This is a genomic window from Rugamonas fusca, from assembly GCF_014042365.1.
Lineage (GTDB): Bacteria > Pseudomonadota > Gammaproteobacteria > Burkholderiales > Burkholderiaceae_D > Rugamonas > Rugamonas fusca.
In genome coordinates this window covers 1-229599 of the sequence record NZ_JACEZS010000003.1, presented here as the reverse complement: position 1 = coordinate 229599, position 229599 = coordinate 1, and the positions used below count along the sequence as shown (strand labels likewise).

At 65.3% G+C, this 229599-nt stretch carries 208 protein-coding genes, 2 tRNA genes and 1 pseudogene (1 of these 211 only partly in view); 104 read left to right on the top strand and 107 right to left on the bottom strand.

What is annotated here, in order from left to right; genetic code table 11:
- Positions 1–257, top strand: partial view of a DUF1579 family protein gene (locus tag H3H36_RS05850; protein ID WP_182215119.1) — the 3' portion only. The gene continues 256 nt to the left of window position 1, outside the view; only the last 257 of its 513 coding nucleotides appear in the window; its start codon lies off the left edge, out of view; it ends in the stop codon at positions 255–257.
- A gap of 22 nt (positions 258–279) precedes the next feature.
- A complete protein-coding gene (locus H3H36_RS05845; RefSeq protein WP_182215117.1) occupies positions 280–678 on the top strand; it encodes a TfoX/Sxy family protein in 399 nt (132 codons plus the stop codon).
- A 58-nt stretch (positions 679–736) separates the two neighbouring features.
- On the opposite strand, the gene H3H36_RS05840 is transcribed toward H3H36_RS05845, so the two are convergent.
- The 3 genes from H3H36_RS05840 to H3H36_RS05830 all read right to left on the bottom strand — a co-directional run bounded on the left by H3H36_RS05840 (position 737) and on the right by H3H36_RS05830 (position 2971).
- Positions 737–1690, bottom strand: coding sequence for an NAD(P)H-dependent flavin oxidoreductase (locus tag H3H36_RS05840; RefSeq protein ID WP_182215115.1), 954 nt, complete (start codon positions 1688–1690; stop codon positions 737–739).
- 131 nt (positions 1691–1821) lie between these two features.
- Positions 1822–2730, bottom strand: a complete 909-nt coding sequence (locus H3H36_RS05835) for an MBL fold metallo-hydrolase (protein ID WP_182215113.1) — start codon at positions 2728–2730, stop codon at positions 1822–1824.
- 19 nt (positions 2731–2749) lie between these two features.
- The gene (locus H3H36_RS05830) at positions 2750–2971 is read right to left on the bottom strand and encodes a DUF1289 domain-containing protein (protein WP_182215110.1); all 222 of its coding nucleotides are present in this window, start codon (positions 2969–2971) and stop codon (positions 2750–2752) included.
- Between the two features lie 202 nt (positions 2972–3173).
- On the opposite strand from H3H36_RS05830, the gene H3H36_RS05825 reads away from it, so the two are divergent.
- The 3 genes from H3H36_RS05825 to H3H36_RS05815 all read left to right on the top strand — a co-directional run bounded on the left by H3H36_RS05825 (position 3174) and on the right by H3H36_RS05815 (position 6024).
- Positions 3174–3587 carry a ribbon-helix-helix domain-containing protein gene (locus tag H3H36_RS05825; RefSeq protein ID WP_182215108.1) on the top strand — a complete coding sequence of 138 codons (414 nt, stop codon included), beginning with the start codon at positions 3174–3176 and terminating at the stop codon, positions 3585–3587.
- Positions 3588–3644: 57 nt separating this feature from the next.
- The gene (locus tag H3H36_RS05820; RefSeq protein ID WP_311196585.1) at positions 3645–5114 is read left to right on the top strand and encodes an extracellular catalytic domain type 1 short-chain-length polyhydroxyalkanoate depolymerase; all 1470 of its coding nucleotides are present in this window, start codon (positions 3645–3647) and stop codon (positions 5112–5114) included.
- An 88-nt stretch (positions 5115–5202) separates the two neighbouring features.
- Positions 5203–6024, top strand: coding sequence for an alpha/beta fold hydrolase (locus H3H36_RS05815; RefSeq protein ID WP_182215106.1), 822 nt, complete (start codon positions 5203–5205; stop codon positions 6022–6024).
- Here H3H36_RS05815 and H3H36_RS05810 read toward each other — a convergent pair.
- Genes H3H36_RS05810 through H3H36_RS05785 form a run of 6 tightly spaced genes read right to left on the bottom strand, consistent with a single transcriptional unit; the run spans position 6021 to position 11604 of the window.
- Positions 6021–6305, bottom strand: a complete 285-nt coding sequence (locus H3H36_RS05810) for an SWEET family sugar transporter (protein WP_182160812.1) — start codon at positions 6303–6305, stop codon at positions 6021–6023. The genes H3H36_RS05815 and H3H36_RS05810 overlap by 4 nt on opposite strands.
- Positions 6295–7455: a response regulator gene (locus tag H3H36_RS05805; RefSeq protein WP_229219760.1), complete on the bottom strand. Its 1161-nt coding sequence runs from the start codon at positions 7453–7455 to the stop codon at positions 6295–6297. Before H3H36_RS05805 ends, H3H36_RS05810 begins: the two co-directional genes overlap by 11 nt.
- A 22-nt stretch (positions 7456–7477) precedes the next feature.
- Positions 7478–10525 (bottom strand): hybrid sensor histidine kinase/response regulator, encoded by a 3048-nt coding sequence (locus H3H36_RS05800; protein WP_182215104.1) that lies wholly within the window; start codon positions 10523–10525, stop codon positions 7478–7480.
- A gap of 24 nt (positions 10526–10549) precedes the next feature.
- Positions 10550–10759 (bottom strand): cysteine-rich CWC family protein, encoded by a 210-nt coding sequence (locus H3H36_RS05795; RefSeq protein WP_182215102.1) that lies wholly within the window; start codon positions 10757–10759, stop codon positions 10550–10552.
- Positions 10756–11007 carry a zf-HC2 domain-containing protein gene (locus tag H3H36_RS05790; protein WP_182215100.1) on the bottom strand — a complete coding sequence of 84 codons (252 nt, stop codon included), beginning with the start codon at positions 11005–11007 and terminating at the stop codon, positions 10756–10758. Before H3H36_RS05790 ends, H3H36_RS05795 begins: the two co-directional genes overlap by 4 nt.
- A 21-nt stretch (positions 11008–11028) precedes the next feature.
- Complete coding sequence (locus tag H3H36_RS05785; protein WP_182215098.1) at positions 11029–11604, bottom strand: sigma-70 family RNA polymerase sigma factor; 576 nt, start codon at positions 11602–11604, stop codon at positions 11029–11031.
- Positions 11605–11747: 143 nt separating this feature from the next.
- Between H3H36_RS05785 and argB the strand changes: the two genes are divergently transcribed.
- Complete coding sequence (gene argB / locus H3H36_RS05780; RefSeq protein ID WP_182151946.1) at positions 11748–12641, top strand: acetylglutamate kinase; 894 nt, start codon at positions 11748–11750, stop codon at positions 12639–12641.
- Positions 12642–12694: 53 nt separating this feature from the next.
- Positions 12695–12769 (top strand) — tRNA-Thr (locus H3H36_RS05775).
- A gap of 35 nt (positions 12770–12804) precedes the next feature.
- On the opposite strand, the gene H3H36_RS05770 is transcribed toward H3H36_RS05775, so the two are convergent.
- Positions 12805–13749 carry a TraB/GumN family protein gene (locus H3H36_RS05770; RefSeq protein ID WP_182215096.1) on the bottom strand — a complete coding sequence of 315 codons (945 nt, stop codon included), beginning with the start codon at positions 13747–13749 and terminating at the stop codon, positions 12805–12807.
- 32 nt (positions 13750–13781) lie between these two features.
- Between H3H36_RS05770 and H3H36_RS05765 the strand changes: the two genes are divergently transcribed.
- Genes H3H36_RS05765 through pabB form a run of 3 tightly spaced genes read left to right on the top strand, consistent with a single transcriptional unit; the run spans position 13782 to position 16972 of the window.
- A complete protein-coding gene (locus H3H36_RS05765) occupies positions 13782–14507 on the top strand; it encodes a pyrimidine 5'-nucleotidase (RefSeq protein ID WP_311196584.1) in 726 nt (241 codons plus the stop codon).
- A 51-nt stretch (positions 14508–14558) separates the two neighbouring features.
- Positions 14559–15134: a nucleoid occlusion factor SlmA gene (slmA, locus tag H3H36_RS05760; RefSeq protein ID WP_182215094.1), complete on the top strand. Its 576-nt coding sequence runs from the start codon at positions 14559–14561 to the stop codon at positions 15132–15134.
- A gap of 14 nt (positions 15135–15148) precedes the next feature.
- The gene (gene pabB, locus H3H36_RS05755; RefSeq protein WP_182215092.1) at positions 15149–16972 is read left to right on the top strand and encodes an aminodeoxychorismate synthase component I; all 1824 of its coding nucleotides are present in this window, start codon (positions 15149–15151) and stop codon (positions 16970–16972) included.
- Positions 16973–16991: 19 nt separating this feature from the next.
- Here pabB and H3H36_RS05750 read toward each other — a convergent pair whose 3' ends face one another.
- From H3H36_RS05750 to ftrA, 3 genes and pseudogenes are all read right to left on the bottom strand, one after another.
- Complete coding sequence (locus H3H36_RS05750; protein ID WP_182215090.1) at positions 16992–17759, bottom strand: class II aldolase/adducin family protein; 768 nt, start codon at positions 17757–17759, stop codon at positions 16992–16994.
- 69 nt (positions 17760–17828) lie between these two features.
- Positions 17829–18011, bottom strand: a pseudogene (locus tag H3H36_RS05745) (DUF1428 domain-containing protein); the annotation flags it as partial.
- Positions 18012–18033: 22 nt separating this feature from the next.
- Positions 18034–18990 carry a transcriptional regulator FtrA gene (gene ftrA / locus H3H36_RS05740; RefSeq protein ID WP_182215086.1) on the bottom strand — a complete coding sequence of 319 codons (957 nt, stop codon included), beginning with the start codon at positions 18988–18990 and terminating at the stop codon, positions 18034–18036.
- Between the two features lie 96 nt (positions 18991–19086).
- Here ftrA and H3H36_RS05735 point away from each other — a divergent pair, with 96 nt between their 5' ends.
- Positions 19087–19494, top strand: coding sequence for a rhodanese-like domain-containing protein (locus tag H3H36_RS05735; protein ID WP_182215084.1), 408 nt, complete (start codon positions 19087–19089; stop codon positions 19492–19494).
- A 6-nt stretch (positions 19495–19500) separates the two neighbouring features.
- Here H3H36_RS05735 and H3H36_RS05730 read toward each other — a convergent pair whose 3' ends face one another.
- Positions 19501–20673: an esterase/lipase family protein gene (locus tag H3H36_RS05730; protein ID WP_182215082.1), complete on the bottom strand. Its 1173-nt coding sequence runs from the start codon at positions 20671–20673 to the stop codon at positions 19501–19503.
- Positions 20674–20697: 24 nt separating this feature from the next.
- Positions 20698–21291, bottom strand: a complete 594-nt coding sequence (locus H3H36_RS05725; RefSeq protein ID WP_311196582.1) for a glutathione peroxidase — start codon at positions 21289–21291, stop codon at positions 20698–20700.
- A 196-nt stretch (positions 21292–21487) separates the two neighbouring features.
- Between H3H36_RS05725 and H3H36_RS05720 the strand changes: the two genes are divergently transcribed.
- On the top strand, positions 21488–22708 hold the full coding sequence (locus H3H36_RS05720; protein WP_229219759.1) for an extracellular catalytic domain type 2 short-chain-length polyhydroxyalkanoate depolymerase: 1221 nt from the start codon (positions 21488–21490) through the stop codon (positions 22706–22708).
- Between the two features lie 33 nt (positions 22709–22741).
- Positions 22742–23197 (top strand): hypothetical protein, encoded by a 456-nt coding sequence (locus H3H36_RS05715; RefSeq protein ID WP_375539573.1) that lies wholly within the window; start codon positions 22742–22744, stop codon positions 23195–23197.
- Positions 23198–23225: 28 nt separating this feature from the next.
- On the opposite strand, the gene H3H36_RS05710 is transcribed toward H3H36_RS05715, so the two are convergent.
- The 3 genes from H3H36_RS05710 to H3H36_RS05700 all read right to left on the bottom strand — a co-directional run bounded on the left by H3H36_RS05710 (position 23226) and on the right by H3H36_RS05700 (position 27285).
- Complete coding sequence (locus tag H3H36_RS05710; RefSeq protein WP_182215076.1) at positions 23226–24068, bottom strand: PPK2 family polyphosphate kinase; 843 nt, start codon at positions 24066–24068, stop codon at positions 23226–23228.
- Positions 24069–24157: 89 nt separating this feature from the next.
- Positions 24158–25774: an NAD(P)-binding protein gene (locus tag H3H36_RS05705; protein ID WP_182215074.1), complete on the bottom strand. Its 1617-nt coding sequence runs from the start codon at positions 25772–25774 to the stop codon at positions 24158–24160.
- Positions 25774–27285 (bottom strand): polyamine aminopropyltransferase, encoded by a 1512-nt coding sequence (locus tag H3H36_RS05700; protein ID WP_182215071.1) that lies wholly within the window; start codon positions 27283–27285, stop codon positions 25774–25776. Before H3H36_RS05700 ends, H3H36_RS05705 begins: the two co-directional genes overlap by 1 nt.
- 65 nt (positions 27286–27350) lie before the next feature.
- On the opposite strand from H3H36_RS05700, the gene H3H36_RS05695 reads away from it, so the two are divergent.
- From H3H36_RS05695 to speD, 5 genes are read left to right on the top strand one after another with little or no spacing between them, the layout of a single operon-like run.
- Positions 27351–27737 carry a DUF350 domain-containing protein gene (locus tag H3H36_RS05695; RefSeq protein WP_311196581.1) on the top strand — a complete coding sequence of 129 codons (387 nt, stop codon included), beginning with the start codon at positions 27351–27353 and terminating at the stop codon, positions 27735–27737.
- Between the two features lie 20 nt (positions 27738–27757).
- Positions 27758–28813 (top strand): SPFH domain-containing protein, encoded by a 1056-nt coding sequence (locus tag H3H36_RS05690; RefSeq protein ID WP_182215069.1) that lies wholly within the window; start codon positions 27758–27760, stop codon positions 28811–28813.
- A 9-nt stretch (positions 28814–28822) separates the two neighbouring features.
- The gene (locus tag H3H36_RS05685) at positions 28823–30292 is read left to right on the top strand and encodes a DUF4178 domain-containing protein (protein WP_182215067.1); all 1470 of its coding nucleotides are present in this window, start codon (positions 28823–28825) and stop codon (positions 30290–30292) included.
- 17 nt (positions 30293–30309) lie between these two features.
- Positions 30310–30483, top strand: a complete 174-nt coding sequence (locus H3H36_RS05680) for a hypothetical protein (protein ID WP_182215065.1) — start codon at positions 30310–30312, stop codon at positions 30481–30483.
- Complete coding sequence (gene speD, locus H3H36_RS05675; RefSeq protein ID WP_182215063.1) at positions 30480–30893, top strand: adenosylmethionine decarboxylase; 414 nt, start codon at positions 30480–30482, stop codon at positions 30891–30893. The genes H3H36_RS05680 and speD overlap by 4 nt, the downstream gene beginning before the upstream one ends.
- Before the next feature lie 21 nt (positions 30894–30914).
- Here the strand turns inward: speD and H3H36_RS05670 are convergent, their stop codons facing one another.
- The 15 genes from H3H36_RS05670 to H3H36_RS05600 form a co-directional block, all read right to left on the bottom strand.
- Positions 30915–31553, bottom strand: a complete 639-nt coding sequence (locus tag H3H36_RS05670) for a glutathione S-transferase family protein (RefSeq protein ID WP_311196592.1) — start codon at positions 31551–31553, stop codon at positions 30915–30917.
- Between the two features lie 224 nt (positions 31554–31777).
- Positions 31778–32200: a F0F1 ATP synthase subunit epsilon gene (locus H3H36_RS05665; protein WP_182160834.1), complete on the bottom strand. Its 423-nt coding sequence runs from the start codon at positions 32198–32200 to the stop codon at positions 31778–31780.
- Positions 32201–32260: 60 nt separating this feature from the next.
- A complete protein-coding gene (gene atpD / locus H3H36_RS05660; RefSeq protein ID WP_182215058.1) occupies positions 32261–33661 on the bottom strand; it encodes a F0F1 ATP synthase subunit beta in 1401 nt (466 codons plus the stop codon).
- A gap of 32 nt (positions 33662–33693) precedes the next feature.
- Entirely contained in the window at positions 33694–34569 is an 876-nt protein-coding gene (gene atpG / locus H3H36_RS05655) for a F0F1 ATP synthase subunit gamma (RefSeq protein WP_182215056.1), read from the bottom strand.
- A 61-nt stretch (positions 34570–34630) separates the two neighbouring features.
- Positions 34631–36172 (bottom strand): F0F1 ATP synthase subunit alpha, encoded by a 1542-nt coding sequence (atpA, locus tag H3H36_RS05650; RefSeq protein WP_182215053.1) that lies wholly within the window; start codon positions 36170–36172, stop codon positions 34631–34633.
- Positions 36173–36239: 67 nt separating this feature from the next.
- Complete coding sequence (locus H3H36_RS05645) at positions 36240–36785, bottom strand: F0F1 ATP synthase subunit delta (RefSeq protein ID WP_182215050.1); 546 nt, start codon at positions 36783–36785, stop codon at positions 36240–36242.
- A 2-nt stretch (positions 36786–36787) separates the two neighbouring features.
- Positions 36788–37258 (bottom strand): F0F1 ATP synthase subunit B, encoded by a 471-nt coding sequence (locus H3H36_RS05640; RefSeq protein WP_182160839.1) that lies wholly within the window; start codon positions 37256–37258, stop codon positions 36788–36790.
- Between the two features lie 43 nt (positions 37259–37301).
- On the bottom strand, positions 37302–37583 hold the full coding sequence (gene atpE / locus H3H36_RS05635; RefSeq protein ID WP_182160840.1) for a F0F1 ATP synthase subunit C: 282 nt from the start codon (positions 37581–37583) through the stop codon (positions 37302–37304).
- Between the two features lie 64 nt (positions 37584–37647).
- The gene (gene atpB / locus H3H36_RS05630) at positions 37648–38454 is read right to left on the bottom strand and encodes a F0F1 ATP synthase subunit A (protein WP_182215048.1); all 807 of its coding nucleotides are present in this window, start codon (positions 38452–38454) and stop codon (positions 37648–37650) included.
- 21 nt (positions 38455–38475) lie between these two features.
- Positions 38476–38844, bottom strand: coding sequence for an ATP synthase subunit I (locus tag H3H36_RS05625; protein ID WP_311196580.1), 369 nt, complete (start codon positions 38842–38844; stop codon positions 38476–38478).
- Positions 38845–39235: 391 nt separating this feature from the next.
- Positions 39236–40123, bottom strand: a complete 888-nt coding sequence (locus H3H36_RS05620; RefSeq protein WP_182215046.1) for a ParB/RepB/Spo0J family partition protein — start codon at positions 40121–40123, stop codon at positions 39236–39238.
- Positions 40124–40137: 14 nt separating this feature from the next.
- Positions 40138–40908: a ParA family protein gene (locus H3H36_RS05615; RefSeq protein ID WP_182215044.1), complete on the bottom strand. Its 771-nt coding sequence runs from the start codon at positions 40906–40908 to the stop codon at positions 40138–40140.
- 146 nt (positions 40909–41054) lie between these two features.
- On the bottom strand, positions 41055–41702 hold the full coding sequence (gene rsmG / locus H3H36_RS05610; RefSeq protein WP_182215335.1) for a 16S rRNA (guanine(527)-N(7))-methyltransferase RsmG: 648 nt from the start codon (positions 41700–41702) through the stop codon (positions 41055–41057).
- Positions 41702–43630, bottom strand: coding sequence for a tRNA uridine-5-carboxymethylaminomethyl(34) synthesis enzyme MnmG (gene mnmG / locus H3H36_RS05605; RefSeq protein WP_182215042.1), 1929 nt, complete (start codon positions 43628–43630; stop codon positions 41702–41704). The genes rsmG and mnmG overlap by 1 nt, the downstream gene beginning before the upstream one ends.
- 210 nt (positions 43631–43840) lie before the next feature.
- The gene (locus H3H36_RS05600) at positions 43841–44608 is read right to left on the bottom strand and encodes a TSUP family transporter (protein WP_182215040.1); all 768 of its coding nucleotides are present in this window, start codon (positions 44606–44608) and stop codon (positions 43841–43843) included.
- A 260-nt stretch (positions 44609–44868) separates the two neighbouring features.
- On the opposite strand from H3H36_RS05600, the gene H3H36_RS05595 reads away from it, so the two are divergent.
- Positions 44869–46026, top strand: a complete 1158-nt coding sequence (locus tag H3H36_RS05595; RefSeq protein ID WP_375539576.1) for an iron-containing alcohol dehydrogenase — start codon at positions 44869–44871, stop codon at positions 46024–46026.
- 61 nt (positions 46027–46087) lie between these two features.
- Here the strand turns inward: H3H36_RS05595 and H3H36_RS05590 are convergent, their stop codons facing one another.
- The 8 genes from H3H36_RS05590 to H3H36_RS05555 form a co-directional block, all read right to left on the bottom strand.
- Positions 46088–48148, bottom strand: coding sequence for a 3-hydroxybutyrate oligomer hydrolase family protein (locus H3H36_RS05590; protein WP_182215036.1), 2061 nt, complete (start codon positions 48146–48148; stop codon positions 46088–46090).
- Between the two features lie 156 nt (positions 48149–48304).
- Complete coding sequence (locus H3H36_RS05585; RefSeq protein ID WP_182215034.1) at positions 48305–49288, bottom strand: branched-chain amino acid ABC transporter permease; 984 nt, start codon at positions 49286–49288, stop codon at positions 48305–48307.
- A gap of 11 nt (positions 49289–49299) precedes the next feature.
- A complete protein-coding gene (locus tag H3H36_RS05580) occupies positions 49300–50184 on the bottom strand; it encodes a branched-chain amino acid ABC transporter permease (RefSeq protein WP_182215032.1) in 885 nt (294 codons plus the stop codon).
- 113 nt (positions 50185–50297) lie between these two features.
- Complete coding sequence (locus H3H36_RS05575) at positions 50298–51506, bottom strand: ABC transporter substrate-binding protein (RefSeq protein WP_182215030.1); 1209 nt, start codon at positions 51504–51506, stop codon at positions 50298–50300.
- Positions 51507–51553: 47 nt separating this feature from the next.
- Positions 51554–52261: an ABC transporter ATP-binding protein gene (locus tag H3H36_RS05570; RefSeq protein WP_182215028.1), complete on the bottom strand. Its 708-nt coding sequence runs from the start codon at positions 52259–52261 to the stop codon at positions 51554–51556.
- Positions 52261–53031, bottom strand: a complete 771-nt coding sequence (locus H3H36_RS05565) for an ABC transporter ATP-binding protein (protein ID WP_182215026.1) — start codon at positions 53029–53031, stop codon at positions 52261–52263. The genes H3H36_RS05570 and H3H36_RS05565 overlap by 1 nt, the downstream gene beginning before the upstream one ends.
- Before the next feature lie 149 nt (positions 53032–53180).
- A complete protein-coding gene (locus H3H36_RS05560; RefSeq protein WP_182215023.1) occupies positions 53181–54812 on the bottom strand; it encodes a GMC family oxidoreductase in 1632 nt (543 codons plus the stop codon).
- A 38-nt stretch (positions 54813–54850) separates the two neighbouring features.
- A complete protein-coding gene (locus H3H36_RS05555) occupies positions 54851–55888 on the bottom strand; it encodes an NAD(P)H-dependent flavin oxidoreductase (protein ID WP_182215020.1) in 1038 nt (345 codons plus the stop codon).
- Between H3H36_RS05555 and H3H36_RS05550 the strand changes: the two genes are divergently transcribed.
- Both H3H36_RS05550 and H3H36_RS05545 read left to right on the top strand, forming a co-directional pair.
- On the top strand, positions 55887–56144 hold the full coding sequence (locus tag H3H36_RS05550; protein WP_182215018.1) for a hypothetical protein: 258 nt from the start codon (positions 55887–55889) through the stop codon (positions 56142–56144). The two genes, H3H36_RS05555 and H3H36_RS05550, sit on opposite strands and share 2 nt — an antisense overlap.
- Before the next feature lie 1090 nt (positions 56145–57234).
- Positions 57235–57987 (top strand): 5'-methylthioadenosine/adenosylhomocysteine nucleosidase, encoded by a 753-nt coding sequence (locus H3H36_RS05545; RefSeq protein ID WP_182215015.1) that lies wholly within the window; start codon positions 57235–57237, stop codon positions 57985–57987.
- Positions 57988–58071: 84 nt separating this feature from the next.
- On the opposite strand, the gene putA is transcribed toward H3H36_RS05545, so the two are convergent.
- A complete protein-coding gene (gene putA, locus H3H36_RS05540; RefSeq protein ID WP_182215012.1) occupies positions 58072–61725 on the bottom strand; it encodes a trifunctional transcriptional regulator/proline dehydrogenase/L-glutamate gamma-semialdehyde dehydrogenase in 3654 nt (1217 codons plus the stop codon).
- Positions 61726–61946: 221 nt separating this feature from the next.
- Between putA and H3H36_RS05535 the strand changes: the two genes are divergently transcribed.
- Both H3H36_RS05535 and H3H36_RS05530 read left to right on the top strand, forming a co-directional pair.
- Positions 61947–62402, top strand: a complete 456-nt coding sequence (locus tag H3H36_RS05535) for an Lrp/AsnC ligand binding domain-containing protein (RefSeq protein ID WP_182160856.1) — start codon at positions 61947–61949, stop codon at positions 62400–62402.
- Positions 62403–62560: 158 nt separating this feature from the next.
- Positions 62561–64123 carry a methyl-accepting chemotaxis protein gene (locus H3H36_RS05530; protein WP_182215010.1) on the top strand — a complete coding sequence of 521 codons (1563 nt, stop codon included), beginning with the start codon at positions 62561–62563 and terminating at the stop codon, positions 64121–64123.
- 19 nt (positions 64124–64142) lie between these two features.
- Here H3H36_RS05530 and H3H36_RS05525 read toward each other — a convergent pair whose 3' ends face one another.
- Positions 64143–65111, bottom strand: a complete 969-nt coding sequence (locus H3H36_RS05525) for a LysR family transcriptional regulator (protein WP_182215008.1) — start codon at positions 65109–65111, stop codon at positions 64143–64145.
- A 187-nt stretch (positions 65112–65298) separates the two neighbouring features.
- Between H3H36_RS05525 and H3H36_RS05520 the strand changes: the two genes are divergently transcribed.
- Entirely contained in the window at positions 65299–65592 is a 294-nt protein-coding gene (locus tag H3H36_RS05520) for a hypothetical protein (RefSeq protein WP_229219758.1), read from the top strand.
- 48 nt (positions 65593–65640) lie between these two features.
- On the opposite strand, the gene H3H36_RS05515 is transcribed toward H3H36_RS05520, so the two are convergent.
- The 5 genes from H3H36_RS05515 to H3H36_RS05495 form a co-directional block, all read right to left on the bottom strand.
- Positions 65641–66240, bottom strand: coding sequence for a chalcone isomerase family protein (locus tag H3H36_RS05515; RefSeq protein WP_182215004.1), 600 nt, complete (start codon positions 66238–66240; stop codon positions 65641–65643).
- 188 nt (positions 66241–66428) lie between these two features.
- A complete protein-coding gene (locus H3H36_RS05510; RefSeq protein ID WP_182215001.1) occupies positions 66429–66683 on the bottom strand; it encodes a YfhL family 4Fe-4S dicluster ferredoxin in 255 nt (84 codons plus the stop codon).
- A gap of 32 nt (positions 66684–66715) precedes the next feature.
- Entirely contained in the window at positions 66716–67216 is a 501-nt protein-coding gene (gene coaD / locus H3H36_RS05505; protein WP_182214999.1) for a pantetheine-phosphate adenylyltransferase, read from the bottom strand.
- A 136-nt stretch (positions 67217–67352) separates the two neighbouring features.
- A complete protein-coding gene (gene rsmD / locus H3H36_RS05500) occupies positions 67353–68000 on the bottom strand; it encodes a 16S rRNA (guanine(966)-N(2))-methyltransferase RsmD (protein ID WP_182214997.1) in 648 nt (215 codons plus the stop codon).
- A 58-nt stretch (positions 68001–68058) separates the two neighbouring features.
- Positions 68059–68955 (bottom strand): DUF6279 family lipoprotein, encoded by an 897-nt coding sequence (locus H3H36_RS05495; protein ID WP_182214994.1) that lies wholly within the window; start codon positions 68953–68955, stop codon positions 68059–68061.
- Between the two features lie 29 nt (positions 68956–68984).
- Here H3H36_RS05495 and glmU point away from each other — a divergent pair, with 29 nt between their 5' ends.
- Complete coding sequence (gene glmU / locus H3H36_RS05490; RefSeq protein ID WP_182214992.1) at positions 68985–70349, top strand: bifunctional UDP-N-acetylglucosamine diphosphorylase/glucosamine-1-phosphate N-acetyltransferase GlmU; 1365 nt, start codon at positions 68985–68987, stop codon at positions 70347–70349.
- A gap of 489 nt (positions 70350–70838) precedes the next feature.
- Here the strand turns inward: glmU and H3H36_RS05485 are convergent, their stop codons facing one another.
- A complete protein-coding gene (locus tag H3H36_RS05485) occupies positions 70839–71312 on the bottom strand; it encodes an Lrp/AsnC family transcriptional regulator (RefSeq protein WP_182214990.1) in 474 nt (157 codons plus the stop codon).
- A 163-nt stretch (positions 71313–71475) separates the two neighbouring features.
- Here H3H36_RS05485 and glmS point away from each other — a divergent pair, with 163 nt between their 5' ends.
- Entirely contained in the window at positions 71476–73305 is a 1830-nt protein-coding gene (gene glmS / locus H3H36_RS05480) for a glutamine--fructose-6-phosphate transaminase (isomerizing) (RefSeq protein ID WP_182214987.1), read from the top strand.
- Positions 73306–73685: 380 nt separating this feature from the next.
- Here the strand turns inward: glmS and H3H36_RS05475 are convergent, their stop codons facing one another.
- The 4 genes from H3H36_RS05475 to H3H36_RS05460 all read right to left on the bottom strand — a co-directional run bounded on the left by H3H36_RS05475 (position 73686) and on the right by H3H36_RS05460 (position 77864).
- Entirely contained in the window at positions 73686–75104 is a 1419-nt protein-coding gene (locus H3H36_RS05475; protein WP_311196579.1) for a flavin monoamine oxidase family protein, read from the bottom strand.
- 88 nt (positions 75105–75192) lie between these two features.
- Positions 75193–76449, bottom strand: coding sequence for a sensor histidine kinase (locus tag H3H36_RS05470; RefSeq protein ID WP_182214985.1), 1257 nt, complete (start codon positions 76447–76449; stop codon positions 75193–75195).
- A gap of 3 nt (positions 76450–76452) precedes the next feature.
- Complete coding sequence (locus H3H36_RS05465) at positions 76453–77127, bottom strand: response regulator transcription factor (protein ID WP_182214983.1); 675 nt, start codon at positions 77125–77127, stop codon at positions 76453–76455.
- A 107-nt stretch (positions 77128–77234) separates the two neighbouring features.
- Positions 77235–77864 (bottom strand): DNA-binding protein, encoded by a 630-nt coding sequence (locus H3H36_RS05460; RefSeq protein WP_229219757.1) that lies wholly within the window; start codon positions 77862–77864, stop codon positions 77235–77237.
- 395 nt (positions 77865–78259) lie between these two features.
- On the opposite strand from H3H36_RS05460, the gene H3H36_RS05455 reads away from it, so the two are divergent.
- The gene (locus tag H3H36_RS05455) at positions 78260–79237 is read left to right on the top strand and encodes a porin (protein ID WP_182214982.1); all 978 of its coding nucleotides are present in this window, start codon (positions 78260–78262) and stop codon (positions 79235–79237) included.
- Positions 79238–79249: 12 nt separating this feature from the next.
- Positions 79250–80038 carry a substrate-binding periplasmic protein gene (locus H3H36_RS05450; RefSeq protein ID WP_182214981.1) on the top strand — a complete coding sequence of 263 codons (789 nt, stop codon included), beginning with the start codon at positions 79250–79252 and terminating at the stop codon, positions 80036–80038.
- Between the two features lie 19 nt (positions 80039–80057).
- Here H3H36_RS05450 and H3H36_RS05445 read toward each other — a convergent pair whose 3' ends face one another.
- Complete coding sequence (locus tag H3H36_RS05445) at positions 80058–83558, bottom strand: response regulator (protein WP_182214980.1); 3501 nt, start codon at positions 83556–83558, stop codon at positions 80058–80060.
- Positions 83559–83755: 197 nt separating this feature from the next.
- Here H3H36_RS05445 and fnr point away from each other — a divergent pair, with 197 nt between their 5' ends.
- On the top strand, positions 83756–84514 hold the full coding sequence (fnr, locus tag H3H36_RS05440) for a fumarate/nitrate reduction transcriptional regulator Fnr (protein WP_182214979.1): 759 nt from the start codon (positions 83756–83758) through the stop codon (positions 84512–84514).
- An 85-nt stretch (positions 84515–84599) separates the two neighbouring features.
- Here fnr and H3H36_RS05435 read toward each other — a convergent pair whose 3' ends face one another.
- The 13 genes from H3H36_RS05435 to H3H36_RS05375 form a co-directional block, all read right to left on the bottom strand.
- The gene (locus H3H36_RS05435; RefSeq protein WP_182214978.1) at positions 84600–85145 is read right to left on the bottom strand and encodes a FixH family protein; all 546 of its coding nucleotides are present in this window, start codon (positions 85143–85145) and stop codon (positions 84600–84602) included.
- Positions 85146–85163: 18 nt separating this feature from the next.
- Positions 85164–86552 (bottom strand): cytochrome c oxidase accessory protein CcoG, encoded by a 1389-nt coding sequence (gene ccoG / locus H3H36_RS05430; protein ID WP_182214975.1) that lies wholly within the window; start codon positions 86550–86552, stop codon positions 85164–85166.
- Between the two features lie 12 nt (positions 86553–86564).
- A complete protein-coding gene (gene ccoP, locus H3H36_RS05425; RefSeq protein ID WP_182214973.1) occupies positions 86565–87536 on the bottom strand; it encodes a cytochrome-c oxidase, cbb3-type subunit III in 972 nt (323 codons plus the stop codon).
- Positions 87529–87696 carry a cbb3-type cytochrome oxidase subunit 3 gene (locus H3H36_RS05420; protein WP_182160878.1) on the bottom strand — a complete coding sequence of 56 codons (168 nt, stop codon included), beginning with the start codon at positions 87694–87696 and terminating at the stop codon, positions 87529–87531. Before H3H36_RS05420 ends, ccoP begins: the two co-directional genes overlap by 8 nt.
- A gap of 2 nt (positions 87697–87698) precedes the next feature.
- Positions 87699–88313, bottom strand: a complete 615-nt coding sequence (ccoO, locus tag H3H36_RS05415) for a cytochrome-c oxidase, cbb3-type subunit II (RefSeq protein WP_182214970.1) — start codon at positions 88311–88313, stop codon at positions 87699–87701.
- A 15-nt stretch (positions 88314–88328) separates the two neighbouring features.
- The gene (gene ccoN, locus H3H36_RS05410) at positions 88329–89756 is read right to left on the bottom strand and encodes a cytochrome-c oxidase, cbb3-type subunit I (RefSeq protein WP_182214968.1); all 1428 of its coding nucleotides are present in this window, start codon (positions 89754–89756) and stop codon (positions 88329–88331) included.
- 122 nt (positions 89757–89878) lie between these two features.
- The gene (ccoS, locus tag H3H36_RS05405) at positions 89879–90052 is read right to left on the bottom strand and encodes a cbb3-type cytochrome oxidase assembly protein CcoS (protein WP_182214966.1); all 174 of its coding nucleotides are present in this window, start codon (positions 90050–90052) and stop codon (positions 89879–89881) included.
- Between the two features lie 30 nt (positions 90053–90082).
- Positions 90083–92680 carry a heavy metal translocating P-type ATPase gene (locus H3H36_RS05400; RefSeq protein WP_229219755.1) on the bottom strand — a complete coding sequence of 866 codons (2598 nt, stop codon included), beginning with the start codon at positions 92678–92680 and terminating at the stop codon, positions 90083–90085.
- Between the two features lie 20 nt (positions 92681–92700).
- A complete protein-coding gene (locus tag H3H36_RS05395; RefSeq protein WP_182214965.1) occupies positions 92701–93474 on the bottom strand; it encodes a sulfite exporter TauE/SafE family protein in 774 nt (257 codons plus the stop codon).
- Positions 93475–93484: 10 nt separating this feature from the next.
- Positions 93485–94933 carry an oxygen-independent coproporphyrinogen III oxidase gene (gene hemN / locus H3H36_RS05390; protein WP_182214964.1) on the bottom strand — a complete coding sequence of 483 codons (1449 nt, stop codon included), beginning with the start codon at positions 94931–94933 and terminating at the stop codon, positions 93485–93487.
- A 51-nt stretch (positions 94934–94984) separates the two neighbouring features.
- The gene (locus tag H3H36_RS05385; protein ID WP_182214963.1) at positions 94985–96649 is read right to left on the bottom strand and encodes a methyl-accepting chemotaxis protein; all 1665 of its coding nucleotides are present in this window, start codon (positions 96647–96649) and stop codon (positions 94985–94987) included.
- A gap of 209 nt (positions 96650–96858) precedes the next feature.
- Complete coding sequence (locus tag H3H36_RS05380; protein WP_182214962.1) at positions 96859–98964, bottom strand: EAL domain-containing protein; 2106 nt, start codon at positions 98962–98964, stop codon at positions 96859–96861.
- A 130-nt stretch (positions 98965–99094) separates the two neighbouring features.
- Positions 99095–100030: a DUF808 domain-containing protein gene (locus H3H36_RS05375; protein WP_182214961.1), complete on the bottom strand. Its 936-nt coding sequence runs from the start codon at positions 100028–100030 to the stop codon at positions 99095–99097.
- A 177-nt stretch (positions 100031–100207) separates the two neighbouring features.
- Between H3H36_RS05375 and H3H36_RS05370 the strand changes: the two genes are divergently transcribed.
- Both H3H36_RS05370 and H3H36_RS05365 read left to right on the top strand, forming a co-directional pair.
- Complete coding sequence (locus tag H3H36_RS05370; protein WP_182214960.1) at positions 100208–100858, top strand: LysE family transporter; 651 nt, start codon at positions 100208–100210, stop codon at positions 100856–100858.
- Between the two features lie 130 nt (positions 100859–100988).
- Positions 100989–103010, top strand: a complete 2022-nt coding sequence (locus H3H36_RS05365) for a DUF6600 domain-containing protein (protein WP_182214959.1) — start codon at positions 100989–100991, stop codon at positions 103008–103010.
- Positions 103011–103304: 294 nt separating this feature from the next.
- On the opposite strand, the gene H3H36_RS05360 is transcribed toward H3H36_RS05365, so the two are convergent.
- Complete coding sequence (locus H3H36_RS05360) at positions 103305–104924, bottom strand: alpha-amylase family glycosyl hydrolase (RefSeq protein ID WP_182214958.1); 1620 nt, start codon at positions 104922–104924, stop codon at positions 103305–103307.
- 296 nt (positions 104925–105220) lie between these two features.
- On the opposite strand from H3H36_RS05360, the gene H3H36_RS05355 reads away from it, so the two are divergent.
- Positions 105221–105517, top strand: a complete 297-nt coding sequence (locus H3H36_RS05355) for a DUF493 family protein (protein ID WP_182214957.1) — start codon at positions 105221–105223, stop codon at positions 105515–105517.
- Here the strand turns inward: H3H36_RS05355 and gcvA are convergent, their stop codons facing one another.
- Complete coding sequence (gene gcvA, locus H3H36_RS05350; RefSeq protein ID WP_182214955.1) at positions 105518–106420, bottom strand: transcriptional regulator GcvA; 903 nt, start codon at positions 106418–106420, stop codon at positions 105518–105520.
- A 107-nt stretch (positions 106421–106527) separates the two neighbouring features.
- Here gcvA and yfcF point away from each other — a divergent pair, with 107 nt between their 5' ends.
- The 5 genes from yfcF (at position 106528) to H3H36_RS05325 (ending at position 110989) form a co-directional block, all read left to right on the top strand.
- Positions 106528–107151, top strand: coding sequence for a glutathione transferase (gene yfcF, locus H3H36_RS05345; RefSeq protein WP_182214953.1), 624 nt, complete (start codon positions 106528–106530; stop codon positions 107149–107151).
- 140 nt (positions 107152–107291) lie between these two features.
- Positions 107292–107960 carry a lipoyl(octanoyl) transferase LipB gene (gene lipB, locus H3H36_RS05340; protein WP_182214951.1) on the top strand — a complete coding sequence of 223 codons (669 nt, stop codon included), beginning with the start codon at positions 107292–107294 and terminating at the stop codon, positions 107958–107960.
- A 98-nt stretch (positions 107961–108058) separates the two neighbouring features.
- Positions 108059–109048 (top strand): lipoyl synthase, encoded by a 990-nt coding sequence (lipA, locus tag H3H36_RS05335; RefSeq protein ID WP_182214949.1) that lies wholly within the window; start codon positions 108059–108061, stop codon positions 109046–109048.
- A 204-nt stretch (positions 109049–109252) separates the two neighbouring features.
- The gene (locus H3H36_RS05330; protein WP_182214947.1) at positions 109253–109675 is read left to right on the top strand and encodes a PaaI family thioesterase; all 423 of its coding nucleotides are present in this window, start codon (positions 109253–109255) and stop codon (positions 109673–109675) included.
- A gap of 9 nt (positions 109676–109684) precedes the next feature.
- Positions 109685–110989, top strand: a complete 1305-nt coding sequence (locus tag H3H36_RS05325; RefSeq protein ID WP_375539572.1) for a DUF3034 family protein — start codon at positions 109685–109687, stop codon at positions 110987–110989.
- A gap of 30 nt (positions 110990–111019) precedes the next feature.
- On the opposite strand, the gene H3H36_RS05320 is transcribed toward H3H36_RS05325, so the two are convergent.
- From H3H36_RS05320 to H3H36_RS05300, 5 genes are all read right to left on the bottom strand, one after another.
- The gene (locus tag H3H36_RS05320; protein WP_182214944.1) at positions 111020–111541 is read right to left on the bottom strand and encodes a TlpA disulfide reductase family protein; all 522 of its coding nucleotides are present in this window, start codon (positions 111539–111541) and stop codon (positions 111020–111022) included.
- 83 nt (positions 111542–111624) lie between these two features.
- Positions 111625–112275, bottom strand: a complete 651-nt coding sequence (locus H3H36_RS05315; protein ID WP_229219754.1) for a BON domain-containing protein — start codon at positions 112273–112275, stop codon at positions 111625–111627.
- Positions 112268–112864, bottom strand: a complete 597-nt coding sequence (locus H3H36_RS05310; protein ID WP_182214942.1) for a phosphoheptose isomerase — start codon at positions 112862–112864, stop codon at positions 112268–112270. Before H3H36_RS05310 ends, H3H36_RS05315 begins: the two co-directional genes overlap by 8 nt.
- A 56-nt stretch (positions 112865–112920) precedes the next feature.
- Positions 112921–113271 (bottom strand): YraN family protein, encoded by a 351-nt coding sequence (locus tag H3H36_RS05305; protein ID WP_182214939.1) that lies wholly within the window; start codon positions 113269–113271, stop codon positions 112921–112923.
- A 7-nt stretch (positions 113272–113278) separates the two neighbouring features.
- Positions 113279–114439, bottom strand: coding sequence for a penicillin-binding protein activator (locus H3H36_RS05300; RefSeq protein WP_311196578.1), 1161 nt, complete (start codon positions 114437–114439; stop codon positions 113279–113281).
- A 190-nt stretch (positions 114440–114629) separates the two neighbouring features.
- Between H3H36_RS05300 and rsmI the strand changes: the two genes are divergently transcribed.
- Both rsmI and H3H36_RS05290 read left to right on the top strand, forming a co-directional pair.
- The gene (rsmI, locus tag H3H36_RS05295; protein ID WP_182214936.1) at positions 114630–115544 is read left to right on the top strand and encodes a 16S rRNA (cytidine(1402)-2'-O)-methyltransferase; all 915 of its coding nucleotides are present in this window, start codon (positions 114630–114632) and stop codon (positions 115542–115544) included.
- Positions 115545–115669: 125 nt separating this feature from the next.
- Positions 115670–115746 (top strand) — tRNA-Pro (locus H3H36_RS05290).
- A gap of 125 nt (positions 115747–115871) precedes the next feature.
- Here H3H36_RS05290 and H3H36_RS05285 read toward each other — a convergent pair.
- The 11 genes from H3H36_RS05285 to H3H36_RS05235 form a co-directional block, all read right to left on the bottom strand.
- Complete coding sequence (locus H3H36_RS05285; RefSeq protein ID WP_182214934.1) at positions 115872–116792, bottom strand: hydroxymethylglutaryl-CoA lyase; 921 nt, start codon at positions 116790–116792, stop codon at positions 115872–115874.
- 4 nt (positions 116793–116796) lie between these two features.
- Positions 116797–117729: a 2-hydroxyacid dehydrogenase gene (locus H3H36_RS05280; RefSeq protein ID WP_182214932.1), complete on the bottom strand. Its 933-nt coding sequence runs from the start codon at positions 117727–117729 to the stop codon at positions 116797–116799.
- Between the two features lie 12 nt (positions 117730–117741).
- Positions 117742–119796 carry an acetyl/propionyl/methylcrotonyl-CoA carboxylase subunit alpha gene (locus H3H36_RS05275; protein WP_182214929.1) on the bottom strand — a complete coding sequence of 685 codons (2055 nt, stop codon included), beginning with the start codon at positions 119794–119796 and terminating at the stop codon, positions 117742–117744.
- 99 nt (positions 119797–119895) lie between these two features.
- Positions 119896–120939 carry a biotin synthase BioB gene (gene bioB, locus H3H36_RS05270; protein ID WP_375539571.1) on the bottom strand — a complete coding sequence of 348 codons (1044 nt, stop codon included), beginning with the start codon at positions 120937–120939 and terminating at the stop codon, positions 119896–119898.
- Positions 120940–120965: 26 nt separating this feature from the next.
- Entirely contained in the window at positions 120966–121730 is a 765-nt protein-coding gene (bioD, locus tag H3H36_RS05265) for a dethiobiotin synthase (RefSeq protein WP_182214927.1), read from the bottom strand.
- A 1-nt stretch (position 121731) separates the two neighbouring features.
- Complete coding sequence (bioF, locus tag H3H36_RS05260; protein ID WP_182214925.1) at positions 121732–122916, bottom strand: 8-amino-7-oxononanoate synthase; 1185 nt, start codon at positions 122914–122916, stop codon at positions 121732–121734.
- A 2-nt stretch (positions 122917–122918) separates the two neighbouring features.
- On the bottom strand, positions 122919–124247 hold the full coding sequence (locus H3H36_RS05255) for an adenosylmethionine--8-amino-7-oxononanoate transaminase (RefSeq protein ID WP_182214923.1): 1329 nt from the start codon (positions 124245–124247) through the stop codon (positions 122919–122921).
- Between the two features lie 27 nt (positions 124248–124274).
- Positions 124275–125060 (bottom strand): enoyl-CoA hydratase/isomerase family protein, encoded by a 786-nt coding sequence (locus tag H3H36_RS05250; protein WP_182214920.1) that lies wholly within the window; start codon positions 125058–125060, stop codon positions 124275–124277.
- Between the two features lie 11 nt (positions 125061–125071).
- Complete coding sequence (locus tag H3H36_RS05245) at positions 125072–126694, bottom strand: carboxyl transferase domain-containing protein (RefSeq protein ID WP_182214918.1); 1623 nt, start codon at positions 126692–126694, stop codon at positions 125072–125074.
- A gap of 37 nt (positions 126695–126731) precedes the next feature.
- Positions 126732–127181: a YchJ family protein gene (locus tag H3H36_RS05240; RefSeq protein WP_182214916.1), complete on the bottom strand. Its 450-nt coding sequence runs from the start codon at positions 127179–127181 to the stop codon at positions 126732–126734.
- A 78-nt stretch (positions 127182–127259) separates the two neighbouring features.
- The gene (locus H3H36_RS05235) at positions 127260–128504 is read right to left on the bottom strand and encodes a D-amino acid dehydrogenase (RefSeq protein WP_182214913.1); all 1245 of its coding nucleotides are present in this window, start codon (positions 128502–128504) and stop codon (positions 127260–127262) included.
- A gap of 204 nt (positions 128505–128708) precedes the next feature.
- Here H3H36_RS05235 and H3H36_RS05230 point away from each other — a divergent pair, with 204 nt between their 5' ends.
- The 7 genes from H3H36_RS05230 to H3H36_RS05200 all read left to right on the top strand — a co-directional run bounded on the left by H3H36_RS05230 (position 128709) and on the right by H3H36_RS05200 (position 136057).
- Complete coding sequence (locus H3H36_RS05230) at positions 128709–129449, top strand: GntR family transcriptional regulator (RefSeq protein ID WP_182214911.1); 741 nt, start codon at positions 128709–128711, stop codon at positions 129447–129449.
- A gap of 84 nt (positions 129450–129533) precedes the next feature.
- A complete protein-coding gene (gene murQ, locus H3H36_RS05225) occupies positions 129534–130415 on the top strand; it encodes an N-acetylmuramic acid 6-phosphate etherase (RefSeq protein WP_182214909.1) in 882 nt (293 codons plus the stop codon).
- Positions 130416–130461: 46 nt separating this feature from the next.
- On the top strand, positions 130462–131739 hold the full coding sequence (locus H3H36_RS05220) for an MFS transporter (RefSeq protein WP_182214906.1): 1278 nt from the start codon (positions 130462–130464) through the stop codon (positions 131737–131739).
- Positions 131740–131743: 4 nt separating this feature from the next.
- Positions 131744–133447: a glycoside hydrolase family 10-like protein gene (locus H3H36_RS05215; protein WP_229219753.1), complete on the top strand. Its 1704-nt coding sequence runs from the start codon at positions 131744–131746 to the stop codon at positions 133445–133447.
- A 5-nt stretch (positions 133448–133452) separates the two neighbouring features.
- On the top strand, positions 133453–134403 hold the full coding sequence (locus tag H3H36_RS05210) for an N-acetylglucosamine kinase (RefSeq protein ID WP_182214904.1): 951 nt from the start codon (positions 133453–133455) through the stop codon (positions 134401–134403).
- A complete protein-coding gene (locus H3H36_RS05205; protein WP_182214902.1) occupies positions 134396–135316 on the top strand; it encodes an N-acetylmuramoyl-L-alanine amidase in 921 nt (306 codons plus the stop codon). Before H3H36_RS05210 ends, H3H36_RS05205 begins: the two co-directional genes overlap by 8 nt.
- 129 nt (positions 135317–135445) lie before the next feature.
- Entirely contained in the window at positions 135446–136057 is a 612-nt protein-coding gene (locus tag H3H36_RS05200; protein ID WP_182214900.1) for a M15 family metallopeptidase, read from the top strand.
- 97 nt (positions 136058–136154) lie between these two features.
- Here the strand turns inward: H3H36_RS05200 and H3H36_RS05195 are convergent, their stop codons facing one another.
- Genes H3H36_RS05195 through H3H36_RS05185 form a run of 3 tightly spaced genes read right to left on the bottom strand, consistent with a single transcriptional unit; the run spans position 136155 to position 139913 of the window.
- The gene (locus H3H36_RS05195; RefSeq protein ID WP_182214898.1) at positions 136155–137138 is read right to left on the bottom strand and encodes an aldo/keto reductase; all 984 of its coding nucleotides are present in this window, start codon (positions 137136–137138) and stop codon (positions 136155–136157) included.
- A 52-nt stretch (positions 137139–137190) separates the two neighbouring features.
- Positions 137191–138672 carry a D-alanyl-D-alanine carboxypeptidase/D-alanyl-D-alanine endopeptidase gene (gene dacB, locus H3H36_RS05190; RefSeq protein WP_311196577.1) on the bottom strand — a complete coding sequence of 494 codons (1482 nt, stop codon included), beginning with the start codon at positions 138670–138672 and terminating at the stop codon, positions 137191–137193.
- Between the two features lie 2 nt (positions 138673–138674).
- The gene (locus H3H36_RS05185) at positions 138675–139913 is read right to left on the bottom strand and encodes a spore maturation protein (protein WP_182214896.1); all 1239 of its coding nucleotides are present in this window, start codon (positions 139911–139913) and stop codon (positions 138675–138677) included.
- 90 nt (positions 139914–140003) lie between these two features.
- On the opposite strand from H3H36_RS05185, the gene H3H36_RS05180 reads away from it, so the two are divergent.
- On the top strand, positions 140004–141785 hold the full coding sequence (locus H3H36_RS05180; RefSeq protein ID WP_182214894.1) for an ABC transporter substrate-binding protein: 1782 nt from the start codon (positions 140004–140006) through the stop codon (positions 141783–141785).
- A gap of 401 nt (positions 141786–142186) precedes the next feature.
- On the opposite strand, the gene H3H36_RS05175 is transcribed toward H3H36_RS05180, so the two are convergent.
- From H3H36_RS05175 to H3H36_RS05150, 6 genes are all read right to left on the bottom strand, one after another.
- On the bottom strand, positions 142187–143314 hold the full coding sequence (locus tag H3H36_RS05175; RefSeq protein WP_182214892.1) for an acyl-CoA dehydrogenase family protein: 1128 nt from the start codon (positions 143312–143314) through the stop codon (positions 142187–142189).
- Between the two features lie 54 nt (positions 143315–143368).
- Positions 143369–144037 (bottom strand): SDR family oxidoreductase, encoded by a 669-nt coding sequence (locus H3H36_RS05170; protein ID WP_182214889.1) that lies wholly within the window; start codon positions 144035–144037, stop codon positions 143369–143371.
- A 92-nt stretch (positions 144038–144129) separates the two neighbouring features.
- Positions 144130–145329, bottom strand: coding sequence for an acetyl-CoA C-acyltransferase (locus H3H36_RS05165; protein WP_182214886.1), 1200 nt, complete (start codon positions 145327–145329; stop codon positions 144130–144132).
- Positions 145322–147148, bottom strand: a complete 1827-nt coding sequence (gene aceK / locus H3H36_RS05160; RefSeq protein ID WP_182214883.1) for a bifunctional isocitrate dehydrogenase kinase/phosphatase — start codon at positions 147146–147148, stop codon at positions 145322–145324. The genes H3H36_RS05165 and aceK overlap by 8 nt, the downstream gene beginning before the upstream one ends.
- Before the next feature lie 72 nt (positions 147149–147220).
- A complete protein-coding gene (locus tag H3H36_RS05155; protein ID WP_182214881.1) occupies positions 147221–148405 on the bottom strand; it encodes an isovaleryl-CoA dehydrogenase in 1185 nt (394 codons plus the stop codon).
- A gap of 120 nt (positions 148406–148525) precedes the next feature.
- A complete protein-coding gene (locus tag H3H36_RS05150; protein WP_182214879.1) occupies positions 148526–148936 on the bottom strand; it encodes a MerR family transcriptional regulator in 411 nt (136 codons plus the stop codon).
- Positions 148937–149064: 128 nt separating this feature from the next.
- Between H3H36_RS05150 and H3H36_RS05145 the strand changes: the two genes are divergently transcribed.
- From H3H36_RS05145 to H3H36_RS05135, 3 genes are all read left to right on the top strand, one after another.
- Complete coding sequence (locus tag H3H36_RS05145) at positions 149065–150123, top strand: MBL fold metallo-hydrolase (RefSeq protein WP_182214876.1); 1059 nt, start codon at positions 149065–149067, stop codon at positions 150121–150123.
- 298 nt (positions 150124–150421) lie between these two features.
- Positions 150422–150829 (top strand): hypothetical protein, encoded by a 408-nt coding sequence (locus tag H3H36_RS05140; protein ID WP_182160925.1) that lies wholly within the window; start codon positions 150422–150424, stop codon positions 150827–150829.
- 321 nt (positions 150830–151150) lie between these two features.
- A complete protein-coding gene (locus H3H36_RS05135; protein WP_182215371.1) occupies positions 151151–151333 on the top strand; it encodes a hypothetical protein in 183 nt (60 codons plus the stop codon).
- A 129-nt stretch (positions 151334–151462) separates the two neighbouring features.
- On the opposite strand, the gene H3H36_RS05130 is transcribed toward H3H36_RS05135, so the two are convergent.
- Together H3H36_RS05130 and grxD are read right to left on the bottom strand one after the other, a co-directional pair.
- A complete protein-coding gene (locus H3H36_RS05130; RefSeq protein WP_182214874.1) occupies positions 151463–152056 on the bottom strand; it encodes a UbiX family flavin prenyltransferase in 594 nt (197 codons plus the stop codon).
- A complete protein-coding gene (gene grxD / locus H3H36_RS05125; RefSeq protein WP_182160927.1) occupies positions 152049–152360 on the bottom strand; it encodes a Grx4 family monothiol glutaredoxin in 312 nt (103 codons plus the stop codon). The genes H3H36_RS05130 and grxD overlap by 8 nt, the downstream gene beginning before the upstream one ends.
- A 240-nt stretch (positions 152361–152600) precedes the next feature.
- On the opposite strand from grxD, the gene H3H36_RS05120 reads away from it, so the two are divergent.
- From H3H36_RS05120 to H3H36_RS05115, 3 genes are all read left to right on the top strand, one after another.
- On the top strand, positions 152601–152939 hold the full coding sequence (locus tag H3H36_RS05120; protein ID WP_182214871.1) for a hypothetical protein: 339 nt from the start codon (positions 152601–152603) through the stop codon (positions 152937–152939).
- A gap of 171 nt (positions 152940–153110) precedes the next feature.
- Positions 153111–153233 carry a hypothetical protein gene (locus H3H36_RS27310; protein ID WP_255461791.1) on the top strand — a complete coding sequence of 41 codons (123 nt, stop codon included), beginning with the start codon at positions 153111–153113 and terminating at the stop codon, positions 153231–153233.
- 54 nt (positions 153234–153287) lie between these two features.
- Positions 153288–154112 carry an AraC family transcriptional regulator gene (locus tag H3H36_RS05115; protein WP_182214869.1) on the top strand — a complete coding sequence of 275 codons (825 nt, stop codon included), beginning with the start codon at positions 153288–153290 and terminating at the stop codon, positions 154110–154112.
- Here the strand turns inward: H3H36_RS05115 and H3H36_RS05110 are convergent.
- Both H3H36_RS05110 and H3H36_RS05105 read right to left on the bottom strand, forming a co-directional pair.
- A complete protein-coding gene (locus H3H36_RS05110; protein WP_182214867.1) occupies positions 154069–154692 on the bottom strand; it encodes a LysE family translocator in 624 nt (207 codons plus the stop codon). The two genes, H3H36_RS05115 and H3H36_RS05110, sit on opposite strands and share 44 nt — an antisense overlap.
- Positions 154693–154904: 212 nt before the next feature.
- A complete protein-coding gene (locus tag H3H36_RS05105) occupies positions 154905–157253 on the bottom strand; it encodes a Tex family protein (RefSeq protein ID WP_182214864.1) in 2349 nt (782 codons plus the stop codon).
- Positions 157254–157514: 261 nt separating this feature from the next.
- Between H3H36_RS05105 and H3H36_RS05100 the strand changes: the two genes are divergently transcribed.
- The 32 genes from H3H36_RS05100 (at position 157515) to tatC (ending at position 191732) form a co-directional block, all read left to right on the top strand.
- Positions 157515–159749, top strand: coding sequence for an RCC1 domain-containing protein (locus H3H36_RS05100; RefSeq protein WP_182214862.1), 2235 nt, complete (start codon positions 157515–157517; stop codon positions 159747–159749).
- A gap of 135 nt (positions 159750–159884) precedes the next feature.
- Complete coding sequence (locus H3H36_RS05095; protein ID WP_182214859.1) at positions 159885–163001, top strand: DEAD/DEAH box helicase; 3117 nt, start codon at positions 159885–159887, stop codon at positions 162999–163001.
- A 50-nt stretch (positions 163002–163051) separates the two neighbouring features.
- On the top strand, positions 163052–164206 hold the full coding sequence (locus tag H3H36_RS05090; protein WP_182214857.1) for a PAS domain-containing sensor histidine kinase: 1155 nt from the start codon (positions 163052–163054) through the stop codon (positions 164204–164206).
- Positions 164207–164243: 37 nt separating this feature from the next.
- On the top strand, positions 164244–164924 hold the full coding sequence (locus H3H36_RS05085) for a response regulator transcription factor (protein ID WP_182214856.1): 681 nt from the start codon (positions 164244–164246) through the stop codon (positions 164922–164924).
- Between the two features lie 156 nt (positions 164925–165080).
- The gene (locus H3H36_RS05080; RefSeq protein WP_182214854.1) at positions 165081–166727 is read left to right on the top strand and encodes a methyl-accepting chemotaxis protein; all 1647 of its coding nucleotides are present in this window, start codon (positions 165081–165083) and stop codon (positions 166725–166727) included.
- A gap of 124 nt (positions 166728–166851) precedes the next feature.
- Positions 166852–167583, top strand: coding sequence for an REP-associated tyrosine transposase (locus H3H36_RS05075; RefSeq protein WP_182214851.1), 732 nt, complete (start codon positions 166852–166854; stop codon positions 167581–167583).
- 235 nt (positions 167584–167818) lie between these two features.
- Complete coding sequence (locus H3H36_RS05070; RefSeq protein ID WP_182214849.1) at positions 167819–172543, top strand: glutamate synthase-related protein; 4725 nt, start codon at positions 167819–167821, stop codon at positions 172541–172543.
- Between the two features lie 72 nt (positions 172544–172615).
- The gene (locus tag H3H36_RS05065; RefSeq protein WP_182214847.1) at positions 172616–174079 is read left to right on the top strand and encodes a glutamate synthase subunit beta; all 1464 of its coding nucleotides are present in this window, start codon (positions 172616–172618) and stop codon (positions 174077–174079) included.
- Positions 174080–174321: 242 nt separating this feature from the next.
- A complete protein-coding gene (locus tag H3H36_RS05060; protein ID WP_182214844.1) occupies positions 174322–175125 on the top strand; it encodes an ABC transporter ATP-binding protein in 804 nt (267 codons plus the stop codon).
- Positions 175122–175907 (top strand): lipid asymmetry maintenance ABC transporter permease subunit MlaE, encoded by a 786-nt coding sequence (gene mlaE, locus H3H36_RS05055; protein WP_182214842.1) that lies wholly within the window; start codon positions 175122–175124, stop codon positions 175905–175907. The genes H3H36_RS05060 and mlaE overlap by 4 nt, the downstream gene beginning before the upstream one ends.
- An 80-nt stretch (positions 175908–175987) precedes the next feature.
- On the top strand, positions 175988–176461 hold the full coding sequence (mlaD, locus tag H3H36_RS05050; RefSeq protein ID WP_182214839.1) for an outer membrane lipid asymmetry maintenance protein MlaD: 474 nt from the start codon (positions 175988–175990) through the stop codon (positions 176459–176461).
- Positions 176458–177303: an MlaA family lipoprotein gene (locus tag H3H36_RS05045; RefSeq protein ID WP_182214837.1), complete on the top strand. Its 846-nt coding sequence runs from the start codon at positions 176458–176460 to the stop codon at positions 177301–177303. Before mlaD ends, H3H36_RS05045 begins: the two co-directional genes overlap by 4 nt.
- Before the next feature lie 34 nt (positions 177304–177337).
- Positions 177338–177997, top strand: a complete 660-nt coding sequence (locus H3H36_RS05040) for an MlaC/ttg2D family ABC transporter substrate-binding protein (RefSeq protein WP_182214835.1) — start codon at positions 177338–177340, stop codon at positions 177995–177997.
- A 14-nt stretch (positions 177998–178011) separates the two neighbouring features.
- Positions 178012–178374, top strand: coding sequence for an STAS domain-containing protein (locus tag H3H36_RS05035; protein WP_182214832.1), 363 nt, complete (start codon positions 178012–178014; stop codon positions 178372–178374).
- Positions 178375–178542: 168 nt separating this feature from the next.
- The gene (locus tag H3H36_RS05030; protein ID WP_182214829.1) at positions 178543–179451 is read left to right on the top strand and encodes an ABC transporter ATP-binding protein; all 909 of its coding nucleotides are present in this window, start codon (positions 178543–178545) and stop codon (positions 179449–179451) included.
- A complete protein-coding gene (locus tag H3H36_RS05025) occupies positions 179451–180218 on the top strand; it encodes an ABC transporter permease (RefSeq protein WP_182214827.1) in 768 nt (255 codons plus the stop codon). Before H3H36_RS05030 ends, H3H36_RS05025 begins: the two co-directional genes overlap by 1 nt.
- Before the next feature lie 43 nt (positions 180219–180261).
- Positions 180262–180498: a BolA family protein gene (locus H3H36_RS05020; protein ID WP_182214825.1), complete on the top strand. Its 237-nt coding sequence runs from the start codon at positions 180262–180264 to the stop codon at positions 180496–180498.
- A 2-nt stretch (positions 180499–180500) separates the two neighbouring features.
- Complete coding sequence (murA, locus tag H3H36_RS05015) at positions 180501–181751, top strand: UDP-N-acetylglucosamine 1-carboxyvinyltransferase (protein ID WP_182214823.1); 1251 nt, start codon at positions 180501–180503, stop codon at positions 181749–181751.
- A gap of 11 nt (positions 181752–181762) precedes the next feature.
- Complete coding sequence (hisG, locus tag H3H36_RS05010; RefSeq protein ID WP_182214821.1) at positions 181763–182440, top strand: ATP phosphoribosyltransferase; 678 nt, start codon at positions 181763–181765, stop codon at positions 182438–182440.
- A gap of 34 nt (positions 182441–182474) precedes the next feature.
- Entirely contained in the window at positions 182475–183800 is a 1326-nt protein-coding gene (hisD, locus tag H3H36_RS05005; RefSeq protein WP_182214819.1) for a histidinol dehydrogenase, read from the top strand.
- A gap of 7 nt (positions 183801–183807) precedes the next feature.
- A complete protein-coding gene (locus tag H3H36_RS05000) occupies positions 183808–184791 on the top strand; it encodes a DNA-methyltransferase (protein ID WP_229219752.1) in 984 nt (327 codons plus the stop codon).
- A 28-nt stretch (positions 184792–184819) separates the two neighbouring features.
- Positions 184820–185914, top strand: coding sequence for a histidinol-phosphate transaminase (hisC, locus tag H3H36_RS04995; protein ID WP_182214817.1), 1095 nt, complete (start codon positions 184820–184822; stop codon positions 185912–185914).
- A 19-nt stretch (positions 185915–185933) separates the two neighbouring features.
- Positions 185934–186524, top strand: a complete 591-nt coding sequence (hisB, locus tag H3H36_RS04990; RefSeq protein ID WP_182214814.1) for an imidazoleglycerol-phosphate dehydratase HisB — start codon at positions 185934–185936, stop codon at positions 186522–186524.
- Positions 186525–186573: 49 nt separating this feature from the next.
- The gene (gene hisH, locus H3H36_RS04985; RefSeq protein WP_182214812.1) at positions 186574–187212 is read left to right on the top strand and encodes an imidazole glycerol phosphate synthase subunit HisH; all 639 of its coding nucleotides are present in this window, start codon (positions 186574–186576) and stop codon (positions 187210–187212) included.
- 36 nt (positions 187213–187248) lie between these two features.
- The gene (hisA, locus tag H3H36_RS04980; RefSeq protein WP_182214809.1) at positions 187249–188025 is read left to right on the top strand and encodes a 1-(5-phosphoribosyl)-5-[(5-phosphoribosylamino)methylideneamino]imidazole-4-carboxamide isomerase; all 777 of its coding nucleotides are present in this window, start codon (positions 187249–187251) and stop codon (positions 188023–188025) included.
- A gap of 48 nt (positions 188026–188073) precedes the next feature.
- Positions 188074–188835: an imidazole glycerol phosphate synthase subunit HisF gene (hisF, locus tag H3H36_RS04975; protein ID WP_182214807.1), complete on the top strand. Its 762-nt coding sequence runs from the start codon at positions 188074–188076 to the stop codon at positions 188833–188835.
- 14 nt (positions 188836–188849) lie between these two features.
- Positions 188850–189335 carry a phosphoribosyl-AMP cyclohydrolase gene (gene hisI / locus H3H36_RS04970; RefSeq protein WP_182215313.1) on the top strand — a complete coding sequence of 162 codons (486 nt, stop codon included), beginning with the start codon at positions 188850–188852 and terminating at the stop codon, positions 189333–189335.
- Entirely contained in the window at positions 189332–189688 is a 357-nt protein-coding gene (locus tag H3H36_RS04965; protein WP_182214805.1) for a phosphoribosyl-ATP diphosphatase, read from the top strand. The genes hisI and H3H36_RS04965 overlap by 4 nt, the downstream gene beginning before the upstream one ends.
- Positions 189689–189718: 30 nt before the next feature.
- Positions 189719–190090: a histidine triad nucleotide-binding protein gene (locus H3H36_RS04960; protein WP_182214802.1), complete on the top strand. Its 372-nt coding sequence runs from the start codon at positions 189719–189721 to the stop codon at positions 190088–190090.
- Positions 190091–190232: 142 nt separating this feature from the next.
- The gene (gene tatA / locus H3H36_RS04955; RefSeq protein WP_182160957.1) at positions 190233–190439 is read left to right on the top strand and encodes a Sec-independent protein translocase subunit TatA; all 207 of its coding nucleotides are present in this window, start codon (positions 190233–190235) and stop codon (positions 190437–190439) included.
- A 42-nt stretch (positions 190440–190481) separates the two neighbouring features.
- The gene (gene tatB, locus H3H36_RS04950) at positions 190482–190976 is read left to right on the top strand and encodes a Sec-independent protein translocase protein TatB (protein WP_182214800.1); all 495 of its coding nucleotides are present in this window, start codon (positions 190482–190484) and stop codon (positions 190974–190976) included.
- Complete coding sequence (gene tatC, locus H3H36_RS04945; protein ID WP_182214798.1) at positions 190977–191732, top strand: twin-arginine translocase subunit TatC; 756 nt, start codon at positions 190977–190979, stop codon at positions 191730–191732.
- Between the two features lie 127 nt (positions 191733–191859).
- Here the strand turns inward: tatC and H3H36_RS04940 are convergent, their stop codons facing one another.
- From H3H36_RS04940 to H3H36_RS04930, 3 genes are all read right to left on the bottom strand, one after another.
- The gene (locus tag H3H36_RS04940; RefSeq protein ID WP_182214796.1) at positions 191860–193824 is read right to left on the bottom strand and encodes a DUF885 domain-containing protein; all 1965 of its coding nucleotides are present in this window, start codon (positions 193822–193824) and stop codon (positions 191860–191862) included.
- Between the two features lie 142 nt (positions 193825–193966).
- Positions 193967–198130: a DEAD/DEAH box helicase gene (locus H3H36_RS04935; RefSeq protein ID WP_182214794.1), complete on the bottom strand. Its 4164-nt coding sequence runs from the start codon at positions 198128–198130 to the stop codon at positions 193967–193969.
- Entirely contained in the window at positions 198127–200076 is a 1950-nt protein-coding gene (locus H3H36_RS04930; protein ID WP_182214792.1) for a dipeptidyl-peptidase 5, read from the bottom strand. Before H3H36_RS04930 ends, H3H36_RS04935 begins: the two co-directional genes overlap by 4 nt.
- A 194-nt stretch (positions 200077–200270) precedes the next feature.
- Here H3H36_RS04930 and hemE point away from each other — a divergent pair, with 194 nt between their 5' ends.
- Together hemE and H3H36_RS04920 are read left to right on the top strand one after the other, a co-directional pair.
- Positions 200271–201350: a uroporphyrinogen decarboxylase gene (gene hemE / locus H3H36_RS04925; RefSeq protein WP_182214789.1), complete on the top strand. Its 1080-nt coding sequence runs from the start codon at positions 200271–200273 to the stop codon at positions 201348–201350.
- 796 nt (positions 201351–202146) lie between these two features.
- Positions 202147–204186: a primosomal protein N' gene (locus tag H3H36_RS04920; protein ID WP_182214786.1), complete on the top strand. Its 2040-nt coding sequence runs from the start codon at positions 202147–202149 to the stop codon at positions 204184–204186.
- A gap of 8 nt (positions 204187–204194) precedes the next feature.
- Here the strand turns inward: H3H36_RS04920 and H3H36_RS04915 are convergent, their stop codons facing one another.
- Positions 204195–204980, bottom strand: coding sequence for a glycine betaine ABC transporter substrate-binding protein (locus H3H36_RS04915; protein ID WP_182214784.1), 786 nt, complete (start codon positions 204978–204980; stop codon positions 204195–204197).
- 127 nt (positions 204981–205107) lie between these two features.
- Positions 205108–206004 carry an ArgP/LysG family DNA-binding transcriptional regulator gene (locus H3H36_RS04910; protein ID WP_182214781.1) on the bottom strand — a complete coding sequence of 299 codons (897 nt, stop codon included), beginning with the start codon at positions 206002–206004 and terminating at the stop codon, positions 205108–205110.
- A gap of 188 nt (positions 206005–206192) precedes the next feature.
- Here H3H36_RS04910 and H3H36_RS04905 point away from each other — a divergent pair, with 188 nt between their 5' ends.
- Positions 206193–207635: a dihydrolipoyl dehydrogenase gene (locus H3H36_RS04905; RefSeq protein ID WP_182214778.1), complete on the top strand. Its 1443-nt coding sequence runs from the start codon at positions 206193–206195 to the stop codon at positions 207633–207635.
- Between the two features lie 203 nt (positions 207636–207838).
- Positions 207839–208975 (top strand): HD-GYP domain-containing protein, encoded by a 1137-nt coding sequence (locus tag H3H36_RS04900; protein ID WP_311196576.1) that lies wholly within the window; start codon positions 207839–207841, stop codon positions 208973–208975.
- Positions 208976–209020: 45 nt separating this feature from the next.
- On the opposite strand, the gene H3H36_RS04895 is transcribed toward H3H36_RS04900, so the two are convergent.
- Positions 209021–209503, bottom strand: a complete 483-nt coding sequence (locus tag H3H36_RS04895; protein ID WP_182214776.1) for an SRPBCC family protein — start codon at positions 209501–209503, stop codon at positions 209021–209023.
- A 144-nt stretch (positions 209504–209647) separates the two neighbouring features.
- Here H3H36_RS04895 and H3H36_RS04890 point away from each other — a divergent pair, with 144 nt between their 5' ends.
- From H3H36_RS04890 to H3H36_RS04880, 3 genes are all read left to right on the top strand, one after another.
- Positions 209648–211708: a UvrD-helicase domain-containing protein gene (locus tag H3H36_RS04890; protein ID WP_182214774.1), complete on the top strand. Its 2061-nt coding sequence runs from the start codon at positions 209648–209650 to the stop codon at positions 211706–211708.
- Positions 211709–211843: 135 nt separating this feature from the next.
- Positions 211844–212308, top strand: a complete 465-nt coding sequence (locus H3H36_RS04885; protein WP_229219751.1) for a cache domain-containing protein — start codon at positions 211844–211846, stop codon at positions 212306–212308.
- 44 nt (positions 212309–212352) lie between these two features.
- Entirely contained in the window at positions 212353–212559 is a 207-nt protein-coding gene (locus tag H3H36_RS04880; protein WP_375539570.1) for a SlyX family protein, read from the top strand.
- A gap of 53 nt (positions 212560–212612) precedes the next feature.
- Here H3H36_RS04880 and H3H36_RS04875 read toward each other — a convergent pair whose 3' ends face one another.
- A complete protein-coding gene (locus tag H3H36_RS04875; protein WP_182214768.1) occupies positions 212613–214844 on the bottom strand; it encodes an NADP-dependent isocitrate dehydrogenase in 2232 nt (743 codons plus the stop codon).
- A 252-nt stretch (positions 214845–215096) separates the two neighbouring features.
- Between H3H36_RS04875 and H3H36_RS04870 the strand changes: the two genes are divergently transcribed.
- From H3H36_RS04870 to H3H36_RS04840, 7 genes are all read left to right on the top strand, one after another.
- Complete coding sequence (locus tag H3H36_RS04870) at positions 215097–215477, top strand: VOC family protein (RefSeq protein WP_182214765.1); 381 nt, start codon at positions 215097–215099, stop codon at positions 215475–215477.
- A 93-nt stretch (positions 215478–215570) separates the two neighbouring features.
- Positions 215571–215807 carry a type II toxin-antitoxin system Phd/YefM family antitoxin gene (locus H3H36_RS04865; protein ID WP_182214762.1) on the top strand — a complete coding sequence of 79 codons (237 nt, stop codon included), beginning with the start codon at positions 215571–215573 and terminating at the stop codon, positions 215805–215807.
- On the top strand, positions 215807–216232 hold the full coding sequence (locus H3H36_RS04860; protein WP_182214759.1) for a type II toxin-antitoxin system VapC family toxin: 426 nt from the start codon (positions 215807–215809) through the stop codon (positions 216230–216232). The genes H3H36_RS04865 and H3H36_RS04860 overlap by 1 nt, the downstream gene beginning before the upstream one ends.
- Before the next feature lie 110 nt (positions 216233–216342).
- A complete protein-coding gene (locus H3H36_RS04855) occupies positions 216343–216918 on the top strand; it encodes a TMEM175 family protein (RefSeq protein WP_182215307.1) in 576 nt (191 codons plus the stop codon).
- Between the two features lie 150 nt (positions 216919–217068).
- Positions 217069–219210, top strand: a complete 2142-nt coding sequence (locus H3H36_RS04850) for a M3 family metallopeptidase (protein ID WP_375539575.1) — start codon at positions 217069–217071, stop codon at positions 219208–219210.
- A gap of 128 nt (positions 219211–219338) precedes the next feature.
- Positions 219339–219551 carry a VF530 family protein gene (locus H3H36_RS04845; RefSeq protein ID WP_182160976.1) on the top strand — a complete coding sequence of 71 codons (213 nt, stop codon included), beginning with the start codon at positions 219339–219341 and terminating at the stop codon, positions 219549–219551.
- A 13-nt stretch (positions 219552–219564) separates the two neighbouring features.
- Positions 219565–219846: a DUF4404 family protein gene (locus tag H3H36_RS04840; protein ID WP_182151788.1), complete on the top strand. Its 282-nt coding sequence runs from the start codon at positions 219565–219567 to the stop codon at positions 219844–219846.
- A 94-nt stretch (positions 219847–219940) separates the two neighbouring features.
- Here the strand turns inward: H3H36_RS04840 and H3H36_RS04835 are convergent, their stop codons facing one another.
- Positions 219941–220453, bottom strand: coding sequence for a DUF1269 domain-containing protein (locus H3H36_RS04835; RefSeq protein ID WP_182214754.1), 513 nt, complete (start codon positions 220451–220453; stop codon positions 219941–219943).
- Entirely contained in the window at positions 220422–220646 is a 225-nt protein-coding gene (locus H3H36_RS04830) for a hypothetical protein (protein WP_182214752.1), read from the bottom strand. Before H3H36_RS04830 ends, H3H36_RS04835 begins: the two co-directional genes overlap by 32 nt.
- 27 nt (positions 220647–220673) lie before the next feature.
- Between H3H36_RS04830 and H3H36_RS04825 the strand changes: the two genes are divergently transcribed.
- The 5 genes from H3H36_RS04825 to H3H36_RS27685 form a co-directional block, all read left to right on the top strand.
- The gene (locus H3H36_RS04825) at positions 220674–222998 is read left to right on the top strand and encodes a YgiQ family radical SAM protein (protein WP_182214750.1); all 2325 of its coding nucleotides are present in this window, start codon (positions 220674–220676) and stop codon (positions 222996–222998) included.
- A 258-nt stretch (positions 222999–223256) separates the two neighbouring features.
- Complete coding sequence (locus tag H3H36_RS04820; protein WP_182214747.1) at positions 223257–224684, top strand: RCC1 domain-containing protein; 1428 nt, start codon at positions 223257–223259, stop codon at positions 224682–224684.
- 172 nt (positions 224685–224856) lie between these two features.
- Complete coding sequence (locus tag H3H36_RS04815) at positions 224857–227718, top strand: EAL domain-containing protein (protein WP_311196575.1); 2862 nt, start codon at positions 224857–224859, stop codon at positions 227716–227718.
- An 85-nt stretch (positions 227719–227803) separates the two neighbouring features.
- The gene (locus H3H36_RS04810; protein ID WP_220459657.1) at positions 227804–228982 is read left to right on the top strand and encodes an MFS transporter; all 1179 of its coding nucleotides are present in this window, start codon (positions 227804–227806) and stop codon (positions 228980–228982) included.
- Positions 228983–229325: 343 nt separating this feature from the next.
- Positions 229326–229599, top strand: a 274-nt coding sequence (locus H3H36_RS27685) for an IS110 family transposase (RefSeq protein ID WP_375539569.1), incomplete at its 3' end; no start/stop codon positions are given.

Sequence of the window (229599 nt, the reverse complement as noted above, 5' to 3'; positions counted from 1 at the left end):
TCGGCTACGACCAGGGCAGCCAGGCCGTCATCGCGCACTGGATGGACAGCTTTGGCGCCAAGGGTTCCATCCCCCATGCGACGGGCAAGATCACGGACCACACCATCGAATTCACTTTCCCCTACGCCAGCGCGCCGTTTCGCGATACGCTGAACTACCATGCCGATACGGCATCGTGGACGTTCGAGATCGAAGCGGCCAAGCCGGACGGCACGTGGCAGCACTTCGCGCGCTACGATATCCGTCGCCCGCAATAAGAGCAGGTGAAGGGAGTTGACCATGGTGTCGCCTGATTTCCTGAGCTATCTGGCCGACGTGCTGGCGCCGCTGGGGAGCGTGCGCAGCAAGCGCATGTTCGGCGGCGTGGGGATCTACATCGATGAGCTGTTCTGCGCCATCATCGACGACGACTGCCTGTACTTCAAGGCCGACGCCGACAACGAAGCCCAGTTCCTGGCGGCCCGCTGCGCGCCGTTCACCTACCAGAAGCAGGGCGAAGTGTGCGCGCTGCGCTACTACCGCGTGCCCGACGCGGCGATGGACGACGCCAGCGACATGCTGCGCTGGGCCAGGCTGGGCATGGCGGCCGCCCTGCGCAAGCAGGCGCAGCCCCAGGCGAAAAAGAAGAAATCTGCAACGACGGGGACCACGCGCCGGCCCGCCCGCGCGGACAGCTAAGCCAGGCCAGCCCTGTCGACCTCCTCAGAGTGCGCCTCGCCGACCCGCCCGGCACTGATTACAGCTTAAGCCGCGCGCGCGCCGCGTCGTATTCGCGCTTCAGACGGGCCACCATTTCGGCCGTGGTGGGCACGTCATCCATCAGCCCCACGCCCTGGCCAGCGCCCCAGATGTCGCGCCACGCCTTGGCGCTGCCGGAACCGAAGCTCATGGCGCTCTTGTCGGACTGCGGCAATGCATCCGGGTCCAGCCCGGCGGCGACGATGGACTTCTTCAGGTAGTTACCGTGCACGCCAGTGAACAAATTGGTATAAACGATATCCGCCGCGGACGACTCCACGATCGCATCGCGGTAACTGTCGGCCACGTTGGACTCCTTGGTGGCCAGCCAGCGTGACCCGATGTAGGCGAAATCGGCGCCCATGGCCTGCGCCGCCAGGATCGCGTCGCCGGTGGCGATGGAGCCCGACAGCGCGATCGGCCCCGAGAAGAACTTGCGCACCTCGCCCACCAGCGCGAACGGCGACAGCGTGCCCGCATGGCCGCCGGCACCGCTGGCCACCAGGATCAAGCCATCCACGCCGGCCTCCAACGCCTTCTGCGCATGGCGGATCGAGATCACGTCATGCAGCACGATGCCGCCGTAGCTGTGGATGGCGTCGAGCATCTCCTTGGGCGGCGCGCGCAGCGACGAGATGATGATGGGGATCTGGTGTTTGACGCACACTTCCACGTCATGCGCGAGCCGGTCGTTCGAGTGGTGCACGATCTGGTTGACGGCGATCGGCCCCACGCGCTGGTCCGGATGGGCGCGCTGGAACTGGGCCAGCTCGGCCTGCAAATCCGTCAGCCAGGTGTCGAGCAGCTCGGCCGGGCGCGCGTTCAGGGCCGGGAACGAGCCGACGATGCCGGCCTTGCACTGGGCCGCCACCAGCGCCGGGCCGCTGGCGATGAACATGGGAGAGGCGATCACGGGAAGGGTGAGGTTCTGCAGCACTGCTGGCAAGGCCATATCGAACTCGCTGACGGAAGTGGATGGAAACGGCGGTCGGACGATTATAGACCGCAAACCGAACGGTCGTGCCGGTAGTGGAGCAGGCGCACGCATACGCCCGCCAGGCCGTTGTTGATGTCGTCGTCGATTCAGTCGTTGAGTAAGTATTCACTCTCAACGTGCGCCGCGCCGCCCTTGACCAGCTGGCCAACGGCCCATTGCGCCAGTTGGTCCGGCGTCTGGCGCAGGTAGCGCGTGTTGGCGGTCGCGAACACGGGCATGGACAGCAGCATCTGCGGCACCTCGGCCAGGGCGATGCGCTGGCGTTCCAGCAGCAGGAACTTGAGCAGCACCTTGATGGCATTTTGCGCGTTGCGCACCGGATCAGCCTCCAGGTAATCGACGCGCGAGCGGGCGCGCACCAGCGCGCCTTGCACGTCCGTGAACGGCGCGCCATGGCCGGGGATCACCAGGCGCACGTCCAGGCTTTCGATCAAGTCCAGCGTGGCGCGCTCCTCGGCGAAGCCGGACTCACCGTCCAGCTCCGGGAAGATGACGCCGAAACCGTTCTCCCACAGCGCGTCGGCCGAGGCCAGCACGCGGTGCTCGGGACAGTAGAAAATCAGCGAATGGGGGTCGTGGCCGGGCGCGCCCAGCGCACGCCATTCCATGTCGGCCAGCGTCAGCACATCGCCGCAGGAGACGGTGCTGTCGAAGCTGAAGCGCTCGCATTGCTGGCCCGTGGCCTTGAAGCTGAGCGCCTCCACGTCCCAGTGCCGCACCTTGTCCGCCTCGGCCGCCGGGATCGCCGTGTCGCAGCCATAGTGGGCTTGCAGGATGGCGTTGCCGCCGCAGTGATCCGAATGCAGGTGGGTGTTGATCAGCCGGTCCAGGTGGCGCCCGTGCAGCGCGTGGCGCACCAGCGCCAGCGTTTGCGGCGCGTGGGTCAGGTAGCCGCTGTCGATCAGCGCCGTGTCGTGGCGGCCCAGCAGCAGGATGTTGTTGGACGAGAGCCAGCCGCGCTCGAACACCTGGATCGAATCGGGTAATCCATGCATGCCTGCCACCTCTCCCTTTTTAAAAGTCGACCAGCGCTTCGCGGCGCCGGATTTCCGCCCACACGGCGCGCTTGTATGTGTCATCCGCCTTGGACCAGGCGATGATTTCCTCGATGGTGCGCATGCAGCCGAGGCAATAGCCCGTCTCGGGACTCATCTTGCACAGGCTGACGCACGGCGACGGCACCGGCGTGGCCAGTTCGGGCAAGACGGGTTCGGCGGATGGCGATACTGGATTCATATTGCGGTTTCGGTAACGAAGAATGCGTCCATTATGCCGCGCCCCCGGCGGGGCCGCTCGGTCAATTGCCGCCTCACGATAACGCAATGCGCGAAATCGCGCTTGACCTGAGACGTCATGGGTCTATACTACCATCCATGTAGATGGTGGATGGATGGCTACCAGATGCCACCAGCCCACCCCATGTGCCGGACGGAGACTTATGGCCAAGCAAGAACTGAAGCTCAAGACGAGCGAATCGGAAAAAATCACCATCAATCTGGGACCGATAGACCTGGGACAAATCGATTTGCTGGTGCAGGAAGGGTTTTACTCCAACCGCACCGATTTGATACGCACGGCGATCCGCAACCAACTGAACGCCCACGCGGACGTGGTCAAGCAGACGGTGGCGCGCAAGAGCCTGGTGCTGGGCATGCAGCACTACTCGCGCGCCGACCTGGAAGCCATCCAGGCCGCCGGCCAGCGCCTGCAGATCCAGGTGCTGGGCCTGGCCAGCATCGCCAGCGACGTCTCGGTGGAGCTGGCGCTGGCCACCATCGAATCGATATTCGTGCTCGGCGCGCTGCACGCGAGCACCGTAGTCAAGACCGCCCTGGCCGGGCGAATTCACTAACGCGCCTGTCCACCGGCAGTTCGGTCACGGCGCAGCTTCGTTGAAGGACGATGGCTCATGAAATTCGATTCCACGCTGCTGGCGCAGATGCGCGCCGCCACCCAGAAACTGATCAGCAAGGGACCGGCCGCCGCCACGGCAGCCATCCAGCAGGCGCTCGGCGGCCTGCGCGGCACACCGCGCGCCACCACGCCGCCTATGCGCGACATTAACACCCCGCCTGCCAGGTCGGCGGAGGCTTCCGCCGTCCACCGTCACGGCGCAAACGGGGAGGTGGAGGACACCGTCTGCGTCGATACGCCTGCGGACCACGACACGCCCCGCGCGACGCGCCCGCCGACCGCCCCGGCCACCCCGAAAACGACGCATGCCGCGGAGGCCACGGACATGCGGCCCGCCGGCGCCAAGCCGACGCCAGCGGCGCCGCACGAGGAATCGCCCCGCCCCGCCGGCGTCGCGCCTGATCCAGCCACCCACCCGATCGAATATGCGCAAGACCTGCTCAATCGCATGGGCATCGCCGTCGACATCCAGGCCGGCGTGAACGGCACCCTGCCGTCCGGGCTGAAGCACTTCGAGCTGCCCAAGTTCGACGTCGCCAACCTCAACCTGCCGCCGCTGGACCTGTCCGGCCTCGACCTGCCCGGCTACGACGCGCCGCGCGCGGAACCGGCGCCACTGCCGCCGGGCGCGCAATTCATCACGGGCAGCTACGCCAACCAGGCGGGCGAGCGCCGCTACAAGCTGTACATACCGTCCAGCTACCACGGCCAGCCCATGCCGCTGCTGGTGATGCTGCACGGCTGCACCCAGAACCCGGACGACTTCGCGGCCGGCACCCGCATGAATGAAGTGGCCGAGGAGCGCCAGTGCCTGGTGGCCTATCCCGAACAGACCAAGCAGGCCAACAACGCCAAGTGCTGGAACTGGTTCAACGCCATCGACCAGCAACGGGGCCAGGGCGAACCGTCGCTCATCGCCGGCATCGCCGAACAGGTCAGGCGCGACTACCGCGTGCTGGACAAGCAAGTGTACGTGGCCGGCCTGTCGGCCGGCGGCGCCATGGCCGTCATCGTCGGCACGCTCTACCCGGACGTGTTCGCGGCCGTGGGCGTGCATTCCGGCCTGCCGTATGCGTCGGCGCAGGATTTGCCGTCCGCGCTGAGCGCCATGAAGCGCGGCGCCGGTGCGCACAAGGCGCCCGGCGGCAGCCTGCCCATCATCGTCTTCCACGGCGACCGTGACACCACCGTCCACCCGCGCAATGGCGACGCCGTGACGGCCCAGCGCCTGAACGGCCACGCGGCCGGCAGCACGCCGTCGGTGCAATCGGGCAGCGTGCCCAACGGCCACCGCTACACCCAGACCACGCACCACGGCCACGATGGCAAGCCCGTGGTCGAGCACTGGGTGGTGCACGGCGCAGGCCACGCCTGGTCCGGCGGCAGCGCGCAGGGCAGCTACACGGACGGCAAGGGACCGGATGCGAGCCGGGAGATGATGCGGTTTTTCAGCACCGTCGGTTAAGAGTTCGGCGATGAAACCGCAGGCAGCCTGTTATGATCGGCACTCTCGGAACCGCCATCATTTTGCCCTGCCGGACTAAGCTGCCGATATGAATACCTCCGCCGCGACGACCTCAGATCACTGGATCGCCACGCCAAAAGGGCGTCTGTTCGCCCGCTGCTGGCAGCCGTCGGCGCCAACGGACGACTGCGCGCCGATCGTGCTGCTGCACGACTCGCTGGGCAGCATCCAGCTGTGGCGTTCTTTTCCCGCCGCGCTGGCGGCAGGCACTGGCAGGCAGGTGATCGCTTACGACAGGCTCGGTTTCGGCCAGTCCGATCCGCGTACGGACGATATCGGCACCGGGTTCATCGAGGAGGAAGCGGCGGTATATTTCCCGCTGGTGCTGCGCCATTTCGGCCTGGAGCACTTCGTCGCCATGGGCCACAGCGTGGGCGGCGGCATGGCCGTGCATTGCGCGGCGCGCCATGCGGACGCTTGCCGGGCCTTGATCACCGTGGCGGCGCAGGCGTTCGTGGAAGACCGCACGCGGGCCGGCATCATCGAAGCCAAGGCATCGTTCCAGCAGGAGCCATCGTTCGCGCGGCTGCGCCAGTACCACGGCGACAAGGCCCGCTGGGTGCTCGATGCGTGGACGGAGACATGGCTGTCTCCCGCATTCGCGCCATGGTCACTGGACGAGGTGCTGCCTTTGGTGCGGTGCCCGGCACTCGTCGTCCATGGCGGCGACGATGAATACGGCTCCACCCGGCAGCCCGAGCGCATCGCCAGCCTGCTCGGCGGACCGGCGAAACTGGCGATCCTGCCCGGTGTACGGCATGTGCCGCACCGGGAAAAGGAAAGCACGGTGGTGGACCGCATCGCCACCTTCCTGGCGACCGCCCTGCCACCTCGGCACACGTCAGATTAAACGCTGCGATCCTCGGGCGCCAGCCGCTCGAAGTGCCACTTCATCCCCAGCACGCTGAGCGCCAGCAGCAAGGTGATGGTATTGGCGATGATGATGGGCCAGGCCGTAATCGCCACGCCGTAGCACAGCCACAGGAACACGCCGAAGCTGAAGATGGAATACATGCCGGTGGAGATGCCCGCTGCGGCACGTTCGCGCCACACCAGCCAGACCTGCGGAATGAAGGAACAGGTGGTGCAGCTGGCCGCCGCAAAACCCAGCATGTCTACGTCAATTTGCATCCGCCACTTTCGTAAATAATTCCAGCGTTTCGCGCTTGCGTGCCATGTCCTGGTCGGAGTCGGCATACCGTTTCGCAATCGCGATGAATTCATCCTGCAGGGCCAGGAAGGCGTCCACCATGTCCGGGTCAAAGTGCTGGCCGCGCCCGGCCGTGATGATGGCCACGGCCTGCTCGTGCGACATGCCTTCCTTGTACACGCGCCGGCTGATCAGGGCGTCGTACACGTCGGCCACCGCCATCAGCCGCGCGGAAATGGGAATGGCGTCGCCAGCCAGCCCTTGCGGATAGCCGCTGCCGTCCCACTTCTCCTGGTGGCCGTAGGCGATCTCCTTGGCGTACTTGAGGAAGTCGACCTCGACGCCCAGCTCGCGCTCGGCCGTCATGATGGCGTCGCGCCCCAGCGTGGTGTGGGTCTTCATGATCTCCATCTCGTACGGCTCGAAGCGGCCCGGCTTGAGCAGGATGCGGTCCGGGATGCCAACCTTGCCGATGTCGTGCAGCGGCGCGGACTTGAACAGCAGTTCGATCGTTTCGTCGGTCAGGAAGGCGGCGAAGCGCGGATTGGTGCGCAGCTTCTCGGCCAGGGTCTTGACGTAGTGCGCCGTGCGGCGGATATGGTTGCCCGTCTCGCTGTCGCGCGTTTCGGCCAGCGAGGCCATGGTGTGAATGGTCACGTCCTGCAGCGCCACGATCTCGCGCGTGCGCAATTCCACTTCCGTCACGAGGAACTGGTTCTGATCGCGCAGGAAGTCGTGCACCCGCTTCATGGACAACTGGGTCTTGATCCGCGCCAGCACGATGGGCGCCGACACGGGCTTGGTGATGTAGTCCACCGCGCCCAGGCTCAGGCCCAGCTGCTCGTCGGCCACCTCGCTCATGGCGGTGACGAAGATGACGGGAATATCGCGCGTGGCCGGATCGGCCTTGAGCGCCTTGCATACGTCGTAGCCGCTCATCCCCGGCATCATGATATCGAGCAGGATCAGGTCCGGCTTGGATTCACCCCGGGCGATCTTGAGCGCGCGCTCGCCGTTGACGGCGATCTTGGTGCGGTAATCATGTTCCAGCACGGCGCACAGCAGGTCGATGTTGTCCGGAGTGTCGTCCACCACCAGGATGGTCGGCTTGGCTTGCAATGGGGTCATCATCTTCCTCGGCTAATACCGTATTTTATAGCGATATTTGCAAGGCTGTCGCCACGCCGCGCAATTCGTCCAGCGCCCCCTCGAAGTCATATTGCGCCAGCATGCGGCGCAGCTGGCGCGATGGCTCGCCCTGCCCGGCCGCCGTCAGCATCGGGCACACCCGATCGAGCAGCTTGACGGCCGCCGCGTCGTCCTGCGCCAGCAGGCGTGCCATCTCTCGCACTTCGCCAGCCAGCGCGGCTGGATCGACCGGCGCCGGAGCCGCAAGCGCTGCCTGCGCCGTCGCCGGCGAGGCAGCCCCCGCGCCGCGCAGCGCCATCGATACCCGCGCCACCATCTCGCCCAGTTCCTGCCCCATGGCGGCGATGGCGTCGTCGCGCCCTTCCGCCACGCCCTGGGCCAGCATCTGTTCCACCCTGGCCGCCGCATCGGCCAGCGCCACGGCGCCGATATTGCCCGCCAGTCCCTTGACCGTGTGCGCCGCGCGCGTGGCGGTCGCCAGGTCGTTGTTGTCCATCGCGTCGGCGATACGCTGCATGGCGTCGATCTGCGTTTCGACGAAGCGGCCCAGCAGCTTGCGCATCAGGGCCGCGTTGCCGCCCATACGCTGCAACGCCGCTTCCATTTTCAGGCCGGCGATGGCAGGCAGCGGCTGCGATTCCGGCACCGTCTCTTGCGTGGCCGCTTCCGCCGCCGGCTGGCGCGGCTTGATCCAGCGCGCCAGCGTCGTAAACAGCTGCCCCACGTCGATCGGCTTGGCGATGAAATCGTTCATGCCGGCCGCCAGGCACCTCTCCTTGTCGCCCATCATGGCGTTGGCCGTCATGGCGATCACGGGCAGGTCAGCGAAACGCACGTCCTCGCGCAGCTTGCGGGTGGCCTCGTAACCGTCCATCACTGGCATCTGGCAGTCCATCAGCACGCCGTCATAGCCGTTGACGGCGATTTTGGCCAGCGCCATGGCGCCATTGCTGGCGATATCGACGCGCACCCCGGCATCGCTCAGGATCTGCTGCGCCACTTCCTGGTTCACCTCATTGTCCTCGACCAGCAGCAGGTATGCACCACGTACGGCTTGCCCGGCCTGGCGGTAACTGTCGTCGCGGCGCGCCTTGCGGCAGCGGCGCAGGTCCTGGCCAAACACGGTGGAGATCGAATCGAGCAGGGTCGAGGCGCTCACCGGCTTGCTCAACGTGGCTTCCACGGCCAGCCCGTGCAGCTCGTCGAGCAGCGCGTCGCGGCTGTAGGCGCTCACCATCACCATGGCCGGCGGCGCCACGCCCGCCGCCTCGGCTTCGGCGCGGATCGCCTTAACGGCAGCGATGCCGTTCATGCCCGGCATCTGCCAGTCCATCAGCACCACGCGGAACGGGCGGCCCTGCTCGCGCGCCTGCGCCACCGCCTGCACCGCGTGCGCGCCGCTGTCGGCCGCTGCTGCGTCGAACTTCATCGAGCCCAGCATGCCGAGGAAGATTTCGCGCGCGCTGGCGTTGTCGTCCACCACCAGCACCCGCAGGCCGCTGATGTCGGGCAGCGGCTGCGGCTCGTCCTGCTGGCCCACGCCAAAGCGGGCCGTGAAGTGGAAATTGCTGCCCACGCCAGGCTGGCTGTCCAATCCGATCTGGCCATCCATCATCTCCACCAGCCGCTTGCTGATGGTCAGGCCCAGGCCCGTGCCGCCGTGGTGGCGCGTGGTGGACGTATCGGCCTGGGTGAAGGCCTGGAACAAGCGCGCCTGCTGTTCGGGCGACAAGCCAGGTCCCGTGTCGCGCACGTCCACCCGCAGCGTGACCTGCTCGGCGCTGCGCTCCAGTACGCGGATGGTGACGACGATCTCACCGCGCTCGGTGAACTTGATGGCGTTGTTGGTCAGGTTGATCAGCACCTGGCCGAAGCGCAGCGGATCGCCCACCAGCGCGTGCGGCACGTCCGGCGCCACGTCGAACAGCAGCTCCAGGCCTTTTTCCTGCGCCCGCATCATGGACAGGTCGGCGATGTTGCCCATCACGTCTTCCAGGAAGAAGTCGACCCGTTCGAACGACAACTTGCCGGCCTCGATCTTGGAGAAGTCGAGTATGTCGTTGATGATGCCCAGCAGGTTGCGGGCGGCCGATTCCACCTTTTCCAGGTAGTTGCGCTGCTTGGGCGTGAGGTCCGTCTGCAAGGCCAAATGGGTCATGCCGATGATGCCGTTCATCGGCGTGCGGATCTCGTGCGACATATTGGCCAGGAAGTCGGACTTCATCTTGGTCGCGTCCTCGGCCGCCGTCACCGCGCGCCGCAGTTCCTGTTCGGCCGCCAGGCTGGCCGTCATGTTCTTGAGCGCCTGCAGCAATTCGCCCGTCTCGTCGCGCGAGGTCACTTCGATCACGGAGCTGAGATCGCCCTGGCCGACGCGGGTGGCGATGGCGATGGCCGCGTCCAACGGACGCGTGATGGAGCGGGCCGAGATGGCGAAACCCCCACCCACGGCCAGCGCCGCCACGCCCATCAGCGACATGATCAGCAGCGAACGGTTGATATCGGCCCGCGCGCGGTCGGCGCTGGCCATCACCTGGCGCTGCTGGATGCCGTCCAGCGTCTTGATCTGTTCCAGCAGCTGATTCAGGGCCGGCAGCGCCATCGAATTCATCTTCGCCTCGGCGGCCTCATGCCGCCTTGCCTCCACCAGGTCGGCCACGGCGATGAAAGAATCGTAGTAGTGCGCACGGGCCAGCTTGACCCGCTCGATCTGCAGCCGCGCCTCCGGCGTGGCGTCCAGCACGGCCAGCTTGGCCAGCTGCTCGTCGATGTCGCGCTTGATCTGGTCTATGCGGGCGTAGCTCGCCACCCGCCGCGCCCGGTCCCGCTGGATGATCAGGCTGACCACGTGGGTGGCCGCCTCGCGCGACTGGCTATCGATGGCGTTGATGGCGGAGGCGGCAGCCCAGTCGTGGCTAAGGATATGGTCGGCCTCGGCGCGTATGGCGTAGATGCGGCTCACGCCCACCAGGATCACCCCGATCATCAGGCCAATCAGGATCGCGTAACCGATGCTGACCCGCGCCCGGATACGGATGTCGCTGAAACGCATGCTGCTTTCCTTCGCTGCGGTGGATTATTCTGGTTTGGCGGGAGTGGTGGTGGCGGCGATGTGGCGCCGCAGGCAATCGGGGCACCAGCACGAGGGGTCCGCGGCCGGCGGCAACACCTCTGTCGACGGCACCGGCATCACCAGCGGCAGGCTGGCGCACCAGCAGGGTTCACTGCCATCGCCGTCGGCCATGGCGCAGGTGAAGGTGGCGCCGCAGCGCGCGCAGACGCTCATGGGCGGCCATCCTTGTCGGTAGGGTTGGCGGGACCGGGCGGCGCGTCAACGTCGAGCGGGAAGCCGCGCATGGCCTTGCGCAGCAGCGCCATCTGGCCATTGAAGCGGGTGCAGGCGTCGCACACCATCAGGTGCAACCGCATGCGGGTGCGTTCGACCAGCGACAAGTCGCGGTCCATCCCTTCGGACACCAGCCGGTGCACTTCACGGCAGGTGGGTTTGAGGCCGGTTTTGTGTGAGTCCGTCATCGCTGGCAGTCCATGGCACGGTCAGGTGGTCTGGCGGTTGCCAAACCAGTTCAAATCCAGGCATTCACGCAGGCGCAGGCGGGCCCGATACAGGAGTACCCATGCATTAGACGTGGTGATCGCCAGTTCCTTACAGATTTCGTCCGTCTCCAGCTCCAGCCACTCGCGCATCATGAAAATGCGGGCCGTCTTGGCGGGCAGCTTTTCGAGGCACACCTCCAGCACCTTGAAGAAGTCCTTCTGCTCGAGCGTGCGGTCCGGGTCGCCCCAGGCCAGCGGCTGCTCCCGCGTATGGCCGTCGGCCAGGAACAGGGCGTCGATGGCGTCATCCTCGGACTGGTCCTCGCAGCTGTCGATCTGGCGCTCGCGCGTGCTGGCGCGCAGGTTGTCGATGATCTTGAACTTGAGGATGCCCGTCACATAGGTGCGCAGCGAGGACTGGCCGGCGAAACGCTCGGGTTTTTCCAGCACGGCGATCAGCGCGTCCTGCACGGCGTCTTCGGCCAGCGCCTGGTTGCGCAGCTGCAGATGGGCGAAACGCACCAGCAAGGGCCGCATCGCTTCCAGTTCGCGGTGGAGAGTGGGGTTGGGGGTCATAAGGGGCCAGCCTAGCGGATGATCTCGGAAAATACAACACGTTGGCCCTATAATGCGTACTTGAGCACAGCTGCAGGCTGTAAAATCGCAAAAATCTTAATTCCGGACCCGCCATGACCCACCTGACCAACCTGAACCTAGGCATGAATGACGACCTGACTGCGGTGGCGCCGCAGATCAAGGCCCAGATTCTGGCCGAGGCGCTGCCGTACATCCGCAATTTCCACGGCAAGACCATCGTCATCAAATACGGCGGCAACGCAATGACGGACGAACGCCTGAAGCACGGCTTCGCGCGCGACGTCATCCTGCTCAAGCTGGTGGGCATGAATCCGGTGGTGGTGCACGGCGGCGGTCCCCAGATCGACAACGCCCTGAAAAAGATCGGCAAGCAGGGTACGTTCGTGCAGGGCATGCGCATCACCGACGAGGAAACCATGGAAGTGGTGGAGTGGGTGCTGGGCGGCGAGGTGCAGCAGGACATCGTGATGTTGATTAATCACTACGGCGGCCAGGCCGTGGGCCTGACCGGCAAGGACGGCGGCTTGATCCGCGCCCGCAAGATGGCCATGCCGGACAAGGACAATCCGGGCCAGTTCCTCGACATCGGCTTCGTCGGCGAGATCGACGCCATCAACCCGGCCGTGGTCAAGGCGCTGCAGGACGACGCCTTCATTCCCATCATTTCGCCGATCGGCTTCGGCCAGGATGGCCAGGCTTACAACATCAACGCGGACGTGGTGGCCGGCAAGATCGCCGAGATCCTGAAGGCCGAAAAGCTGATCATGATGACCAACATCGCCGGCGTACAGGACAAGCAGGGCAACCTGGTGACCGACCTGTCGGCCCGCGAGATCGACGAGATGTTCGCCGACGGCACCATCTCGGGCGGCATGCTGCCCAAAATCTCGTCGGCACTGGACGCAGCCAAGTCCGGCGTGAACACGGTGCACATCATCGACGGCCGCATCGAACACTCTTTATTGCTGGAAGTCTTGACCGAACAGGCTTTTGGCACTATGATCCGTTCGCACTGAAAAAACGGCGACGCCTTGCGCACCGTTCTGGCAGCGCGTCGCCACATCAAAATGCCCTTGTAGCTCAGTGGTAGAGCACTCCCTTGGTAAGGGAGAGGCCACGTGTTCAATCCACGTCAAGGGCACCATCCGCAGTACATCCAGTAGCACACTTCCCCAGCAGTCAGTAAATCCGCTCCACCGCCAGGCCGCGCTTGCGCAGCAGTTCCGGCACGCTGTTCGTTCCCACCAGATGCAACACCCCGATCGCCGCCAGGCTGTCCGTCTCGCGCGCCAGCAGCGCCGCGATGCCGTCGGCCAGGGCCGGATTGCGCCCGTCCAGCAGCATGCGCTGCACGAAGCGGCCGGAAAAGGTGTCGTCCTCGGCCGCCTTGCGCGCCAGCGTGTCGAGCGCCGCAGCATCGGCCGCGCGCCAGGCCTCGGCGATTTCGCGCGCCTGGCTGGCCTGCTGGTGGTCCTCGATGGCGTCGATGCCCTCTTGCAGGAAGCGCGACTGCTCCTCGGCCGTCATGCGGTCGAACAGCGCCATCTGGCTCTCTGGCGATTCCAGTTCCAGTACCGGCAGCTTGCGCTGGTGTGCCTGGCGCGCCAGCCACGCGTCCACTGCCAGCGCCGTGTCGTAGCCCTGGGCCGAGAATTCGCTCACCGTCAGCACGCTGGCCAGCAGCCAGGGCTTCATGCTGGCCACCGTGTCGGCATCGAGCGCGTACTGGCGCAGCAGGCGCTCCAGGCGCGGCCGGTACGGTGCGGGCAAGGCCGCCTGCGCAGTGCCCGCGCCGCGCGCATACATGCCGTACTGCTGCACGGCCTGCGCCATGCGGCCCGGGTCGGCCAGCGGATCGATCTCCAGCGCCAGCACGGAAGCGCGTTCCAGCGCGCCCAGCACCCGGCCCTCCAGCGGATAAAAATCGGGCGCGCCGACATGGATGGTGCCGAACAAATACAGCGTGTGGCCATCCTGCACCACCTTGAACAAGGCGCCGCGGTTCGCCGCGCCCGGTGCGCTGGCCTGCTGGCTGGCCTGCTGCTGCGCGCCCTCCTGCGCCCACAGCGCCGGGGGGACGAACCAGAACAAACTGCAGAACAACACTATAATCTGGCGTCGCATGCTTTCCTTTGCCGCTATTGATCGAGACGTCCGTGAATATTAACCGCAACCCGCCCGTGTGGCTGTTCGATCTGGACAATACGCTGCACAACGCCTCGCACGCCATCTTCCCGGCCATCATGGCCAACATGAACGACTACATCGCCCGCGTGCTGGGTGACGGCACCACCCCGGCCAGCCAGGAGGCCGTCAACGCGGCCCGCACCCTGTACTGGCGGCGCTACGGCGCCACCATGCTGGGACTGGTCAAGCACCACGGCGTGCGGGCCGAGCACTTCCTGGCCGAGACCCACCGCATGCCGGAGCTGGCGGCCATGATCCGGGCCGAACGGGGCCTGCGCCACCTGCTGCGCCGCCTGCCCGGCCGCAAGATCCTGCTGACCAACGCGCCGCACGGCTATTCGACCCAGGTGCTGCGCCACCTGGGCCTGCACCGCCAGTTCGACCACCACGTGGCGGTGGAAGCGATGCGCGTGCACGGCCAGTTGCGGCCCAAGCCGTCCAAGCTGCTGCTGCGCCAGCTGATGCGGCGCCACGGCCTCACGCCCAGCCGCTGCGTGCTGGTGGAGGACACGCTGGCCAACCTGCGCAGCGCCCGCGCGCTGGGCATGCGCACGGCGTGGATCACCCAATACCTGCGCGTGGGCGACGCGGTGGGCCTGGCCCATCCGACGAAAACGCTAAACCGCCCCGGCTACGTCGATGTCAAAGTAAAATCTGTCAGGCATTTGCCCGCGCGCCTGCACCGGCTGCGCTGACGCAGGTACGCGCCGTATTGACGTTTTGTTCATCCTTCCTATCGAGATCACATGGCAAGCACACCGCCGGGCCAGCGCCGGATGCAAATTCTCCAGGCCCTGGCCGAGATGCTGGAACAACCCAAGGGCGACAAGATCACCACCGCCGCGCTGGCGCGCAAGCTGGAATTTTCCGAAGCGGCCCTGTACCGCCACTTCGCCAGCAAGGCCCAGATGTTCGAGGGACTGATCGAATTCATCGAAACGTCCGTGTTCAGCCTGATCAACCAGATCACCGAGCGCCAGGACGACGGCCTGGCGCAGGCGCGCGACATGGTGGGCATGCTGCTGCAATTTGCCGCCAACAATCCCGGCATGACGCGCGTGCTGATCGGGGACGCCCTGGTCAACGAGGATGAACGCCTGCAGCAGCGCATGAACCAGTTCTACGACCGCGTGGAACTGGCCCTGAAACAGGCGCTGCGCGTGGCCGCCGCCGAAGGCCAGGCACCGGAAGCTGAAGTGACGGCCCGCGCCGGCATGCTGGCCAGCTTCGTGCTGGGCCGCTGGCACCGCTACGCCAAGAGCGGCTTCAAACAGAATCCGGCACAGGACGCGGCGCTGCAAATCGCCCTGCTGCTGGCGTAACACGAATTAATGAAATGACCCCTGAAGTATTCGCCCTGCTGGACGACGCCAGCCCCGATGGCACCGCCCAGCCCCGCTCGCGCCTGTACACCGGCCACAGCGCCACCCTGCGCTGCCACGACATCGCGCAATGGCCCGCGCTGCTGGAACAGATGCAGCAAGCGCTGGCGCGCGGCCAGCATGCCGTCGCCCTGTGCACCTACGAACTGGGCGAACACCTGCAGGGCCTGGCCGTACCCAACGATCCGCACACGCCGCTGGCGCAAGTGCTGCTGTTCGACCAATGCCAGCTGCTGTCGGCGCCCGAAGTGGGCGAATGGCTGGCGGCCCGCTCCTTCCCCATCGACCGCCCGGCCGGCATCGCCGCCGTGCGCGCCAACGTGGACCAAGCAGCCTTCACGGCCGCGCTAGACCGCATCCACGCCTACATCGAGGCGGGCGACACCTACCAGGTCAACTACACGTTCCGGCTGCGCTTTGACGCCTTCGGCAGCCTGCCCGCCCTGTACGCGCGGCTGCGCGCGCGCCAGCCCGTGCCCTACGGCGCGCTGGTGGCGCTCGACGACGGCACGGCCGTGCTGTCGCTGTCGCCCGAGCTGTTCGTGCGCCACGCAGGCGGCCTGCTGACGGCGCGCCCCATGAAAGGCACGGCCCCCGCCGCACCGGCCGCCGAGCAGGAAGAAAACGCGCGCCGCGCCGCCGCACTGGCGGCCGATCCCAAGAACCGGGCCGAAAACCTGATGATTGTCGACCTGCTGCGCAACGACATCGGCCGCGTGGCCCAAACGGGCACGGTGGACGTGCCGGCCCTGTTCGAAGTGCGCCGCTACAGCGGCGTGCTGCAAATGACCTCCACCGTGCAGGCCCGCCTGCGCGAAGACGCCACGCTGGCCGGCATTTTCGATGCGCTCTACCCCTGCGGCTCGATCACGGGCGCGCCCAAGCGCCGCACCATGGAGATCATCCGCGAACTGGAACCGGACCGGCGCGGCCTGTACACGGGCGCCATCGGCTGGTTCGAGCCAACGCAAGGGCAGGCAGTGGGCGACTTCTGCCTGTCCGTGCCGATCCGCACGCTGGCCCTGCAAGCGGAAGTGGATGGCGTGCGGCGCGGCGAAATGGGCGTGGGCGCCGGCATCGTCTACGACAGCGACGCCAGCGCGGAATACGCCGAATGCGCGCTCAAGGCCCGTTTCCTGACGGGACTGGACAACGACTTCGAGCTGTTCGAAACCCTGTACGCCACCCGCGAAGACGGCATGCGCCACCGCGACCGCCACCTGGCGCGGCTGGCCGCATCGGCCGCCTACTTCGGCTATCCATGGGACGCGGCCGCCGCCTATGCTTACCTGGACATGGCCCGTGCCGCCCTGCCCGCGGGCCAGCCGTGCCGGGTGCGGCTGGCGCTGGCGCCATCGGGCGCGTTCGCCATCCAGCACGCGCCGCTGGCACCGCTGGCCGAGCCGGTGCGGGTGCTGCTGGCGCCAGACACCACCAGCGCCAGCGACCTGTTCCTGCGTCACAAGAGCAGCGTGCGCACCCGCTACGACGCGGCCTGGCGCGAAGCGGAAGCGCAGGGCGCGTTCGACACCCTGTTCTTCAACGAACGGGGCGAACTGACAGAAGGTGGACGCAGCTGCGTGTTCGTCAAACTCGATGGCCGATGGTACACACCGCCCCTGACCAGCGGCGTACTGCCCGGCGTGATGCGCGGCGTGATGCTGGAAGACCCGGCCTGGCAGGCGCAGGAACGCGTGATCACCCGCGCCATGTTCGAGCAGGCGCAGGAGATCGTGCTGTGCAACGCGCTGCGCGGCGCGATTCGCGCCGTGCGCTAAGAAACAGGGTAAGTCAGGGTCAGTCGGCGTAGCCGGGGTTGGCGCGGTCCAGCCGCCGCAACAGGCCTGGCCACGCCAGCTGGCCGGGACGTACGCCACGCGTGGCCACCTTCATCTGCTCGCGCACGCCGTCCAGCACTGCCTGCGGAATGTGCACCAGCGGCCCGCCGCCAGCCTGAGCGCGCAACTGAATCATGCAGGCGCTTTCAAAGAAGTACATGGCCACGAACGCGTCGGCCGGCGTCGCGCCCACGGTCAGCAGGCCGTGGTTACGCAGCATCAGGTAGGTGTGCTTGCCCAGGTCGCGCACCAGCCGTGGCTTCTCGTCCGGGTTGAGGGCGATCCCTTCGTAATCGTGATAGCCGAGCGAGGACAGCACGCCCATCGACACCTGCGAAATGGGCAGCAGCCCGTCGCGCTGGGCCGACACGGCCACCCCATTCACGGAATGCGTGTGCATCACGCAGTGCGCGTTGTCGCGCGCCGCGTGCACGGCGCTGTGGATGACGAAGCCGGCCGGGTTGATGTCATACGGCGAGTCGCTCACCTTGTTGCCCTCGCCGTCGATCTTGACCAGCGAGGATGCCGTGATCTCGTCGAACATCATGCCGTAGGGGTTGATCAGGAAATGGTGCTCCGGCCCCGGCACGCGGGCCGAGATGTGGGTGAACACCAGGTCGTCCCAGCCGAACAAGGCCGTGAGGCGGTAAGCGGCAGCCAGGTCAACCCGGATTTGCCATTCTTCCGCTGATACCGTGACCCGCAAGCTGCTGCCGGCAGTGCTCATGTCGTCCTCCGCAAGGTGATGTGGTCGCTGAGCCGCCAGCATACCCGCATCGCCCCGCGTTGGACAGCCTTACAAGTCCACCAGCATCTGGAAGCCGCCGAAGAACATGCGCTTGCCGTCGAACGGGCAGTTCTTGGGGTCCATGTATTCCTTCATGCGCGGGTCGTTCATGACCTTGTCGTTGCCGGCGTCGCGGCGCGCGCGCGATTCGTAGACGATCCACGAAAACACCACCACCTCGCCCTCCTCCAGCAGCATGCAATCGTGCGCGCCCTCAGACCGTGTTGGCGAACTGGCGGCGATAGGCGCCCGGCGTGGTGGCGGCCAGGCGGCGGAAATGGTGGCGCAGCGATTCCTCGGAACCAAAGCCGGCCCGCTCGGCCACCTGCGCCAGCGCAATCTCGGGCACTTCCAGCAAGTCCTTGGCGATGGCCACCCGTTCATGGATCAGCCATTCGAGCGGTCCCAGCCCGGTCGCTTGCTGGAACTGGCGCTGCAAGGTGCGCGGGCTCATGGCGGCCTGTTCGGCCATGCTCTTGATCGTGTGCGGCTGGGCCGGATGGGCGCGCAGCCAGTCCAGCAGGCGCGACAACCGGCCCCGCTCATCGTGCGCCATGGGGCGGGGCAGGAACTGCGCCTGCCCGCCTTCGCGATGCGGCGCCACCACCAGCCGCTGCGCCACCAGGTTGCCGACGCGCGCGCCGTAATCGCGCCGCACCACGTGCAGCAGCATGTCAAGGCCGGCTGCGGACCCGGCCGCCGTAATGACCTGGCCATTGTCCACGTACAGCTGGTCAGGCTCGACGGTGATGCGCGGGTAGCGCTGCGCCAGCTTGTCGGCATAGCGCCAGTGGGTGGTGGCGCGCTGGCCATCGAGCACGCCGGCGGCGGCCAGCACGAACACGCCCGAGCAGATCGAGCACAGGCGCGCGCCGCGCTGGTGGGCGGCACGGATCATGGCCAGCAGCGCGTCCGGCGGCGTTTCGTCGGCGTCGCGCCAGCCGGGGATGACGATGGTGTCGGCTTGCTCCAGCAGTTCAGGCGCATACGGCGCCTGCACGGTAATGCCGCCGGCGGCCCGGATCGGCCCCGCTTCCATGGCGCAGACGGCGAACGCGTACCAGTCCACGTCCAGCTCGGGGCGCTCGAGCGCGAACAGTTCGACCGTGCAGCCGAATTCGAAAGTGCACAGGCGGTCATAGGCCAGGGCGACGACGAGATGTTTTTTCATGGCGCAATCTTAACGCATATTGTCGTTTGCGCCACTGCCGGCGACGATGGGCGGCGCCGATAATGGCCGCACTGTCCACCCAACAAGGAGTCCAGCATGTCCCACGTGAGCGCAATCGCCGCCGCCCCCTCCGCCGCCGCCCTGGCCCATTTTGAAGCCCAGTTCAGCTTCGAGACCGATTGCTGGGACGTGCACCACGCGCTCGCCAACGGCCAGCAGGATTTCGTGCTGCTGGACGTGCGCGGCACGGAAAAATACGCGGCCGGCCACGTGCCCGGCGCGCTGGACCTGGCGCACGGCAAGATCATCGGCGCGAAGCTGGCGCACTACCCGGCCGACACGCTGTTCGTGGTCTACTGCGCCGGCCCCCATTGCAACGGCGCCGCGCGCGCGGCCGTGCGGCTGGCGCGGCTGGGCCGGCCCGTCAAGTTGATGACGGGTGGCATCACGGGCTGGCTGGACGAGGGATTCATGCTGGAACGTTCGGAACAGGCGGCCGCCTGAACCCCGTTACAGCCATTGGAGCATCAGCCGCGCCACTTCAGGCGAATTGAGCAAGTCTATGTGATTGCTGCGGTACACCTTGGCCTGGTGTTCCGGCGCGAAATCGAGCTGGCGCTTCTTGTGCGAATGCTGGCCCAGCGCGCTGGCCACCGGCACCAGGCCATCGCCGGCCAGCCGCGCGCCCTTCTCGGCGGACGGCTTGCTGATGGTGGCCGCCACCGCGTAACACGCCACCCTGGCCGGCAACGGCACCGTTTGCGGCAAGGCGCTGCCGTGTTCAAAGCGGTCCTTGCCGTTCCAGTCCTCGTCCAGCAGGCTGCCGTGGCGCAAATCCGTGATGCCGGCACTGCGGATCTTGCCCAGCCGCGAGAACGGCGCCGTGTAGCTGCTCATGCCCGTGATCACATGGAACCAGTTGCCGCCGCGCTCCAGCGGCGCGCCGTGGTGGGGTGAGCCGAGGCAGACCAGCTTGCTCAAGCGCTTGAGCCACTTGTGCCCATCCGCCGCACCGTAGTGGCAGGCGCTGCGCGCCACCAGGCCGCCCATGCTGTGGCCGACGATCACCAGTTCCTTGACGGGCACGGGCCATTGCGACAACAAGTTTTCCAGCTGGGTGGCGAACGCGCGCCCGTTCTCGGAAATATGGCGTCCGCTGTTGTAGCGCAGATAGACGGGCGTGTAACCGCGTTCACGCTGCAAGGCTTCGCCATGGTCGAACCCGGCGCGTCGCCATTGCAGGTCGCTCATGCACAAGCCATGCACCAGCACCAGCACGCGGCCCGTGACGGCGCCCGCCTGCGGCACGAACGGCGCACCGTCGCGCCGGAACTGCATGTGGATCTGCAAGGGATTGTCGGTCTCGGCAAGGTAATCGCCCAGCACGCCATTGACGGCCGCCAGCAACGGTTCGCGCCCGCCCCAGCTGCTGCCCTCGCCCAGCAGCGGTTCCAGGCGGCTCAGCAGGCCATCCATGCCGCCGCCCACCAGCCGCGTCACGCCGCGCACGCCGCTGTAGACCAGCGAGGTGGCGCGCGCCAGCGGCCGCGCCACCACGGGCGGCGCCTGCCCGATCAGTTTCAACTGCACTTCCTCGGCCACGTCGGCCACGCCCACGACGGCGCTGATGGTCAGGCGGGACAAGCCGAGCAGATCGGCTGCGTGGGAGACTTTGTTGGACATTATCGGGCGGCCCTTGTTCATACGTTAGTTGGCGAGTGCCTGTTCAACCGCCGTCACCAATTCGCTGTCGGCCGGCGTGACCTTGCTGGGAAAACTGGCGACCACCCGGCCTTTGCGGTCGATCAGGTACTTGTGAAAGTTCCACGCCGGCGCCGTGCCGGTGATCTTGATCAGGTTGACGTACAGCGGGTTCGGATGGTCGCCATGCACGACGGACTTGGCGAACATGGGGAACTTGACGCCATAGGTGTTGTAGCAGAAATCGGCGATCTCCTTGCTGTTGCCCGGTTCCTGCTTGCCGAAATCGTTCGACGGGAAGCCCAGCACCACCAGGCCCTTGGGCGCGTACTTGGCGTACATGGCTTCCAGCCCTTCGTACTGGTAGGTGAAGCCGCAGTAGCTGGCCGTGTTCACCACCAGCACCACCTTGCCGGCGTACTGGCACAAATCCTGCGGCGCGTCGTCCTGCAGGCGGTTGAAGGTCTGCTTGAGGATGGCGGGGCAGCTGCCGGCCGTGGCCGGCGGCGTGGCGGCGGCCGGCGCGGCGGCGGCGTGCGCCGGCATGGCGCCCAGCCAGGCGCAGCACAGAACGGAAATCAGGTGCAATTTAGCGGTCATTTGGGACATGTTGGCGGTGACTTGAAGTGAATTGACGGTTCATTCTATGTCAAACCGACTTGGTGTGGGCGCTCGCGCCGACGTTTGGCTCGCCGCGCACGATTCCCCGCACGGTTGAGCGAGATTAAACCCGGGCCGCGCTCCGCGCCCACAATGACAGTTCCCGCTATCCCGCTGCTATCCTACGGAGCCGCCCATGTTGCTACGCGCATTCTTGTTTGTCTCATGTTGCCTGGGGCTGCTGCCGGTCAGCGCGCAGGTGCTGCCCTTGCCGGCCATGCAAACGGCCAACGTCAGCGTCTCCGGCCTGTCCTCGGGCGGCTACATGGCGGTGCAGTTCGACGTGGCCTATTCCGCCAGCGTGATGGGCGCCGGCGTGGTGGCCGGCGGGCCGTACTACTGCGCCCAGGGCAGCGTGGCCAAGGCCACCACCATCTGCAGTTGCACGGGCACGCCGTATTCCTGCCAGGTGGCCCCCGGCGGCACGGGCGTGAACAGCCTGATCAGGCAGACCGACCAGAACGCGGCCAACGGCACGGTCGATCCCACGGCCGGCCTGGCCAACCACCGCATCTGGATGCTGTCCGGCACAGCCGACACCGTCGTGCCCCAGGCCGTCATGAACGACCTGCAAACCTACTACCGCCACTACATCAGCACGGCCAACATCTTCTATAAGCAAGATTTGCCGGCCCAGCACGCCATGCCCACGGACAGCTACGGCAACAGCTGCGGCAAGCTCGGTTCGCCCTACATCAACAACTGTGGCTACGACGCGGCCGGCGAACTGCTCAAATGGATCTACGGCAGCCTGAACAACCGCGCCAGCGCCGGCCCGGCCGGCCGCTTCATCGAGTTCGACCAGTCCGAATTCCTGCCCGACCCCACTGCGCACGGCATGGCGGCCAGCGGCTACCTGTATGTGCCGCCCGGCTGCGACAGCAACAGCGGCCAGGGTTGCCGCCTGCACGTGGTGTTCCACGGCTGCCTGCAGGACGCGGGCACCATCGGCGACACGTACCTGCGCCACGCCGGCTACAACGCCTGGGCCGACAGCAACCGCATCGTGCTGCTGTATCCGCAGGCGGCGCCGATCTATCCGATGACCAACCCGAACGCCTGCTGGGACTGGTTCAACTACGATGATGCGCACTACGCGCAAAAGGCAGGCCACCAGATGGCCGCCGTCAAGCAGATGGTGGACCGGCTCACGGGCGGCGCCGCCCCACCGCCACCGCCGACCCAATGCTTTACCTCCAGCAACCGCGACCACGTGCTGGCCGGACGCGCGCACGACAGCCTGTTCCGCGCGCTGGCCAACGGTTCCAACCAGAACATGGGGCTGGACAACATCTTCATCCACACCACGCTCAAGCGCACGGGGCCCAATTTCTACGTGGTCGGCAGTTGTCCATGATGCCGGCCCTTCCATCCCGCCACAGGAGGTCATATGTATCCGATGCAATGGTTTTGGGCACCCCAGCTGCACTTTCCGTGGAGCGGCGGGGTGGCCCAGCAGATCGAGCTCGATCGCTTCTTCGACGCCATCCCGCCCGATGCCGGTGACGGCAAGATCGAGCGCAAGGCGTTCGACGTAGCGTCCTACGGCCGCCAGCTGGGCTGGATTTCGGAAGTGCTGCTGGACCTGGCCGAGACGGCCCCGCCCTCCTCCGGCCAGGCCCGCGAGGCGCTGCAAAACCTGGTGGAAGCGAACGACGCAATCCAGCGTATCAAGCGTGCCCAGGATGCCGGCCGGGCGATGACGGCCCAGGCCATCGAGGACGCCATCGTCGCCATGCGCACGCGCGACGGCGAGCAATTCCGCCAGCTCAGCGAACGGCTGCTGCCCCTGCTGCAAGCGCCACCCGCGCTGGAAGCGCCGGCACTGCTGGAGGCAGGCGGCTAATGGTTGCTAATCGGTTGCTAATCGGTTGCTAATCCACCGTGATGGCCGTCAGCGCCGGATCGGGCGCGGGGAAGTTCAGCTTCATGGCCGTCAGCGTTTCGAGCAGGATGGTGGCCACCACCAGGTTGCGGTGGGTCTTGGAATTGGCCGGCACCACGTACCACGGCGCATGTTCGGCGTCCGTGGCGCGGATGGCTTGTTCGTAGGCGCGCTGGTAGTCGTCCCACTTCTCGCGCTGGGCCAGGTCGGTGGGATTGAATTTCCACTGCTTGTTGGGATCGTCCAGCCGCTCCTGCAAGCGTTGCCGCTGCTCCTCGCGCGAAATGTGCAGGAACACCTTGATGATGACGGTGCCGGTTTCCGCCAGCATGCGTTCGAAGTCACGGATTTGCCCATAGCGCCGGCGGCATTCGCGTCCGTCTATCCAGCCCTGCACGCGCGTGATCAGCACGTCCTCGTAATGGCTGCGATTGAAGATGGCGATCTCGCCTTTCACCGGCATTTGCTGGTGCACCCGCCACAGGTAGTCGTGCGCCAGTTCGATGTCGGTCGGCTGGCGGAACGCCACGGCCCGTATGCCCATGGGATTGATCATGCTGAACATGGTACGCACCGTGCCATCCTTGCCGGACGTGTCCATGCCCTGCAACACCAGCAATACCTTCTGCTTGCGCTGCGCGTACAGCATCATCTGCAATTCCGACACGCGCTCGATCATGCTGGCCGTGTGGCGCTGGTCCTGCGCCTTGGCCTTGGCCTTGCTCAATTTGGGATTGGCTGCGCGGCACGACAGCGCGCTGTCGTCCGCATCCTCCTCACTCAATCGGAGTTTGGCATTGGCGCGAAAGCGCTGGCGGGCGGATGCGGGCATGGGGGCGTACTCCTGTCGTTGTGGCGCGCCGGCTGGCGCAGCCTGGTCAAACTAGCGTAACAGATCAGCACGCCACCGTCTGCCCCGGCTTACGCGGGGCGCGCCGCCAGCCGCGCGGCGCGGTCGCCCCACCATGCCGCTTCCTCGAACACGGAAAAGCCGGACAGGTCGGCATGGGCGAACAGGATGGGGCCATCGGCCTCGCGCAGCGCCTTCAGTCCGGCGTTGCTGCGAAATCCCGGCAGCGGCGCCGCCATCGCGTGGCCGCGCAACGTGATATCGACGCGCTCCACGCACAAGGCGAAATTGGCGCCATACGCCGTCTTCAGATCCACGCTGGCCAGCGCCAGCAATTCTTCCGGGCTGGCCGTGTTGAGCCAGCGGCGCGCCTGCTGCGGCGTGCGGTCCGACAGCGCGACGTAGGCGCTGAACACGGTCTTTTCCGGCGGGCGCACGCGGATATCCTGGTGCGTGGAGACGACGAAGCCCAGCCCCGGTTCCTGGTACACCACGTTATCCCACGACAGCGGCTGCACCGGCCGCTCGTCCGGGAAGCGCTTGAGCAGGAAATTGGCCACCATCCAGGGTGCGTATTGCGGCGTGTGGCGCCCCGCATCGAAACCGTAGCTGGCCATATCCCGCACCACGCGCGAGGCCACCATCAGCGGCATGGCGCAGATGGCCTTGCGGGCGCGCACCAGGTAGCTGCGCGGCTGGCCACCTTCGAGCCGGAAGCACAGCGCCTCCACGCCGCTGGCCGTGCGCTCGATGGCGACGGCCGTGCCGGCCACGCGCCGGATCGCGGCCGCCTCGCCCATGGCCCTGGCCAGCGGTTGCAGCCCGCCCGGCCACGTGAGCCATGCACCGTTGCCGGCGTTGGCGGCCTGGCCCCAGCGGCTGCAGTAGTAATGCAGTCCGGCCCAGGCCGACACCTTGTCGTAGCGCGTGCCGTAATCGTCGCGGCAGCAGTAGTTGAGGTACCAGTGCAGCGTGGGGGAACGGTAGCCGTTCCGGTCCAGCCACTGCTTGAGCGTGTAGCCGTCCAGCGCCTGCCATTCCGCATCCTCCGACGACAGCACGGTGGGGAACACGAAAATGCGCCGCCCATCGGCGCCACGGAGCTGGCGCAAGCGGTGCACTTCGGCGAAGAAGCGCGCGTGTTCGTCCAGCTCCCAGCGCGGCACGCCATCCGTCGGAATAAAGCCATCCTGCCAGCGGCCGTTGTACAGCAAGCGTTCCTCCGGCGCGTGCAGGATGTAGCGCTCATCGTAGTACGGCTTTTCCGCCATCGGGTCGCGCTCGATGATACCCAGGTCGGCCAGCAGTTCGCGCACGTGCACCGATTCCGGCGACGGCAGCGGCAGATAGTGCGCGCCGGTGGGGTATTCCAGCTCGCCGAACGCGCCACCGAGCGCGTTGCCATAAGGCTGGGGGCCGTCAATCATCAGCGCATCCTGGCCGCCCAATTTGCGCAGGCGCCAGGCCGCCATCAAGCCGCCGATGCCGGAGCCGAAGATGGCGATGTCCGTCTCCACCACCTCGGACGGCGGCGGCAGCGCGCGCCGGTCACGCAGGAAGTGGCCTTCGTCACGGCCCGGATAGTGGACGGTGGGCGTGATCTCCTGCCAGCGCTGGAAGCCGGCCACGCTGCCCGCCGCGGCCAGCCCGCTGGCGGCGGCCCACAGCAGGAAGGAACGGCGCTCCATCAACGGATCACCCGCCGCCAGTCCTGCTCGAACTCACGCACCAGCGATTGCGTGTTGAGGCGGTTCGGCTCCATCGGCAGGCGCTGCATATCGGGCGGGAAGATGAACATTTCGCGCGTCGTATCCGCGTTCAGGTAGCGCATCGGCAGCCGGTACGACGCGGGCGGCTTGAAATCGAGCTGCGGCGAAGCGAGGATGAAGCCCCATTCGCCGAACGAAGGCACGTAGGCGTGGTAAGGCCAGGTGCGCAAGCCCACCTCGCGCAGCGTGGCATCGACCGTCCAGTAGGCATGGGGCGCGAAGAATGGCGAGGTCGATTGCACCACCATCAAGCCGTTGGCCGACAGGTGGCGCTTGACCATGCCATAGAACGGCACCGAATACAGCTTGCCCAGCGCGAAGCTGGATGGATCGGGGAAGTCGACGATGGCCGCATCGAACAGTTCTTCGTTGTGCTGCAACCAGATGGCCGCGTCGGCGTTGATGACGCGCACCCGCTTGTCGCTGAACGAACCCTGATTGAGCTTGACCAGTTCCGGGCGCGTGGTGAAGGCGCCCGTCATGGCCGGGTCCAGGTCCACCAGCGTGACCTGCTCGATGTTCGGATAACGCAGGATCTCGCGCAGCGCCAGGCCATCGCCGCCGCCCAGCACCAGCACCCGGCGCGCCCAAGGCAAGGCCTGCAGGGCCGGATGCACGAGCGCCTCGTGGTAGCGGTACTCGTCGCGCGAGGAGAACTGCAGGTTGCCGTTGATGTACAGCCGCAGGTCGTCCTTCCAGCGCGTGATCACGAGCCGCTGATATGGCGTGGTGGTGGAGTAGATGATTTCGTCGCCGAACAAGCCATGCTCGCCCCAGTAGGTCATGCGGTCAGCCAGCGCGAAACCGAACACCAGCACACACATCACGGCGCTGGCCCGCAGCAGCCGGCCGCCAAGGTTGGCCAGCTCCTGGCGGAAGGTAACGATGGTCCACAGCGCCACCCCCACGTTCAGCATCCCGAACAGGAAGCCCGTGCGCACCAGTCCCAGATATGGCGCCAGCACCAGCGGGAACAGCAGCGACACGGCCAATGCGCCCAGGTAGTCGAAAGTGAGGACGCGGCTCACCAGTTCATTAAATTCAGTCTGGCGCGCGTTCAGGGCCCGCATCACCAGTGGCACCTCCATGCCCACCAGCGCGCCGACCAGGAACACCAGCACATAGAGCAGCGTGCGGAACGGCGCCGCCATCCACGAGAAGGTGAGGAACAGGGCGGCGGCCGACACGCCGCCGATCAGGCCCACGGCCAGCTCGATGTCCACGAAGCGGGCCAGCACGTCGTCGTCGCGCACGAACTTGGAAAAATGCGCGCCCACGCCCATGGCGAACAGATAACAGCCGATAATGGTGGAGAATTGCAGGATCGAGTCACCCAGCAGGTAACTCGATAGGGCGCCGGCGATCAGTTCGTACGCCAGGCCGCAGGAAGCGACCACAAAAACGGAAAGAATCAGAATTTTTTTGGTCATTGACGCGCTTTTGCACTAAGATTGATTTGGGTTATCAAGTTAACCACTTTAACCGAAGGTACGCCGTGTCCGCCATCCTAAACTATCTGATTCACATGTTGCTGGCCGCCGCGCTGCTGGCGGCGTTCTTCGCGGCCTACACCCGCCTGACGCCGTTCGACGAAGTGCTGCTGATCCGCCAGGGCAACCATGCGGCCGCCCTGTCGCTGGGCGGCGCGCTGCTGGGCTTTTCCGCCACCATCGGCTCGGCCCTGCTGCACACGGCGGACTACCGCGAGTTTTTCGCCTGGGCGTTCGGCGCCATGGTGGTGCAGATGCTGGCCTATGCCGTCACCACCCGGCTGCTGCGCATGTCCAAGGACCACATAGAATCGAACAACTGCGCCTTTGGTGGTTTGCTGGGCGCGATATCGCTGGCTATCGGCGTGATCAACGGCGCGTGCATTTCCTAATTTTTGCGAAGGACTCCATCATGGGCATCGGCAGCTTTATCAAGAAGCAGTTTATCGACGTACTGCAGTGGAACGAGGACGTGGACGGCGTGCTGTCGTGGCGCTACCCGATGCAGGACTTCGAGATCCAGAACGGCGGCGTGCTGATCGTGCGCGAATCGCAGATGGCGGTGTTCGTCAACGAAGGCCAGGTGGCCGACGTGTTCGGCCCCGGCACCTACAAGCTCACCACGCAGACCCTGCCGCTGCTGACCAACCTGAAGAACTGGGACAAGCTGTTCGCCTCCCCGTTCAAGTCGGACGTGTACTTCTTCAGCACCCGCGTGCAGACCGGCCGCAAATGGGGCACGCCGCAGCCGATCACCATCCGCGACAAGGACTTCGACATGATCCGCGTGCGCGCCTTCGGCATGTACTCGTACCGGGTGGCCGATCCGCGCCTGTTCTTCAAGGAGATCAGCGGCACGCGCGACAGCTACACGCGCGACCAGGTCGAAGACCAACTGCGCGGCATCCTGATGGCGACCATGGCCAGCTCGCTGGGCGGCGCCAACCTGCCCTTCCTCGACATGGCGGCCAACCAGGCGCTGATGGCGCAGCAGGTCAAGGGCGACCTGGCCACGGCCTTCGCCCGCTACGGGATCGGGCTCGATGAATTCAACGTCGCCTCCGTCAGCCTGCCCGAGGAACTGCAGGCGGCGCTGGACGAGCGCATCTCGGCCGGCATGAAGGGCGGCATGAGCGCCGACAAGATGGCCGGCTTCACCAAGTACCAGGTGGCCAGCGCCATCCCGCTGGCGGCCCAGAACGAAGGCGGCATGGCCGGCATTGGCGCCGGCCTCGGTGCGGGGCTGACCGTGGGCCAGACCATAGGCGCCGCACTGGGCGCATCGCTGGCGCCGCAGCCAATTCCAGCGGCAGCGCCAGCGCCAGCACCAGCACCAGCACCAGCACCAGCCGAAGACAGCATCGAAGCGCGGCTGGAAAAGCTCAAGGGCCTGCTCGACAAAGGCCTGATCTCGGCCGCCGACTACGACAGCACCAAGGCGGAGCTGCTCAAGAAACTGATAGGCTAAGCCGACTACATGCAAATTGTTTCCTGTCCCAGCTGCGGGGCGGAGGTCAAGTTCCGCTCGCACGCCTCCGTGATGGCCGTGTGCGAGTATTGCGGCACCAGCGTGCTCAAGGACGCCGACGCCGTCAAGGACCTGGGCAAGATGTCGTCCGTGCTGGAGGACTACTCGCCGATCCAGATCGGCACGGCCGGCGTGCTGGGCGGGCGCCACTTCACGGTGGTGGGCCGCATCCAGCTCAAGTACGACGCCGGCCTGTGGAACGAGTGGTATCTGCTGTATGACGACGGCGCCACGGCCTGGCTGGGCGATTCGTCCGGCATGTTCACCGTCACGACGGAACGCCAGGTGGACGGCCCCCTGCCCGCCTTCGAACAGCTGGCGCCGGGGCGCAACGTACCGATTGCCGGCGAGTACTACACGGCGGCCGAAATCCGCACGGCCGACTGCATCGGCGGCCAGGGCGAATTGCCGTTCAAGGTGGGCCAGGGCTGGCAAGCGAAAGTGGCCGACTTCCGGCGCGGCGCCAGCTTCCTCACGCTCGATTATTCGGACGGCCCCCACCCCGTCGTCTACACCGGCCTGGCCGTCACGCTGGAGAGCCTGCAATGCCAGCTGCTGCGCGACGACGACCAGATCCAGCGCAGCGCCGGCCGCTACCGGGGCAAGCTCGACGCGCTCGATTGCCCATCCTGCGGCAGCCCCATCAAATACCTGCCCGGCATGACGGCCCACCTGGTCTGCCCCGCCTGCCAGGCCCAGGTGGATGCGGCCAGCCCCAAGGCCCAGGTGCTGGCGGCCGGCGAGCGGGTGGCCACCGTCGCCACCACGCTGGAACTGGGCGCCCAGGCCAAGCTCAACAACCAGGAATACACGGCCATCGGCGTCATGCGCCGCGCCGACGACGAAGGCACGCAATGGACGGAATACCTGCTGTACGCGCCACGGGCCGGCTTTTCCTGGCTGGTGGAAACGGACGACGGCTGGTGGCGCGCCAGCGTCATGCCGGAATGGCCCCAGTTCGGCGGGTCATCCGGGCAGGATGTGATGGTCGATAAGTCGCCGTTCCGCAAGCTGTACGAATATGGCGCCCGGGTCACCTTCGCGGCCGGCGCCTTCAATTGGCGGGTGCAGGTGGGCGACCAGTGCCATGTGGCCGAGTTCGAGAGCGGCCAGGTGCGACTGGCGGTGGAAACGACGGACGCGGAAATGACGTGGTCCCGTTCCACCCCCGTGCCGGTGGACCAGTTGCGGGCCTGGTTCGGCGACCAGTTCCACGGCCGCGCGCCCACGCCGGGCATGCCGTTCCAGCACCAGCGCTACCAGAGCGTGGCCAAGAAATTCATCATGGTCATGCTGGCCATTAACGCCGTGCCGCTGCTGGCCAACTTTTCCCGCACCTGGGCCTTGAGCGCGCTGGGCGCGCTGGCACTGTACCTGCCGGCCGTTTTCCTCGACTCCTACGACGACAGCAAGAAATAACCAAGCGAAGCAAACGCATGAGCAAATACGTCATCTACGCCCTGGTCGTCACCCTGTTCACCTCGTGTTCGACATGGATGCGCGGCTTTAGCGGCAGCAACTACGGCGGCCGGGGCAGCAACTGGAGTTCCCACACGGGCGGCGGCGGCGGCAGCTTTGGCGGCGGCTCCGGCGGAGGTGGGCACAAATGAACGAGCAGGCAAAGGAACGGCCGAAGGAGCGGCCACAACTGGCGGCGCACGCGCCCCATCAGGCGGCGGGCACCCATCTGCTGGCCGACCTGGGCGGCATCGCGGCGGACCAGCTCAGCGACTGTGGCCGCATCGAACAACTGCTGCGCAGCGCGGCGGACGCGGCCGGCGCGCGCGTGCTGCACAGCCATTTCCACGGCTTTGGCGATGGACTGGGTGTGACAGGCGTGGTGCTGCTGGCCGAGTCCCACATCTCCATCCACACCTGGCCGGAGGCCGGTTTCGCCGCCGCCGACATCTTCATGTGCGGCAAGGCACAACCGGAGTTAGCGCTTGCTATCATCACAGAGGCCATGCAGCCTCAATCACGCACACTCCATACCATAGGGCGCGGGGCACCGGCGGCGTGACGCCGCCACCGCGTCCGTCACTCAGGCGGGCAGGTTCTGGGCCGCCACCAATTCCGCATCCTTGGCGGTGGCGGCGATATAGGCCGGGCGCGCCTGGATACGCTCGATATACGCGGCGATGGCAGGCGTCTTCGGGATCAAGCCGAAGGCCGTGATCCATGTCAGCGCCGTACCCCACAGCACATCGGCCGCCGTGAACTTCTCGCCCAGCAGATAGGGCCCTTTTTCCAGCTGGTCGGTGATGGTCTTGAGCATCGTGTCCCAGTCGCCCCACGGGCACATGGACGGCGGCGTGGGCGCATGCTTCATGGCACGGTCGCACAAGGCCGGCTCGAAGCTGGAGCCATAGAACGCCATCCAGCGCAGGTACGGGCCGCGCAATGGATCGCCGATGGCCGGCGCGAGGCCCGCTTCCGGATAGAGGTCGGCCAGGTACAGGTAGACAGCCACCTGCTCCGTCACCAGCGCGCCATCGTGCAGCACGGCCGGCACCTTGCCCATGGGATTGACGGCCAGGTATTCCGGCTGGCGCTGCTCGCCCGCCTTCATGTTCAATACGTGGAGCGTGTAATCGGCCTTCAGTTCATGTACCAGCACCAGCGTGCCCGTCGAGCGCGACTGGGGGGCGTGAAACAGCGTGAAATGGCGTGACATGGTGATCTCCGTATCGGGTGAGAGGGGATATTTATAATATCAGCAACATTGGCCGATAACCCACCCAAGCGCCATTCGTGCAAGAAAAATCGGGGACGTAACACCATTTTCCCGCATGGAAAAACCGTGTTACGTCCCCGATTTTGGGGTGGGGCAATTTTTGCGTCGACCGGCGCGGACGAAAAAAAAGGCAGCCGAAGCTGCCTTTCTTGTATGCCGCATGACGACGCTTAGTGCTTCGCGCGCAGCTTGGCGATGGCGGCCAGCTGGCCGATCGCGCTTGCCAGTTCGGCTTGCGCCTTGGCATAGTCGATGGCGCCGGTGTTGTTGGCCAGTGCTTCCTCGGCCAGCTTCTTGGCGGCCGTCGCTTTCGCTTCGTCCAGATCGTGACCACGGATCGCGGTGTCGGCCAGCACCGTCACGGCGTTCGGCTGCACTTCCAGCAGGCCGCCAGCGACGAAGACAAATTCTTCCTCAGCTTGACCTGGTACCTGGATGCGCACCGCGCCCGGACGGATGCGGGTGATCAGCGGCGTGTGCTTGGGATAGATACCCAGCTCGCCCTGTTCGCCCGGCAACGCGACGAATTCGGCTTCACCGGAGAAGATCTGCTCTTCGGCGGAAACCACGTCAACGTGAATAGTGTTTGCCATGTGTGTCCTGTCGGGTTGAAGCGGCGCCGCCCGGGGGCGGCGCCGCGCCAGACTCAATGATTAGTTGAGCTTCTTGGCTTTTTCGATGGCTTCTTCGATCGTGCCGACCATGTAGAACGCTTGTTCTGGCAGGTGATCGAGTTCGCCGGAAGCGATCATCTTGAAGCCCTTGATCGTGTCTTTCAGCGAAACGTATTTACCTGGGGAACCGGTAAACACTTCAGCGACGTGGAATGGCTGCGACAGGAAACGCTGCATCTTACGGGCCCGGGCCACCAGCAGCTTGTCTTCCGGTGCCAGTTCGTCCATACCCAGAATCGCGATGATGTCACGCAGTTCCTTGTAGCGCTGCAGCGTGCCTTGCACGGCGCGGGCGGTGTCGTAGTGGTCCTGGCCCACCACCAGCGGGTCCAGCTGGCGCGAGGTCGAATCCAGTGGGTCCACGGCAGGGTAGATACCGAGCGAAGCGATGTCACGCGACAGCACGACGGTCGAATCCAGGTGACCGAAGGTGGTCGCTGGCGACGGGTCGGTCAAGTCATCCGCAGGGACGTACACGGCCTGGATCGAGGTGATCGAACCGGTCTTGGTCGAGGTGATACGCTCTTGCAGGCGGCCCATCTCTTCGGCCAGGGTAGGCTGGTAACCCACGGCCGATGGCATACGGCCCAGCAGTGCCGACACTTCGGTACCGGCCAGCGTGAAGCGGTAGATGTTGTCGACGAAGAACAGCACGTCCTTGCCTTCGTCACGGAACGATTCCGCGATGGTCAGGCCGGTCAGCGCCACGCGCAGACGGTTGCCTGGTGGTTCGTTCATCTGGCCGTACACCATCGCCACTTTCGAGTTGGCGGGGTTTTCCAGGTCCACCACTTTGGCGTCTGCCATTTCGTGGTAGAAGTCGTTACCTTCACGGGTACGCTCACCGACGCCGGCGAACACGGACAGACCCGAGTGCGCTTTCGCGATGTTGTTGATCAGTTCCATCATGTTCACGGTCTTGCCCACACCGGCACCGCCGAACAGACCCACTTTACCGCCCTTGGCGAACGGGCACACCAGGTCGATCACCTTGATGCCGGTTTCCAGCAGGTCCTGCGATGGCGACAGTTCGTCGTAGGCAGGTGGGGTGCGGTGGATCGAAGCGATCTGGTCGTGCGCGACCGGGCCGCATTCGTCGATCGGGTTACCCAGCACGTCCATGATGCGGCCCAGGGTGGCTTTACCCACCGGCACCATGATCGGCTTGCCGGTGTTCTGAATGGTCATGCCGCGACGCAGACCGTCCGACGAACCCAGAGCAATGGTACGGACCACGCCGTCGCCCAGCTGTTGTTGAACTTCCAGGGTCAGCTCGGAGCCTTCCATTTTCAAGGCATCGAATACCTTGGGCATCGCGTTGCGGGGAAACTCAACGTCCACCACAGCGCCGATACACTGAACGATTTTGCCATCAGCCATGTTCGTTCCTTCAAATATAGTTAAATTCGTATTTAAACCGCCGCCGCACCGGCAACGATTTCAGAGAGTTCTTTGGTAATCGCAGCTTGGCGCGTCTTGTTGTAGATCAGCTTCAGTTCGCCGATCACATTGCCGGCGTTGTCGCTGGCCGCCTTCATCGCCACCATACGCGCCGATTGCTCGGACGCCAGGTTTTCCGCCACCGCCTGGTACACCAGCGCTTCCACATAGCGCTCCAGCAGTTCATCGATCACGGTCGCAGCGTCGGGCTCGTAAATGTAATCCCACGAATGGTTACCTTTGTCGCCTTGCTTCTTGCCCGCTGGCAGGGGCAGCAGCTGCTCCACCATCGGTTCCTGCTTCATCGTGTTAATGAACTTGGTGTAGCACAGGTAGACGGCGTCGAGCTGGCCGTTCTGGAACTGCTCGAGCATGACCTTCACAGGTCCGATCAGCTTGTCCAGGTGCGGCGTGTCGCCGATCTGGGTAGCCTGGGCCACCACAGGAACGCCTACGCGATTCAAAAACCCCAAACCCTTGTTACCGATAGCTACCGCGGCAATCTTGTTGCCAGCCGTTTCCAGCTCGCGCGACTTCGACGTCACCAGGCGCAGCACGTTGGTGTTCAAGCCACCGCACAGACCCTTGTCGGTCGTGACGATGATGAAGCCCACCGCTTTTGCTGCCGTGCTCTGCTCCTCAGCGAGGAACGGGTGCGTGTATTCCGGATTGGCGGAAGCCAGATTGGCGGCGATATTACGAATCTTGTCACTGTAGGGACGGGCGGCGCGCATGCGATCCTGCGCCTTGCGCATTTTCGATGCGGCGACCATTTCCATCGCCTTGGTGATCTTCTTCGTATTCTCTACGCTCTTGATCTTGCCACGTATCTCTTTGCCTACTGCCATGAGTCCTTACTCCTTCTGCGCTGGGGGCGGCCCGCCGCCGTAGCGATGGGCCGCGGTATGCTTAAAATGCGCCGGATTTCTTGAAATCAGCAATGGCGGCCGACAGCGCAGCTTCGCCGTCCTTGTCCAGTTGCTTGGTTTCTTCGATCTTGGCCAGCAGCGCAGCTTGCTTGGTCTTCAGGTACGAATGCAGACCGGCTTCGAATGGCAGCACTTTCTTGACTGGGACGTCGTCCAGGTAGCCCTTGTTCACGGCGAACAGCGAGGCGCCCATCAGCGAAATCGACAGCGGCGAGTATTGCGCCTGCTTCAGCAGTTCCGTCACGCGGGCACCGCGGTCCAGCTGCTTGCGGGTCGATTCGTCCAGGTCGGAAGCGAACTGCGCGAACGCAGCCAGTTCACGGTACTGCGCCAGGTCGGTACGGATACCGCCGGACAGGTTTTTGATGACCTTGGTCTGGGCGGCGCCACCGACGCGCGACACGGAAATACCGGCGTTAATCGCAGGACGGATACCGGCGTTGAACAGCGAGGTTTCCAGGAAGATCTGACCGTCGGTAATCGAAATCACGTTGGTCGGCACGAAGGCGGACACGTCACCAGCCTGGGTTTCGATGATCGGCAGTGCCGTCAGCGAACCGGTCTTGCCCTTGACGGCGCCACCGGTGAAGGCTTCCACGTAGTCGGCGTTCACGCGGGCTGCGCGTTCCAGCAGACGGCTGTGCAGGTAGAACACGTCGCCAGGGTAAGCTTCGCGGCCTGGTGGGCGGCGCAGCAGCAGCGAGATCTGACGGTAGGCCACGGCTTGCTTGGACAGGTCATCGTAGACGATCAGCGCATCTTCACCGCGGTCACGGAAGTATTCGCCCATCGCGCAGCCCGAGTAAGCCGAGATGTACTGCATGGCGGCCGATTCGGCGGCCGAGGCGGCCACCACGATCGTGTATTCCATCGCGCCGTGCTGTTCCAGCGAACGCACGATGTTCTTGATGGTCGATGCCTTCTGGCCGATGGCGACGTAGATACACGTCATGCCCTGGCCCTTCTGGTTGATGATGGCGTCCACTGCCACGGCCGACTTACCGGTCTGGCGGTCGCCAATGATCAGCTCACGCTGGCCGCGGCCGATCGGCACCATGGCGTCGATCGACTTCAGGCCGGTCTGCATAGGCTGCGACACGGATTCACGGGCGATCACGCCCGGCGCGATTTTCTCGATCGGCGAGGTCAGCTTGGCATCGACGGCGCCTTTGCCGTCGATCGGCTGGCCCAGCGCGTTGACCACACGGCCGCGCAGTTCAGGACCGACCGGCACTTCCAGAATACGGCCGGTGCACTTGACCGTGTCGCCTTCCGAGATGTGCTCGTAAGCACCCAGAATCACGGCGCCCACGGAGTCGCGCTCCAGGTTCATCGCCAGACCGAAGGTGTTGCCAGGGAATTCCAGCATCTCGCCTTGCATCACGTCGGACAGGCCGTGGATGCGGCAGATACCGTCGGCGACGGAAATAACCGTGCCTTGGTTGCGCACTTCAGCGCCGCCGTCAAGGCCTTGGATCCGGCTCTTGATCAACTCGCTGATTTCAGATGGGTTGAGTTGCATACTAACTCCTAAAAGTGTTTCTCTCAGCTTGCGCGAGGGGAAGAATCTGTTCTAAGCAGGCGGTCCCTTAGGCCACCAGCGCAGCACGCATTTGCTGCAGCTTGGCGCGGACCGAAGTGTCGAGCACTTCATCGCCCACCACCACGCGCACGCCACCGATCAGCGATGGATCAACCGTGACGGCTGGATTGAGCTTGCGGCTGAATTTCTTTTCCAGCGTCGCGACCAGCTCGGCCACTTGCGCCGCGCTCAGCTCGAAGGCGCTGGAAATGGCTGCATCCGCCGCACCTTCCACGCTGTTTTTCAACAGCTGGAATTGCGCGCCGATTTCCGGCAGCAGACTGATGCGGCCATTCTCGACCAGCATCGCCAGGAAGTTCTTGGCTTCCGTATTCAGCGGCGACTTCACCAGGGCGGTGATAGTGGCGATCACATCGCTTTCCGACACTTTCGGATTGCGGGCGAACGCTTGTACCTCGGGGTGGGTACCGATCTGGGCCAGTTCGGACACCAGTTCGGACCACGCCGCGAGGCTGAACGATTCCTTACCTGCTTGGGCTACGCGGAACAGGGCTTCCGCGTAGGGACGGGCGACGGTTGCGTTTTCTGCCATGATTACAGCTCGACAGCCAGGCGCGACAGCAGATCGGCGTGGGCCGCTGCGGAGACTTCGCGCTTCAGGATTTGCTCGGCGCCCTTGACAGCCAGGTCAGCCACCTGAGCGCGCAGTGCTTCGCGAGCCTTGGCCACTTGCTGATCGGCGTCTGCCTTGGCTTGCGCAATGATGCGGTCCGCTTCGGCTTGTGCGTTCGCTTTGATTTCTTCCGCGACCAGTTGGGCACGCTTTTCAGCGTCCGCAACGCGTTGCGAAGCTTCTTCGCGTGCACCGGCCAGTGCTTCGGCCGCACGCTTTTCAGCCACGACCATGGCTTGCTGGCCTTGGTCAGCGGCGGCCAGACCGTCGGCGATACGCTTGGCACGCTCATCCAGCGCCGTGTTCAGCGCTGGAAATACGAACTTCATCGAAACCCAGACCAACACCGCGAAGGTGATCATCTGGCCGATGAGCGACATATTGATGTCCATACCTTTGCTCCTAACTAAAAGTTTCTCCTAGGGTTGGAGCAGATTACTTACCAGCAGCAGCGATGATGGCGCTCAGGAATGGGTTGTTGAAGGTGTACAGCAGAGCAACGCCGACGCCGATCATCGAGATCGCGTCCAGCAGACCGGCGATAACGAACAGTTTGGTTTGCAGTTGTGGCATCAGTTCAGGCTGACGTGCCGACGCTTCCAGGAATTTGCCGCCCAGAATAGCGAAACCCAGTGCGGTGCCGATGGCGCCCAGGCCGATGATGATAGCTGCTGCCAGAACGGTCATGCCTTGTACTTGTGCGATCAGAGCTTGCATTTATTTCTCCTAAGATTTTAAAAAAGACTACAGATACCAAAAAAATGAAAAAACGATTTGTTGCTTAGTGCTTCTCAACCGCGAGGCTCAGGTACACAACAGTCAACGCCATAAACACAAACGCTTGCAGGGTCACCACCAGGATGTGGAAGATTACCCATGGACCACCGAGCAGCCACTGCGCCCACCATGGCAGCAGAGCGATCAGAATGAAGATCAGTTCGCCGGCATACATGTTGCCGAACAATCGCAGCGACAGCGACAGTGGTTTTGCCAGCAGCTCGATCATCTGGAAGATGAAGTTGACGGGCGCCAGCACGATGGCCATGAAGCCATGCGCGTGGAATGGGGCCGTCAGCAGTTCCTTGAACCAGCCGCCCAGGCTCTTGGCCTTGATCGAGAAACCAATAATGCACAGCATGACGCCGAACGACATGCCGAAGGTGTGGTTGACGTCAGCCGTAGGCACCACGCGCAGCTTGTGCACGCCCAGGTAGCTGAACATTTTAGGCAGCAGGTCGACCGGCAGGAAGTCCATGGCGTTGAGCAGCCAGACCCACACGAAAATGGTGATGGCCAGCGGCGCGATAACCTTGCTCTTGGCGTGGAAAGCGGAATTGACGACTTCGTTGACCAGTTCCATCACGGCTTCGACGAAGTTCTGCAGCTTGCCCGGTACGCCGGCCGTGGCGCGGCGCGACGCGAGCCAGAACACGCCCAGGAAGACCAGGCCCAGGAAAGCGGAAATCCAGAACGTGTCCAGATTCCACATGCCATTGGCGTCGTGCAGGTGGCTCAGGTGGTGTTGGATATATTCGGTGGCATTCGCCGGCGCCCCGTGGGCCGCCTCAACAGCGTGTTCTGTGGTCATATAAGTAATAGATTTTGGTGATTAAACTGCGAGCAGTGAAAACCAGTAAGCCAGGGTTGCCACCGCGAAACCTAAGATCAGCCATAACCAAGAGGCCGACTGAAACAGCGCCAGTGCCAGTACGAACAGCACTACCGTGATAAAAATCTTTACGACTTCGGCGCGGATATGCGTCCGAAAAGCTCGGTTGGCGTCATTTGAGCCGCCCGCGACGATCATCGCGTACATCAGGCTCCCGATGACTGCGATTCCTCCGCCGTATGCGGCCGACCAACCTTTCAACGCGCCACTCATGGTTCCCACGAGCAACGCAAATCCAGTGGCGATCACCAGCTGGAGGGCGACAACTCGGTACACGGGTCGCGAAATACTTTGTTTTGTATCACTCACGCGCCGGTTTCCTAGAGATGCCGATATACCAAAGACACGGGATTATAAGTGTCTTTACGTACTAGCGTCAAACATTGCTGCACCGCAGCAGAGCGTTTGCGGCTTGAAAGCGACGCTTTTAGAACCATATAACTAATATTTGCACCTTTTTGGGGCGCTTGACCTGAGGCAGTATTTTATGGGTTTTTGCTTATGTGAAACTGACAGCGGGCCCCATTTGCAACGGATTCCAGTGGAAATGATGGTGACGGTGGGATTTATCCAACAGTAATATTTCACGTGGGCTGTTCCGTCCTCGACTTTTCTCGCAAGAAATAGTTGTCTTGAAGGATATCCAAAAAAGAAAAGGCGCCATGCAGGCGCCTTGTTTTCTTTTTGCAACAATCCTCGGTCAGGCGCGCAAGCGGGCCAGCACGCCATCGAGGATGTCAAGGTCGGCGAAGTCGATGATCATTTGACCACGGCCCTTGGCGCCCATCTTGAACACGACTGGCGTGGCCAGCGCGTCGGACAGTTCTTCTTCCAGGCGCAGGATGTCGCCCGACTTTTCCTTCTGGGCTCTTTCGGCCGGCTGGGCCTTTTGCTCTTCCAGCGTCTTGTTGACCAGTTTTTCGGTTTCCCGCACGGAAAGACGTTTCGCCACCACCAGGTTGGCCAGCGTGATCTGGGTGGCCGCGTCCACGGCCAGCAGCGCACGGGCGTGGCCCATGTCGATATCGCCGGCCATCAGCATGGTCTGCACCGGCGTGGCCAGATTCATCAGACGCAGCAGATTGCTGACGGCGCTGCGCGAACGGCCAACGGCCGTGGCCGCCTGTTCGTGGGTGAAACTGAAATCCGTGATCAGGCGATGGATGCCTTGTGCTTCTTCCAGCGGATTCAAGTCTTCGCGCTGAATGTTCTCGATCAGGGCCATGGCGGCGGCGGCCTGGTCATCCACATCGCGCACCAGCACCGGGAGCTGCTCCAGGCCCGCGATTTGTGCGGCGCGGAAGCGGCGCTCGCCGGCGATGATTTCATACTTGGTCAGGCCGCTGGCCTTGTCCTTGCCGACCGGGCGCACGAGGATGGGCTGCATGATGCCCTGGGTCTTGATCGAGGCGGCCAGTTCCTGCAGGCCGCCCTCGTCCATGCGGGTGCGGGGCTGGTACTTACCCGCTTGCATTTGCGACACGGGCAATTCGGATGGCGTGCCCAGCGCCGGGTTGTTCAGGTCGCCATCGCCGCCGAGCAGCGCGTCCAGGCCGCGACCCAGGCCCTTGAGTTTTTTGGTTGCCATGCTAGAGACTTCCCTTACATTTTCTTGATGCGTTCCACCATCTCGGCGCCGAAGGCGATGTACGCCTGCGCGCCCTTGGACGATGGATCGAAGGTGACGCCCGGCAAGCCGTACGATGGCGCTTCGGCCAGCCGCACGTTGCGCGGGATGATGGTGTTGAAGACCTTGTCGCCGAAGTGCTGCTCGAGCTGGGCCGACACTTGCTGCGACAGCGTCATGCGCGGATCGAACATCACGCGCAGCAGGCCGATGATCTTCAAGTCCTGGTTCAGGTTGGCATGGACCTTCTTGATGGTGTTGACCAGGTCCGACAAGCCTTCCAGCGCATAGTATTCGCACTGCATGGGGATGATCACGCCATGCGCCGCGCACAGGCCGTTCAAGGTCAGCATCGACAAGGCGGGCGGGCAATCGATCAGGATGAACTCGTAGTCCTGGTCCACCAGCGCCAGCGCGTCCTTCAGGCGGCGCTCGCGGTTATCGAGCTCCACCATCTCCACTTCGGCGCCGGCCAGTTCGCGGTTCGATGGCAGCACGTCGAAGCGCCCCGCTTCCGAACGCTGGCGCGCGCTAGCGACATCGGATGTGCCCAGCATCACCTCGTAGGTGGAGGCCGCCAGTCCGGCCTTGTTGATGCCGGCGCCCATGGTGGCATTACCTTGTGGGTCCAGGTCCACCAGCAGCACACGTTGGTCCAGCTTGGCCAGGCCGGCCGCCAGGTTCACGCTGGTGGTGGTCTTGCCCACGCCGCCCTTTTGATTCGCTACGCAAAAAATTTTCGCCATGTATATTCTTATCAGGAGTTGCCGTATCTGCGCGCCAGCTTCCATGAAACCGGCGACGATACGATTAATATTATTTATACTATTACTACGGTATAAACGATTTATACTGTTTATACTGAATAAACCATTTAAACCGTATAAATCGTTTACTCAGTTTTGGCGATAAACACCAGATGACGCTCCGCGCCCAGCCCCGGCACCTCCAAAGGCTGTAATTTGCTCACTTTCCATGGGGCTGGCAGTCGCTCTCGCTCCTCTGCCGGGGCCACTCCTTTCAGGGCGATGAACCGGCCGCCCTCCTGCAGCAGGTGTCCCGACCAGTTGACGAAGTCGGACAGGTCCGCGAACGCCCGCGAGGTGATCACGTCGAATGGCTGCTTCACTTGCAGTTGCTCCACCCGCATCGTGTACACGGTCACGTTGGCCAGGCCCAGCTCCGCCTTCACCTGGTTGAGGAAGGCGGTTTTCTTGTGCACGGTGTCGATCATCGACACTTTCATGTCCGGCCGCGCGATGGCCAGCACGATGCCGGGCAGTCCCCCACCCGCGCCCACGTCCAGCACGTTGCGCGCGCCCGCGAATGCGGGCACGGCGGCCAGTGAATCGAGCAGGTGCAAGGTCACCATCTGCAGCGGGTCGCGCACGGACGTCAGGTTGTACACGCCGTTCCACTTGTTCAGCAGCGCCAGGTAGTCGAGCAGCTGTTCCACTTGCTGCCCGCTCAAGTCCAGGTGCATGGCCTTGATGCCGTCGTTCAGTACCTGCGACAGCGCGTTACGGTCAAACACCTTCATCAAGCTACCTCATCCTTGAGGGTGGCGAAACCGCCATACCCGGCTTTCTTCAAATGCACCAGCAGCAGCGAAATGGCGGCTGGCGTCACGCCGGAAATACGCGAAGCCTGGCCCAGCGTCTCGGGCCGCTGCGCGTGCAGCTTCTGCCGCACTTCCACCGACAAGGCCGTGATGTCCAGGTAGTTGAACGCTTCCGGCAGCTTGAGGTTTTCGTAGTGCTCGTGGCGCTCCACTTCGCGCGTCTGGCGGTCGATATAGCCCGAATACTTGAGCTGGATTTCCACCTGCTCGCGCACGGCGTCATCGGTCACGCCGGGACCGGCCAGCTCGCGGCCATCGACACCGGACAGGCTCATCAGCTTGTCGTAGGCGACGCCGGGACGGCGCAGCAGATCGGCCAGCGAATACTCGCGCTCGATGGCCTGGCCAATCACACGCTCCGATTCCGCCGCCGCCAGGATGCGGGGGTTGACCCACGTGGAACGCAGCCGTTCCAGTTCCTGTGCCACCGCTTCGCGCTTGCGGTCGAACGCTTCCCACTGGGCATCGCCCACGCAGCCGAGCTTGCGGCCGATTTCCGTCAGGCGCATGTCGGCATTGTCTTCACGCAGGCTCAGGCGATACTCGGCGCGGCTGGTGAACATGCGGTACGGTTCCTGCACGCCCTGCGTGACGAGGTCGTCGACCAGCACGCCCAAATAGGCTTCGGAACGGCCCGGCGTCCACGACTCGCGGCCCGACGTTTGCAGGGCCGCGTTGATACCGGCCAGCATGCCTTGCGCGGCCGCTTCCTCGTAGCCGGTGGTGCCATTGATCTGGCCCGCGAAATACAGGCCCGAAATGGCCTTCGTTTCCAGCGAGGCCTTCAGGCCGCGCGGGTCGAAATAATCGTATTCGATGGCATAGCCGGGACGCAGGATGAAGGCGTTCTCCATGCCCTTCATCGAGCGCACCAGGTTCAGCTGCACGTCGAATGGCAGGCTGGTGGAGATGCCGTTCGGGTAGAACTCGTTGGTGGTCAGGCCTTCCGGTTCCAGGAAAATCTGGTGCGATTCCTTGGCCGAGAAGCGGTGGATCTTGTCCTCGATGGACGGGCAGTAGCGCGGGCCGACGCCCTCGATCACGCCCGTGTACATGGGGCTGCGGTCCAGGCCGGCGCGGATGATGTCGTGCGTCTGGCTGTTGGTGTGCGTCACCCAGCACGGCATCTGGCGCGGGTGCATGGCGGCGTTGCCCATCACGGAGAACACCGGCACCGGATCGAGATCGCCGGGTTGTTCCGTCATGGCGGCGAAGTCGATGCTGCGGCCGTCGATGCGCGGCGGCGTACCCGTCTTCAGGCGGCCTTGCGGCAGCTTCAGTTCCTTCAGGCGGGCCGACAAGGAAATGGCGGGCGGATCACCAGCGCGGCCGGCCGAATAGTTTTGCAGGCCGACGTGGATCTTTCCGTCCAGGAAAGTGCCAGCCGTCAGCACCACGGCGCGCGACAGGAACTTCAAACCGATCTGGGTGACGGCGCCGACCACGCGGTCGCCCTCCACCATCAGGTCGTCCACGGCTTGCTGGAACAGCCACAGGTTGGGCTGGTTCTCCAGCCGCGAACGGATGGCTTGCTTGTACAACATGCGATCGGCCTGGGCGCGGGTGGCGCGCACGGCGGGGCCTTTGGAGGAATTGAGGATGCGGAACTGGATGCCCGACTCGTCGGTGGCGATGGCCATCGCGCCGCCCATGGCGTCGACTTCCTTGACCAGGTGGCCTTTGCCGATACCGCCGATGGACGGGTTGCACGACATCTGGCCCAGCGTCTCTATGTTGTGGGTCAACAGCAGAGTCTTCTGCCCCATGCGGGCGGAAGCGAGGGCCGCCTCGGTACCGGCGTGACCACCGCCGACGACGATGACGTCGAATTCAGTAGGAAATAACATGATGGAATTGGTAAATGCGAAGGGATTGAGGTCAGATTATAGAGTCTTTTTCTAGCTGCGAATTTTTTCAGCACAAATTTTCATCAAACCGGACATAAATTGTTCCACGTGGAACAGTGCCGAGGTGGGTCAAAAGTGACGAAAAATGGCAACTCGAAAACAAAAAAGGGCGCCCCTTCCGGTGGCGCCCCATGTTCCACGTGGAACAATCTATGCTAAGCGAATGATGGCATCGTAGCCGGTCTTGCAGATCAACACCGCCACCACGACCAGGAACAGCTTGCGCACGAAGCGGCTGCCATGCTTGAGTGCCATGCGCGAACCGACGATGGAACCGCCAATCTGCGCCACCGCCATCATCGCCCCCAGTTGCCAGACCAGGTGACCGCTGTAGCCGAACCACAGCAACGCCGCGAAGTTGCACGCCACGTTGACGATCTTGGCCACGGCCGACGCACCCAGAAAATCAAACCCGAACACGCGCACGAACAGGAACACCAGGAAGCTGCCCGTGCCGGGGCCGAAGAAGCCGTCATAGAAACCGATGCAGGCGCCGACGCCCAGCGCCAGCGCCTGTTCCTTCACACCGCTGTGCATGGGCGCATGCACGCTGCCGAGGTCCTTGCGGGCGAAGGTGTAGACGGCGACGGCCAGCAGGATGAACGGCAGCAATGCGCGCATGAAATCAGGCGACACCTTGGTCACCGTGTAGGCGCCCGCGAACGCGAACACCAGCGCCGCGATGGCGGCCGGCGCGGCCGTCGACCAGGCGATCTTGACGCGGCGCGCATAGCTGGCCGCCGCCACGCTGGTACCGCAGATGCTGGCCAGCTTGTTGGTCCCGATCAGCGTCGCCGGCGCCATATTGGGAAAGACAGAAAACAGCGCAGGAATCTGGATCAATCCGCCGCCCCCGACCACCGCATCCACCAAGCCCGCGCCGAACGCTGCCACACCCAACACCAGATAATCGACCATCACCTACCCTATCAAGACTGAAAACAAGGGTAACATTGTACGGAAGAAAACCCGAACCAACCGTATCGCCGCGATGCCGATTCTGCATAGTTCCCCCTTCCAAAAACGATGGCCGAATGCGATACCGTCCCTCGGCAACTGTACTGGCGGGGCCAGCCCCCATCCAACCAACAGCGGGCCTCATGCCAATCACGCATAGTTACCGGCTTGGTGTAAGCTTCATGTGAAATCCCTAACCTGCGGAAACCGCCATGCACGATATTCCAGCGTTTGCATTCAGCACCGTCCCACAGATCATTTCCGAACTGGGCGCCACCCGCCAACTGGGCGAACTGCTCAGCCAGCGCTTCCCTGAGGCCCGCCGCGCCCTGCTCGTCACCGACCCTGGCTTCCTCAAGACCGGACTGGTGGATGCCCCCATGGCCAGCCTGCAAGCGGCCGGTCTGCACGTGCGCGTGTATTCGGACGTCGTGTCCGATCCGCCCGAAGAAGTGATCCGGGAAGCCGTGGCCATTGCCCGCGCCGACGAGAGCGACATCATCATCGGCTTCGGCGGCGGCAGTTCCATGGACGTCGCCAAGTTGATCGCGGTGCTGGCCGACGATACCCAACAACTGAACGCCATCTACGGCATCGGCAATGTGCGCGGCACCCGGCTGCCGCTGGTACAGATTCCCACCACGGCCGGCACGGGATCGGAGGTGACCAACATCGCCATCGTCACGACGGGCGCCACCACCAAGACGGGCATCGTAGCACCGCAGCTATACGCCGACCTGGCAATCCTCGACGCGGAACTGACGCTGGGCCTGCCTGCGATGGTGACGGCAGCCACCGGCATCGACGCCATGGTGCACGCGATCGAAGCCTACACCAGCCGCCACAAGAAAAATCCCCTGTCCGACTTGCTGGCCCGCAAGGCGCTCAGCCTGCTGTCGGCCAACCTGATCCATGCCTGTGAAAACGGTGCCAACCTGGCCGCGCGCCAGGCGATGCTGCTGGGCGCCATGCTGGCCGGGCAAGCCTTCTCGAACGCACCCGTGGCCGCCGTGCACGCGCTGGCCTATCCGATCGGGGGCATGTTCCACGTGCCACATGGCCTGTCGAACTCGCTCGTGCTGCCGCACGTGCTGCGCTTCAACGCGCCGGAAGCGGCCGGCCTGTACGCGGAACTGGCCGAGGTCGTCGTGCCACAAGCGAGCGGCAGCGAGGAAGCCCGTGCCGAAGCGCTCGTTATTGCAATGCAACAATTTGCCATCATCGCGGGTATCGAGCGTACCTTGCAGCAGGTCGGCATCCAGGAGAGCGACCTCGACCGCCTGGCCGACGAAGCCATGCTGCAAACCCGCCTGCTCGGCAACAACCCACGTCCCGTCACCCGCACCGACGCCCGCGCCATCTACGCCGCCGCGCTCTAAAAAAGAAATGGGGACGTAACACCTGTTACGTCCCCACTTCCCTGCTGCATTGAAGTCCGACTCAGTTCGGCACGTCCACCACCGTTCCATTGACGTTGATCACATCACCAGCGGCCGGTGTCGCGGCGATCGGCGGCACGTTGGCGATGGTGATCGGCGTGGTGGCGTCGGCCCGCGTCACCGTCCGCACCACTTGCGAAGGCGGCAAGGACGACGTCGAACCGCTCTTCAGGCTGGCATACATGGCATCCAGCGCGCGGAACAGGTAGACGTGCAACGGCACGATACTGGCCGGCAGCGCGTTGGTGAACGAGTCGAAGTGATTGGCATGGGTCACCTCGATGTAGCGCAACTTGCTGGTGGCGCCTTCCACCGCCGCATTCAGGCCCAGGTAGGCGCGCGAAGCATGGTTGACGGGGATCAGCGTGTCGCTGCGTCCCTGCACGATGATGGCCGGCTTGCCGTGCAGATTGCCGGTGGCCGCCACCTCCGCCATGCCAGCCCGCACGCGCGCGCTCTGCGCCTGCAAGCCCACGTCCAGCACGCCGCCGGTCACCGGGTCCATGCCCGTGGACAAAGCGCGCAGGCACAGGAAGCCATCAAGCGACTGGTCGGCCTGGCCATTGCTGGGCGAAATGCCCGCCGTGTACACCTTGGGTATGCCGTCAGCCGAGTTTTCATAGATCACGCTGCCGATGATGCCGTTCTGGGTGGCGAAGCTGGATGCCTTCTGCGCGGCCGTGAACGCCACCGGCAAGCCCGTCGCGTCAACGGGTGCGAACGAGAAGCCGCACACCTTGTCGGTCACGGAGAACTTGCCGTACGCATTTGCGTACGTCACCGCCACCAGGATATTGGTGCCGGCATGGGCCGCCTGCAACACATCCGAATCGGCCAGCCAGCCGTATGCTTTCAGGCGCGCCTTGGCGTCGGCCTGCTGCGTGGGCAGGTCGCCCGCCACCAGCAAGTCCTTGGCCGTCAACGCGGTGCAGCGCCCCGCACTGCCGGCAATGCACGGCTGGTACAACGCGGCAAACGTCGAGTAATCGAACAGCGCCTTGCCCTGGGCCGTGGCCGGTGTACCGCCCTGGCGCACGGTATAGCCCGTGGCCATCTTGGGCTGGATCTGCGGTTCGGTCGCCGCCACGCCGCCGATCAGGCCCTTGGTGTCCTGCTCGGCCGCCAGCAGCGCAGAGCCGGCGCCATTCGAAATGCTCGACGCGATCGTCACCGTGTTGCGCGGCGTGAGGCGCACGATGTGGCTCTTGTTGTCCGATGCCAGCACGCCGTACTTCTCATTGAGGACGTAAAAGGCGAATTCCACGGCCTGCAGTGTGAACTTGCCCCAATCCTTTTCCGGGTTCTGCTGCGAGTGCGCGTGCTTGAAGGCGACCCGGCCCGTCAACTTGGCGAACGCAGTCCGGTCGGCGTCGCTCAACGTGGGCGAGAAGTTAGCGTTCTTGCCGGCGGCCGTGCGCGTGGACCGTATGCCGTTCTGCAAGTTCACGCTATCGTCGTCGAAAGTGTACAGGCCGGTGCCGCTGCCCTTGTCGGCATAGGCGACCGCGCAGTTGTTCTTCAGTCCCCACTCGCCGGCACTGCCGATGGCGCCGTAGACGCCGCGCGAACCGCTGGACGTGCCGGTCACGATGCAGGCATGGTCGGGATCGAAACTGGCCGGCACCTGCACCATCAGCGTGACGTTCTGGTTGCCCGTGCCGTCGTCGGCATAGGCCAGGTACTCGGTGCCAGCCACCTTGCCCTCGCTGGTCGTCACGTTGCCCTTGGCGTCCACATTGGGGCCATACAGCGTGCCGTAGCCGCTGTTGGCGTTGATATCGAGCACGGCCCGGTAATTGGCCCAGATCGCGTTGCGGCGCAGTTCCGCGGCGGTGGGATTGGCGGGATCGGCATAGGCGGGCGCGGCGGCAGCCAGCCCCGTTTTGCCCAGACCGGCGGTCAGTAAATCGTCGCTGCTGCCGTCATAGGTGGTGCTGGTGATGGTGCCCAGGTAGGACGGCGGCGCGTTCAGCTCGTCGGGCATGTGGCTGTTGCTGCCGCAGGAGGCCAGCGCCGCGCCGGCGCCGGCCAGCGCGGCGAATTTGGTCAGTGTGCGTTTCATGTCTTCCTCTCGGTTCCGTTAGAAGTGGATTTCCGGCCCATGCAGGCGCAATCGACAACATCTGGGACGAGTTTGCCCATCCAGGCCAAAGGCTAGATACAAAGACAATATTGCAAGAAAAAACGCCGGACAGGAAGTCCGGCGCCGGTTGCTACATCAGGCGTGCTTGCCGCCGCCGTTGCCGCCGAAACGGGCCACGAATTCCCCGACGATGCCGCGCCGGAACAACAGCACGCAAGCGACGAAGATCAAGCCCGTCACCATGCTGACGGCCTCGCCCAATTGGTTGAACCAGTCGATGCCCGTATGGCCGGCCAGGAAGCCGCCCAGGTCGCCCAGCTTGTTCTCCAGCGCGATGATGATCATGGCACCCAGGATGGGGCCGGCCAGCGTGCCCATGCCCCCTACCAGCGTCATCAGGATCACCAGACCGGACATGCTCCAGTGCACGTCCGTCAGCGTCTCAAAGCCCTGCACCAGCGTGTTGGTGGCGCCGGCCAGCCCGGCCAGCGTGGCCGACAGCACGAAGGCCAGCAGCTTGTACTTGTCCACGTCGTAACCGAGCGAAATGGCGCGCGGTTCGTTTTCCTTGATGGCCTTGAGCACTTGTCCGAACGGCGAATGCACGGTGCGCACGATCAGCGCGAAACCGCCCACGGCGATGGCCAGTACCACGTAGTACAGCACGAAGTCGTTGCCCAGGTCGAGCATGCCCAGCAGCTTTCCACGTGGAACGCCCTGCAAGCCATCCTCGCCCCCCGTCAGTTCACCGGCCCGCAGGCAACCGAAGTAGACCATCTGCGCCAGCGCCAGCGTGATCATCGAGAAATAAATGCCCTGGCGGCGGATGGCCAGCGCGCCCATCACGAGTCCGATCAACGCCGCCGCGCCCGCGCCAGCCAGCAGCCCCAGCTCGACCGGCAAGCCCCATACCTTGAGCGCATTGCCGGCCACATAGCCGGCCGCACCAAAGAACGCGGCATGGCCGAACGACAGCAAGCCCGTGAAACCGATCAGCAGATTGAACGCGCACGCGAACAGCGAGAAGCACAGCAGCTTCATCAGGAACACCGGATAGCCGACGAACGGCGCGGCCAGGGCGATAGCGAAGGCGATTGCGTAGCCTGTATTCTTGTTCATGCGTGACCTCTTTATTTTTCTTTGCCGAACAGGCCGGCGGGACGCAACAACAGCACGATGATCATCACCACGAACACCACCGTGGCCGATCCTTCGGGGTAATACACCCGCGTCAAGCCCTCGATCACGCCCAGCGCCAGCCCGGTGAGGATGGAACCCATGATAGAACCCATGCCGCCGATCACCACGACGGCGAACACGACGATGATGAGGTTGGAGCCCATCAGCGGCGAGACCTGGATGATGGGCGCCGCCAGCACGCCGGCAAAGCCCGCCAGCGCCACGCCAAAGCCATAGGTCATGGTCACCATCAGCGGCACGTTGACGCCGAACGCTTCCACCAGCTTCGGGTTTTCCGTGCCGGCGCGCAGGTAGGAACCGAGCTTGGTTTTCTCGATCACGAACCAGGTGGCCAGGCACACGGCCAGCGAGGCCAGCACCACCCAGGCCCGGTAATTGGGCAGCACCATGAAACCCAGGTCCGTGGCGCCAGCCAGCAGTTCCGGCACCTCGAACGGCTGGCCGGACACGCCGTAGAACGAGCGGAACACGCCTTCCACCATCAGCGTGATGCCGAACGTCAGCAGCAGGCCGTACAGGTGGTCCAGCTTGTACAGCCAGCGCAGCATGGTCTTCTCGATGATGATGCCGAACGCACCTACCAGGATCGGTGCCAGCACCAGCATCACCCAGTAATTGAGGCCCAGGTAGGTCATGCCCATCCAGGCCAGGAAGGCGCCCATCATGTACAGCGCGCCATGGGAAAAGTTAATCACGTTCAGCAAGCCGAAGATGACCGCCAGCCCCAGCGACAGCATGGCGTAGAACGAGCCGTTGACCAGTCCCAGCAGCAACTGGCTCAGCATCGCGGGCAGGGGAACGCCGAATATATCCATGAGATCACAGTCTAGTATCACCGCGCGCGGTGAGGGTGAACAGGGAAACGCCGCCGGCACGGGGCCGGCGGCACACAGCACGATGCAGGTGGGACGCGGCGCGCCCCGTCAGCTTATTTCCACAACGAACACTTGGTCTCGGCCTTGGTCACGTAGGCCTGGGCGCCCGGCACCACGGCCGCCACCTTGTAGTAGTCCCATGGATACTTGGACTCGGATGGCTTCTTCACTTCCATCAGGTACATATCGTGCACCATGCGGCCGTCGGGGCGGATCTCGCCGGCCTTGGTGTACATGTCGCTGATCTTGGTCGATTTCAGGCGCGCCATCACCTTGTCCGAGTCGTCCGTGCCAGCGGCCTTGACGGCCTTCAGGTAGTTGCTCACGGCCGAATAGTCGGCCGCCTGCAGGCTCGACGGCTCCTTCTTCATCTTGTCGAAATAGCGCTTGGACCAGGCGCGGGTTTCAGGATTCATGTCCCAGTACCAGCTGTCGGTCAGGTACATGTTCTGGGTCAGGTTCAGGCCCAGCGAATGGATGTCGTTGATGAACATCAGCAAGCCGGCCAGCTTCATCTTCTTGGTGATGCCGAACTCGTTGGCGGCCTTGATCGAGTTGATGGCGTCGCCGCCGGCGTTGGCCAGGCCCAGGATCTGCGCCCCCGACGATTGCGCCTGCAGCAGGAAGGACGAGAAATCGGACGCCGACAGCGGATGCTTGACACTGCCCAGCACCTTGCCGCCGTTGGCCTTGACCACGTCGGCCGTATCCTTTTCCAGCGACTGGCCGAACGCATAGTCAGCCGTCAGGAAATACCAGCTCTTGCCGCCCTGCTTGACGATGGCGCCGCCCGTGCCGCGCGCCAGCGCCACCGTGTCGTAAGCGTAGTGCACGGTGTAAGGCGTGCATTCCTCGTTCGTCAAACGGGCCGAGCCGGCGCCGATCGAAATGAACACTTTCTTCTTCTCGGCCGCCACCTTGGCCATGGCCAGGTTGGCGCCCGAGTTGGTGCCGCCCACCAGCAGGTCCACGCCCTGCTGGTCGAACCATTCGCGCGCCTTGGAGGCCGCGATGTCGGCCTTGTTCTGGTGGTCCGCGGAAATGAACTCGACCTTCTTGCCGGCGATGACCACGCCCGCATCGGCGATCGCCATCTTGATCGCTTCCGCCCCGCCAGGGCCGTCGATGTCGGAATACAGGCCAGACATGTCGGTGATGAAACCGATCTTGATGGTATCGCCCGATACCTGGGCTTGTGCGGCATAGGACAGCCCCATGGCGCAGACGGTGGTGGCGGCGATGGCGATAGTCTTGAGTTTCATTTTGTCTCCGTTCAGGATTGGTATTGTTAGTCAGCGGTACAACGACACTACACGCCCAGCAGCTCGGTCAACACCGGCATCTTGGCGCTCAATTCAGACGCAACAAAGGTTTCCACGATCTGCCCGTGTTCCATCACATAAAACCGGTCCGCCAGTGGCGCGGCGAAGCGGAAATTCTGTTCCACCATGACGATGGTGTAGCCCTTGGCCTTGAGCGTGGTGATCATGCGGGCCAGGCCCTGCACGATGACGGGCGCCAGGCCTTCGGAAATTTCGTCGAGCAGCAGCAGGCGCGCGCCCGTGCGCAGGATGCGGGCCACGGCCAGCATCTGCTGCTCGCCGCCCGACAGCCGCGTACCCTGGCTGTGCTTGCGCTCCTCCAGGTTGGGGAACATGGTATAAATCTCCGCCACCGACATGCCCGGCTGACCCGTGGCCAGATGGGGCGGCAACATCAGGTTTTCCTCCGTCGACAGCGACGAGAAAATGCCCCGCTCCTCCGGGCAATAACCGACGCCCAGGTGCGCCACCTTGTGGGTCGGCAAACCGATCGCTTCCACGCCATTGATCTTGATCGAGCCCTTGCGCGCACCCGTGAGCCCCATGATGGCGCGCATGGTCGTCGTGCGCCCGGCGCCGTTGCGGCCCAGCAGCGTAACCACTTCGCCCGGCTGCACCACCAGGTTCACGTTATGCAGGATGTGGGATTCGCCGTACCACGCTTGAAGATTGGTGATTTCCAGTGCGGCCGTCATCAGTGCGCTCCTTCCAGCACTGCCGCTTCCGTGCCCATATACGCTTCCATCACTTGCGGGTTGGTCGACACTTCCGCATAGCTGCCCTCGGCCAGCATGGCGCCGCGCTGCAGGACGGAGATCTTGTCGCAGATGCCGGACACCACTTTCATGTTGTGTTCGACCATGAGAATGGTGCGGCCAACCGACACCTTCTTGATCAACTCCGTCACCCGGTGCACGTCTTCATGGCCCATGCCCTGGGTCGGTTCGTCGAGCAGCATCAGTTCCGGCTCCATCGCCAGCGTGGTGGCAATTTCCAGCGCCCGCTTGCGTCCATAAGGCATATCGACCGTGATGGTGTCGGCAAATTCCGTCAAATCCACTTCGGCCAGCAATTCCATGGCGCGCGCGTTGAGCTTGGACAAACTGCGTTCGCTTTGCCAGAAATTGAAGCTGGTGCCGAGCTGGCGTTGCAGGCCGATGCGCACGTTCTGCAGCACGGTCAGGTGGGGGAAAACGGCGGAAATCTGGAAGGAACGAATCACGCCCATGCGGGCGATCTGGGCTGGCTTGTCGGCCGTGATGTCCTTGCCATTGAACAGGATCTGGCCGGAGGTGGGGACCAGGAATTTGGTGAGCAGGTTAAAGCACGTTGTCTTGCCTGCGCCATTGGGACCGATCAGCGCGTGTATGTGGCCGCGCTGGACCTTCAGATTCACGTCATTAACGGCCGTGAACCCCTTGAATTCCTTGGTCAAATTCTTTGTTTCCAAGATAACGCTGGACATCCTGTCTCCTAGTTATTCTTTGCAAACTACAAATTTTATTCAGATCATACACACTAACAATTTGGCTAACAATACAGTATAACTACCATTGATTTTTGATCCATGCCTATCAAATGTGGGGCAAAAATCGCTCAAAATACGACATTCTGTTACCGGTTTTTCCAGCAAGCATGGATCAGTCCGGCTGCTTTCTCCGCGATCATCATAGTGGGAGAGTTGGTATTCCCGGAAGTAATATTCGGCATGATAGCCGCATCTGCCACACGCAAGCCCCGCACCCCGATCACGCGCAAAGCAGGATCGACCACCGCCGCAGGGTCGTCGGCCCGTCCCATTTTGCACGTGCCCACCGGATGGAAAATCGTCGTACCGATGGTACCGGCCGCCTGCGCCAGTTCTTCCTCGGTCTGAAAATGCAGCCCCGGCTTGAATTCCTCCGGCGCGAACGGCTGCAGCGCGGGCGCGGCGACGATGCGGCGCGTCAATGCCAGCGCGGCGGCTGCCGTCTTGCGATCCTCCGCCGTGCTCAGGTAGTGCGGTGCGATGGCCGGCGCCGCAAAAGAATCGGCCGAGACGATGCGCACCTGCCCGCGCGACGTGGGCCGCAAGTGGCACACGCTGGCCGTGAAAGCTGGAAACGCATGCAAGGGCTCGCCAAATTTTTCCAGCGATAAAGGCTGGACATGGTATTCCAGGTCCGGCGTGGCCACGCCGGGATCGGATCTGGCAAAGGCACCCAGCTGCGACGGCGCCATCGACATCGGCCCGCTTTGCCGCAGCGCATATTCAAGCCCGATTTTCATCTTGCCGTACCAGGTGCTGGCCATGGTGTTCAGGGTTTTCGCCCCCTTCACCTTGTACACCATGCGCAGCTGCAAATGATCCTGCAAATTCTCGCCCACGCCGGCCAAATCAGCCACCGGCGTGATGCCATGGGATTGCAGCAGCGCCGCCGGTCCGATGCCCGACAATTGCAGGATGTGCGGCGAACCGATCGCGCCGGCCGTCAGCAAGGTTTCCCGCCTGGCGCGCGCGTTCCAGGCTGTGCCGCCGCCCGTAAACTGCACGCCGCGGCAAACGGGGCCATGCTCGTCCCGCTCGATCACCAACCGTTCCACGTGGCAGCCCGTCATGATGGTCAGGTTGGGTCGCCCCGCAACGGGCCGCAGGAAGGCCTTGGACGCATTCCACCGGATGCCCCGCTTCTGGTTCACGTCGAAATAGCCGCAGCCGGCATTGTCGCCGCCATTGAAATCATCCACCCTGGCGATGCCGGTCTGCTCGGCCGCCTCACGGAATGCATCGAGGATTTTCCACGACAGGCGCTGCTTTTCCACCCGCCACTCGCCGCCCGCGCCATGCACGGCCGAGGCGCCGCCATGGTAATCCTCGCTTTGCTTAAACAATGGCAACACCGCATCCCAGCGCCAGCCTGGATCGCCCGTCAGCTCGGCCCAGCGGTCGTAATCGCCCGCCTGGCCGCGCATATAAATCATGCCGTTGATGGAAGAACTGCCGCCCAGCACTTTGCCGCGCGGATAAATCAGGCTGCGTCCGCCAAGGCCGGCATCGGACTCGGTACGGTAAAGCCAATCCGTGCGCGGGTTGCCGATGCAATGCAAATAGCCAACCGGGATATGAATCCACACATAATCATCCTTGCCACCCGCCTCGATCAGCAACACCTGGGCGTCCTTGTCGCGGCTGAGCCGGTTGGCCAGCACACAACCGGCCGAACCAGCGCCCACGATGACGTAGTCGTACTCTCCCGCTGATTCCAATGCCGTTCCTCCACGATAAAGTTGCGGCTACGCTACGTTCAAGCGGCTTTGATTTCCGCCAACAGGGTCTGCACCAGTTGCGCAACCGGCATCGCGCGCGCCCGCGCCACGCCCATCCCGCACCACAAGGACATGAATTCCGTGTCGCCGCGCTTGGCCGCTTCCGCCCGAATACTGCCAGTGAGTGCATTTTGCACAGGATATGGTGGCACTTGTTGCTCCACGGCCGCCATCATCTGCATGAAGCGATTGTCCAGGCCGCGCGCATAACGGCCGGAAAAACTGCGCGTGAGCCGGGTTGGATGCTCGCCCGCCGTCAACAAACGCTGCTTGTAAGCGGGATGGATGCCTGATTCGTCCGTCACGAGAAACGCCGTGCCCATCTGCACCGCCTGGGCGCCGGCTGCCAGCGCACGCTTGATGTCGGCGCCATCCATGATGCCGCCGGCCGCGATTACAGGAATACGCACGGCGGCCACCACTTGTGGCAACAATTCGAAAGTGGTCAGCTTGGCCTCCGTTTGCGGACCGAGGAAAGTGCCACGATGGCCGCCCGCCTCCACGCCGGACGCGATGACGGCATCGGCGCCCCGTTCCTGCCAGGCCAACGCCTCATCGACAGTGGTGATGGTGCCGATCACGAAGATGCCGGCATCATGCAAACGCGCGATCTGCTGCGCGCTGAGGATGCCGAACGTGAAACTGGCGACAACCGGTTTCAACTCGATCAACGTTTCAAACTGGGCCGCGAAATCCTCGCACCATTTGGCTGGTTTCGGCAGATCCGACCATCCCAGGGCCGACCAGACTGGCTCCAGCATGGCGATGCCGGCTGCGACCTCGGCCGCATCGGGCGACGGCGTCTGTAAAACAAAGAAATTGAGGCAGAAAGGACGGTCTGTCAGGCTGCGGATCTGGGCAACCTGGGTACGCAAGGTGTCGGGCGACAACAACGAGCCGGCCAGCGATCCCAGTGCGCCGGTATCTGACACGGCCGCCACCTGGGCAGGTGTATTGGGGCCGCCAGCCATCGGTCCCTGGATGATGGGATGTGGAAAAAGTGTCCGTAAATCCATGCATTTCCTCCTGAAACAACGTCCCGTGGCGGTTCATGCACAAAAAACCGGCAAATTCGGCCGTTTTTCTTGTGGACAAGTCTCTGGATATCCACAGGCGCGAAATGTGAGTAAACAAACCCAAAATCCGGCGCCGCTTTTTTATCCCAAAACAGTGCGCCGGTCATACAAGGTTTACGCGCCTGCTTATGCATCGCGCAAACGCTTGATTCTAATCCAAATTGCTGACTTATCCACAGAAACGTGTCTGCGTTAACAACTACTACTATTTTTATATACGACTTTACAGTAAACCAAAGCCAACACAACGCGAAGAAAAACCGGACACGGATGCGACTTTGTCAGCGAGCGCGGCTCACGCCGCGCGACACGCGAGATGACCATGCTGAACACCAGACCTGCCGGCCAGCACTACGCTTCGCAACGTTTGCCTCGCTTACCTTGTACGTGATGACGTGCTCACTTTTTCCTGCATTCCATGGCAACGGGATGCTTGCCCCTTCAAAAGATTCGGGACGGTTGGGCCCAGGCGCCTTGAGTAAAGACCTGTCGCCGCAAAACGGTTCTTGATTGGAGGCGTCGAAACTCAGATTTCGCGGTTTTATGGCGGAAAGGCCACCAAGTTGGGTGACTGAAGGCGAAAAAACGTGAGAAAACCACTGGTTTGGTGATTAGCCTGTTGATAACTTACTGGATATCCACAGGACGACTTGTGCGTAAGGACAAATTTGTCCAAAGGCCGCCATTTTATACAGAATTGCTCCTGAACTGATACAGCGATTATGCAAGAGCTTATCTACGTCGTAAACGGATGATTTTTAAGCTGTTAACCTACTTATCCACAGGAATTTACACGTTTACTACTACTACTATTTTGATATAAAACTTTTGTAAACAACTAAAACGCAAAAGCCGCCGGGCGCTCAAAAAAAAACGTTAACCGCTGTACTGCCAAACGTGCTAGAAGCGCCTGCTTCGCATCCAGGAGCGCAAAGCTGGCCAAGAAATGCCTCTAATCGCGTCATTTTTACTTCCGTGTTGTGGATAAGCGCCTGCATATCCACAGGACGAGATGTGGGAAAACACGCTACTTGTGCACACGAAATTTTTTATCCCAAATTCATCCGTCGTAGATACAATGCTTGTGCAGCCGGTTGTCTGTACGCTAAGACCATGATTTTGTTATGGTTTACCAGCTTATCCACAGAAAAGTGCAGGTTTACTATCTACTATCAGGTTTATATATTCATCTTTATATAAAACACTGAGCAACGGTACGCAGTGGAAAAATCGTCCGTTGTCCACCTTGAAAAACCGCCTCCAGGACGATGAATTCACAGAAAAGTATGCGTTTAGGCATCATCAGCGCGTTGGCTGAAGAACAGCACGGGCTGATAGAAGCCATGGAAGGGCCCTACAAGCGCGTGCACGGCATGCGGGAGTACACGGCAGGGAAGTTGTGGGAAATCGACGCTGTGTGCGTTTTATCGCGTATAGGCAAGGTTGCAGCGGCCATGACAGCCGCAATCCTTGTGGAAAAGTTCGAAGTTACGCACATCGTGTTCACCGGCGTCGCTGGCAGTGCCGATCCTGAGGTCAATGTTGGGGATATAGTGGTGGCAGAATCGCTGGTTCAGCACGATTTTGACGCCAGTCCCCTGTTTCCGCGCTATCAGATCCCCTTGACGGGTTTGTCGCACTTCGAAACGGACGTGACATTGAGCGATCGGATGGCTGGCGCTGGCCAGCAATTTATCGAGCATGGCCTGGGTGGCGTGATCAGCCCGGAAACGGCGCACGCATTCCGATTGAACAAACCGCGGCTGCACCGCGGCTTGATCGCCAGTGGCGACCAGTTCATCGGCAAGCGAGGCCAGGTCACGCAGCTGAAAGCGGCCCTGCCCGCCTTGCTGGCGGTGGAAATGGAAGGCGCGGCAGTGGCGCAAGTGTGTTTTGAGCTGGGCATCCCGTTCGCCGTCATCCGCACGATTTCAGACAAAGCCAATGAAGACGCCGCCACTGACTTCATGCATTTTGTCAAAACCGTCGCCTCCCCCTACGCCTTCGACATCCTCCAACGCTTCTGTCTTGCTCAATAGAAAAATCGGGGACGTAACACAGTTTTCCTTTCAGGAAAAACCGTGTTACGTCCCCGATTTTGGGGTGGGGTAAGGTTTTTGGGCTTAGGCTTCCAGCGTCATCAGGCTGGCGTTGCCGCCGGCTGCCGTTGTGTTGACGCACAGGGCGCGCTCGGCGAGCAGGCGCCACAGCGGGATGGCGCCGTCTTCGTTGGTGTCGATCAGGGCCACCAGCGCGCCGTCACGGGCCGCCAGCTGCGGGCGCAGCGTGTTCACCAGCGACGATTCCACCAGAGCGACCTGGAATTCGCCTTCGAGCTGGCCCAGCATTGCGACCGTGCGTACGCCTGCCATCACGGATGCCGGCAAGCCAGCAGGCAGCAGGCAGGCCGTTTCCGTGCTCATCAAGGCGGTATTGCCGGTCGCCAAGGTGGCGGCCAGTTGATTCAGCAGGCAGGCGGCCGTCGATGCCGCGCAGACGATGGCGCCACGGCCCACGAAACTCAAGGTATTGCGTTCTCCCGTCGGGCCAGGCAGGACGGTGGTGCTGCCCAGCATGGTCGTGCGGCTGTATTGCTCGATCATGCTGGCCAGTTGCTCCTTGCCCTGCTGTTTGGCCCACTGCTCCAGGTCATCCAGCGCCGCCGAACCCTGGTGGCCGTGCTGGGCCACAATGGCCGCGCCGCGCTGCAGCCGTTTCAGGTACAGCGGGCCGCCCGCTTTGGGGCCGGTGCCCGATTTGCCTTCGCCGCCAAACGGTTGCACGCCGACCACGGCGCCCACGATGTTGCGGTTCACGTAGATGTTGCCCACATGGGCGCGCGTGCTGATGAACTCAATGGTTTCATCGATGCGGGAATGGATACCCAGCGTCAGGCCGTAGCCGCTGGCGTTGATCTGTTCCACCAGCTTGCCCAGGTCGGCGCGCTTGTAGCGGATCACGTGCAGCACGGGGCCGAACACTTCCTGCTTCAGTTCGCTCAGCGAGCGGATTTCCATCACGGTCGGCGGCACGAAGGTGCCGGCCACGTTGAGCGGCAGTTCCAGCGCGAAATGGCTGACGGCCGTCTGCTTGAGGCGGTTGATGTGGCCCAGCAGGTTTTGCTGCGCTTCCGCGTCGATCACGGGGCCGATGTCGGTCGTCAGCCGGTCCGGATTGCCGACCTTCAGTTCCAGCATGGCGCCCTTGAGCATCTTGATGGTCTTGTCGGCGATATCTTCCTGCAGGAACAGCACGCGCAGGGCCGAGCAGCGCTGGCCGGCGCTGTCGAAGGCCGACGAGATCGCATCCTGCACCACCTGTTCTGGCAGCGCCGACGAATCGACGATCATGGCGTTCTGGCCGCCCGTTTCGGCGATCAGCGGAATGTCCGTGCCCTCCGCCACGGCGCGGCGTGCCAGCGTGCGGTTGATCAGCTGGGCCACTTCCGTCGAGCCCGTGAAAATGACACCCTTGACGCGGGCGTCGTTGCACAGCCCGGCACCCACCACTTCGCCGCGGCCGGGCAGGAATTGCAGCGCGCCGCGCGGAATGCCTGCTGCGTGCAGCAGTTCCACGGCGCGGCAGGCGATCAGCGGCGTTTGCTCGGCCGGCTTGGCCAGCACCACGTTGCCGGCGGCCAGCGCCGCGGCGACCTGGCCCGTGAAGATGGCCAGTGGGAAATTCCACGGGCTGATGCAGGTCACGGGACCGAGCGCCAGCATGTTGGTAGCGCCATGCACCTGGCCCGCGTAGTAGCGCAGGAAGTCGACCGCTTCGCGAATTTCCGCGACAGCGTTCGGCAACGATTTACCCGCTTCGCGCACCGCCAGCGTCATCAGTTCATGCTGGTGGGTTTCGAACAGGTCGGCGGCGCGCGTCAGCGCGGCCGCGCGCAGGGCCGGTTCCGTCGTCTGCCAATCCATGGCGTACTGGCTGGCGCTGGCCAGCGCCGTTTCCACATCGGCCGCGCTCGCTTCAACGAGTTGGCCCACCACATCCGTGCGCTGGGCCGGGTTGGTCACGGCCTGCGAAGGCTGGCCCACACTGACGGGGCCATCCAGCAGCGGCGCGGCGCGCCAGGTGCGCGGGGCGGCCAGCGCATCGGCCAGCGTGCGCAGCACGTCTTCATTGGACAAGTCGACGCCGGCCGAGTTCCGGCGTTCGGCGCCGAACATGGCTTGCGGCAGCGCGATGCCCGGATGGGGCGAGCCGCCCAGCGCGCGCGCCTGTTGCAGCGGGTCCTGGATCAGCGATTCGATGGGCACGCTGGCATCGACGATCTGGTTGACGAACGAGGAATTGGCGCCGTTTTCCAGCAGGCGGCGCACCAGGTAGGCCAGCAGCGTTTCATGCGAGCCGACCGGCGCATAAATACGGCAACCCTTGTCCAGGTTATCCTTGCCCACCACCTGGTCGTACAGGGTTTCGCCCATGCCGTGCAGGCACTGGAATTCATAGTCGGTCACGCCATCGCGCTTGGCCCAGGTGTAGATGGTGGACAAGGTTTGCGCGTTGTGGGTGGCGAACTGCGGGTAGATGACGCTGGTGGCGCCCAGCAACTTCTGCGCGCACACGAGGTAAGACACGTCCGTGTACACCTTGCGCGTATAGACCGGATAGCCGTTCATGCCGTCCACCTGGGCGCGCTTGATTTCAGCATCCCAATATGCGCCCTTGACCAGGCGCACCATGAACTTGCGGCCGCTGCGCTTGGCCAGGTCGATCAGGTAGTCGATCACAAACGGGCAACGTTTCTGGTAAGCCTGCACCACGAAGCCGATGCCGTCGAAGCCGGCCAGTTCGGGATCGAAGGCCATCGCCTCCATCAGGTCCAGCGACAGTTCCAGCCGGTCCGTTTCCTCGGCGTCGATGTTCAGGCCGATGTTGTAGTGCTTGGCCAGCAGCACCAGCTGTTTCACGCGCGGCAGCAGTTCATCCATCACGCGCGCGCGTTGGGCCCGGCTGTAACGGGGATGCAGGGCCGACAGCTTGACGGAAATGCCGGGGCCATCCTTGATGCCGCGGCCGTTCGATGCCTTGCCGATCGCGTGGATGGCCGTTTCGTAGGAAGCGTAATAATTGAGCGCGTCGGCGTCCGTCAGGGCCGCCTCGCCCAGCATGTCGTAGGAATAGCGGTAGCCGCGCGCTTCATTGTCGCGGCCGTTCTTGATGGCTTCGTCGATAGTCTGGCCCGTCACGAACTGATTACCCAACATGCGCATGGCCAGATCCACGCCCTTGCGGATCAGCGGTTCGCCGCCCTTGGCGATCAACTTGGTCATGGCCGAACCAAGGCCCGTTTCGCTGCTGGTCGTGACCAGTTTGCCTGTGATCAGCAAGCCCCAGGTGGCGGCGTTGACGAACAGCGAAGGCGATTCGCCCAGGTGCTTGCGCCAGTCGCCCTTGCTGATCTTGTCTGCGATCAGGCGGTCGGCCGTGGCGCTGTCGGGAATGCGCAGCAGCGCTTCAGCCAGGCACATCAGGGCCACGCCTTCTTCCGATGACAGCGAGAATTCATGCATCAGCGCATCCACGCCGGACGAGCGGGTGCGCTTTTCGCGCACGGCGCTCACCAGCTTGTGTGCCAGTTGCTGGGCTTGCGCGCCGGTGGCGGCGTCGCTGGCGCGCACCTGGCCCAGCAGCCATTGCACGGCCGTCGCCTCGTCGCGGCGGTAGGCGCCGGTGATGGCGGCGCGCAACGGGGTGGGATCACGCAGGATTTCCGCCTGCAGCGCGGCGAAGGGAAGGGTGGAAACCGGGGTAGCGGCTGGGTGCATGGAATACTCTTGTCGGTGAAGTTTTTGATGAGTCCACGTGCAAAAAACGCCCGGCAGGCTCGTGGGCTGGCGGGCGTAATCGGCATCTAAAACGATGAACTGCTGATGATTTGATTGTAATGGGGAATCTTCTGGATTAATTCTGGTATTGCAGGGGACTAGCAATAGATAGTTTTTGGTGCGACAATTTGACCAAATAAAATTGAGGGGGAGCGTGCAGTATGCTGGACAAGATCAGCAAGAAAATTCTGATGGAATTGCAGAGCGACGGCCGCATCAGCAACGTCGAGCTGGCGGCCCGCGTCAACCTGTCGCCGGCCGCTTGCCTGGAGCGGGTGCGCAAGTTGCATGAATCGGGCTATATCATGGGCTACACGGCCCAGCTCAATCCGCAACTGCTGGACGTATCGCTGCTGGTCTTCATCGAGGTCGTGCTCGACCGCACCACGCCGGAAGTGTTCGACGCCTTCAAGCAGAGCGTGCAAGTGATCCCGGAAGTGCTGGAATGCCACATGGTCGCCGGCGGCTTTGACTACCTGGTCAAGGCCCGCGTCAAGGACATGGCTGCCTACCGCGAATTCCTGGGCAAGACGCTGTTGCAAAAAGGCGTGCGCGAAACGCACACCTATGCCGTCATGGAAGAGGTGAAGAATACCACCAAGTTGCCCATCAAATAGCACGGCTTGGCGCCTTCTAGTCACAAATAGCGATTGAGCTAGATTAAGTTCTGTTGTATTTTGGAATCGGTTTGTCGCATGAAAATCGGACGCATTCGTGTCCAGGACAGCGCCTGACAAGGCGCGCTGCTCCGCTGTGACGAACGCACGGAGGGCGAATGAGATTCTTGCAGCACACGATGGTGCGCCAGGCGGCCTGGCTGTTGGGCGCGACGGCCGGTGGTACTGGCCTGGCTTATCTGGGATCGCTGGCGTTTGGCGGCGGCGGATCGCTGCTGCTTGCCGCGCCGGCCGCGCTGGCTGGCGCGCTCATCGTCAGCCTGGGCCGGCGCCATGCCGACGATGACGGCGCGCATCGTTTCGCCCATACCGTGGGCGAGGCAATTGACGCTATCATGATCGGCGCCGCGGAAACCTCCTACTTCGTCGATACCGTCAAAAAGAAAATCGAGCAGGACGTGGAAACGGCCAGTGGCATTGCCGACAGCTCCGGCCGCAATGTCGCCACCATCGAACGCATCGCCGCCAACGCCGAACGGGCCGCCAAGGTGGCGTCCCAGGTGCGGGTGGAAACGGAAGCGGGCCGCAAGGAAGCGGACCAGGGCTTGCAGCGCATCAGCGCGGCCCGCCAGGATGCCCAGACGGCCGCCACCGTGATGACGGAACTGCAAGCCAATTCCCGCCGCATCTACGGTTTCACGGAAGCGATCAGCGAAATTTCCGCCCGCACCAACCTGCTGGCCCTGAACGCGGCCATCGAGGCCGCCCGCGCCGGTGAGCACGGACGCGGCTTTGCCGTCGTGGCCGGCGAAGTGCGCCAGCTGGCCATGCGCACCAAGGAGGCGACGGACGAAATCAGCCACATGGTGCGCGAAATCAACGAACAGGCCGAGCGCGCCACCACCGGCATGCACACGCTGGCCGATGCCGTCAGCCAGGCGGCCGGCAACGTGGAAACCGTGCACGGCTTGCTCGGCAATATCGAGCGTTCGTCGGGCGTGTCCGAGGATGAGATCGGCCAGATCGCGCGCGCCTCGCGCGAGCAGGTGGCCACCATCCACGACATCGCCGACGCCATCCGCAGCATCCACGACAGCATGCTGTCCACCGACGCGGAATTACCCAAGGCGGCCAGTTCGGCCATGGCGCTGGCCGAGCGGGCCGAGGTGATCACGGGCGCGCTGGGCGACACGGCCATCGAAACCTCGCACGACGCGATCCGCATCGCGGCCCAGCAGGCGGCGCTGGAAGTGGGCAAGATCTTCTCGCAAGCCATCGCCAGCGGCCAGATCACGCGCGAAGCCCTGTTCGACCGCCATTACCAGCCCATCCCGAACACCAATCCACTCAAGCACAGCACGCGCTTCGACGCGTTCACGGACCGCGTGCTGCCGGAGTTGCAGGAAGCCGTATTGCGCGCCCTGCCCCAGCTGACCTACGCGGGTGCTGTGGATAACAATGGCTATTTCCCCACCCACAACAAGAAGTTTTCCCAGCCGCTCACCGGCAACTACGACGTCGATTTCGTCAATAACCGCACCAAGCGCATCTTCAACGACCGCACGGGCAAGCGCTGCGGCGCCAACACCAAGCCGTTCCTGCTGCAAACATATAAGCGCGATACGGGGGAAGTGATGCACGACCTGTCGGCGCCCATTTACGTGGACGGCCGCCACTGGGGCGGTTTCCGGGTCGGCTACAAGTCCAGCGGCCACGCTTGAGCGCGGCCGTGGTGGCGGGTCAGTAGGTATCGTTCTTCGGGCTGGTGCCGGGTGCCAGGCGCTGGGCCACGGTATTCATGCCTTCCAGGTGCTGGCGCAGCCATTTGTGGGCCGGGCTGCGGGCATCGCGTTCATGCCACAGCATGTCCAGGTGGACGGCCGGCAAGGTGAACGGCAGATCTTTCGACACCAGCGCGTCCGTCATGCCGGTGGAGGCGATCAGGTGGCGCGGCAGCACGGTGATCAGGTCGGAATTGGCCACCACCCGGCCGGCCGTGAAGAACTGGTTCACCGTCAGCAGGATGCGGCGTTCGCGCTGCAATTGTGCCAGCGCCTCGTCGACCAGGCCGTGGGCCCGGCCCGAGAAACTCACCAGCAGGTGGTTGGCCGCGCAATAGTTATCCAGCGTCAGCTCGCCCTTGGCCAGCGGATGGTCGCGCCGCATCACGCACACGTAATGGCCCGAATACAGGCGCTCGTGGCGGATCGGCGAACCGACGTCGCTCGATAACTGGGCCGCCACGCCGGGGAAGAAACCGACGGCCAGGTCGATGTCGCCGCGCAGCAGCATGGGGCGCGGTTCACGCGTGGTCAGCGGCATCATGCGCACGTTCACACCGGGCGCCTCGCGCTCGATCGAACGCATCAGCGACGGCAGCCAGAACGCGGCCGTGGCGTCGGCCATGGCCATGCGGAAGGTGGCGTGGGCCTTGGAGACGTCGAAGGTTTCCGGCGCCACGGCCGCTTCCAGGCTGGCCAGCGCGCTGCGCACGGATGGCCACAGGGTTTCGGCGCGCGGCGTCGGCTTGACGCCGTAGGCGGTGCGGATCAGCAATTCATCGCCCAGGCTTTCGCGCAAGCGCTTGATGGCGTTGGACACGGCGGGCTGGGTCATGGCCAGGTGCCCGGCGGCGCGAGTCAGGTTTTGCTCCGTCATCACGGCGTCAAAGACGCGCAACAAATTCAAGTCCAGCGTCAGAAAGCTCATGGCAGCCCAGCGGTTAGTTGATTAAAGGCAAGTGTAGAGTATGGCGGGAAAATTCAGAAATATGATTTCCTCGTCAACTATAACTCATCCCATTCACCATCCGCATAATTGTTATCGGGAAATGAAATTGGATGGTTATGTTGCGCTGCACTATAGTTACGGTAGATTCTAAATGTACCTGCACATCATGTCTACCATCATCTCCCTCGTGCACGCGGCCGCACAGCATTTTTCCCTGATCGCCGCACTGGAAATCACCGCCGGCCTGACCGTGGCGCTGGCCTTTTTGCTGCTGTTCAAACCATTGCTGTTGGGGGTGGCGCGGGCGCTGAAGCTAGTGATCAAGCCAAAATTGACCAAGGAACAGCGTTTGCAGCGCCGCCAGATGCGCGACGCGATGATGCTGAACCGTATGTTGAATTCGATGGAAGGTTCGCCCAGCCACGCGGCTGAACTGCGCGCACTGGCCGCGCGCGCCTGATCAAAACGGACGCGGCAGCGGGCAAGGCCCGATGCCGCATCGCAGCAATCACTTCGCCGTGCCCAACAGATGAGGCTTGAGCGAGCTATCCACAGGCTTGTCGCCCAGCCAGATGCGCAACACCGCGTTATAGAAAGCCAGGTCGGGCAGCGGCTCGCCGATCTTCTTGCCGTTCAGCTGGCACTGCGTGCCCTCGCCCGGCGTCCAGTCCAGCGCCAGCACGTCACCTTTTTTCAGGCTGGGGATCTGGGCGAAGATTTCACCGAATTTCATCGTTTGCGGCAATACCTTGGCGCGCTCGGCCTCGGTGGAATTGGCTTTCAGGCCGGCCATGAAGGCTTCGCCAAAATCTTCCGAGCTCAGGTCGCGCATCATGACGATGGAGACGCGGCGCGGGCCTTGCAGTGCCAGGATATCGGCCACGGTCGACTTCTTCTCCGGCAGGTACAGGCCCAGCGCATACACCTTGAAAATCACCTTGGTGCGCAAGCCGGCGCCGTTCAGTTTCAATTCCTTGCCGGCCAGGGTGACGTTGTCGTCAAACTTGATGCCGGCCACTTCCGTGGCGGCCACGGCGGGCAGGCTGAAGCTCGTTGCCAGCATGGCGGCGGCCAGCAGGCTTTTCAGGGTGGTTCTGCGATTGGTCATACTGTCTCCAGGGGGTAGTGGTAGGCCGCCCTCATGCAGTCCGCAATGTTGGCGTGGCTGAAATATACCACCGGGAGCTGCGCGTGGACGCGCAGTGCGGCCAATTTGCCGCACGGTCATGCTATTTTAGAGGAAGTTCCCTAGGCCAGGGATGGCGCGCGGACGGGCGTCCGCGCGGACAGCGCAGCTCAGTCCTTGGCCGCTTGCAGGCGCGCGAACTTGTCGCGCAGCTGCTCTTCGGATTCGCGCCAGGCCGGATTGAAGGGGATGCAGTTGACGGGACACACGATCTTGCATTGGGGCTCATCGAAATGGCCCACGCATTCCGTGCATTTGTCCGGATCGATCTCGTAGATTTGAGCGCCCATGGAAATTGCGTCGTTCGGGCACTCGGGCTCGCACACGTCGCAATTGATGCACTCGTCGGTAATCATTAATGCCATGACAGGACTCGCTTACTTGCTTACTTACTAACTTAACTGCCTTGCTCGTCGCGGGTGGCGGCGATCTTCTTTTGCAGCCAGCGGTCGACGGAGGGGAACACGAACTTGGAGACGTCGCCACCGAGCACGGCGATCTCCCGCACGATGGTGCCGGAGATGAACTGGTACTGGTCGGACGGCGTCAGGAACAGGGTTTCGACGTCCGGCAGCAGGTAGCGGTTCATGCCCGCCATCTGGAACTCGTACTCAAAGTCGGACACGGCGCGCAAACCGCGCACGATCACGCGCGCATCATGCTCACGCACGAAATCCTTGAGCAGTCCGGAAAAACTTTCCACCTTGACGTTGGGATAATGGCCCAGCACTTCGTTGGCGATGGTCAGGCGCTCGTCGAGCGAGAAGAACGGTTTCTTGTTCTTGCTGTCGGCGACGCCCACCACCAGCTTGTCGAACAGACCGGATGCGCGGCGCACCAAATCTTCGTGACCACGGGTCAGCGGATCGAAAGTTCCCGGATAAACGGCTACAACCATTGCGGCTCCCTGCAGATGCACCAATAAACGCGCATTATGCCTCAAAAACGGGCGTTCGCCCCCATGGCAGGCCGTTTGCCATGATTTACAAGGGTTTTGCCGCCTTACTGTTGGTCAGTCGCGCGCGCCATCCGGTTCAGGCAGCGCCTGGCTTGAGCTTCAGCAAATGGTAGTACACCATGCCGGCCTTGTCGGCCCGGATGATGTCCCACGGCGCCAGCCAGTCCGGCGTCTCGACGCCCTCTTCCATGATGAGCGACAGGCCCGACTCGGCGTAGACCAGGCCGCCCTCCTTCATCAGCTTCGCGCACAGCGGCAGGGTGCGGCTGAGGAAATCCTGCTGGTAGGGCGGATCGAGGAACACCAGGTCGTAGCGCTGGCCACGGGCGGCCGCGCCTTGCGCCACGGCCAGCGCGTCGCCGCGCAGCAGTTGCACGTTGTCGGCCTTGAGCTTGTCCTTGATCACTTCCAGCTGGCGCACCACGGGGCCGTGGCTGTCCACCATGGTCACGCACTGGGCGCCGCGGCTGGCCGCTTCAAAGCCCAGCGCGCCGCTGCCGGCGAACAGGTCCAGCACCTGGGCGTCGGCCCAGTAGCCATCGCGCAAGTGGTTGATCCAGTTGAACACGGTTTCGCGCACCCGGTCCGGGGTCGGGCGCAGGCCCAGCGCTTCCAGCACGGGCAGCGGCGTGCGCTTCCACGCGCCGCCGATGATGCGGACCTGGTTGCTGTGTTTCGGACCGTGGACCGGGGTTTTGGCGGGCTTGGCTGGCTTCTTCTGCATGGGGCTAAGTCATTGATTCAACAGCGGGCACTATAGCATACGGCCTTGCTGGCGCTGGTCAATGGGCCTGCGCCGCCAGCGCGTTGCAGTCGTCGATCCAGCCTTGCATGCGCTTGAGCGCGTGCGCTTTCTGGGCCGGCGTGGCGAGCTGGATCACGGTCAGCACCAGCTGCGCCGTGCCCTGGTCGTATTCGCCGAAAAAGTCCTTGCGGTCGGACTGGCCGCGGCGCGCGAAGTTCTCTTCGATCAGGCTGCGGATCAGGGCCATGGTGGCGTCCTGGCCCAGCTTGTCGCGCTGCACGCGCCGCACCAGCGCCAGGATGGCTTGCTGGCGCCGGATGCGCTCGTCCAGCCATAGCGCGTTATTGAGCGGGCGCGCGTCAGACGCCTGGCGGATAGCCGCTTCCTGCTCGCGGCTGAAATTGCCGAACCATAGCTCGAACTGGTCCATCGCCTTGTCGTAGCGGAAGGCCAGCTGGTGCTCGCGGTCGCCCTTCATGTTCTTGTGGCGGAAGGTGTCGTTGTTGGAGGCGAACTTCTTCTCCATTTGTTCAATCTGCTGGGGCCGCAGCGAGCGGGCCAGCTCGGCCAGCTGGGGTAGGGCCTTGAGCAACATCAACTCGGTACGCGCGCGGATATCGTCATAATCGGCCAGCAAATCCGCCTCCGTGGGCGAGCCCTGCAACTGGCGCCGGGCCGTTTGCAGCACTTGCGCGTAGTCGCGCAACTGGGTCTTGCGGTGCCACTGGAAAAAGTCGTCGATATCCTGCCTGACCCAGGGTTTCTGGTCGCTGTCCAGATCGACATAGCCGTCCAGCCACCAGTAGAGCAGCGTGTCGCCGTGGTTGTAGGCCAGTTGCAACGAGCTGCACGCGGCCAGCAGCAGCGCGATGCCCAGCAGGAAAAGACGTGTCGCGCGCCTTAGCGGGGCGGCGTGCATGTTAAACTTTTCCATCTTTTTAACTTTCAGAGTTCTACGGCCCTATGAATGTAGTCATCCTCGCCGCCGGCATGGGCAAACGCATGCAATCGGCCCTGCCCAAGGTATTGCACCCGGTGGCCGGCAAGCCCATGTTGTCGCACGTGATCGATACCGCGCGCAGCTTGTCTCCACATCAATTATGCGTGATTTATGGCCATGGTGGCGCGGCCGTGCTGGAGTTGCTGTCCAGGCAGACCGAGCCGGTCGCCACGGCTTTGCAGGAGCCGCAACTGGGCACCGGCCACGCCGTCATGCAAGCCCTGCCCGCGCTGGACGAGAATTTGCCCACCCTGATCCTGTACGGTGACGTGCCGCTGACCAGCGCCGCCACCCTGCGCGCGCTGGTGGACGCGGCCGGCAACGACAAGCTGGCCATCCTGACCGTGGAGCAGGACGATCCGTTCGGCCTGGGCCGCATCATCCGCGAGGATGGCCGCATCGTGCGCATCGTCGAGCAAAAGGATGCCACCGAGGCCGAGCGCGCCATCAAGGAAATCAACAGTGGCATCATGGTCGCCCCCGGCGGCAAGCTCAAGCAATGGCTGGGCGCGCTGTCGAACAATAACGCGCAAGGTGAGTATTACCTGACGGATATCGTGGCCATGGCCGTGGCCGACGGCGTGCCTGTCGTGTCGGCCCAGCCCGGTGCGCAATGGGAAGTGGCTGGCGTCAACAGCAAGGTGCAGCTGGCCCAGCTGGAACGCATCCATCAGGGCAATATCGCCAACCGCCTGCTGGAACAGGGTGTCACCCTGCTCGACCCGGCCCGCATCGACGTGCGTGGCGAACTGATTTGCGGCCGCGATGTGACCATCGACGTCGGTTGCGTATTCGAAGGCAAGGTGGAACTGGCCGATGGCGTGACCGTGGGCGCGCACAGCGTGCTGGTCAACGCCCGCATCGCGGCCGGTGCCGTGATCAAGCCGTTCTGCCATATCGAGCAGGCGGTGGTGGGCGAGGCATCCATCATCGGCCCGTATGCGCGGCTGCGTCCCGGCACGGAGCTGGGCCAGGATGTCCACATCGGCAATTTCGTGGAAATCAAGAACGCCCAGATCGCCCCGCACAGCAAGGCCAACCACCTGGCCTACGTGGGCGACGCCACAGTGGGGTCGCGCGTCAATATCGGCGCCGGCACCATCACCTGCAACTACGATGGCGTCAACAAGTTCCGCACCGTGATCGAGGACGACTGCTTCATCGGCAGTGACACCCAGCTGATCGCGCCCGTGACGGTGGGCAAAGGCGCCACCCTGGGCGCCGGCACCACGCTGGCCAAGGATGCGCCAGCCGGCAAGCTGACCGTGTCGCGCGCCCGCCAGGTGACGGTGGACGGCTGGACCCGTCCCGTGAAGATCAAGAAATAGCCAGCGCCAATCCGTTCACGGCTTTGTGGATAAGGCTGTGGGCAAGTGCCTGAACAAGCCGGGATAACTTCCCGGCTTTTTTACGTCCTGAATTTTCCCCAGAACACGATGATTTTTGCTCTGTGGATAAACATGTGGAGAAGCACGGGCATAAACGGAGGAAAACAACGGTATAAGGGCGGGAAAACCGTGGGATAACTTGATGCTCATGAGTAAGCGGAAAATGCCCGATCCGCATAAAGCCTGTAACGATGCGGTTTTGCCATCGCGTCAAGAGCCGGTGTGGATAAGCCTGTGGGAAAGCGGTGGGCATTACAGGGACAACTTATTTCTGTGGATAAAGATGTGTAAAAGCACCGGGATAAGCGCTGAATAGCAACTGGAAAACCCGGGATAAGTTTTCCAGCGCCAGCATCCCTCGCCAGGCATTGTGGACAAGCTTGTGTAAAACTGGTGGAATAAGGCAGGGATAAGACAGGGATAAGTCGATCACACCACGATGCGGGTCTCGAATTTGCTGCGGAAGGTGGAGAAATACGCTTTCACGTTGCGCACATTGGCCTGGGCCGCGAACAGGCGGTGGGCCAGCGCGTGGTAGGCTGGCATGTCTGTCACCTGCACGATCAGCACGAAATCTGGCCCCGGCGCCACGCGGTAGCATTGCAGCACCGCGTTTTCATCGGCCACGCGCGCCTCGAATTCGTCCATGCGCTCGGCGGCCTGGACATCGAGCGAGATTTCCACAATGGCCGTCAGGCGCGCACCCACCTTCTCCGGCGCCACGATGGCCACCTGGCGTGCGATCACCCCCGTTTCCGTCAACTGCTTGACCCGGCGCAGGCAAGTGGGCGGCGACACGTGCACTTCCTGCGCCAGCTCACTATTGGTTTGTGACGCATCAATTTGCAGGGCATTGAGGATGCGACGATCGATATCGTCCAGCTGGATGTTGGGATCTGTCATGGCGGTATGAGGAATTCGTAAAAAAATCGCAAAGAATGAAATAATATTTCATCATCTCATGCTGATGAAATTTTATTTCAAAAATGGGTTAATTTAGAAAGCATATTTCATAGCCGCTGCTCTACGATGCATTCATTGCAAATTTCTCATCCAAGAGGTCAACATGTGCGGCATCGTCGGCGCGGTAGCGCAACGTAACATCACCCCCATCCTGCTCGAAGGCTTGAAGCGGCTGGAATACCGTGGCTACGATTCCTGCGGCGTGGCGCTGCACACGGATGGCCAGTTGCAGCGCTCGCGCAGCACCTCGCGCGTGGCCGACCTGGAAAAGCAGACCCAGGAATCACACCTGCAAGGTTTCACCGGCATCGCCCACACCCGCTGGGCCACCCACGGCGCGCCCGCCACCCACAACGCCCACCCGCACTTCTCGCCCAGCGCCGACCAGGCCCGCATCGCGCTGGTGCACAACGGCATCATCGAAAACCATGACGAGCTGCGCGCCGAACTGACGGCGCTTGGCTACGTGTTCCAGAGCCAGACCGATACGGAAGTGATCGCCCACCTGGTCGACCACATGTACAACGGCGACCTGTTCGACACCGTGCAGCAAGCCGTCAAGCGCCTGCACGGCGCCTACGCCATCGCCGTGTTCTGCCGCGAAGAACCGCACCGCGTGGTGGCGGCCCGCCAGGGCTCGCCGTTGATCGTCGGCCTGGGCCAGGGCGAGAATTTCGTCGCCTCCGACGCCATGGCGCTGGCCGGCACCACCGACCAGATCATCTACCTGGAAGAAGGTGACGTGGTCGACCTGCAACTGGGCCGCACCTGGATCGTCGACGCAAGCGGCAAGCAAGTACAGCGCGAAGTGAAGACCGTGCACGCCCACACTGGCGCGGCTGAGCTGGGGCCGTACCGCCATTACATGCAGAAGGAAATCTTCGAGCAGCCGCGCGTGATCGGCGACACGCTCGAAGGCGTGACGGGCATCATGCCCGAACTGTTCGGCGACGGCGCCTACAAGGTGTTCAAGCAGATCGACCGCGTGCTGGTGCTGGCCTGCGGCACCAGCTACTACGCCGGCCTGACGGCCAAATACTGGATCGAATCGGTGGCCAAGATCCCTGTCAACGTGGAAATCGCCAGCGAATACCGTTACCGCGACAGCGTGCCCCACCCCAACACGCTGGTGGTGACGATCTCGCAAAGCGGTGAGACGGCCGACACCCTGGCTGCCCTCAAGCATGCCCGCAGCCTGGGCATGGAACACACGCTGACCGTGTGCAACGTGGCCACCAGCGCCATGGTGCGCGAATGCAAGCTGGCCTACATCACGCGCGCCGGCGTGGAAGTGGGCGTCGCCTCCACCAAGGCCTTCACTACCCAGCTGGCCGCGCTGTTCCTGCTGACGCTGACGCTGGCCCAGGTCAACGGCCGCCTGACGGACGAGGAAGAAGCGGCCCACCTGAAAGCCATGCGCCACCTGCCGGTCGCCATTTCGTCCGTGCTGGCGCTGGAACCGCTGATCATCGCCTGGGCCGAGGATTTCGCGCGCAAGGAAAACGCCCTGTTCCTGGGCCGCGGCATGCACTACCCGATCGCGCTCGAAGGCGCGCTCAAGCTCAAGGAGATTTCCTACATCCACGCCGAAGCGTATCCGGCCGGCGAGCTCAAGCACGGCCCGCTGGCGCTGGTGACCGAGGAAATGCCGGTCGTCACCATCGCGCCGAACGACACGCTGATCGAGAAGCTGAAATCGAACATGCAGGAAGTACGCGCGCGCGGCGGCCAGCTGTACGTGTTCGCCGACGTCGACTCGCGCATCACGCCGGGCGAAGGCGTGCACGTGATCCGCATGCCCGAGCACTATGGGCTGCTGTCGCCTATTCTGCACGTGGTGTCGCTGCAGCTGCTGGCCTACCACTCGGCGCTGGCGCGGGGGACGGATGTGGATAAGCCACGCAATCTGGCCAAGTCGGTGACGGTGGAATAAATCACCGCAACGCCTCTCCAGCTTGAATCGAGACAATAAAGTCCGTCGGGGTTTTTGCAGAAGCGCAGGCGTGAACGACATCCCTAACTGTGTACGGTCTTTTGGGGAGGGGCGTCTGACAACCTCGTCGCTGATCTTCGACGCCGTAGCAAGGAACTGGGATAAGAGATTGCCTTGGAGATCGACCCGAGCATTCTGGCCTATGTTGTCAGCCCATATAGGCTCCCATAGCCCCTGGAAGCGATATCTTTTGGGTGTGAAAGGAAGACATCGCTTGGTCTATGCGCTGGCGGCCGACGTGATTGCCGTGGCCGCCCGCCGCTGCCACTATTGACGCAGTGGGGATGCCGCGGCCAGCCGGCATCCCGCAATCTTGCGGCTTAGAGCGCCAGGATCTCGTCCGCCGCACGCAGGCCGGACTGGTAGGCGCCGTGCACGGTCTGGTAGTGCTGGCGTTCCGTCGCTTCGCCGGCGAAGAACAGCAGGTTGCCGACGTTGCTGGCCAGGCTGGTGCGCATTTCCGGTTTGCTGCCCAGCGTATGGCAGGAATAGGCGCCGCGCGCGTACGGATCGGATCCCCAGCGCGTGATCATCCAGTCCGTCGGATCGGGAATGTTGTTGCCGTAAATCTTGCGCAGCGTCGCCATGGCGCTGTTGACGATGCGCGTATCGCTCCAGCTTTCCATTTCCCGGCCGAACGCCGCCGCGTTGAAGCCCAGCAGGATGGGCTGGCCGCTCGGGCGCGCGAAGCTGACCCATTCGGCCCACTGGCCATAGCTGGCACCATCGGGGATGTAGTTGAGCCAGTCCGCATTGGTGTCCCAGAAAGCGTGGGGAAAGCGCAGGTAGCACTTGTTGAGCAGCCCCATGCCCAATTGGGAGATGGCCGTTTGCTTGTCGCCGGGCAGCGCGGGCGAGAAGCTGACCGACCCTGCCTGCAGCACGCCCAGCGGCAGCGTGATGAGCGCGCGCCGCCCCGTGAAGCTGCCCTGGCTGGTGGTCACCGTCACGCCGCCGTTGGCGTGATAATCGACGGCGCTGACGACGTGGCCGAGCCGGATATCCAGCCCCTGCGCCAGGTGATTGATCACCACCTGGTAGCCATCCTTGAACAGCGCCTCGTCGCCGCGATAGGACAGGTCGCTGTTGTACCAGTACGTGGACAGGCGCGATGCTTCGCCGCCGTATTCATGCTCGATCGTGGTATTGACCAGGAAGTCGATCTTGTCCTTTTCAGCCTGGGGCCGGCCCGCGTAATTGAGGCCGTTGCGCGCCGCCGTTTGCACCGCCTGGTCGGCATTGGCGTCCTGCGCCTTGCGCAGCGCGCCGTTGAGCGCCGTTTCCAGCGCATCGAGTTGATCCGTCGCATCCGGCCCCAGTCGGGCGCCATCGCTGTCGTAGACTTGCCGCTTGTCGAAGCTGGTGGTCAGCAGTTGCGCGCCGATCTGGCGCGCCAGATTGGCCACCGGGTTGTCCGGCCCGGCGCCGTGGATCCAGCTCGCGCCCAGGTCCACTTTCGCATCCATCCACCGCTGCGAGGTCTGGATACGGCCGCCGATGCGGTCGCGCGCCTCCAGCACCACCACCTGCTTGCCGGCCTGGCGCAATTTGCTCGCCGCGGCCAGGCCCGCGATGCCGGCGCCGATCACGATCACCTGGTCGGCGGCGCCCGGCGTCCCCGGCTTGGCCGGCGTTTCCTCGCCATCGGCCTCGCCGCAGCCAGCCAGCAGCGTCGTTCCCAGGCAGGCGCCGGTCCACATCAGGAATTCACGTCGTTTTTTGCTCAAGTTTGTACTCATGCCCCACTCCATCAAGTTCAATGAGTGCGAGTCTACGCGCAGGCGCGCCCGGTGTCCGTCACCTTGGCGGCCAAATTGTCACCGCATGTCAGCACACGTACGGCCAGCGCAACCGGCATGACGCGCCACCCCATAGGCTGCTGCCTATGGTCCAATGGGCGCCACTGTCTTTGAGGGCCAGGTCGGCGATCGCCAGCCCCAGGCCCACGCCGCCCGTGCTGCGGTTGCGGTGCTTGTCGACGCGGAAGAAGGGTTGCCGCACCATCTCGCGCGCCGCTTCGGGGATGCCGGGGCCGTCATCGCTGATATCGAGTTCTATCCCGTCAGCGTCCGCCGTCAAGGTAATCGCGACGTGCGCGTGCGCGTACTTGCACGCGTTCTCGATCAGGTTGCAGAGTGCGCGTTCCAGCAGCGGGCGGTTGGCGTGCAGCCGGCACGGGACCAGCGCCAGGCTGATACGTCCATCGTCGAGGCGCCGCGCGCATTGCGCCAGCAACTGGTCCAGCGCCACTTCCTCGCGCGGCGGCGCCTGCTGGGCCAGGCGCAGGCGCGACAGCGTCAGCACATCGTCCATCAGGTGTGACAAGTCGTCCAGCGCGCCGTCCATCTCCTGCAGCAGTTCGGGTACTTCGTGCGGCCGTGGTGTGAGCAGCGCCATATCCAGCGCCAGCCGCAGTCGGGTCATGGGGGTGCGCAGTTCATGGTGGATGGCCGCCGTCAGCACGTGGTTTTCCTGGGTCTTTTCCGCCAGGGTGCGCGTCATGTGGTCGAGGTCCGCGCGCAGCCCGCTGAACGCGCTGTCGGCCGGGGCGGGCGGCGCCGGGCTGTAGTCGCCTTCCGCGACCCGTTGCGCCTGCAGCCGGATGGCGTCGATGTGGCGGTACAGCCGGTACGTCAGCGCGTAGATCAAGGCTCCCAGCAGCAGGTACAGCGCCGCATAGCCGCCGTAATAGGCCCACATCGCCCCGGGTTCGGCGCGGTCGTCCACGCTGAACTTGAGGGCGCGATGCGCGTCGAACGGCACCAGCACTTCCAGCTGGTCTTCCGCTTCGGTGACGCTGACCTTGCGCACGAGCGCGCGTGGCAAGGGGCGCGCCAGCGGCATCCATTCGACGTCCATCTCGTTGTCGTGCAATTGGGCGCGCCACCAGGCCAGCGTTTCCTGCTCGCTGGCGCCGCGCGCCAGGTCGCGCCGTATCGCCTGCGTCAGCATGGCCGTCTTGGCCAGGTATTCGCCTTCGATTTCGTGCGTGTAGAACGCATCGTTGAGGTAGTTGATGGCCAGTAGCGATACCAGCACGCTGCCCATGATCAGGACATAGATCTTCAGGAACAGGCGCTTCATGCGTCAGCCCGCGATGAACACATAGCCTAGCTGGCGCAGTGTGCGGATCAGTTCGCGGTCGGTGTGGGCGGCCAGCTTCTTGCGCAACTTCGATACCCGCATGTCGATGGAGCGATCGAGACCGTCATAATCCTTGCTGCGCAAGCGCTGGAACAAGTCGTCGCGCGACACCACCTCGCCGGCGCGGCTGGCCAGCGCCCACAGCAGCTCGAACTCGGCATCGGACAGTGCGACCGGCTGGCCATCGCAGGACACGCGCCGGCAGTCGCGCTCGATGCGCAGGCCGCCCACCGTCAGCGTGGACGGCGCCGGTGTATGGCGCCGCAACAGCGCCTGCAGGCGGGCTTTCAGGATATGGGGCCGGATCGGCTTCTGCATGAAATCGTCCACGCCGGCATTGAGCGCGATCACTTCCTGCATCTCGCCCTCGTGCGCGGTCAGCATCAGCACCGGCTTGACGTAGAACTGGCGCAGCGCCAGGCAGGTGTCGATGCCGTCCATGCCCGGCAACATCAAGTCCAGGATGATGACGTCGGGCGCGCTGGCGCGCGCGTGGGCCAGCGCCAGCTCGCCGCTGGCGACGGCCGTGGCCTCGTAGCCTTCGCCATTGAGGAACTGGCAAAGCAGCTTGGCGATGTGGGGTTCGTCTTCAACGACGAGTACGCGGGCGATGGGCATGGGGCGGCAGCCGGATGCCGCAGCGTAGCGGCGGGCCGGCTATTCAACGGTGATTACGATCCTGGCCCTACTTGGTTCACTTCAGGCGAGCGCTTCAGGCAGACACCTCAAGCGCTCGCCTTGAGCGCTTCGAGTTCGGCCCGCAGGGCGATGCGCTCGGCGTTGGACTTGTCGAGCTTGCTGCGCAGTTCCTTCGCATCGGCTTCGAAGTTGTCGCGCGCCGTGACGGCGCCCACCAGTTCCATTTCGGCCTTCAGGCGGGCGTCCGACAGGGCCGCCGACGCGGCCACATTGCGTTCGATCTGCTGGCGCAGGTCGGCCAGCTGGGCATCCTTGCCGTCGATGGCCAGCTGGTCCTTGGCCTTGCCCACGAGCGCATCCGTGGCCACCTGGCGCGCGTCGCGCAGCTCGGCCCGCAACCGTTCGATGTCCTCCGTCTGTTCGGCCGACAGCGCCAGCGCCTGGTCACGCGCGATGGTCACGCTGGCCAGTTGCGCCTGCAGTTCGTCGCGCTCGCCTTCGAGTTCTTCGCCGGCCTTGATCAGGTCGGCCATGTCGCGCTCGGCCTGGGCCAGCGCTGCGCGCCCGCGCCATGCGGCCAGGTGCCGGTGGATGGTGGGCGCCGAGCCGCCGCCCAGCACCTCGCGCACGGTGTCGAGCGACACGTCCCTGCCCTCGTCCTGCAGGCTGGTGGCCGCCGCCGTGACTTCGTCGAGTGTGACTTCTTGGCGTGGCATAGCGGTCTCCAGAAAAAGGTTGGGTTATTGTAAAGGCCTATGGTAGCGCATCGCATACGCTGTGGCGACCGCTACGATACCGTACATTCTTGCCTAGAAGCAAGGCATGACCGTGTTTGCCGCTGCCGTCCGCGCCGCGCGCGGCTGCACCTGCCCGGCAGGCCGGCGCCCGGGGCCCGCCAGCTGTTGTTTCCATGCCGCGTGGCGCGCCTGGTCCGCTCCCCTGGACGGCGCTCCTTGCCGCATTCTCCTGTTGCCGCGCGGGTACAAATTATTGACCCGTGACACGCCACGGAGTACAACAGTTAATCAGCGGTGACTTGCATCGCCAGACCCGCCATCGGCCCGCCTGGCGCCCACCGCCGTCATGGCCCGCCATGCCCCGGAGGTTCAGCGTGAAACGATTTATACCGTTATGCATCGCATTGGCGCTGCCGCCGGCGCTGGCGCACGCCCAGGTCGAGGTGTACGGCGTGCTGGACCTGGCCGTCACGTCCGACAGCGACGCCGGCAAGCGCGTCACCAAGGTCGACAGCGGCCAGCAGACGGCCAGCCGGCTCGGCATCAAGGGATCGGAAGACCTGGGCAGCGGCTTGCGCGCCATCTTCGACGTGGAATCCCAGATCGAGGCCGACACCGGCCAGCCCTCGTTTGCCGGCCGGCCCTTCGGCAGCCAGTCATGGGTGGGCTTGAGCGGGCCGTTCGGCGCCGTGCGCGCCGGCCGCATGTTCACGCCCTATTTCGGCGCCATCGCCACCAATGACCCGTTCGACGCCAAGGGCCCCGGCGAATCGACGCGGGTGTTCTACGATTCCGGCGTGCGCATGGACAACACGGTCAAGTATTCGCTGCCGCCCACGCTGGGCGGCGTGTATGGCGACCTGGCCTATGGCGCCGGCGAAGCGGCGGGCAACAGCCAGGCCAACCGCCAGCTCAGCGGCGACATCGGCTACACGGCCGGTCCGCTCAACGTGGTGCTGGCCTGGCACAGCGCCAACGACGCGCTGGGCATGAAGCTGGCCCGCAGCCACCTGCTGGGCGGCAGTTATGATTTCGGCCGCATCAAGGGCTGGCTGGTGCTGGCCCGCAGCCGCAACGACAGCACGCTCGACACGCGCGACACCCTGTTTGGCCTGAGCGTGCCCGTGGGCCGCCACCTGATCGCGGCCGACTACGTGCACAAGAGCGACTTCGCCAACCGCGACGCCGACGCCACCCAGCTGGCGCTGGCCTACTATCACACGCTGTCCAGGCGTACCAATTTGTATCTGATCGGTTCACAGTTGAGCAACGACGGCGCGGCCAGTTACCAGGTCACGCTGCCCGGTGGCACGCGGCGCGTGATCGCGGCGGGCATGCGCCACCAGTTCTGAACGGAGTGTGTCATGGCTGCGCGCAGGGGGGGACGGCGCTGGTGCCGGCTGGCGGTGGCGGCGTTGTGGTGCGGGGCGATGGCGCTGGCGCGCGCCGATGAGATCACCATGGCGTTCGGCGAGAAAATTCCGCCGTTCTGCTTCCCCGAAACCAATTCCGGCATCGAGATCGAAGTGCTGAGCCAGGCGCTGGCGTTCCGTGGCCACGTGCTCAAGCCCGTCTACTATTCGTTCGCCCGGATTCCCGTCGCCTTCAAGTCGCACCAGGTGGACGCGGCCATGACGGACCTGGGCCAGGACATGACGGCCGTGGGCGCCTACTACGCCGACCCGGCCGTGTTCTACGATAACGTGTTCATCACGCTCAAGGAGCGCAACATCGTGATCCGCAAGCCCGAGGACTTGAAGGGCTTGAGCGTGCTGTCCTTTCCCGGCGGCGCCAAGCGCTATCCGGACTGGCTGGGGGCGGTGAACAAGGCGGGCCGCTATTTCGAGCAGAACGACCAGGCGCTGCAAGTGCTCACGCTCGACAAGGGACGCTATGACGTGGTGCTCAGCGACCGCAACATCTTCCGCTATTTCACGCTGCTGCTGTCGCTGAACAAATCGATCCAGCTGCGGCCCGTGACGGAGCAAAGCTTCGTCAAGTTCAACCCCATGGATTACCGCGCCGTGTTCTGGAACAAGCGCTACCGCGACGATTTCAACGCGGGCCTCAAGCACATCAAGGAAAACGGACATTTCGACGCCATCTACCGCAAGTATCTGGGCGATAACAAGGCGGAACCGAAGCAGGATTGAGCCGCGCTGGCAGCGGCCGTCAGCCCTGCTCGTGCGCCAGCCAGGCGCGGGCTTGCTCCAGCGTGGCCGCCAGCGCCGCCTGCACGGCTTGCCAGTGCGCCTGGGCTTCCCCGTCCCGGCCCTCGGCGATGGCCGCTTCGGCCGCCAGCGTGGCCTGCACCAGGCGCTTGGCGCCCAGCACACCGACGGCGCCGCGCAGACCGTGGTAGAGCTTGGCCGCGTCGCGCGGGCGGCCCTCGCGCAGCGCCGTGGCGGCGTCCGTCAACGGCGCCATGCCCCCGTCGAGCACGCCCCGCACCATCTTGAACATCACTTCGCGGCCCCTGGCATCCTTGCCCATCACGCGCATCAGGCTGTCCATGTTGAACGCGGCGGCATCGGCCGGCCCGCTGTCGTCGACGGCGGCAGGGGCCGCCCCGGACGGAGCTGGCGGCGTCGCCACGGACGCCGCGCGGGCCGGCGCGGCCGGCAACTGGCGCTCGATCACGGCCAGCATCTGTTCCACCTCGACCGGCTTGGGGATGAAGTCGGAAATGCCGGCCTCCACGCAGCGGCTGCGTTCGGACGCCAGCACCCCGGCCGTCATGGCGATCACGGGCAGGCGCAAGCCCAGTTCCTGGCGCAGGATGCGGGTGGCGCTGAAGCCGTCCAGCACCGGCATCTGCATGTCCATCAGCACGGCGTCGTAGTGGCCGGCCGAGCTGCGCAACAGGTCCACGGCTTGCTGGCCATCGCCCACCACGTCCAGCGTGGCGCCGGCCTGCTCCAGGATGCCGCGCGCCACCGTCTGGTTCAGCAGGTTGTCCTCCACCAGCAGCAGGTGCACGCCGTGCAGGCGGCCGGTGATGCCATGCGCGGGCGCCGGCGCGTTCGTGCCCTCGGCGTTGGCGGCCAGCGCCTGGTGCAGCGCGTCGAACAGGTTGGAACTGGTGATGGGCTTGACCAGCACCACGTCCGTCTCGGGCGCGCTGGAAATCTCCTCCAGCCGGTCCAGCGCGAACGCGTTGATCATCACCACGATGGGCTGCTTGCCGCCATGGGACGCCTGGCAGATGGCCTTGGCGGCGGCCAGGCCGCCCATGTCGGCCATGTGCCAGTCGGCCAGCACCACGTCGTAGGGACGGCCGGCCTCGCGCTGGACCCGGTAGCGCGCCAGCGCCGCCGTGGCCGAGTCCACTTCGTCGGCCTGCCAGCCCCAGGCCCGGATCAGCTTGCCGATCAGTTCGCGGCTGGTGCGGTTGTCGTCGGCCACCAGCACCCGCAGCGGACCCAGTGCGGGCGCGCGGCGCGGCTTGTCCTGCGCGGCCAGCACCTCGAACGGCAGCGTGAACCAGAAGCGCGCGCCCTGGCCCACCACGCTGCTCACCTCGATGCGTCCGCCCATCATCTCGATCAGCCGCTTGCTGATGGCCAGCCCCAGTCCCGTGCCGCCGAAGCGGCGCGTGATGCTTTCGTCGCCCTGGGAAAAGGCCGTGAACAGCTGGGCCTGTTGCTGGTCGGTGATGCCGATGCCCGTGTCGCGCACCTCGAAGCGCAGCCGTGCCGAGCCGGGCGCCAGGCCGTCCTGGCTGTCGCGCGCCACGCGCACCACCACCTCGCCCTGGGCCGTGAACTTGATGGCGTTGCCGGCCAGGTTGACCAGCACCTGCTGCAGCCGCAGCGCGTCGCCGCGCAGCAGCCGCGGCACGTCCGGCTCCACTTCGATGGCCAGCTCCAGTTCCTTGTCGCCGGCGCTCATGGTCATGGTGGTGGCCAGCGTGTTGAGCACCTCGTCGAGCTCGAATTCCGTGGGCGACAGTTCCATGCGGCGCGCCTCGATCTTGGAGAAGTCGAGCACGTCGTTGAGGATGGCCAGCAGCGACTGGCCCGACATGCGCACCATGGTCAGGTATTTGCGCTGCTGCGGCGTGAGCGCCGTGTTGCCCAGCAGGTAGACCATGCCCAGCACGGCGTTCATCGGGGTGCGGATCTCATGGCTCATGTTGGCCACGAAATCGCTCTTGGCCCGGTTGGCCGCCTCGGCCCGGTCGCGCTCGCGTTCCAGTTCCCGCGCGCGCGCCTCGAGCTCGCCGCGCAGGCGCTGCGGCTCGGTCACGTCGGCGATCACGGCCAGCACCTTGGTGCCCTGGTCGGTGCGCACGGCGCTCAGGTTCACTTCGATGGGGAACTCGCTGCCGTCGCGGCGCAGGCCCAGCAGCGCGGCGCCCTTGCCCATGCGTACCGGCTCGTCGCTCAGGCGGCTGGACACGAACTGCAGCCGGTGGCCCGCGTGCCGCGTGCGCAGCCGCTCCGGCATCAGCATTTCCAGCGGCTGGCCGATGATGTCGGCGCGCGCGTAGCCAAAGCAGCGTTCGGCCTCGCGGTTGAAGGTTTCCACGCGGCCGGCGCCATCCACCACGACGATGGCGTTGGGCGCCAGTTCGATCAGCCGCTGCAGGCGGGCGTCGGCCGCCAGCCGTTCATGCATCAGGCTGTTGAAGGCCGTGGTCAGCTGGCCGATCTCGTCGCGGCTGGACACCGGCAGCGGCGTGAAGTGGCTGGTGTCGCGGCGCAGGCGCACGATGGCTTCGTGCAGCCGCAGCAGCGGCGCCATCAGGCGCAGCGTGAGCCAGCCGATCAGGGCCGCACCCAGCGCGGCGGCCAGCGCGCTCCACAGGGCCAAGCGGGTCAGCACGCCGTTGAACGGCTCGAACGCTTCCTCGGCCGGCAGCGAGGCGCCCAGCACCCAGTCGACCGACTTGAGCGACTTCAGGCTGGTCAGCGCCCGCACGCCGGTACTGTTGGTGGAGATCACCGTGCCCTCGAAGCCTTCGCGCAGCGCGCGCGTGGTGGCCGGGTTGGCGTTGGGCGGGCGCGGCTGCAGCAGCCGTTTGGGGTCGGGATGGAGCACGTACACCGGCTTGGCGGTGCGGGTGAGGGCGAAATAATAGCCGCTGCGGCCCACCTTGGCCGTGCGCAGGTGGCCCAGCAGGTTGTCCTTGTACAGCCGCAGCACGCCCACCAGCACGCACACCACGCGGCCCTGGGCGTCGAACACGGGCGCGGCCATCTGCACGATCGGTTGCTTGCCGGTCTTGCCGATCAACGGTTCCGTGATCATGGGCTGATGGGTGCGCATCACTTGCTGGAAGAAGGCGCGGTCGGCCGCGCTCACCCCCATGCGCGCCGGCACGGGCGGCAGGTCGGCCACGATGGCGCCATCGGGGCCCAGCACCAGCAAGTCGTCGAACAGCGACAGCACGGCGCGCTCGCTGTAATAGGCCCGCAATTGCCCGGTGGAGGCGGCGATGGCGGGCGGCTGCAGCCTGGCCGAGCGTTCCACGATGTTGAGCAACATGAGCAATTTGTCATCCAGTTCCTCGGCCGTGCGGTTGATCAGCGCCGTTTGCTGGTCGAACAGGACTTTGGTGAAATCGTCGCGCATGCGTTGCGTCTGCACCACGGTCACCAGCGCGATCATCACGATCGAGGTGAGACTGGTGGCCAGCACGACTTTGGCTTTGATGCCGAGGGGCTTCATGGGGTCCTTGCGAGTGGAGCGCGACGGCCCGCGGCGCATGGCCACCTGGGGGGCAGGCGCGCGGCGATGACTGTCCATGACAGGAACGATAGCAGCCCTCGGCCGGCAGGCGCAAGCCGCACGTTTCTGACAGCAATACTTGATTGGATGAGTGCGGCTTTGCCGGCATCTGGCGGCAAATCGGCTACACTGGCGCCATGATACAAGCTCTTCCCTCCCTAGTCTTGCCGGGTGTGTCGGTGGAAGCGTTGCGGGCGCGCTGTTCCAGCTGCAGCATGCACCAGCTGTGTTTGCCCATGGGGCTCGATACCGCCGACATGGAGCGCCTCGACCAGATCATCGGCCGGCGCCGCAAGGTGCCGCGTGGCGCCACCCTGTTCCGCATCGGCGATCCGTTCGCCAGCCTGTACGCGATCCGGCTGGGCCACTTCAAGACATTCCAGGTCAACCCGGACGGCGCCGAGCAGATCACGGGGTTCCAGATGGCCGGCGAGCTGCTGGGCATGGACGCCATCAGCACCGACCGCCACCACTGCAACGCCATCGCGCTCGAAGACAGCGAAGTGTGCGATATCCCGTTCGGCAGCCTGCAGCAATTGCTGGTCGATATGCCAACCTTGCTGCGCCACTTCCACCGCATGATGAGCCAGGAGATCACGCGTGAACAAAGCGTGATGCTATTGCTGGGCAATATGCAGGCCACCCAGCGCTTCGCCGCCTTCCTGGTCAACCTGTCCTCGCGCTACGAGGCGCGCGGTTATTCGGCCACCACCTTCCAGCTGCGCATGACGCGTGAGGAAATCGGCAACTACCTGGGGCTGACCATCGAAAGCGTCAGCCGGCTGCTGTCCAAGTTCAAGAAGGAAGGCATGCTGCGGGTCAGCAACCGCGAAATCGAGTTGCTCAATCCCGCCATGCTGAAAGCCATCACGGCCGGCACCCGCACCTGCGCCTGAGTTTCCCGCAAAATAAATCGGGGACGTAACACCATATTGCCGCCAGGCGAAATGGTGTTACGTCCCCGATTTTTCTGCGTGGTATTTATTCGGCGGGGGCGTTGGAGGGCGTATCGGCGCGCAGCTGGATTTCGCGTTCGGCCGGCCAGTTCCACACGCCGTCGAGGCGCCAGTCGCGTTTCTCGCTCTCCACCTGCACCAGCCAGCGGCTGCGCTCGAGCATGGGCAGCGCCACCGTGAAGGCGCCATCGGCGTCCGGCTGCACCACCAGTTGTACATCCTTTTCCGGCAGCGTGGCGTGGGCCAGGTGCAGCAGCAATCGGCCAGGCTGGGCTTTCACGGGGCTGTCCAGCCGGCCCATCAGCTCGCCCTGCTCCGGATCGTAGCGCAGCGCCACATCCAGCTTGAGCGCGGTGGCCACGCGGTCGCGCCGCAAGTCCTGGTTGATGGCCTTGCCCTGCTTGTAATAGTCGCCCACCACCAGCGCGTCCTGGCGCGTGTAGGCCAGCCACATGGTGTAGCTGCCGGCCACGATCACCAGGAACGGGCCCAGCATCAGCAGCCAGGGCCAGCGGTGGCGGTACCAGGGCAGGCTGCGCGCCTGCTGGTCGATGGGGATCACTTGTGCCATACGGTTACTCCTTGCTGTTTAGCGCGGTACGATGAAGACCGCATGTTCACGCACGTGCAGGCTGGGGTCGTCGAGCGCCTCCAGCTCCACCTCGATCTTGTTGGAACCCTTGTGGCCGGACTCGTGTTCGGCGCGCAGGCGGATCGGGTAGGCCAGCGTTTCCGTGGCACCCACCTTGACCGTGTCGGCCGTCACCTGGTGCAGGTGCTCCATGCCCGACACGCGGATGCGGTAGGTGTGGGCTTGCTCGGTGGTGTTCATGATCTGCAGGCGGTACACGTTCTCGATCATGCCATCCTCGACTTCGCGGCCCATGGCGCCGCGGTCGCGGATCACGTCCATCTTCAGCGGCGTGCGCAGCCACAGGGCGGTGCCCACGGCCGCCACGATCAGGCACAGGATGCCGGTGTAGATCAGCACGCGCGGACGCAGCGCGTGGGCCCGGATCTGGGCCGTCGTGTAGTTTTCCGCCATCGCGTGGTCCGTGCTGTAACGGATCAGGCCGCGTGGCAGGTCGATCTTGTCCATCACGCCGTTGCAGGCGTCGATGCAGGCCGCGCAGCCGATGCATTCATATTGCAGGCCCTTGCGGATGTCGATGCCGGTCGGGCACACCTGGACGCACATGGTGCAGTCGATGCAGTCGCCCAGCTTGCTGACGTCGGCGTTCTTGCTACGGGCGCCGCGCGGCTCGCCGCGCTTGCTGTCGTAGGTGATGATCAGGGTGTCGCGGTCGAACATCGAGCTCTGGAAGCGGGCATACGGGCACATGTATTTGCACACTTGCTCGCGCATCCAGCCGGCGTTGCCGTAGGTGGCGAAGGCGTAGAACACCACCCAGAACCATTCCCACGGACCGAAACTGAGGGTGGTCACTTCGGCCGCCAGTTGCTTGATGGGGGTGAAATAACCGACGAAGGTGAAGCCGGTCCACAGGGCCAGGGCGGCCCAGACGACGTGTTTGGTGGTTTTCTTGAGGAACTTCTTGAGCGAGGGGCCTTGCTTGTCGAGCAGCATGCGCGCGCTGCGCTTGCCTTCGATCTTACGTTCTATCCACAGGAAGATTTCCGTGTAGACCGTCTGGGGGCAGGCGAAGCCGCACCACACGCGCCCGGCCACGGCCGTGGCCAGGAACAGCAGGTAGGCGCAGATGATGAGCAACGCCGCCAGGTAGATGAAATCCTGCGGCCACAACACCAGGCCAAAGATGTAGAACTTGCGGGCCGCCAGATCGAACAGCAGGGCCTGGCGGCCATTCCACTGCAGCCAGGCGAAGCCGTAAAAGACCAGCTGGGTCAGCCAGACAAAGACCCAGCGCAGGCTGGCGTAGCGGCCCTTGGTTTCGCGCGGGTAGATTTCCTCCCGCGCCGCATACATCTTGATGACTTGAGGTTGTGGCGCATTCATCGCATTGCTTCTTTACGGCTTGGCGGCAGCGGCGGTGGTGTCGGCGGTGGCCGCCACCTCGGCTGTGCCGGGGGTGTTGGACAGGCTCCAGATATAGGCGGCCAGCACGTGGACCTTGCCTTCACCGAGGAACTCGCCAAAGGCCGGCATCGTGTTGTTGCGGCCCTTGCGGATGGTTTCCATGATGGTTTCCAGGCTACCACCGTAGAGCCAGATCTTGTCCGTCAGGTTAGGCGTGCCCAAGGCCTGGTTGCCATGCGCGTCGGCGCCGTGGCAGGCCATGCAGGCGCCAAACTTGGCCTTGCCGAACACGGCCTTGATGGGGTCGTGTGTGGAACCGGACAAGCTCAGCACGTAGTTTGCCACGTTTTCGACATCCTTGTCTCCGCCCAGCGCCGCGCCCATCGGTGGCATCACGCCGTGACGGCCGCCCATGATGGTGGTCTTGATGATGTCGGGCGAGCCGCCGTGCAGCCAGTCCTTGTCGGTCAGGTTGGGGAAGCCCTTGTTGCCGCGGGCGTCCGAACCATGGCACTGCGCGCAGTAGGTCAGGAACAGGCGTTCGCCCATGGCGTGCGCCTTGGGATCGGCCGCCACGGCCTTCAGGTCCTGCTTCAGGTACTGGTTGAACAGCGGGCCGTAGTCGTTCTCGGCCTGCTTCAGTTCCGCCGCGTGCTGGCCGCTGGAAGTCCAGCCCAGCTTGCCCTTGTAGGTACCCAGGCCCGGATACAGGAACAGATAGGCCAGTGCGAAGATGATGGTGATGTAGAACAGGAACATCCACCAGCGGGGCATCGGGGTGTTCAGTTCCGTCAAATCCTCATCCCAGATGTGGCCGGTGGTGCCGACCGGGCCGTCATGCTGCTGGTTCGGGTCGGCCTTGATCTTGGACTGCGAGTACAGCAGGATGGCGCAGCCAAACACGCCCAGCATGGTCAGGACGACGATGTAAATGTTCCAGAAACCGCTGGTGAAATCAGACATGGGTATGCTCCTCGTCATCGGCGAACGGCAGCTGGGCCGCGGTCGCGTATGCGGATGCGCGGTGGCCCGAATAGGTCCACCACAGGATGCCGACGAAGGTGATGAAGGAGATCACCGTCATCACGCTGCTGGCGTTATCAAAAATGGTCTCGAGTGCCATGACTAGTTCCTCGTCTTGATTGCGGTACCCAGGCCTTGCAGGTAGGCGATCAGGGCATCTTCTTCAGTCTTGTCTTTCAGCTCGTCCGGGGCGGCGGCGATCTCCGCGTCCGTGTACGGATGGCCCAGCGTGCGCAGCGCGCGCATCTTGGGCTGGATCTCCGATGGGTCGAGCTTGTTCTGCGACAGCCATGGGTAGTTCGGCATGTTCGATTCCGGCACCACGTCACGTGGATTGTTCAAGTGCGTCTTGTGCCATTCGTCGCTGTAGCGGCCACCCACGCGGGCCAGGTCGGGCCCGGTGCGCTTGGAACCCCACTGGAACGGACGGTCGTACACGTACTCGCCGGCCACCGAGTAGTGGCCATAGCGTTCCGTTTCAGCGCGGAACGGGCGGATCATCTGCGAGTGGCAGTTGTAGCAGCCTTCGCGCACGTAGATGTCGCGGCCCGTCAGGCGCAGCGCCGAGTAGGGTTTCAGGCCGGCCACCGGCTCGGTGGTCGACTTCTGGAAGAACAGGGGGATGATCTCGACCGCGCCGCCCACGCTGACCACCAGCGTGACCAGGGCGATCAGCAGCCAGGGCTTGGTCTCGATCCATTCATGCGTAAATTTCATTTGTCGGCTCCAGAGTTAGGCGTGCTTGGTGGCCAGCGCGGGGATGCGGGCCACGGCCGTTTCCCGGTTGCGCAGCGTCATGTAGGTGTTGTAACCCATCAGGCACATGCCGGTCAGGTACAACAGGCCGCCGCAGACCCGCACCACGTAGTACGGATAGGTGGCCTTGACGCCTTCCACGAAGGTGTAGGTCAGGGTGCCGTCCGGATTGACAGCGCGCCACATCAGGCCCTGCATCACGCCGGCGATCCACATGGCGGCGATGTACAGCACGATACCGATGGTGGCGACCCAGAAGTGCACGTCGATCAGCTTGGTGCTCCACATCTTCTGCTGGCCCGACAGGCGTGGCAGCAGGTAGTAGATCGAGCCCATGGTGATGAAGCCCACCCAGCCCAGTGCGCCGCCGTGGACGTGGGCGATGCCCCAGTCGGTGTAGTGCGACAGCGAGTTGACGGTCTTGATCGACATCATCGGGCCTTCGAAGGTGGCCATGCCGTAGAACGACAGCGAGACGATCATGAATTTCAGGATAGGGTCGGTACGCAGCTTGTGCCATGCGCCCGACAGCGTCATGATGCCGTTGATCATGCCGCCCCACGACGGTGCCAGCAGGATCAGCGAGAACACCATGCCCAGCGACTGGGTCCAGTCAGGCAGCGCGGTGTAGTGCAGGTGGTGTGGGCCGGCCCACATGTAGGTGAAGATCAGGGCCCAGAAGTGCACGATCGACAAACGATACGAGTACACGGGACGCTCGGCCTGCTTGGGGATGAAGTAGTAGACCATGCCCAGGTAGCCGGCCGTGAGGATGAAGCCCACGGCGTTGTGGCCATACCACCACTGGATCATGGCGTCCTGCACGCCGGCGTAGGCCGAGTAGGACTTGAAGGCCGACACGGGCAGGCTGGCGCCGTTGACCACGTGCAGCAGGGTCACGGCCAGGATGTAGCCGCCGAAGAACCAGTTGGCCACGTAGATGTGCTTGACCTTGCGGGTGATCAGGGTGCCGAAGAACACGGTGGCATAGGCCACCCACACGATGGCGATCAGGATCGTGATCGGCCATTCCAGTTCAGCGTATTCCTTGCCGCGGGTCAGGCCCATGGGCAGGGTGATCACGGCGGAAAGAATGACGGCTTGCCAGCCCCAGAACGTGAAGGCGGCCAGCTTGTCAGAGAATAAACGCACCTGGCAGGTGCGCTGGACAACGTAATAGGACGTGGCGAACAGGCCACTGACGCCAAAGGCGAAAATGACGGCGTTGGTATGGAGCGGGCGTAGCCGTCCATAAGTCAGCCAGGGGATGTCCAGGTTCAGAGCCGGCCATGCCAGCTGGGCGGCGACAATGACGCCCACCAGCATGCCGATTATGCCCCAGACTACCGTAGCGATCGCGAATTGCTTCACGACCTTGTAGTTGTAGTTCAGTGCTTGATCCACTTGATGTTCTCCTGAGAACGCTTCGATGATGTGGATCAAAGGGTACGAGGAAGGACTTCAAAAATCTTTGATTTGGATCAAAATTGCCGGAATGAAGCCATATGGTGACGGCTGGCTGGATTTCAATCAGGTTTTTTGTCGTCCGGTGCGGGCGGGCGGTCATCGTCCTGCAACACGCGCAGGCCGGGGCCCACCAGGTCGTCGAACTGGCCATGGTCGGCGGCCCGGAAGAACAGCCACAGGGCGCCGAACACCAGCAGCACGCTGAGGGGGATGAGTAGGTACAGGGCTTCCATGATGGCGTGTCGTTCAACTTTCAAAAAGGATCAGGCACGCCGCAGCCGCACGGCGTTCAGCACCACCACGGCCGAGCTGATGGCCATGCCGGCGCCCGACAGCCAGGGGTTGAGCCAGCCCAGCGCGGCGGCCGGGATGGCCACCAGATTGTACAGCGTGGCCCAGGCCAGGTTCTGGCGGATCACGGCCATGGTGGCGCGCGCCGTGCGGGCCGTGCCGGCCACTGCGTCAAGCGAGCCGGACAGCAGCACGGCGTCGGCCTGGGCTTGCGCCAGCGCCGCGCCCGAGCCCATCGCGAACGACACGTTGGCCGCGCGCAGCACGGCCGCGTCGTTGATGCCGTCGCCCACCATGGCCACCACGGCGCCGTCGGCTTGCAGTTTTTGCACGTAGGCCAGCTTGTCGGCCGGCAGGCAACCGCCTTGCGCGTGGGCGATGCCCAGCGCCTCGGCCACGTGGCGCGTCAGGCCCGGCGTGTCGCCGCTGAGCAGCACCACGGTCTTGCCGGCGGCGCGGAAATAGTCGACCGTGGCGCGCGCGTCCTCGCGCAGCGCGTCCTGCAACAGGAAGCAGGCCAGCCAGCCTTGGGCGCTGCCGAGGAACACGGCCGTGGTGCCCGGCGCGCCGGCCACCAGCGGGCCATCGTCGTTGGGCCCGGCCAGCCCGGCCACGAAGGCCGCGTTGCCGAGTCGATAATGTTGTCCATCCACCATGCCGGACAAGCCCTGGCCCGGCGTTTCCTCCACTTGCGTGGCGCTGCACGGCAGCGGGCCGTCGGCCGCCGCCGCCAGCGCGCGTGCCAGCGGGTGGGCGCTCGACGCTTCCAGCGCGGCGGCGATCTGCACGCAGTCGGCGCGGCGTGCATCGCCGTACAACAGCACCTGCTGCAGCACGGGCTTGCCCACGGTCAGGGTGCCGGTCTTGTCGAACACGATGTGGGTGGCGCGGTGCAGCGTTTCCAGCGTTTGCGGGCCCACGGCCAGCACGCCGCGCCGCAGCAGGCGGTCGCCGGCCGCCGCCAGCGCCGTCGGCGTGGCCAGCGACAGCGCGCACGGGCACGACACGACCAGCACGGCGATGGCCACCGGCCAGGCGCGCGCCGGGTCGTACCAATACCAGAAACCGAAGCTGAGCAGCGCGAAGATCAACAGCGCCGTGACGAAATGGGCGGCCGCCTTGTCGGCCCACAGGGCGATGCGGGGCTTGCCCTGGCCGGCCCGCTCCACCAGCCGGATCAGGTCCGACAGCGTGCTGTCGCGCGCCGTGCGCGTGACGCGCGCCAGCACGGCGCGGCTGGCGTTGATGGCGCCGCCCGGCACGGCCTCGCCCATGCGCTTGAGCTGGGGCGCGCTCTCGCCCGTCAGCAGCGACACGTCGAACGCCGTGTCGGCGTCCAGCAGCACGCAGTCGGCCGCCACCGCCTCGCCGGGCTTGACGAGGATCACGTCGCCCACGGCCAGCGTGGCGGCCGGCACCACGGCGCCGTCCCGCTGTTCCGGATAACCGGCCACGCGGGTGGCCGACGCGGGCAGCGCGTGGTGCAGCCGCTGCAGCGCGCCGGCCGCCTTGCGCCGCGCCTGCAGCTCCAGGTAGCGGCTGCACAGCAGCAGGAAGATGAACATGGTGACGGAATCGAAATACACTTCGCCCGTGCCGCGCCAGGTGGCGATCAGGCTGGCGCCGAACGCGGCCACGATGCCCAGCGTGACGGGCACGTCCATGCCCGGCACCCGCGCCCGCAGGCTGGACAGGGCGCCGCGGTAGAACGGCAGCGCCGAATAGCAGACCGCCGGCAGCGTCAGCAGCAGGCTGGCCCAGCGCATCAGGGCCGCCATGGCCGGCTCCAGCGTGCCGTCGTCGCCGGCCAGGTAGGCTGGCGCCACGTACATCATCACCTGCATCATGGACAGGCCGGCCACGAACAGCTGGCGGCCCAGGGTCTTGACGGCGCGCTGCAACTGCTCGCCGTGGCGGCCCGCTTCATAGGGGTAGGCCGTGTAACCGACTTCGCGCACGGCTTGCAGGATCCGGGCCGGCTCGCACAGCGCCGGGTCCCAGCGCACGTGCAGGGTTTCCGTGGCCACGTTCAGGTTCGCTTCGAGCACGCCGGGCTGCTGTTGCAGGCGGCGTTCGATCAGCCACACGCAGGCGGCGCAGCGTATGCCTTCCACCGACAGGGCGGCGGCGCGGCCATCGTCGCAATCGGCGAAACGGGGATCGGCGTTGGTGTAGAGCTGCAGTTCGGGCGGCACCAGCTGGTCGGCGTTGGCGGTGGCACCGAATTCGGTGCGGTCGCGGTAGTAGGCGCTCTGGCCGATGTCGACGATCGCTTGCGCCACGCTGGCGCAGCCGGGGCAGCACATGGGGCGCTCCACCTCGTCGATGCGCACCGACCAGCGGCCGTCGCGCGGCAGCGGCAGGCCGCAATGGAAGCAGCCGGTTGGCGCGCTGGACGCAGAGGCGCTCGCGCCGCCATGCGCTCCTGCGCCCGCGCCGGCATTCGCGCCCGCGCCCGCGTGCACCCCCGCATCCGAGTGCGCGGCGTCATCGTGCATGGCCGCTGGCGCTGCCGCCAGTCCCGCCAGCACGGGTTCCGGCTGGCTACGTCGTTCGGTGTTGGTGCTCATGCGGAGTTTTCCTTGCCGGTTCACGGATGTCCCGTCAAGCATAGCGCATCGAGCCAGCCCAGCGAGGCGCCATGGCTGGCGCGCACCAGCCCCAGCACGCCGAAGCCCAGCACCAGCAAGCCGCAGGCGATACGTATCTTGCGCTGTTGTAGCCGGGCGCGCACGCCCGCGCCCATCATGCCCAGCGTGACCAGCATGGGCAAGGTGCCCAGGCCGAACGCCAGCATGACGGCCGCCCCGTCGAGGGCCGAGCCGCTCAGCAAGGCCGTCAGCAGCACGCTGTAGACCATGCCGCACGGGACCCAGCCCCACAGCCCGCCCAGCGCCAGTGCCTTGAGCTGGCTATCCATGGGCAGCAGCAGCTTGAGCAGCGGCTGTACGCGGCGCCAGACGATCTGGCCCGCGCTTTCCACGTGGGCCAGGCCGCGCCACGCATCCATCAGGTACAGGCCCAGCGCCACCAGCATCAGGTTGGCCAGCCAGTAGAACGCCAGTTGCAGCGTGGCCAGCCTGGCGAGACTGGCCGCGCCTTGCGCCAGGCCGCCGGCCAAGGCGCCGGCCACCATGTAGCTGGAGATGCGGCCCGTGTTGTAGGCGGCCACGCGCAGCAGGCGCTGGCCGGCCGGGGCCAGTGCAGTCGCTGGGGTGATGGCGATCACGCGCGCCGGCGGCGGCGCGGGCGCGCGTGGCGCCGTGGCCGACAGCGCGCTGACGATGCCGCCGCACATGCCGATGCAATGCACGCTGCCGGCCAGGCCGACGGCGAACACGGACAACAGGTGCGCTCCGTTCATGGTGTAGTGCTCAGATGGTGCGCGAGAAGCGCAGCGGCTGGCCCGGCTGCGGCTGCGTGCGCGCCATGCGCAGGTAGCGGTCGAACACCATGCAGATGTTGCGGATCAGCAGCCGGCCCTTGGGCGTCACGCTCAGCCAGTGCGGTTCCAGCGTGACCAGGCCATCCTGCTCCAGCGGCGCCAGCGCTTCGAGCTCGGTGGCGAAATAGGTGCGGAAGTCGATCGGATAGGCTTGCTCGATGGAGTCGATCGACAGCTCGAAATTACACATCAACATCTGGATGATGATACGGCGCAGCAGGTCGTCGCTGGTCAGCTTGATGCCGCGCGCGACGGGCAGCTTGCCTTCGTCCAGCTTCTCGTAATAGGCGTCCAGCGTCTTCTCGTTCTGGCTGTAGGTGGCGCCCACGGCGCTGATGGCCGACACGCCGCAGGCCACCAGGTCCGATTCCGCGTGGGTGGAATAGCCCTGGAAATTGCGGTGCAGCCGGCCCTGGCGCTGGGCCACGGCCAGGTCGTCGTTCGGCTTGGCGAAGTGGTCCATGCCGATGTAGACATAGCCGGCCGCGCTCAGGCGGCGGATGCACAGGGCCAGCATGTCGAGCTTGACGGCCGACGGCGGCAGATCCGCTTCCAGAATGCGGCGCTGCGGCTTGAACAGGTGCGGCATGTGGGCGTAGTTGTACAGCGCGATGCGGTCCGGGCTGGCCGCGATCACCTGTTCCAGCGTGCGCGCCATGCTGTCCATGTTCTGCTTGGGCAGGCCGTAGATCAGGTCGATGCTGATGGAGCGGAAGCCGGCCTCGCGCGCGGCCTGCATCACGGCCAGCGTTTCCTCGGCCGGCTGGATGCGGTTCACGGCTTGCTGCACGTCCGGGTCGAAATCCTGCACGCCCAGGCTGATGCGGTTGAAGCCTTGCGAGCGCAGCGACTGCACCCGTTCGCGGCTGACCGTGCGCGGGTCGATCTCGATCGAATATTCGCCGATGTCGTCCGGGGCGAACTCGAAGTGGTGGCGCAGATGGGCCATCAGGTCGTCCATCTGGCGGTCGCTCAGGTAGGTCGGCGTGCCGCCGCCGAAGTGCAGCTGCTCGATGTGGTTCATGCCCGAGAACAGCTTGCCCTGCATTTCGATTTCCTGCTTCAGGTAGCTGAGGTAGGTGGCGGCCTTGCTGCGGTCCTTGGTGACGATCTTGTTGCAGGCGCAGTAGTAGCAGATGGTGTCGCAGAACGGGATGTGGATGTACAGCGACAGCGGCCGGCGTCCGCCGCGCATGCGCAGGCCGGCGATGGCCTCCAGGTAATTGCCGTAGCCAAAGTCCTCGCTGAAGCGGTCGGCCGTGGGATACGAGGTATAGCGGGGGCCGGATTGGCTCAGCTTGCCAATGATGTCAGCGTCGAACTGCACCGTCGGAAAGAACGCGACGCTGGATGGCGCGCTGGCTGCGGTAGGGGACATGATCATTTCTGCTATCTAACTAACGGTGCGGTGAATACAAAAGGTGCGCGTTCAGGCCGCCAGGCGCTTGACGTTGCCGTGCTGTGGCGCGGCCGGCCGGGCTGGCCGGTTGCCGCCGCGCGTCTGGCGCAGCGCGTGGCCGAAGTTGAACAGGCTCACGGCCTGGGTCAGCCCCGTCGCTTCCTGGGCCAGGCTGGCGGCGGCGGCCGCCGCCTGCTCCACCAGTGCCGCGTTCTGCTGGGTTACCTGGTCGAGGTGGGCGATGGCCGAGTTGACCTGGTCCACGCCGATGCTCTGCTCGCGCGAGGCGGTGGAAATGTCCTGCATGATGGCCGTCACCTGCTGCACCGACTTGACCACCTGTTCCATGGTGGCGCCGGCCCGGTGCACCTGCTCCATGCCGGCGCTGACCTTGCCGACCGACATGTCGATCAGGTTCTTGATGTCCTTGGCGGCCGTGGCGCTGCGCTGGGCCAGGTTGCGCACCTCGCCCGCCACCACGGCGAAGCCGCGGCCCTGCTCGCCGGCGCGGGCCGCCTCGACGGCCGCGTTCAGGGCCAGGATGTTGGTCTGGAAGGCGATGCCCTCGATCAGGCTGATGATGTCGACGATCTTCTTGGACGAGTTGTTGATGTCGTCCATGGTGGCGATCACGTCGGCCACGATCACGCCGCCCTCCTGCGCCACGTTGGAGGCATTGACGGCCAGCGCGTTCGCCTCCACGGAATTGTCGGCGTTCTGCTTGACGGTGGCGGCGAATTGCTCGACGCTCGAGGCGGTCTCCTCCAGGCTGGCGGCCTGGGCTTCCGTGCGGCCCGACAGGTCGGCGTTGCCGGCCGCGATCTGGCGCGTGGCCACGGCCATGGTTTCCACGTTCATGCGCACATCGCGGATGGTGGCGATCAGGTTGCAGTTCATTTGCTCCAGCGCGCGCAGCAGCTGGCCCACCTCGTCGGTGGAATTGGTCTCGAAATGGGCCGACAGGTCGCCGGCGGCGATCGAACGGGCGCCGTGCAGGGCGCGGTTCAGCGGTTGCAGCATGCCGACCCGCAGCGTGTACCACAGGAACACGTTGACGATCAGGCCAACGAAGGTGGCGCCGAAGATGCCATAGCTGAGTGCCGAATTGCGGCCGTCCGAACCGAGCAGGCTGGCCACGCAGACGCCGGCCAGCAGCGTGTTGACCAGGCTGGTGGACGCCCAGATGCGCATGGCCAGCGATACGTGGCGCACGCGGCCCAGCAGGCTGGCCAGGCCAGGTTGCACCACTTCGCCATGGCGGACGGTGATACCGGGCTTGTCCTTGGGCTGCTGGCGCATGGCGCGGTAGGCTTGCTCGGCCTTGGCCACCTGGTCACGGTCGGCCCTTACCCGCACCGACATGTAGCCGATGGTGCGGCCGGCCTCGCGGATCGGGGTGATGTTGGCCTTGACCCAGTAATAGTTGCCGTTCTTGCAGCGGTTTTTCACGAGGCCGGTCCAGGGATAGCCGGCCTTGATGGAACGCCACAGGTCGTCGAACGCCTCGGGCGGCATGTCGGGATGGCGCACGATATTTTGCGGCGCGCCGATCAGTTCCTCGGTGCTGAAGCCGCTCACCTCGCAGAAATACGGGTTGACGTAGGTGATATTGCCGTCCAAATCTGTCTTGGACACGATGGCGTGATCGTCCAGGACTTCCTGTTCGCGGTCGGTGACGGGCAGGTTGGTACGCATGACGGCTATCTCCAAGGAAAAAAGTCTATTCTTGCTCTATCGCAAGCTATGTCGTCAAGTGTAAGGAGTCAGCCTCGTAAATTTATTGATTTAGATCAAAAATCTCCAGATTGGGATGCGCTAGCCGAAAAGGCCGCAAAGCCTGTCGCCATGCGGTTTTCGCAAGATTTTCCGGTTCGGCCGGTGGCCGGCGTGGCTGTTGCGCCGATTCACTCGCGGCCGGCCGTCAGCGGGCGCAGCCGGCCCACCGCGTAGCCCTGGGCGTAATCGACGCCGATATCGCGCACCTGGGCCAGGATGGCCTCGTCCTCCACGTATTCGGCCACCGTGCGGATGCCCATCACGTGGCCGACTTCGTTGATGGCCTTGACCATGGCGCGGTTGATGGCGTTGCTGGCCAGGTCGCGCACGAAAATGCCATCGATCTTCAGGAAATCGACGGGCAGCGCCTTCAGGTAGGCGAACGAGGACAGGCCGCTGCCGAAGTCGTCGAGCGCGAAGGCGCAGCCCAGCTCCTTGAGCTTGTGCATGAAATCTTGCGCGGTAGGCAAGTTGGCGATGGCCGCCGTCTCCGTGATCTCGAAGCAGATCTCGTCCGGCGCCACGTCGTAGCGGCTGAATTGCTCGACGATGTAATCGTGCAGCACGTCGTCACCGAGCGAGGTGCCCGACAGGTTGATCGCGTAGCGGGCCCGGTGCTGCTGGTGGGCGTCGATATACGCCTGGTCCGGCGCCATGCTGTCGCGCAGGCTCTGGATGTGGCGGCACACGGAGCGGATCACCCAGCGGTCGATGTCGAGCATCAAGTCGTAGCGTTCGGCGGCCGGGATGAAGGCGCCCGGCAGGATCAGGTGGCCCTTGGCGTCCTCGATGCGCACCAGCACCTCGTCGTGCGGCTGGCCCTGGGCCGTCAGGCTGACGATGGGCTGGGCGTACAGCCGGAAGCGTCGGTGCTGGAACGCTTCCGTCAGGCGTGACACCCACAGCATCTCGCCGTGGCGCTGGGTCAGCCGCGCGTCCGATTCCTGGTACTGGTGCACCCGGTTGCGGCCCCGTTCCTTGGCCAGGTAGCAGGCCTGGTCGGCCGCCACCAGCAGCTCGCTCAGCGACTTGCTGTCGTGGTTCATTTCGACCAGGCCGATGCTCACGCCCAGTTCGAAGCTGCGGCTTTCCCACACGAAGCGGAAACTCTTGACGGACTGGCGCAAGTCCTCGGCCACGTGCAGGGCCTGGGCCGGCGGGCAATGGGGCAGCAGCACGCCCAGCTCGTCGCCGCCGAGGCGGGCCAGGATGTCGGAGTCGCGCATCTGGGTTTGCAGCAGCTTGGCCAGCAGTTGCAGCAGCAGGTCGCCGGCGCCGTGGCCGCAAGTGTCGTTGACTAACTTGAACTGGTCCAGGTCCAGGTACAGCAGCGCGTGTACGTGGCCCTCCTCCTTGGCGCTGCGCAGGGCGCTGGCCACCTGGGCTTCGAACTCGCTGCGGTTGATCAGGCCGGTGAGCGTGTCGTGGGTGGCTTGCCAGCTGAGCTGGCGCGACAGGTGCCGTTCGTGGCTCACGTCGCGGAACACCACCACGGCCCCCAGCAGTTCGTTGTCGTCGGACCAGATGGGGGCGGCCGATTCCTCGACGGCGATATGGCGCCCCTGGCGCGTGACGAGCTGGCTGTTGGCCGCCGCGGTGACGGTCTGGCGCAGCCGCAGGCATTTGAGCGCCACGTGTTCCTGGGCCGCGCCCGGCCCGTCGTCCACCAGGCGCAAGGTGGTGGCGATGTCGACGCCGTTGGCCAGTTCGCTGGTCCAGCCTGTTAACTGCTCGGCCACCCGGTTCAGGAACTGGGTGCGGGCCTCGGCATCCGTCGTGATCACGCCTTCGCTGATCGAGCGCAGTGTCACTTCGGCCATGTCGCGCTGGCGCGCCAGGTGCCGCGCCTCGGCCTTGCAGTGGGTAACGTCCCAGATCATGCCCAGCGTGCCGCAGGGCTGGCCCTCGGGCGTGTGCACGATCCTGGCCTTGGCGGACAGCCAGTGCAGGCTGCCGTCGGGCCAGACGAGGCGAAATTCCAGCTCGTAGCCATCACCCTGGTCCACCCCGGCCTGCATGACGCGCAGCACGGTGTCGCGGTCGGCCGGGTGCACCATGGCCAGGAAGTCGCCAAAGGGCTGGGACAAGCCGTCCGGGGCCAGCCCCAGCAGCGCAGGCCCCGGCGCGGTCCAATTGATGGTGCTGCCGAGGACGCTGCCATCGTGCAATTGGGAATCCCAGATCGTCATTTGCGCCGCTTCCAGCGCCAGATTCAGTCGTTCGTGCATCTCCATCGCGTACTCCTGTCGCCGGCGGGCATGGCGTGGCGCGGCCATGACGCGCACGGGCCTGCGCGCGCCAGCCGCCTTCCCCTGCTTGGACTCCGGCGCCGGACGCGAGTTCCGCCCGCGGCGGCGGCGCCGCTCAGCGGCCCGGTAACAGGCGGCGCAGGCGGCCGGCCAGCCCGGCCACGGCCAGCGCGGCGGCGCCGGCCAGCAGCCCGGCGACGGCGTTCAGCACGCTGGGGGTGACGGGCGCCAGCACGGCCCCAACCGCAGGCACCAGGCCGGCCGCGCGGGCGGCCGCCTCCAGCAGCGCATGGCTGCCCGGTACGCCGTGCAACAGGATGCCGCCGCCCACCATGAACATGGCCACCGTGCCGGCCACGGACAGCAGCTTCATCAGCCGGGGCGCGGCCGCCAGCAGCAGGCCGCCCAGCGCCTGCAGGATCGCGCCGCCGCGCCGGCGCAGGTACAGGCCGGCGTCGTCGAGCTTGACGATGGCCGCCACCAGGCCGTACACACCCACCGTCATCAGCATGGCCACGCCGGCCAGCACCGCCACCTGCTGGCCGAACGGGGCGCCGGCCACCGTGCCCAGCGCGATCACGATGATCTCGGCCGACAGGATGAAGTCGGTGCGCACGGCGCCGGCGATCTTGTCGCGCTCGAGCGCCACCAGGTCGACGGCGGGATCGGCCACGGCGTCAGCCAGTTGATCGAGGTGCTGCGCATGTTCGGTCCGGTGCAGATAACTGTGGGCCAGCTTTTCGAAACCTTCGTAGCACAGGTAGGCGCCGCCGGCCATCAGCAGCGGGGTGACGGCCCACGGCGCCAGCGCGCTGATGGCCAGCGCGGCCGGCACCAGGATGGCCTTGTTGCGCAGCGAGCCGCGCGCCACGGCCCAGACCACGGGCAGTTCGCGCTCGGCCTGCACGCCGGCGACCTGCTGGGCGTTCAGGGCCAGGTCGTCGCCGAGCACGCCGGCCGTCTTCTTGGCGGCCACCTTGCTCATCAGGGCCACGTCGTCGAGGATGGCCGCGATGTCGTCGATCAGGGCCAGCAGGCTGGCGCCGGCCATCTCAGCGGCCCTCCATCGGGCGGGAGATAAGGATGGTGTGGTGCATATTGGGCTCCGGGATGAAAGTCTGGCAATCTTACCTCAGCCGGCGCGGGCGGCGGCGGGCCAGAGCCGCTACAATGGCCGTTACCGCGCGGCGTGTCGCCGCCGCACCCGCATCTTGAACGGAACACCGCCATGAGCTTTGCCACCTGGATCACGTTTGTCATCGCCGCCACCATTATCGCCATTTCACCGGGGTCGGGCGCCGTGTTGTCGATGTCGCACGGGCTGTCCTATGGCGTGCGCAAGACCAGCGGCACCATCCTGGGCCTGCAGGCCGGGTTGCTGCTGGTGTTGTTCATCGCCGGCGCCGGCGTGGGCTCGCTGTTGCTGGCGTCGGAACTCGCGTTCAACGTGGTCAAGACGGTGGGCGCGCTGTACCTGATTTACCTGGGCCTGGGCCAGTGGCGCGCCAGGGTCAGCGTGGACGGCAACGCCGTGGCGGCGCAGGCGGTGGCCATGGCGCCCTCGCTGCGCAGGCGCGTGCTGACCGGGTTCCTGACCAATGCCACCAATCCCAAGGGCATCATCTTCATGGTGGCCGTGCTGCCGCAGTTCATCGCGCGCGGTGCGCCCGTGCTGCCGCAGTTGCTGATCCTGGCCGCCACCATGTGCACCATCGACCTGATCGTGATGCACAGCTATGCCTTCCTGGCCTCGTCCATGCAGCGTTTCTTCCGCGACCCGCGCGCCGTGCGCAAGCAGAACCGCTTCTTCGGCGGCCTGCTGATGGCCGTTGGCACGGCGCTGTTCTTCGTCAAGCGGGGCGCGGCGGCGACGGCATGAGCGTCGACTGGGCGCCCGAATGTGCAAGGATTTGTAACCCCGGTCGTCCTCACTTGCTGTGCAGCGTTAAATAGACAACGATAAACAGGGCCGTCCCCACGCCGGCGGCCATACGCTTAGGAGCGCCGCCATGAGCCGCAGCACCCTCACCTCCGCCGTCCTCGCCGCGTTGCTGGCCTGGACTCTGCCCGCGCTGGCCGACGATATTCCGGGCCGGGTGGGCCGCATCTCCAGCGTCGAAGGCCAGGTGACGGTGGTGGGCGAAGGCGACCCGGCCGACGCCATGCTGAACTGGCCGGTGACCACGGGCGACCACCTGAGCACGGCCAGCGGCGCGCGCGGCGAATTCCGCGTGGGGCCGGCCGCCATCCGGCTCGATGGCGATACCGACCTGGAGGTGGTGCAGCTGGACGATGACAACGTGCGCCTGCGCCTGAACTACGGCAGCGCCAGCGTGCACCTGCGCGATGGCAGCCTGCTGCGCGATTTCGAATTGACCACCCCGCAAGCGCGCGTGACGATGGTGGAACCGGGCACGGTGCGGGTGGACGCTGAGCGCCTGCCCGACACCACCGTCGTCAACGTGCTGGCCGGCGTGGCGCGGGTGGACGGCGCCGGCAGCCAGCTGGTGGTGCGGGCCGGCTACCGCGGTGAAGTGAGCAGTGATGACGTGCGCACCGGCGCCGCCTTGCGCGATGGCTTCGACAGCTGGGCCGAGCTGCGCGACCGCCAGTACGAAACGTCGATCGCCAGCCGCTACGTGCCCAGTGAAGTGACCGGCTACGAGGAGCTGGACCGCTACGGCAGCTGGACCGACAGTCCCGATTATGGCCCCTTGTGGACGCCGCGCGTGGTGGCCACCGACTGGGCGCCCTACCGTGACGGCCAATGGATCTGGATGGTGACCTTCGGCTGGACCTGGGTCGACAACGCGCCCTGGGGTTACGCGCCATCGCACTACGGCCGCTGGGTGATGGTCAACCGCCGCTGGTGCTGGGCGCCGGGGCGCTACGTGGGCCGGCCCGCGTGGGCGCCGGCGCTGGTGGGCTGGGTGGGCGGCGACCGGCTGCAAGCGTCGCACCGCGATGGCCGCCGGGGACCGGGCCTGGGCTGGTATCCGCTGGCGCCCCATGAGGCATACGCGCCGCCATTCCATTTGTCGCCCGAGCACGAGCGGCGTCTCGTGTGGACCCACAATGGCCGCCCGGCTGAGCGCCGCGATGGCCCCCACGAAGGCGTGACCGTGGTGCCGCGCGACCGCTTCGATGCGGGCCACGTGGTGCCGGTGCACGCCGGCCCGCAAGTGATCCTGCCGCCGGCCGTGGTGCGCACGGCGCCGCTGGTGGCGGCCCCCGCCCCGGCCGCACCAACGCATGCCTATGACCGGCGCCGCTTCGACGGCGATGACCGGCGGCCCGAGCGCGGCGGCGCCGCCTATGCGCCGCAGGGCCAGGCCGTGCAGCCGCAGCAGCGCCTGCCGCAGAACACCCTACCGGGACAGGTGCCGACAGTGCCGGTGCGCCCATCGTACCCGCAACCGTCGCAGCCGGCGTCCCGGCAGCAGTTGCAGCAACAACAACAGCAGCAGTTATTGCAACAGCAACAACAGCAACAACAGCAATTGCAGCAACGGCAGCGCCAGGACGAACAGCAACGCCAGCAGTTCGAGGAACAGCAACGGCGCCAGCGTCAACAGCAGCAGTTGCAGAACCAGCAGCCAGTCCAGCCCTTGACCACGCAGCCGCCGGGCCGCCTGATCGAGCCGCGCGGCACCCAGCAGCCGGCGCAGGATGATCGTAGCCGGGAGCGGTTCGAGCGCGGCGAGCGTGGCGTGCGCTATGAAGATGGCCGGCGGCAGATCCGGCCGGAAGGCGAACCATCGCGCCCCGTCGCCCAGCCGGTCCAGGCGCCGCCCCAGCAGCCGCCGCTCCAGCCGCCACCCCAGCGTGTGGTGGTCCCCCAGCAGCAAGCGCCATCCCAGCCGCAGCCATTCCAGGTACCGGCCCGGCCCGCGGCGCAGCCGCAAGCCACGCCGCAGGCGCAGCCCCAGCAGCGCGAGCAGGCGCATCCGGGCGGCGGTCATCCGGCCAACGAGAACGACAGGCGCCGTGATGAAGAGCGCGAGAAGCGTGGCCACCAGGTGGAGCGCTGACGGGGCGCCAGGCCGCCATCACGGGCCTATCCTGCATTTCAGTCGCGAAAATTGGCCGTTCAGGCCACAAATGTTGCCGTTCATCACAAAGTTGTAGCTAAAAACATTACTTTTATATACAGTATGCGTTTTAGGCAACAACGGCGACAGCGCGGCACGACAGGGAGCATACTCCCGCAACGCCAGATCGTCGGGATCGTACCGAGTCTATCCCGACTATTTTCAAGACAGTGAGAATAGTTTTTTAAGCCAGCTTCTCCAGCTGGCTTTTTTTTGTGCGCGGCATCGGCGCGCTCAAGGCAGGTCGTCGCTGCTGCCCATCATCCAGCCATACGGCCCCAGCCTGGCGTCTTCTTGGTGCCAGCCTGACGCGTAGAGCGTCGCCACGCGCGTGAACCCGGCCCCGAGCGTCACCGCCGTGGACGACAGATTGGCCAGCACCACGATGCGCTCGCAGCCGTCATCGCGGGTAAAGCCGATGACGCCGGGTGGCAAGTGGTCCAGGAACGCCGTCGCGCCGGCGCGCAGGGCGGCGTGGCGGCGGCGCAGGCCGATCAGGGCCTGGTAATGCGCGTACAGCGCGCCATCGAAGCACTGCCAGTTGAGCTGGTAGGGGTCGAACAGCACTGGCCAGCCAGTCCAGCTCGGTTCGTCGAATTCCTGGCCCATCAGCAGGTGCGGCACCCCGTCCATGGCCAGCATCACGGTGGCGGCCGGGCCATGGGCGGCGCGGCCCAGGAAGGCGGAGGCGCGCCCTTGCTCCTTGTCTTCCAGCCAGCGCATGCGCAAGGCCCCGCGCGGGAAGCTGTAGGTGGACTCGTTCCAGTAGCGGGCGAAGGCGGCGCCGTCCGCCTCGCCGTGGGCGCAGCGGCGCAACATCTCACGCGTGCCGCCTTCGTAGGTCAGGTCGCAGGCGGCCAGGTGGTGGAATTCATCGTAGGACTGGGAAATCAGGGCGATGTCAGGCCGCAGCGCCGCCAGCGCCGCGCGGATCTCATCGAGGAAATCACAGGGGGTGATGTCGGAGTCGTCGAAGCGCAAGCCATCGAAGCCGTAGCGTTCGATCCAGCCGCGCATGCTGTCGATCAGGTAGTGCCGCAGGGCGCGGTCGGCGAAGTCGAAACCGGCGAAGTAACCGCGCTCGGGGACGGCGTAATAGATGCTGCCGTCGGCGCGCCGCGTGTACCAGTGGGGATGGGTGCGCGTGAACGGGTGGTCCACGCTGCTGCGGTTGAGCGTCCAGTCCAGGATCACGCGCATGCCGCGCGCGTGGGCCGCGTCCACCAGCGCGCGCAGGGAGGCGGCGTCGCCCAGGGCGGGATCGATGGCGTCGAAATCGCGCACCGCGTACGGGTCGCCCCGCGTGCCGCGCCGCCCTTCGATGCCGATGGGATGGACTGGCATGATCCACAGGATGTCGGCGCCCAGCTCGCTCAGGTAGCCTAGCCTGGCGCGCACGCCATCGAAGTCGCCGCCGAAGGCAGGCACGGACAACTGGTAGATCACGCCGTCGCGCAGCCAGTCGGGGCTGGCCAGCGCCGCGCGCGCGTGCAGCGGGCCGGGTGCGGCGGCGCTCAGGCCCGGCTCACGCATCAGCACCGCGCCGGATGCATCGACCGTCAGGCAGGAGTTGTGTTGGCCATCTTCCGAGATCCAGGGATTGGCGGGATCGGCGATCCAGTCCTTGCCGTCGATGACGAGCTTGTAGAGGTGCCGCCCGGCCGGTATGGGCAGCGTGGCCTGCCAGCGCGTGGGCGACACGGGTTCCAGCATGCAGGCGTCGCCCACCCAGCTGTTGAAGGTGCCGGCCAGGGCGACACTGCGGGTGCCGGGCGCGGCATCGAAAACAAAGCGCACGCCGCCAGGGACGGCGCACGGCAGCATGGCCGGGTCGGCGCGAAATTGCAGGTCCACGGTATTCCTTTCAGGGATGCTCGGCGGGTGTCTGAACGCCGTACGGTGCGACGGTAGTGTGTAATTCAACTACATCATTGTAGTAAAGTAAACACTGATTGGAAATTTTATCCTTGGTTTCTGTCTCATTGCGCTCTTGCGCATGCAATTTTTTGGGTAATTAAGCTACATTCATTGGACGCAATGACACCCGTGCCCGCAGCCGCCGGGCCACAGCCGGCACTGGTAATTCCCGAATTGGCTACAATATGCGGGTGAGCGCCGCGTTGGCGCGACCGTTTTTTACATTGATTGGAATGACCATGGCAGCGACGATCCCACCCAACATCCCTCCCTCGGAGTCCCTCATCGAGTACCCGAGCGACTTCCCGATCAAGGTGATGGGCTTGACGCATGTCGAGTTCACCACCACGATCCTGCAGGTGGTGCAGAAGCACGATCCGACTTTCCACGAAGGCAAGCTGGAGGCGCGTCCCTCGGCCAAGGGCAATTACATGGGCCTGACGGTGGTGGTGCGCGCCACCAGCCGCGAACAGCTCGACGCGTTGTACACCGAACTGTCGGGCCACCCCATGGTCAAGGTGGTGCTGTAATCAAGCGCCCTGCTGCTGCCGGAATTTGTCGATTTCGGCCAGCAGCCAGGCGCGGAACGCCTGCACCTGCGGCTTGACGGCCGCCGCCGGCGGACTGACGAAGTAATACTCATCCGGGCATGGCGTGGCGATATCGAACAGCCGCAGCAGCTGGCCCGAGGCGATTTCCTGCATCGCCACCACATGGCGCACCAGCGCCACGCCGTTGCCATCGACGGCCGAACGCACCAGCATCGACAAATCCTCGAACATCACGCCGCCCGACGGTTCGGCCAACGCCAGGCCGGCCGCGCGGAACCACGGCGTCCACGGTTCCACCGAGCGCAGCAGGCAAGCCTGTTCCAGTTCGGCCGGCGTGGCCGGCAGCCGTCCGCCCCGGTACGCGGGGCTCACCACCGGGTAGTACACATCCCCCATCAGCCGCTGCACCACCATGCCCGGATAATGGCCGCGGCCGAAGCGGATGCCCACGTCGACCGCGTCGCGTACCAGGTCCTGCAACTGGCCGCTGGCCTGCAGCACCACTTCCACGTCCGGATGCTGGTCGATGAACTGGCCCAGCCGGGGCGCCAGCCAGCGCGCCGCGAACGAGGGTATCGACGACACGGTCAGGCGCCGGCTGGCGCTGGTGGGCCGCAGCGCGTCGGCCGCCGTGGCGATGTCGCTGAAGGCCTTGGCCAGCTGGTGGGCGAAGCGCAGGCCATCGGCCGTCACCTTCACGTGGCGGCCATTGCGCACGAACAGCGGCGTGCCCAGTTCCTGCTCCAGCGCCCGCACCTGGTGGCTGATGGCGCCATGGGTCAGGTGCAGTTCCTCGGCCGCGCGCGAGAAATTCTGGTGGCGGGCCGCCGCCTCGAACGCGCGCAGGGCGGAAAAATTGGGCAGGCGATGCGGGCCAGACATGGTTTTATGTGAATAGAATTAGCTACAGTTGCCAAAATATATCGTTATGTCGCGCGCGTCGCAAGGCTTACCATGTGAAATCCATTCAATCAGCAGCCGGAGCCTTCATGTCCTTCAAACTGGTCGTCGACAGCCTGTTCGCCAGCCCTTACGCCATGTCCGTGTACGTGGCGCTGACCGAGAAGGGCTTGCCCTTCAGCCTGGAAACCATGGACCTGGAAGCGGGTGCGCACCGCCGCGCGCCGTACCGCGAGCTGGCGCTGACGGGCCGCGTTCCGGCCCTGGTGCATGAAGGGTTTGTATTGACGGAGTCGAGCGCCGTGGCCGAGTACCTCGATGAAGCGTTTCCCGCGCCGCAATACACGGCCTTGTATCCGCAGGAGATCCACGCCCGCGCCCGCGCGCGCCAGTTGCAGGCGTGGCTGCGCAGTGACCTGATGCCGCTGCGCGTCGAACGCAACACGGAGTCGGTGTTCTTCCGCCCCACCAGTGTGCCGCTCAGCGCCGAGGCCCAGGCATGCGCCGACCGGCTGATCGCTGCGGCGGAACGGCTGGTGGACGGCGCCAACCTGTTCGGCCGCTGGAGCATCGCCGATACCGACCTGGCCATGATGCTGCAACGCCTGATCGTCAATGGCGACCCGGTGCCGCCACGGTTGCGCGACTATGCGGTCGGCCAGTGGCAGCGCCCATCCGTGCAGCGCTGGCTGGCCCATCACGAGCCCAACTGAGGCCGGCGGCGCGCCGGGCCGCCCGCCCCGGCTGCGGCCGGCTTGACGGGGCGGACGAGCCTGGAATGCCGGCCTGGCTTATAATGCGGGGTTCCGGTTTCCCGCCGTCCGGCTCCGAAACCAGCCTGCAGCCTGTCATTATGTCCACATTCCAAGCCGAACCGGCGTTGATCCGCCACCTGGGCCGCGCCGATTATGAACCGACGTTCGCGGCCATGCGCGCCTTCACGGACGCCCGCACCCCTGAAACGCGCGATGAATTCTGGATCGTCGAGCACCCGCCCGTGTTCACGCTGGGCCTGGGCGCCGATCGCGGCCACCTGTTGGCCGGCGCCGATTCGATCCCTGTGGTACAAACCGACCGCGGCGGCGAAGTGACCTACCACGGCCCCGGCCAGGTCGTGATCTACCTGCTGATGGACTTGCGCCGCAACAAGCCCGGCGGCAAGCTGTACGCGCGCCAATTCGTGCATAAAATCGAACAAGCGATCATCAACGTCTTAGGGGCGTATAATCTCGCAGGCGAGCGCGTCGAAGGCGCGCCCGGCATCTACATGGCCGACGGGCCGAAGCAGGGCGCCAAGATCGCCGCCCTCGGCCTGAAAGTGCGCGGCAACGGCTGCACCTACCATGGCCTGTCGCTCAACGTGGCGATGGACCTGGCGCCGTTTTCCTGGATCAATCCCTGTGGCTATGCCGGACTGGAAACGGTCGACATGCGCTCCATGGGCGCGCCGGCCGAACTGGCCGACGTGCAGCAGGCGCTGGCCGAGGAACTGGTGCGCGTACTGGCGCATACTGAAACGTAATGAAAGCCTGACCCAGGTAGCGCCGCAAGCGGCAAGTTTGCACAACAGGCAAGCCGATCTCGACTAACCAACCACCGCCCATGTGGGCACGCAGCCAAATGACGACTCCAGACACCAACTCCACCGTCGCCCCCGCTTACAACCCGAGCGAAAAGCAAAAAGGCGCCAGCAAAACGGCGCGCATTCCGATCAAGATCGTGCCGGTCGAGCAGGTGGAGCGGTTGAAGAAGCCGGACTGGATCCGCGTCAAGGGCGCCTCCGCCTCGACCCGCTTCTACGAGATCAAGGACATCCTGCGCGAGAACAAGCTGGTGACCGTGTGCGAGGAAGCGAGCTGCCCCAACATCGGCGAATGCTTCGGCAAGGGCACGGCCACCTTCATGATCATGGGCGACAAGTGCACCCGCCGCTGCCCGTTCTGCGACGTGGGCCACGGCCGTCCGGACCCGCTGGACAAGGACGAACCGGCCAACCTGTCCAAGACCATCGCCGCCCTCAAGCTGAACTACGTGGTGATCACCTCGGTGGACCGCGACGACCTGCGCGACGGCGGCGCCGGCCACTTCGTCGAGTGCATCCAGCACACGCGCGCCGTATCGCCCAAGACCCAGATCGAAGTGCTGGTGCCGGACTTCCGCGGCCGCCTGGAAAAGGCGCTGGAACTGTTCAAGGACGGCTTGCCGGACGTGATGAACCACAACCTGGAAACCGTGCCGCGCCTGTACAAGGAAGCCCGTCCCGGTTCCGACTACCTGCACTCGCTCAAGCTGCTCAAGGACTTCAAGGCCATCTACCCGGACGTCAAGACCAAGTCCGGCATCATGGTCGGCCTGGGCGAGACGGACGAGGAAATCCTGCAGGTGATGCGCGACATGCGCGAGCACGACATCGACATGCTGACCATCGGCCAGTACCTGGCGCCATCGAACAGCCACCTGCCGGTGCGCCGCTACGTGCACCCGGACGTGTTCAAGATGTTCGAGGCCGAAGCCTACAAGATGGGCTTCAAGCACGCCGCCGTGGGCGCCATGGTGCGCAGCTCGTATCACGCGGACGTGCAGGCGCATAACGTGCTGGCTGGCGAATAAGCGTTAGGGCACTGCCCCGTGAGGACAAGGCCGCTGATTTCAGCGGCCTTTTTTGTACGTGCCTCTCGTGCCGCGCCCTGAGCGGTCGCCATGTGATGCCAAGACGGCATCGCGCCACGCGCGCTGGCGAAAGTTGCTATCATCGGAGCACATATCCGGGGCGGCGCCGCGTTCCGGCCCGCAACCGATTCCGACCGAACCGCCATGGACGACAACAAATTCACCCCCGATTATTTCAACCAGTTCGGCGTCGGCACGCTGCCGGCCCACCTGGGCATCACCGTCACCGACGTGCGCGAGGGCAGCGTGACGGCTGAATTCGAGGTCACGCCGCAGCACCTGGCGCCCAATGGCTACCTGCACGCCGGCAGCGTGGTGACGCTGGCCGACACGGCCTGTGGCTACGCCTGCGTGGCCCACCTGCCCGAAGGGGCGGCCAGCTTCACCACCATCGAACTGAAGTCCAACCACCTGGGCACGGCGCGCGAGGGGACGGTGGAGGCCACGGCCACCTTGGTCCACCTGGGCAAGACCACCCAGGTGTGGGACGCCACCGTGCGCAACAAGGCCAGCGGCAAGACCATGGCGCTGTTCCGCTGCACGCAAATGCTGCTGTATCCGAAATAAGGAGGCGCGATGGGCCGACAGATGACGCTGGCGGGACTGGCGCTGCTGCTGCCAGCCACGCTGGCCATGGCGCAGGCGCCCGCCCCGGACGATGCCGTCTACCGTGGGCTGGGCGGCCAGGAGGGCATCCACAAGATCGTCGCCACCTTCATTCCACTGGTGCTGGCCGATCCGAAGATCCGCGACAGCTTCGAGGATTTCGACATGGAGCAGCTGGCCACGCGCCTGGGCGAGCAGTTCTGCGAAGTGAGCGGCGGCCCCTGCACCTACACCGGCAAGTACCGCGACAAGACCATGGACGGCGTGGGCACCGTGCGCGACATGGCCACCGTGCACCAGGACCTGAAGATCACCGACGCCCAGTTCAATGCGCTGGCCGAGGACCTGCAACTGGCCATGGCGCGCAACCAGGTGCCCAACGGCGTGGCCAACCGCCTGATCGCCAGGCTGGCGCCGATGCGGTCCATGATCGTCACCGCGCGCGCCGATATGGGCCGGCCGGACCTGGGCAAGTTGCTGGCCACGGGCGGCGTGAGCCAGCTGGAAGGCGCGGCCGGCGGCGGCCTGACGCCGTGGGCCCTGATCGGCGGCTACGGCACCCGCGACAGCTGGGGCGCCAACGTCCATTACACGTGGGTGCACACGCAGGACTACGCGCTGGGCAGTGGCGGCGTGGCCGTGGGCGTGGCCGACCGGCTGGAGTTGTCGCTGGCCGAACAGACTTTCGCGGGCAGCCTGGCGCCGCTGGACCGGCTGCGGCTGCGCCAGGACATCATCGGCCTCAAGCTGCGCGTGGCCGGCGACGCCGTCTACGGCCAGGACAGCCTGCTGCCGCAGCTGGCCATCGGTGTGCTCTACAAGCGTGACAAGGGTATCGGCGGCCTGGGCGCGCTGGGGGTGACGGATGTGCGCCAGCTGGGCGCACGCGACGACCACGGCTACGACTACTACGTGGCGGCCACCAAGCTGCTGCTCGAACACAGCCTGCTGTTGAACGGCACCGTGCGCGCCACCCGCGCCAACCAGATGGGTTTACTGGGCTTTGGCGGCGACCGCGGCGACAGCATGCGGCTGATGCCGGAAGTGTCGCTGGCCTGGCTGGCCGACCGCAAGCTGGTGCTGGGCGTGGAATACCGCCGCAAACCGCACAACCTGAGCGTGGACAACGAGAAGGCGTATTACGACGCGTTCGTGGCCTGGTTCCCGACCAAGCAGGTGTCGGTGACGGCGGCCTACGCGGTGCTGGGCGATATCACGGTGTTCAATCCGGTGCGCCAGCGCGGCCCCTACCTGTCGCTGCAGGCTGGCTTCTGACGTAAAAAAAGGAGCCGGCGGCTCCTTTTTTCATCCTTGCAGGGCTTTTTCCAGCAGCTTGTGCAGGGCCGGGAATTCCGGCTGGCCCACGTAGCGCTTGAGGATCTTGCCATCCTTGTCGATGACGAAGGTGGTGGGCGTCATGGCCACGTCGCCGTAGGCCTTGGCCGCGTCACCGCTCACGTCCAGCGCCACCTTGAACGGCAGCTGGCGCGTTTCGGTGTAGTTGACAACGTAGTTGGGCGGGTCGTATTTCATGGCTACGGCCACGAATTCCAGTCCCTGCGACTTGTACTTATTGTACGTTTCCACCATCTGCGGCATCTCGGCCACGCAGGTCGCGCACGAGGTGGCCCAGAAATTGACCATCACCACCTTGCCATGCAGGCTCTCGGGCGAAATCTTCTCGCCCTTGATGCTCATGAAGGTGACGGCGGGCGCGCTGCTGTGCTGGTTCAGCGTGGCGTAGGCGGCCAGGCCGGCACCGGCCAGCAGCACGGCGGCCAGCGCGGGCTTGAGCCAGGCTTTGGAGGAGGAAGTGGTCGCTTGCATGGTCAAAATGGAGCAGCTGGATAATGTACGGGCCATTATAGACCCGTATTCTTAAGCGTGTCTTTTGAGGTCCGTGCCGGCCTTTATTGGCCGCCGCCCTGCGCGGCCTGGGCCGGCGTCGGCTTGGGCTGGTAGGACTTCCATTCCTCTTCCGAGATGTACTCGAACACCTTGACCACCTTTTGCACGCCGCTCACGCCGCGCGCCACTTCGGCCGCGATGGTGCCTTCGCGCTGGGTCACCCGGCCCATCAGGAACACGGCGCCCCGTTCGGTCACCACCTTGAAGGTGTTGGCCGAGATGTCCTTCTGGTCCACCAGGCTGGCCTTGACCTTGGTGGTGATCAGGGCATCATTGGAGCGCGAGGTGAAGCTGCTCAGGCCCGAGATTTCCAGTTCGTTCACGGTCGAGGCCACCCCTTCGATGCCGCGTACTTCACGCTCGACCTGTTCCTTCATGGCCTGGTCGCGCACCTCGCCCGTCAGCAGGGCGCGGCGGTTGAAGCTGTTGATGTTCACGTGGCCGGCATCGCCCACCAGGTTGTGCACCTTGATCTCGGCCTTCACGACGATGGCCTGGTCTTCCGTCTGGGCGCCGAAGGTGCGGCGGTCCGAGGCGGCCACGGTGCCCACCACGGCGCCGCCGACCATCATCTCCACGCAGCCCGACAGGGTGGCCAGCATGGCGCCGCACAGCAGCGTCATGGCCAGTGGGCGTTGCCAGACTTTACTCATTGACGTCTCCTCCGAACAGGGCGACGTCGATGCCGTCGCAGATGCAGTGTATGGTCACCAGGTGCACTTCCTGGATGCGGGCCGTGCGGTCGGCCGGCACGCAGATGTGGACGTCGGCGTCGGTCAGCATCTTGCCGATGGCGCCGCCGCCCTTGCCCGTCATGGCCACCACCCGCATCTCGCGCTCCAGTGCCGCCTCGATGGCCGCCATCACGTTGGCCGAGTTGCCCGAGGTGGACAGCGCCAGCAGGATGTCGCCGGCCTGGCCGAAGGCCTGCACCTGCTTGGAGAAGATGTCGCGGTAGCTGTAGTCGTTGGCCACGGCCGTCAGGATCGAGGTGTCCGTGGTCAGCGCCAGCGCCGGCAGCGGGAAGCGTTCGCGCTCGAAGCGGCCCACCAGCTCGGCCGCGAAGTGCTGGGCGTCGGCGGCCGAACCGCCATTGCCGCACACGAGGATCTTGTTGCCGTTCGAGAGCGCGGAGAACATCATCTCGATCGCTTGCGCGATTGGCTGGGCCAGCACGGTGGCCGATTGGATTTTGAGTTCGGCACTTTCGTGGAAGTGCGACAGGATGCGTTGAGTATTCATAGTCGGCGATTATAGTGCAATGGCCGTGCCCGCCCCACAAGCGCTGAAAAAAATGCTTACATTTGCAGCACATTGCGCAGCCAGCGCAACTGGCCGGCGTCGATGGCCACCACGTCGAAGCGGCACGGCGGCAGCGTGGCGCAGCGCTGCAGGTAGACCTGGGCCGCGCGCACCATGCGCTGCTGCTTGCGCGCCGTGATGCTGGCGGCGGCCCCGCCGTGGCGCATGTCGGAGCGGCGCCGCACTTCGATGAACACCAGGTGGGCGCCGTCGCGCATGATCAGGTCGATCTCGCCGCCCTTGCACAGGAAATTGCGGGCCACCAGCGTCAGGCCGTGCCGGGCCAGGTGGGCCAGCGCCTCGTCCTCGCCCTCGCTGCCCGTTTGCTGGCGCTCGGTGCGGGCCATGGCGTGCTCACGGCGCCACAGGCTGCGGCACGCCGTTCTTGTACACGGCGGCCTGCTCGATGCGCTCGAAACTGGCCGGACCCTGGCCGAAGCTGACCGTCAGCCGTCCCGTCACGCCATCGAGCTGGAAGCGCACGCCCGCATGGTGGCCGATCTCGCGCGCCACGCGGTAGGCGTCGATGCCCAGCGCGTACAGCCGTTCCAGGTCGGCCGCGCCGGGCTTGCGCTCCTCGGGCTGGGGCGGATGAGGATAGACCATCACGGCCGGATGGTCGGCCTGCAGTTGCCATGGCAGGTCCAGCAGCCGCACGCCATCGAGCTCCTGGGTGGGGAAGTTGCTGCCGTTGCCGGGATTGAGCGAGGAGGTGCCGTAAATGGGCGGCAGCTCCGGCAGCGCGCCTTCGAGCGCACCACGCAGCTGGCGGGCCTGGGCCGCGTCCAGCGCGGCGAACAGCAGGCCGGGCGCGTCCGTTTGCAGGCGCGCGCGCAGCTGCACCAGTTCCGGGTCGTTCAGGTAGCCGTTGGCCGCGCCCAGTTCCACCGTCTTGACGGCCAGTCCCTGGCGCTGCCACTGGCTGGTGAAGGCGGCGGCGATGCGGCGCTGCCACGGCGTGCCGGTGGCCAGCACCAGCGCGCTGGCGCCCGGATGTTCGCTGGACGCCCAGTTGGCGGCCTGGCGCGCCTCCTCTTCGATCGACAGGCCCATGGCCAGCATGCGCGCCGGCAGTGGCGACTGGCCGGGATTGCCGTAGCCTTCTGGCGTGTTGAGGGCGATGGTGGGCTTGCGCAGCAGCGGACTGGCGGCCAGCGCGCCGACGGCCGAGCGGCCCAGCGGTCCCACGATCAGGTCCGCCTGTTCCTGGGCGCTGGCGTAGGTGGCCAGCACGTCGCTGGTCGCGTCACCGGTGTCGGCCACGGTGACGGTGACGCCGTCGCGGTCGCGCTCCCAGGCGGCCAGGAAGCCGGCCTTGACGGCGGCGGCGGCCTGGCCCAGCGTGTCCGAGCGCAGCGGCAACAGCAGCGCCACGCGCAGCGGCGCGTTGGAGGGGATGGCGTCCATGTCGGGCGCCGGCGTGGTGCCAGGCCCGTTGGCCAGCGATGGCATGGCCGTGCCCGTCGCACCGGACTGGCCGGCGGCGCCGGGCATGGCGACGGCGAAGGTTTCCACCCGCGCCGGCGGTGGTGCGGGGGCGGGCCGCGGCGCCGGGGCCGCGACGGGCGCGGGCGGTGGGCTTGTAATTGAGGTGATAGGCGCGCACAATCGCCCGGGCGCGTCACAGGGCGTGCTGCAGCCGGCCAGTCCGGCCACCATGCCCAGCAACAGCAATCTCACACTTTTAGCCAGCATCCTACCCCCAATGACCGTACAAGATTCCAGCACCATCGCCACCCTGCCCGTGATGGGCGAAATGGCGCACCAGACCTATCCTAGCGCAACATTGTATGTAGTGGCGACGCCGATCGGCAATGTCACTGACATTAGCTTGCGCGCGCTGCATGTCTTGAGCCTGGTCAACGCGGTGGCGTGCGAAGATACCCGCAACACGGCCCAGCTAATGAACCGCTTCGGCCTGCACCAGCCCCTGATCGCCGCCCACCAGCACAACGAGCGCGAAGTGGCCGACACGCTGATCGCGCGCCTGCAGGCGGGCGAGCGGATCGCGCTGGTGTCGGACGCCGGCACGCCGGCCGTGTCCGACCCCGGCGCGCGCATCGTGGACGCCGTGCGCGCGGCGGGGCTGCGCGTGCTGCCGCTGCCGGGCGCCTCGGCGGCCGTGACGGCCTTGTCGGCCAGCGGGCTGGTGAACGACCAGTTCTACTTCGTCGGCTTCCTGCCGGCCAAGGCCAGGCAGCGCGAATCGTTTTTGCAGTCGCTGCGGGGCGTGACGGCCACCATGGTGTTCTACGAGGCGCCGCACCGCATCCTCGATTGCGCCGGCGCGCTGGCGGCCGTGTTCGAGCCGGAGCGCCAGGTGGTGTTCGCGCGCGAGCTGACCAAGATGTTCGAGGAAATCCACCGCTGCCCGCTGTCCGAGGCCGAAGCGTGGATCAAGGCCGACCCGCACCGGGAAAAAGGCGAATTCGTGGTGCTGCTGGCCGGCGCCCCGGCTGCCGACGAGGCGCAGGACGCGGAGGCCGAGCGCATCCTGTCCATATTGCTGGCCGAATGCCCGGTCAAGCAGGCGGCCTCGCTGGCGGCGCAGATCACGGGGCGCAAGAAGAACGCGCTGTACGAACTGGCCCTGAAGATGAAGGCGGATGGTGCCGAATAAGCGGGCTTCGTGTGGCATCAACCTTGAATTTTCTGCCATTTACCTTGAAAAATTCGCGCCATGGTACATACTGTTTGGCTTGACCCTTGACGGATCGTGCTTGAGTCTGTATGATTCTCTTTATTCGGAGTGTAGCGCAGCCCGGTAGCGCATCTGGTTTGGGACCAGAGGGTCCAAGGTTCGAATCCTTGTACTCCGACCAAAATTTAAAACCCCGTGTGATGGCAACGTCACACGGGGTTTTTCCATTCCCGCCCGCAAAATCGGGGACGTAACACGGTTTTTCCGCTCGGGAAAACCGTGTTACGTCCCCGATTTTGCTTCGAGTTAATTCGCGCGCTTGGCGGCGATGGCGTTGCCGGCGCGGCTGGCGCCCTTGCGGCCCAGGAATTGCGAGATGAACTGGCCGGCGTCGACCACGATGTCGAGGTCGATGCCCGTTGCCACACCCAGCCCCTGCATCATGTACAGCACATCCTCGGTGGCCACGTTGCCGGTGGCGCCCTTGGCGTACGGGCAGCCGCCCAGGCCGGACACGGACGAGTGGAAGATGGCGATCCCCACTTCCATGCTGGCGTAGATGTTGGCCAGCGCCTGGCCGTAGGTGTCGTGGAAGTGGCCCGACAGGCCGTCCAGCCGGAACGCGGCGGCGGCCCGCTCCATCACCGCCTGCGTCTGGCGCGGGGTGGCCACGCCGATGGTGTCGGCGATGTCGATCTCGTCGCAGCCCAGGTCGCGCATGCGGCCCACCACGTCGGCCACCGCGTCCAGCGGCACCTCGCCCTGGTAGGGGCAGCCGAAGGCGCAGCTGATGCTGCCGCGCAGGCGCAGGCCGTTATCCTTGGCGGCCTTGGCCACGCCTTCGAAGCGGGCGATCGATTCGGCGATCGAGCAGTTGATGTTCTTTTGCGAGAACGCTTCCGAGGCCGAGCCGAAAATCACCACTTCGTCGGCACGGGCGGCCAGCGCCGCTTCAAATCCTTGCATGTTGGGCGTGAGGGCCGAGTAGATCACGCCCGGCTTGCGCACGATGGCGTCCATCACGTCGCGGCTGGTGGCCATCTGCGGCACCCACTTGGGCGACACGAACGATGCCGCCTCGATGTTCTGGAAGCCGGCGCTGGCGAGGCGGTTCACCAGTTCGATCTTCACGTCGGCCGGGACGTTTTCCTTCTCGTTCTGCAGGCCGTCGCGCGGCCCCACTTCGACGATCTTGACTTGCTTGGGCAGGCTAGCTTGCTTGTTCATGTGTTCAATATCCCAGGTTGCGGTCGACGATGCCGTCGACCATTTCGCCGTTTTCGATCTTGCGTATTTTTCCAGCGATCTGCTGCACGCTTTCGCGGCGCAGCGTGAGCGCGGAGATGTGCGGCGTGATGGTGATGCGCGGCTCCTGCCAGAACGGGTGCTGGGCCGGCAGCGGTTCGTTGCGGAACACGTCCAGCGTGGCGCCGGCGATGTGGCCGGCCTTGATCAGGTTGAGCAAATCCGGTTCGGCCAGGTGGGCGCCGCGCGCCACGTTGATCAGGTATGCCCCTTGCGGCAGCTTGGACATGTTGCTGCGGTCGATGATGTTGCTGGTGTCGGGCGTGAGCGGCAGCATGCACACCAGCACGCGGGTGCCGCGCAGGAAGGTGTCCAGTCCGGCCGGGCCGTGGTAGCACTGCACGCCGGCCACGCTTTTCTCGGTGCGGCTCCAGCCGCGCAGCGGGAAGCCGAACGGCGCCAGCGCCTTGAGCACCTGTCCGCCCAGTGCACCCATGCCCAGCACGCCGACCGTGAAGTCCTCGCGGTGGTGCTGCGGCAGCGGGGCCCAGGTGCCGGCCCGGGCCTGGGCTTCGTACTGGTCGAAACGGCGGAAGTAGCGCAGCACGGCGTGCACCACGTACTCGGCCATCTGGGCGGCCATGCCGGCGTCGCCCAGGCGGATGATGGGCACGTGGCGCGGCAGCGCGTCGCCGAACTTGAGCAGCGCGTCCACCCCTGCCCCCGTGTTGAAGATGGCTTTCACATCGGCCAGCTCGGGCAGCATGGTTTCCGGCGGCGCCCACACCACGGCGTAGTCGCACGGCGGCGATTTCTCGCCCGCGTGCCAGATGGCGATCTCGGCCTCCGGCAGGAATTTGCCGAAGTCCTTGATCCACGGCTCGGTCTTGCCGTCCGCGCGGTGCAACAGGATGCGCATGATGCCCTCCGCTTACGCCGCCGCCTTGAACGCCAGCAGCGGCGCGCCATCGGCGACCTGGTCGCCGACGTTGTACAGGATTTCTTCCACCAGGCCGTCGTGCGGGGCGGCGATGGTGTGCTCCATCTTCATCGCTTCCATGATCACCAGCGCCTCGCCCTTCTTGACGTCCTGGCCCTTGGCGGCCAGCACGGCCACCACCTTGCCCGGCATGGGCGCCGTCAGGCGGCCGCCTTCCGCTTCGCTTTCGCCGGCGTGCGCCATCGGATCATTGTAGTGCAGCGGGTAGTGATGACCGCCCGTGAACACGTGCAGCAGTTCGCCGTCGCGGCGCACGGTGCCATGCACGGCCGTGTCGCCCAGCTTGATGCTCAGGTCGGCGCCGTTTTGCTGCATCAGGCTCAGTACCTGCGGCGCGCCGCCATCGCGCGCGAACAGCCAGTCCGTGGCGCGGTAGGTGACGGCCACGTGGTAGGCCTTGGCCGGCAACGCGGCCGCGTAGTCGTCCGTGAACGACAGCGCGCGCGCGTACGGGAAGTTCATGCGCCAGCCCAGCGCCTGGCCCCACGGGTCGGCGCGGTTGGCGCCCGACTGGGCGGCCGAGGCATCCTTCTCCGCTTCGATCAGGGCCACGGCGGCCAGCGCCAGCGCGGCTGACGGCGCCGCGTGGGCGGCCGGGAACAGGCTGTCCTGGTTGCGTTCGATCAGGCCCGTGTCCAGGTCGGCGCCGGCGAAGGCGTCGCCTTCCACCAGGCGCTTGAGGAAGGCGATGTTGGTGGCCAGGCCGACGATCTTGTACTGCGCCAGCGCCTGTGCCATGCGGGCCAGGGCCTGCTTGCGGTCGGCGCCCCACACGATCAGCTTGGCGATCATGGGGTCGTAGAACGGCGAGATGGCGTCGCCCTCGCGCACGCCCGAGTCGATGCGCACGGCGGCCGGCACGCCCGTGCCTTGGGCGCCGCCCAGTTCGAAGCTGACGGCGGCCGGGGTGTCCATGTGGCGCAGCGTGCCGATCGAGGGCAGGAAGCCTTTTTCCGGATTCTCGGCGTAGATGCGCGCTTCGATGGCGTGGCCGTGGATGGCCAGTTCATGCTGCTTGCGCGGCAGCGCTTCGCCGAACGCCACGCGGATCTGCCACTCCACCAGGTCGGTGCCGGTGATCATTTCCGTGACGGGGTGCTCGACCTGCAGGCGGGTGTTCATCTCCATGAAGTAGAACGAACCGTCCTGGTTGGCGATGAATTCCACCGTGCCGGCGCCCACGTAGCCGACCGCCTTGGCGGCGGCCACGGCCGCCTCGCCCATGGCGGCGCGGCGTTCGGCCGGCATGTTCGGCGCTGGCGCTTCCTCCAGCACTTTCTGGTGGCGGCGCTGCACCGAGCAGTCGCGCTCGAACAGGTAGATGCAGTTGCCATGGGTGTCGGCGAACACCTGGATTTCGATATGGCGGGGGCGCAGCAGGTATTTCTCGGCCAGCACCTTGTCATCGCCGAAGGAGCTGATGGCTTCGCGCTTGCACGAGGCCAGCGCCGCCTTGAAGTCGGCCGACGCTTCGATCACGCGCATGCCCTTGCCACCGCCGCCGGCGGAAGCCTTGAGCAGCACGGGGTAGCCGATGCGGTCGGCCTGGGCGTGCAGGAAGTCGGCGTCCTGTTCGTCGCCGTGGTAGCCGGGCACCAGCGGCACGTTGGCCTGTTCCATCAGCGACTTGGCGGCGGACTTGGAACCCATGGCGCGCATGGCCGACGCGGGCGGGCCGATGAACACCAGGCCGGCGGCGGCGCAGGCGTCGGCGAATTCCGCGTTCTCGGACAGGAAGCCGTAGCCGGGGTGGATGGCCTGGGCGCCCGTGGCCAGCGCCACTTCGATGATCTTGTCGCCGCGCAGATAGCTTTCCTTGGCCGGGGCGGGGCCCAGCAGCACGGCTTCGTCACACACGGCCACGTGCTTGGCGTTGGCGTCGGCCTCGGAATAGACGGCGACCGTCTTGATGCCCATGCGGCGCGCGGTGGCGGCCACACGGCAGGCGATTTCACCGCGGTTGGCGATCAGGATTTTTGTGAACATAGTCTCTCTCTGCAGCCCTAAGCTGGAAGTGTTATGGTTTTATGTCCCGCCGTGGCGCCGGCCCCGCGCGGGAACGGCGCCGCCGGCCCGTTCAAACGTTCAGCAGCCGCACTTCTCTTTCGGCGCCGATTCGAGCACCGTGCCGCGGGTCTTCAGGCCCAGCTTGGCCAGCAGTGCGCGGTCGTCCTCCGCTTCCGGGTTGCCCGTGGTGAGCAGCTTGTCGCCGTAGAAGATGGAGTTGGCGCCGGCCAGGAAGCACATCGCTTGCACGGCCTCGCCCAGCTGGCGGCGGCCGGCCGACAGGCGCACCCGCGCTTTCGGCATGGTGATGCGGGCCACGGCGATGGTGCGCACGAATTCCAGCGGGTCCAGCGGGTCCAGGCCGTACAGTGGCGTGCCTTCCACCTGCACCAGGTGGTTGACGGGCACCGATTCCGGGTACGGGTTCAGGTTGGCCAGCTGGGCGATCAGGCCGGCGCGCTGCAGGCGCGATTCGCCCATGCCGACGATGCCGCCGCAGCAGACCTTGAGGCCCGCTTCGCGCACCCGGCCCAGTGTGTCCAGGCGGTCCTGGTATTCGCGGGTGGAGATCACGTTGTCGTAGAACTCGGGCGCCGTGTCCAGGTTGTGGTTGTAGTAGTCGAGGCCGGCCGCTTTCAGGCGCAGCGCCTGCTGCTCTTCCAGCATGCCCAGCGTGGCGCAGGTTTCCATGCCCAGCGCCTTCACTTCACGCACCATTTCCTCGACCTTGTCCATGTCGCGGTCTTTCGGGCTGCGCCAGGCGGCGCCCATGCAGAAGCGGGTGGCGCCGCTGTCCTTGGCCTGCCTGGCCGCCTCCAGCACGGTGTCGATGTCGAGGATCTTCTTCGCTTCCACGCCGGTGTCGTAGCGGGCCGCCTGCGGGCAGTAGCCGCAATCCTCCTCGCAGCCGCCGGTCTTGATCGACAGCAGCGTGGCCAGTTCCACGTCGCCGTCGGGGAAGTTGGCGCGGTGGGTTTGCTGGGCCTGGAACATCAGGTCGTTGAACGGCAGCTCGAACAGGGCCAGCACGTCGTCCACCGGCCAGGTGGCGGCGGCCGGCAGCGTGATGGGCGCCGTGGGGCGGTGCAGTTCGACGGTTTTCGGTTCTTGGGTCAGGGACATCGTGTTTCCTTCTACGGTCAATCAGGTTAGGCAGCCGGCCAGTTGGGCAGCTTGGTAAAGTCCAGGTATTCGGCGGCGGCGGCGGCCGATGGTTGCGCCAGGCGCGGCACGCGGCCCAGCAGGGGCGCCGGAATGCGTTCCGCCAGCGCGGCGATGTTCTCGTCGATGAAGGCCATGTCGGGGTCGACCTCATTGGCGACCCAGCCGGCCAGCATCAGGTTGCGGTTGGCGATGGCTTCCACCGTCAAGAGCGCGTGGCTGATGCAGCCCAGCCGCATGCCCACCACCAGCACCACGGGCAGGTCGAGTTGCTCGGCCAGGTTGGCCGTGTCGAATTCCTCGTTCAGCGGCACGCGGAAGCCGCCCACCCCTTCCACCACCACCGCGTCCGAGGCGGCGCTCACTTCGATGTAGGCGGCCAGGATGGGTACGGGCGAGATGTAGGCGTCTTCCAGTTCGGCCGCGATGTGGGGCGCGGCCGGTTCCTTGAGCAGGAACGGCGTGGTCAGCTCCTGCGGCAGCGAGACATTGCCGGCCGCGATCAGCATGTCGGCGTCTTCGTTGTGCCAGCGGCCGTTGCGCAGTTCGGCGCCGGCCGCGATGGGTTTCATGCCGCAGGCGCGCACGCCGCTTTGCACCAGCGCGTGCAGCATGGCGGCCGACACCAGGGTCTTGCCGATTTCCGTGTCGGTGCCGGTGGTGAAGCAGGCGAAGCGGGGGCGCGCGCCGGCGGCCGCCGGTGCGGGCTGCACCTGCGGCGTGGCGGCCAGAACGGGGTCGTCCAGACTCATGTCACATCCTTTCCAATGCATTGATGGCGTTGACCAGCGTGGCCACGTCCGCGTGGGTGTGGCCGGCCGACAGCGTCACGCGCAGGCGCGAGGTGCCCGGCGCCACCGTCGGCGGACGGATCGTGCCCACCCACAGGCCCTGCTCGTACAGGGCGGCGCCGGCGCGCATGGTCTCGGCGTTGTCGCCGATCAGGATCGGCTGGATCGCCGTGTCCGAGGGCAGCCGCTGCCAGCGCGTCAGGCGCAGGCCATCGTTCAATTGTGCCACCAATGCCTGCAGGTGTGCGCGTCTTTGCATGCCTTCGGGCCCTTCCAGCAGCTCCAGGCTGGCCAGCAGCGCGTGCGCCAGCGCGGGCGCGGCGGCCGTGGTGAAGATGTAGGGGCGGGCCTTTTGTATTAACGTTTCGATCACGGTTTCATGGGCCGCCACGAAGGCACCGCCCACGCCGGCCGCTTTGCCCAGGGTGCCCATGTAGACCAGGTAGGGCGATTGCAGCCCGAAATGTTCAAGCGCGCCGTGGCCATGTTCGCCCAGCGTACCGAGGCCGTGGGCGTCGTCCACCACCAGCCAGGCGCCGTACCGTTCGCACAACGCCAGCAGGGCTGGCAGGTCGGCCAGGTCGCCATCCATGCTGAACACGCTGTCCGTCACCACCACCTTGGTGGCGGCCGTACTGGCTTGCAGCATGGTGGCCAGCGCCTCCAGGTCGGCGTGCGGGTAGACCTGCACGGCGGCGCGCGCCAGCCGGGTGCCGTCGATCAGCGAGGCGTGGTTCAGCGATTCGGAGAAGATGGCCGCGTCGCGATCGCCCGCCGTCAGGCCCGTGATGATGGCCAGGTTGGCCATGTAGCCGGTGCAGAAGTACAGCGCGCGCGGGCGCTCCAGGTGGGCGCCGACAAATTGGGCCAGCCGGTCCTCGAGCTGGAAGTGGGCGCGGCTATGGCCGGAAATCAGGTGCGAGGCGCCGCTGCCGGCGCCGTACAGGGCGGCGCCTTCCTGCAGCGCGGCGGCCAGCGCGGGATGGCTGGCCAGGCCCAGGTAGTCGTTGCTGCAAAAGGCCAGCAGCTCGCGCCCGTCCACGCGCACGCGCGGACCGCAGGGCGAATCGACCACGCGGCGGGTGCGGATCAGGCTTTGTTGGGCCAGCGTTTGCAGCTGGGCGTCCAGTCGGTTCAGCAGTTCCATGGTCAGGCCGCCATCACTTGATTGAACACGGCCAGCGTGCTGGCGGCCAGGCCGTCGATTTCCTCGTCGCTCAGGATGTAGGGCGGCATCATGTAGACGGTGGGGCCGATGGGGCGCATCAGCAGTTCGTGTTCCAGCGCCGTGGCGAAGAAGCGGCGCGAGAAGTCGGCCGGCGCGCGGATCGCGTCGAAGGCCCAGATCATGCCGCGCTGGCGGAAGTGGCGCACCCGTTCGTGGTTGGCCAGCGGCGCCAGCGCCTGCGTCAGCCGTTCAGCGCGCGCGCGGTTGTGGGCCAGCACATGGTCGTCCTGGAAGATCTGCAGCGTGGCCAGCGCGGCGCGGCAGGCCAGCGGGTTGCCCGTGTATGAATGCGAGTGCAGGAAGCCGCGCGTGACGTCGGCGCTGTAGAAGGCCTGGTAGATGTCGTCGCGCGTCATCACCAGCGACAGTGGCAGGTAGCCGCCGCTGATGCCCTTGGACAGGCACAGGAAGTCGGGCCAGATGCCGGCCTGCTCACAGGCGAAGAAGGTGCCCGTGCGGCCGCAGCCGACGGCGATTTCGTCGAGGATCAGGTGCACCTGGTGGCGGTCGCACAGTTCGCGCACCAGCGTCAGGTAGAGCGGATCGTGCATGGCCATGCCGGTGGCGCATTGCACCAGCGGTTCGATGATGATGGCGGCGATCTTGTCGCCGCGCTGCTGGAACAGGCGCTCGACGTCGGCCGCCGCGCGGCGCGCCACGTCCTGCGCCGTTTCGCCGTCCACGGCCTGGCGCGCGTCGGGCGACATCACGGTCTGGCTGGCGCGCAGCAGCGGGCCGTAGGCGTCCTTGAACAGGGCCACGTCGGTGACGGCCAGCGCGCCGATGGTTTCACCGTGGTAGCTGCCCTTGAGGCAGACGAATTCCTGCTTGTCCCCGTGGCCGCGGTTGCGCCAGCTGTGGAAGCTCATTTTCAGGGCGATTTCCACGGCCGAGGCGCCATCGCTGGCGTAGAAGCAGTGGCCCAGCACGTCGCCCGTGAGCGCGGCCAGTTGCTCGGACAGGCGGATCACCGGCTCATGGGTGAAGCCGGCCAGCATGGCGTGTTCCAGCAGGTCCAGCTGCTCCTTGAGGGCGGCGTTGATGCGCGGGTTGGCATGGCCGAACAAATTCACCCACCAGGAGCTGATCGCGTCCAGATAGCGCTTGCCTTCGTGGTCGTACAGCCAGGCGCCGCGGCCATGGCTGACGGGGATCAGGGGCACAGTTTCGTGATGCTGCATCTGGGTGCACGGATGCCACACGTTGCGCAGGCTGCGTGCGACCCAGTCGCTTTGTTTGTTCGGTTCCAAAAATACTCCAGCTGAAAAATGGCCGGCCTAGTTGAGCCAGGCCGGCTTGCGCTTTTCCAGGAACGATTGCACGCCTTCGCGGCCTTGTTCCGAAGCGCGGATATGGGCGATGCGTTCGGCCGTATCGGCCAGCAGCGCATCGGTGACGGGTTGTCCGGCCACGTCGCGCACCAGCACCTTGGCTTGCCGCACGGCGTTCGGACTGTTGTTGACCAGCGCCTTGACGATGGCGGCCACGGTGGCGTCGAGCTCACCGGCAGCCACCACCTCGTGGGCGAAGCCGATGCGCAGCGCCTGTTGCGCCGTGAAGCGCTCGGCGGTCAGGAAGTAGCGGCGCGATTGCTGCTCGCCCATGGCCTTGATGACGTACGGCGAAATGGTGGCGGGGATCAGGCCCAGTTTCACTTCGCTCAGGCAGAAGTGCGCCTCCTCCACCGCCACCGTGACGTCGCAGGCGGCCACCAGGCCCATGCCGCCGGCGTAGCAGTCGCCCTGCACTTTCGCCACCACGGGCTTGGGGCACAGGTAGATGGTGCGCAGCATTTCGGCCAGTTGCATGGCGTCGGCGTTGTTTTCCTCGTGCGAATAGCCGGCCATTTTCTTCATCCAGTTCAGGTCCGCACCGGCGCAGAAGGCCGGGCCATTGGCGGCCAGTACGATGGCGCGCACGGCTTCGTCGCGGCCCAGCTGGTCGAAGGCCAGCGTGATGTCGCTGATGGTGGTCTCGTTGAAGGCGTTGCGCACGTCGGGCCGGTTCAGCGTGACGGTGGCGACCTTGTCGGCGATGGCGATGGTCAGGGTTTGATAAGTCATGGCAGCCTCCATTACATGCGGAATACGCCGAATTTGGTATCGGGGATTTCCGCATTGAGCGCGGCCGACAGGCCCAGTCCCAGCACCATGCGGGTGTCGGCCGGGTCGATCACGCCGTCGTCCCACAGGCGCGCGGTGGCGTAGTAGGGGTGGCCCTGGTGTTCGTACTGGTCCTTGATGGGCTGCTTGAACGCCGCTTCCTCCTCGGCCGACCACTGGCCGCCCTTGGCCTCGATGCCGTCGCGCTTGACGGTGGCCAGCACGCTGGCCGCCTGGTCGCCGCCCATGACCGAGATGCGGGCGTTGGGCCACATCCACATGAAGCGCGGCGAATAGGCGCGGCCGCACATGCCGTAGTTGCCGGCGCCGAAGCTGCCGCCGATGATGACCGTGAACTTGGGCACGGCGGCCGTGGCCACGGCCGTCACCATCTTGGCGCCGTTGCGGGCGATGCCTTCGTTCTCGTACTTGCGGCCCACCATGAAGCCGGTGATATTTTGCAGGAACACGAGCGGGATCTTGCGCTGGGCGCACAGCTCGATGAAGTGGGCGCCCTTCAGCGCCGACTCGGAGAACAGGATGCCGTTGTTGGCGATGATGCCGACCTTCATGCCGAAGATGTGGGCGAAGCCGCAGATCAGCGTGGTGCCGTAGCGGGCCTTGAATTCATCGAACTCGCTGCCGTCGACGATGCGGGCGATCACTTCGCGCACGTCGAAGGGCTTGCGGGTGTCAACCGGGATCACGCCGTACAGTTCCTCGGTCGGGTATTTTGGTTCCACCGATTCGCGCAGCGCCATCTGCTGGGGCTTGGTGCGGTTCAGGTTGGAGACGATGGTGCGCGCCAGCGACAGCGCGTGCAGGTCATTTTGGGCCAGGTGGTCGGCCACGCCGGACAGGCGGGTGTGGACGTCGCCGCCGCCCAGGTCTTCTGCCGTGACCACTTCGCCGGTGGCCGCCTTCACCAGCGGCGGGCCGCCCAGGAAGATGGTGCCCTGCTCCTTGACGATGATCGACTCGTCGCTCATGGCCGGCACGTAGGCGCCGCCGGCCGTGCAGGAACCCATCACCACGGCGATCTGCGGGATGCCCTTGGCCGACATATTGGCCTGGTTGTAGAAAATGCGGCCGAAGTGGTCGCGGTCGGGGAACACGTCGTCCTGATTGGGCAGGTTGGCGCCGCCCGAGTCCACCAGGTAGATGCAGGGCAGGTTGTTCTGGTCGGCGATTTCCTGCGCGCGCAGGTGTTTTTTCACCGTGACGGGATAGTAGGTGCCGCCCTTGACGGTGGCGTCGTTACAGACGATCACGCATTCCTGGCCGGCCACGCGGCCAATGCCGGTGATGATGCCGGCCGCCGGCGCCGCGTCCACGCCGTTGGCGTCCTGGTACATGCCGTAGGCGGCCATCTGGGAAAACTCGAGGAACGGGGTGCCGGGATCGAGCAGCATCTGGACCCGGTCGCGCGGCAGCAGTTTGCCGCGCGCCACGTGCTTGGCGGCGGCCGCCGCGCCACCGCCGGCCGCGATCTGCGCCACCTTGGCGCGCAGGTCGTCGACCAGGGTTTGCATGGCGGCGGCGTTGGCCTTGAAGTCCTCGCTGCGCGGATTGAGTTTGCTTTCGATGTGCGGCATGGTTGTTCCTCGTGTTGTGGCGCTGTCTCCGGCGCCTTTATTCTGGAAAACTCCCGTCAACGTAATACCAGCGCAAGCCGCCCTCACCCTCGCCTTTACTTTCTTCGCGCACGAAGTTGCTGATCTCGTGCAGGCGCTGGGCGCGGCCATTGAGCTTGCAGCGCGCCACGAATTCGACGGTGTCCTGACGCAGCGCGTCGTCGGATTCTGCTTTACGTTGACGTAAACGTAAAGCAGATTTTACCTCAAGTCCCAGCCACTGCAATTTTTCTCCTGCGACGATGATGGGCTCGGTGGGGCGCGTGCTGCTGTGCCAGGTTGCCAGCAGGTAGGCTTCGTTGCCCAAAGTGTAGGCAGTGTAGCGTGAACGCATCAGTTGCTCGGCCGTGGCGGGGATGGCGGCGCCTTCCAGATAGGGGCCGCAGCAGGTGGCGTAGGAAGGGCCGCCGCACGGGCAAGCCGCGGACGTCGTTGTTTTTTTGGACATGAATGAGGGGATGGACGGCGGAACAATCCCGCATTATCCGCCAATTCGGGATTGGACGGGCTGCGGGGCGGTCCGCGTCTAGCGCAACCCCAGCCCCGTCAGCGCCAATGGCGCGGGCTGGCCGGCCATCATGCCGGCCAGCAGGCTGGCGCTGCCGCACGAAAAGGTGAAGCCCAGCGCGCCATGGCCCACGTTCAGCCACAGGTTGGCCAGCGGCGTGGGGCCGATGATGGGGGCGCCGTCCGGCGTGGCCGGGCGCAGGCCGGACCATGCCACCGCATGCGCGTAGTCGGCCGCGTGCGGCATGGCGGCGCGGGCCGTGCGCGTGAGGCTGGCCACGCGGCGCGGGTCGATCGCGGGGCGCTCGCCCACCATGTCCACCATGGCCGCGATGCGCAACTGGTCGCCGATGCGCGCGTACAAGGTCTTGCGCTCGAAATCCGTCACGCTGATGGAGGGGGCGGCGTCGCCGGGACGGATGGGCGCCGTCAGGCTGTAGCCCTTGAGCGGATACAGCGGCAGGCGCAAGCCGGCGCCGGCCGCCAGGTCGCGGCTCTGGATGCCGGCGGCCAGCACGAACTGCTCGGCTTGCTGCGGCCCCAGGCTCGTTTCCAGCGCCGTCAGCTCGCCGCCTTCGATGCGCCAGCCGTGTGCGCTGCCCTGCAGCGTGCCTTCGTAGCCGGGATGACTGTGCAGCAGGCGCGCCAGCGCCAGGCAGAACAGGCGGCAATCGGCCACCGCCTCGCCGTGGGTGTAGATGGCGCCAGCCAGCGCCGCTTGCAGCGTGGCCAGCGCCGGTTCCCGCTGGACCGCTTCCGCCGTCGACCATATCTCCGTCGCCGGTTCGCCGTGCGTCCGCCTGGCGGCCGTGTTCAGCAACGCCGGCGAGCGATACAGCACCAGCTTGCCCGGCTCGCGCCATGCGAACTCGGCCGGCGGAATCAGCCGCATCAGTTCGCCCATGGCCGCCCGGCTGCGCGTGCCCAGTTCCAGCAGCATGGCCGTGGTGCGGGCGTTGCGCGTGCCATTGCAGCGCATCAGGAATTGCGCCAGCCAGCGCCACTGGCGCGGGTCCGCCTCAGGCCGCAGGCGCAGCGGGCCGTCGCGCTGCAGCAGCCAGTGCAGCGCTTTCAGTGGGACGCCGGCGTCGGCCAGCGGCGACACGTAGCGGTAGCTGAGCTGGCCGCCGTTGGCGTGGCTGGCGCCGCTGGCCGGCTCGGCCGCGCGTTCCAGCACCCGCACGCGGTGGCCCGCCTCCAGCAGCCACCAGGCCGTCGTCAAGCCCACCACGCCGCCGCCGATCACGATCACCCGCTGTCCCATCGCACCCTCCCGGTTGCCTCCGGGCCGCCCGCCCATGGCGCCAGCATAGCGCCGTCCATGTGCCCGAGGCGATGAAAAAAGCGTGATCCGCCCATGAAAGCAGAGGAACGCTTGTCATTTTCTGACAAACAGAAGGAAATTCATGTATCCAGACTACACGCGCCCCCCCGAACGCCAGTACACTAGCGGCGAACAGGAGATTCTATGAGCCAGCGCAGTGCCGTATTCAAACCCGACGACAAGGACAGTTCGCCCTTGTACATGCAGATCGCGCGCAAGCTGACCGACGACGTGCACAACGGCCGCTATCAGGTGGACCAGGCGCTGCCGTCCGAGCGCACGCTGTCGGAATTGCTCAACGTGTCGCGGGTGACGGCGCGCAAGGCCATCGACCAGCTGGTGGACCAGGGCCTGGTGGTGCGCCGCCGCGGCTCGGGCAACTACATCGCGCCGCGCATCGAGCAGCCGCTGTCGAACCTGACCAGTTTTTCCGAGCAGTTGCAGCAGCGTGGCCACCAGCCCGGCTCGCGCTGGCTCAAGCGTTCCATCGTCACGCCGTCGCCGGACGAGCAACTGAGCCTGGGCCTGTCGCCGTATTCCAAGGTGGCGCGGCTGGAGCGCCTGCGCCTGGCCGACGACGTGGTGATGGCCTACGAGGTCAGCGTGCTGCCGCAAACCATCCTGGCCGACCCGGAGGCGGTCGGCGATTCCCTGTACCGCTATCTGGACACCATCGGCAAGGCGCCCGTGCGCGCCTTGCAGCACATCCGCGCCATGAACGCCTCGGCCGAGCTGGCCCGCCAATTGGGCGTGCCCGAAGGCCAGGCCGTGCTCTACATCACCCGCATCGCCTACCTGGAGTCGGGCGAGGCGATGGAATTGACCCATTCCTATTGCCACAGCGACCACTACGATTTCGTGGCGGAGATGCGCCGTCCCACCTGACTTGCTGGCGGGCAGTAAAGCTTTCGTGGCGGTAGGTCCGGGTTTGGGATTACACTGAGCTTGTCTTCATCTCGGACCACGGCGATGCTGAACACGGAAACCCCCCATCCGGACCACGCCCAGCTGGACCAGTACCCGCTGCCGGAGCTGATCGCGGCGCTGCTCGACGACCAGGCGCGCGCCGTGCACGCCGTGCGCGCGGCTGCACCGGCCATCGCGGCGGCCGTGGAAGCTATGCTGCCGCGCATTGCCGCCGGCGGCCGCCTGATCTACGTGGGCGCCGGCACCTCGGGCCGCATCGGCGTGCTCGACAGCGTGGAACTCCACCCCACTTTCTCCTGGCCCCACGAGCGGGCGCTGGCCGTGCTGGCCGGCGGCCAGCCGGCCATGTTCGCTTCCGTCGAGGGCGTGGAGGACAAGCCGGAACAGGGCGCGGCCGACGTGCGCCGGCTCTATCCGGCACCGCACGACGTGCTGCTGCTGCTGGCCGCGTCCGGCACCACGCCCTACGTGCTGGGCGCGCTGCAGGCGGCCCGCAAGCTGGGCGCCTACACCATCGGCATCGCCAACAACGCCGGTTCGCCGCTGGTGCGCGAGGCCGACCTCGGCATCACGGTGGACACGGGACCGGAAATCATCTCCGGCAGCACGCGCCTGAAAGCGGGCACGGCGCAAAAGATCGTGCTCAATACGCTGTCGAGCGCGCTGATGGTGCGGCTCCATAAAGTGTATGGAAACTTGATGGTAGACTTGCAGCCGACCAACGCCAAGCTGATGGCGCGCGCCGTGCGGCTGACCATGCACGCCACCGGCGCCGACGCCACCGCCGCCCGCCATGTGCTCGAGCAATGCCGGTTCCACGTCAAGGTGGCCATCGTCGCCCTGCTGCGGCAGGTGGACGTGGACCAAGCCCAGGCCTGGCTCGACGCGGCCGATGGCAGCGTGCGCGCCGCGTTGACTAAATGATACGATTTTGACGTCGTTGTACCGGAAACTGACTCATTAGGAAAGCATGGAGCAACGCAGCCCGTGGTGGTGGGTGCCCACCCTGTATTTTGGCCAAGGCATCCCCTACGTGGTGGTGATGACGCTATCGGTCGTGATGTACAAGAACCTGGGCGTGTCCAACACCGACATCGCGCTGTACACGGGCTGGTTGTACCTGCCATGGGTGATCAAGCCGCTGTGGTCGCCCGTGGTGGAGTTGCTGGGCACGCGCCGGTTGTGGATCGTGGCCGCGCAGTTGCTGCTGGGCGCGTCGCTGGCGCTGGTGGCCCTGACCACCAGCCTGCCCCAGTTCTTCCAGCTCAGCCTGGCCGTGTTCTGGCTGATGGCCTTCAGCTCGGCCACCCATGACATCGCGGCCGACGGCTTTTACATGCTGGGCCTGCCCCAGCACCAGCAAGCAGCCTTCGTCGGCGTGCGCTCCACGTGCTACCGGCTGGCCATGATCGCCGGCCAGGGCGGGCTGGTCTACCTGGCCGGCAAGCTGGCCGAGTCGCTGGACAGCGTGCGGCTGGCGTGGTCCATCGTGTTCTTCGTGCTGGCCGTGCTGTTCGTCTTGCTGTTCGCCTACCACCAGCTGGTGCTGCCGCGTCCCGCCGCGGACCGGCCGCCAGCGTCCGGCGGCGCCCTGCTGCACGATTTTTTCGCCACGTTCAAGAGCTTTTTCCGCAAGCCTGGCATCCTCGTCATCCTTGGCTTTTTGCTGTTGTTCCGGCTCGGCGAGGCGCAGTTGCTCAAGCTGGCCGTGCCCTTCCTGCTGGACCCGGCCGACAAGGGCGGCCTGGGGCTGACGACGGCCCAGGTGGGCCTCGTGTACGGCACCATCGGCGTGGCGGCCCTGACCGTGGGCGGCCTGCTGGGCGGCGTGGCCGTGGCCCGCTACGGCCTCCAGCGCTGCCTGTGGGGCATGGTGCTGGCCGTGCATGTGCCGGACCTGGTGTTCGTCTACCTGGCCAGCGCGCTGCCGCAGAATATCTACCTGATCGGCGCCAGCATCGCGCTCGAACAGCTGGGCTATGGCTACGGCTTCGCCGCCTACCTGATGTACATGATCCTGGTGGCCGAAGGCGAGCACAAGACGGCCCATTACGCCATCTGCACCGGCTTCATGGCGCTGGGCATGATGTTGCCGGGCATGGCCAGCGGCTGGATCCAGCAGCAACTGGGCTACCAGCACTTCTTCCTGTGGGTGTGCGTGGCCACGGTGCCAGCCTTCGTCATGGCCGCGCTGGTGAAAATCGACCCCGAATTCGGCCGGAAACAGGCGCCGGCCGCATTACAATAGGGCCTTGCGCGTCATCTGGATCGGGGAACGGGAAGTGGAGTTTAATGCGAAAAAGCGGCAGTCCTTGGCCGCCTGCGTGGCTGGCGGCCTGGCCGCGCTGTTGAGCGGTTGCGCGTCCACGCCATTGGCGCCGGCCACGCCGGGCCAGCCCGTGCCATCCGGTTCTGGTGGTGGCACGGGCACCGGCACCGGCGCCGGCGCGTCCGCCGCTGCCGATCCGGCCGTGCCGCCGCCGGCCCCGCGCGAATTTCGCGCCGCCTGGGTCTCGACGGTGGCCAACATCGACTGGCCCAGCCGCAGCAACCTGAGCGTGGACCGGCAGCAGGCCGAGGCGCTGGCCATCCTGGACCGGGCCAAGGCCCTGAACCTGAACGCCATCGTGTTGCAGGTGCGTCCCAGCGCCGACGCCATCTACCCGTCCGAGCTGGAACCGTGGTCGGAATTCCTCACCGGCCAGCAGGGCCGCGCGCCGCGCCCCCTGTACGACCCGCTGCAGTTCTGGATCGCCCAGGCCCACGCGCGCGGGCTGGAACTGCACGCGTGGTTCAACCCCTACCGGGCCCGCCACGCGACGGCCAGGACCCCGCTCACGCCGGGCCACATCGCCCATACCCAGCCCGAGGCCGTCAAGCCGTATGGCCGCTTCCTGTGGATGGACCCCGGCGAGCCGGCCGCCTCGCGCCACACGCTGGACGTGGTGCTGGACGTGGTGCGCCGCTACGATATCGACGGCGTCCACATCGACGACTATTTCTATCCCTATCCGATTGACGCACCCAACGCGGCCGGCGCCGCAGGTGCCGAGAGCGGCGCGGCGCTCGATGGCGGCGCGGGGCCGAAAGCGGAACTGGAATTCCCCGACCAGCCCTCGTGGCAGCGCTACCTGCTGTCCGGGGGCCAGCTGGACCGGGCCGCGTGGCGGCGCCAGAACGTCAACCAGCTGATCGAAGCGCTGTACCAGGGCATCCACCGGGAAAAGGCGTGGGTGCGCTTTGGCATCAGCCCGTTCGGCATCGGCCGGCCTGACCGGCGCCCGGCCGGCATCGTCGGCTTCAGCCAGTACGACAAGCTGTACGCGGACGCGGAACTGTGGCTGGCCAACGGCTGGCTCGACTACCTGGCGCCCCAGCTGTACTGGCCCGTGGCGCAGGCCCCGCAAGCGTTCGATGTGCTGCTCGACTATTGGCTGGCGCAGAACACCCAGGGCCGCCACGTGTGGCCGGGCCTGTACACCAGCCGCATCGACAATTCCAGCAAGGCCTTCCCGCCCGAGGAAATCGTCAAGCAGATCGGCGTCACGCGCAGCCGCAACGGCAACCACGGCCACCTGCATTTCAGCGTGGCGGCCCTGATGGAAAACCGCAAGGGCGTGTGCGACCAGCTCAAGACCCAGGCTTACCAGTACGCGGCGCTGGTGCCGCCCACCCCGTGGCTGGGCGCGGTCGCGCCAGCCGCGCCGGCCGTGACGGCCCGCCGCGACGGCGCCGGCCTCGCGCTCAAGCTGGCGCCCGGCGCCGGCAAGGCCGTGGCGCAATACGCGGTCTGGTCACGCTACGGCAATGAGTGGCGCTTCGCCGTCGCCCCCGGCACCCGCACGGAACTGCGCCTGCCCGACGATGGCGTGGCCGGCGCGGCCAGCGCCGTCGTCGTCAGCGCCGTCGACCGGCTCGGCAACGAGAGCGCGCGCGTCACGGTGGCCACCGCGTGAGCGCCGTGCACGCCCTCCACGCATCGCCGCGCCTCGGCCTGGGCATCGACGCCGGCGGCACCCAGACCCGCTGGGCCCTGGCCGCGGCCGACGGCGTGATCGTGGCCGAGGGCCACGTGGGTGGCCTGACGGCGCTGCAGATGGAGAGCGAGGCGGGCCGGGCCGCCGTCCACGCCAGCTTCACGGCGCTGTGCGCGGCCGTGCTGGCGGCCGGCCGCCCGGACGCCGTGTGCGCCGGCCTTACCGGCTTTGGCGGCGACAGCGTGCAACTGGCCCACTGGCTGGCCACCCTGCTGGCCATCCCGGCGGACGCCGTCAGCGTGCGCAACGATATCGAAATCGCCTGCCTGGATACCTTCGCGCCCGGTCACGGCTACCTGGTCTACGCCGGCACCGGCTCGATCGCGGCCTGGGTCGATGAACATGGCCAGTTCCACCGGGCCGGCGGGCGCGGCGTGCTGCTCGACGATGGCGGCGGCGGCTACTGGATCGCGCGCGAGGCGCTGCGCAGCATCTGGCGCCGCGAGGATGAAGCGCCGGGCGCCTGGCGCGATTCGCCGCTGGCGCAAGCCGTGTTCGCCCACGTGGGCGGCAACGACTGGGCCCACAGCCGCCAGTTCATGTACGGCCAGGACCGGGGCACGATAGGCCGGCTGGCGCTGGCCGTGGCCGCCAGCGTGGAAGCCGACCCGGAAGCGCGCCGCATCCTGCTCGACGCCGGCCTGGAACTGGCCCGGCTGGCCAACGCCATGGTGCGCCGCTATGGCCTGCGGCCCGTGGTGCTGGCCGGACGCGCGGCCGAACTGCACCCGCTGCTGGCGCAATCGATGCGCGCCGAGCTGCCGGCCCACGTGCCGCTGCAGCAAAAGGCGGTGCGCCCGCACCACGCGGCGGCCCGCATCGCAGCCCAGGCCCGCCATTTCCCGTTCCACCGTCCCGAATCCAGCCATGACTAACACCGGCCACGCCATTGCGCCCACGCGCCGCGGCGGCCGGCGCGCGTCATTGGCCTCGCTGGCGCCGTTGGCGCTGCTGGCGCTGCTGGCCGGCTGCGCCGTGGCCCCGCCCGGCCCCCGGCTCGACCATAGCTACACGGCCCGCAGCCAGAGCGACCGCGTCAAGTTCATCGTGCTGCACTACACGGCCGGCGACCTGACACGCTCGCTCAAGACGCTGACCCAGGACGTGGTCAGCAGCCATTACCTGCTGACGGACGGCCCGCAGCCGTTCTTCTACACGCTGGTGGACGAAGCGCGCCAGGCCAACCATGCCGGTGTGAGTAACTGGAAGACTTATACACAGCTGAACGTCAGTTCGATCGGCATCGAGATCGTCAATCCCGGCTTCCGCGACACGCCCGAGGGGCGGATCTGGTATCCGTTCCCGCAAGCCCAGATCGACCAGCTGATCATGCTCCTGAAGCAGATCATGGCGCGTCATGCCATCCCGCCCGAGAACGTGCTCGGTCACAGCGACATCGCGCCCCAGCGCAAGCAGGACCCCGGTCCGCTGTTCCCATGGCAGCAGCTGGCCGACGCGGGCCTGGTGCGCTGGCCCAGTCCCATGCAGGTGGCCGCGCGCCTGCCCCTGTTCGCGGCGCAATTGCCCGACATCGGCTGGTTCCAGCAAAAACTGGCGCAGCATGGCTATGCGGTGCCGCAGACGGGCGAACTGGACGCGGCCACCCGCAACGTGCTGGTGGTGTTCCAGTCCAAGTACCGGCAGAGCAGGTTCGATGGCGAGCCCGATGCGGAGACGGCCGCCATTCTCGACACGCTGACGTCGCCGGCCCTGCCGTTGCCGCCCGCCGCGCCCGTGGTGGCGCCGTCCGCGCCGGCGCCGGCGCCGGAGCCGGGCGAGCGCCACTGACACGCGGCGCGCGCCATCGTGCTACGCTGACGCTGTGACTAGTCGCTGCAGTTGAACAAGGACGGTTCTCATGCGTTTGCGCCACATCGACCATTGCCTCACCACCCTGCGCGCGGCGCGGAGGCCGGCATGATGCCCGGCCTGCCCTGCGAAGCGATCGCCAGCCATGGCGCGTTCCGGCCGCTGGCCAGCGTGCCCGGCATCGCCATCGACCTGCGCTATGCGACGGCCGACAACTTCGTCGGCCGCGACCTGTACTCGCCGCTCGACTGCGCCTGGCTGCACCGGGAGGCCGCCGCCGCGCTGGAACAGGCCGTCGATTGGCTGGCCTTGCGCTGGCCCGGCTACCGGCTGCTGGTGCTGGACGCGTTGCGTCCGCAGCGGGTGCAGGAACAACTGTGGCTGGCGCTGCAAGGCACGGACTTGCTGGCTTATATCGCGGAACCGGGACGCGGTTCCATTCATTCCTTCGGCATGGCGGTCGATCTGACCATCCTCGACGACGAAGGCCGGGAACTGGATATGGGCACCGCCTTCGATGACCTGAGCGAGCGCTCCCACCCCGCGCTCGAGCCGGAACTGCTGGCCAGCGGCGCGCTCAGCGCGACGCAGACGGGCAACCGCCAGCTGCTGCGCGACGCCATGGCGCAGGCGGGCTGGGTCGGCATCCACACGGAATGGTGGCACTTCGATTGCGGTGACCGCGAGCGCGTCAGGGCCAGCTACACCCGCGTGCTGTGAGGCGCGCCATGACCTGTGTGGCGATGGCGCGGCGCCCGGCGCCGCCATCGCGTGTCACCTCGCGCCACCTGCGCGCCACCAGCGCGAACGCTGGCCGTCAGCGGTCCACCATGGCCATCCGCTCCGGGCTGTAGCGCAGGCCGGACACGTGGCGCAGCGCCTGTTCCAGCTGCGCCATCTCGGCCGCGCTCAACGTGACGCCGGCCGCCGCCGCGTTCTGCTCCAGGTAGCTGCGCCGGCGCGTGCCGGGAATCGGCACCACATCGTCGCCCTGTTGCAGCACCCACGCCAGCGCCACCTGCCCGGCGCTGAGCCCGCGCGCGGCGGCCAGGTCGCGCACGGCTTGGGCGGCCGCCATGTTGGCGTCGAAATTGGCGCCTTGCAGGCGCGGGTCCAGGTGCCGGAAATCCGTGGGCGGATAGGTTTCCGCGCGCTGCGCCGTACCGCCCAGGAAGCCCCGGCCCAGTGGGCTGAACGGCACCAGCCCGATCCCCAGTTCGCGCAGCAGCGGCAGGATGGCGTCGTCCAGGTTGCGCTCCCACAGCGAGTATTCGCTTTGCAGCGCGCTGATCGGATGCACGGCGTGCGCGCGGCGGATGTTGGCCACGCCCGCTTCGGACAGGCCCAGGTAACGCACCTTGCCCGCGCGTACCAGCTCGGCCATCACGCCCACCACCTCCTCCACCGGCACGCGCGGGTCGATGCGGTGCTGGTACAGCAGGTCGATGTAATCCGTGTCCAGCCGCCGCAGCGAGCCTTCCACGGCTTGGCGGATGTGTTCCGGGCGGCTGTTTACGCCCACCGTCTGGCCCTCCGCGTTGATGTCGAAGCCGAACTTGGTGGCCACCACGGCTTGCGCGCGCCGGCCCTTGAGCGCCTTGCCCAGCAGCGCTTCATTGGTGTAGGGGCCGTATTGCTCGGCCGTGTCGAAGAAATTCACGCCCAGCTCCAGCGCGCGGTGGACGGTGGCGATGGCTTCGGCCTCGTCCGCCGCGCCATAGGTCACGCCACTCATGCCCATGCAGCCCAGCCCCATGGCCGATACCGTCAATCCCTGCCTGCCCAGTTTGCGTTGCTGCATCGTTCGCTCCGTAAAAATGATATAAACAGTATGGTTCAATAGCGCCGCGGGTTCACCTGGCCGGTGGCGTGGACTGCGGGGTGCGCGCCACCCAGTCCACCAGCGCATCGAGCGCGGCGCGGCCGGCGCCGTTGGCCACGTGCTCGTCGTTGATGAAGGCCACCACCACGCATGGGTGGCCACTGGCGTCCGGCACGTAGCCGGCGATCGCCACCACGGCGTGCAGGCTGCCCGTTTTCAGGCGCGCGTGCAGGGCGGCGGGGCTGTCCTTGAGACGTTTGCGCATGGTGCCGTCGAGGCCCGCGATGGGCAGGCTGGAGACGAATTCGGGCATCCACAGGCTGCGCTGGCCGGCCTGCAGCACGGCCGCCAGCTGGGCCGGCGTGGCCCGTTCCAGCCGCGACAGGCCGGAACCGTTTTCCAGCACCAGGCCGTCGGTGGCGATGCCGTGTTCCTTCAGCCAGGCGTGGATGCGTTGCCCGGCGCGCGCGGCCGTGCTGTCCTCGGACGGCGGCAGCGGGTGGCTGCCCAGCGCGCTGTCGGCCTCCAGGCTGCCCAGGCTGAGGAACAGGGTGCGGGCCAGCGTGTTGTCCGACTGCTTGTTGATGTCGCGCAGCAGCTCCGGCAGGGGGCGTGACACGTGGGCCGCCAGCAGGCGCGAGGTGGGCGGGGTGGTGCCGTCCGGTGCCGCCTCGCGCACTTCGCCGTTCAGTACACCGCCGACGCGCTTCCACGTGGTGCGCAGCAGGCGTTCCAGGTAGTCGTGGCGGTCCAGCACGTTGATGCTGGTGGAGGTGCTGCAATCGCGCGGGAAGGTGCCGCGCAGCAGGACGTTGATCTTGCCGTCTTTGCGCACGGCCTCGGGCCGCTTCCAGCCGTTTTCCCATTCCGCGCATGGCGCGTCCACCAGTTTCAGGTCCGCTTTCAGGCCCACCTTGTCCATGGCGGGCAGCATCACGGCCGACAATTGGCCGCCCGTCGAACGCAGTTCCAGCCGCAGCAGGTTGGTGTTGAGCAGCAGCGCGTCCGGCACCACGTTGTAGTAGGCGTACGGGTACTCATCGAACGGTGGCGCGTGCGGGTCGGGCTGGGCGGGCTGGAATAACTGGCGGTCGAGCACGATGTCGCCCTGGATGCGCCAGATGCCCTGGTTGCGCAGCTCCTGCAGCATGCGGGCCAGCACATCCTCGTTCAAGTCGGCGTCGGCGCCGCCGCGCAGGTACAGGTCGCCGCGCAGCACGCCGCGCACCAGTTCCGCATCCGTACGCAATTCCGTACGCCCCCGGAACACGGGGCCCAGCTGTTCCAGTGCCACCATCGTGGTCAGCACCTTCATCGTGGACGCGGGCTGCATGCTGCGTTCGGCCCCGTGCGACAGCAGCGGCACCCCATCGCGCAGCACGACGGCGCCCATCGCCTCCTGCGGAATGCGGGCCGCTTGCAGCAGCTGGGCCACGGGCTCGGGCAGATCGGCGTGGGCGGCGGTGGCCAGGGTGGCGAACAGGACGGCGAGCAGCGGACGGCGCATGGACATGGTCAGTGGAAGAAGGCGTAGGACACGAGGATGGCGGCCACCACCCCGGCGAAATCGGCGATCAGGCCGCAGGAGATGGCGTAGCGGGTCTTGCGGATGCCCACCGAGCCGAAGTACAGCGCCACGATGTAGAAGGTGGTGTCGGCCGAGCCCTGGAACACGCAGGTCAGGCGGCCGATGAAGGAATCGGGGCCGTAGGTCTTCATGGCGTCGATCATCAGGGCCTTGGAGGCGCTGCTGCTCAAGGGCTTCATGAGCGCCGTCGGCAGCGACGGCACGAAGTCCGCGTTCCAGCCCAGGTGCGTCACCACCCAATCGAGGCCGCTGATCATGAAACCGAGCACGCCGGCGTTGCGGATCACACTGATGGCCACCAGCATGCCCACCAGGTAGGGGATGATGGTGATCGAGGTCTGGATGCCGCCCTTGGCCCCTTCGATGAACGCCTCGTACACATTCACCTTCTTCCACAGCGCGGCGATGATGAAAGCCGCGATCACGACGATCAGCACCAGGTTGCTCACCACCTTGGACACCTGTTCGATCTCGCTGCGCGCCAGGTATTGCGTGAAGTACCAGACGGTGGCGCCGATGAAGGCCGTGATCCCGCCCAGCCAGCCCATGACGACGCCGTTGAACAGGTTGATGCGCTGGCGGATCGCCACGCCGATGATGCCGGCCATGGTGGCCACGTAGGTGGCGATCATGCAGGGGATGAAGATGTCGGACGGATCGTGCGCGCCCAGGATCGCGCGCTGGGCCATGATGGCCACCGGGATCAGGGTCAGGCCCGAAGTGTGCAGCACCAGGAACATGATTTGCGCGTTGCTCGGTTCATCCTTGTTGGGATTGAGCGTTTGCAGGCTTTCCATGGCCTTCAGGCCGAACGGGGTGGCCGCGTTGTCCAGGCCCAGCAGGTTGGCCGAGAAGTTCATCACCATGTGGCCGGTGGCCGGATGGTTCTTCGGCACTTCCGGGAAGATGCGCGAGAAGAACGGCGAGATCACGCGCGCCAGCAGGTTCACCATGCCGGCCTTCTCGCCGATGTTCATGATGCCCAGCCACAGCGTCATCACGCCGGCCAGCGGCAGCGCGATGTCCATCACGCCCAGGCGGGCCGAGTCGAAGGTGCCCTCGATGATGCGCTTGAAGATCTCCGTATCGCCCAGCAACAGCCACTGCGCCAGCGCCGCGGCGAATCCCACCAGGAAAAAGCCAGACCAGATGTAATTGAGCGACATAAAGCGGGGGTTCCTCGGACTAGATGGGATAGGCAATATTGCAGCCAGAGTATAGAGTATGCTGGCCGCGCATTCTCAACGGAATATCACATGAAGCGTTACTGGACCACCATCGTGGCCGCCACCGTGCTGGCGCTGGCCGGCTGGAGCGGCGCCGCCAGCGCCACCCCGGCCGCCACCCCGCCCGTGCTGCACGCCTTCCTGAGCACGGGCGAAACGGGGCTGGACCCGGCTGTCGCGTCCGACCTGGCCAGCCTGAGCCTGCTGGAAAACCTGTTCGACCCGCTGCTGCGCTACGACTACCTGGCCCGTCCCGTGCGGCTGCAACCGAACACGGTCAGCGCCATGCCCACGGTGGACGAAGGCGGACTGCGCTACACCTTCCACCTCCAGCCCGGCATCGTGTTCTCGCCCGATCCCGCTTTCCGCGGCGCGCGGCGCGAAGTGACGGCCCAGGACTACGTGTACAGCCTGATGCGCCTGTACGACCCGGCCCTCAAATCGCCGTGGCTGTTCCTGCTCGAAGGCAAACTGGAAGGCGACGGCGCGCTCAAGGGGGACGGCTTCCGCTACGACCGCCCCATCGCCGGCCTGCGCGCGCTGGACAAATACACGCTGCAATTGCGGCTGACGGCGCCCGATCCCAACTTCCTGTTTTATCTCGCCATCCCCGCCACCGGCGTGGTGGCGCGCGAAGTGGCGGAAGCCTACGGCAGCCAGTTCGGCAACCACCCGGTGGGCACCGGCCCGTTCGTGATGGGCGAATGGAAGCACAGCGACAAGATCACGCTGCTGGCCAACCCGGATTTCCGTCCCACCGTGTTCCATGCCGGGGCGGACGTGGCGCCGGCCGACCGCGCACTGGCCGCGTCGCTGGAAGGCAAGCGCTTGCCGCTGGTGCGGCGGGTGGAAGTGAAGATCATGGAGGAATACCAGTCGCGCATGCTGGGTTTCCTGAACGGCGAATTCGACTACCTCGAGCAAGTGCCCGAATCGATGAAGGACATGGTGCTGACGGCCGACGCTACGCCCACGCTGAAGCCCGAACTGGCGCGCAAGGGCATGACGCTGACGCCCTTCCCCGTGCTGCAAACCTACTACATGTGGATGAACATGGACGACCCGCTGGTCGGCGGCTACAGCAAGGACAAGGTGGCGCTGCGGCGCGCCATCGCGCTCGGCTACAACGGTGCGGAAGATATCGCGCTGTTGAAGAAGGGCCTGGCCCTGCCCGCGCAAACGCCGCTGCCGCCCAACGTGCGCGGCTACGATCCGGCCTTCCGCAGCCCGACCGCCTACGACCCCGCGCTGGCGCGCGCGCTGCTGGACCGCTACGGCTATCGCATGGGCGCGGATGGCTACCGCCGCCAGCCCAACGGCCAGCCGCTCACCCTCATCATGCACACGGAGCCGACCACGGTGGGCCGGTTGCGCGACGAATTGTGGCGCAAGAACCTGAACGCGATTGGCCTGCGGGTCGAATTCAAGAGCGACAAGAAGACGGAAGTGATCAAAGCCTCGCGGCTGGGCAAGGTGATGATGTTCGAGACCAACTGGATCGCCGACTTCCCCGACGGCGACAACTTCTACCAGCTGCTGTACGGCCCCAACAGCGGCCGCGCCAACTACGCCCGCTTCAACCTGCCCGCCTTCAACCAGCGCTACGAGCAGGCCAGCAAGCTGGCCGACTCGCCCGAGCGTACCCGGCTGTTCAACGAGATGGCCCAGTTGCTGCACGCCTATGCGCCGTGGGTGCTGCTGACCCACCCCATCTCGGCGGACCTGCGCCAGCCTTGGCTCAGGCACTACAAGCGCCACCCCGTCGAGCTGACGGCGTGGCGCTACCTGGACGTGGACAGGGACGGCAAGTAACGGCAGGAAAAGAATTTGTGCGCCGCACGAAGACCTGTGTTACACTACGTTCAGTGGTGAGGCCTGTTCGCAGGCAGTGCCGCTATCCAGTAGCATGCGCCGCGATTTGTATTGTGTAAGTTCGAATTGTGCAAAGCCGCAAACGCTTGGATTTGTAATTCCGAATACGTTGGTCGATTTACACGTTGGGGGCACCACGCAGATAGCATGGGCGCCCGAGACTCTGGAGGCACTTTGCAGATAGCACTGGCGTCCGGCACGATTAAAGCATAGGTAATACATTGGAATAAAGCTCGCTAAGGCGAGCTTTTTTTTCGTCCGCCGCCACCGCAAATTGGGGACGTAGCAAAATTGAATGGCGCGGCGCCCTGTTTCATTTTGCTACGTCCCCAATTGCGGGATTAGAGGGCGCGGGCGATCAGCAGTTTCTGGATATCGCTGGTGCCTTCGTAGATCTGGCACACGCGCACGTCGCGGTAGATGCGCTCGACCGGGAAGTCGGACACGTAGCCGTAGCCGCCATGCACCTGGATCGCGTCCGAACACACGCGCTCGGCCATCTCCGAGGCGAACAGCTTGGCCATCGCCGCTTCCTTCAGGCAGGGCAGGCCGGCGTCCTTCATCGACGCCGCGTGGCGGATCAACTGGCGCGCCGCTTCGATCTGGGTCGCCATGTCGGCCAGCCGGAACTGCACGGCCTGGTGGTTGAAGATGGGCTGGCCGAAGCTTTCGCGTTCCTTGGCGTAGGTGAGCGCCGCTTCATACGCGGCGCGCGCCATGCCGACCGACTGCGAGGCGATGCCGATGCGGCCGCCTTCCAGCCCGGACAGGGCGATCTTGTAACCCTGGCCTTCCTCGCCGATCAGGTTCTCGGCCGGGATGCGGCAATTCTCGAACAGGATCTGGGCCGTGTCCGACGAGTGCTGGCCCATCTTCTGCTCCAGACCGGCCACAATGTAGCCGGGCGTGGAAGTGGGCACCCAGAACGCGCTGATGCCCTTCTTGCCGGCCGCCTTGTCCGTCACGGCCATGACGATGGCCACGTCCGCGTATTTGCCGCTGGTGATGAATTGCTTGACGCCGTTCAGCACGTAGCTGTCGCCGTCGCGCGTGGCCGTGGTGCGCAGGGCGGCCGCGTCGCTGCCCGTGTGCGGCTCCGTCAGGCAGAACGCGCCCAGCATCTCGCCCTGGGCCAGCGGCCGCAGCCATTGTTCCTTCTGGCGTTCGTTGGCGTACATCATGGCGATGCTGCACACGGGGCAGTTGTTGACGGAGATGATGGTGGAGGTGCCGCCGTCTCCGGCCGCGATCTCCTCCAGCACCAGCGCCAGCGACACGTAGTCCAGGCCCGCGCCGCCCAGCGCTTCGGGCACGGCCACGCCGAACGCGCCCAGCGCGGCCAGTTCCTTCAGTTCCTGCTTGGGGAAATAGTGTTCCTTGTCCCAGCGCGCCGCGTTGGGCGCCAGGCGCTCCTGGGAAAACGCGCGCAGGGCGTCGCGGATCATATTGTGTTCGTCGCTCAGAATCATGTTGTCTCGTGTTCGTTATTGAAGGGGGCGTACCGCCGGCGCGCGCGCAGACGCTTACCAGCCGATCGGCGTGCCGTCGTAATTGCGATACACCGCGTGCTCCGCGTGCGGCAAGCCAGCCAGCGTGCTGCGGATGCCGGCCGCGCTGGTGCCCACGTCGAGGTCGGCCTCGGCCCCGCCCATGTCAGTGCGTACCCAGCCCGGATGCAGGGCCACGCAGGTGGCGCCCTTGGCGCCGTACTGGATGGCCGTGTCGATCAGCACGGAATTGAGGGCCGCCTTGCTGGCCCGGTACAGCGTGCCGCTGGCGTTGTCGCGCTCGGACAGCGAGCCCATGTGCGACGACATCACGGCCAGCTTGCCGCGCGCCGCGCACACCAGTGGCGCCACGATGGGCAGCAGCCGCATGGCGGCCAGCACATTGGTGTGCATCACGTTGTCGAAGTCCGATTGCAGCGGGAAGCCGTCGTGGCGCGGGCCGTACACGCCCGCGTTGAGGATGGCCACTTCCAGCTGTTCGCCGTCGAGCCGCCAGCCGAGCGCGGCGCACGCTTCCACGTTGGTCACGTCCAGCGTGTGCGCTTCGGCGCCCAGGTCGGCCAGCGCCTGGCAGTCGGGCGCCTGGCGCGCCGTGGCGATCACGCGCCAGCCGTCGGCCAGGTATTGGCGCGCCAGTTCGTGGCCAATGCCACGCGAGGCGCCGATGATGAGTGCGGTGGGCATGGGAATCCTTTATCTGCTGCGGTTGCTGGGTGACGCGGCGCCCGCCCCGGCCCCGCACAAGGGGGGACGGGGCCGCGTCGTACGGTTGGCGCTTAGGCCAGTTCGATCGCCATTGCGGTGGCCTCGCCGCCGCCGATGCACAGGGCGGCCACGCCGCGCTTGCCGCCGGTGCGCTTGAGGGCGCCGATCAGGGTGACCAGGATGCGGGCGCCGGAGGCGCCGATCGGGTGGCCCAGCGCGCAGGCGCCGCCGTGCACGTTGATCTTCTCGTGCGGGATCTCCAGGTCGCGCATGGCGGCCATGGCCACGGCGGCGAACGCTTCGTTGATCTCGAACAGGTCCACGTCCTTGGTGCTCCAGCCGATCTTGCTGTACAGCTTCTGCACGGCGCCGATCGGGGCCGTGGCGAACAGGTCGGGCGCCTGGGCGTGGGTGGCGTGGCCGTGCACGGTGGCGATAGGCGCCAGGCCCAGCTTCTTGGCCGTGGAGGCGCGCATCATCACCAGCGCGGCCGCGCCGTCGTTGATGGACGAGGACGAGGCGGCCGTGATGGTGCCATCCTTCTTGAACGCGGGGCGCAGCGCGGGGATCTTGTCGAGCTTGGCCTTGAGCGGGCCTTCATCCTGCTCGATCACGGTATCGCCGCTACGGCCGGACACGGTCACGGGCGCGATTTCCCACTTGAAGTAGCCCTCGGTCGTGGCCCGCTGGGCGCGCTTGACGGATTCGATCGCGAACGCATCCTGCGCTTCGCGGGTGAACTGGTACTTGGCCGCGCACTCTTCCGCGAAGGTGCCCATGGAGCGGCCTTCGCCCGTTTTCTCGTTGCGCGAGTAGGCGTCTTCCAGGCCGTCGTACATCATGTGGTCGAACAGCATGCCATGGCCGATGCGGTAGCCGCCGCGTGCCTTGGGGATCAGGTAGGGCGCGTTGGTCATCGATTCCATGCCGCCGGCCACCACCACCTCGGCGCTGCCAGCGACCAGCTGGTCGTGCGCGAAGATGGCGGCCTGCATGGCCGAGCCGCACATCTTGGACAGCGTGACGGCGCCGGTGGAGGTGGGCAGGCCGCCCTTGAGCAGGGCCTGGCGGGCCGGGGCCTGGCCCTGGCCGGCCATCAGGCAGTTGCCGAAATAGACGTGTTCGACCAGCTTGGGATCGACGCCGGCGCGCTCGACGGCGGCGGCGATGGCCACGCCGCCGAGGTCATTGGCGCTCTTGGAGGAGAAATCGCCCTGGAAGGCGCCCATGGGGGTGCGTGCCGCACCGACGATTACGATGGGATCATTCATTTTCTAAGGTCTCCATAAAGGGGGGCGGAGTGACCGCCGGGGGGGGGGTGAGGTGCTGGTGGCAAAAACGGATGTGTTGCGGATACGGAAACACGTCGTCCACGTAGCCTTCCTGGATGCGCTGCTTGCGGGCTTGCCAGTAGGACTGGGTCAGCAGGTCGGCGTGGTGCTTCATGAAATACTTGCGGATCTTGGCGTTACCGAGCAGGAAGGTGCCGAACTGTTCGGGGAACACGTCGTTCCTGGCGATCGGGTACCACGGTTCGGACGCCATCTCCTCCTCCTCCGTGCGCGGGGTGGGGATCACGCGGAAATTGCAGTCGGTGATGTACTCGATCTCGTCGTAGTCGTAGAACACGACGCGCTGGTGGCGGGTGACGCCGAAGTTCTTGTACAGCATGTCGCCGGGGAAGATGTTGGCCGTCACCAGTTCCTTGATGGCGTTGCCGTATTCGAGCACGCCATGTTCGATCTGGGCGTCGTCGCCATCCTTCTCGGCGTTGCTGAGCCAGATGTTGAGCGGCACCATGCGCCGTTCGATGTACAGGTGCTTGATGATGATCTGCTCGCCATCCTCCTCCACCAGCGACGGCGCGTAGTGCTTGAGCTCGGCGATCAGGTCGTCCGTGAAGCGGTGCCTGGGGAAGGCCACGTTCGAATATTCGAGCGTGTCGGCCATGCGGCCCACGCGGTCGTGGTTTTTGACCAGCAGGTATTTTTCCTTGATCAGCGCACGCGTGGTTTCCTTGGGCGGCGGGAAGAAATCCTTGATCACCTTGAACACGTAGGGAAAGGACGGCAGCGCGAACACCAGCATCACCAGGCCGCGGATGCCGGGCGCGATCTCGAACTGGTCGGACGAGTGCTTGAGGTGCTGCAGGTAGTCGCGGTAGAACAGCGTCTTGCCCTGCTTTTGCAGGCCGAGGATGGTGTACATCTCGCTGCGCGGCTTGCGCGGCATCAGGCTGCGCAGGAACTGCACGTAGGCCGACGGCACTTCCATGTCCACCAGGAAGTAGGCGCGCGTGAACGAGAACAGCACCGTGATCTGTTCCAGGTCGAACAGCACCGTGTCGAGGATCAGTTCACCGTTGCGGTTGTGCAGGATGGGCACGATGAACGGGTATTCCTTGTTGCCGTTGATGCCCTTGCCCACGATGTAGGCGCCCTTGTTGCGGAAGAACAGGCTCGACAGCACCTGGATCTGGTGGTTGGGCTCCATGCGGATGGTGCCGAACAACTGGCGCAGGCGCGCTTCCACCAGGTCCACGTCGCGGTCCAGGTTGGCGAACTTCGCGTCGAGTTGAAAGTTCGTGATGATGCGCCGCAGCGCGACGTGCAAGCCATCCTTGCCGGGGTAATAGACGCGGTAGGTGGGCGACAGCTCGTCCGTCTCGATGTACTCGGTCGACACGACCGGGCGCACGAAGATGAAATCGTTGTGGAAGTAGGTGCGGTGCAGGATGTTGCAGCAGACGGAATTGAAGAAGGTTTCGGCCAGTTCCGGCTGCTTGTGGTCCGACAGCATGCCGATGTAGTGCAGCTTCAATTCGCGCCACACGTCGTCCGTCAGTTCTTCCGGGTCGTACTCGTCTTCCAGCATCTGCACGCATTCGTGCACGCGCTTGTCGTAAAAGCCGATGCGCTCGCGCGCGGCCAGCTGGGCCTCGCGCCAGGCGCCCTGCTCGAAGTGCTGCTTGGCCTGCTGGCTGGTCTCGCGAAAGAGCCGGTAGTGCTTGTCGAAACCGTCGCGTATCGTGCGCGCGATGTCGAAAGCGATCTGGGAAGACAGCAGTTTAGGGAAAGCAGCTTGGGTCATCGTCCTACTCGCGGTTGGGCTGGTGAGTGAGCGCCGTTCCCGCGCGGGAACGGCGTACGGACCGCCCCAGCTTTACATCGTTTCCGCGAACAGTTCGCGACCGATCAGCATGCGGCGGATTTCGCTGGTACCGGCACCGATCTCGTACAGCTTGGCGTCGCGCCACAGGCGGCCCACCGGATACTCGTTGATGTAGCCGTTGCCGCCCAGGGTCTGGATCGCCTCGCCGGCCATCCAGGTGGCTTTTTCCGCGCTGTACAGAATGGCCCCTGCCGCGTCCTTGCGCAGCTGGCGGACCGCTTCCGGGGTCGTGGCCCGGTCGCAAGCCTGACCGACGGCGTACACATATGCCTTGCATGCCATCATGGTCGAGTACATATCGGCTATCTTACCCTGCATCAGCTGGAATTCACCGATGGGCTGGCCAAATTGCTTGCGGTCGTGGATGTAGGGCACCACGTTGTCCATGCAAGCCTGCATGATGCCCAGCGGGCCGCCGGACAGCACGGTGCGCTCGAAATCGAGGCCCGACATCAGCACGTTGACGCCCTTGCCCAGGCCGCCCAGCACGTTCTCGGCCGGCACTTCGCAATCCTCGAACACCAGTTCGCCCGTGTGCGAACCGCGCATGCCCAGCTTGTCGAGCTTCTGGGCCACGGAGAAGCCCTTGAAACCTTTTTCGATCAGGAAGGCCGTCATGCCGCGCGGGCCCGCTTCCAGGTCGTTCTTGGCGTAGACCACCAGCACGTCGGCGTCGGGGCCGTTGGTGATCCACATCTTGCTGCCGTTGAGCACCCAGCGGTCGCCCTTGAAGTCGGCGCGCAGCTTCATGCTCACCACGTCCGAGCCGGCATTCGGTTCGGACATGGCCAGCGCGCCCACGTATTCGCCGGAAATGAGCTTGGGCAGGTATTTGCGCTTCTGTTCTTCCGTGCCGTTGCGCTTGATCTGGTTCACGCACAGGTTGGAGTGGGCGCCGTAGGACAGGCCGACGGAGGCCGAGGCGCGCGAGATTTCCTCCATCGCCACGATGTGGGCCAGGTAGCCCATGTTGGCACCGCCGTATTCCTCGCCGACGGTGATGCCCAGCACGCCCAGCTCGCCCAGCTTGCGCCACAGGTCCATGGGGAACTGGTCGTTGCGGTCGATGTCAGCGGCGCGCGGCGCGATTTCGGCGGCGGCGAACTGTTGCACGGCAGCGCGCAGGGCGGCGATGTCTTCGCCATGGTCAAAGGTCAGGCCGGGGAGATGGAGCATGTCATCCTCTATTGTCGTATGGGTGGCTGGGTGGTGATGCGGCAATGATACGCTTGTGTGACGTTAACGTAAACGTCAAGTGAAACGCGCGCGGCGGCGGCCTCAGGGCCCCGCCCGCGCTCAGGGGGTGGCGCCCGCCTGCTGCTCGCCGGCCTGGGCCGCCAGCAGGCGCTTGCATTCGTCTTCATGGGCGGTCAGCTCGGCCAGCGCCATTTCCAGGTCTTCGCGCTGTTGTTCCAGCGTTTCGCGGTGTTGCGACAATACGTTCAGGAAACGGTGCATCTGGGCCGCCGTGTCCTTGGGCGACTCGTACATGTCGACCAGGCTCTTGATTTCCGACAGCGACAGGCCCAGCCGCTTGCCACGCAAGGTCAGCTTGAGCCGGGTGCGGTCGCGCGGCGTGTAGACGCGGTTGCGTCCGCCCGCGCCTTCGCGCGAAGGGCTCAGCAGGCCCTGGTCTTCATAGAAGCGGATGGCGCGCGCCGTCACATCGAATTCACGGGCCAGTTCGGTAATAGTATAGGTCGGCATGGTTGGGCTTGCGGTAAAGTGGCGGAATCAGGGTGACGGGGGCGGCATGCGCCGCTTACAATCGTCGCTCAGCTTCCGTTTACGTCAACGTCAATCACATTGTAGCGCGCCCGCACCGAAAGATCGCCATGAATCCACTTGAATCGCAATTGCAGTATCCGTTGGGCGACACCGTGCCCGCCATCGGCACCGTGACCGCCGTGGCGGACGGCGTCGCGTGGCTGCGCATGCCGCTGCCGTTCGCGCTCGACCATATCAACCTGTGGCTGTTGGACGACAACGACGCGGACACCGGCGCGCCCGGCTGGACCGTGGTCGATTGCGGCGTGGCCACGGACGCGACCCGTGCCGGCTGGGAGGCCATCTTCGCCGGCCCGATGGTGGGCCGGCCGCTGCAGCGGGTGCTGGCCACCCATTGCCATCCCGACCACATCGGCCTGGCCGACTGGCTGGGTCAGCGCTGGCAGGCGCCGCTGTGGGCCACGGCCGGCGAATATGCGTTCGCGCGCATGATGTCGGCCGCCCTGCCGGGCGTGGACGGTTCGTCCGCCGTGCCCCACTTCCAGCGCCATGGCTTGCGCGACCCCGACATGCTCGACAAGATGGCCAGCCGGCGCCAGTACTACCCGTCGCTGGTGCCGTCCGTGCCCGACAGCTACCACCGCCTCCAGGATGGCCAGCTGGTCACCATCGGCGCCCATCAGTGGCAAGTGATCACCGGCTTTGGCCATGCGCCCGAGCACGCCTCGCTGTACTGCGCCGCGCTTAACGTGCTGATCTCGGGCGACATGGTATTGCCGCGCATTTCCACCAATGTGTCCGTGTTCGCCGTCGAGCCCGAAGCGAACCCGCTGGGCCTGTACCTGGACTCGCTGGGCAAGTTCGCCACCCTGCCCGACGACGTGCTGGTGTTGCCCTCGCACGGCAAGCCCTTCCGTGGCCTGCACACCCGCATCGCCCAGCTGCGCCAGCACCACGTGGAGCGGCTGGCGGAAGTGATGGCCGCCTGCGCCCAATGGCAATCGGCGGCCGACATCGTCCCCATCATGTTCAAGCGCACGCTGGACGCCCACCAGCTCAGCTTCGCCCTGGGCGAAGCGCTGGCCCACCTGCACAAATTGTGGCAGGAGGGTATCGTGCGCCGCGAAATGGGCGCCGACGGCATCATGAGATTTCAGCGCCGATAAGCCGCGCCGATAAGCCCTAATGGCGCGCAAGTCCGTAGTTTTACAACGGAAAGTGTGCGTCCGGACTGGCCGGGGGGGGCCATAAAGTGTTATGGTATCAATCTTGCCATTTAACCTCCATCCGCATCCCGCGCCCTGGAAATGACGCTGGCCGCCACCAAATTTAGTTTGGTAGCGGTGTCGGTCATTGGTGTGCCGCGTGTGAGATAGAATGTCAAACGTTAAATCAATTTGTGTCACAATTAGTGTTTGCATACTAGAGACTGACTTTCATGCGGCAACGTGAAATAGTGCAATTATGAATTCTTCCAATGAACGCGAAAGCTTTAGCCAGCGCCTGCAACAGGCTCTCAAAAATGCTCATTACTCTCCCGACAGTCCTACCCGTCTGGCACGGGAATTTAACATTCGCTTCGATGGTCGTCCGATCACGGTCCACGCGGCGCGCAAGTGGCTGGTAGGCGAGGCGATTCCCACCCAGGAAAAGCTGCGCATGATCGCGCAATGGCTGGGCGTGCCGGCGGAATGGCTGCGTTTTGGCGGACCGGAGGCGGGCGCGCCCGCGAGCGAGGGCGGCAATGGCTTGTCGCGCTTCGAATCGGCCGACGTCAAGCTGATCGCCGATTTGCAACGACTCGATGAGCATCACCGCCAGATCGCGCGTGAATTTATCCGTATGCTGGTGCGCGTGAACTACCAAAAGTAACAAATCACCATTTATTGTCCTGAACAAAATCACGGCGGGACAGGCCGCCGATTCCGCATAAATTTAAGCGCACTTAAATCCTCTTCGATTTTTATTCGGTTTTTTTCCTCGAAGCAAAACCGTGGCGGCTTGCGCCAATCTCTCCACCGGGGTCCCGCCCCTTGTGCTGTGTCATACGCGCGACACGCGCGCGGCGCACAATGCCTGACAGACCATTTTATTTTTTGACAATGACTCGCTTCTTTGCAGCGCGGATGCCAAGAGTGGCTCATAATTGGGTAAGTTTCGCGTCGCAGCAGTCTTCACTACGGAGTCGAGCATTTGAGCCGCCTTATCAAAAGTAACTACAGCAACGTCGCACAGCTGAAAGACCTGATGACCGCACCGCCCATGACGGCGGCCCAGCACGCGGAAGTGATGCGCAAGCGCATCGCCCTGCGCCGCATGGTGGAAGAAGCCCGGGAATTGAAACAGGCTTGCGGCGCCCAGTTCGACAAGCGCTAGGGTGTCGTGCCGGGGCCGCCAGGACCCGGCCGGTTGTGCCAGCAGTGCTGTCGCCGCCGCAGCCATGCGGCCGGCGCGTGGGTGGGCTGACGCCGCTCAATCAGTTGTGCCGGGAAGGATGGCGGCCGTTCAGGCGTCCGCCGCCGGCTTCATGCCGGTCCAGCGGGGCGCCAGCGCATGGTCTATGCCGAACAGGTCGATGACGCGGGCCACCGTGTGGTCGACCATCTCGTCTATGCTCCGGGGCTGGTGGTAGAAGCTGGGCAGGGGCGGGAAGATGATGCCGCCCATTTCCGTGACGGCCGTCATGTTGCGCAGGTGGGCCAGGTTGAATGGCGTCTCGCGCACCATCAGCACCAGACGGCGGCGCTCCTTGAGCACCACGTCGGCCGCGCGCGCGATCAGGTTGTCGGACAGGCCATGGGCCACGGCGGCCAGGGTCTTCATCGAGCATGGCGCGATCACCATGCCATCGGACTGGAACGAGCCGCTGGCGATGGATGCGCCCACGTCGCGCGTCTTGTGCACGACGTCGGCCAGCGCCTCGACGGCGCGGCGCGTCATGCCCGTTTCCTGCTGCAGGGTCAGCACGGCGGCCTCGGAGACGATCACGTGCGTCTCGACGCCGGGCATGGCCTGTAAATGGCGCAGCAGCCGCACGCCATACACGGCGCCGGTGGCGCCCGTGATGGCGATGATGAGCCGCCGCGGACGATCAGGCACCGAGCAGGGCCTTCAGTTCGCCCGACTCATACATTTCATTCATGATGTCGGAACCGCCGATGAATTCGCCCTTGATGTAGAGCTGTGGAATGGTGGGCCAGTTCGAGTATTCCTTGATGCCCTGGCGCACTTCCGGATCGTCCAGCACGTTCACGGTGGCGATGTTTTCCACGCCGCAGGCTTTCAGGATCTGGATGGCGCGGCCGGAAAAACCGCATTGTGGGAACTGGGCCGTGCCCTTCATGAACAGCACCACGGGGGTGTTGGTCACGGTCTCTTTGATCCAGGTTTGTACGTCGCTCATAGCTGCCTCAGGGGAAAAAAATAAAGATGCCTGTATTTTATAAGAAAACGGCGGGGCGGGTACGCCGGGGCAGCGCCCGGAGATCATGGTTTTGGCGGAAATCGGGCGGTGCGGGGCGGCGCATGGGCGGCGAGATGCCTCTTGAAATCATCGTGCGGTGTGACCGCGGGCGCATCGCAGGGCATAAATTGACATGCTCCCGACCGTGCAGCACGATCGCATGAAAATGTGGAGGCAGCCATGCTGAAAGAAGTTGGTGCCAGCGGCCAAATATCGCTGGGCAAGAAGTATGCTGAACGGCTGTTTGACGTTATTCATCATCCAGGTGACCGGTTCGAATTGATCCCGGTTCGTGTCGTCGCAACCGCGCCTCCCCCGGCGCCGCAAATCATGCAGGCGCCCGACGGATGGGTGCCGCCCGGCGGCTATGACGGATGCACGCACTGGGCGCTGGACAACCGAGATGCTTTAGAGCAATACGCTCGTCAGGTTGAGGAAGCGGGAACTGCTGCGGAGCAACTGCAACGCTACCTGGCCGGGCATCCGGAACTGATGTCGGGCGACCATGGCGAAATTTGACATTTACGTCAATCCGAACAAGGCCGCGACGCATCACCTGTACGTCGATGTCCAAGGCGATTTTGTTCGCCTGAGCACCAGGTGGTGCATCCGCTTTACCGTTATTTGCCAACCAGGCCCATCATACAAGGGGCGCAGGCCCTGATTGAGGTCGATCGGCAACAATATGTCATGGACGCACCCAACCTGCTGGCGGTGCCGGCGAGTCTGCTGCGCCAGCAGGTGGGCCGGCTGTCGTCGAGTGACCCGTTGGTCGCCGAGTCATGTATCGAGTTCATGTTGCGCGGCGACTGAACGTACTTTGCAGATGCCAGCGTGCCGGTCGCCGGATAGGCGTATCCTTAGCGAATGTCTGCTCCCCCTACCCCCACCGCTCACCACTTCTGGCGCGACGCCAGCTTGCCTTTCATCGAAGCGCGCGCGATCGTCGATGGGCGCAAGGTGCGCTACGCCAAGCACGCGCACGAGACATTTTCGATCGGCGTGATCCGTTCCGGCCGGACCGACTACATTAACCAGGGCAAGCGACAAGGTGTCGGCCCCGGCAGCGTGGTGCTGATGAACCCCGGCGACGTCCACGGCTGCAATCCGTTCGCCGACGAACCCTGGTCATACCGGATGATGTATGTCGATCATGCCTGGCTGGGCCGGCTTCAGCATGGCTGGGGCTTCAGCGCCAACCAGGATTTCCGTCCGTTTGCCGCGACCATGAGCACGGCGCCGGCGCTCTACGACGGCTTCAACCGGTTTTTCGACGTGCTGACGGACGCGGCGGCCGATCCATTGTTGCGGCAGTGTGCGTCGGTGGCGTTTTTCGAGCAAGTACAGTCCAGTTTGGATCCGGCTGCGCGCGTCGAGCGCGATGCCAACCGCAAGCTCGAACGCGCGGCCGAATACATCAGCGACAACTGCACCGCCGCGCTCAAGCTGGAAGACATCTGCGCCGCGGCCGACCTGTCGCCGTCCTACCTGATCCGCGCGTTCAGGAAGCGCTATGGCATGACGCCGCATGCCTACCTGTTAAACCGTCGGGTCCAGCGCGCCCGTGGCCTGCTCAAAGGCGGCGGGACCATCGCCGACGTGGCGCTGGCGACCGGTTTTTCCGACCAGGCCCATTTCCAGCGCACCTTCAAGCAATTCCTGGCTGCGACGCCGGGCCAATATCGCCGCTGAACAGCAGGTAGATGGCGCTGGCCGCCAGCAGCAGCGCCATCGCGCGGTTGAACCGGCGCATGCCCGCCGGATCGGCCAGGCGGCGCTGCAGGAACGTGCCAGCGTAGGCCCAGCACGCGATCGCTACATAGCAGACCGCGCAATACAGGGCGGCGAAGCGCCAGACCAGGGCCGCATCGCCATTGGCGGCGAACGCGCTGACGCCGGCCACCGCCGCCACCCAGGCTTTCGGATTGAGCCACTGCATCGCCGCCCCCACCACCAGCGACGGGCCTTTGCCGTCGCCGGTGAGGGTCAGCTTGCCGTCGTCGCGGGCGAGTTTCCACGCCATCCACAGCAGGAAGGCGGCGCCGGCCAGCTGTGTCGCCTGAGCCAGGGCGGGCGCGCGCGCCAGCAATGCCTGCAAGCCCAGGCCCGTCAACAGCAGCAGCAAGGTGAAGCCGACGGTGGCGCCGGTGACGTGGCGCAAGCTGGCCCGCAAGCCATGGCGCGCGCCGCTGCTGAGCGCGACGATGTTGACCGGACCGGGGGAAATGGAGGATGCCAGCGCGAAGGCGGCCATGGAAATGAGGATGTTCATCGTTGCGGATCTCCGGTGAATTAACGCTATCGGAGCGCAAGATACGTGGGGAGGGCGCGGCTGTATTGAAGAAAATGACCCTGATGCAAAGCGCCGGGCAGCCAACGCCTGGCATGTTGAGGCCGCTTCCGATCGCGCGGGACGGTAGTGCCGCGGAGCGAAAAAAGCCACCCGGAGGTGGCTTTCCTGAATGTTTCGTGCCGGCCCGGCGCTTAGCCGCGCAACTTGGCGAACGCCGCCGCCATGCTGCCGCCGATCGCTTCCGAGCGGGCCGCTTGCTTCTGGTGCTGTCCCAGGCTCTTGCGATCGTTGCGGTCGCCGCGCTGCTGCGGGTTGGCGCCCGCTTGCGGCGCGCTGTCGGTCAGGCGCATGGTGAGGGCGATGCGCTTGCGCTTTTCGTCCACTTCCAGCACTTTCACCTTGACCACCTGGCCGGCCTTGACCACCGTGTGCGGGTCCTTGACGTAGTTGTTGGACAGGGCCGAGATATGCACCAGCCCATCCTGGTGCACGCCGATGTCGACGAAGGCGCCGAAGGCGGCCACGTTGGTCACCACCCCCTCCAGGATCATGTCCGGACGCAGGTCGCGGATTTCCTCCACGCCTTCCTTGAACGTGGCCGTACTGAATTCCGGACGCGGATCACGGCCCGGCTTTTCCAGTTCCTTCAGGATGTCGGTCACGGTGGGCACCCCGAACTGGTCGTCCGCATATTTAGCGGGACTGAGCGTCTTGATCAGGGCCGTCTCGCCGATCACGGCGCGGATATCCTTCTTGATATCGCCCAGGATCTTTTCCACCAGCGGGTACGATTCCGGGTGCACGGCCGAGGCGTCGAGCGGATTCTCGCCACCGATCACGCGCAGGAAGCCGGCCGCCTGTTCAAACGTCTTGTCGCCCAGGCGCGGCACGGCTTTCAGCGCCGCGCGCGACGGGAACGCGCCCTTCATGTCGCGGTAGCTGACGATGGACTGGGCCACCGAGGCCGACAGGCCCGACACGCGCGCCAGCAGCGGCGCCGAGGCCGTGTTCACATCCACCCCGACCGCGTTCACGCAATCTTCCACCACGGCGTCGAGCGAGCGGGCCAGCTGGGTTTGCGATACGTCATGCTGGTATTGGCCCACGCCGATCGATTTGGGGTCGATCTTGACCAGTTCGGCCAGCGGGTCCTGCAGCCGGCGGGCGATGGAAACGGCGCCGCGCAGCGACACGTCCATGTCTGGCAGCTCGCGCGAGGCGAATTCGGAGGCTGAATACACCGAGGCGCCCGCTTCGGACACGACGATCTTGGTCAGTTTCTGCTCCGGATGGCGCTTGATCAAGTCTTGCGCCAGCTTGTCCGTCTCGCGCGAGCCGGTGCCGTTGCCGATCGAAATCAGCGACACGTTGTGCTTGGCGGCCAGTTTCCCCAGCGTATGCAGCGATCCTTCCCAGTCGTTCTTGGGCTGGTGCGGGTAGATCACGGCCGTATCGACCACCTTGCCGGTGGCGTCCACCACGGCCACTTTCACGCCCGTGCGCAGGCCAGGGTCCAGGCCCATGGTGGCGCGCTGGCCGGCCGGCGCGGCCAGCAGCAGTGCCTTGAGGTTGGTGGCGAAGATGTTGATCGCGTCCAGTTCCGCCCGTTCGCGCAGCGCGCCCATCAGTTCCGTTTCCAGGTGCATGAAGCTTTTCACGCGCCAGGTCCAGCGCGCCGTGTCGGCCAGCCACTTGTCGGCCGGGCGGCCGGCCTGCTTGATGCCAAAGCGGGCCGCGATGCGGCTTTCGCATGGGTTGTGGGGCGCGTCCCACTTCGGTTTTTCCGCTTCCGTGTCCAGCCGCAGCGTCACATCGAGAATGCCTTCGCGGCGGCCCCGCAACAGGGCCAGCGCGCGGTGCGAGGGCACGGTGCCCAGGGTTTCCGAGTAATCGAAGTAGTCGGCGAACTTTTCGCCCTCTTCCTGTTTGCCATCAACGACTTTCGATTCCACGACGCCATGATCGAGGACATATTCGCGCAGCGATTGCAGCAAGGTGGCGTCCTCGGCGAAGCGTTCCATCAGGATCTGGCGCGCGCCGTCGAGGGCTGCCTTGATGTCGGCCACGCCGGGATTGTTGCCGTCGGCCGTGGTGAATGGTTCGCGCAGGAACTTGTTGGCTTCCATTTCAGGCGTCAGTTCCGGGTTGGCCAGCAGGGCGTCGGCCAGCGGCGCCAGGCCAGCCTCAATGGCGATCTGGGCCTTGGTGCGGCGTTTTTGCTTGTACGGAAGATACAAGTCTTCCAGCCGGGTCTTGTCTTCCGCGTGCATCACGGCATCGAGTAATTCCGGCGTCATCTTGTTCTGCTCGGTGATCGAGGCGACGATGGCGGCGCGGCGCTCTTCCAGCTCGCGCAGGTAGCGCAGCCGTTCCTCGAGCAGGCGCAGCTGGGTATCGTCCAGCCCGCCCGTGGCTTCCTTGCGGTAGCGGGCGATGAAAGGCACGGTGGCGCCCTCGTCCAGCAGGGCGATGGCGGCGGCGACCTGAACGGGCTTGGCGGCCAGTTCCAGGGCAAGACGTTGTTCGATGGAAGGCAACATGGCAGACGATTCCTAAGCTAACAAGCCCGGAATGATACGCAATCGTGGCGAATGCGCCAGTCTTGACAGCCCAATAGGACTGTGCACGGGCTGCACTCGGCAAAAAATTACTATTTACACCAAATTTACTGTTTACCAATAAATCTATTTCAGGTATGTTTCCGCGCTGAATTGTTATGTCTTTATATTTGCAAATTGTAAACTCCGTCCTCCGCCGTGCGTGCACGGACTTGCCTGGGGCATCAAATGGGAAGATTGCGCATGAAATCGAAAAATACCTGTCTCGTCCTGGCCGTGCTGTCGGCGATGGCGGCTTGCGGCGGCGGCAACGACACGGCCGTCAGCGCACCCCCAACGAGAACGTTATCGCAGCTCAGCACGGCGGGCGCCGCCGGCACAGGCGCTGACTACAGTACCGTCGTGCAGGAGCTCTACGTGGCCTACTTTGGCCGTCCTGCCGACAGCGGCGGCCTGGCCAACTTCCAGGCTGCGCTGGCCGCCGCCGGTGCGCCGGCCGACATTGCCCAACTGACCTCGGCCTATGGCAGCAATCCGGCCGTCCGGCAACTGATCGACAGTTTCGGCACCAGCGATGAATCGAACCGCCTGTATGGTGGCGACAGCAAGGCCTTTGTGACGGCGGTCTACCAGAGCATCTTCAACCGCGCGCCATTGGCCAGCGGCCTGCAGTTCTGGGCCGATGCCATCGATACCGGTACGCTTACCCGGGGCAACGCCGCGCTGTCCATCATGTCCGGCGCCTTGAACAACCAGACGGCGCAGGGGTTGATCGATGCCGCCGCGGTGCGCAACAAGGTGGCGGTGGGGGCCAGTTTTACCGCCGCCATGGTCACGCCGGCCAATGTGAACGGCTACAAGGGCCAGGCGGCGGCGGCGGCGGCACGCGCCATGCTGACTGCGGTTGACAGCAACACCGACACGGCGCAATACCGCAGCACGGTGGCGGCTACCCTGGCCAGGATGTCCGTCAGCGCCACCAGCAAGGCCGACAGCTTCCAGTGGAATCTGGTCACGCCGGCCCAGCTGGTCGTGACCGATGCGCAGGGCGTCGCCTTGCCATCGACGGGCTTGCGCTGCGTCGCCGTCGATGCCAGTGCCTTGACCGTCGCGGCCGATTGCAGCACGATCCAGGCCAAACGCCTGGGCGCCCAGAAGATCACGGTCAGCGGCAGCAATGTGCTCGCAACCATGCAGCTGACGGTGATTCCGCAGCGCCAGCCGTTCGGCACCCATGGGGTGACCAGCCATTACGGCAGCGGTGATTACAACCTGCTCGTCACGGCGGCCGGCAACGTGCAGGCGTGGGGCGCCAACACGGCGGGCGTACTGGGCCAGGGGTTGTCCTACAGCAAACTGAATGGCAGTTCCCTGCCCCTGATGGTGAAAGACGCCGCCGGCACCGGCAATCTGGGCAATATCGTCGCCGTGTCGGCCGGCGACCAGGTCGCGCTGGGCTTGACGGCCGATGGCGAAGTGCTGGCATGGGGCGACGGCCAACCCATGACGCGCGAGAACACCGATACCGTTACCCACTTGCCGGTCAAGGTGCGCAATCCGGCCAATTCGGGCAATCTGCAGCATGTGGTGCAGGTGGCGGTGGGCGACGCCAACGCGGCGGCACTGGCCGACGATGGCACGGTGTACAGCTGGGGTTACTACGCGGGCCAGGGCACCACGGCCAGCGCGCGTTACCCGAACCAGGTCCGGAACCCGGCCGGTACCGGGGCCCTGAACAATATCGTGGCGATCTCGGCCGGTTCCGATTTCACGTTGGCGCTGGCGGCCGACGGCAAGGTGTATGGTTGGGGCTGGAACAATTCCGGCGAGACGGGGCGCGGTACGACAAGTACCCAGGAGGCGCTGCCGGCCACGGTCAAACTGGCATCGGATAATTCGGAGCTGACCGATGTGGTGGCCATTTCGGCCGGTTACAATTTTGGGCTGGCCTTGACGGCCGATGGCCACGTCTACGCCTGGGGCAACAACAGCCAGGGGCAACTGGGCCAGAATGCCGTGGCGGGCAGCTATTACCGGGCCGTGCCCGTCAAGGATGCGAGCGGCGCAAACTTGAGCAATATCAAGATGGTGAGTGCTGGCGGCGGCCACGTGTTGGCGTTGGATAATAATGATAATGTCTTGAGCTGGGGCGCAGGCAGCGACGGCCAGCTGGGCGATGGCGCCAACCGCAGCGCCGGCGGCGCGCGCCTGAAACCGATTCCTGTGGTCAACACGGATTCCGTCGGGGCCCTGGACAGCATCGTGGCCGTGGGCGCCGGATATAACCACAGTCTGGCGTTGCGCAACGACGGCACGGTGCTGATCTGGGGCGATGGCTTCAACAACAACCTGGGCCAGGGCGGCAGCGGCAACACCGACAGCGCGGTCCCGCTCACGGTGAAAAATGCTGCCGGCAACGGCCCCTTGCAACTGTCCAGGCTGGAGACCTTCCAGAATCTCTTGATGCGGGGCCGCTAGCCCGACTGTTGTACCGGTGTCGGGGCGGCGCCTGTACAGCAAGATAGTTTAGCTAAACAGCAGTACAGAATTGTCGGTATGGCGGATAATATTGCGTGTTGCAGTTTTTGAACCGTTTTTAGACTAATGCGCCCCATGGATATCACCCGCGACGACGCCACCGATGCCCCAGCCGTACCGGCACGCCCCGCGCCGCCCGCGACCCAATTGTCGTACGCTGTCGCCACCTGGCTGCAGCGGGTGGATGCGGCCGCGCATCCCAAGGCCAAGCTGCCCGCCGTCCCGGTCGATGCCGATCCCAAGCAGCCCCAGTTCCGTTTGATCTACGTGATGGCGCCCACCAGCGGCGGGCGTCACGTGGCGCTGTGCCTGTACAAGGCGCGCCTGCGCCCCAATGGCGACGTGGCCGCCGCCAGTCCCGTGAGCGAAGTGTTCTCCCTGTTGTCGGCCCCGCCCACCTTCCTGGCGCCCGGCGACGAGGACTTGATCCGCTTCTTCGTGGCCATGCGCAGCGGCGCCGCGTCGCAGACGGGCAGCGCCACCGAGCCGCGCGGCAAGATCGGCGCGGCCTTGCTGCAAATGCTGTCCGACCAGGAGAAATTGCTGTGGGCCAATTCTTGGGCCGATGTCGGCAATGGCCTCGTGTATCCGCTCAAGGCCGGGCCGTTGCGTCCGGCCAACCTCGTGTGGCGCGAGGAAGGCAAGGGCTTGCGGCTGGGCTGGCAGGTGGAGGCGCCCGCAGGCGCGCGCCACCACGGTGCCGACCAGATCGACTACATGTTGCCGACCGACCCACCGTGGTATATCGACAACCTGTCGTGCGGCGTGTTGCAACTGAACCAGGGCGGCGCCGCCATTCCGTTGGCCGAACTGCAGGCGCTGGTGGCCCAGGCGCCGTTGTTGACGGCCAACGACAAGGTGCGCGTGTCGCAACTGTTGCTGGCCTATGGCTTGCAGCAACTGATGCCGTTGCCGCAACCGTTGCCCCAGCGCGTGCGCGAGGATGTGCGGCCCCGCCCCGTGTTGCTGCTGGACGCGGCCATGCTGGCCGATGGCAGCTTGCAGCGCTGGCATGATTTCGCCGTGCTGTCCTTCGATTACGACGGCGAGCGGGTGTCGTTCGACCCGTCCCAACGCGTGGTGCGCCAGCGCGGCGAGGTGACGGAAATCATCCAGCGCGACACGGCCGCCGAGACGGCCGCGCTGGAACTGCTGCAAGCGATGGAGTTCCGCAAGCCGACGGCCCTGCCGCTGAGCAGCGTGAAAGGCGGCCAGCTGCTGCCCGGCCAGGCCGACTGGATACGCTTCGCCGGCGATGGCCTGGCCACGCTGCTGGCGCAAGGCTGGAAAGTGGAGAAAAGTCCCCGCTACCGCTACGACATGACGGCGGTGGACGACTGGTACGCGGACGTGACGCTCGACAGCGCCGACGGCGGCCACGCCTGGTTCGAGCTGGAGCTCGGTATCGTCGTCAACCAGCAGCGCGTGCCGCTGCTGCCGGTGCTGGTGCAGCTGATCCGCAACGCGCCCCATGATTTCAATCCGAAAACCATGGCCGCCCACGCGGCCCACGACCAGATGCTGGCCACGCTGCCCGACGGCAGCCGGGTGGCCTTGCCGTGGGGCCGGGTCCAGCCCATCCTCAACACGCTCGGTGAGTTGTATTTCAGCGACAAGATCAAAAATTCGCTGCGCATGGCCACGCTGGACGCGGCCCGGCTCGACGAACTGTCGCGCAACGTGGAACTGTGCTGGACCGGCGGCGAGGAATTGCGCCAGATGGGCGCGCGCCTGAACCAGTTCGGCGCCGTCAAGCGGGTGGCCACCCCGGCCGGCCTGCAGGCGACCTTGCGCGATTACCAGGCCGACGGCCTGGCCTGGATGCAATTCCTGCGCGAATACGGTTTCGCCGGCATTCTGGCCGACGACATGGGCCTGGGCAAGACGGTGCAGACGCTGGCCCACATCCTGGTGGAAAAAGAGGCGGGCCGGCTGACGGCCCCCACCCTGGTGATCGCGCCCACCAGCCTGATGGGCAACTGGCAGGACGAGGCGGCCCGCTTCGCGCCCGGCCTGCGCGTGTTGCTGCTGCAAGGCAAGGACCGCATGGCCCAGTTCGACCAGATCGCCCAGTCCGACCTGGTGCTGACCACCTACGCCTTGTTGCCGCGTGACGAGGAAAAACTGCGTGAGCATGATTTCCACCTGGTCATCCTGGACGAATCGCATTACATCAAGAACACCCGCAGCAAGGCGGCCCAGAGCGCCGGCCTGTTGCGCGCGCGCCACCGGCTGTGCCTGTCGGGCACGCCGCTGGAAAACCACCTGGGCGAGCTGTGGTCGCAATTCCACTTCCTGCTGCCGGGCCTGCTGGGCGACGAGAAAACCTTCAACACCCAGTTCCGCCACCCGATCGAACGCCAGGACGATCCGCTGCGGCGCGCCCTGCTGAACCGCCGCATCAAGCCGTTCCTGCTGCGCCGCACCAAGGACAGCGTGGCCAAGGAATTGCCGCCCAAGACGGAAATGGTGCGCAAGGTGGAACTGACGGGCGCCCAGCGCGACCTGTACGAAACCGTGCGCTTGGCCATGGACCAGAAAGTGCGCGAGGAAATCGACCGCAAGGGCGTGGCGCGCAGCCAGATCGTGATCCTGGAGGCGCTGCTCAAGCTGCGCCAGGTGTGTTGCGACCCCCGTCTGGTCAAGTCGTTGCCGGCCAAGAAGCTGACGGCCGGTTCGGCCAAGCTGGCCGACCTGATGCAGATGGTCGAGGACTTGCTCGAGGAAGACCGCAAGATCCTCGTGTTCTCCCAGTTCACCTCCATGCTGGAGCTGATCGAGCAGGAACTGGAGGCGCGCGACATTCCGTACGCCTTGCTGACGGGCGACACCAAGGACCGCGGCGCCCAGGTGGCCGCGTTCCAGCAGGGCGCCGTGCCGATCTTCCTGATCAGCCTGAAGGCCGGCGGCGTCGGCCTGAACCTGACGGCGGCCGACACGGTGATCCATTACGATCCGTGGTGGAACCCGGCGGCGGAAAACCAGGCCACGGACCGGGCCTGGCGCATCGGCCAGGACAAGCCCGTGTTCGTCTACAAGCTGATCGCCAAGGGCACGCTGGAAGAGAAGATCCAGGTCTTGCAGCAGAAGAAATCGGACCTGGCGCAATCCATCCTGGCCGAAGGGGAATCGCAGAAGATGGCGCTAACTCAAGAAGACTTGCAGCAGATCTTCGCCCCGCTGGTCGATTAGGGCTGACAGGGCTATACTCGCCATGTTGCTTTATAAATGTAGTTTCATCCATGCAAACAGCTCAGGAACTCGAAACAGCACTGCGGGAGGCCCGTCTGAACGAGGCCCGCTACCGGCTGCTGCTCGAGCACAGTAGCGAAGTGAGCTGGATGGCCGACTGCGCCAGCGGCCGGCTGACCTATCTGAGCCCGGCGGCCGAGCGCCAGTTCGGTTACCGGCTCGACACGGTGCAGCCGCTGGCGGCCGCCCTGCTGGCCGACTTGCCGGCCCGGCTGGCCCGGCTGGCGGCCGGCGACCTCAGCCGCATGCGCGTGGTGCGCCAGTCCGAGCAGCCGCACGCCGACGGCCACCCGGTGCCGGTCGAGATCGAGTCGACCGTGGTGCTGGGCGACGATGGCCGTCCCGCCACCCTGGTGGGCGTGGTGCGCGACCTGAGCGCGCAACGCGCGCTGGCCGAGCAGCAAAAGAAATTCGCGTCCATGGTGTCGCACGAGTTCCGCACCCCGCTGGCCACCATCGACGGCGCCATCCAGCGCCTGGAAATGACGGGCGCCCACCATGACGAGGCCACCCGCAAGCGGTACACCAAGATCCAGAGCGCCGTCGACCGCCTGCTGGCCATGGTGGATGACTACCTGTCGCCGGAGCGGCTGGCCAGCATTGGCCGCGCCCGCCAGCCCAATGAACTGTCGCCGCAAACCCTGCTGGAGACGGCCGCCGCCCAGGCCCGCACCCGGCGCGCGGGCATCACGGTGCGCTGCGACGGCTTGCCGCAGTGGATACGCTGCGACCCCGATGGCTTGCGGCTGGCAATAGAAGTTTTACTCGACAATGCAATTAAGTACACAAAGCCCGATACCGCGATAGAATTGATAGGTAAAAAGGCAATGGCAGGCGGCATCGAGCTGTTGGTGCGCGACCATGGCACCGGCATCGCGCAAGCGGACCTGGCGCGCGTGTGCGACAAGTCCTTCCGTGGCGCCAACGCGGCCGGCATTGCGGGTTCGGGCCTGGGCCTGTACATGGCGCGGGCCGTGGTCGATGTGCACGGTGGCACCCTGGACGTAAAGAATCTTCCTGAAAGCGGCGTGGAATGTCGGATTTGGTTGCCGGCCCCTGCCGCCGCCGGGAAAAGCCTTGCACAAGCAGTAGGCAGCAGTGATAATTCCCCGACGCAAGTTCACTCTGCCACGGGGCAGAACTGAGCACGATTGCTCACTCATCGGACCGAATGGCGCATCAATGACGCAAATACTCATCGTGGAAGACAATCTGGACTATGCCGAGGAAATGGCAGAGTTTTTGACTGAGCTTGAACACGAGGTGCACATCACCAACAACGCCAGCGAGATGTGGTCGGCCCTCAGCCAGGGCAAGGTGGGGGTGGTGGTGCTCGACCTGGGTTTGCCCGATGAGGATGGCTTCAATGTGATCCCCCGCATGCGCCAGCTGTATCCGCAGATCGGCCTGCTGGTGCTGACGGGCCGCGTGGCGTTCGACAATCGCATTCTCGGCCTGCGCCTGGGCGCCGACCATTATCTGACCAAGCCCATCAAATTCCCCGAACTGGCCGCCCACATCGAGGCGCTGGACCGGCGCGTGGGCCCGCAAGACCCCGTGCCCGTGCCCAGCAAGTGGACGCTGCGGGTATCGGCCCGCCAGCTTGAACTGCAAGGATTGGCGATCACGCTGACGGAAAAGGAATGCAATTTCCTGCACCTGCTCACCATTAATACCCGGCCCGTGCCGCGCCAGGTGATCGTGGCTGGCATCGGTGGCGACGATCCCGACGCCGGCCGCCGGGTCGACATGCTGGTGTATCGTTTGCGCAAAAAGGCGCGCACGGGATTGGGCCAGGACTTGCCGCTGCGCAGCGCCTACGGCGAAGGCTACAGCCTGTCGGCCAGCTTCAACCTTTCTTGATTTTTGCGCAATTAAATTACATTTATTTTTGTTGCCAGTGGGAATATGTGAGTTTTCTCCCGCTATCCATCACGTAGTATGAACTTTCCACGCACCATCTAACCGGTTCGCCGGACAACAGATGGGCGCCTTGTCCACGGCTGGGGGGAGTTCGCGATGAAGATTTCCGATTTAAAGATAGGGGTACGGCTGGGCGGCGGTTTTGGCCTGATGCTGGTATTGATGATGGCGATGGCGGCGGCCGGCATCTGGCGCCTGCAGGAAGTGGGCCGGCTGACGGAGAAAATGGTCAGCGAAGCCATGCTCAAGGAACGCCTGACGGCCGAATGGCATAACCTGATCAGCATTTCCGGCATCCGCGTGATCGCCTTCGCGCGCAATTCCGACCAGGCCGAGTCGCCCACCGAGGCGCAGCAGGCGGCGGCCACCCGGGCCCGCGTAAACGAGATCCAGAAGCAGCTGGAACCCACACTCAACAGCCCGGAGGAAAAAGCCTTGCTGGCCGCCGTGGCGGCCGTGCGCAAGGATTACGCGGCCACCCGCGACGCCGTGTTCAAGCTCAAAAAGACGGACCAGGAGGCGACCCGCAAGCTGGTCGACAGCAAACTGGAAGGCCAGTTCGCGGCCTATCTGTCCAACGTGGAAAAGATCGGCGCCTATGAGGCCGACGTGGGCCGCACGCTGGCGGCGCAAGTTCAGCAGCAATACCGCGACGGCCAGCGCTTCCTGCTGGCGCTGGTGGCCGGCGGCCTGGTGCTGGGCAGCTGGTTCGCCTACCTGATCGCTGGCTCCATCACGCGGCCGCTGCATAAGGCCGTGCAAGTGGCGCAGACGGTGGCGGCCGGCAACCTCAACAGCAAGATCGACGTGCGCAGCGCCGACGAGACGGGCATGCTGCTGCAGGCGTTGAAAGACATGAACGCCAGCCTGGTCAACATCGTCGGCCAGGTGCGCCAGGGCACGGAAACCATCGCCACCGCCTCCAGCCAGATCGCCAGCGGCAACCTGGACCTGTCGGCCCGCACCGAGCAGCAGGCCAGCTCGTTGCAGCAGACGGCATCCTCGATGGAACAGCTGACGGCTACCGTCAAGCAGAACGGCGACAGCTCGCGCCAGGCCCATACGCTGGCGCTGTCGGCCTCGGAAGTGGCCGTCAAGGGCGGCACCGTGGTCGAGGAAGTGGTCGATACCATGGGCATGATCAATGCCTCGGCGCGCAAGATCGTCGACATCATCGCCGTGATCGACGGCATCGCTTTCCAGACCAACATCCTGGCGCTGAACGCGGCCGTGGAAGCGGCCCGGGCCGGCGAACAGGGGCGCGGCTTCGCCGTTGTCGCCTCGGAAGTGCGCAACCTGGCCCAGCGCAGTGCCGCCGCCGCCAAGGAGATCAAGGAATTGATCGGCGATTCCGTCGACAAGGTCGAGGCCGGCGCCCGTCTCGTGGACGAGGCCGGCAGCACGATGAAGGAAATCGTCATCAACGTGCGGCGCGTGACGGATATCATCGGCGATATCACGGCCGCCAGCACGGAACAGACGCTCGGTATCGAGCAGATCAACCGCGCCATCTCCCAGATGGACCAGGTGACCCAGCAGAACGCGGCCCTGGTGGAGGAAGCGGCCGCCGCCGCCGCCTCGCTGCAGGGCCAGAGCTCGGCGCTGGCCGACGTGGTCAGCGTGTTCCAGCTGACGGGCCAAGTGGGGCCGCGTACGCTGGCAGCGGGTGCGCCGCGCACGGCGCTGCCGGCCGTCCGGCCCGGCAAGCAAGCGGCGCCAGCGCCCGAGTGGGAAGAATATTGATTAAATAGGGACGGAGTGGGGCTGATTTTTCGTTTTCGAAAAATAATCGGGGACAGAGTAGCGGCGAGCGGGTAAGATAACATCTTTCGCCGCGCTCGCCGGCCTCACTGTTCCCGGTTCTTCCATGGCCAGACTGCCCCGCCTCATCATTCCCAACCAGCCGCACCACGTCATCCAGCGCGGCAACAATGGCCAGCCCGTGTTCCACGACACGGCCGATTACCTGGCCTTCCTCGGCTGGCTGCGCACGGCCGCCCGCAATGACAAGGTGGCCATTCACGCCTACGTGCTCATGCCCAACCATGTGCACCTGCTCGTCACGCCGTCCGACGAGGATGGCCTGGGCCACATGATGCAATGGATAGGCCGTTATTACGTGCCCTACTTCAACCAGAAATACGGCCGCAGCGGCACGCTGTGGAATGGCCGTTACAAGACGTCGGTGATCGATGCCGAGCATTTCTTCTTGCAATGCAGCCGCTATATCGAATTCAATCCGGTGCGGGCCGGACTGGTGGCGGCGGCGGCCGACTATCCCTGGTCCAGCTACGCCCACCACGCGGGCCAGCAAGTAGACCCGCTGATCACCGACCATCCGCAGTACTGGGCGCTGGGCAACACGCCATTCCAGCGCGAAGCGGCCTACATTGCCCTGGGCGAGACGGCGCTGACGGCGGACCAGGTGGAAGAAATCAACCGGGCCGTGCTCAAGGGCTGGCCGCTGGGTTCGGACCAGTACAAGCGCGAGCTCGAGCACAAGATGAAGCGCCAGGTGCTGCCGGCCAAGCGGGGACGGCCATTCAAGCAGCCCCCCACCGAAACGACGGCCAACGCACTCGAAAAACCAGGGACGTAACACAGTTTTCCCCCCAAGAAAAATCGGGGACGTAACACGGTTTTCCACCTCGGAAAAACCGTGTTACGTCCCCGATTTTTCTTTTTGGTATGATCGCACTACTCTGTCCCTATTTAATTTTTAAACGGATATTTATGATTTTAATTCGACTCTGACCCTAATTGTTATTGTTGAACTTTCTGCTGCATTGCACTACTCTAGGGTTTCGATATTCCAAATTGCAGTGGAGAAGCCCATGAAAGCCCAAGGTCTGTACGATCCGTCCAATGAACACGACGCCTGCGGCGTCGGTTTCGTCGCCCACATCAAGGGCAACAAGAGCCATTCGATCATTGAACAGGGTCTGCTGATCCTGAAGAACCTCGATCACCGGGGCGCCGTGGGCGCCGATGCGCTGATGGGCGATGGCGCCGGTATCCTGATCCAGATTCCCGACCAGTACTACCGCGACGAGATGGCCAAGCAAGGCATCGAACTGCCGCCACCGGGCGAATACGGCGTCGGCATGGTGTTCCTGCCCAAGGAAAACGCGTCGCGCATCGCTTGCGAACAGGAAATCGAACGCGCCGTGCGCGCCGAAGGCCAGGTCGTGCTGGGCTGGCGCAATGTGCCGGTCGACTGCGACATGCCGATGTCGCCCACCGTGCGCGCCAAGGAACCCGTGATCCGCCAGATCTTCATCGGCCGCGGCGCCGACATCATGGTGACGGACGCGCTGGAGCGCAAACTGTACGTGATCCGCAAATCGTCGGGCCACGCGATCCAGGCCCTGAAGCTGATCCACGGCAAGGAATTCTTCGTGGCCTCGATGTCGGCCCGTACCATCGTCTACAAGGGCCTGCTGCTGGCCGACCAGGTGGGCGTGTACTACAAGGACCTGCAGGATGCGCGCTGCGTGTCGGCCCTGGCCCTGGTGCACCAGCGCTTCTCCACCAACACCTTCCCCGAGTGGCCGCTGGCCCACCCGTACCGCCTGATCGCCCACAACGGCGAGATCAACACCGTCAAGGGCAACTTCAACTGGATGCGCGCCCGCGAAGGCGTGATGAAGTCGGCCGTGCTGGGCGACGACCTGCAGAAGCTGTTCCCGCTGATCTATGAAGGCCAGTCCGACACGGCGTGCTTCGACAACGCGCTGGAACTGCTGCTGATGGCCGGCTACCCGATCGCCCAGGCCATGATGATGATGATTCCGGAAGCGTGGGAAAACCACAGCCTGATGGACGACAACCGCCGCGCCTTCTACGAATACCACGCCGCCATGATGGAACCATGGGACGGCCCGGCCGCCATGGCCTTCACCGACGGCCGCTACATCGGCGGCACGCTGGACCGCAATGGCCTGCGTCCCGCCCGCTACATCGTCACCGACGACGACCTGGTCGTGATGGCCTCGGAATCGGGCGTGCTGCCGATTCCTGAATCGAAGATCATCCAGAAATGGCGTTTGCAGCCAGGCAAGATGTTCCTGATCGACCTGGAAGCGGGCCGCATCATCGGCGACAAGGAACTCAAGGACACCTACGCCAACGCCAAGCCCTACAAGGCGTGGATCAACGCCGTGCGCATCAAGCTCGACGAGATCAAGCTGAGCGAAAGCCAGCTGGGCCACAACCGCGCCAAGTACGCGGCCGCCCCCGGCGAGAAGCCCGTGCCTTCGCTGCTGGACCGCCAGCAAGCGTTCGGCTACACCCAGGAAGACCTGAAGTTCCTGATGGCGCCAATGGCCGTGGCCGGCGAAGAAGCCACCGGCTCGATGGGCAATGACTCGCCGCTGGCCGTCATGTCCAACAAGCTCAAGCCGCTGTACAACTACTTCAAGCAGCTGTTCGCGCAAGTGACCAACCCGCCGATCGACCCGATCCGCGAAGCGATGGTGATGTCGCTGGTGTCCTTCATCGGCCCGAAACCGAACCTGCTCGACACCAACAACGTCAACCCGCCGATGCGCCTCGAAGTGTCGCAGCCCATCCTGGGCTTCGACGACATGGCCCGCCTGCGCGGCATCAGCGGCCACACTGGCGGCAAGTTCAAGTCGTATGAACTGAACATCTGCTACCCGCTGGCCTGGGGCAAGGATGGCGTGGAAGCCTGCCTGGCCTCGCTGTGCGCGGAAGCCGTGGACGCCGTCAAGTCGGGCCACAACATCCTGATCGTGTCGGACCGTTCCGTGTGCGCCGACCGCGTCGCCATCCCGGCCCTGCTGGCCACCTCGACCATCCACCAGCACCTGGTGAGCAAGGGCCTGCGCGCCTCCACCGGCCTGGTGGTGGAAACCGGCTCGGCCCGCGAAACCCACCACTTCGCGCTGCTGGCCGGCTACGGCGCGGAAGCCGTCCACCCTTACCTGGCGATGGAAACCCTGATCGAACTGGCGCAGGACATGCCGGGCGAACTGTCGGGCGACACGGCCATCTACAACTACACCAAGGCCATCGGCAAGGGCTTGATGAAGGTCATGTCCAAGATGGGCATCTCGACCTACATGTCCTACTGCGGCGCGCAGATCTTCGAAGCCATCGGCCTCAACAAGTCGCTGGTCGACAAGTACTTCAAGGGCACGGCCTCCAACGTGGAAGGCATCGGCGTGTTCGAAGTGGCGGAAGAGGCGCTGCGCCTGCACCACCTGGCCTTTGGCGACGATCCGCTGCTGGCCAACCACCTCGATGCGGGCGGCGAGTACGCGTTCCGCGTGCGCGGCGAAGACCACCTGTGGACCCCGGACGCGATCGCCAAGCTGCAGCACTCGACCCGCGCCAACAACTATTCCAGCTACAAGGAATATGCGCAGATCATCAACGACCAGAGCAAGCGCCACCTGACGCTGCGCGGCCTGTTCGAGTTCAAGCTCGATCCGAAGAAGGCGATCCCGCTGGAGGAAGTGGAACCGGCCAAGGAGATCGTCAAGCGCTTCGCCACCGGCGCCATGTCGCTCGGCTCGATCTCGACCGAGGCGCACGCCACCCTGGCCGTGGCCATGAACCGCATCGGCGGCAAGTCCAACACCGGTGAGGGCGGCGAAGATCCAGCGCGCTACACGATGGAACTGAAGGGCATCAAGATCAAGCAGGGCGAGACCATGTCGTCCGTGGTGGGCAAGGACCGCGTGGTGGTCGACATTCCGCTGCAGGAAGGCGATTCGATGCGCTCGCGCATCAAACAGGTGGCGTCGGGCCGCTTCGGCGTCACCGCCGAGTACCTGAACTCGGCCGACCAGATCCAGATCAAGATGGCACAGGGCGCCAAGCCCGGTGAAGGCGGCCAGCTGCCAGGCCACAAGGTGTCGGAATACATCGCCCAGCTGCGCTTCTCGGTGCCGGGCGTGGGTCTGATCTCGCCGCCGCCGCACCACGACATCTACTCGATCGAGGATTTGGCCCAGCTGATCCACGACCTGAAGAACGCCAACCCGCGCGCCTCGATTTCGGTCAAGCTGGTGTCTGAAGTCGGTATCGGCACCGTGGCCGCTGGCGTCACCAAGGCCAAGGCCGACCACGTGGTGGTCGCTGGCCATGACGGCGGCACGGGCGCTTCGCCGCTGTCGTCCGTCAAGCACGCCGGCACGCCGTGGGAGCTGGGTCTGGCGGAAACGCAGCAGACCCTGGTGCTGAACGGCCTGCGCAGCCGCATCCGCGTCCAGGCCGACGGCCAGATGCGTACCGGCCGCGACGTCGTGATCGCCGCCATGCTGGGCGCCGACGAGATCGGCTTCGCCACGGCGCCGCTGGTGGTGGAAGGCTGCATCATGATGCGCAAGTGCCACCTGAACACCTGCCCGGTGGGCGTGGCCACGCAGGATCCTGTGCTGCGCGCCAAGTTCTCCGGCAAGCCTGAGTACGTGGTCAACTACTTCTTCTTCGTGGCCGAGGAAGCCCGCCAGCTGATGGCGCAACTGGGCATCCGCACCTTCGACGAGCTGATCGGCCGCGCCGACCTGCTCGACAAGTCGAAAGCCATCGCCCACTGGAAGGCCAAGGGCCTGGACTTCAGCTCCGTGTTCTACCAGCCGGAAGTGTCGAACGGCCAGTCCGTGTTCCACACCGAAGAGCAGGACCACGGCCTGGACAAGGCACTGGACCACAAGCTGATCGCGCAAGCCAAGGCGGCGCTGGAGAAAGGCGAGCGCGTCTCGTTCATCTCGCCGGTGCGCAACGTCAACCGCACGGTCGGCACCATGCTGTCGGGCGAAGTGGCCAAGCGCTACGGCCACGCCGGCCTGCCGGACGACACCATCCACATCCAGCTGCAAGGTACGGCTGGCCAGTCGGCCTGCGCCTTCCTGGCGCACGGCATCACCATCGACCTGGTGGGCGAAGGCAACGACTACGTGGGCAAGGGGCTGTCGGGTGGCCGCATCATCGTGCGTCCGAACACGGAATTCCGTGGCTGGGCCGTCGATAACATCATCATCGGCAACACCGTGCTGTACGGCGCCATCGCTGGCGAAGCCTTCTTCAACGGCGTGGCCGGCGAGCGTTTCGCCGTGCGTAACTCCGGCGCCACGGCCGTGGTGGAAGGCCTGGGCGACCACGGTTGCGAATACATGACGGGCGGCACGGTGGTGGTGCTGGGCGCCACGGGCCGTAACTTCGCGGCCGGCATGTCGGGCGGTATCGCCTACGTGTACGACCCGGACGGCGATTTCGCCGGCAAGTGCAACACGGCCATGGTGAGCCTGGAATCGGTGCTGACGGCGGCCGAGCAGCACGTCGACCGCGCCACTTGGCACAGCCAGCACCGCGACGGCGAGCCGGAAGCGGACGAAGTGATCCTCAAGCGCCTGATCGAGCGTCACTTCAAGCACACGGGCAGCACCCGCGCGCGTTACCTGCTGGACAACTGGGCCGAAGGCCGCAGCAAGTTCGTCAAGGTGTTCCCGAGCGAGTACAAGCGCGCGCTGGCCGAAATGGCCGAGGACATGGCGAACGAAGCGTCCGTCGTGCAGCCGATCGCCGCCTGAGCCAACCAGCACATAACGACCGAGGGCAGGCCACGGCCTGCCCCCCGCCAGCACATTATTTGAGGATTTATCGTGGGTAAAATCACCGGCTTCATGGAATTTCAGCGTCAGGAAGAAGGCTATCTGCCGCCTGCCGCCCGTCTCAAGAACTATGCGGAATTCGTCATCCCGCTGACCAACGAACAAGCCAAGGTCCAGGGCGCGCGCTGCATGGATTGCGGCATCCCGTTCTGCAACAACGGCTGCCCGGTCAACAACATCATCCCGGACTGGAACGACCTGGTGTATCGCGGCAACTACCGCGAAGCGCTGGACGTGCTGCACTCGACCAACAACTTCCCCGAGTTCACGGGCCGCATCTGCCCCGCGCCATGCGAGGCCGCCTGCACGCTGGGCATCAGCGAAGACCCGGTGGGCATCAAGTCGATCGAGCACAAGATCATCGACGAAGGCTGGGAACATGGCTGGGTGGTGCCGCAACCGGCCGCCGTGCAGACCGGCAAGAAAGTAGCCGTGATCGGTTCCGGCCCGGCCGGCCTGGCCGCAGCCCAGCAGCTGGCGCGCGCCGGCCACGCCGTGACCGTGTTCGAAAAGAGCGACCGCGTGGGCGGCCTGTTGCGCTACGGCATCCCCGACTTCAAGATGGAAAAGTCGCACATCGACCGCCGCGTCAAGCAGATGGAAGCGGAAGGCGTGGTGTTCCGCACCAGCGTGCTGGTGGGCAAGGACTTCCCGGCCAACGTCAATAACTGGGCCAAGGAAACCATCTTCCCCGAAGACCTGGCCAAGGAATTCGACGCCGTGGTGCTGGCCGGCGGCGCCGAGCAGCCGCGTGACCTGCCCGTGCCGGGCCGCGAACTGAAGGGCGTGCACTTCGCCATGGACTTCCTGCCGCTGCAGAACAAGGTCAACGCGGGCGACAAGGTCAAGGACCAGATCAAGGCCACCGGCAAGAATGTGGTGGTGATTGGCGGCGGCGACACCGGTTCCGACTGCGTGGGCACCTCGAACCGCCACGGCGCCGCGTCCGTGACCCAGTTCGAACTGATGCCGATGCCGCCCGAGCAAGAGAACAAGCCGCTGGTGTGGCCATACTGGCCGACCAAGCTGCGCACCTCGTCCTCGCACGAGGAAGGCTGCGAGCGCGACTGGGCCGTGGCCACCAAGCGCCTGGAAGGCAAGGGCGGCAAGGTTGAAAAGCTGATCGCCTGCCGCGTCGAGTGGAAGGACGGCAAGATGACGGAAGTGCCGAACTCGGAATTCGAAATGAAGGCCGACCTGGTGCTGCTGGCCATGGGCTTCGTCTCGCCGGTGCAGCAAATCCTGGACGCCTTCGGCGTGGAAAAAGATGGCCGCGGCAATGCCAAGGCCACCACGGACGGCGACGGCTGCTACCAGACCTCGGTGCCCAAGGTGTTCACGGCCGGCGACATGCGCCGTGGCCAGTCGCTGGTGGTGTGGGCGATCCGCGAAGGCCGCCAGTGCGCGCGCGCCGTCGATGAATTCCTGATGGGTTCGTCGGTGCTGCCGCGCTAAGCCGCTCGCTGTTACGTGCGACCAGGCCGGAAGCCGACGGGTGCCCTCACCCGCCGCTTCCGGCTTTTTGCATGATGGTTTGGTGCAGTGCAACAAACTAAACTGGTTTCCAATTGTAACTTGCTGACTTTTCGTTCATTAGTGTTGTATTATCTGCCATTTGCCATCCCGAATCGGGGCGGCGCCAGCAGAGATTGACCTTTCTGCACTACAATACGGCATCCCAAAAAATGAGTACCGATGTGCCCAATCTAGTCGAAATCCGCGATTTGCATTTCTCCTATGGTAAGCGCCCCATCCTGTCGGGCCTCCAGATGGACTTCCCGCGCGGAAAAGTCGTGGCCGTCATGGGCGGTTCGGGCAGCGGCAAGACCACCGTCCTGCGCCTGATCGGCGGCCAGTTGCGGCCCAGCAAGGGCCAGGTGACCGTGCACGGCCAGGTGGTGCACCAGCTCAAGACGGCTGACCTCTATCTGTTGCGCCGCAAAATGGGCATGCTGTTCCAGCACGGCGCCCTGTTCACGGACTTGACCGTGTTCGAGAACGTGGCCTTCCCGCTGCGCGAGCATACGGATTTGCCGGAAGAACTGATCCGCAACCTGGTGCTGATGAAGCTGCACGCGGTCGGCTTGCGCAACGCGGCCAAGCTCAAGCCGGCCGAAATCTCGGGCGGCATGGCGCGCCGCGTGGCGCTGGCCCGCTCCATCGCGCTGGACCCGGAACTGATCATGTACGATGAGCCGTTCGCCGGCCTCGACCCCATCTCCATGGGCGTGACGGCCAACCTGATCCGCAATTTGAATACGGCCCTCGGTTCCACCACCATCCTCGTGTCGCACGACGTCAAGGAGTGTTTCGCCATCGCTGATTATGTGTATTTCCTGTCGCAGGGCAAGATCGTCGCCCACGGCACGCCGGACGACATGATGGTGTCGACCGATCCTTATGTGAAACAGTTTGTCCACGCTGAAGCGGATGGCCCGGTGCCGTTCCATTACCCCGGCAAGTCGCTGGCCGACGACCTGGGCCTGGGAGGCCGGCCATGATCGCCGAGAACCTGCTGGCCCGGCTGGGCGCGACGGTGCGCGAGCAGATCGCCAGCGTGGGCTATGGCGCGCGCATGTTCGCCGCCATGCTGGGCCTGTCGCCGGGCATGCTCAAGCGGCCCCGCCTCGTGGTCGAGCAACTGCATTTCATCGGCAATTATTCGATGCTCATCATCACCCTGTCCGGCTTGTTCGTGGGCATGGTGCTGGGCTTGCAGGGTTACTACACACTCAATAAATACGGCGCCGAGCAGTCGCTGGGCCTGCTCGTCGCGCTGGGCTTGACGCGCGAACTGGGCCCCGTCATTACGGCCCTGCTGTTCGCGGGCCGCGCCGGCACCTCGCTCACGGCCGAGATCGGCCTGATGAAGGCAGGCGAGCAACTGTCGGCCATGGAAATGATGGCCGTCAACCCCATTCAGCGCGTGCTGGCGCCCCGTTTCTGGGCCGGCGTGCTGGCCGTGCCGCTGCTGGCGTCCATTTTCAGCGCCGTGGGCGTGTTCGGCGGCTACCTGGTGGGCGTGAAGCTGATCGGCGTGGACGATGGCGCGTTCTGGTCGCAGATGCAGGGCGGCGTGGATATCTGGAAAGACATTTTCAACGGCTTCTTCAAGAGCGTGGTGTTTGGCATCGCCATCACCTTCATCGCGCTGTACCAGGGCTATGAGTCGCAGCCCACGCCGGAAGACGTGGCGCGCGCCACCACCCGCACCGTGGTGCTGTCGTCGCTGGCGATCTGGTGGCTGGACTTCATGCTGACGGCCTTGATGTTCAGCAAATAGGCGCCGTTTGAGCGCCGGTAAACGCAACACAGTGGCAGGCGGCACGCGCCGCCGCCCGAAAAATTCTTTAGGATGATGTTATGCAACGTAAATCTCTGGATGTGTGGGTAGGTCTGTTCATCGTGATCGGCGCGGCGGCGCTGATGTTCCTGGCCTTGAAGGCCGGCAACATGAGCTCCCTCTCGTTCGGCAAGACCTATACGATCGTGGCCAAATTCGACAACATCGGCAGCCTGCGTCCGCAAGCGCCCGTCAAGGCGGCCGGCGTGGTGGTGGGCCGGGTGGGCCAGATCCAGTTCGACGACAAGAGTTACCAGGCGCTGGTCAAGCTGGACATGGACGAAGGCTACAAGTTCCCCAAGGATAGCTCGGCCAAGATCCTGACGGCCGGCCTGCTGGGCGAGCAGTACGTGGGCATCGAAGCGGGCGGCGACACCGCCAACCTGGTCGGCGGCGACAAGATCGCCCGCACCCAGTCGGCCGCGGTGCTGGAAGACTTGATTAACCAGTTCATCTACAGCAAGGCAGCGGAAGGAAAGGACTCCTCCAAATGAATCCCATCCCCGGTAAATGGCGCGTGCGCTCGCTGACGCTGGCGCTGGGCGCGGCCGTGCTGCTCAGCGGTTGCGCCGGCCCCAACCCGCGCGACCCGTACGAGAGCTTCAACCGCGCCATGTTCAAGTTTAACGACACGGTCGACCAGGTGGCCCTGAAGCCGGCCGCCACAGCCTACCGCGCCGTGCTGCCGTCGTTCGTGCAGACCGGTATCGACAACTTCTTCGGCAACCTGGCCGATGTCTGGAGCGCCGTCAACAACTTGCTGCAAGGTAAGGGCGAGGCCGGCATGTCGGATGTGGCCCGCGTTACGCTGAACACCAGCTTCGGCTTGCTGGGCCTGATCGACTTCGCCTCGCAGGCGGGCTTGCCCAAGCACAACGAGGATTTCGGCCAGACGCTTGGCTACTGGGGCGTACCGTCCGGACCCTATTTGATGTTGCCGCTGTTTGGCGCCTCCACCGTGCGTGACACGGCCGCCCTGCCGCTGGACTTCAATGGCGACCTGTGGCGCTACAAGGAACCGGTCTACCTGCGCAACATCGGCACGGCCACGCGTGCCGTGGATCAGCGCGCCAATCTGCTGGATGCCTCTTCGCTGCTCGAGGACGCGGCGCTGGATCGCTATGAATTCGTGCGCGACGGCTTCCTGCAACGGCGCGAAAGCAAGGTCTACGATGGCGAGGAGCCGCCGCGCAAGAAGAAGCAGGCCATGGAAGACGACGATGGCGATGGCGTGAAAAAAGTTGACGACGGAGAAACTTCCGCACCCGTGTCATCCGAACCGGCGCCAAAAGAGTTAAACTCGGACACACCGGCTGCGAAAAAAGACAGCCAGTGACCTCGTCGCGAACTCAACATAGGTAAGAAAAAACATGAAATTCATTAAACAACTGATCGCATTCGCAACCATCGCGCTGGCAGGTTACGCCGGCGCCGCCACCGCCACCCCGGCCGCCGTCGAAGCGCCGGACGTGCTCGTCAAACGCATCTCCCAGGACGTGATCGACACGGCCAAGGCCGACAAGGCGATCCAGGCCGGCGACCAGAAAAAAGTCATGGACCTGGTGGAAACCAAGATCCTGCCGTACGTGGACTTCCAGCGCATGACGCAACTGGCTTCGGGCCGTTTCTGGCGCGACGCCACGCCCGAGCAGCAAAAAGCCCTGTCGGCTGAATTCCGCACGCTGCTGATCTACACCTATTCGGGCGCCCTGTCCCAGATCAAGAATGAGACGGTGGAATTCAAGCCATTGCGCGCCGACCCATCCGACACGGAAGTGGAAGTGCGGTCCCAGGTCAACGTGCCGCGCGGCGAACCGATTCCGCTCAACTACCGCGTCGCCAAGTCGGCTAACAACGGCTGGAAGATCTACGACATCAACGTGCTGGGCGCCTGGCTGGTGGAAACCTACAAGGGCACCTTCGCCTCCGAGATCAGCAAGGGCGGCATCGATGGCCTGATCAAGGCCCTGTCCGAGAAGAACAAGAAGCTGGCCAGCAAGCCCATCAAGGCTGCCTCCAACGCCAAATAAGACCACCGACGACCATGGCCGAAACGTTAGACAACCTGCAATCGCTGTCGTCGCTGACCGCGCTCAACGCCACCGCGGCGCTCGAGCGCGGCCTGGCGGCCATCCGTGCCGGCCAGAAGGAATTCGACCTGTGCCACGTGCTGACGGTCGATTCGGTGGCCGTGGCCGTCATGCTGGCCTGGCAGCGGGCCGCGCGCGAGGCTGGCTTCTCGCTGAAGTTGCGCAACCTGCCGCCGGCCCTGCAAAGCCTGACCAAACTGTACGGCGTGTGCAACCTGCTGTTCCCCGATGCGGCCCCGGCCGAGTCGCTCCCCCTGGCTGGCGCGCCCGCGTCCGCCGCCATCGGCCTGACGGCGGCCGAACTGCATCACCATTGACCCTGTCCCGTCCCCCGCGAATCGCCCGGTCCGGCTCTGCCGGATCAAAATTCCCCTATAATTGAACGTTGCCGCCGCCAAAATAATGCCGCGGCGACTAGCACCACCTTCCGCCAACGAGCATCCCTGCCGTGTCCTTGCGCTGCGGCAACAACTGACAAGTCCAGCATGACAGCTATCCAAATCAACCAGGTCCAGAAGCGCTACCAGTCGCTGCAGGCACTGGGCGGCGTTTCCCTGTCCATCGAGGAGGGCGAGTTCTTCGGCCTGCTCGGGCCGAACGGCGCCGGCAAGACCACCCTGATCTCCATCATCGCCGGCCTGATCCGGCCCGACGCCGGCAACGTCACCATCCATGGCCACGACGTGCAGACGGATTTCCGCGCCGCCCGCCGCAAGCTGGGCGTGGTGCCGCAGGAACTGGTGTTCGACCCCTTCTTCACCGTGCGCGAGACGCTGCGGCTGCAGTCGGGCTATTTCGGCCTGTCGCGCAACGACGACTGGATCGACGAGGTGATGTTCAACCTGGACCTGACCAACAAGGCCGACACCAACATGCGCGCGCTGTCGGGCGGCATGAAGCGGCGCGTGCTGGTGGCCCAGGCCCTGGTGCACAAGCCGCCCGTGATCGTGCTCGACGAGCCGACGGCCGGCGTGGACGTGGAGCTGCGCCAGACGCTGTGGAAGTTCATCTCGCGCCTGAACCGCGAAGGCCACACGGTGGTGCTCACCACCCACTACCTGGAGGAGGCGCAAGCCATGTGCAAGCGCGTGGCCATGCTCAAGGCCGGCAAGATCGTGGCGCTCGACACCATGAGCGCGCTGATCCGCCGCATTTCCGGCTCCCAGCTCAACCTGCACCTGAAGGGCGCGCTGCCGCCGCAGTTGCAGCACCTGATCACCCATGCCGAGCAAACCGTGCCCGGCGAGTACAACCTGCGCATCAACGACTACGCGGAAGTGGAGAACATCCTCGCGCGCGTGCGCGAAAGCGGCGCCGTGATCGACGAGATGCAGTTGCAGCAGGCCGACCTGGAAGACATCTTCCTGCAAATCATGGACAAGGGGACCGTTTGATGAATTTGATCTCCACCGGCTTCCGCACCCTGGTGTACAAGGAAACCCTGCGCTTCTGGAAAGTGGCGACCCAGACCGTGGCCGCCCCCATCTTGACGGCCATGCTGTATTTGCTGATCTTCGGCCACGTGCTCGAAGGCCGGGTGCAGGTGTACGCGGGCGTCAACTACACGGCCTTCCTGATCCCCGGCCTGGTGATGATGAGCGTGCTGCAGAATGCGTTCGCCAATTCATCGTCCTCGCTGATCCAGTCCAAGATCACGGGCAACCTCGTGTTCGTGCTGCTCACGCCCTTGTCGCACTGGGAAATCTTCTCCGCCTATGTGATCGCGTCCATGGTGCGCGGCATCGTCGTCGGCCTCGGTGTGTTCATCGTCACGGCCTGGTTCGCCCACCTGTCGTTCACGGCGCCCGTGTGGATCGCCGTGTTCGCGCTGCTGGGCGCCGCCATCCTCGGCACCATGGGCCTGATCGCCGGCGTGTGGGCCGAAAAGTTCGACCAGCTGGCCGCGTTCCAGAACTTCCTCATCATGCCGCTCACCTTCCTGTCCGGCGTGTTTTACTCGATCCACTCGCTGCCCACGTTCTGGCTGACCGTGTCGCACCTGAACCCGTTCTTCTACATGATCGACGGCTTCCGCTATGGCTTCTTCGGCCAGTCCGACGTCAACCCGGTGGTCAGCCTGGGCATCGTGTCCGCCTTCCTGGTGGTGCTGTCGCTGGCGGCCATTCGCCTGCTGCGCAGCGGCTACCGGTTGCGCCATTAACTATTTATACCGTTTATACCGAATTCAATATTAAGGAATTATCGTGTCGACCACTCCAGAACTGATCCACAGCTACATTGCCGCCGGCCTCGAATGCACCCACCTTGAAGTGGACGGCGATGGCCAGCACTTCCAGGCGGTGATCGTGTCGCCAGCGTTCGCGGGCAAGCGTTTGATCCAGCGCCACCAGCTGGTGTACGCGGCGCTGGGCGACCGCATGCGCGAGGAAATCCACGCGCTGTCGATGAAGACCATGACCCCTGAAGAATTCCAAGGATAAGCATGGACAAGCTTCTGATTCAAGGCGGCAAGCGCCTGTCCGGCGAGATCGCCATTTCCGGCGCCAAGAACGCGGCCCTGCCCATCCTGTGTGCTGGCCTGCTGACGGCGGGCGACCTGGAACTGTCCAACGTGCCGCACCTGCACGACGTGGCCACCATGCTCAAGCTGCTGGGCCAGACCGGCTTGCAGGTCAAGCAGGACGGCGAGCGCGTCACCCTCAACGGCAGCGCCATCACCAGGCTGGAAGCGCCATACGAGATGGTCAAGACCATGCGTGCTTCGATCCTCGTGCTGGGCCCCCTGCTGGCACGCTTCGGCGAAGCCAAGGTATCGCTGCCGGGCGGCTGCGCCATCGGTTCGCGCCCCGTGGACCAGCACATCAAGGGCTTGCAGGCGCTGGGCGCCGAGATTTCCATCGAAGGCGGCTACATCTACGCCAAGTGCAAGAAGCTCAAGGGCACCCGTATCGTGACGGACATGATCACCGTCACCGGCACCGAGAACCTGCTGATGGCCGCCACCCTGGCCGAAGGCGAAACCATCCTCGAAAACGCGGCCCGCGAGCCGGAAGTGACGGACCTGGCCCACCTGCTGGTGGCCATGGGCGCGAAGATCGAAGGCATCGGCACCGACCGCCTGGTGATCCAGGGCGTGCCCGAACTGCACGGCGCCAAGCACGCCGTGATCTCGGACCGCATCGAAGCGGCCACCTTCCTGTGCGCCGTGGCGGCGGCCGGCGGCGACATCACGCTGCGCAACACCCGCACCGACATCATGGACGCGGCGCTCGACAAGCTGCGTGAAATGGGCCTGGAAATGACCATCGGCGACAATTGGATCCGCGCGCAGATGAACCGCCGCCCCACGCCGGTCAGCTTCCGCACCACCGAATACCCCGGCTTCCCGACCGACATGCAGGCCCAGTTCATGGCCGTCAACACGGTGGCCGACGGCGCCAGCCGCGTCACCGAGACGATCTTCGAGAACCGCTTCATGCACGTGCAGGAGATGAACCGCCTGGGCGCGGCCATCGAGACGGACGGCAACACGGCCTTCATCAAGGGCGTGGAACAGCTGATCGGCGCGCCGGTGATGGCGACCGACCTGCGCGCCTCGGCCTCGCTGGTGATCGCCGCGCTGGCGGCCCGCGGCGAAACGCTGGTGGACCGCATCTACCACCTCGACCGCGGCTACGACCGCATGGAAGTGAAGCTGTCGGCCGTGGGCGCCGATATCCGCCGCATCAAATAACGGGAACCACCATGAGTGCATTTAACGGCCAGTCCAACTCGCAACTGATCCTGGCGCTGTCGAAAGGCCGCATCTTCGAAGACACCCTGCCGCTGCTGGAAGCGGCCGGCATCACCGTGACGGAAAATCCGGAAACGTCGCGCAAGCTGATCCTGGGCACCAACGATCCGAACGTGCGCGTGATCATCGTGCGCGCCACCGACGTGCCGACCTACGTGCAGCACGGCGCGGCCGATTTCGGCGTGGCCGGCAAGGACGTGCTGCTGGAGCACGGCGGCGAGGGCCTGTACCAGCCGATCGACCTGAACATCGCCACCTGCCGCATGTCGGTCGCCGTCAAGAACGGCTTCGACTACGAGACGGCCGTGCGCCAGGGCGCGCGCCTGCGCGTGGCCACCAAGTTCGTGCAGACGGCGCGCGAGCACTTCGCCGCCAAGGGCGTGCACGTGGACCTGATCAAGCTGTACGGCTCGATGGAGCTGGCGCCGCTGGTGGGTCTGTCGGACGCCATCGTCGACGTGGTCAGCACCGGCAACACGCTGCGCGCCAACGACCTGGTGGAAGTGGAAGCGATCATGCCGATCTCGTCGCGCCTGATCGTGAACCAGGCCGCGCTCAAGCTCAAGCGCGAGCGCCTGCAACCGATCATCGAAGCGTTCGAACGCGCTTCCCAGCCCAAGAGCCAATAAGTCCCAAGACCAGACCAGCCGGAACCTGCCCATCATGCCGATTCAGATCACCAAGCTCGACTCCAGCCAAGCCGATTTCCAGTCCGCCCTGTCCGCCCTGCTGGCGTTCGAGGCCAGCGCCGACGACGCCATCGAAACGGCCGTCACGGCCATCCTGGCCGACGTCAAGGCGCGCGGCGACGCCGCCGTGCTGGAATACACCAACCGTTTCGACCGCATCCCCTACGGCGGCGCGACCAGCATGGCCGCCTTCGACGTGTCGCAGGAAGAACTGCAGGCCGCGCTGGCCGGCTTGCCGGACGCCCAGCGCCAGGCGCTGCAAACGGCGGCCGACCGCGTGCGCGTCTTCCACCAGCGCCAGAAGCAGGAACTGAACGGCTTCACCTACACGGAAGCGGACGGCACGGTGCTGGGCCAGAAGGTCACGCCGCTCGACAGCGTGGGCATCTACGTCCCCGGCGGCAAGGCCGCCTACCCGTCGTCCGTGCTGATGAACGCGATTCCGGCCCACGTGGCCGGCGTGGGCGAGATCATCATGGTGGTGCCGACCCCGGACGGCGTGAAGAACCAGATGGTGCTGGCCGCTGCCGCCATCGCCGGCGTGACGCGCGTGATCACCATCGGCGGCGCCCAGGCCGTGGCCGCGCTGGCCTATGGCACGGAGACCATCACGGCCGTCGACAAGATCGTCGGCCCCGGCAACGCCTATGTGGCCGCCGCCAAGCGCCGCGTGTTCGGCGTGGTGGGCATCGACATGATCGCCGGCCCGTCCGAAATCCTGGTCGTCTGCGACGGCACCACGGACCCGGACTGGGTGGCCATGGACCTGTTCTCGCAGGCCGAACACGACGAGCTGGCCCAGGCCATCCTGCTGTGCCCGGACGCGGCCTACATCGCCCGCGTGGAAGCGAGCCTGAACAAGCTGCTGCCGGCCATGCCGCGCGCGGCCACTATCCGCACCTCGCTGACGGACCGCGGCGCGCTGGTCAAGGTGCGCGACATGGACGAGGCCTGCGCCATCGCCAACAGCATCGCGGCCGAGCACCTGGAAATCTCGGCGGAAAACCCGCAGCAGTGGGCCGACAAGATCCGCCATGCGGGCGCCATGTTCCTGGGCCGCTTCTCGTCCGAATCGCTGGGCGACTATTGCTGCGGTCCCAACCACGTGCTGCCCACGTCGCGCACGGCGCGCTTCTCGTCGCCGCTGGGCGTGTACGATTTCCAGAAGCGCTCGTCGATCATCCACGTGAGCGAGGCGGGCGCCCAGACGCTGGGCAAGGTGGCGGCCGAACTGGCCTACGGCGAAGGCTTGCAGGCCCACGCCCGCAGCGCCGAACTGCGCCTGAAGTCGGCCATCTGAGTCCCGTATGAGCGAGTCCGTGGGCACTTGGCTGAACCAGGTCTTTTGCGAGGATGCGCTGGCCGGCCTGGCCCGCATCCCCGATGGTTCCGTCGACCTGATCCTGACGGACCCGCCCTACAACCTGGGCAAGGACTACGGCAACGCCTCTGACAAGCAAAGCGTGGACGACTACCTGCGCTGGACCGAGCAGTGGATAGACCTGGCCCTGCCCAAGCTCAAGCCCAACGGCAGCCTGTACATCTTCCTCACGTGGCGCTTTTCGCCCGAGATTTTCGTCATGCTCAAGCAGCGCATGACGATGATGAACGAGATCATCTGGGACCGCCGCGTGCCATCCATGGGCGGCAGCGTGCGCAGCTTCTCGTCGGTGCACGACACCATCGGCTTCTTCGTGCGCCGCAAGGATTACTATTTCGACCTGGACGCGGTGCGCATCCCGTACGACGCGGCCACCAAGAAGGCCCGCTCGCGTTCCATCTTCGTGGGCGCCAAGTGGCTGGAAGTGGGCTACAACCCCAAGGATTTGTGGAGCGTATCGCGCCTGCACCGCGAGCACCCGGAGCGGGCCGACCATCCGACCCAGAAGCCGCTGGAAATCATCGAACGCATGGTCAAGGCCTCGTGCCCGCCGGACGGCGTGGTGCTGGACCTGTTCATGGGCAGCGGCACCACGGCCATCGCGGCGCGGCGCTGCGGCCGCAATTTCGTCGGCTTCGAGCTGAACCCCGATTACTGCGCCATCATCAGCGCGCGCCTGGCGTCGCCGGAGCTCGATGCGCCAGCGCCGGCCTTGGAGCCTGAACCGGCAGCCAGCGGCGCCAAGACCGCCAAGCCGGTGGCCAAGCGCAGCCGGACGGCCGCCAAGCCTGCTGCCAAAGCGGCCGCAAAATCGGCCGCAAATCCCGCGTCCAGGCCGGTAGCCAAGCCCGCCGCCAAGCGCCCCCGCACCACCATCGCCGCGCTGGACGACGACGAAGTCGCCGCCTAGCCCGCCCACCCTACCAGGAGCCCCCCAGATGTCCGCCGTGTCCAACCTCATCGCCGCCACCATCCGTTCCGACGTGCGTGCCATCGGCAGCTACCATGTGCCCGACGCGAGCGGCTATATCAAACTCGATGCGATGGAAAACCCGTACGAACTGCCGGAGCCGCTGCTGCGCGAGCTGGGCCAGCGCCTGGCCGACGCCACGCTGAACCGCTACCCGGTGGCGTCGTACAGCGCGCTCAAGCAGCGCATCTGCGCGCGGCTGGGCGTGCCGGCCGGTTATGACGTCATGCTCGGCAACGGCTCGGATGAACTGATCTCCATCCTCGACATGGCGTGCGCGCTGCAGGAGCGGCGCGCCGTGGTGCTGGCGCCCTCGCCATCGTTCGTCATGTACCAGCGCTCGGCCCAGTTCGCGGGCATGGATTTCGTCGGCGTGCCGCTCAAGGATGACCTCACGCTGGATTTGCCGGCCATGCTGGCCGCTATCGCCCAGCACCGCCCATCGCTGGTCTACCTGTCCTACCCGAACAACCCGACCGGCAACCTGTTTGACGCGGACGCCATCGTCGCCATCATCCGCGCGCTGGGTGAGACGGGCATCGCCGTGGTGGACGAAGCGTATGAGCCGTTCGCCCAGGCCAGCTTCATGGACCGCCTGCCCGAGTTCCCCAACCTGGTCGTGATGCGCACCGTGTCCAAGCTGGGCCTGGCCGGTATCCGCCTCGGTTACATGTCGGCCGCGCCGGAATTGCTGGCCCAGTTCGACAAAGTGCGGCCTCCTTACAACATCAACGTGCTGACCCAGGCGGCGGCTGAATTCGCGCTCGACCACGTGGACGTGCTGAACCAGCAAGCGGCCCAATTGCGGGCCGCGCGCGCTGAACTGGCGGGCGCCATGGCCGCCCTGCCCGGCGTGACGGTGTTCCCGTCGGCGGCGAATTTTATCTTGATACGGGTGCCAAACGCCGATGATGCCTACGCGAAACTCCTTGATCGCAAGGTATTAGTCAAAAATGTGAGTAAAATGCACGCTGTGCTGTCCAATTGTTTGCGCATCACGGTCAGCACCCCGGAAGAAAACGCGGCCTTCCTCGATGCCCTGCAAGCATCGTTGGCAGCCTGATATCATCGTAGAGCCCTTCATGAACCGCACCGCAGAAATCACGCGCAACACCAACGAGACGCAAGTCCGCGTCGCCATCAACCTGGACGGCACCGGCCAGCAAAAGCTCAACACGGGCGTGCCCTTCCTCGACCACATGCTGGACCAGATCGCCCGCCACGGCCTGATCGACCTGGAAGTGGAAGCGACGGGCGACATCCACATCGACAACCACCACACGGTGGAAGACGTGGGCATCACGCTGGGCATGGCGGTGGCCAAGGCCATCGGCGACCGCAAGGGCATCCGCCGCTACGGCCACGCCTACGTGCCGCTGGACGAGGCGCTGTCGCGCGTGGTGCTCGATTTCTCGGGCCGTCCCGGCATCGAATATCACATCCCGTTCACGCGCGCCATGATCGGCACCTTTGACGTCGACCTGACGCTGGAATTCTTCCGCGGCTTCGTCAACCACGCGCTGGTCACGCTGCACATCGACAACCTGCGCGGCACCAATGCCCACCACCAGTGCGAAACCGTGTTCAAGGCCTTCGGCCGCGCGCTGCGCATGGCGGCGGAACTGGACGAACGGGCCGCCGGCACCATCCCTTCGACCAAAGGCACGCTGTAAGCACGCCCCTGCCGGGCGGGCGGCTCCGGTCACATTTTGATGCTTGAATATGAATAAAATTGTTGTAGTGGATTACGGCATGGGCAACCTGCGCTCGGTGGCGCAGGCGCTGCGCGCCGTGGCGCCGGAAGCGGACGTGAAAATTTCCGGCGCAGTGGCCGACATCGAGAACGCGCACCGCATCGTGCTGCCCGGCCAGGGCGCCATGCCCGACTGCATGCGCAGCCTGCGCGAATCGGGCGTGCAGGAAGCGCTGCTGCGCGCGGCGGAAAGCAAACCGCTGATGGGCGTGTGCATCGGCGAGCAGATGCTGTTCGACGTGAGCGAGGAAGGCAACGCGGCCGGCCTGGGCCTGATGCCCGGCAAGGTGGTACGCTTCCAGCTTGACGGCATGCTGCAGGAGGACGGTTCGCGCTACAAGGTGCCGCAGATGGGATGGAACCAAGTGCGCCAGACGGCGTCTCACCCCTTGTGGCAAGGTATTCCGGACAACAGCTATTTTTACTTCGTGCACAGCTATTACGTCGAACCGGCGCAAGCGGCCCACGTGGTGGGCGAGACCGTGTATGGCAAGCCGTTCGCCTGCGCCGTGGCGCGCGACAACATCTTCGCCACCCAGTTCCACCCGGAGAAGAGCGCGGCCATGGGCCTGCAACTGTATAAGAATTTCGTTCACTGGCAACCTTGAGTTCCACCCTTTTTCACTCTCACATCTGACACGATCATGCTGCTCATTCCTGCCATCGACCTCAAAGACGGTCACTGCGTGCGCCTGAAACAAGGCGATATGGAACTTGCCACCGTATTTTCCGAAGAACCGGCCGACATGGCGCTGCACTGGCTCAAGCAGGGCGCCCGCCGCCTGCACCTGGTCGATTTGAACGGCGCGTTCGCCGGCAAGCCCAAGAACGAAGGGGCCATCAAGTCCATCCTCAAGGTGGTGCAGGACTTCGCGCTGGAAAACGACATCGACGAGATTCCCGTCCAGCTGGGCGGCGGCATCCGCGACCTCGACACCATCGAGCGCTACCTGGACGCCGGCATCAGCTACGTGATCATCGGCACGGCCGCCGTCAAGAGCCCCGGCTTCCTGCACGACGCCTGCGGCGCCTTCCCCGGTCACATCATCGTCGGCCTGGACGCCAAGGATGGCAAGGTGGCCACCGATGGCTGGAGCAAGATGTCCGGCCACGAAGTGATCGACCTGGCGCAGAAGTTCGAAGCCTATGGCGTGGAATCGATCATCTACACCGACATCGGCCGCGACGGCATGATGGGCGGCGTGAACATCGAGGCCACCGTCAAGCTGGCCCAGGCCGTCAAGATCCCCGTGATCGCTTCGGGCGGCCTGCACAACCTGGGCGACGTGGAAGCGCTGTGTGCGGTGCAGGACGAAGGCATCGAAGGCGTGATCTGCGGCCGTTCCATCTACGAGGGCACGCTGGACCTGGCCGCGGCCCAGGTGCGCGCGGACGAACTGACCGACGGCGCCGCCGAATAAGGCGCGCCAGATTCTTAGCTTATGGCCTGCGGGCCGACGGGTTCCAACATGCTTGCAAAACGTATCATCCCCTGCCTGGACGTGACCGATGGCCGCGTCGTCAAGGGCGTCAATTTCACCGAGCTGCGCGACGCCGGCGACCCGGTCGAGATCGCGCGCCGCTATGACGAACAGGGCGCCGACGAACTGACCTTCCTCGACATCACGGCCACCAGCGACAACCGCGGCCTGATCCTGCACATCATCGAGGCCGTGGCCTCGCAGGTGTTCATTCCGCTGACGGTGGGCGGTGGCGTGCGCGAGGTGGCCGACGTGCGCCGCCTGCTCAACGCGGGCGCCGACAAGATCAGCATGAATTCCTCGGCCGTGGCCAATCCACAGCTGGTGTACGACGCCTCGCAGAAGCACGGTTCGCAGTGCATCGTGGTGGCCATCGACGCCAAGCAGGTTTCCCCCGGCAAGTGGGAAGTGTTCACCCACGGCGGCCGCAAGGCCACCGGCCTGGACGCGATCGAATGGGCGCGCAAGATGGAGCAGCTGGGCGCGGGCGAGATCCTGCTCACCAGCATGGACCGCGACGGCACCAAGTCCGGCTTCGACCTGGCCTTGACGCGCGGCGTGTCGGACGCCATCAGCATCCCCGTGATCGCCTCGGGCGGCGTGGGCGGCCTGCAGGACCTGGCCGACGGCATCAAGCTGGGCCGCGCCGACGCCGTGCTGGCGGCCAGCATCTTCCACTATGGCCAGCACACGGTGCAGGAAGCCAAGCAGTTCATGGCGGCCCAGGGCATCCCCATGCGGCTGGCGTGAGCGGAGGAACGATGATGGCTACGCCACCGAACAACAACGGCCTCGCCAAGGCCAAATGGCTGAAGAAAGTGCAATGGGACGAGAACGGGCTGGTGCCCGTGATCGCCCAGGAAGCGGGCAGCAACGACGTGCTGATGTTCGCCTGGATGAACCGCGAGGCGCTGGCGCGCACGGTGGAGCTGGGCGAGGCCGTGTACTGGAGCCGCTCGCGCAAGAAGCTGTGGCACAAGGGCGAGGAGTCCGGCCACGTGCAGAAGGTGCTGGAAATCCGCCTCGATTGCGACGAGGACGTGGTGCTGCTCAAGATCGAACAGGCCGGCGGCATCGCCTGCCATACGGGCCGCCATTCCTGCTTCTTCCAGAAATTCGAGGGCGACGCGCTGGAAGGCGACTGGCAGGTCGCCGAGCCGGTGCTGAAAGACCCGGCCATCATCTATCCCGAACCCGCCAAGCCGGCGCCCAAGGCCGTGGCCAAACCGAACAAGACCAAACCGACATGAGTGCAATCCTCGACCGCGTAGCGGACATCATCGAATCGCGCAAGCTGGCCAACGGCGGCGACCCGGCCACCTCCTACGTCTCGCGCCTGTTCGCCAAGGGCGACGACGCCATCCTCAAGAAAATCGGCGAGGAAGCCACCGAGACGGTGATGGCCGCCAAGGACGCGCGCGCCGGCGGCGACGCCTCCAAGGTGCTGTACGAGTGCGCCGACCTGTGGTTCCATACGCTGGTGCTGCTGGCCCAGTTCGACCTGACCCCGCAGCAGGTGCTCGACGAGCTGGCCCGGCGCGAAGGCGTGTCCGGGATCGTGGAAAAAGCCTCCCGCAAGGATGCGCCGGGCGACGGCGCCTGACCGTAACAACCCGACTTTTTAGGAGTGTTTGTGGACAACTGTATTTTTTGCAAGATCGCGGCCAAGCAGATTCCCTCGACCATCGTCTACGAGGACGAGGATGTGCTGGCGTTCAAGGACATCAACCCGGCCGCGCCCGTGCACCTGCTGCTGATCCCCAAGCAGCATCTGTCCACGCTGTCGGACTGCACGGCCAACCAGACCGCGCTGCTGGGCAAGATGCTGGCCCTGGTGCCGCGCCTGGCCGAGGAATTCGGCTGCGCCGTCAGCCACGACGCGGACGGCACGCCGAGCGGCGGCTACAAAACCGTCATCAATAGCGGCCCCGATGGCGGCCAGGAGGTGTACCATCTGCACCTGCACCTGGTGGGCGGTCCGCATCCGTGGCGCCGGGTGCATTAAGCGGCGCGCGGCACGGGTAAGCATTCCGGACGAGATCATGTTAGTCCATGTGACAAGTACATGACGGCCCGCGCATCGCTTATACTGTGCGTATTGGTTATCACTGAATTCTTTGGGCGTAAGCCCTTGCAAGGGGATTAAGATGGGTTCTATGAGTATTTGGCACTGGCTGATCGTGCTGGTGGTCGTGATGCTGGTGTTCGGTACCAAAAAGCTGGGCAACATCGGTTCGGACATCGGCAAGGCCGTCAAGGGCTTCAAGGATGGCGTGCGCGGCGAGGAAGACAAGCCGGCGGCCACCACCCCGCCCACCATCGACGTCGACGCGAAAGAGAAGAACAAGCTGTAAGCGGCGCGGGGTTCCGGCCCCGACCGCGATAGCCTGCCCCTTATGATCGATCTCGGTCTTTCCAAACTAGCCATTATCGGCGTCGTCGCCCTGGTCGTTATCGGTCCCGAAAAGCTGCCCAAGGTGGCGCGGATGGCCGGGTCTTTGTACGGCCGGGCTCAGCGTTACCTGAACGAAGTCAAATCGGAAGTCTCGCGCGAGATCGAGATGGAAGAGTTGAAGAATTTGCAAAAGGAAGTGCAGCAGGCGGCCCAGAACGTCAAACAGGACGTGGAAAAAGCCGTCTCGGACAACCTGGGCGAAATTCAAGGCGCCTGGGATGGCACGCCCTTGCCGACCACCGAGCGCCTGATCAGTGCCACCCCGGACGACCTGGCGCGCAAGGCGCGCGAGTTCCGCCGCAAGAAGCTGGTGCGCAACTCCGCCATTCCCGGCTGGTACAAGCAGCGCCACGGCGGCAAGATGCATGTGACGTCGGCCGCGGCGCGCGTGGCCCGTTTCCGCCCGCGCGGCAATTCCTCCTCCTCGTTTTACTAAATGACTACACCTGCGCCGGGCGAAGAAACCTTTATTTCCCACCTGATCGAGCTGCGCGACCGCCTGGTGAAGGCGTCGATCGGCATCGTGCTGGTGTGCGTCGGGCTGCTGGTGTGGCCCGGTCCCTCGCACATCTACGACATCATCGCGCGCCCGATGATCGCCTCGCTGCCGGTGGGCTCGAAGATGATCGCCACCGGCGTCATCGCCCCCTTTTTGGTGCCGATGAAGGTGACGCTGGTGATCGCCTTCATCCTGGCCCTGCCGTGGGTGCTGTACCAGTTGTGGGCCTTCATCGCGCCCGGCCTGTACGCGCATGAGAAGCGGCTGATCGCGCCGCTCGTCATCTCGTCCTCGGTGCTGTTCATGATGGGTGTGGCGTTCTGCTACTTCTTCGTGTTCGGCCGCGTGTTCAAGTTTATCAACGATTTCTCGCCGCAGTCGATCGCCGTCACGCCCGATATCGAAAACTATCTCGATTTCGTCATGTCCATGTGTCTGGCGTTCGGCGCCACGTTCGAAGTGCCCGTGGTGGTGGTGATCCTGGTGCGCATGGGCCTGGTGAGCGTGGAAAAGCTCAAGGAAGTGCGGCCCTACGCCATCGTCGGTGCCTTCGTGGTGGCGGCCATCGTCACGCCGCCCGACATCGTCAGCCAGTTCTCGCTGGCCCTGCCCATGTGCCTGCTGTTCGAGCTGGGCCTGCTGGTGGCGCCCATATTTGTTCGCGTGACCCAGGCGCCGGAAGAGACGTCCTGACGGCGCAGCGCCGTGCGCTGGGACGCGGCAGAGAGCTGAACGCCCGCCCCCAAAGTTGCTTCCCTTGAACGCCAGAAAGCAAACGGGACGCCCGCAGCGTCCCGTCCTTGCCCTGCGCGTGCGTCCTTTACTGCGTCATCAGTTCGCGGATCATGCGCACCGGCGCGCTGCCGTAGCTGAGGAATTGCTCGTGGAATTGCTTGAGCGAGAACTTGCTGCCCAGCGCCTGCTTGCGCTGCTCGCGCAATTCCATGATTTCGCTGTAGCCGCTGAAATAGCTGGTCAGCTGCACCGACGTCACCTGCACCCGGTGCCATTTCTCCTCCGCCTCGCTGCGGGTCTGGAACGCCTGGCGCGTGAGCAGGTCCATGGCCTGTTCCTGCGTCATGCCCAGCACGTGCACGCTGTAGTCGAGGATGGTGTTGGTCACGCTGCGCAGGTTCCACTTGGACCACATCAGCCACATCTCGGGCGCATTGTCGCCGTAGCCCGATTCGAGCATCATGCGCTCGCCATACACGGCCCAGCCTTCCACCATGGCGCCATTGCCGAAGATGGATTTGACGATCGATGGCGAGCGGTTGGCATACACCAGCTGCGCGTAGTGGCCCGGAATGGCTTCGTGGATGTTGAGGATCTGCAGGATCCAGTCGTTGTACTCGCGCAGACTGCTTTCGGCCGCTTCCGGCGTGGCGCCGTCGAGCGGGGTCACGTTGTAGTAGGTGCGGTCCTGCGGGCGGTAGGGGCCGGGTGCGTCGATGCTGGCGCCGGCCACGCCGCTCTGGTAGGCCGGGGTGGCCCGCACTTCGAGCTGCTTGTTGGGATCGAGCGTGAGCAGGTCATGGCTGATCACCCAGTCCTGCAGCAACGGCACCTGGCGCCGGATCTCGTTGAAGAAATTCTCACGCGCCACGTGGTGGCTCGACAGCTTGTCGATCACCATGCCGATCTTGGCGTAGCGGTCGTCCGGCTTGGCGGCGTCGCCCATGGTCTTGCTCCACAGCTCGTCGGACAGCTTGTCCATATTGGCCAGCAATTCCTCGCGGGCGGCCAGCGCCTTGCGGTAAGTCTCCTCGGCCGTGCTGCCGGACTGGATGTCATACGCGAATTTTTGCTCGTACAAGTCCTTGCCGATGCGGAACGAGCGGCCCGTGCCGTTCTTGGCCATGGTCTGGTCCAGGTCCGTCAGGAAGGCGACGTAGCCATCCACGGCCGTCAGCGCCGCGTTGATGCGCTGGGTGAACAACTGCTTTTCCACCGGCGTGAGGATGGAGGCTTGCGCTTCCTTGTCCAGCTGGGTCAGCATGGCGAGCACGCCGGGCGCCTGCGCGATGGCCAGCTTGGTGTGCTCGGGCGTGGGGTTGACCAGGTTGGCGCGGGCCGCGTCATAGTAGGCGGGAATGCTGGCGATGCGCTTGAGCAGCGTGCGCAGGCGCTGCGGCTTGGCCGCGTATTTCGTGTTGAGGATCAGGTCGATCGGGCCGGCCACGTTGTACAGCGCGGGATTCCACTGGTATTCGCGGAACGTGGTCAGGTTGAAGCGGTCCGAGTTCAGCTTGTTGATGAGCAGGGCCAGGTCGGTGCGCCTGCTGGCCGACAGCTGGCGCGTGTCGACCTTGGCGAAGCGGTCCAGCCAGTCGTTCGTGAACGCCTGCTCCTTGGCCAGCGTGGCCGGGTCGTAGACGGTCATGGTGGCGGCCGTATCGTACTTGCCGGCGTAGAGCGCGCTTTCGGGGTCGATGCGCCACAGGGCGTTCAGGAATTGCACGCTGAGCGCGTCGAGCGCCTTGTCCTGGCGCCGCTCCGGCGACACGGGCTGGGCGTGGTGGACGGCGGCGGCCACGGTGGCGGCGGCCGCTACCGGCGCGGCGGCGTGCGATTTACCCTTGCCGTGCTTGCTGCTACTGTTGCCGCCGCTTTTGCTACCGCTCTTGCTGTCGCCTTTGGCATGTTTGCCGTGGGACGAACTCTTGGTCCCCGACTTGGCCGTGCTGGCGGCCGCCTTGGCATGGTGTTGATGGGTGCTGGCGCTGGCCGGCGCCAGCGCGATCGACGTTAGCAGGGCAGCCAGCGCGATATGGGTCTTCATCATAAAAAGCAGCCTCGTGTATGTTTGGGCAAGACGCGCATATTCGCAGGTTTGGGGCGGCGCGCCAAGGTCAAGCGTGGGAGATTATCACTAAACGGGGCCCGCGAGGGCGCCCGTTACATGCCGCTACAAGTAGCGCGGGCCGTCAGCGCTGCATGCCTTCGGCCAGCATGGCCAGCATGTCGGCCGCCGACATGCGCGCCGCCAGGTCGCTGCCATCGAGCAGGCTGTCGGCCAGGTCGCGCTTGTGCTGGTGCAGCGCCACGATGCCTTCCTCGATCGTGTGGCGCGCCACCAGCCGGTAGATGGTGACGGGCCGCTGCTGGCCCATGCGGTGGGCGCGGTCCGAGGCCTGGTCCTCCACGGCCGGATTCCACCACGGGTCCATGTGGATCACGTAGTCGGCCGCCGTCAGGTTGATGCCCATGCCGCCCGCCTTCAGGCTGATCAGGAACACATCACCGTCGCCGGCCTGGAACGCGTCGACCCGCGTCTTACGTTCCTGCATGGGGGTGGCGCCATCAAGGTACTGGTAGCGGATGCCGTTGGCGTCCAGGTGGTCGCGGATCAGCTTCAGGTGGTCGACGAACTGGCTGAACACGAGCACCTTGTGGCGGTTGTCGAGCAAGCCTTCCAGCAGTTCCGCGAACGCGGCCAGCTTGCTGCTGGCCAGCCCCAGGGCCGGCGCCACCAGCTGCGGGTTGCAGCAGGCGCGGCGCAGCTTCATGATCTCGGCCAGGATCTGGATGGTCTTGCGGTCGGCCGGGCCTTCCACCTGCTCCAGGTTCTCCAGCGCCGCGCGGCGCAGCGATTCGTACAGCGCCGTCTCCTCCTTCGACAGCTCGACCTCCAGCGTGATCTCGGTGCGCGAGGGCAGCTCGGCCAGTACCTGGGCCTTGGTGCGGCGCAGGATGAAGGGCTGGATCAGGCGCCGCAAGCGCTGGCGCGCGCCCACTTCCGCCTTGTGGTTCTGGGCCTTTTCGATCGGCCCCGCGAAGCGCAGGTTGAATTGCTCGATGCTGCCCAGCAGGCCGGGATTGATGAAGCGGAACAGGTTCCACAATTCGCCCAGGTGGTTTTCCAGCGGCGTGCCGGTGGCCACCATCTTGAAGTCGCCCTGCAAGGCCATCACGGCCTGCGAGCGCTTGGTGGCGCCGTTCTTGATGGCTTGCGCCTCGTCGAGCACGATGGTGTGCCAGCGCACGCCGGCGAACAGTTTCGCCTCCAGTTGCAGCAGGCCATAGCTGGCCACCACCAGGTCGTAAGGCTGCAGCGTGGACAAGGTCTCGCCGCGGTCGCCCGCGCCGAACAGCTTGACGTTGAGCGTGGGCGCGAAGCGGGCCGCCTCGCTGACCCAGTTCAGGCACACGGAGGTGGGCGCGACCACCAGCGTCGGCCCTTGCGGCGCGCGCGCCAGGATCAGGGCCAGCGCCTGCAGCGTCTTGCCCAGTCCCATGTCATCGGCCAGGCAGGCGCCCACGCCCCAATGTGCCAGGCGCGCCAGCCAGTCGTAGCCTTCGCGCTGGTAGTCGCGCAGGTCGGCCTGCAAGGTGCTGGGCAGCTGCGGCACGAACGCCGTGCGCGCCTGCATGCGGGCCAGGTGCTCGCGCCACAGCTTGTCCGCTTTCAGCCCGCCCGCGTCGTCGGCCAGTTCCTCCAGTGCGAACGCGGCCAGCGGATGCAGGCGCACGCCGTCGCCCGTCAACTCGCCGTAGGCCGACACTTCGCGCAGGCGGCGGTGCAGTTCCTCGGTCAGCGCCAGGAAGCGATTCTCGCCCAGTTCCACGAAACGTCCCTGGCTGGTGTGCATCAGCTCCAGCAGGGTGCGCAGGTCCAGCACCTGGTTCTCGTCCACCTGCACTTCGCCGCTGGCCGCGAACCAGTCCTTGTGGCTCTTGATGGCCAGCCGCAGCTGGCCGCTGCCCACCTTGGGCGTGACGCGGAAACTTTCGCCTTCCGGCCAGGCCAGCACGATGCTGTCCGGGTCCAGCGCCTGCAATTCCACCAGCAATTGCAAGCACAGCGCCGGTTGGCCCAGCAGCCATTCGCCGTGTTCCTGCTCGGCCGATTCGAGGATGGGGCAGCGCGCCACGAGAGCACGCTCCGCGTCGCGTTCGCCGTTCAGGTCGCGGCGCGCCTGCACCGGCTTGCCGCCGGCGTCCGCGATCACGCTGTCGGCGCCCGTGCCGGGCGGGTAGTAGGCGCCGCCGGCCAGCGGCCGCACCAGCAACTGCATCTTCAGGCCGTGCTGGTAGGGCAGCAGGTGCACGTGCAGGCGGGCGTCGGCCGCCACCTGCTCCATGTCGGCGCCGGCGCCGCCGATTTCCGACTGCACCGTCACCAGCGACGAGATCGAACCGATCGCCTGCAGCACCTGCTGTTCCGCGTGGCGCGGCACGGTCAGGCCGGCGCCGACGATGGCGCCGATGCGGCGGTGTTCGTCGAGGATCTGGATCACGCGCAGCCGGGTTGGCGTTTCCTTGTTGATGATGACGGTGCTGCCGTCGTCGGGAATGGGCGGCTGCAGCGTGATCGTCAGGTTCTCGCCCTGCTTGCGGATCAGCAGTTCCGGTTCGCCGGCCAGCAGTTCGACTCGCGTGTCGGGCGCGTCGTGCCAGAACAGCAGCGGGTGGCCCACCAGTGCGGCGGCCGCGCGCTGCGGGTCGATCTCGTAGCTCAGGCCCGAGGAATGGTAATGGCGGTGCGCTACCCCGATCGCTTCGGACGCGCGCACATCCTGCGGCGTGAGGAAATCGAACTGCTCGGCTTCGAAGCGCAGCCGCTTCAAGGCCACGGCGCGGCCCTTGCCCCAGATGCCGCGCGCATCGCGCTTCTGCTCGCGCGGCTCCACTGCCGTCAGGCCGTAGCGCGGATGGAAGGTCAGCACCCAGGCCAGACGCGCATTGCCGCCCGGCGCGGGCGCCGCGTCCTGCTGCAGGGCGATCAGCGCGGCCAGCTGGCGCTGCCACGCTTCCTGCCGCTCGAACCACGAGCTCAGGTCGGCGTAGCCGTGCTGGCGGCGCAAGGCCGCGCCGTGCTGCGCCTGTTCCGCGTCGCCCAGGTGGCCCAGCAGGGTGGCCGCCTGGCCGGCGATGAAGTGGTAGCCGGCTTTGTCGGCCAGCTGCATCAGTTCCTGCAACTGCGGACGGTAATCGGCCAGCTGCGGTTGCGACAGCCAGAAATACAGCAAGCCCTGGAACATCTGGGCTTGCAGTCCCGTTTCCCACGCGCGCCTGGTCACCGTGTCCGGCGTCAGCGTGCCGGCGCGCACCTGGCGCAGCAGGTCCAGCAGCTGGTAGACGGCGCTGTCGTGGTTGTGCGGCGCGCGCAGCGCCGCTTCCAGGTAGGCTTCGGCTGCCTTGGCCAGTTTCGCATCGCCCTGGCGCAGCATGGCCAGCACGTACAGGTAGCCGCCCATGCCCGCGAACAGCTGCTTGCGCTTGCCCGATTCGCGCCGCAGCATCTTGAGCGCCGCGTCGAAGCCGGCGATGGCGGCCGAGGCGGCGCCGCGCAGCAGCACGATCACGCTGGCCAGGAACTGGCTCTGCGCGCCGGCCGTGCCTTCCAGGTAGCGGCCCGCGTCGTCCAGCCGGCCGCACAGGATGGCGTCTTCCGCCAGCGCCAGGCGCAGCGCGGGCGCCACGTCGTCACCGCCGGCGCGGCGGCGCTGGAAGTGCTGTTCGGTGAATTCGCGCAGCACGGGCGCGCTGGCGTAGTCGCGCTGGGCGTTTTGCAGCAGCAGCGTCAGGATATCGTCCTGCAGCAGCGGGTGGACGCGGGCGATCATGCCGGCCTCGAACGGCCGGCCGAAAATCTCGATGATGGGATGCAGCTGGGCGGCTTCGTAGCAATTCTGGCAGAACGCCAGCAGCGGCAGCACGCGCTGTGGTTCCTGGCCGCGCAGCAGTGCCATGCGCAGGCGCGCCACGCCGGCCCGGTAACTGCGCGGCTCCACCGTGTTCCAGGTCTGGCGCAGCGGCACCAGCAAGTCGTGCGCCTGGCTGATGTCGTCGAGCGCATGGGTGCCGATGGCGGCCCGGATGGCGGGCCAGCGCAGGCCAGGATTGCAGCTGTGGCCGCGTCCCGTCACCACGTTGCTGAAGGCCAGTCGTTCCAGCTTGCGCAGCGCGTCATCCAGCGACGCCACGGTGAGCTGGTCGCCGTGCTGGTCCTCGATGCGGGCCGCCTTCAGGTGGTCGAGGATGGTGGCGCGGCCCATCGGCTCGCCCACCAGCGCGAGCAGGGCCAGCGTCATTTTCTCGTGGTAGGCCAGCGCGTCGAATTCCGCCTGCAGCTGCGTTTCGTTCATGCGGGCAGGTTGTCGATGTGGACGGCGCCGGGCGCGTCGCCCGGGTGCAGGCCGAACAGGCGCTGGTAGAAGTACAGCTCCGCCTCCAGCGTGCGCACGATGTTCTCGGCCTTGCGGAAGCCGTGGCCTTCGCCTTCCAGCGGCACGTAGGCCACCGGCACGCCGCGCGCGCGCAGCGCCGCCACCATGGTTTCCGATTGCTGCGGCGGCACCACCTTGTCGTCCAGGCCCTGGAAGAAGATCATGGGCCGCGCCAGCCGGTCCGTGTGGTTGATTGGCGAGCGGGCCTGGTACAGCGCCTCGGCCGCCGGCTGCGGGGCGATCAGGTATTCGTTGTAGTGCGATTCGAACTTGTGCGAGTCCTGGTCCAGGCCCTTGAGGTCGGACACGCCGTAGTAGCTGGCGCCCAGCTTGAACACGTCGTGGAAGGTCAGCGCGCACAGCGTGGTCAGGCCGCCGGCGCTGCCGCCACGGATGATCAGCCGCTCGCCGTCGGCCAGGCCGCGTTCCACCAGCGCGCGCGCGCCGGCGATGCAGTCCTCGACGTCGACGATGCCCCACTGGCCCTTGAGCGCATCGCGGTAGGCGCGGCCGAAGCCGGCGCTGCCGCCGTAGTTCACGTCCAGCACGCCGAAGCCACGGCTGGTCCAGTACTGGGTGGCCAGCTTGAGGGTGCTGGTGGTCATGCTGGTGGGGCCGCCGTGGCTGATGACGATCACGGGCGGCAGGCTGTTCGCGGGCGCCTGCACGGCCGGATTGCAGGGCGGGTAGAAGAAGGCGTGCGCCGTGCGGCCGTTTGCGCTGGGGTAGCTGATCGACTGCGGCACGGATAGTTCGGCCACGGCAGGCAGTGTCTCGATGGAACGGGCCAGCACTTCCACTTCTTCGCTGGTGTATTCGATGCGGGCCAGTTCCAGCGCGATGGTGGGACTGCCGCCCATCAGCGCGATGAAGCCGGGGCCCACCTTCAGTTCGCGGATTTCCTGGTAGGGGTTGGGGATGTCTTCGAGCCGCCCGCTGTCCACGTGCAGGCGTGCCAGCTTGCTCACGCCCTGCACGATGTAGGTGCAGATGATCTCATCGGCCGAGCGGAAGCCGTACATGGACGCGCCGAATACCCAGTGCGGGGTGGCGAATTCGGCTTCCATCGGGCACAGGGGCTGGACCTGGTCGCCGGCCAGCCGGTACAGATTCCACCATCCGCTGCGGTCGGACACGAAGTGCAGCACGCCGGCCGGCGACCATTCGGGCTGGCACACGGCTTCCTCCGGGCCGCCGGCCACGCGGCGCGGCGCGCCCAGGCTGCCGTCGTCCTGCACGGGCGCCAGCCACAGTTCCGTGCCTTGCCACGGCATGCGCGGATGGTCCCAGCTCAGCCAGGCCAGCTGGCGGCCGTCCGGCGACAGGCGCGGCGCGGCGTAGAAGTCCGCCCCTTGCACCAGTACCGTCTCGGTGCCGTCCGCTGCGATCGCGCACAGGGTGTTGACGGGTTGCGCGTGCGGATCGTCGCCATGCAGTTCGCGCACGCTGATCAGGCGCGCGCGGGCGCGGTCGGCCACGAAGTCGGCGTGGCGCTGCTTGCCGGGGCGGGTCAGGGCCTCGGCCGGGCCGTCGCCATCCTGGCGGTACAGCAGGTTGTCGGCGTAATGGGAGAAGTAGATGGTGTCGCCATCGACCAGGTAGGCGCCGCCGCCATATTCGTGCACGCGGCTGCGCACGTTGTAGGGCAGCGGGGTCAGTTCGGCCGTCGTGGCGCCGCGGTGGCGCAGCAGCGTATTGCGGCCCGCCTCGGCGGCGCGGCCGGCCAGCCAGTAGAGGTCGCTGCCATCGGCCCCGCCCACGGCCAGTTGCGACAGCGGCGTGGCGCCGGCCGCCACGCGCGCGGCGCTGATGGTCGATGGCCAGGCGCCGAACGGTGCGGTGGGCAGTGGGGTGGCAGGGGTCATGGTCGCTCCAAGAGTGGTCGGGATCGGGGTGCAGGCATCATAGTGAAAGCGCGGCCAATGTTCCAGCCTTAGTTGCAGCATTCACTGGCGTCGCGCCGGGTGTACGTTTCGTCATGCCGGGCGCAGGGCAAAGCGTAAAAAGGAGGCGCGGGATGCGATAATAGCTTTTTTATTCCCGCCATCGATTGCCTTTCATGCCACAATTCGCCCCGCTCCAGAACGACACCTTCTTGCGCGCGTTGCTGCGCCAGCCCACCGACTACACGCCCGTGTGGCTGATGCGCCAGGCGGGGCGCTATTTGCCGGAATACCGCGCCACGCGCCAGAAGGCTGGTTCCTTCATGGGCCTGGCCACCAATCCCGATTACGCCACCGAGGTGACGATCCAGCCGCTGGACCGCTTCCCGCTGGACGCGGCCATCCTGTTCTCCGACATCCTGACCGTGCCCGACGCCATGGGCCTGGGCCTGCACTTCGTGGAAGGCGAGGGACCGAAGTTCGAGCGTCCCCTGAAAACGGAGCAGGACGTGCTGGCCCTGCGCCAGCCGGAACCGGGCTCGCTGGACTATGTGTTCAAGGCCGTGACCCAGATCCGCACCGAACTCAATGGCCGCGTGCCGCTGATCGGCTTTTCCGGCAGCCCGTGGACGCTGGCTTGCTACATGGTGGAAGGCCAGGGTTCGCGCGAGTTCCACACCATCAAGAAGATGCTGTACAACCGTCCGGACCTGATGCACCACGTGCTGGCCACCAACGCCAAGGCCGTGGCCGAATACCTCAACGCCCAGATCGACGCGGGCGCCCAGGCCGTGATGATCTTCGATTCCTGGGGCGGTGCGCTGGCCGATGGCGCCTACCAGGAATTCTCGCTGGCTTACATGCAGCAGGTGGTGTCCCAGCTCAAGCGTGAAAAGGATGGCGTGCGCATTCCCGCCATCGTGTTCACCAAGGGGGGCGGCCAGTGGATCGAGGACATCGCCGGCATCGGCGCCGACGCCGTGGGCCTGGACTGGACCGTCAACTTGCGCCAGGCGCGCGCGCTGGTGGGCGACAAGGTGGCCCTGCAGGGCAACCTGGACCCGGCCATCCTGTTCGCCAGCTCGGACCAGATCCGCGCCGAAGTGCACAAGGTGCTGGACGCGTTCGGCAAGCCCGGCCCCAACAGCGGCCATGTGTTCAACCTGGGCCACGGCATTTCCCAGTTCACCGACCCGGACCACGTGGCGGCCATGGTCGAAGCCGTCCACAGCCACAGCCGCGCCCTGCGCGCCTGAGGCGTTCCGCAAAAAGGGGGCGTTTCCGTGGAAACGCGCCCTTTTTTCATGTTGTCTTCGTTCGTCCGATACCGACTTATACACAATTTTATTTGCTGCTGAAATAACGGGCAGTGTCTTTTTCCCCGCGGGGAATGGTGTTGTAAGTAATTGATTATGATAGGTTTATTTTTGCCTTCCCAGAGGCAAGATTAGCGTTAGGTAAACCTTATCCCAGCAGTGAAACGGGCTTGTCAGTCCATTGTCCACAAAGTTATCCACTAAAACTGTGGATAAAAAAGAAAAGACCTTAGTAAACCGCGACTTAGCCGTTTTGTTCTCATGCAGCTTCAAGTGCTTGTTGCGGTGCACGAAATCATGGCAATGTTTTTGCCGCGATAACGGCCTTGTTTCGGCGCAAACGTTGTCGTTGCAGTATGTGTAGAATGCGCTGCGCCAGGCCGCAGGCCGTAAACGGATGCTGCTCTGCGGCAAACGTGATCTGTGTGATATCCGGTGCAAAAAAGTGCTTGATTTCGGCCCAAAAAGTCCACTAAATACTTCACTTATGCACAGCGACGCGGCACCGGCACGAATTTTTCCTCCCCTAGGGAGCATTTTTCAAGTTATTGATTTATAAGGGAATTAATTTTGGTTTTTTGCCCGGTTTATGACACTGGCAAGGCGGAAGTCATCGGTTTCCGTGAATTAATTTTCCTTTGTCCACAAAGTTATCCACAAAAACTGTGGATACTTCCCAGCGCCACGGTTTGGGCGCCATCGTCGGGGAAAACCGCGTGAATTGTGCAGCCACATCATGAGCACGACGCAACAAGCTGCCCCCTGCATCCTGCAAATTGTGCTGGATACGCCACTGAACGCCGTGTTCGATTACCGCTGGACTTGCGATCCCGCAAATCCGCCGCAGGTTGGCCAACTGGCGCTGGTGCCGTTCGCCCGGCGCGAAGTGGTGGGGCTGATCGTGGGCATCACCGACCGGACCGATGTACCCGAAGCCAAGCTCAAGGATGCGCTGGCCGTGCGCAGCCAGCTGGCGCCGCTGTCGCCGCAGTGGCTGGCGCTGGCCGGCTTCGCGGCCGATTACTACCAGCGGCCGCTCGGCGAAGTGGCGCTGCCCGGCGTGCCCAAGAATTTGCGCGTGCTGACCACGGTGGCGCTGGACCGGGCGCTGAAAAAGCTGGCCAGGCATGACGCGCCGCACGACGGCACACCGCTGGCCATGCCCCGCCTCAATCCGGCCCAGCAGGAAGCGGCGGACGCCATCGGCGGCGCCCAGGGGTACGCGCCCACGCTGCTGTACGGCGTGACGGGCAGCGGCAAGACGGAAGTGTATCTGCAAGCGTGCGCCCAGGTGCTGGCGCGCGAGGCTGAAGGCCAGATCCTGATCCTGGTGCCGGAGATTAACCTCACGCCCCAGCTCGAAGGCAATATCCGCGCCCGTTTCCCCGGCGTGATGCTGGCCACCTTGCACAGCAGCCTGTCCGAAGGCGAACGCATGTTGCACTGGCTGGCCGCGCACCAGGGCAAGGCCCGCATCGTGCTGGGCACACGGCTGGCCATCCTGGCCTCGCTGCCCCAGCTCAAGCTGATCGTGATCGACGAGGAGCACGACCCGTCGTACAAGCAGCAGGAAGGCTTGCGCTATTCGGCGCGCGACCTGGCCGTGTGGCGTGCCTGGCAGCTCGGTATTCCCATCGTGCTCGGTTCGGCCACGCCGTCGCTGGAGAGCTGGCACCATGCCCAGTGCGGCCGCTACCGCAAGCTGGAGCTGCGCGAACGGGCCGTCAAGAACGCCACGCTGCCCGAGGTGAAGCTGCTCGACATGGAGCGCGACAAGCCCAAGGATGGCCTGACATCGCAACTGGTGGCCGCGCTGCGCCAGCGCATGGAGCGCGGCGAACAGTCGCTGCTGTTCCTGAACCGGCGCGGCTATGCGCCCGTGATCTGCTGCGAGTCGTGCGGCTGGATCAGCGACTGCAAGCGCTGCACCTCGTTCATGGTGCTGCACAAGCCCGAGCATCGGCTGCGCTGCCACCACTGCAGCCTGGAGATGCGCATCCCGCGCCACTGCCCCACCTGCGGCAACGTGGACTTGCAGCCCTTGGGGCGCGGCACGCAGCGCGTGGAGGAAGGCTTGCAGCAGTTGTTCCCGGACGCGCGCATCCTGCGCATCGATGCCGATTCCACGCGCAAGAAGGGCAGCGCGCAGCAGGCGTTCGACTCCGTGCACCGGGGCGAGGTCGATATCCTGATCGGCACCCAGATGGTGGCCAAGGGCCATGACTTCAAAAAGCTGACCTTGGTCGGCATCCTCAATCCGGACACGGCCCTGTTCTCGCAGGATTACCGGGCCAGCGAGCGCCTGTTCGCGCAGCTGATGCAGGTGGCCGGGCGCGCGGGACGGGCCGGCCGCGCGGAAGGGGGCAGCGCCAGCGAGGTGCTGATCCAGACCCGCTATCCCCAGCATCCGCTGTACGGCGCGGTGGTCAACCACGATTACGACCATTTCGCCACGGCCTTGCTGGAGGAGCGCGAGCAGGCCGCGCTGCCGCCCTATCTGTTCCAGGCCCTGCTGCGGGCCGAGGCGCCGGAGCTGGCCACGGCCATCGCCTTCCTGCAGGCGGCGCGCGACTGCGTGGAGCATGGCGGCATCACCATCAACGATCCCATCCCGATGAGCATGACGCGGGTGCATAACGTGGACCGGGCCCAGTTGCTGGTGGAATCGCCGTCGCGCCCGGCCTTGCAGGCTTTCCTCAAGCACTGGATGGCCACCCTGCGCGACATGAAAAGCCGCGTCAAATGGTCGCTGGAAGTGGACCCGCTCGATATTTGAGGCCCCCGTTACGCGGGCGCCTGCGCCAGCCGCGCCGCCGCCTGCGCCGGGTTGAGTTGCTCGCGCATGATCAGATGGTCGAGCCAGCTCAGCTGTTCGTTGCCCAGGTGTAGTGCGCGCAGGGCGGCCAGCGCGCCCGCTGGCAGCCGTCCGGCGCAATCCTTGCGCAACAGCAGCGTGGCCTCATCGCGGCCACGCAATAAACCTTCCGGATCGGCCAGCGCGCGGATGCGGTGGCTGCGGTGCAGGTATTGCGGTTGCCACAACGGCAGCACCACCCAGCGTTGCGCCGCCACCGCCTGCTCGTATGCCGTCACGCATTGATCCAGGGTGCCGTTGCTGAACCGGTAGCCGGCCTGTTCCAGCCCGTAGCGTGCCATGATCTCGCGGGAAAAGCGGCTGATGCCGGCGCCCGGGCCGATGCCCTGGATCTGGTGCTCCATGCGCGCCGCCACGTCGGGGCGGGCCAGGTCGGCCAGTTGCGCCACCCGTGCCGGCGGCACGTAATCGGGCACACCCCATAGCGCATACGGCGTGTAGAGCACGGCCACGGATTCGATCTCGTGCGCGAACGGGCGCAAGTAGTCGCCATGGCTGCCCGGCAGCCAGGCCGCGCATAACAGGTCGCCCTCGCCCCGGCGCAGCAGTTCGAACGCGCGTTCATGCGGTGCCCGGATTTCGCGGCAGCGCACGCCGTATGGCGCCAGCAGCGCCTGCACTACGGCGGCAGCGGCCGCATGGAAGGAAAGGTCGATGGTGATGAGGGTCAGTTCAGTGTGTGCGCTGGTGGACATGGCGGCTCCGGGTGTTGAAAGGTCCGGCGCATGATGCCTTGCGGGTCGGAGACGAAACAGCCCCATTCGTCGCAGACAGTTTCAACAAATCCTTGAAAATGGCCGCCTCGCCGGCGCCGGCCCGCACCTACGGCTGCAGCAGATAACGTCGCGCCGTCGCCACCACCTGTTCGGACAGGGCGCGCGTGAACGGCGTATCGAGGTTCCACGCGTGCCAGGCCAGCGCCACGTCCACGTGCTGGCCCGGCGCCAGGTCCACCAGCCGTTCCTGTGCCAGCGCCGGGCCCACTTGCGGCAGCGGCAGCAAGCCATACGCCAGGCCGCCGTGGATGCATTCGCTGTAGGCCGGCGAGAGCGGCATGGTGTGGTGCGGATACCCGCCCTGCACCTGCACGGCGCCGGCCAGGAAACGCGCCATCAGCTCGCCATCGCTGACGACGGCCGGCGCCAGCGTCACCGCCTCGGCCGAGAAACCATCACCGAACCAGTGGCCGGCGAACACGGGCGTGGCCACGCACACGTAGCGCATCAGCCCCAGCTGGGTGACGTTGGGGCCGTTGGGCTGGTCGGCGCCGCCGACGGCGCTGGCGGCCACGCAGCCGAACACGCTGCCTTCATGCACCAGGTGCAGCGCCAGCTCGGGCGCGGCCGCCTGCACCTGCAACTGGCAGCGCGGCGGCGACAGCAGCGGTTGCAGGCTCAGGGGGAACCAGGTGGCCAGGCTGGCCGCGTCCACGGCCAGCGCGATTTCCGGCATGCTGACCGGATTGCCCAGGTCGATGTCGAGCGCCGCTTCCATCAGCTTGACGTTGCGGTGGTGGGACACCAGCCGCTGCCCCAGCCCGGTGGGCACGGCCGGCTGGCCGCGCACGATCAGCAGCCGGCCGCTGGCGTCCTCCAGGGCCTTGATCCGCTGCGACACGGCCGACTGGCTGATGCCCAGGGCCAGCGCGGCTTTTTCAAAGCTGCCATGGCTGGCGACAGCGTCGAGTACGGCCAGGGCACGGTAGTCCAGGTTTCCCATAAGCTGCACTTATAAAAGTTCGGAAGGATAAGTAATACTAATGCGGTTTTGCCGCAAAGTAAAACCAAAGTACAACTTTAACGGCGCGCGGCTTGCGCCCGCACAACGGCGCGCAGCTTCGCGCTGCCTGCATGCGAAGCGGCGTAACATCAGCCCCATGCCGGCCTTATGCCGGCCGGGAGCGCACCATGCAAACCCTGGAAACGGATGTGGCCGTGATCGGCGCCGGTACGGCCGGGTTGAATGCCTATCGCGCCGCGCGCGCGGCCGGCGCGCGGACCGTGCTGATCGAAGGCGGGCCCTACGGCACCACCTGCGCGCGCGTGGGCTGCATGCCCAGCAAGCTGTTGATCGCGGCGGCCGAGGCGGCCCACGCGCTGGCGGCCGCGCCCGGCTTTGGCGTCCACCCGGGCGCCGTGCGTGTGGATGGCGCGGCCGTCATGGCCCGCGTGCGGGCGGAGCGCGACCGTTTCGTCGGTTTCGTGCTCGACACGGTGGAGCAGATTCCCGTCACCGACAAGCTGCGCGGCCACGCCCGCTTCGTGGCGCCGGACCGGCTGCAGGTGGACCAGCACACAGCGGTGCAGGCGCGCAGCGTGGTGATCGCCACCGGCTCCAGTCCCATCCTGCCGCCGGCCTGGCTGGCGGCCGGGCCGCGCGTGACCGGCAGCGACGCCGTGTTCGACTGGGCCAGCCTGCCCGGTTCGGTGGCCGTGATCGGCACCGGCATCATCGGCCTGGAGCTGGGCCAGGCGCTGCAGCGGCTGGGCGTGCGGGTGGCCCTGTACGCGCGCGGCGACAGCATGGCCCAGCTGGGCGACCCGGCCGTGGCCATGGCCGCCGCGCAAGCGCTGGCGCGCGAACTCGATCTGCGCTTCCACACGGTGGTCAAGGCCATCGCGGCGGACGGGGCGCAGCTGCTGGTGCGCAGCCGTGACGGCGATGGCCGCCTGCGCGAGGAGCGCTACGACCAGGTGCTGTGCGCCATCGGCCGCCAGCCCAATGTGCACCAGCTGGGACTGGAGACGACGGGCCTGACGCTGGACCGCCACGGCATCCCCCTGTACGACCAGCACACCATGCAGTGCGGGGCCAGCGCCATCTTCATCGCCGGCGACGCCAACAACGAACGCCCGCTGCTGCCGGAAGCGGTGGACCAGGGCCGGATCGCCGGCGACAACGCGGCCCGCCACCCGCGGGTGGCGCCGGGCTTGCGGCGCACGCCGCTGGCGGTGGCCTTTACCGAGCCGCAGATCGCCACGGCCGGCGCCAGCTACCGCACGCTGTGCGCGACCCACGCGGACCGCTACGCCATCGGCCAGGCCAGTTTCGAGGACCAGGGCCGCAGCCGCGTGATGCGGCAGAACGAAGGCTTGCTGCGCGTGTATGGCGAACTCGGTACGGGCCGCTTCCTGGGCGCGGAAATGGTGGCGCCGCGCGCCGAACACCTGGCCCACCTGCTGGCCTGGGCATGCCAGGCGGGACTGACGGTGGCGGCCATGCTGGACATGCCGTTCTACCATCCGGTCATCGAGGAAGGCGTGCGCACGGCCTTGCGCGACCTGGCCCGCCAGCTCGAGCGGGGGCAGGCATCGCCGGCCGGGCCCGTGCCATGCTGCCCGGGGGCGTGAGCGCGACGCTTCAGGTGATTGCAATTTAGAAAACAATGATGCGTTAAAGCAAAAATACAACAGTCCGGCGCGTTTTCCCGTCTGCGCAACGGGAATCGCTACGGTATTGCCCGCTAAAACCGTTATGCTTCTGTGCTATGGTTTTTTTGCCAACAGACAAAGACGAGGCGCCAGCTTGCCGGGCTGGCCGCGCGGGGGAATGAGTGGGGATTAACAGAGTCAGCCGGGCGGACCTGAAGCTGGGCATGCTGGTGCCATGGGATGTGTATGCCAGCAACGGCATGCTGCTGGTACGCAAAGGCCACCTGATCGCCAACGTCAACCAGATCGATTACCTGGTCGAGCGCGGCACCTACGAGGACCACAGCGACGCCGTGGCGCCCGCGCCGGCGCCGCAATCGGTGCTGCGCAAGCTCAACACGGCCTGCGTGGAACTGCAGCAGGCGCTGGAACTGGTGGCGGCCCGGCTGGCGCCGCACGATATCGTGCGGCGGCTGGAGGAAGTGGCGTTGCTGGTCACCCAGGCCGTGGACCTGAGCGCCGACGTGGCTGTGGCCAGCATCCTGCACAACCAGCAGGCGGCGCCCTACGCGGTGCGCCACAGCGTGGACACGGCCGTGCTGGCCCAGCTGGCCGCGCGTGCCCTGCGCCACGACGCGCGCGCCATCTTCACCACCACGCTGGCGGCGCTGACCATGAACGTGGGCATGCAGGAGCAGTATCTGCGCCTGCACGAGAGCCGGGGCAAGCTGAGCGAGCAGGACCTGGAACGGGTGCGCCAGCATCCACAGCGCGGCGCGGCCCTGCTGCGCCACGCCGGCGTGACCGACCCGGACTGGCTGGCCTGCGTGCTGCACCACCATGAGAATGAGGATGGCAGTGGTTATCCGGGTGGCAAGAAGGGGGAGGACATTCCCGTCGGCGCCAAGCTGATCGCACTGGCCGACCGCTATTGCGCGCGCGTGGTCAGCCGCCACTATTTGCAACCGCTGCTGCCCAACGCGGCCCTGCGCGACATCCTGCTGGAGGGACGCAGCGTGCTCGATGGCCACCTGGCGGCCGTGATGATCCGTGAGCTGGGGATTTATCCCGTGGGCACCTGGGTCAGGCTGCTCAACGGGGAAGTGGGCGTGGTGTCGCGCAAGGGCTTGCGCTCGACCATGCCACACGTGGAATCGGTGATCGGCCCGCGCGGCGCACCGCTCAGCGTGTTCCTGCAACGCGATACGCGCGGCCAGTTGCATACCATCCGCGAAGTGCTGGCGGCTGAGCAGGTGCTGGCGCTGGGCGGCCAGCCGTTGCGGATGGAACAGGTATGGGGCCGGCTGGCGCGGCCTTGACGCGAAGCCGGCGCCCGTGCGGGGCCGGGACGGTTGAAACGTTCGCTAGTTGAGGATGGCGTCCAGGCGGCCGCTGGCGGCCAGGTCGCGCAGCACGCGGATGGTGTCGATGTCCGATTCCTGGTAGGCCGAGCGGCGGAACTCGTCGTACATGGCGTTGGCCGCGTCGGTGGCCGCGTCGTGCGCATCCACGTATTCGAAGCGCACGAACAGCACCTGCGGTTCGGGCCGTTCGATGGTCATGGTCAGGCTGGAGGCGGCGATGTCCTGCTGGGGCGCCACCTCGTAGCGGATCTGGTGCATGGGTGTGAGCAGCACCTGGTCCTCGATCACCAGCTCGCCGTAGCGCAGGCGGCGGCGGAAGGTGTGCTCGCTGCGCTCGACGATCACGCAGTCGTCCAGGTGCGGCACGAACAGCTTGGGCGACTCGGCGCGCAGCACCAGGCCGCGCCACAGCTGGTCCACGGTGAGGGCATCGATCAGCGGGTTGAGCGGATCGTTAATTTCAATTAAGTGTTCGAATTTCATAGTAATACAGCCAATCAAGTTCGGGCGCGCGGTGCGCCGCCATCTGAACATGGTAACGCAAATGGCCGCCGGCTACATGCGCCGCGTCAGGTGCGCGCGAGGCTGCTACAATGGCCGGCTCACCCCAGCCTGTCTGCCATTTCGATGTCCAAAGCACCACAATTCGGCCTCAACGTCCCGCAAAGCGCCGCCGTCACCTATCTCGACGGTCCGTGCCTGGTGCTGGCCGGCGCCGGTTCCGGCAAGACGCGGGTGATCACGCAGAAAATCGCCCACCTGATCGAGGACCGCGGCTACGACCCGCGCACCATCGCCGCGCTCACCTTCACCAACAAGGCGGCGCTGGAGATGCAGGAACGGATCGCCAAGCTGCTCAAGCAGCCGCGCCAGGCCAAGCAGCTCACGGTGTCCACCTTCCACTCGCTGGGCGTGAAGATTTTGCGCCAGGAAGCGCAGGGCCTGGGCCTGAAGGACCGCTTCTCCATCATGGACAGCGACGATTGCGCCTCGCTGGTGCAGGACCTGGCCATCACGACCGACAAGCAGCTGATCCGCCGCATCCAGACCGACATTTCCTTGTGGAAGAATGGCCTGGTCGATCCCGAGCAGGCGTTGCAGAACGCCAGGGATGAGGACGAGGCCCAGTCGGCCCGCATCTACCGCAGCTACGTGGCGACCTTGTCGGCCTACCAGGCCGTCGATTTCGACGACCTGATCCGCCTGCCCGTGGAACTGTTCCGCAACAACGAGGCGATCCGCGACAAGTGGCAGCGCCGCCTGCGCTACCTGCTCATGGACGAGTACCAGGACACCAACACTTGCCAATACGAGCTGGTCAAGCTGATGGTGACGGGCATCGGCAAGAAGCCCATGTTTACGGCCGTGGGGGACGACGACCAGGCCATCTACGCCTGGCGCGGCGCGTCGGTCGAGAACCTGAAGACCTTGCAGACCGACTTCCCCAACCTGGAAGTGATCAAGCTCGAGCAGAATTACCGCTCCACCACCCGCATCCTGCAGGCGGCCAACGCCGTGATCGGCAACAACCCCAAGCTGTTCGAGAAGTCGCTGTGGTCCGAGCACGGGCTGGGCGAGCCAATCAAGGTGCTGGGCATGGCCAACGACGACCAGGAAGCGGAACAGGTGGCCATCATGATCTCGGCCGACCGTTTCGAGCGCAAGAACAAGTGGTCCGACTACGCCATCCTGTACCGGGGCAACCACCAGGCCCGCGTGATCGAGCAGGCGCTGCGCAAGGAGCGCATTCCGTACACGATCTCGGGCGGCCAGAGCTTCTTCGACAAGGCCGAGATCAAGGACATCATCAGCTATTTGCGCCTGCTGGCCAACACGGACGACGACCCGGCCTTCATCCGCGCCGTCACCACGCCGCGCCGTGGCGTGGGCCAGTCCACGCTGGAAGTGCTGGGCTCGTTCTCGGGTCAGTGGCAGTGCTCGCTGTTCGAGGCCGTGTTCAAGGGCGGCATCGAGGGCAAGCTCAACGAGCGCCAGCTCAAGCCGCTGCGCGACTTCTGCAATTTCATCAACAACCTCGAAGCGCGCGCCAGCCGCCCCGGCCCGTCCGGCAGTGGCGACAACGCGGCCCAGGTGCTCGATGACCTGCTGGAAGCGATCAACTACGAAAACTATTTATACGATATGTTCGAGGAGCGCGCGGCCCAGGGCAAGTGGCAGAACGTGCTGGAGTTCACCAACTGGCTCAAGGACCGCGGCCGCGGCGGCAAGGACCGCGACGGCGAGGAAAAGAACGTGCTGGAGCTGACCCAGATGGTGGCCCTGATGTCCATGCTCGAAGGCCAGGACGAGGACCCGGACGCGGTGCGCATGTCCACGTTGCATGCGTCCAAGGGGCTGGAATATCCGCACGTGTTCCTGGTCGGCTGCGAGGAAGGCATCCTGCCGCACAAGGGGGACGCGGACGCGCCGGCCGAGAGCATCGCGGCCCGGGTGCAGGAGGAGCGCCGCCTGATGTACGTGGGCATCACGCGGGCCCAGCGTACCTTGCAGATCACCTGGTGCAAGAAGCGCAAGCGGGCTGGCGAGCAAGTCCATTGCGACCCGTCGCGCTTCATCAAGGAAATGCAGCTGGACGTGGGCACGGCCGCGCCCACCGAAGCCGAAGTGCTCACGCCCAAGGAGCGGCTGGCACGCATGAAGGAACTGCTGGCCACCCCCAAGGCTTGATTTGACAGCAGTTGGCCCGGTTTTGACCCCGTTTTGTCCAGGGCAAAAAATTCGTCCACCTTGATCTGGCGGTGGTGCTAGCATCTAATCATTCTCATTCGCATGCCAATTCGGCGGCGGGAAAATGAGGCGAGCATGTCACCACGCTGGAAGTATGGGGCGCCAGGGATGCTGGCGCTGGCCGGCCTGCTGGGGCAGGTGCAGGCGGCCGAATTCGCCACCAAGCCGGAAGCGGAGGCCATGGTGCGCAAGGGCTTGAACTATCTGAAGGCCAACGGCCGGGACAAGACCTACGCCGAGATCGACAAGCATGACGGCCAGTTCGTCGACCGTGACCTGTACCTGGTGATCTACGGCTTGGATGGCGTGGTTCGCGCGCACGGCGCCAATGCCAGGATGATAGGCAAGAACTTGCTGGAAATGAAGGATGTCGACGGCAAGCCCTTCATCCGCGAGCGCGTCGAACTGGCCAGGAAAAAGGTGCCGTTCTGGCAGGATTACAAGTTCACCGACCCGGTCAGCGGCAAGATCGAACCGAAGTCCATGTACTGCGTGCCGGAGGCGGAACTGATCATGTGCGGCGGGATCTACCTGCGTTAGGGGCGGCGGGCGGTAGAATGCATGCTTTCATGCAGGAGCCCGTCGTGAGTAACGAAGAACGTTTCATCGATATCGAAATCAAACTGGCGCACCAGGAAGACCTGGTGGAGGCGCTGAACCAGCGCGTCTATGAGCAGCAACAGCAGCTCGACAAGCTTGAACTGCTGTGCGCCACGCTGGCCCAGCGCCTGCGCGAGCAGCCGCAGGGCGGCGGGGCCGGCCTGGCCCATGAACGTCCGCCCCACTACTGATCGCGCCGTGCGGCGCGTCCCCTTGCACGGGCAAGGGGACGCCGCACTTCGCCTTACACGGCAGCCAGGGCCGCGTTGAAGCTGGCGCTCGGACGCATGGCGGCCGAGGTCTTCTCCGCGTCGGGCGCGTAGTAGCCGCCGATGTCGACCGGCTTGCCCTGCACGGCCGCCAGTTCCTCGACAATCTTCGCCTCGTTCGCTGCCAGCGCTTGCGCCAGCGGTGCGAAGTGGGCTTGCAGTTCCTTGTCTTCGGTCTGCGCGGCCAGGGCCTGGGCCCAGTACAGCGCCAGGTAGAAGTGGCTGCCGCGATTGTCCAGCTCGCCCGTGCGTGGCGATGGCGACTTGTTGTTGTCGAGCAGCTTGCCGGTCGCTTCGTCCAGCGTCCTGGCCAGGATCTTGGCCTTGGCGTTGCCGGTCTTGATGCCCAGCTCTTCCAGCGACACGGCCAGCGCCAGGAACTCGCCCAGCGAATCCCAGCGCAGGTGGTTTTCCTCCACCAGCTGTTTCACGTGCTTCGGCGCCGAACCGCCGGCGCCCGTCTCGTACATGCCGCCGCCGGCCATCAGGGGCACGATGGACAGCATCTTGGCGCTGGTGCCCAGTTCCATGATGGGGAACAGGTCGGTCAGGTAGTCGCGCAGGATGTTGCCGGTCACCGAGATGGTGTCCAGCCCGCGCATGGCGCGTTCCAGCGTGTAGCGCATGGCGCGCGTCTGCGACATGATCTGGATGTCCAGGCCGGTCGTGTCGTGGTCCTTCAGGTAGACCTGGACCTTCTTGATCAGCTCGTTCTCATGCGGACGGTAGGAATCGAGCCAGAACACGGCCGGCATGCCCGAGTTGCGGGCGCGGGTGACGGCCAGCTTGACCCAGTCGCGGATCGGCGCGTCCTTGACCTGGCACATGCGCCAGATATCGCCTTCTTCCACGTTCTGGCTCAGCAGCACTTCGCCGGTGGCCAGGTCGGTGATGTTGGCCACGCCCGCCTCCGGCACTTCGAAGGTCTTGTCGTGCGAACCGTATTCTTCGGCTTGCTGCGCCATCAGGCCCACGTTGGGCACGGTGCCCATGGTCTTCGGATCGAAGTTGCCATGCCATTTGCAGAAGTTGATCATCTCCTGGTAGATGCGGGCGAAGGTCGATTCCGGCATCACGGCCTTGACGTCCTTCGGACGGCCGTCGGCGCCCCACATCTTGCCGCCCAGGCGAATCATGGCTGGCATCGACGCGTCGACGATGATGTCGTTGGGCGAGTGGAAGTTGGTGATGCCCTTGGCCGAGTCGACCATGGCCAGTTCCGGACGGTTGGCGTGGCAGGCGTGCAGGTCCTTGAGCACTTCTTCCTTGAGCGAGGCGGGCAGCGTCTCGATCTTCTCGTACAGGTTGACCATGCCGTTGTTGACGTTCACGCCCAGTTGCTCGAACAGCTTGGCGTGCTTGGCGAACGCGTCCTTGTAGAAGATGCGCACGCAGTGGCCGAACACGATCGGGTGCGACACTTTCATCATGGTCGCTTTCACGTGCAGCGAGAACATCACGCCCGTCTTGCGCGCATCTTCCAGCTCGCGCTCGTAGAATTCCAGCAGCGCTTTCTTGCTCATGAACATGCTGTCGATCACTTCACCGGCCAGCAGCGATACTTTTGGTTTCAGCACGATGGTCTTGCCCGAGGTGGTCAGCAGTTCCATCTTGACGTCGCGCGCCTTGTCCAGCGTCATCGACTTTTCGCCGTGGTAGAAGTCGCCATGATGCATGTGCGACACGTGGGTGCGCGAAGCCTGGCTCCATTCGCCCATCGAGTGCGGGTGCTTGCGCGCGTATTCCTTGACGGCCTTCGGTGCGCGGCGGTCCGAGTTACCTTCGCGCAGCACGGGGTTGACGGCGCTGCCGATGCACTTGCCATAGCGGGCCTTGAGCGCCTTTTCTTCGTCGGTCTTGGGGTCTTCCGGGTAGTCGGGCAGCGGGTAACCGCGGCCTTGCAGCTCGCGCACGCAGGCCATCAACTGGGAAACGGAAGCGCTGATGTTGGGCAGCTTGATGATGTTGGTGTCGGCCTTTTGCGTCAGTTCGGCCAGTTCGGCCAGCGCGTTGGGCACTTTTTGCGCGTCGCTCAGGTAATCCGAGAATTCAGCCAGCACGCGCGCCGCGACCGAGATATCGCTGGTAACGACATCGACGCCCGCGGGTTCCGTGAATTTCTTAATGATAGGCAGCAGGGAATAGGTTGCCAGCAGCGGCGCTTCGTCCGTCAGCGTGTAAATGACTTTTGGTTTCTGTGTTGCCATAATGTTCCCTCGTAGATGGTAGATACCCGCCGCCTGATATCGTGTTTCAGGCACGGACTTTTCGGGCGTCGCGCGGGGCGGCGGTGGGGTTTCCACGGCCCAAATGCGTATTTTAGACTCCCGCCTCTAGTTCGCGTAAGTCTTGTGATCATGATGGCGCGCCGCCAGTGTGGGATTACGCCGCTGCGCCAGCGGGAAATGGCGCGCCGGATCGGTTACACTGGCCGTTTATGATATTTCTTGGGAGATAAGATGTTCAGCCATATCATGGTCGGCGCCAACGATGTTGAGAAGTCCAAACAGTTTTACGATGCCATCCTGGGCGAGTTGGGCATTCCGCCAGGTAAGTTCGACGACAAGGGCCGGGTGTTCTACGTGACCAAGACCGGCGTGTTCGGCATCGGCAAGCCGATCAACGGCGAAGCGGCCTGCCACGGCAATGGCGCCACCATCGGCTTCGCCGTGGAAAACCCCGAGATGGCCGACCGCTGGCACGCGGCCGGCGTGGCCAACGGTGGTGTGGCCTGCGAAGACCCGCCGGGCGTGCGTTCGAACGCCCATGGCGCGCTGTACCTGGCCTATCTGCGCGACCCGTCGGGCAACAAGATCTGCGCGCTGAAGCGCATGGAGTGATGGCCGGATAGCCTATCCAGCACCCGTTCCCGCCGCCTGCCGCACCCTCGCGTGCTATGATCAAATGACCATCCAGATAGTCAGGAGGCCGTCATGCACACGTTTTCTTTGGCTGAGGCAAAAGCGCAGTTGAGCAAGCTGATCGAGTTGGTGGAAGGCGGTGAACAGGTCACGATCACCAAGCGCGGCAAGGCGGTCGTCAGGCTCGTGAAGAGCGATCCCCCGCGCAAGCAAGTCCCAAGCCTGGCCGAACACCGGGCCGGGATTCAATACCAAGGTGAGCCGGCGGCTGAATTCATACGCAAAATGCGCGAATCGGATCGCTACTGATGCGGTACGTCGACACCAGTGTCTTGATGGCTTTTCTGCTTCCGGAAACCGGCAGTCAACGCGCTGAACGCCTGATGACCAGTCCGGGCGAAGCCCTGGCGTTCAGCAGTTGGACGGAAGTGGAATTGCTGTCCGCCTTGGGCATACAGGTGCGGCGCAAGCTCATCACGCGGAGTGGGGCACGCAAGGTGGTCGATGCCTTTGCCAGTCTGGTGGCGCCAGCCCTGGTCAGGCTTGCCGTCGATGACAACGACCATCGCATGGCGGCGCATATGTTGGATGGATGGCAGACCACTATGCGCGCGGGCGACGCGCTGCATTTGGCGCTGGTCCGGGAATACCAGGCGGAATTGTGGACCTTCGATCGGGACATGGCGAAGGCCGCCGCGCATTTCGGCCTTCGCTGCCAGCTGATGCCCGGCTAACAAGCCGGCCAATCTTGGGGGGCATCGGTCCCGCACCAATAGGCGGTGCGTCCACCGTGAATTGAACTGGCGGCGCCGTTGTGCCTGCCAATTTCCAGGGATGAGGAATGATGGGCAAAGGCAGACTGGAAGCATTCAGCGATGGCGTGATCGCCATCATCATCACCATCATGGTGCTGGAACTGAAGGTGCCGCACGGGGCCGACCTGGCGGCGCTGCTGCCGCTGCTGCCGGTGCTGCTCAGCTACGTGCTCAGTTTCATCTACGTGGGCATCTACTGGAACAACCACCACCACATGCTGCACGCCTCGTCCGTGGTCGATGGCTGTGTGCTGTGGGCCAACCTGCACCTGCTGTTCTGGCTGTCGCTGATCCCGTTCGCCACCGGCTGGATGGGCGAGAACCACTTCGCGCCCGTGCCGGTGGCGTTTTATGGCGGCATGCTGTTCATGTCGGCCGTCGCCTACCAGATCCTGGAGCGGGCCCTGATTTCCCGCAATCCGCACAATCCGACGCTGGCGCAAGCCGTCGGCAAGGACCGCAAGGGTCTCATTTCCCCCGTGCTGTACCTGCTGGCCATTCCGCTGTCGTTCCTGCACGTGTGGGCCGCGTTCGCCATGTACGTGCTGGTGGCCGTGATCTGGTTCGTGCCGGACCGGCGCATCGAGGCGCACCTGAAGTCCTGAATTCCCGCCTTCGCCCTTGCGTGCGCTGCAACATTGCTTTTTGCTGACGCTGGATTGTCTCCCTGCTATCATCTGCCGCTTCCATGCTGCGCTACCCGCGTCAGCATCCCTTGGCGTCCTTTGAAAGATGAAAACATGCCCCGTCCTCAGATGCTCGTACTCGTGGCCAGCCTTGGCCTTGCCATGACCCAGTTCGCTCACGCCGCCGCGCCGGCCGCGCCGGCCACCGCCATCAACGCCGCCGCGCTGGCCGGTAACCCCTTCCTCAAGCCCAGCACGCTGCCGTTCGGCTACCCGGCCTTCGACAAGATCAAGGACGAACACTTCGCGCCCGCCTTCGCCGAGGGCATGCGCGTGCAGCTGGCGGAAATCGACGCCATTGCCAATAACCCGCAACCGGCCACGTTCGACAATACCATCCTCGCCATGGAGCGTTCGGGCCGCCTGCTGGACCGCGTGCAGACCACGTTCCAGAACCTGCAGGGCGCCAACACCAATGACGCGCTGGACGCCATCGACCGCGACATGTCGCCCAAGCTGGCCGCCCACGGCGACGCCATCTTCCTGAACGCCAAGCTGTTCGCCCGCGTCGATGCGCTGTACGCCAAGCGCGACAAGCTCAAGCTGGACGCGGAAGCCAAGCACCTGCTGGAGCGCTACCACACCGACTTCGTGCGCGCGGGCGCCAAGCTGTCGGACGCCGACAAGGAAAAACTGAAGGCCATCAACGCCGACATCGCCAGCCTGCAGACGGCCTTCACCCAGAACGTGCTGAAGGAAGCCAACGCCTCCGCGCTGGTGGTGGACAACCGCGCCGACCTGGCCGGCATGACGGACGCGGCCATCGAAACGGCCGCCGCCGCCGCCAAGGCCAAGGGCATGGATGGCAAGTACCTGATCGCCATCACCAACACCTCGGGCCAGGCACCATTGGCCGTGCTGAGCAACCGCGCCGTGCGCGAACGCTTGATGGCCGCCTCGCTGGCGCGCGGCAGCCACGGCGGCGAGTTCGACAGCCGCGACATCGTGCTCAAGATCGCCAAGGCCCGCGCCGACAAGGCCGCGCTGCTCGGTTACGCCAACTTCGCCGCCTACGCGCTGGAAGACCAGACGGCCAAGACCACCACCGCCGTCAACACCCTGCTGGGCGAACTGGCCAAGCCGGCCGTCAACAATGCGCGCAAGGAAGCGGCTGACCTGCAAACGCTGGCCAATGCGGAAGGCGGCAATTTCCAGGTCGGCGCGGCCGACTGGGCCTACTACACGGACAAGCTGCGCGCCCAGCGCTTCTCGTTCGACGAGAACCAGCTCAAACCTTACTTTGAACTCAACAACGTGCTGACCAAGGGCGTGTTCTACGCGGCCGGCAAGCTGTATGGCCTGTCGTTCAAGGAGCGCAAGGACCTGCCCGTGTACAACCCGGACGTGCGCGTGTTCGATGTGTTCGACGCCAACGGCAAGCAACTGGCCATCTTCATCGCCGACATGTACGCCCGCAGCAACAAGCAGGGCGGCGCGTGGATGAACGCCTACGTCTCGCAATCGAAGCTGCTGGGCACGCATCCCGTGGTGGCCAACCACCTCAACATTCCCAAGCCGGCCGCCGGCGAGCCGACCCTGCTGACGTATGACGAAGTCAAGACGGCCTTCCACGAGTTCGGCCACGCGCTGCACGGCATGTTCTCCAACGTGACCTATCCGCGCTTCTCGGGCACCAATGTGCCGAGCGACTTCGTCGAATACCCGTCGCAAGTGAACGAGATGTGGGCCGTGTGGCCGGAAGTGCTGGCCAACTACGCCACCCACTACAAGACCGGCGCACCGATGCCCAAGGAGTTGCTGGACAAGGTGATCGCGTCCAAGAAGTTCAACCAGGGCTACATGACGACCGAATACCTGGCCGCCGCCCTGCTGGACCAGCGCTGGCACCAGCTGGCCCCGGCCCAGATCCCCACCGACGTGGTGGGCTTTGAAGCGACGGCCCTGAAGGACATGGGCGTGGACTTCGCACCCGTGCCGCCACGCTACCGCACCACCTACTTCTCGCACAGCTTCTCGGGCGGCTACTCGGCCGGCTACTACGCATACCTATGGAGCGAGAAGCTGGACGCCGACTCGGTGCAGTGGTTCAAGGAAAACGGCGGCCTGCTGCGCAAGAACGGCGACTGGTTCCGCAAGACCTTGCTGTCGCGCGGCGGTACGGATGACGCGCTGCAACTGTTCCGCGACTTCCGCGGCCGCGACGCCATCATCGCGCCGCTGCTGGAGCGCCGCGGCCTGAACGCGCAGTAAGCACGGGGCGGGCGGTACAATGGAGGGCCAGTCGCGCCATCGGCGCGGCTGGCCCTTTTTCCATGTGCCGGCGCAAGCGGGACCGGGGAAACAGGGCTGACCACCCCGAATGTGAGTAAGATAGGACCATGAACAAACCCAGCCTGGACGGCGTCACCCTGGAAGCCATCGTCACCCGCCTGCAAGCCCATTACGGATGGGAACAGCTCGCCTTGCGGATTGACATCAACTGCTTCATCAGCGACCCTAGCATCAAGTCGAGCCTGAAATTCTTGCGCAAGACCCCGTGGGCCAGGAAGAAGGTGGAAGACCTGTACCTGGCGACCACATTCACCAATTGACCGGGAACCGAAAATGGACAGCAACCTCAAAGCATCGCTCACTTCCTTGCACCACCGCCTGGCCTCGGCCGGCCCCGTCGATGAGGAGTTGTTGGAACTGCTGCAGCAGCTCGACGGCGATATCAAGGCCCTGATGGAGCGGGCGCCAGCCCAGCGCGCGGCCGACGCGGGCACCACCACCTACGGCCTGGCCGAGCGTACCCAGGAACTGTCGGCCAAGTTCGCCGCCAAGCACCCGCAGCTGGAACCGGCCTTGCGCGAGCTGGGCAATATCCTGTCCAGCATGGGCATCTGAGCGCGCCCGGCGCACATGAGAAGGCCGGCCTGCGCATGCGCGTCAGGCCGGCCGGGAATGAGAACCCGGGGCCGGTAGCCCCGGGCAGCCAGCGTTACGGAAACGCCAGCATCGGCGGTTCAATACCGCCAAAGCTGATTTCGGGATGGCGCTTGGCCATCATGTCCTCGATTTCATCCACGCGCCGCACCGGCACGTCCACGATCAACAGCACCTGCCCTTGTTCGATACGGCTGGCGAACTGCTTGAGCCGCGAATTTGGCACGGCGGCCGCGTTCATGCCGGACGCCCAGCCCCCGAACAGCGCGCCGCCCAGGGCCACGAGCAGGATGGCGGCCGTGCGCACCGTGTAACCGTCCAGCGGGAACAGGGTCAGGAATACGCCCGCCGCCAGTCCCACCACGCCGCCGATGATGATGCCCAGCTGGGCGCCGTGCACCACGTCCGTTTTCTGCAGGATATTCACGTCCGGCATGTCGGCCGGCAGCGCGCCGTCGCGGGCCATGAAGCGCATGTGGCTGATCTCGATGCGGGCCAGCAGCAGTTCGTCGAGCATGGCGCGTGCGCTGGGCACGTCAGGCAGCATGAAATAGAGGCGGCGTCGCATGGTGACCTCCCGGTTGATTGGTTGGAGCAAGTTGCCACGTTTCAGTTATAGCAAAGATGACCGGTAAAGCAATGGGACTCTGACATGTCTTGTCGCGCCGCCATGTTTGCCAGCTCAGCCACAAGTGTTTGAAAAATAAAAGAATTCCGGAAACGGCTTGCCCAAAAAACGGGCAATTGGTGCGCGGCATCATGGCATTTCCGGTACAATGTCGTCCGATATGAGCTCCCCTACCCATTTATTTGCGACCGTCCCCAAGCGGTCTGCGCGCGCTGCGGCCGCGCCTTTCCTTCCCATGTCCCGTGCCGAAATGGCGGCGCTGGGCTGGGACGAGTGCGACGTCATCCTCGTCACCGGCGACGCCTACATCGACCACCCCAGCTTCGGCATGGCCCTGGTGGGCCGGCTGCTGGAGGCGCAAGGCTACCGGGTCGGCATCATCAGCCAGCCGGACTGGCTGTCGGCCGACGCGTTCCGCGTGCTGGGCCAGCCGCGCCTGTTCTTCGGCATCACGGCCGGCAACATGGATTCCATGGTCAACCGCTACACGGCCGACCGCAAGATCCGCTCCGAGGACGCCTACACGGCCAACGCCGAGCCGAACAAGCGGCCCGACCGCGCCGTCACCGTGTACGCCCAGCGCGCGCGCGAAGCGTTCCCCGGCACGCCGATCGTGATCGGCTCGATCGAGGCGTCGCTGCGCCGCATCGCCCACTTCGACTACTGGTCGGACAAGGTGCGCCGCTCGGTGCTGGCCGATTCCAAGGCCGACCTGCTGATCTTCGGTAACGCCGAGCGGGCGCTGGTGGACCTGACCCACCGCCTGGCCGCCGGCGAGGATATCAAGACCATCCGCGACCTGCGCGGCACGGCCTTCATGGTGCCGCCGGGCTGGCTGCCGGGGCCGGACTGGGCCGTGCACAATTCCACCCGCGTCGATGTGCCGGGCAAGATCGATCCCATCCCCGATCCGTACGCGATGGCGAAAGAGGACAAGACCGCCTGCGCCACGGAAAACGCGGCCTCCGCGCCCGAAGTGCTCAAGCCGGTCCGCATCATGAGCCGCGAGGAGCGGCTGGCGCTGGCCAAGGAGCAGCACAACAAGACCGTGGTGCGGTTGCCGTCGTATGAAACGGTGAGCACCGATCCCGTGATGTACGCGCACGCCTCGCGCGTGTTCCACCTGGAGTCCAATCCCGGCAACGCGCGCGCCATCGTGCAGGCGCACGGCGAACGCGACGTCTGGCTCAATCCGCCGCCGCTGCCGCTGCAGATGGACGAGATGGATGGCGTGTACGACATGAACTACGCGCGCGCCCCGCATCCCAGCTACGGCAAGGCCCACATCCCGGCCTGGGAGATGATCCGCTTCTCGATCAACATCATGCGCGGCTGCTTTGGCGGCTGCACCTTCTGCTCGATCACCGAGCACGAGGGCCGCATCATCCAGAGCCGCTCCGAGCCGTCCATCCTGCGCGAGATCGAGCACGTGCGCGACAAGACCAAGGGCTTCACGGGCACCATCTCCGACCTGGGCGGGCCGACGGCCAATATGTACCGGCTGGCGTGCCGCAGCAAGGAGATCGAGACCACCTGCCGCCGGCTGTCGTGCGTCTATCCATCGATCTGCGTCAACCTGGGCACCGACCACAGCAAGCTGATCTCCTTGTACCGCAAGGCGCGCGCCATCCCCGGCGTGAAGAAGATCCTGATCAGCTCCGGCCTGCGCTACGACCTGGCCGTGCGCTCGCCCGAATACGTCAAGGAGCTGGTGACCCACCACGTGGGCGGCCTGCTCAAGATCGCGCCCGAGCACACGGAAACCAACACGCTGTCGAAGATGATGAAGCCGGGCATCGGCGCTTACGACGAGTTCAAGGAAATGTTCGACCGCTACTCGCTGGAAGCGGGCAAGAAGCAATACCTGATCCCCTATTTCATCGCGGCCCACCCCGGCACGACGGACGAGGACATGCTGAACCTGGCCCTGTGGCTCAAGAAGAACAACTTCCGCCTGGACCAGGTGCAGACTTTCATGCCCACGCCGATGGCCATGGCCACTACCATGTACCACACGCGCAAGAACCCGCTGCACAAGGTGACGGCCGACTCGGAAGTGGTGGAAACGGCCCGCAGCGGCAAGATCCGCCGCATCCACAAGGCCTTCCTGCGCTACCAGGACCCGGACAACTGGGCCATCCTGCGCGAGGCCCTGATCGGCATGGGCCGCGCCGACCTGATCGGCAATGGCGACAAGCACCTGATCCCGGCCTGGTCGCCGGGCGAAGCCGGCGGCAAGGCGCTGCTGGCCGAGCAGCGCCGCACGGCGCCGCCGCCCGTGGCTAAGGCGGCCCCGGGCCCGGCCGCCGCCCGCGGCCCGCGCGCCAACGCGCTGACCGGCTCGCTGACGGCGCGCGCCGCCATCGAGACCAAGGCCCGGCCGTCCATCCTCGACACCATCAAGGTCAAGAAGCCAGCCGCCGCCGCGCCGGCCAAGGGCGGCAAGCCGGCCCGCGCGGCCGTTCCTGCCCGCGGCCGCAAGTAAGGCGCCATCTTCGCCAGCCGGGCCACGAGGCCGGCGTCCACCTGTCGCACCGGCAGGCGGGCGCCGGCCTTTTTTCTTATAATTCTCAAAAGAAATGTTGCGAATGTCCGCAATCGGGCTATTTGCGTGGATAATTCAGGCTTGCTCGGACGATGGCGCGCCGGCGTCAGCCGCTACACTGGCTGCATGCTGGCGCGCCCTGCGCGCTGCGCGCGCCCCGGATCGGCGCGGCCCCCCTTTGTGAAGAAATGGAAGACCATGAAAGCTACCTGTAAACTGTCGTCCCTGCTGCTGGTGCCGCTGCTGGCCGTGCTGACCGCCTGCGGCGGCGGCGGTGGCGGTTCCACCACCAGCACCACGCCGTCCACCACGCCGACCGTGGTATCGATCGCCATCACGCCGGCCAGTCCCACCATTGCCATCGGCACCAGCCTGCCGCTGACGGCCACCGCGACCTACTCGGACTCCAGCACCAAGGACTTGACCAAGAGCGTGACCTGGGCCGCCAAGGGCACCCTGGTGACCGTGTATTCCAGCGGCCAGATCACGGGCAAGGCGGTCGGCACGGACACCGTCACGGCCACCTACACCCAGAGCGCGGGCAACGTGACGGGCAGCACCGACGTGACCGTCAAGGCGCCATGGACCACGGTGGTGGCCGGCGGCAACCAGACCTTCGCCCGCAAGGCCGACGGCAGCCTGTACGGCTGGGGCTTGAACAACCGCGGTCAGCTGGGCGACACCACCACCACCGACCGCAATGTGCCGACCCCCGTGACGGGCAGCGTGCTGACCTGGAAGCAGGTGGCCGTCGGTGACCAGTTCACCATCGCGCTGCGCACCGACGGCACGCTGTGGGCCTGGGGCTTCAACCAGAACGGCCAGCTCGGCGACGGCACCACCGTCGACAAGGCGACGCCGGTCAAGATTGGCACGGCCACCGACTGGACCTATGTGGCGGCCGGCAAGGCCCACGCACTGGCCGTCAACAAGGGCGGCGTGCTGTGGGGCTGGGGCCGCAACTTCGACGGCCAGCTCGGCGACAACACCAATATCGACAAGCTGGTGCCGACCAAGATCGGTACGGCCACCAACTGGCTCAAGGTCGCGGCCGGCACCATCCACAGCCTGGGCTTGCGCACGGACGGCTCGCTGTATTCCTGGGGCGGCAACCTGAATGGCCAGCTCGGCAATGGCTTGAGCGGCCCTGACGTACTGCAGCCGGCCCGCGTGGGCAGTTCGACCTGGACCGCCGTGTCGGCCGGCGACACCCATTCGATGGCCATCCGCGCCGACGGCGCCCTGTTCGGCTGGGGCGGCAACAGCTCCGGCCAGGTGGGCAACAATGGCACGCTCAACGTGACGGCGCCGGCCCAGATCACCACGGCCATCAACTGGGCCGTGGTGGCGGCCGGCGGCAGCCATACGATGGCCGTGCGCACCGATGGCACCCTGTGGGGCTGGGGCGCCAACAGCGATGGCCAGCTCGGCGATGGCCTGGGCCTCGACACGAGCAGCCCGAACCAGATCGGCGTGGCCACCAACTGGAGCAGCGTGAGCGCCGGCGCCAACCACAGCTTCGGCCTGCAGACGGACAGCACCCTGTGGGGCTGGGGCCGCAACGCGGAAGGCCAGCTCGGCAACGGCAAGACCGTGTCGGCGCCCACGCCCGTCAACCTGCCATAAAGAAAAATCGGGGACGTAACACGATTTTGCCAAAGGGCAAAATTGTGTTACGTCCCCGATTTGTTGGCGGGGAAATTTGTCGTAATGCAACGACATGGCATGCGTGGCGGCGGCCGGACGGGCTACAATCTGCGGGCATGCCCGTGCCCACCCCCTGACACTGGAATCCGCCGTGCCCGACCTGTCCGCCCGTCTTGCCGCCCGTTGCCGCCGCGTCGTCCGCCATCTGGCGCGGGGCGGCTGGCTGCTGCCGGGCTGGGCCTGGCTGCTCATGGCGGCCACGCCGGCCCATGCGCTCGACACCGTCTCCTTGCAGCTCAAGCACCATCACCAGTTCCAGTTCGCCGGCTATTACGCGGCGCTGGAACAGGGCTATTATCGCGAGGCGGGACTGGACGTGCGCATCCGCGAGGGCAGCGACAGCAACGAGCCGGAGCGGGCCGTGCTCACCGGCCAGGCCAACTACGGGGTCGGCGGCAGCAGCCTGCTGCTGGCGCGGCTGGCCGGCAAGCCGGTGGTGGTGCTGGGCGTGATCTTCCAGCATTCGCCGTACGCGCTGGCCATGCGCCAGAGCGGCAGCGAACCGGACCTGCGGCGCATCGTCGGCAAGCGCGCCATGATAGGCTCGCTCACCGATGAAATGCGCGACGCCGATGAACTGCTGGCCTACCTGAAACAGGAAGGGATACCGGCCAGCAGCTTCCAGCGCGTCGAGCACAGCTTCAATCCGGATGACCTGGTGTCGGGCAAGGTGGACGCCATGTCGATCTACACCACCAACGAGCCCGACATCTTCGACCGGCTCGGCTTTCCCTACGATATCTACAGCCCGCGCACGGCCGGCATCGATTTCTACGGCGACAACCTGTTTACCAGCGAGGCCGAACTGGCGGCCCATCCGCAGCGGGTCAAGGCGTTCCGCGCGGCCAGCATGCGCGGCTGGCAGTACGCCATGAGCCACCAGGAGCAGATCGCCGAGCTCATCCTCAACAAGTATTCGCGCCGCAACGACCGCCAGCACCTGCTGTACGAGGCGCGCCAGATGGTGCCGCTGGTGCAGCCCGTGCTGGTGGAAATCGGCTACATGAACCCGGAGCGCTGGCGCCATATCGCCGACGTGTACGCGGGGCTGGGCATGCTGCCGGCCCACGCCAGCTTCGACGGTTTCATGTACGAGCCGGGCGACGGCGGCACCCGCCTGCGCTGGCTGTACCGGGGCCTGGGCGCGGTGGCGCTGCTGCTGGTGCTGGGCCTGGCCGTGCACTTCTCGCTGCTGGCGCGCGAACGCCAGCGGGCCGAGGAAACCATCCGCAAGGGCGAGCTGCGCTTTCGCACCATGTTCGAAAAAGCGCCGATGGGCATCGCCCTGATCGACTCGCTCACGGGCCGCTTCAGCGACATCAACCCGCGCTACCTGGAGATCGCCGGCCGTTCGCAGCAGGAAATGGTGGCCAGCCGCTGGTTCGACATCTGCCACCCGGACGACGTGGCGCCGGAACAGTTGCAGATGGAGCAGCTCAACGCCGGACGCATCGCCGGCTACAAGCTGTCCAAGCGGCTGCTGCGGCCGGACGGCACGGTGGTGTGGGTGGACGCCTCGATCGCCGCCGTCGACACGGCCGATCGCGGCCACCCGCACCACCTGTGCATGATCGAGGACGTGACGGAGCAGAAGGAGACCGAGGCGCTGGTGTGGCAGCAGGCCAACTTCGACGCCCTGACCCAGCTGCCCAACCGGCGCATGTTCCACGACCGGCTGGCGCACGCCATCCTCAAGAGCCAGCGCGATGGCGGCCGCATCGCCGTGCTGTTCATCGACCTTGACCACTTCAAGGAAGTCAACGACACCCTGGGCCACCAGCAGGGCGACGTGCTGCTGGTGGACGCGGCGCACCGCATCAGCGCCTGCGTGCGCAAGTCCGACACCGTGGCGCGCCTGGGCGGCGACGAATTCACCGTGATCCTGTCCGGGGTGGACGAGGAGGGCCGGGTCGACACCATCGCCCAGCACATCATCGACAGCCTGCGGGCCCCGTTCGCGCTGGGCGAGGAGCAAGCCTTCGTGTCGGCCTCGATCGGCATCACGCTGTACCCGGACGACGCGCGCGACATCGACAACCTGCTCAAGCACGCCGACCAGGCCATGTACGCGGCCAAGGGCGGCGGGCGCAACCGCTTCAGCTATTTCACGCCCACGCTGCAGGTGGCCGCGCTCAACCGCATGCGCCTGACCAACGACTTGCGCGGCGCGCTCAAGGGCGGCCAGCTGGCGCTGTACTTCCAGCCCATCGTGCACCTGCGCACGGGGCGCATCCACAAGGCCGAGGCGCTGATCCGCTGGAACCATCCGCAGCGCGGCATGGTCAGTCCGCTGGAATTCATCCCGCTGGCCGAGGCCAGCGGCCTGATCATCGACATCGGCGCCTGGGTGCTGCGCGAATCGGTGCAGTGGGTGCGGCGCTGGCGGCGCGAGCACCATCCCGAGTTCCAGGTCAGCGTCAACCAGTCGCCGCTGGAATTCCAGCGCGAGGATGGCTCCTACCAGGCCTGGCTCGGTGAATTGCAGGCGCTCGATCTGCCGGGCCAATCGGTGGTGGTGGAGATCACGGAGGGCTTGCTGCTCGACGCCAACAGCGCCGTCAGCAACAAGCTGCTGCAGTTGCGCGACGCCGGCATCCAGGTCGCGCTCGACGATTTCGGCACCGGCTATTCCTCGCTGTCGTACCTGAAGAAATTCGACATCGACTACCTCAAGATCGACCGTTCCTTCACCCGCAACCTGGCCCCCGATTCGAGCGACATGGCGCTGTCGGACGCCATCATCGTCATGGCCCACAAGCTGGGCTTGCGGGTGATCGCGGAAGGGGTGGAGACGGCCGAGCAGCGCGACTTGCTGGCGGCGGCCGGCTGCGACTATGGCCAGGGCTATCTGTTCGCGCCCCCCATGCCGGCCGAGCAGTTCGACGCCCTGCTCAAGGCGCCAGTGCAGGAGGCAGCACCGGCACATGCGCCGCAGCCCCACAGTCATGCCTGAGCCCGTGCGGCGCGTGTCATAACGCGCTAAGATTGCCATTTTTGCACATTCACGCTTGCCGATGCCCGATACCCCCGCCGCCGCCATGACCGCAGAGCCCGTCGCGGCCGAGACCGCCACCCGCCGCCGCGCCCTGCTGGCCGCCTGCGGCGCCCACGCCATCCATGATGGCTTGACCGACCTCATCTACGTGCTGCTGCCGATCTGGCAAAGCCAGTTCGCCATCAGCTACGCGATGGTGGGCCTGTTGCGCGGCGCGTATTCGGGCATGATGGCCGGCTTCCAGCTGCTGGCCAGCCGGCTGGCGCGGCGCTGGGGGCGGGCACGCATGCTGGTGGGGGGCACGGCGCTGGCCGGCGTGGCCTATTTGATCGCGGGCCAGGCGGGTGGCATCGCCATGCTGCTGGTGGCGTTGTTGCTGGGCGGGCTAGGCGCCAGCCCGCAGCATCCGCTGGCCTCGTCCATGGTCACGGACAGCCACGAGGCCGGTGGTGGTGTCAAGCAGGCGCTGGCCCAGTACAACTTCGCCGGCGACATCGGCAAGACGCTGATCCCGGGGCTGGTGGGGATGCTGCTGGTGGTGCTCAGCTGGCGCGCCAGCGTCACGTTGATGGGTTTGCTGGGCCTGGGCGCTGCCGCCCTGTTGTGGTGGCTGATTCCGGCGCACCACGCGGGCGCGTCGCCCGTGGGCGCGGCGGCGGCCACGGCGGTGCGGACGGGCTCGGCCAGCGGGCTGCGCGCGCTGCTGCTGACGGGTGTGCTCGACAGCGCCGTGCGCATGGGTTTTCTCACCTTCCTGCCGTTCCTGCTGAAAAGCAAGGGCGCCGGCACGGCCGGCATCGGCCTGGCGCTGTCGCTGTTGTTCGTCGGGGGCGCGTTCGGCAAGCTGCTGTGCGGCTACCTGGGCGCGCGCATCGGCATGATGAAAACCGTGTGGCTGACGGAATCGCTGACGGCGCTGCTGATCGTGCTGGCCGTATGGCTGCCGCAGGCGGGCGTGCTGGCCGTGCTGCCGTGGCTGGGGTTGGCGCTGAATGGCACTTCATCCGTGTTGTACGGCACGGTGCCGGAACTGGCCGCGCCCGGCAAGCGCGAGCAGGCGTTCGCGCTGTTCTACACCGGCACCATCGGCGGCGGCGCGCTGGCGCCGGTGCTGTTCGGCCGGCTTGGCGATGCGGCCGGCGTACCGGTCGCGCTGGTGGCGCTGGCGGCCATTTTGCTGCTGACCTTGCCGCTGGCGTGGCGGGTGAATCACGCGCTCTAAAAACCGGTGTCAGGTCTGTCATTTGGACACTCGGACAACATCTTTGAGTTCAAACAATCGGTGTACAGGTGATATGTGCTAGAGGCGTTCTTAGCTCCGGTGTCTATCATCGGATTTGTAAGGGGGCGACATCCCTGACGTTGGAGGTGTAATCTAGCCGATGACGGGGGTGTGGCTCACGGGGTCAGCGGTGGCTTTGGCCATCCGCTCGACATTGAAATGCCGCCCCCGTCCCCTTGCATCGTCCGGGACGCCAATCGGGATGGTGCCGTCAAGTGGCTCTGTACAGTAGACGAGACGTTCGGATGATTTCTGATCGTTTTGTTTATAAGGAGGGCCGATCATGGAGACAACGCTACAGGTAGCACTGGACGTTGGCAGCCGCTGTCACCGCGTTGCGGTGGGGACAAATGGCGGTGACCTACTCGACGAGTTCGACGTGGAGCACACTGCGCGAGGCTTCGCACAATTCTTTGCTCGTGTGAGCGGCCACGCGCAGGATCGACCAGTTGAAGTGGCCATGGAAGCATACAATGGCTGGGCGCGTCCGCTGGATCGCCTGATACTGGAGCGCCACTGGCGCCTGTTCAACGTCAACAACCTGAAACTGGCCCGCT

What these genes read in the sequence shown, in the direction of transcription:
- H3H36_RS05685 (WP_182215067.1), top strand. Translation starts at nt 28,823, where the DNA reads ATGCAAATTGTTTCCTGTCCCAGCTGCGGGGCGGAGGTCAAGTTCCGC.
- H3H36_RS05025 (WP_182214827.1), top strand. Translation starts at nt 179,451, where the DNA reads ATGAATTTGATCTCCACCGGCTTCCGCACCCTGGTGTACAAGGAAACC.
- H3H36_RS04840 (WP_182151788.1), top strand. Translation starts at nt 219,565, where the DNA reads ATGGACAGCAACCTCAAAGCATCGCTCACTTCCTTGCACCACCGCCTG.
- H3H36_RS04825 (WP_182214750.1), top strand. Translation starts at nt 220,674, where the DNA reads ATGAGCTCCCCTACCCATTTATTTGCGACCGTCCCCAAGCGGTCTGCG.
- hisG (WP_182214821.1), top strand. Translation starts at nt 181,763, where the DNA reads ATGAGTGCATTTAACGGCCAGTCCAACTCGCAACTGATCCTGGCGCTG.
- grxD (WP_182160927.1), bottom strand. Translation starts at nt 152,360, where the DNA reads ATGAGCGACGTACAAACCTGGATCAAAGAGACCGTGACCAACACCCCC.
- H3H36_RS05705 (WP_182215074.1), bottom strand. Translation starts at nt 25,774, where the DNA reads ATGGAGCGCCGTTCCTTCCTGCTGTGGGCCGCCGCCAGCGGGCTGGCC.
- H3H36_RS05690 (WP_182215069.1), top strand. Translation starts at nt 27,758, where the DNA reads ATGGGCATCGGCAGCTTTATCAAGAAGCAGTTTATCGACGTACTGCAG.
- H3H36_RS05730 (WP_182215082.1), bottom strand. Translation starts at nt 20,673, where the DNA reads ATGTCCAACAAAGTCTCCCACGCAGCCGATCTGCTCGGCTTGTCCCGC.
- H3H36_RS05230 (WP_182214911.1), top strand. Translation starts at nt 128,709, where the DNA reads ATGAGCCAGCGCAGTGCCGTATTCAAACCCGACGACAAGGACAGTTCG.
- H3H36_RS05285 (WP_182214934.1), bottom strand. Translation starts at nt 116,792, where the DNA reads ATGAACAAGCAAGCTAGCCTGCCCAAGCAAGTCAAGATCGTCGAAGTG.
- H3H36_RS05665 (WP_182160834.1), bottom strand. Translation starts at nt 32,200, where the DNA reads ATGGCAAACACTATTCACGTTGACGTGGTTTCCGCCGAAGAGCAGATC.
- H3H36_RS05140 (WP_182160925.1), top strand. Translation starts at nt 150,422, where the DNA reads ATGAATTCTTCCAATGAACGCGAAAGCTTTAGCCAGCGCCTGCAACAG.
- H3H36_RS04935 (WP_182214794.1), bottom strand. Translation starts at nt 198,130, where the DNA reads ATGAACGAAACGCAGCTGCAGGCGGAATTCGACGCGCTGGCCTACCAC.
- hisC (WP_182214817.1), top strand. Translation starts at nt 184,820, where the DNA reads ATGTCCGCCGTGTCCAACCTCATCGCCGCCACCATCCGTTCCGACGTG.
- H3H36_RS05845 (WP_182215117.1), top strand. Translation starts at nt 280, where the DNA reads ATGGTGTCGCCTGATTTCCTGAGCTATCTGGCCGACGTGCTGGCGCCG.
- H3H36_RS05545 (WP_182215015.1), top strand. Translation starts at nt 57,235, where the DNA reads ATGCGTTTAGGCATCATCAGCGCGTTGGCTGAAGAACAGCACGGGCTG.
- H3H36_RS05615 (WP_182215044.1), bottom strand. Translation starts at nt 40,908, where the DNA reads ATGGCGAAAATTTTTTGCGTAGCGAATCAAAAGGGCGGCGTGGGCAAG.
- bioD (WP_182214927.1), bottom strand. Translation starts at nt 121,730, where the DNA reads ATGAGTCTGGACGACCCCGTTCTGGCCGCCACGCCGCAGGTGCAGCCC.
- mnmG (WP_182215042.1), bottom strand. Translation starts at nt 43,630, where the DNA reads ATGTTATTTCCTACTGAATTCGACGTCATCGTCGTCGGCGGTGGTCAC.
- H3H36_RS04965 (WP_182214805.1), top strand. Translation starts at nt 189,332, where the DNA reads ATGAGTGCAATCCTCGACCGCGTAGCGGACATCATCGAATCGCGCAAG.
- ccoS (WP_182214966.1), bottom strand. Translation starts at nt 90,052, where the DNA reads ATGGAAGCCCTGTACCTACTCATCCCCCTCAGCGTGCTGCTGGTGTTC.
- H3H36_RS05530 (WP_182215010.1), top strand. Translation starts at nt 62,561, where the DNA reads ATGAGATTCTTGCAGCACACGATGGTGCGCCAGGCGGCCTGGCTGTTG.
- H3H36_RS05785 (WP_182215098.1), bottom strand. Translation starts at nt 11,604, where the DNA reads ATGACCCCCAACCCCACTCTCCACCGCGAACTGGAAGCGATGCGGCCC.
- lipB (WP_182214951.1), top strand. Translation starts at nt 107,292, where the DNA reads ATGTCCACATTCCAAGCCGAACCGGCGTTGATCCGCCACCTGGGCCGC.
- H3H36_RS05460 (WP_229219757.1), bottom strand. Translation starts at nt 77,864, where the DNA reads ATGCCACGCCAAGAAGTCACACTCGACGAAGTCACGGCGGCGGCCACC.
- H3H36_RS05035 (WP_182214832.1), top strand. Translation starts at nt 178,012, where the DNA reads ATGGCCGAAACGTTAGACAACCTGCAATCGCTGTCGTCGCTGACCGCG.
- H3H36_RS05090 (WP_182214857.1), top strand. Translation starts at nt 163,052, where the DNA reads ATGCAAACAGCTCAGGAACTCGAAACAGCACTGCGGGAGGCCCGTCTG.
- glmS (WP_182214987.1), top strand. Translation starts at nt 71,476, where the DNA reads ATGTGCGGCATCGTCGGCGCGGTAGCGCAACGTAACATCACCCCCATC.
- H3H36_RS27310 (WP_255461791.1), top strand. Translation starts at nt 153,111, where the DNA reads ATGGACGCACCCAACCTGCTGGCGGTGCCGGCGAGTCTGCTGCGCCAG.
- H3H36_RS05180 (WP_182214894.1), top strand. Translation starts at nt 140,004, where the DNA reads ATGAAGCGTTACTGGACCACCATCGTGGCCGCCACCGTGCTGGCGCTG.
- H3H36_RS04915 (WP_182214784.1), bottom strand. Translation starts at nt 204,980, where the DNA reads ATGTCCACCAGCGCACACACTGAACTGACCCTCATCACCATCGACCTT.
- H3H36_RS05145 (WP_182214876.1), top strand. Translation starts at nt 149,065, where the DNA reads ATGAATCCACTTGAATCGCAATTGCAGTATCCGTTGGGCGACACCGTG.
- H3H36_RS04830 (WP_182214752.1), bottom strand. Translation starts at nt 220,646, where the DNA reads ATGATGCCGCGCACCAATTGCCCGTTTTTTGGGCAAGCCGTTTCCGGA.
- H3H36_RS05385 (WP_182214963.1), bottom strand. Translation starts at nt 96,649, where the DNA reads ATGCGTACCAACCTGCCCGTCACCGACCGCGAACAGGAAGTCCTGGAC.
- hemE (WP_182214789.1), top strand. Translation starts at nt 200,271, where the DNA reads ATGCCACAATTCGCCCCGCTCCAGAACGACACCTTCTTGCGCGCGTTG.
- H3H36_RS04865 (WP_182214762.1), top strand. Translation starts at nt 215,571, where the DNA reads ATGCACACGTTTTCTTTGGCTGAGGCAAAAGCGCAGTTGAGCAAGCTG.
- H3H36_RS05830 (WP_182215110.1), bottom strand. Translation starts at nt 2,971, where the DNA reads ATGAATCCAGTATCGCCATCCGCCGAACCCGTCTTGCCCGAACTGGCC.
- H3H36_RS05645 (WP_182215050.1), bottom strand. Translation starts at nt 36,785, where the DNA reads ATGGCAGAAAACGCAACCGTCGCCCGTCCCTACGCGGAAGCCCTGTTC.
- atpG (WP_182215056.1), bottom strand. Translation starts at nt 34,569, where the DNA reads ATGGCAGTAGGCAAAGAGATACGTGGCAAGATCAAGAGCGTAGAGAAT.
- ccoG (WP_182214975.1), bottom strand. Translation starts at nt 86,552, where the DNA reads ATGAATGCGCCACAACCTCAAGTCATCAAGATGTATGCGGCGCGGGAG.
- argB (WP_182151946.1), top strand. Translation starts at nt 11,748, where the DNA reads ATGAATGACGACCTGACTGCGGTGGCGCCGCAGATCAAGGCCCAGATT.
- hisH (WP_182214812.1), top strand. Translation starts at nt 186,574, where the DNA reads ATGAATAAAATTGTTGTAGTGGATTACGGCATGGGCAACCTGCGCTCG.
- pabB (WP_182215092.1), top strand. Translation starts at nt 15,149, where the DNA reads ATGACCCCTGAAGTATTCGCCCTGCTGGACGACGCCAGCCCCGATGGC.
- lipA (WP_182214949.1), top strand. Translation starts at nt 108,059, where the DNA reads ATGACGACTCCAGACACCAACTCCACCGTCGCCCCCGCTTACAACCCG.
- mlaD (WP_182214839.1), top strand. Translation starts at nt 175,988, where the DNA reads ATGCAACGTAAATCTCTGGATGTGTGGGTAGGTCTGTTCATCGTGATC.
- H3H36_RS05175 (WP_182214892.1), bottom strand. Translation starts at nt 143,314, where the DNA reads ATGATTCTGAGCGACGAACACAATATGATCCGCGACGCCCTGCGCGCG.
- H3H36_RS05770 (WP_182215096.1), bottom strand. Translation starts at nt 13,749, where the DNA reads ATGCGACGCCAGATTATAGTGTTGTTCTGCAGTTTGTTCTGGTTCGTC.
- gcvA (WP_182214955.1), bottom strand. Translation starts at nt 106,420, where the DNA reads ATGTCTGGCCCGCATCGCCTGCCCAATTTTTCCGCCCTGCGCGCGTTC.
- H3H36_RS05075 (WP_182214851.1), top strand. Translation starts at nt 166,852, where the DNA reads ATGGCCAGACTGCCCCGCCTCATCATTCCCAACCAGCCGCACCACGTC.
- bioF (WP_182214925.1), bottom strand. Translation starts at nt 122,916, where the DNA reads ATGGAACTGCTGAACCGACTGGACGCCCAGCTGCAAACGCTGGCCCAA.
- H3H36_RS05565 (WP_182215026.1), bottom strand. Translation starts at nt 53,031, where the DNA reads ATGTCCAGCGTTATCTTGGAAACAAAGAATTTGACCAAGGAATTCAAG.
- H3H36_RS05120 (WP_182214871.1), top strand. Translation starts at nt 152,601, where the DNA reads ATGCTGAAAGAAGTTGGTGCCAGCGGCCAAATATCGCTGGGCAAGAAG.
- H3H36_RS05840 (WP_182215115.1), bottom strand. Translation starts at nt 1,690, where the DNA reads ATGGCCTTGCCAGCAGTGCTGCAGAACCTCACCCTTCCCGTGATCGCC.
- dacB (WP_311196577.1), bottom strand. Translation starts at nt 138,672, where the DNA reads ATGTCCATGCGCCGTCCGCTGCTCGCCGTCCTGTTCGCCACCCTGGCC.
- tatB (WP_182214800.1), top strand. Translation starts at nt 190,482, where the DNA reads ATGATCGATCTCGGTCTTTCCAAACTAGCCATTATCGGCGTCGTCGCC.
- H3H36_RS05395 (WP_182214965.1), bottom strand. Translation starts at nt 93,474, where the DNA reads ATGAACGGAGCGCACCTGTTGTCCGTGTTCGCCGTCGGCCTGGCCGGC.
- H3H36_RS05095 (WP_182214859.1), top strand. Translation starts at nt 159,885, where the DNA reads ATGGATATCACCCGCGACGACGCCACCGATGCCCCAGCCGTACCGGCA.
- H3H36_RS05110 (WP_182214867.1), bottom strand. Translation starts at nt 154,692, where the DNA reads ATGAACATCCTCATTTCCATGGCCGCCTTCGCGCTGGCATCCTCCATT.
- slmA (WP_182215094.1), top strand. Translation starts at nt 14,559, where the DNA reads ATGGCAAGCACACCGCCGGGCCAGCGCCGGATGCAAATTCTCCAGGCC.
- atpA (WP_182215053.1), bottom strand. Translation starts at nt 36,172, where the DNA reads ATGCAACTCAACCCATCTGAAATCAGCGAGTTGATCAAGAGCCGGATC.
- H3H36_RS05375 (WP_182214961.1), bottom strand. Translation starts at nt 100,030, where the DNA reads ATGGCCGGCGCCAGCCTGCTGGCCCTGATCGACGACATCGCGGCCATC.
- H3H36_RS04810 (WP_220459657.1), top strand. Translation starts at nt 227,804, where the DNA reads ATGACCGCAGAGCCCGTCGCGGCCGAGACCGCCACCCGCCGCCGCGCC.
- H3H36_RS05115 (WP_182214869.1), top strand. Translation starts at nt 153,288, where the DNA reads ATGTCTGCTCCCCCTACCCCCACCGCTCACCACTTCTGGCGCGACGCC.
- H3H36_RS05520 (WP_229219758.1), top strand. Translation starts at nt 65,299, where the DNA reads ATGTCTACCATCATCTCCCTCGTGCACGCGGCCGCACAGCATTTTTCC.
- H3H36_RS05445 (WP_182214980.1), bottom strand. Translation starts at nt 83,558, where the DNA reads ATGAAGCCCCTCGGCATCAAAGCCAAAGTCGTGCTGGCCACCAGTCTC.
- H3H36_RS05195 (WP_182214898.1), bottom strand. Translation starts at nt 137,138, where the DNA reads ATGCAGCAACGCAAACTGGGCAGGCAGGGATTGACGGTATCGGCCATG.
- H3H36_RS04875 (WP_182214768.1), bottom strand. Translation starts at nt 214,844, where the DNA reads ATGGCAACACAGAAACCAAAAGTCATTTACACGCTGACGGACGAAGCG.
- H3H36_RS05600 (WP_182215040.1), bottom strand. Translation starts at nt 44,608, where the DNA reads ATGGTCGATTATCTGGTGTTGGGTGTGGCAGCGTTCGGCGCGGGCTTG.
- H3H36_RS05825 (WP_182215108.1), top strand. Translation starts at nt 3,174, where the DNA reads ATGGCCAAGCAAGAACTGAAGCTCAAGACGAGCGAATCGGAAAAAATC.
- H3H36_RS05280 (WP_182214932.1), bottom strand. Translation starts at nt 117,729, where the DNA reads ATGCGCATCCTGTTGCACCGCGCGGACGGCAAGACCGAGCCGTGGATC.
- mlaE (WP_182214842.1), top strand. Translation starts at nt 175,122, where the DNA reads ATGATCGCCGAGAACCTGCTGGCCCGGCTGGGCGCGACGGTGCGCGAG.
- atpE (WP_182160840.1), bottom strand. Translation starts at nt 37,583, where the DNA reads ATGCAAGCTCTGATCGCACAAGTACAAGGCATGACCGTTCTGGCAGCA.
- hisF (WP_182214807.1), top strand. Translation starts at nt 188,074, where the DNA reads ATGCTTGCAAAACGTATCATCCCCTGCCTGGACGTGACCGATGGCCGC.
- H3H36_RS05170 (WP_182214889.1), bottom strand. Translation starts at nt 144,037, where the DNA reads ATGCCCACCGCACTCATCATCGGCGCCTCGCGTGGCATTGGCCACGAA.
- hisI (WP_182215313.1), top strand. Translation starts at nt 188,850, where the DNA reads ATGGCTACGCCACCGAACAACAACGGCCTCGCCAAGGCCAAATGGCTG.
- H3H36_RS05570 (WP_182215028.1), bottom strand. Translation starts at nt 52,261, where the DNA reads ATGACGGCCGCACTGGAAATCACCAATCTTCAAGCGTGGTACGGCGAA.
- H3H36_RS05810 (WP_182160812.1), bottom strand. Translation starts at nt 6,305, where the DNA reads ATGCAAATTGACGTAGACATGCTGGGTTTTGCGGCGGCCAGCTGCACC.
- rsmG (WP_182215335.1), bottom strand. Translation starts at nt 41,702, where the DNA reads ATGAAGGTGTTTGACCGTAACGCGCTGTCGCAGGTACTGAACGACGGC.
- H3H36_RS05365 (WP_182214959.1), top strand. Translation starts at nt 100,989, where the DNA reads ATGAGCCGCAGCACCCTCACCTCCGCCGTCCTCGCCGCGTTGCTGGCC.
- H3H36_RS05535 (WP_182160856.1), top strand. Translation starts at nt 61,947, where the DNA reads ATGCTGGACAAGATCAGCAAGAAAATTCTGATGGAATTGCAGAGCGAC.
- H3H36_RS05495 (WP_182214994.1), bottom strand. Translation starts at nt 68,955, where the DNA reads ATGGAAAAGTTTAACATGCACGCCGCCCCGCTAAGGCGCGCGACACGT.
- hisB (WP_182214814.1), top strand. Translation starts at nt 185,934, where the DNA reads ATGAACCGCACCGCAGAAATCACGCGCAACACCAACGAGACGCAAGTC.
- H3H36_RS05550 (WP_182215018.1), top strand. Translation starts at nt 55,887, where the DNA reads ATGCATTTCCTCCTGAAACAACGTCCCGTGGCGGTTCATGCACAAAAA.
- atpD (WP_182215058.1), bottom strand. Translation starts at nt 33,661, where the DNA reads ATGGCTGATGGCAAAATCGTTCAGTGTATCGGCGCTGTGGTGGACGTT.
- H3H36_RS05700 (WP_182215071.1), bottom strand. Translation starts at nt 27,285, where the DNA reads ATGACCAAAAAAATTCTGATTCTTTCCGTTTTTGTGGTCGCTTCCTGC.
- H3H36_RS05800 (WP_182215104.1), bottom strand. Translation starts at nt 10,525, where the DNA reads ATGCGTTTCAGCGACATCCGTATCCGGGCGCGGGTCAGCATCGGTTAC.
- ccoP (WP_182214973.1), bottom strand. Translation starts at nt 87,536, where the DNA reads ATGTCTGATTTCACCAGCGGTTTCTGGAACATTTACATCGTCGTCCTG.
- H3H36_RS05250 (WP_182214920.1), bottom strand. Translation starts at nt 125,060, where the DNA reads ATGACTTATCAAACCCTGACCATCGCCATCGCCGACAAGGTCGCCACC.
- H3H36_RS05150 (WP_182214879.1), bottom strand. Translation starts at nt 148,936, where the DNA reads ATGCCGACCTATACTATTACCGAACTGGCCCGTGAATTCGATGTGACG.
- H3H36_RS05640 (WP_182160839.1), bottom strand. Translation starts at nt 37,258, where the DNA reads ATGGACATCAATATGTCGCTCATCGGCCAGATGATCACCTTCGCGGTG.
- H3H36_RS05725 (WP_311196582.1), bottom strand. Translation starts at nt 21,291, where the DNA reads ATGACCGCTAAATTGCACCTGATTTCCGTTCTGTGCTGCGCCTGGCTG.
- H3H36_RS05165 (WP_182214886.1), bottom strand. Translation starts at nt 145,329, where the DNA reads ATGAATGATCCCATCGTAATCGTCGGTGCGGCACGCACCCCCATGGGC.
- H3H36_RS05320 (WP_182214944.1), bottom strand. Translation starts at nt 111,541, where the DNA reads ATGCAAGCGACCACTTCCTCCTCCAAAGCCTGGCTCAAGCCCGCGCTG.
- H3H36_RS04905 (WP_182214778.1), top strand. Translation starts at nt 206,193, where the DNA reads ATGCAAACCCTGGAAACGGATGTGGCCGTGATCGGCGCCGGTACGGCC.
- H3H36_RS05470 (WP_182214985.1), bottom strand. Translation starts at nt 76,449, where the DNA reads ATGAAGCGCCTGTTCCTGAAGATCTATGTCCTGATCATGGGCAGCGTG.
- bioB (WP_375539571.1), bottom strand. Translation starts at nt 120,939, where the DNA reads ATGTCCCTGACCCAAGAACCGAAAACCGTCGAACTGCACCGCCCCACG.
- tatA (WP_182160957.1), top strand. Translation starts at nt 190,233, where the DNA reads ATGGGTTCTATGAGTATTTGGCACTGGCTGATCGTGCTGGTGGTCGTG.
- H3H36_RS05450 (WP_182214981.1), top strand. Translation starts at nt 79,250, where the DNA reads ATGGCTGCGCGCAGGGGGGGACGGCGCTGGTGCCGGCTGGCGGTGGCG.
- H3H36_RS05835 (WP_182215113.1), bottom strand. Translation starts at nt 2,730, where the DNA reads ATGCATGGATTACCCGATTCGATCCAGGTGTTCGAGCGCGGCTGGCTC.
- hisD (WP_182214819.1), top strand. Translation starts at nt 182,475, where the DNA reads ATGCCGATTCAGATCACCAAGCTCGACTCCAGCCAAGCCGATTTCCAG.
- H3H36_RS05680 (WP_182215065.1), top strand. Translation starts at nt 30,310, where the DNA reads ATGAGCAAATACGTCATCTACGCCCTGGTCGTCACCCTGTTCACCTCG.
- H3H36_RS05105 (WP_182214864.1), bottom strand. Translation starts at nt 157,253, where the DNA reads ATGTTGCCTTCCATCGAACAACGTCTTGCCCTGGAACTGGCCGCCAAG.
- H3H36_RS05750 (WP_182215090.1), bottom strand. Translation starts at nt 17,759, where the DNA reads ATGAGCACTGCCGGCAGCAGCTTGCGGGTCACGGTATCAGCGGAAGAA.
- H3H36_RS05715 (WP_375539573.1), top strand. Translation starts at nt 22,742, where the DNA reads ATGTATCCGATGCAATGGTTTTGGGCACCCCAGCTGCACTTTCCGTGG.
- H3H36_RS04860 (WP_182214759.1), top strand. Translation starts at nt 215,807, where the DNA reads ATGCGGTACGTCGACACCAGTGTCTTGATGGCTTTTCTGCTTCCGGAA.
- H3H36_RS05515 (WP_182215004.1), bottom strand. Translation starts at nt 66,240, where the DNA reads ATGACCAATCGCAGAACCACCCTGAAAAGCCTGCTGGCCGCCGCCATG.
- H3H36_RS04910 (WP_182214781.1), bottom strand. Translation starts at nt 206,004, where the DNA reads ATGGGAAACCTGGACTACCGTGCCCTGGCCGTACTCGACGCTGTCGCC.
- H3H36_RS05305 (WP_182214939.1), bottom strand. Translation starts at nt 113,271, where the DNA reads ATGGCCCGCACCGAGCGCCAGCAAACGGGCAGCGAGGGCGAGGACGAG.
- H3H36_RS05355 (WP_182214957.1), top strand. Translation starts at nt 105,221, where the DNA reads ATGACCATGGCAGCGACGATCCCACCCAACATCCCTCCCTCGGAGTCC.
- murQ (WP_182214909.1), top strand. Translation starts at nt 129,534, where the DNA reads ATGCTGAACACGGAAACCCCCCATCCGGACCACGCCCAGCTGGACCAG.
- H3H36_RS05400 (WP_229219755.1), bottom strand. Translation starts at nt 92,680, where the DNA reads ATGAGCACCAACACCGAACGACGTAGCCAGCCGGAACCCGTGCTGGCG.
- H3H36_RS04920 (WP_182214786.1), top strand. Translation starts at nt 202,147, where the DNA reads ATGAGCACGACGCAACAAGCTGCCCCCTGCATCCTGCAAATTGTGCTG.
- H3H36_RS04895 (WP_182214776.1), bottom strand. Translation starts at nt 209,503, where the DNA reads ATGAAATTCGAACACTTAATTGAAATTAACGATCCGCTCAACCCGCTG.
- H3H36_RS05815 (WP_182215106.1), top strand. Translation starts at nt 5,203, where the DNA reads ATGAATACCTCCGCCGCGACGACCTCAGATCACTGGATCGCCACGCCA.
- H3H36_RS04870 (WP_182214765.1), top strand. Translation starts at nt 215,097, where the DNA reads ATGTTCAGCCATATCATGGTCGGCGCCAACGATGTTGAGAAGTCCAAA.
- H3H36_RS04930 (WP_182214792.1), bottom strand. Translation starts at nt 200,076, where the DNA reads ATGACCCCTGCCACCCCACTGCCCACCGCACCGTTCGGCGCCTGGCCA.
- H3H36_RS05585 (WP_182215034.1), bottom strand. Translation starts at nt 49,288, where the DNA reads ATGAACAAGAATACAGGCTACGCAATCGCCTTCGCTATCGCCCTGGCC.
- H3H36_RS05325 (WP_375539572.1), top strand. Translation starts at nt 109,685, where the DNA reads ATGGGCCGACAGATGACGCTGGCGGGACTGGCGCTGCTGCTGCCAGCC.
- H3H36_RS05045 (WP_182214837.1), top strand. Translation starts at nt 176,458, where the DNA reads ATGAATCCCATCCCCGGTAAATGGCGCGTGCGCTCGCTGACGCTGGCG.
- H3H36_RS05085 (WP_182214856.1), top strand. Translation starts at nt 164,244, where the DNA reads ATGACGCAAATACTCATCGTGGAAGACAATCTGGACTATGCCGAGGAA.
- ftrA (WP_182215086.1), bottom strand. Translation starts at nt 18,990, where the DNA reads ATGAAAAAACATCTCGTCGTCGCCCTGGCCTATGACCGCCTGTGCACT.
- hisA (WP_182214809.1), top strand. Translation starts at nt 187,249, where the DNA reads ATGCTGCTCATTCCTGCCATCGACCTCAAAGACGGTCACTGCGTGCGC.
- glmU (WP_182214992.1), top strand. Translation starts at nt 68,985, where the DNA reads ATGAATGTAGTCATCCTCGCCGCCGGCATGGGCAAACGCATGCAATCG.
- rsmD (WP_182214997.1), bottom strand. Translation starts at nt 68,000, where the DNA reads ATGCAGAAGAAGCCAGCCAAGCCCGCCAAAACCCCGGTCCACGGTCCG.
- H3H36_RS05720 (WP_229219759.1), top strand. Translation starts at nt 21,488, where the DNA reads ATGTTGCTACGCGCATTCTTGTTTGTCTCATGTTGCCTGGGGCTGCTG.
- atpB (WP_182215048.1), bottom strand. Translation starts at nt 38,454, where the DNA reads ATGACCACAGAACACGCTGTTGAGGCGGCCCACGGGGCGCCGGCGAAT.
- H3H36_RS04940 (WP_182214796.1), bottom strand. Translation starts at nt 193,824, where the DNA reads ATGATGAAGACCCATATCGCGCTGGCTGCCCTGCTAACGTCGATCGCG.
- H3H36_RS05205 (WP_182214902.1), top strand. Translation starts at nt 134,396, where the DNA reads ATGACTAACACCGGCCACGCCATTGCGCCCACGCGCCGCGGCGGCCGG.
- H3H36_RS05465 (WP_182214983.1), bottom strand. Translation starts at nt 77,127, where the DNA reads ATGCCCATCGCCCGCGTACTCGTCGTTGAAGACGAACCCCACATCGCC.
- murA (WP_182214823.1), top strand. Translation starts at nt 180,501, where the DNA reads ATGGACAAGCTTCTGATTCAAGGCGGCAAGCGCCTGTCCGGCGAGATC.
- H3H36_RS05220 (WP_182214906.1), top strand. Translation starts at nt 130,462, where the DNA reads ATGGAGCAACGCAGCCCGTGGTGGTGGGTGCCCACCCTGTATTTTGGC.
- H3H36_RS05820 (WP_311196585.1), top strand. Translation starts at nt 3,645, where the DNA reads ATGAAATTCGATTCCACGCTGCTGGCGCAGATGCGCGCCGCCACCCAG.
- hemN (WP_182214964.1), bottom strand. Translation starts at nt 94,933, where the DNA reads ATGTCCCCTACCGCAGCCAGCGCGCCATCCAGCGTCGCGTTCTTTCCG.
- H3H36_RS05435 (WP_182214978.1), bottom strand. Translation starts at nt 85,145, where the DNA reads ATGGCACAAGTGATCCCCATCGACCAGCAGGCGCGCAGCCTGCCCTGG.
- H3H36_RS05315 (WP_229219754.1), bottom strand. Translation starts at nt 112,275, where the DNA reads ATGAGTAAAGTCTGGCAACGCCCACTGGCCATGACGCTGCTGTGCGGC.
- H3H36_RS04890 (WP_182214774.1), top strand. Translation starts at nt 209,648, where the DNA reads ATGTCCAAAGCACCACAATTCGGCCTCAACGTCCCGCAAAGCGCCGCC.
- H3H36_RS05575 (WP_182215030.1), bottom strand. Translation starts at nt 51,506, where the DNA reads ATGAAACTCAAGACTATCGCCATCGCCGCCACCACCGTCTGCGCCATG.
- H3H36_RS05420 (WP_182160878.1), bottom strand. Translation starts at nt 87,696, where the DNA reads ATGGCACTCGAGACCATTTTTGATAACGCCAGCAGCGTGATGACGGTG.
- tatC (WP_182214798.1), top strand. Translation starts at nt 190,977, where the DNA reads ATGACTACACCTGCGCCGGGCGAAGAAACCTTTATTTCCCACCTGATC.
- coaD (WP_182214999.1), bottom strand. Translation starts at nt 67,216, where the DNA reads ATGGTTGTAGCCGTTTATCCGGGAACTTTCGATCCGCTGACCCGTGGT.
- speD (WP_182215063.1), top strand. Translation starts at nt 30,480, where the DNA reads ATGAACGAGCAGGCAAAGGAACGGCCGAAGGAGCGGCCACAACTGGCG.
- H3H36_RS04820 (WP_182214747.1), top strand. Translation starts at nt 223,257, where the DNA reads ATGAAAGCTACCTGTAAACTGTCGTCCCTGCTGCTGGTGCCGCTGCTG.
- H3H36_RS05000 (WP_229219752.1), top strand. Translation starts at nt 183,808, where the DNA reads ATGAGCGAGTCCGTGGGCACTTGGCTGAACCAGGTCTTTTGCGAGGAT.
- H3H36_RS05805 (WP_229219760.1), bottom strand. Translation starts at nt 7,455, where the DNA reads ATGATGACCCCATTGCAAGCCAAGCCGACCATCCTGGTGGTGGACGAC.
- H3H36_RS04855 (WP_182215307.1), top strand. Translation starts at nt 216,343, where the DNA reads ATGGGCAAAGGCAGACTGGAAGCATTCAGCGATGGCGTGATCGCCATC.
- H3H36_RS04845 (WP_182160976.1), top strand. Translation starts at nt 219,339, where the DNA reads ATGAACAAACCCAGCCTGGACGGCGTCACCCTGGAAGCCATCGTCACC.
- H3H36_RS05590 (WP_182215036.1), bottom strand. Translation starts at nt 48,148, where the DNA reads ATGAAACGCACACTGACCAAATTCGCCGCGCTGGCCGGCGCCGGCGCG.
- rsmI (WP_182214936.1), top strand. Translation starts at nt 114,630, where the DNA reads ATGACCGTACAAGATTCCAGCACCATCGCCACCCTGCCCGTGATGGGC.
- H3H36_RS05185 (WP_182214896.1), bottom strand. Translation starts at nt 139,913, where the DNA reads ATGTCGCTCAATTACATCTGGTCTGGCTTTTTCCTGGTGGGATTCGCC.
- H3H36_RS05030 (WP_182214829.1), top strand. Translation starts at nt 178,543, where the DNA reads ATGACAGCTATCCAAATCAACCAGGTCCAGAAGCGCTACCAGTCGCTG.
- H3H36_RS05485 (WP_182214990.1), bottom strand. Translation starts at nt 71,312, where the DNA reads ATGACAGATCCCAACATCCAGCTGGACGATATCGATCGTCGCATCCTC.
- fnr (WP_182214979.1), top strand. Translation starts at nt 83,756, where the DNA reads ATGATACAAGCTCTTCCCTCCCTAGTCTTGCCGGGTGTGTCGGTGGAA.
- H3H36_RS05310 (WP_182214942.1), bottom strand. Translation starts at nt 112,864, where the DNA reads ATGAATACTCAACGCATCCTGTCGCACTTCCACGAAAGTGCCGAACTC.
- H3H36_RS05790 (WP_182215100.1), bottom strand. Translation starts at nt 11,007, where the DNA reads ATGACGGACTCACACAAAACCGGCCTCAAACCCACCTGCCGTGAAGTG.
- H3H36_RS05275 (WP_182214929.1), bottom strand. Translation starts at nt 119,796, where the DNA reads ATGTTCACAAAAATCCTGATCGCCAACCGCGGTGAAATCGCCTGCCGT.
- H3H36_RS05555 (WP_182215020.1), bottom strand. Translation starts at nt 55,888, where the DNA reads ATGGATTTACGGACACTTTTTCCACATCCCATCATCCAGGGACCGATG.
- H3H36_RS05510 (WP_182215001.1), bottom strand. Translation starts at nt 66,683, where the DNA reads ATGGCATTAATGATTACCGACGAGTGCATCAATTGCGACGTGTGCGAG.
- H3H36_RS05620 (WP_182215046.1), bottom strand. Translation starts at nt 40,123, where the DNA reads ATGGCAACCAAAAAACTCAAGGGCCTGGGTCGCGGCCTGGACGCGCTG.
- H3H36_RS05100 (WP_182214862.1), top strand. Translation starts at nt 157,515, where the DNA reads ATGAAATCGAAAAATACCTGTCTCGTCCTGGCCGTGCTGTCGGCGATG.
- H3H36_RS05795 (WP_182215102.1), bottom strand. Translation starts at nt 10,759, where the DNA reads ATGAGCGTCTGCGCGCGCTGCGGCGCCACCTTCACCTGCGCCATGGCC.
- H3H36_RS05245 (WP_182214918.1), bottom strand. Translation starts at nt 126,694, where the DNA reads ATGCCGCACATCGAAAGCAAACTCAATCCGCGCAGCGAGGACTTCAAG.
- H3H36_RS05475 (WP_311196579.1), bottom strand. Translation starts at nt 75,104, where the DNA reads ATGAGTACAAACTTGAGCAAAAAACGACGTGAATTCCTGATGTGGACC.
- ccoO (WP_182214970.1), bottom strand. Translation starts at nt 88,313, where the DNA reads ATGAAATTTACGCATGAATGGATCGAGACCAAGCCCTGGCTGCTGATC.
- yfcF (WP_182214953.1), top strand. Translation starts at nt 106,528, where the DNA reads ATGTCCTTCAAACTGGTCGTCGACAGCCTGTTCGCCAGCCCTTACGCC.
- H3H36_RS04850 (WP_375539575.1), top strand. Translation starts at nt 217,069, where the DNA reads ATGCTCGTACTCGTGGCCAGCCTTGGCCTTGCCATGACCCAGTTCGCT.
- H3H36_RS05240 (WP_182214916.1), bottom strand. Translation starts at nt 127,181, where the DNA reads ATGTCCAAAAAAACAACGACGTCCGCGGCTTGCCCGTGCGGCGGCCCT.
- H3H36_RS05710 (WP_182215076.1), bottom strand. Translation starts at nt 24,068, where the DNA reads ATGCCCGCATCCGCCCGCCAGCGCTTTCGCGCCAATGCCAAACTCCGA.
- H3H36_RS05040 (WP_182214835.1), top strand. Translation starts at nt 177,338, where the DNA reads ATGAAATTCATTAAACAACTGATCGCATTCGCAACCATCGCGCTGGCA.
- H3H36_RS05200 (WP_182214900.1), top strand. Translation starts at nt 135,446, where the DNA reads ATGATGCCCGGCCTGCCCTGCGAAGCGATCGCCAGCCATGGCGCGTTC.
- putA (WP_182215012.1), bottom strand. Translation starts at nt 61,725, where the DNA reads ATGCACCCAGCCGCTACCCCGGTTTCCACCCTTCCCTTCGCCGCGCTG.
- H3H36_RS05235 (WP_182214913.1), bottom strand. Translation starts at nt 128,504, where the DNA reads ATGGGACAGCGGGTGATCGTGATCGGCGGCGGCGTGGTGGGCTTGACG.
- H3H36_RS05370 (WP_182214960.1), top strand. Translation starts at nt 100,208, where the DNA reads ATGAGCTTTGCCACCTGGATCACGTTTGTCATCGCCGCCACCATTATC.
- H3H36_RS05155 (WP_182214881.1), bottom strand. Translation starts at nt 148,405, where the DNA reads ATGCTCCATCTCCCCGGCCTGACCTTTGACCATGGCGAAGACATCGCC.
- H3H36_RS04885 (WP_229219751.1), top strand. Translation starts at nt 211,844, where the DNA reads ATGTCACCACGCTGGAAGTATGGGGCGCCAGGGATGCTGGCGCTGGCC.
- H3H36_RS05080 (WP_182214854.1), top strand. Translation starts at nt 165,081, where the DNA reads ATGAAGATTTCCGATTTAAAGATAGGGGTACGGCTGGGCGGCGGTTTT.
- H3H36_RS05070 (WP_182214849.1), top strand. Translation starts at nt 167,819, where the DNA reads ATGAAAGCCCAAGGTCTGTACGATCCGTCCAATGAACACGACGCCTGC.
- H3H36_RS04835 (WP_182214754.1), bottom strand. Translation starts at nt 220,453, where the DNA reads ATGCGACGCCGCCTCTATTTCATGCTGCCTGACGTGCCCAGCGCACGC.
- aceK (WP_182214883.1), bottom strand. Translation starts at nt 147,148, where the DNA reads ATGACCCAAGCTGCTTTCCCTAAACTGCTGTCTTCCCAGATCGCTTTC.
- H3H36_RS05525 (WP_182215008.1), bottom strand. Translation starts at nt 65,111, where the DNA reads ATGAGCTTTCTGACGCTGGACTTGAATTTGTTGCGCGTCTTTGACGCC.
- H3H36_RS05735 (WP_182215084.1), top strand. Translation starts at nt 19,087, where the DNA reads ATGTCCCACGTGAGCGCAATCGCCGCCGCCCCCTCCGCCGCCGCCCTG.
- H3H36_RS05580 (WP_182215032.1), bottom strand. Translation starts at nt 50,184, where the DNA reads ATGGATATATTCGGCGTTCCCCTGCCCGCGATGCTGAGCCAGTTGCTG.
- H3H36_RS05330 (WP_182214947.1), top strand. Translation starts at nt 109,253, where the DNA reads ATGGACGACAACAAATTCACCCCCGATTATTTCAACCAGTTCGGCGTC.
- H3H36_RS05380 (WP_182214962.1), bottom strand. Translation starts at nt 98,964, where the DNA reads ATGGAGATGCACGAACGACTGAATCTGGCGCTGGAAGCGGCGCAAATG.